The organism is Luteipulveratus halotolerans, from assembly GCF_001247745.1.
GTDB classification, from domain to species: Bacteria; Actinomycetota; Actinomycetes; order Actinomycetales; family Dermatophilaceae; genus Luteipulveratus; species Luteipulveratus halotolerans.
This window is the reverse complement of the sequence record NZ_LAIR01000002.1, coordinates 843562-1072775: the sequence shown is the minus strand read 5'-3', so window position 1 is coordinate 1072775 and position 229214 is coordinate 843562. Positions and strand designations below refer to the sequence as shown.

General features: G+C 70.2%; 216 protein-coding genes, 7 tRNA genes and 2 pseudogenes (2 of these 225 only partly in view). 72 read left to right on the top strand and 153 right to left on the bottom strand.

Annotated features, from left to right (window positions below):
* The 4 genes in view from VV01_RS05685 to ptsP are tightly spaced (at most 55 nt apart) and all read left to right on the top strand, a layout consistent with a single transcriptional unit that may run on beyond the window.
* Window positions 1–197 carry the end of a hypothetical protein gene (locus VV01_RS05685; protein WP_050669039.1) on the top strand. The gene continues 232 nt to the left of window position 1, outside the view, so only the last 197 of its 429 coding nucleotides appear in the window; its start codon lies beyond the left edge, outside the window; it ends in the stop codon at window positions 195–197.
* 55 nt (window positions 198–252) lie between these two features.
* Window positions 253–1257 (top strand): dihydroxyacetone kinase subunit DhaK, encoded by a 1005-nt coding sequence (dhaK, locus tag VV01_RS05680; RefSeq protein ID WP_050669038.1) that lies wholly within the window; start codon window positions 253–255, stop codon window positions 1255–1257.
* The gene (gene dhaL, locus VV01_RS05675) at window positions 1257–1880 is read left to right on the top strand and encodes a dihydroxyacetone kinase subunit DhaL (protein WP_050669037.1); all 624 of its coding nucleotides are present in this window, start codon (window positions 1257–1259) and stop codon (window positions 1878–1880) included. Before dhaK ends, dhaL begins: the two co-directional genes overlap by 1 nt.
* A gap of 10 nt (window positions 1881–1890) precedes the next feature.
* Window positions 1891–4221, top strand: a complete 2331-nt coding sequence (gene ptsP, locus VV01_RS05670; protein WP_050669036.1) for a phosphoenolpyruvate--protein phosphotransferase — start codon at window positions 1891–1893, stop codon at window positions 4219–4221.
* Here the strand turns inward: ptsP and VV01_RS05665 are convergent.
* The 5 genes from VV01_RS05665 to VV01_RS05645 are packed head-to-tail and all read right to left on the bottom strand — an operon-like array spanning window position 4215 to window position 7486.
* Complete coding sequence (locus VV01_RS05665) at window positions 4215–5780, bottom strand: polyamine aminopropyltransferase (RefSeq protein WP_050669035.1); 1566 nt, start codon at window positions 5778–5780, stop codon at window positions 4215–4217. The genes ptsP and VV01_RS05665 overlap by 7 nt on opposite strands.
* A gap of 2 nt (window positions 5781–5782) precedes the next feature.
* Entirely contained in the window at window positions 5783–6211 is a 429-nt protein-coding gene (locus VV01_RS05660) for a DUF350 domain-containing protein (protein WP_050669034.1), read from the bottom strand.
* 33 nt (window positions 6212–6244) lie between these two features.
* Window positions 6245–6487 (bottom strand): hypothetical protein, encoded by a 243-nt coding sequence (locus VV01_RS05655; protein WP_050669033.1) that lies wholly within the window; start codon window positions 6485–6487, stop codon window positions 6245–6247.
* Window positions 6472–7023 carry a DUF2617 family protein gene (locus tag VV01_RS05650; protein WP_050669032.1) on the bottom strand — a complete coding sequence of 184 codons (552 nt, stop codon included), beginning with the start codon at window positions 7021–7023 and terminating at the stop codon, window positions 6472–6474. Before VV01_RS05650 ends, VV01_RS05655 begins: the two co-directional genes overlap by 16 nt.
* On the bottom strand, window positions 7007–7486 hold the full coding sequence (locus VV01_RS05645) for a DUF4178 domain-containing protein (RefSeq protein ID WP_050669031.1): 480 nt from the start codon (window positions 7484–7486) through the stop codon (window positions 7007–7009). The genes VV01_RS05650 and VV01_RS05645 overlap by 17 nt, the downstream gene beginning before the upstream one ends.
* A gap of 136 nt (window positions 7487–7622) precedes the next feature.
* Here VV01_RS05645 and VV01_RS05640 point away from each other — a divergent pair, with 136 nt between their 5' ends.
* Window positions 7623–8147 carry a MarR family winged helix-turn-helix transcriptional regulator gene (locus tag VV01_RS05640; protein WP_050669030.1) on the top strand — a complete coding sequence of 175 codons (525 nt, stop codon included), beginning with the start codon at window positions 7623–7625 and terminating at the stop codon, window positions 8145–8147.
* A gap of 27 nt (window positions 8148–8174) precedes the next feature.
* On the opposite strand, the gene ndk is transcribed toward VV01_RS05640, so the two are convergent.
* From ndk to VV01_RS05595, 9 genes are all read right to left on the bottom strand, one after another.
* Window positions 8175–8603, bottom strand: a complete 429-nt coding sequence (gene ndk / locus VV01_RS05635) for a nucleoside-diphosphate kinase (protein WP_050669029.1) — start codon at window positions 8601–8603, stop codon at window positions 8175–8177.
* Window positions 8604–8631: 28 nt separating this feature from the next.
* Window positions 8632–9471: an undecaprenyl-diphosphate phosphatase gene (locus tag VV01_RS05630; protein ID WP_050669028.1), complete on the bottom strand. Its 840-nt coding sequence runs from the start codon at window positions 9469–9471 to the stop codon at window positions 8632–8634.
* A complete protein-coding gene (locus tag VV01_RS05625) occupies window positions 9468–9860 on the bottom strand; it encodes a DUF4233 domain-containing protein (RefSeq protein ID WP_071606301.1) in 393 nt (130 codons plus the stop codon). The genes VV01_RS05630 and VV01_RS05625 overlap by 4 nt, the downstream gene beginning before the upstream one ends.
* A complete protein-coding gene (locus tag VV01_RS05620; RefSeq protein WP_050669027.1) occupies window positions 9857–11254 on the bottom strand; it encodes a bifunctional folylpolyglutamate synthase/dihydrofolate synthase in 1398 nt (465 codons plus the stop codon). Before VV01_RS05620 ends, VV01_RS05625 begins: the two co-directional genes overlap by 4 nt.
* Window positions 11251–11760 carry a GNAT family N-acetyltransferase gene (locus VV01_RS05615; protein ID WP_050669026.1) on the bottom strand — a complete coding sequence of 170 codons (510 nt, stop codon included), beginning with the start codon at window positions 11758–11760 and terminating at the stop codon, window positions 11251–11253. Before VV01_RS05615 ends, VV01_RS05620 begins: the two co-directional genes overlap by 4 nt.
* On the bottom strand, window positions 11760–15032 hold the full coding sequence (gene ileS, locus VV01_RS05610) for an isoleucine--tRNA ligase (RefSeq protein WP_050669025.1): 3273 nt from the start codon (window positions 15030–15032) through the stop codon (window positions 11760–11762). The genes VV01_RS05615 and ileS overlap by 1 nt, the downstream gene beginning before the upstream one ends.
* 269 nt (window positions 15033–15301) lie before the next feature.
* Window positions 15302–15727, bottom strand: coding sequence for a hypothetical protein (locus tag VV01_RS05605; protein WP_157508756.1), 426 nt, complete (start codon window positions 15725–15727; stop codon window positions 15302–15304).
* Window positions 15728–15860: 133 nt separating this feature from the next.
* Window positions 15861–16778 (bottom strand): GlxA family transcriptional regulator, encoded by a 918-nt coding sequence (locus VV01_RS05600; RefSeq protein WP_231635163.1) that lies wholly within the window; start codon window positions 16776–16778, stop codon window positions 15861–15863.
* Between the two features lie 12 nt (window positions 16779–16790).
* Window positions 16791–17369, bottom strand: coding sequence for a cysteine hydrolase family protein (locus VV01_RS05595; protein ID WP_050669023.1), 579 nt, complete (start codon window positions 17367–17369; stop codon window positions 16791–16793).
* 160 nt (window positions 17370–17529) lie between these two features.
* On the opposite strand from VV01_RS05595, the gene VV01_RS05590 reads away from it, so the two are divergent.
* Window positions 17530–18885, top strand: coding sequence for an FAD-binding oxidoreductase (locus tag VV01_RS05590; RefSeq protein WP_050671744.1), 1356 nt, complete (start codon window positions 17530–17532; stop codon window positions 18883–18885).
* Window positions 18886–18891: 6 nt separating this feature from the next.
* Here the strand turns inward: VV01_RS05590 and VV01_RS05585 are convergent, their stop codons facing one another.
* Window positions 18892–19575, bottom strand: coding sequence for a T6SS immunity protein Tdi1 domain-containing protein (locus tag VV01_RS05585; RefSeq protein ID WP_197275001.1), 684 nt, complete (start codon window positions 19573–19575; stop codon window positions 18892–18894).
* Between the two features lie 170 nt (window positions 19576–19745).
* Here VV01_RS05585 and valS point away from each other — a divergent pair, with 170 nt between their 5' ends.
* The 8 genes from valS (at window position 19746) to VV01_RS05545 (ending at window position 27695) form a co-directional block, all read left to right on the top strand.
* Window positions 19746–22391, top strand: a complete 2646-nt coding sequence (gene valS, locus VV01_RS05580) for a valine--tRNA ligase (protein WP_050669021.1) — start codon at window positions 19746–19748, stop codon at window positions 22389–22391.
* Between the two features lie 88 nt (window positions 22392–22479).
* A complete protein-coding gene (locus VV01_RS05575; RefSeq protein WP_050669020.1) occupies window positions 22480–23205 on the top strand; it encodes a DUF4129 domain-containing protein in 726 nt (241 codons plus the stop codon).
* Window positions 23202–23717, top strand: coding sequence for a hypothetical protein (locus tag VV01_RS05570; RefSeq protein ID WP_050669019.1), 516 nt, complete (start codon window positions 23202–23204; stop codon window positions 23715–23717). The genes VV01_RS05575 and VV01_RS05570 overlap by 4 nt, the downstream gene beginning before the upstream one ends.
* Window positions 23718–23737: 20 nt before the next feature.
* Window positions 23738–24706, top strand: coding sequence for an AAA family ATPase (locus tag VV01_RS05565; RefSeq protein ID WP_050671743.1), 969 nt, complete (start codon window positions 23738–23740; stop codon window positions 24704–24706).
* A complete protein-coding gene (locus tag VV01_RS05560) occupies window positions 24706–25734 on the top strand; it encodes a DUF58 domain-containing protein (protein ID WP_050669018.1) in 1029 nt (342 codons plus the stop codon). The genes VV01_RS05565 and VV01_RS05560 overlap by 1 nt, the downstream gene beginning before the upstream one ends.
* Window positions 25734–26027 carry a hypothetical protein gene (locus VV01_RS05555; protein ID WP_157508755.1) on the top strand — a complete coding sequence of 98 codons (294 nt, stop codon included), beginning with the start codon at window positions 25734–25736 and terminating at the stop codon, window positions 26025–26027. Before VV01_RS05560 ends, VV01_RS05555 begins: the two co-directional genes overlap by 1 nt.
* Entirely contained in the window at window positions 26024–26569 is a 546-nt protein-coding gene (locus tag VV01_RS05550) for a hypothetical protein (RefSeq protein ID WP_157508754.1), read from the top strand. Before VV01_RS05555 ends, VV01_RS05550 begins: the two co-directional genes overlap by 4 nt.
* 121 nt (window positions 26570–26690) lie before the next feature.
* Window positions 26691–27695 carry an IS481 family transposase gene (locus VV01_RS05545; protein ID WP_050669015.1) on the top strand — a complete coding sequence of 335 codons (1005 nt, stop codon included), beginning with the start codon at window positions 26691–26693 and terminating at the stop codon, window positions 27693–27695.
* Here VV01_RS05545 and VV01_RS05540 read toward each other — a convergent pair.
* From VV01_RS05540 to tig, 9 genes and pseudogenes are all read right to left on the bottom strand, one after another.
* A complete protein-coding gene (locus VV01_RS05540) occupies window positions 27692–28279 on the bottom strand; it encodes a TetR/AcrR family transcriptional regulator (protein ID WP_197275000.1) in 588 nt (195 codons plus the stop codon). The two genes, VV01_RS05545 and VV01_RS05540, sit on opposite strands and share 4 nt — an antisense overlap.
* Before the next feature lie 32 nt (window positions 28280–28311).
* On the bottom strand, window positions 28312–29226 hold the full coding sequence (locus VV01_RS05535; RefSeq protein ID WP_197274999.1) for an NAD(P)/FAD-dependent oxidoreductase: 915 nt from the start codon (window positions 29224–29226) through the stop codon (window positions 28312–28314).
* A gap of 16 nt (window positions 29227–29242) precedes the next feature.
* Window positions 29243–29515 (bottom strand): annotated as a pseudogene (locus VV01_RS24890) (FAD-dependent oxidoreductase); the annotation flags it as partial.
* Window positions 29512–29703, bottom strand: coding sequence for a ferredoxin (locus tag VV01_RS05530; protein ID WP_050669013.1), 192 nt, complete (start codon window positions 29701–29703; stop codon window positions 29512–29514). The pseudogene VV01_RS24890 and the gene VV01_RS05530, both read right to left, overlap by 4 nt.
* On the bottom strand, window positions 29700–31121 hold the full coding sequence (locus VV01_RS24600) for a fatty acid desaturase (RefSeq protein WP_269431114.1): 1422 nt from the start codon (window positions 31119–31121) through the stop codon (window positions 29700–29702). Before VV01_RS24600 ends, VV01_RS05530 begins: the two co-directional genes overlap by 4 nt.
* 330 nt (window positions 31122–31451) lie before the next feature.
* Window positions 31452–32732: an ATP-dependent Clp protease ATP-binding subunit ClpX gene (clpX, locus tag VV01_RS05520; RefSeq protein ID WP_050669012.1), complete on the bottom strand. Its 1281-nt coding sequence runs from the start codon at window positions 32730–32732 to the stop codon at window positions 31452–31454.
* A gap of 210 nt (window positions 32733–32942) precedes the next feature.
* On the bottom strand, window positions 32943–33602 hold the full coding sequence (locus VV01_RS05515; protein ID WP_050671742.1) for an ATP-dependent Clp protease proteolytic subunit: 660 nt from the start codon (window positions 33600–33602) through the stop codon (window positions 32943–32945).
* Between the two features lie 38 nt (window positions 33603–33640).
* Window positions 33641–34228 carry an ATP-dependent Clp protease proteolytic subunit gene (locus VV01_RS05510; RefSeq protein WP_050669011.1) on the bottom strand — a complete coding sequence of 196 codons (588 nt, stop codon included), beginning with the start codon at window positions 34226–34228 and terminating at the stop codon, window positions 33641–33643.
* A 218-nt stretch (window positions 34229–34446) separates the two neighbouring features.
* Entirely contained in the window at window positions 34447–35793 is a 1347-nt protein-coding gene (gene tig, locus VV01_RS05505; protein ID WP_050669010.1) for a trigger factor, read from the bottom strand.
* A gap of 373 nt (window positions 35794–36166) precedes the next feature.
* Here tig and VV01_RS05500 point away from each other — a divergent pair, with 373 nt between their 5' ends.
* From VV01_RS05500 to VV01_RS24885, 6 genes are all read left to right on the top strand, one after another.
* Window positions 36167–36877, top strand: coding sequence for a site-specific integrase (locus VV01_RS05500; RefSeq protein WP_197274997.1), 711 nt, complete (start codon window positions 36167–36169; stop codon window positions 36875–36877).
* A 23-nt stretch (window positions 36878–36900) separates the two neighbouring features.
* Window positions 36901–38105 (top strand): IS3 family transposase gene (locus VV01_RS05490; RefSeq protein ID WP_157508752.1). Its coding sequence is split into 2 segments (ribosomal slippage): window positions 36901–37185 and window positions 37188–38105, totalling 1203 coding nucleotides; the frame shifts between segments, so codons are not numbered across the junction.
* A gap of 69 nt (window positions 38106–38174) precedes the next feature.
* Window positions 38175–38570, top strand: a complete 396-nt coding sequence (locus tag VV01_RS05485; RefSeq protein ID WP_269431142.1) for a tyrosine-type recombinase/integrase — start codon at window positions 38175–38177, stop codon at window positions 38568–38570.
* Window positions 38567–40420 (top strand): tyrosine-type recombinase/integrase, encoded by a 1854-nt coding sequence (locus VV01_RS22765; protein ID WP_157508750.1) that lies wholly within the window; start codon window positions 38567–38569, stop codon window positions 40418–40420. Before VV01_RS05485 ends, VV01_RS22765 begins: the two co-directional genes overlap by 4 nt.
* Before the next feature lie 68 nt (window positions 40421–40488).
* Window positions 40489–40620: a hypothetical protein gene (locus tag VV01_RS24595; RefSeq protein ID WP_269431113.1), complete on the top strand. Its 132-nt coding sequence runs from the start codon at window positions 40489–40491 to the stop codon at window positions 40618–40620.
* Window positions 40617–41012, top strand: a complete 396-nt coding sequence (locus tag VV01_RS24885) for a DUF6262 family protein (protein ID WP_407942896.1) — start codon at window positions 40617–40619, stop codon at window positions 41010–41012. Before VV01_RS24595 ends, VV01_RS24885 begins: the two co-directional genes overlap by 4 nt.
* Window positions 41013–41083: 71 nt before the next feature.
* On the opposite strand, the gene VV01_RS22225 is transcribed toward VV01_RS24885, so the two are convergent.
* From VV01_RS22225 to VV01_RS05475, 4 genes are read right to left on the bottom strand one after another with little or no spacing between them, the layout of a single operon-like run.
* Window positions 41084–41329, bottom strand: a complete 246-nt coding sequence (locus VV01_RS22225; RefSeq protein WP_071606299.1) for a DUF2188 domain-containing protein — start codon at window positions 41327–41329, stop codon at window positions 41084–41086.
* A gap of 41 nt (window positions 41330–41370) precedes the next feature.
* Complete coding sequence (locus VV01_RS05480; protein WP_050669006.1) at window positions 41371–41916, bottom strand: hypothetical protein; 546 nt, start codon at window positions 41914–41916, stop codon at window positions 41371–41373.
* A complete protein-coding gene (locus tag VV01_RS22220; protein WP_071606298.1) occupies window positions 41906–42523 on the bottom strand; it encodes a hypothetical protein in 618 nt (205 codons plus the stop codon). Before VV01_RS22220 ends, VV01_RS05480 begins: the two co-directional genes overlap by 11 nt.
* A gap of 10 nt (window positions 42524–42533) precedes the next feature.
* Window positions 42534–42962, bottom strand: coding sequence for a hypothetical protein (locus VV01_RS05475; RefSeq protein WP_157508749.1), 429 nt, complete (start codon window positions 42960–42962; stop codon window positions 42534–42536).
* A 103-nt stretch (window positions 42963–43065) separates the two neighbouring features.
* On the opposite strand from VV01_RS05475, the gene VV01_RS05470 reads away from it, so the two are divergent.
* Entirely contained in the window at window positions 43066–44361 is a 1296-nt protein-coding gene (locus tag VV01_RS05470) for an ISL3 family transposase (protein ID WP_050668175.1), read from the top strand.
* 9 nt (window positions 44362–44370) lie between these two features.
* Here VV01_RS05470 and VV01_RS23785 read toward each other — a convergent pair whose 3' ends face one another.
* The 4 genes from VV01_RS23785 to VV01_RS05450 all read right to left on the bottom strand — a co-directional run bounded on the left by VV01_RS23785 (window position 44371) and on the right by VV01_RS05450 (window position 46807).
* Window positions 44371–44775 (bottom strand): hypothetical protein, encoded by a 405-nt coding sequence (locus tag VV01_RS23785; protein ID WP_050669004.1) that lies wholly within the window; start codon window positions 44773–44775, stop codon window positions 44371–44373.
* Between the two features lie 96 nt (window positions 44776–44871).
* On the bottom strand, window positions 44872–46074 hold the full coding sequence (locus VV01_RS05460; protein ID WP_050669003.1) for an exonuclease domain-containing protein: 1203 nt from the start codon (window positions 46072–46074) through the stop codon (window positions 44872–44874).
* Window positions 46071–46619, bottom strand: coding sequence for a hypothetical protein (locus VV01_RS05455; protein WP_050669002.1), 549 nt, complete (start codon window positions 46617–46619; stop codon window positions 46071–46073). Before VV01_RS05455 ends, VV01_RS05460 begins: the two co-directional genes overlap by 4 nt.
* A gap of 114 nt (window positions 46620–46733) precedes the next feature.
* Window positions 46734–46807: transfer RNA gene (locus VV01_RS05450), tRNA-Pro, on the bottom strand.
* 239 nt (window positions 46808–47046) lie between these two features.
* On the opposite strand from VV01_RS05450, the gene VV01_RS05440 reads away from it, so the two are divergent.
* Window positions 47047–47120, top strand: a tRNA-Gly gene (locus VV01_RS05440).
* 216 nt (window positions 47121–47336) lie between these two features.
* Complete coding sequence (locus tag VV01_RS05435) at window positions 47337–47528, top strand: antitoxin (RefSeq protein WP_050669001.1); 192 nt, start codon at window positions 47337–47339, stop codon at window positions 47526–47528.
* A gap of 129 nt (window positions 47529–47657) precedes the next feature.
* On the opposite strand, the gene VV01_RS05430 is transcribed toward VV01_RS05435, so the two are convergent.
* A complete protein-coding gene (locus tag VV01_RS05430; RefSeq protein ID WP_157508747.1) occupies window positions 47658–48755 on the bottom strand; it encodes a PP2C family protein-serine/threonine phosphatase in 1098 nt (365 codons plus the stop codon).
* A gap of 100 nt (window positions 48756–48855) precedes the next feature.
* Entirely contained in the window at window positions 48856–49323 is a 468-nt protein-coding gene (locus VV01_RS05425; protein ID WP_050668999.1) for a ribose-5-phosphate isomerase, read from the bottom strand.
* Window positions 49324–49462: 139 nt separating this feature from the next.
* On the opposite strand from VV01_RS05425, the gene pepN reads away from it, so the two are divergent.
* Window positions 49463–52045 (top strand): aminopeptidase N, encoded by a 2583-nt coding sequence (gene pepN, locus VV01_RS05420; RefSeq protein WP_050668998.1) that lies wholly within the window; start codon window positions 49463–49465, stop codon window positions 52043–52045.
* 63 nt (window positions 52046–52108) lie between these two features.
* On the opposite strand, the gene malQ is transcribed toward pepN, so the two are convergent.
* Window positions 52109–54235 carry a 4-alpha-glucanotransferase gene (malQ, locus tag VV01_RS05415; RefSeq protein WP_050668997.1) on the bottom strand — a complete coding sequence of 709 codons (2127 nt, stop codon included), beginning with the start codon at window positions 54233–54235 and terminating at the stop codon, window positions 52109–52111.
* Between the two features lie 131 nt (window positions 54236–54366).
* Between malQ and VV01_RS05410 the strand changes: the two genes are divergently transcribed.
* The 3 genes from VV01_RS05410 to VV01_RS05400 all read left to right on the top strand — a co-directional run bounded on the left by VV01_RS05410 (window position 54367) and on the right by VV01_RS05400 (window position 57462).
* Entirely contained in the window at window positions 54367–55242 is an 876-nt protein-coding gene (locus tag VV01_RS05410; protein ID WP_050668996.1) for a mechanosensitive ion channel family protein, read from the top strand.
* A gap of 33 nt (window positions 55243–55275) precedes the next feature.
* The gene (locus tag VV01_RS05405; protein WP_082220836.1) at window positions 55276–55668 is read left to right on the top strand and encodes a globin; all 393 of its coding nucleotides are present in this window, start codon (window positions 55276–55278) and stop codon (window positions 55666–55668) included.
* A gap of 69 nt (window positions 55669–55737) precedes the next feature.
* Window positions 55738–57462 carry a glycoside hydrolase family 13 protein gene (locus VV01_RS05400; RefSeq protein WP_197274996.1) on the top strand — a complete coding sequence of 575 codons (1725 nt, stop codon included), beginning with the start codon at window positions 55738–55740 and terminating at the stop codon, window positions 57460–57462.
* Window positions 57463–57465: 3 nt separating this feature from the next.
* Here VV01_RS05400 and VV01_RS05395 read toward each other — a convergent pair whose 3' ends face one another.
* From VV01_RS05395 to VV01_RS05385, 3 genes are read right to left on the bottom strand one after another with little or no spacing between them, the layout of a single operon-like run.
* Window positions 57466–57873: a VOC family protein gene (locus VV01_RS05395; protein WP_050668994.1), complete on the bottom strand. Its 408-nt coding sequence runs from the start codon at window positions 57871–57873 to the stop codon at window positions 57466–57468.
* Between the two features lie 51 nt (window positions 57874–57924).
* The gene (locus VV01_RS05390; protein WP_050668993.1) at window positions 57925–58566 is read right to left on the bottom strand and encodes a hypothetical protein; all 642 of its coding nucleotides are present in this window, start codon (window positions 58564–58566) and stop codon (window positions 57925–57927) included.
* Window positions 58563–59024 (bottom strand): acyl-CoA thioesterase, encoded by a 462-nt coding sequence (locus VV01_RS05385; RefSeq protein ID WP_050671740.1) that lies wholly within the window; start codon window positions 59022–59024, stop codon window positions 58563–58565. Before VV01_RS05385 ends, VV01_RS05390 begins: the two co-directional genes overlap by 4 nt.
* A gap of 50 nt (window positions 59025–59074) precedes the next feature.
* Between VV01_RS05385 and VV01_RS05380 the strand changes: the two genes are divergently transcribed.
* Window positions 59075–60028, top strand: coding sequence for an acyl-CoA thioesterase (locus VV01_RS05380; protein ID WP_050668992.1), 954 nt, complete (start codon window positions 59075–59077; stop codon window positions 60026–60028).
* On the opposite strand, the gene pdxR is transcribed toward VV01_RS05380, so the two are convergent.
* Window positions 60018–61475, bottom strand: coding sequence for a MocR-like pyridoxine biosynthesis transcription factor PdxR (gene pdxR, locus VV01_RS05375; protein WP_071606297.1), 1458 nt, complete (start codon window positions 61473–61475; stop codon window positions 60018–60020). The two genes, VV01_RS05380 and pdxR, sit on opposite strands and share 11 nt — an antisense overlap.
* A gap of 76 nt (window positions 61476–61551) precedes the next feature.
* Here pdxR and VV01_RS05370 point away from each other — a divergent pair, with 76 nt between their 5' ends.
* Entirely contained in the window at window positions 61552–62172 is a 621-nt protein-coding gene (locus VV01_RS05370; RefSeq protein ID WP_197274995.1) for a GNAT family N-acetyltransferase, read from the top strand.
* A gap of 70 nt (window positions 62173–62242) precedes the next feature.
* On the opposite strand, the gene ettA is transcribed toward VV01_RS05370, so the two are convergent.
* Window positions 62243–63925, bottom strand: a complete 1683-nt coding sequence (gene ettA, locus VV01_RS05365) for an energy-dependent translational throttle protein EttA (RefSeq protein ID WP_050668990.1) — start codon at window positions 63923–63925, stop codon at window positions 62243–62245.
* 47 nt (window positions 63926–63972) lie between these two features.
* A complete protein-coding gene (locus tag VV01_RS05360; RefSeq protein ID WP_050668989.1) occupies window positions 63973–64500 on the bottom strand; it encodes a single-stranded DNA-binding protein in 528 nt (175 codons plus the stop codon).
* A 155-nt stretch (window positions 64501–64655) separates the two neighbouring features.
* Between VV01_RS05360 and VV01_RS05355 the strand changes: the two genes are divergently transcribed.
* Window positions 64656–65690 carry a S66 family peptidase gene (locus VV01_RS05355; RefSeq protein ID WP_197274994.1) on the top strand — a complete coding sequence of 345 codons (1035 nt, stop codon included), beginning with the start codon at window positions 64656–64658 and terminating at the stop codon, window positions 65688–65690.
* A gap of 3 nt (window positions 65691–65693) precedes the next feature.
* Here the strand turns inward: VV01_RS05355 and VV01_RS05350 are convergent, their stop codons facing one another.
* From VV01_RS05350 to VV01_RS05320, 7 genes are all read right to left on the bottom strand, one after another.
* Window positions 65694–67364, bottom strand: coding sequence for a GTPase (locus VV01_RS05350; RefSeq protein ID WP_050668987.1), 1671 nt, complete (start codon window positions 67362–67364; stop codon window positions 65694–65696).
* Window positions 67361–69094: a GTPase family protein gene (locus tag VV01_RS05345; protein ID WP_050668986.1), complete on the bottom strand. Its 1734-nt coding sequence runs from the start codon at window positions 69092–69094 to the stop codon at window positions 67361–67363. Before VV01_RS05345 ends, VV01_RS05350 begins: the two co-directional genes overlap by 4 nt.
* A gap of 64 nt (window positions 69095–69158) precedes the next feature.
* On the bottom strand, window positions 69159–70448 hold the full coding sequence (gene efeB / locus VV01_RS05340) for an iron uptake transporter deferrochelatase/peroxidase subunit (protein WP_050668985.1): 1290 nt from the start codon (window positions 70446–70448) through the stop codon (window positions 69159–69161).
* A 17-nt stretch (window positions 70449–70465) separates the two neighbouring features.
* On the bottom strand, window positions 70466–71629 hold the full coding sequence (gene efeO, locus VV01_RS05335) for an iron uptake system protein EfeO (protein WP_050668984.1): 1164 nt from the start codon (window positions 71627–71629) through the stop codon (window positions 70466–70468).
* A complete protein-coding gene (gene efeU, locus VV01_RS05330) occupies window positions 71626–72492 on the bottom strand; it encodes an iron uptake transporter permease EfeU (RefSeq protein WP_050668983.1) in 867 nt (288 codons plus the stop codon). Before efeU ends, efeO begins: the two co-directional genes overlap by 4 nt.
* Before the next feature lie 100 nt (window positions 72493–72592).
* A tRNA-Arg gene (locus VV01_RS05325) sits at window positions 72593–72669 on the bottom strand.
* 175 nt (window positions 72670–72844) lie between these two features.
* Entirely contained in the window at window positions 72845–74047 is a 1203-nt protein-coding gene (locus tag VV01_RS05320; RefSeq protein ID WP_231635162.1) for a PrsW family intramembrane metalloprotease, read from the bottom strand.
* Between the two features lie 37 nt (window positions 74048–74084).
* On the opposite strand from VV01_RS05320, the gene orn reads away from it, so the two are divergent.
* Both orn and VV01_RS05310 read left to right on the top strand, forming a co-directional pair.
* Window positions 74085–74717, top strand: a complete 633-nt coding sequence (orn, locus tag VV01_RS05315) for an oligoribonuclease (protein WP_050668981.1) — start codon at window positions 74085–74087, stop codon at window positions 74715–74717.
* 97 nt (window positions 74718–74814) lie between these two features.
* A tRNA-His gene (locus VV01_RS05310) sits at window positions 74815–74890 on the top strand.
* Between the two features lie 232 nt (window positions 74891–75122).
* On the opposite strand, the gene VV01_RS05305 is transcribed toward VV01_RS05310, so the two are convergent.
* The gene (locus VV01_RS05305; RefSeq protein ID WP_050668980.1) at window positions 75123–76904 is read right to left on the bottom strand and encodes a YihY/virulence factor BrkB family protein; all 1782 of its coding nucleotides are present in this window, start codon (window positions 76902–76904) and stop codon (window positions 75123–75125) included.
* 101 nt (window positions 76905–77005) lie between these two features.
* Window positions 77006–77440 (bottom strand): hypothetical protein, encoded by a 435-nt coding sequence (locus VV01_RS05300; RefSeq protein ID WP_157508746.1) that lies wholly within the window; start codon window positions 77438–77440, stop codon window positions 77006–77008.
* Between VV01_RS05300 and VV01_RS05295 the strand changes: the two genes are divergently transcribed.
* The 4 genes and pseudogenes from VV01_RS05295 (at window position 77439) to VV01_RS05280 (ending at window position 80175) form a co-directional block, all read left to right on the top strand.
* Complete coding sequence (locus VV01_RS05295) at window positions 77439–77648, top strand: hypothetical protein (protein WP_050668978.1); 210 nt, start codon at window positions 77439–77441, stop codon at window positions 77646–77648. The two genes, VV01_RS05300 and VV01_RS05295, sit on opposite strands and share 2 nt — an antisense overlap.
* Before the next feature lie 79 nt (window positions 77649–77727).
* A tRNA-Lys gene (locus VV01_RS05290) sits at window positions 77728–77803 on the top strand.
* Window positions 77804–77898: 95 nt separating this feature from the next.
* A pseudogene (tdh, locus tag VV01_RS05285) lies at window positions 77899–78935 on the top strand (L-threonine 3-dehydrogenase).
* Window positions 78936–78978: 43 nt separating this feature from the next.
* Window positions 78979–80175: a glycine C-acetyltransferase gene (locus VV01_RS05280; protein WP_050668977.1), complete on the top strand. Its 1197-nt coding sequence runs from the start codon at window positions 78979–78981 to the stop codon at window positions 80173–80175.
* Between the two features lie 56 nt (window positions 80176–80231).
* Here the strand turns inward: VV01_RS05280 and VV01_RS05275 are convergent, their stop codons facing one another.
* Together VV01_RS05275 and VV01_RS05270 are read right to left on the bottom strand one after the other, a co-directional pair.
* Window positions 80232–80534, bottom strand: a complete 303-nt coding sequence (locus tag VV01_RS05275; RefSeq protein ID WP_071606515.1) for a GroES family chaperonin — start codon at window positions 80532–80534, stop codon at window positions 80232–80234.
* Window positions 80535–80577: 43 nt separating this feature from the next.
* Window positions 80578–80847, bottom strand: a complete 270-nt coding sequence (locus VV01_RS05270) for a DUF3618 domain-containing protein (RefSeq protein WP_050668975.1) — start codon at window positions 80845–80847, stop codon at window positions 80578–80580.
* Window positions 80848–80955: 108 nt separating this feature from the next.
* On the opposite strand from VV01_RS05270, the gene bcp reads away from it, so the two are divergent.
* Together bcp and VV01_RS05260 are read left to right on the top strand one after the other, a co-directional pair.
* Window positions 80956–81423 carry a thioredoxin-dependent thiol peroxidase gene (gene bcp, locus VV01_RS05265; RefSeq protein ID WP_050668974.1) on the top strand — a complete coding sequence of 156 codons (468 nt, stop codon included), beginning with the start codon at window positions 80956–80958 and terminating at the stop codon, window positions 81421–81423.
* A gap of 44 nt (window positions 81424–81467) precedes the next feature.
* Window positions 81468–81549: transfer RNA gene (locus VV01_RS05260), tRNA-Leu, on the top strand.
* 76 nt (window positions 81550–81625) lie between these two features.
* Here VV01_RS05260 and VV01_RS05255 read toward each other — a convergent pair.
* Genes VV01_RS05255 through rph form a run of 4 tightly spaced genes read right to left on the bottom strand, consistent with a single transcriptional unit; the run spans window position 81626 to window position 85467 of the window.
* A complete protein-coding gene (locus VV01_RS05255; RefSeq protein WP_050668973.1) occupies window positions 81626–82501 on the bottom strand; it encodes an alpha/beta fold hydrolase in 876 nt (291 codons plus the stop codon).
* A gap of 19 nt (window positions 82502–82520) precedes the next feature.
* On the bottom strand, window positions 82521–84104 hold the full coding sequence (locus VV01_RS05250) for a molybdopterin-dependent oxidoreductase (RefSeq protein ID WP_082220834.1): 1584 nt from the start codon (window positions 84102–84104) through the stop codon (window positions 82521–82523).
* Window positions 84101–84709: an RdgB/HAM1 family non-canonical purine NTP pyrophosphatase gene (gene rdgB, locus VV01_RS05245; protein ID WP_050668972.1), complete on the bottom strand. Its 609-nt coding sequence runs from the start codon at window positions 84707–84709 to the stop codon at window positions 84101–84103. The genes VV01_RS05250 and rdgB overlap by 4 nt, the downstream gene beginning before the upstream one ends.
* Window positions 84709–85467, bottom strand: coding sequence for a ribonuclease PH (gene rph, locus VV01_RS05240; protein WP_050671737.1), 759 nt, complete (start codon window positions 85465–85467; stop codon window positions 84709–84711). The genes rdgB and rph overlap by 1 nt, the downstream gene beginning before the upstream one ends.
* Window positions 85468–85616: 149 nt before the next feature.
* Here rph and VV01_RS05235 point away from each other — a divergent pair, with 149 nt between their 5' ends.
* Window positions 85617–87044, top strand: coding sequence for an amino acid permease (locus VV01_RS05235; protein WP_050668971.1), 1428 nt, complete (start codon window positions 85617–85619; stop codon window positions 87042–87044).
* Window positions 87045–87050: 6 nt separating this feature from the next.
* Here the strand turns inward: VV01_RS05235 and VV01_RS05230 are convergent, their stop codons facing one another.
* The 6 genes from VV01_RS05230 to VV01_RS05205 form a co-directional block, all read right to left on the bottom strand.
* A complete protein-coding gene (locus tag VV01_RS05230) occupies window positions 87051–88055 on the bottom strand; it encodes a 2-dehydropantoate 2-reductase (RefSeq protein WP_050668970.1) in 1005 nt (334 codons plus the stop codon).
* Between the two features lie 46 nt (window positions 88056–88101).
* Complete coding sequence (locus VV01_RS05225) at window positions 88102–88872, bottom strand: MBL fold metallo-hydrolase (protein ID WP_050668969.1); 771 nt, start codon at window positions 88870–88872, stop codon at window positions 88102–88104.
* Window positions 88869–89702 (bottom strand): glutamate racemase, encoded by an 834-nt coding sequence (gene murI / locus VV01_RS05220; protein WP_050668968.1) that lies wholly within the window; start codon window positions 89700–89702, stop codon window positions 88869–88871. The genes VV01_RS05225 and murI overlap by 4 nt, the downstream gene beginning before the upstream one ends.
* Before the next feature lie 80 nt (window positions 89703–89782).
* Window positions 89783–90595: an LLM class flavin-dependent oxidoreductase gene (locus VV01_RS05215; RefSeq protein ID WP_050668967.1), complete on the bottom strand. Its 813-nt coding sequence runs from the start codon at window positions 90593–90595 to the stop codon at window positions 89783–89785.
* Window positions 90596–90644: 49 nt separating this feature from the next.
* A complete protein-coding gene (locus VV01_RS05210) occupies window positions 90645–91415 on the bottom strand; it encodes a fumarylacetoacetate hydrolase family protein (protein WP_050668966.1) in 771 nt (256 codons plus the stop codon).
* Between the two features lie 37 nt (window positions 91416–91452).
* Complete coding sequence (locus VV01_RS05205; RefSeq protein WP_050668965.1) at window positions 91453–92511, bottom strand: SGNH/GDSL hydrolase family protein; 1059 nt, start codon at window positions 92509–92511, stop codon at window positions 91453–91455.
* 58 nt (window positions 92512–92569) lie between these two features.
* Here VV01_RS05205 and VV01_RS05200 point away from each other — a divergent pair, with 58 nt between their 5' ends.
* Window positions 92570–93436, top strand: coding sequence for a hypothetical protein (locus VV01_RS05200; protein ID WP_050671736.1), 867 nt, complete (start codon window positions 92570–92572; stop codon window positions 93434–93436).
* Window positions 93433–94527 carry a DUF2332 domain-containing protein gene (locus VV01_RS05195; protein ID WP_050668964.1) on the top strand — a complete coding sequence of 365 codons (1095 nt, stop codon included), beginning with the start codon at window positions 93433–93435 and terminating at the stop codon, window positions 94525–94527. The genes VV01_RS05200 and VV01_RS05195 overlap by 4 nt, the downstream gene beginning before the upstream one ends.
* Here the strand turns inward: VV01_RS05195 and VV01_RS05190 are convergent.
* The 7 genes from VV01_RS05190 to VV01_RS05160 all read right to left on the bottom strand — a co-directional run bounded on the left by VV01_RS05190 (window position 94520) and on the right by VV01_RS05160 (window position 102389).
* Complete coding sequence (locus VV01_RS05190; RefSeq protein WP_050668963.1) at window positions 94520–94978, bottom strand: globin domain-containing protein; 459 nt, start codon at window positions 94976–94978, stop codon at window positions 94520–94522. The two genes, VV01_RS05195 and VV01_RS05190, sit on opposite strands and share 8 nt — an antisense overlap.
* A 20-nt stretch (window positions 94979–94998) precedes the next feature.
* A complete protein-coding gene (cimA, locus tag VV01_RS05185) occupies window positions 94999–96582 on the bottom strand; it encodes a citramalate synthase (protein ID WP_050668962.1) in 1584 nt (527 codons plus the stop codon).
* A gap of 260 nt (window positions 96583–96842) precedes the next feature.
* Window positions 96843–97652, bottom strand: coding sequence for an HAD family hydrolase (locus tag VV01_RS05180; protein ID WP_050668961.1), 810 nt, complete (start codon window positions 97650–97652; stop codon window positions 96843–96845).
* A gap of 1 nt (window position 97653) precedes the next feature.
* Entirely contained in the window at window positions 97654–98757 is a 1104-nt protein-coding gene (locus VV01_RS05175; RefSeq protein ID WP_050668960.1) for a branched-chain amino acid aminotransferase, read from the bottom strand.
* A gap of 192 nt (window positions 98758–98949) precedes the next feature.
* A complete protein-coding gene (locus VV01_RS05170) occupies window positions 98950–100032 on the bottom strand; it encodes a 3-isopropylmalate dehydrogenase (protein ID WP_050668959.1) in 1083 nt (360 codons plus the stop codon).
* Between the two features lie 60 nt (window positions 100033–100092).
* Window positions 100093–101037 carry a quinone oxidoreductase family protein gene (locus VV01_RS05165; protein WP_050668958.1) on the bottom strand — a complete coding sequence of 315 codons (945 nt, stop codon included), beginning with the start codon at window positions 101035–101037 and terminating at the stop codon, window positions 100093–100095.
* A 62-nt stretch (window positions 101038–101099) separates the two neighbouring features.
* The gene (locus tag VV01_RS05160; protein ID WP_050668957.1) at window positions 101100–102389 is read right to left on the bottom strand and encodes an NAD(P)/FAD-dependent oxidoreductase; all 1290 of its coding nucleotides are present in this window, start codon (window positions 102387–102389) and stop codon (window positions 101100–101102) included.
* A 430-nt stretch (window positions 102390–102819) separates the two neighbouring features.
* Here VV01_RS05160 and VV01_RS05155 point away from each other — a divergent pair, with 430 nt between their 5' ends.
* Window positions 102820–105981 carry an ATP-binding protein gene (locus tag VV01_RS05155; protein ID WP_050668956.1) on the top strand — a complete coding sequence of 1054 codons (3162 nt, stop codon included), beginning with the start codon at window positions 102820–102822 and terminating at the stop codon, window positions 105979–105981.
* Here the strand turns inward: VV01_RS05155 and VV01_RS05150 are convergent.
* The 8 genes from VV01_RS05150 to VV01_RS05115 form a co-directional block, all read right to left on the bottom strand.
* Window positions 105963–106775, bottom strand: a complete 813-nt coding sequence (locus tag VV01_RS05150) for an ABC transporter permease (RefSeq protein ID WP_050668955.1) — start codon at window positions 106773–106775, stop codon at window positions 105963–105965. The two genes, VV01_RS05155 and VV01_RS05150, sit on opposite strands and share 19 nt — an antisense overlap.
* A complete protein-coding gene (locus tag VV01_RS05145; protein ID WP_050668954.1) occupies window positions 106772–107788 on the bottom strand; it encodes an ATP-binding cassette domain-containing protein in 1017 nt (338 codons plus the stop codon). Before VV01_RS05145 ends, VV01_RS05150 begins: the two co-directional genes overlap by 4 nt.
* Before the next feature lie 184 nt (window positions 107789–107972).
* Window positions 107973–109007, bottom strand: coding sequence for a ketol-acid reductoisomerase (gene ilvC / locus VV01_RS05140; protein ID WP_050668953.1), 1035 nt, complete (start codon window positions 109005–109007; stop codon window positions 107973–107975).
* A gap of 59 nt (window positions 109008–109066) precedes the next feature.
* Complete coding sequence (gene ilvN, locus VV01_RS05135; RefSeq protein ID WP_050668952.1) at window positions 109067–109579, bottom strand: acetolactate synthase small subunit; 513 nt, start codon at window positions 109577–109579, stop codon at window positions 109067–109069.
* Window positions 109576–111393, bottom strand: coding sequence for an acetolactate synthase large subunit (locus VV01_RS05130; protein WP_157508745.1), 1818 nt, complete (start codon window positions 111391–111393; stop codon window positions 109576–109578). The genes ilvN and VV01_RS05130 overlap by 4 nt, the downstream gene beginning before the upstream one ends.
* 330 nt (window positions 111394–111723) lie before the next feature.
* Window positions 111724–113424 carry a dihydroxy-acid dehydratase gene (ilvD, locus tag VV01_RS05125; RefSeq protein ID WP_050668950.1) on the bottom strand — a complete coding sequence of 567 codons (1701 nt, stop codon included), beginning with the start codon at window positions 113422–113424 and terminating at the stop codon, window positions 111724–111726.
* Between the two features lie 67 nt (window positions 113425–113491).
* Window positions 113492–114013: a SixA phosphatase family protein gene (locus tag VV01_RS05120; protein WP_050668949.1), complete on the bottom strand. Its 522-nt coding sequence runs from the start codon at window positions 114011–114013 to the stop codon at window positions 113492–113494.
* Window positions 114014–114025: 12 nt separating this feature from the next.
* Window positions 114026–114949 carry a 2-hydroxyacid dehydrogenase gene (locus tag VV01_RS05115; protein WP_050668948.1) on the bottom strand — a complete coding sequence of 308 codons (924 nt, stop codon included), beginning with the start codon at window positions 114947–114949 and terminating at the stop codon, window positions 114026–114028.
* Between the two features lie 70 nt (window positions 114950–115019).
* Here VV01_RS05115 and VV01_RS05110 point away from each other — a divergent pair, with 70 nt between their 5' ends.
* The 3 genes from VV01_RS05110 to VV01_RS05095 are packed head-to-tail and all read left to right on the top strand — an operon-like array spanning window position 115020 to window position 118162.
* Window positions 115020–116156 (top strand): PQQ-dependent sugar dehydrogenase, encoded by a 1137-nt coding sequence (locus tag VV01_RS05110; protein WP_231635161.1) that lies wholly within the window; start codon window positions 115020–115022, stop codon window positions 116154–116156.
* Window positions 116157–116192: 36 nt separating this feature from the next.
* Window positions 116193–117113, top strand: coding sequence for an RNA polymerase sigma factor (locus VV01_RS23215; RefSeq protein ID WP_157508744.1), 921 nt, complete (start codon window positions 116193–116195; stop codon window positions 117111–117113).
* The gene (locus VV01_RS05095; protein ID WP_157508743.1) at window positions 117110–118162 is read left to right on the top strand and encodes a hypothetical protein; all 1053 of its coding nucleotides are present in this window, start codon (window positions 117110–117112) and stop codon (window positions 118160–118162) included. The genes VV01_RS23215 and VV01_RS05095 overlap by 4 nt, the downstream gene beginning before the upstream one ends.
* A gap of 1 nt (window position 118163) precedes the next feature.
* Here VV01_RS05095 and VV01_RS05090 read toward each other — a convergent pair whose 3' ends face one another.
* The 13 genes from VV01_RS05090 to VV01_RS05030 all read right to left on the bottom strand — a co-directional run bounded on the left by VV01_RS05090 (window position 118164) and on the right by VV01_RS05030 (window position 131293).
* Complete coding sequence (locus VV01_RS05090; protein ID WP_231635160.1) at window positions 118164–118850, bottom strand: class F sortase; 687 nt, start codon at window positions 118848–118850, stop codon at window positions 118164–118166.
* Between the two features lie 152 nt (window positions 118851–119002).
* Window positions 119003–120511, bottom strand: a complete 1509-nt coding sequence (gene gatB / locus VV01_RS05085; RefSeq protein ID WP_050668943.1) for an Asp-tRNA(Asn)/Glu-tRNA(Gln) amidotransferase subunit GatB — start codon at window positions 120509–120511, stop codon at window positions 119003–119005.
* Complete coding sequence (gatA, locus tag VV01_RS05080; RefSeq protein WP_050668942.1) at window positions 120508–122031, bottom strand: Asp-tRNA(Asn)/Glu-tRNA(Gln) amidotransferase subunit GatA; 1524 nt, start codon at window positions 122029–122031, stop codon at window positions 120508–120510. The genes gatB and gatA overlap by 4 nt, the downstream gene beginning before the upstream one ends.
* 43 nt (window positions 122032–122074) lie before the next feature.
* A complete protein-coding gene (gene gatC, locus VV01_RS05075) occupies window positions 122075–122371 on the bottom strand; it encodes an Asp-tRNA(Asn)/Glu-tRNA(Gln) amidotransferase subunit GatC (RefSeq protein WP_050668941.1) in 297 nt (98 codons plus the stop codon).
* Between the two features lie 60 nt (window positions 122372–122431).
* Window positions 122432–123052: a hypothetical protein gene (locus tag VV01_RS05070; protein ID WP_050668940.1), complete on the bottom strand. Its 621-nt coding sequence runs from the start codon at window positions 123050–123052 to the stop codon at window positions 122432–122434.
* A gap of 75 nt (window positions 123053–123127) precedes the next feature.
* On the bottom strand, window positions 123128–123370 hold the full coding sequence (locus tag VV01_RS05065; RefSeq protein WP_050668939.1) for a glutaredoxin domain-containing protein: 243 nt from the start codon (window positions 123368–123370) through the stop codon (window positions 123128–123130).
* Window positions 123367–123858: a mycothiol transferase gene (locus tag VV01_RS05060; protein WP_071606296.1), complete on the bottom strand. Its 492-nt coding sequence runs from the start codon at window positions 123856–123858 to the stop codon at window positions 123367–123369. The genes VV01_RS05065 and VV01_RS05060 overlap by 4 nt, the downstream gene beginning before the upstream one ends.
* Window positions 123855–126023 carry an NAD-dependent DNA ligase LigA gene (gene ligA / locus VV01_RS05055; protein ID WP_050668938.1) on the bottom strand — a complete coding sequence of 723 codons (2169 nt, stop codon included), beginning with the start codon at window positions 126021–126023 and terminating at the stop codon, window positions 123855–123857. The genes VV01_RS05060 and ligA overlap by 4 nt, the downstream gene beginning before the upstream one ends.
* Window positions 126024–126065: 42 nt before the next feature.
* Complete coding sequence (locus tag VV01_RS05050) at window positions 126066–127049, bottom strand: uroporphyrinogen decarboxylase/cobalamine-independent methonine synthase family protein (protein WP_050668937.1); 984 nt, start codon at window positions 127047–127049, stop codon at window positions 126066–126068.
* Window positions 127046–127960: a septum formation family protein gene (locus VV01_RS05045; RefSeq protein WP_050668936.1), complete on the bottom strand. Its 915-nt coding sequence runs from the start codon at window positions 127958–127960 to the stop codon at window positions 127046–127048. The genes VV01_RS05050 and VV01_RS05045 overlap by 4 nt, the downstream gene beginning before the upstream one ends.
* Complete coding sequence (locus VV01_RS05040; RefSeq protein ID WP_082220831.1) at window positions 127957–128901, bottom strand: septum formation family protein; 945 nt, start codon at window positions 128899–128901, stop codon at window positions 127957–127959. Before VV01_RS05040 ends, VV01_RS05045 begins: the two co-directional genes overlap by 4 nt.
* Window positions 128902–129011: 110 nt before the next feature.
* Window positions 129012–130097 carry a tRNA 2-thiouridine(34) synthase MnmA gene (gene mnmA, locus VV01_RS05035; RefSeq protein ID WP_050668934.1) on the bottom strand — a complete coding sequence of 362 codons (1086 nt, stop codon included), beginning with the start codon at window positions 130095–130097 and terminating at the stop codon, window positions 129012–129014.
* Entirely contained in the window at window positions 130094–131293 is a 1200-nt protein-coding gene (locus tag VV01_RS05030) for a cysteine desulfurase family protein (protein WP_050668933.1), read from the bottom strand. Before VV01_RS05030 ends, mnmA begins: the two co-directional genes overlap by 4 nt.
* Window positions 131294–131418: 125 nt before the next feature.
* On the opposite strand from VV01_RS05030, the gene VV01_RS05025 reads away from it, so the two are divergent.
* The gene (locus VV01_RS05025) at window positions 131419–132465 is read left to right on the top strand and encodes a hypothetical protein (protein WP_157508742.1); all 1047 of its coding nucleotides are present in this window, start codon (window positions 131419–131421) and stop codon (window positions 132463–132465) included.
* A gap of 273 nt (window positions 132466–132738) precedes the next feature.
* Here the strand turns inward: VV01_RS05025 and VV01_RS05020 are convergent, their stop codons facing one another.
* The 5 genes from VV01_RS05020 to VV01_RS05000 all read right to left on the bottom strand — a co-directional run bounded on the left by VV01_RS05020 (window position 132739) and on the right by VV01_RS05000 (window position 136684).
* The gene (locus tag VV01_RS05020; protein WP_050668931.1) at window positions 132739–133695 is read right to left on the bottom strand and encodes an electron transfer flavoprotein subunit alpha/FixB family protein; all 957 of its coding nucleotides are present in this window, start codon (window positions 133693–133695) and stop codon (window positions 132739–132741) included.
* A 13-nt stretch (window positions 133696–133708) separates the two neighbouring features.
* A complete protein-coding gene (locus tag VV01_RS05015; protein WP_050668930.1) occupies window positions 133709–134488 on the bottom strand; it encodes an electron transfer flavoprotein subunit beta/FixA family protein in 780 nt (259 codons plus the stop codon).
* 104 nt (window positions 134489–134592) lie between these two features.
* On the bottom strand, window positions 134593–135204 hold the full coding sequence (locus tag VV01_RS05010; RefSeq protein WP_157508741.1) for a hypothetical protein: 612 nt from the start codon (window positions 135202–135204) through the stop codon (window positions 134593–134595).
* 176 nt (window positions 135205–135380) lie between these two features.
* On the bottom strand, window positions 135381–136169 hold the full coding sequence (locus VV01_RS05005; RefSeq protein WP_050668928.1) for an enoyl-CoA hydratase/isomerase family protein: 789 nt from the start codon (window positions 136167–136169) through the stop codon (window positions 135381–135383).
* Entirely contained in the window at window positions 136166–136684 is a 519-nt protein-coding gene (locus tag VV01_RS05000) for a hypothetical protein (RefSeq protein ID WP_050668927.1), read from the bottom strand. The genes VV01_RS05005 and VV01_RS05000 overlap by 4 nt, the downstream gene beginning before the upstream one ends.
* Before the next feature lie 35 nt (window positions 136685–136719).
* Here VV01_RS05000 and glgX point away from each other — a divergent pair, with 35 nt between their 5' ends.
* On the top strand, window positions 136720–138873 hold the full coding sequence (gene glgX / locus VV01_RS04995) for a glycogen debranching protein GlgX (protein ID WP_082220830.1): 2154 nt from the start codon (window positions 136720–136722) through the stop codon (window positions 138871–138873).
* Between the two features lie 12 nt (window positions 138874–138885).
* On the opposite strand, the gene VV01_RS04990 is transcribed toward glgX, so the two are convergent.
* From VV01_RS04990 to glgP, 10 genes are all read right to left on the bottom strand, one after another.
* Entirely contained in the window at window positions 138886–139311 is a 426-nt protein-coding gene (locus VV01_RS04990; RefSeq protein ID WP_050671732.1) for a hypothetical protein, read from the bottom strand.
* 47 nt (window positions 139312–139358) lie between these two features.
* Entirely contained in the window at window positions 139359–141488 is a 2130-nt protein-coding gene (locus VV01_RS04985) for a CapA family protein (RefSeq protein WP_050668926.1), read from the bottom strand.
* Complete coding sequence (locus VV01_RS04980; protein WP_050668925.1) at window positions 141485–142495, bottom strand: poly-gamma-glutamate biosynthesis protein PgsC/CapC; 1011 nt, start codon at window positions 142493–142495, stop codon at window positions 141485–141487. The genes VV01_RS04985 and VV01_RS04980 overlap by 4 nt, the downstream gene beginning before the upstream one ends.
* On the bottom strand, window positions 142488–143819 hold the full coding sequence (gene pgsB, locus VV01_RS04975; protein WP_050668924.1) for a poly-gamma-glutamate synthase PgsB: 1332 nt from the start codon (window positions 143817–143819) through the stop codon (window positions 142488–142490). The genes VV01_RS04980 and pgsB overlap by 8 nt, the downstream gene beginning before the upstream one ends.
* Window positions 143820–144689, bottom strand: coding sequence for a hypothetical protein (locus VV01_RS04970; RefSeq protein ID WP_050668923.1), 870 nt, complete (start codon window positions 144687–144689; stop codon window positions 143820–143822).
* Window positions 144658–144798 carry a hypothetical protein gene (locus VV01_RS23210; RefSeq protein ID WP_157508740.1) on the bottom strand — a complete coding sequence of 47 codons (141 nt, stop codon included), beginning with the start codon at window positions 144796–144798 and terminating at the stop codon, window positions 144658–144660. Before VV01_RS23210 ends, VV01_RS04970 begins: the two co-directional genes overlap by 32 nt.
* A gap of 28 nt (window positions 144799–144826) precedes the next feature.
* Window positions 144827–146449, bottom strand: a complete 1623-nt coding sequence (locus VV01_RS04965) for a histidine kinase (protein ID WP_050668922.1) — start codon at window positions 146447–146449, stop codon at window positions 144827–144829.
* 132 nt (window positions 146450–146581) lie between these two features.
* Window positions 146582–147616 carry an NlpC/P60 family protein gene (locus VV01_RS04960; RefSeq protein ID WP_197274993.1) on the bottom strand — a complete coding sequence of 345 codons (1035 nt, stop codon included), beginning with the start codon at window positions 147614–147616 and terminating at the stop codon, window positions 146582–146584.
* A gap of 237 nt (window positions 147617–147853) precedes the next feature.
* A complete protein-coding gene (locus VV01_RS22215) occupies window positions 147854–148708 on the bottom strand; it encodes a GNAT family N-acetyltransferase (RefSeq protein ID WP_197274992.1) in 855 nt (284 codons plus the stop codon).
* 47 nt (window positions 148709–148755) lie between these two features.
* Window positions 148756–151350 carry an alpha-glucan family phosphorylase gene (glgP, locus tag VV01_RS04950; RefSeq protein ID WP_050668920.1) on the bottom strand — a complete coding sequence of 865 codons (2595 nt, stop codon included), beginning with the start codon at window positions 151348–151350 and terminating at the stop codon, window positions 148756–148758.
* A 53-nt stretch (window positions 151351–151403) separates the two neighbouring features.
* On the opposite strand from glgP, the gene VV01_RS04945 reads away from it, so the two are divergent.
* The 6 genes from VV01_RS04945 to VV01_RS04920 are packed head-to-tail and all read left to right on the top strand — an operon-like array spanning window position 151404 to window position 162037.
* Entirely contained in the window at window positions 151404–153458 is a 2055-nt protein-coding gene (locus VV01_RS04945; protein ID WP_082220829.1) for a maltotransferase domain-containing protein, read from the top strand.
* Between the two features lie 7 nt (window positions 153459–153465).
* The gene (gene treS, locus VV01_RS04940; RefSeq protein WP_050671730.1) at window positions 153466–155181 is read left to right on the top strand and encodes a maltose alpha-D-glucosyltransferase; all 1716 of its coding nucleotides are present in this window, start codon (window positions 153466–153468) and stop codon (window positions 155179–155181) included.
* A gap of 2 nt (window positions 155182–155183) precedes the next feature.
* Entirely contained in the window at window positions 155184–159311 is a 4128-nt protein-coding gene (glgB, locus tag VV01_RS04935) for a 1,4-alpha-glucan branching protein GlgB (protein ID WP_082220828.1), read from the top strand.
* Window positions 159308–160954: a phosphoglucomutase (alpha-D-glucose-1,6-bisphosphate-dependent) gene (gene pgm, locus VV01_RS04930; protein WP_050668919.1), complete on the top strand. Its 1647-nt coding sequence runs from the start codon at window positions 159308–159310 to the stop codon at window positions 160952–160954. Before glgB ends, pgm begins: the two co-directional genes overlap by 4 nt.
* Window positions 160951–161502, top strand: a complete 552-nt coding sequence (locus tag VV01_RS04925) for a nucleoside/nucleotide kinase family protein (RefSeq protein WP_071606294.1) — start codon at window positions 160951–160953, stop codon at window positions 161500–161502. The genes pgm and VV01_RS04925 overlap by 4 nt, the downstream gene beginning before the upstream one ends.
* A 4-nt stretch (window positions 161503–161506) precedes the next feature.
* Window positions 161507–162037, top strand: a complete 531-nt coding sequence (locus tag VV01_RS04920; RefSeq protein WP_050668917.1) for an AAA family ATPase — start codon at window positions 161507–161509, stop codon at window positions 162035–162037.
* Window positions 162038–162285: 248 nt separating this feature from the next.
* Here the strand turns inward: VV01_RS04920 and VV01_RS04915 are convergent, their stop codons facing one another.
* The 15 genes from VV01_RS04915 to VV01_RS04850 all read right to left on the bottom strand — a co-directional run bounded on the left by VV01_RS04915 (window position 162286) and on the right by VV01_RS04850 (window position 175752).
* Complete coding sequence (locus tag VV01_RS04915) at window positions 162286–163653, bottom strand: HNH endonuclease signature motif containing protein (RefSeq protein WP_050668916.1); 1368 nt, start codon at window positions 163651–163653, stop codon at window positions 162286–162288.
* Between the two features lie 112 nt (window positions 163654–163765).
* Window positions 163766–164998, bottom strand: coding sequence for an MFS transporter (locus VV01_RS04910; protein WP_050668915.1), 1233 nt, complete (start codon window positions 164996–164998; stop codon window positions 163766–163768).
* 51 nt (window positions 164999–165049) lie between these two features.
* The gene (locus VV01_RS04905; protein ID WP_157508738.1) at window positions 165050–165496 is read right to left on the bottom strand and encodes a hypothetical protein; all 447 of its coding nucleotides are present in this window, start codon (window positions 165494–165496) and stop codon (window positions 165050–165052) included.
* 170 nt (window positions 165497–165666) lie between these two features.
* The gene (locus tag VV01_RS04900; RefSeq protein ID WP_231635158.1) at window positions 165667–166359 is read right to left on the bottom strand and encodes an esterase family protein; all 693 of its coding nucleotides are present in this window, start codon (window positions 166357–166359) and stop codon (window positions 165667–165669) included.
* Window positions 166356–167168, bottom strand: coding sequence for an alpha/beta hydrolase-fold protein (locus VV01_RS04895; protein WP_050668912.1), 813 nt, complete (start codon window positions 167166–167168; stop codon window positions 166356–166358). The genes VV01_RS04900 and VV01_RS04895 overlap by 4 nt, the downstream gene beginning before the upstream one ends.
* Before the next feature lie 2 nt (window positions 167169–167170).
* Window positions 167171–168175, bottom strand: coding sequence for a tetratricopeptide repeat protein (locus VV01_RS04890; RefSeq protein ID WP_050668911.1), 1005 nt, complete (start codon window positions 168173–168175; stop codon window positions 167171–167173).
* A 57-nt stretch (window positions 168176–168232) separates the two neighbouring features.
* Entirely contained in the window at window positions 168233–169996 is a 1764-nt protein-coding gene (locus VV01_RS04885) for an acyl-CoA mutase large subunit family protein (protein WP_050668910.1), read from the bottom strand.
* Between the two features lie 26 nt (window positions 169997–170022).
* Window positions 170023–170352, bottom strand: a complete 330-nt coding sequence (locus VV01_RS04880; RefSeq protein ID WP_050668909.1) for a hypothetical protein — start codon at window positions 170350–170352, stop codon at window positions 170023–170025.
* Window positions 170353–170369: 17 nt separating this feature from the next.
* The gene (locus VV01_RS04875; protein ID WP_050668908.1) at window positions 170370–170894 is read right to left on the bottom strand and encodes a MarR family winged helix-turn-helix transcriptional regulator; all 525 of its coding nucleotides are present in this window, start codon (window positions 170892–170894) and stop codon (window positions 170370–170372) included.
* A 64-nt stretch (window positions 170895–170958) separates the two neighbouring features.
* Window positions 170959–171489 (bottom strand): GNAT family N-acetyltransferase, encoded by a 531-nt coding sequence (locus tag VV01_RS04870; protein WP_050668907.1) that lies wholly within the window; start codon window positions 171487–171489, stop codon window positions 170959–170961.
* A complete protein-coding gene (locus VV01_RS04865) occupies window positions 171486–171797 on the bottom strand; it encodes a thiamine-binding protein (RefSeq protein WP_050668906.1) in 312 nt (103 codons plus the stop codon). The genes VV01_RS04870 and VV01_RS04865 overlap by 4 nt, the downstream gene beginning before the upstream one ends.
* Before the next feature lie 9 nt (window positions 171798–171806).
* Window positions 171807–173186, bottom strand: a complete 1380-nt coding sequence (locus VV01_RS04860) for an NAD(P)/FAD-dependent oxidoreductase (RefSeq protein ID WP_331456413.1) — start codon at window positions 173184–173186, stop codon at window positions 171807–171809.
* 39 nt (window positions 173187–173225) lie between these two features.
* A complete protein-coding gene (locus VV01_RS24755) occupies window positions 173226–173501 on the bottom strand; it encodes a response regulator (protein ID WP_331456412.1) in 276 nt (91 codons plus the stop codon).
* Window positions 173502–173567: 66 nt separating this feature from the next.
* Window positions 173568–174494 (bottom strand): methylmalonyl Co-A mutase-associated GTPase MeaB, encoded by a 927-nt coding sequence (gene meaB / locus VV01_RS04855; RefSeq protein WP_407942893.1) that lies wholly within the window; start codon window positions 174492–174494, stop codon window positions 173568–173570.
* Window positions 174495–174546: 52 nt separating this feature from the next.
* On the bottom strand, window positions 174547–175752 hold the full coding sequence (locus VV01_RS04850; RefSeq protein ID WP_050668904.1) for an acetyl-CoA C-acetyltransferase: 1206 nt from the start codon (window positions 175750–175752) through the stop codon (window positions 174547–174549).
* 80 nt (window positions 175753–175832) lie between these two features.
* Between VV01_RS04850 and mce the strand changes: the two genes are divergently transcribed.
* Together mce and VV01_RS04840 are read left to right on the top strand one after the other, a co-directional pair.
* Entirely contained in the window at window positions 175833–176270 is a 438-nt protein-coding gene (gene mce / locus VV01_RS04845) for a methylmalonyl-CoA epimerase (protein WP_050668903.1), read from the top strand.
* A 64-nt stretch (window positions 176271–176334) separates the two neighbouring features.
* Window positions 176335–177681, top strand: a complete 1347-nt coding sequence (locus tag VV01_RS04840) for an AI-2E family transporter (protein WP_231635157.1) — start codon at window positions 176335–176337, stop codon at window positions 177679–177681.
* A gap of 130 nt (window positions 177682–177811) precedes the next feature.
* Here VV01_RS04840 and ilvA read toward each other — a convergent pair whose 3' ends face one another.
* From ilvA to VV01_RS04825, 3 genes are all read right to left on the bottom strand, one after another.
* Window positions 177812–179071, bottom strand: coding sequence for a threonine ammonia-lyase IlvA (gene ilvA / locus VV01_RS04835; protein ID WP_197274991.1), 1260 nt, complete (start codon window positions 179069–179071; stop codon window positions 177812–177814).
* Window positions 179068–179814: an alpha/beta hydrolase gene (locus VV01_RS04830; RefSeq protein WP_050668902.1), complete on the bottom strand. Its 747-nt coding sequence runs from the start codon at window positions 179812–179814 to the stop codon at window positions 179068–179070. The genes ilvA and VV01_RS04830 overlap by 4 nt, the downstream gene beginning before the upstream one ends.
* Window positions 179815–180135: 321 nt before the next feature.
* Window positions 180136–181839 carry a 3-hydroxybutyryl-CoA dehydrogenase gene (locus tag VV01_RS04825; RefSeq protein WP_050668901.1) on the bottom strand — a complete coding sequence of 568 codons (1704 nt, stop codon included), beginning with the start codon at window positions 181837–181839 and terminating at the stop codon, window positions 180136–180138.
* A 79-nt stretch (window positions 181840–181918) separates the two neighbouring features.
* Between VV01_RS04825 and nucS the strand changes: the two genes are divergently transcribed.
* Complete coding sequence (nucS, locus tag VV01_RS04820) at window positions 181919–182614, top strand: endonuclease NucS (protein ID WP_050671727.1); 696 nt, start codon at window positions 181919–181921, stop codon at window positions 182612–182614.
* A gap of 10 nt (window positions 182615–182624) precedes the next feature.
* Here nucS and VV01_RS04815 read toward each other — a convergent pair whose 3' ends face one another.
* Window positions 182625–183023, bottom strand: coding sequence for an STAS domain-containing protein (locus VV01_RS04815; protein WP_231635156.1), 399 nt, complete (start codon window positions 183021–183023; stop codon window positions 182625–182627).
* A 111-nt stretch (window positions 183024–183134) separates the two neighbouring features.
* Between VV01_RS04815 and VV01_RS04810 the strand changes: the two genes are divergently transcribed.
* On the top strand, window positions 183135–183743 hold the full coding sequence (locus VV01_RS04810) for a cob(I)yrinic acid a,c-diamide adenosyltransferase (RefSeq protein WP_050668900.1): 609 nt from the start codon (window positions 183135–183137) through the stop codon (window positions 183741–183743).
* A 12-nt stretch (window positions 183744–183755) separates the two neighbouring features.
* On the opposite strand, the gene VV01_RS04805 is transcribed toward VV01_RS04810, so the two are convergent.
* From VV01_RS04805 to VV01_RS04725, 17 genes are all read right to left on the bottom strand, one after another.
* A complete protein-coding gene (locus tag VV01_RS04805) occupies window positions 183756–184181 on the bottom strand; it encodes a DUF2550 family protein (RefSeq protein WP_050668899.1) in 426 nt (141 codons plus the stop codon).
* Between the two features lie 14 nt (window positions 184182–184195).
* Window positions 184196–184468, bottom strand: a complete 273-nt coding sequence (locus VV01_RS04800; RefSeq protein WP_050668898.1) for a F0F1 ATP synthase subunit epsilon — start codon at window positions 184466–184468, stop codon at window positions 184196–184198.
* 133 nt (window positions 184469–184601) lie between these two features.
* Window positions 184602–184970: a LysM peptidoglycan-binding domain-containing protein gene (locus tag VV01_RS04795; RefSeq protein ID WP_050668897.1), complete on the bottom strand. Its 369-nt coding sequence runs from the start codon at window positions 184968–184970 to the stop codon at window positions 184602–184604.
* Window positions 184971–185097: 127 nt separating this feature from the next.
* Window positions 185098–186381, bottom strand: coding sequence for a uracil-xanthine permease family protein (locus tag VV01_RS04790; RefSeq protein WP_050671725.1), 1284 nt, complete (start codon window positions 186379–186381; stop codon window positions 185098–185100).
* Window positions 186382–186529: 148 nt separating this feature from the next.
* Entirely contained in the window at window positions 186530–187987 is a 1458-nt protein-coding gene (gene atpD, locus VV01_RS04785; RefSeq protein ID WP_050668896.1) for a F0F1 ATP synthase subunit beta, read from the bottom strand.
* Between the two features lie 23 nt (window positions 187988–188010).
* Window positions 188011–188919 carry a F0F1 ATP synthase subunit gamma gene (locus tag VV01_RS04780; RefSeq protein WP_050668895.1) on the bottom strand — a complete coding sequence of 303 codons (909 nt, stop codon included), beginning with the start codon at window positions 188917–188919 and terminating at the stop codon, window positions 188011–188013.
* A gap of 32 nt (window positions 188920–188951) precedes the next feature.
* Window positions 188952–190586 carry a F0F1 ATP synthase subunit alpha gene (atpA, locus tag VV01_RS04775; RefSeq protein WP_050668894.1) on the bottom strand — a complete coding sequence of 545 codons (1635 nt, stop codon included), beginning with the start codon at window positions 190584–190586 and terminating at the stop codon, window positions 188952–188954.
* Window positions 190587–190677: 91 nt separating this feature from the next.
* Window positions 190678–191490: a F0F1 ATP synthase subunit delta gene (locus VV01_RS04770; RefSeq protein WP_050668893.1), complete on the bottom strand. Its 813-nt coding sequence runs from the start codon at window positions 191488–191490 to the stop codon at window positions 190678–190680.
* Window positions 191490–192113 (bottom strand): F0F1 ATP synthase subunit B, encoded by a 624-nt coding sequence (locus tag VV01_RS04765; RefSeq protein ID WP_050671724.1) that lies wholly within the window; start codon window positions 192111–192113, stop codon window positions 191490–191492. The genes VV01_RS04770 and VV01_RS04765 overlap by 1 nt, the downstream gene beginning before the upstream one ends.
* A gap of 50 nt (window positions 192114–192163) precedes the next feature.
* Entirely contained in the window at window positions 192164–192364 is a 201-nt protein-coding gene (locus VV01_RS04760; RefSeq protein ID WP_050668892.1) for an ATP synthase F0 subunit C, read from the bottom strand.
* A 100-nt stretch (window positions 192365–192464) separates the two neighbouring features.
* Window positions 192465–193307, bottom strand: a complete 843-nt coding sequence (gene atpB / locus VV01_RS04755) for a F0F1 ATP synthase subunit A (protein ID WP_050668891.1) — start codon at window positions 193305–193307, stop codon at window positions 192465–192467.
* A 124-nt stretch (window positions 193308–193431) separates the two neighbouring features.
* A complete protein-coding gene (locus tag VV01_RS04750) occupies window positions 193432–193686 on the bottom strand; it encodes a hypothetical protein (protein ID WP_197274990.1) in 255 nt (84 codons plus the stop codon).
* Between the two features lie 33 nt (window positions 193687–193719).
* Window positions 193720–194178, bottom strand: a complete 459-nt coding sequence (locus tag VV01_RS04745; RefSeq protein ID WP_050668890.1) for a hypothetical protein — start codon at window positions 194176–194178, stop codon at window positions 193720–193722.
* 208 nt (window positions 194179–194386) lie between these two features.
* Window positions 194387–195490: a glycosyltransferase family 4 protein gene (locus tag VV01_RS04740; RefSeq protein ID WP_050668889.1), complete on the bottom strand. Its 1104-nt coding sequence runs from the start codon at window positions 195488–195490 to the stop codon at window positions 194387–194389.
* A gap of 6 nt (window positions 195491–195496) precedes the next feature.
* Window positions 195497–196771, bottom strand: coding sequence for a serine hydroxymethyltransferase (locus tag VV01_RS04735; RefSeq protein WP_050668888.1), 1275 nt, complete (start codon window positions 196769–196771; stop codon window positions 195497–195499).
* Window positions 196768–197673 (bottom strand): L-threonylcarbamoyladenylate synthase, encoded by a 906-nt coding sequence (locus tag VV01_RS04730; RefSeq protein WP_071606291.1) that lies wholly within the window; start codon window positions 197671–197673, stop codon window positions 196768–196770. Before VV01_RS04730 ends, VV01_RS04735 begins: the two co-directional genes overlap by 4 nt.
* Before the next feature lie 9 nt (window positions 197674–197682).
* Window positions 197683–198447 (bottom strand): hypothetical protein, encoded by a 765-nt coding sequence (locus VV01_RS04725; RefSeq protein WP_050668887.1) that lies wholly within the window; start codon window positions 198445–198447, stop codon window positions 197683–197685.
* A gap of 82 nt (window positions 198448–198529) precedes the next feature.
* Here VV01_RS04725 and VV01_RS24590 point away from each other — a divergent pair, with 82 nt between their 5' ends.
* From VV01_RS24590 to VV01_RS04705, 4 genes are all read left to right on the top strand, one after another.
* Window positions 198530–199105 (top strand): pentapeptide repeat-containing protein, encoded by a 576-nt coding sequence (locus VV01_RS24590; protein ID WP_071606513.1) that lies wholly within the window; start codon window positions 198530–198532, stop codon window positions 199103–199105.
* Between the two features lie 51 nt (window positions 199106–199156).
* Window positions 199157–199537, top strand: coding sequence for a DUF1304 domain-containing protein (locus VV01_RS04715; protein ID WP_050668885.1), 381 nt, complete (start codon window positions 199157–199159; stop codon window positions 199535–199537).
* A gap of 123 nt (window positions 199538–199660) precedes the next feature.
* A complete protein-coding gene (locus VV01_RS04710; protein ID WP_050668884.1) occupies window positions 199661–202687 on the top strand; it encodes an alpha-mannosidase in 3027 nt (1008 codons plus the stop codon).
* 187 nt (window positions 202688–202874) lie between these two features.
* A complete protein-coding gene (locus tag VV01_RS04705) occupies window positions 202875–203861 on the top strand; it encodes an NlpC/P60 family protein (RefSeq protein WP_050668883.1) in 987 nt (328 codons plus the stop codon).
* A gap of 12 nt (window positions 203862–203873) precedes the next feature.
* Here the strand turns inward: VV01_RS04705 and VV01_RS04700 are convergent, their stop codons facing one another.
* Window positions 203874–204425, bottom strand: coding sequence for an NUDIX hydrolase (locus VV01_RS04700; RefSeq protein ID WP_050668882.1), 552 nt, complete (start codon window positions 204423–204425; stop codon window positions 203874–203876).
* Between the two features lie 112 nt (window positions 204426–204537).
* On the opposite strand from VV01_RS04700, the gene VV01_RS04695 reads away from it, so the two are divergent.
* Window positions 204538–205260, top strand: a complete 723-nt coding sequence (locus VV01_RS04695) for a class I SAM-dependent methyltransferase (RefSeq protein ID WP_050668881.1) — start codon at window positions 204538–204540, stop codon at window positions 205258–205260.
* On the opposite strand, the gene prmC is transcribed toward VV01_RS04695, so the two are convergent.
* The 3 genes from prmC to rpmE all read right to left on the bottom strand — a co-directional run bounded on the left by prmC (window position 205241) and on the right by rpmE (window position 207519).
* Window positions 205241–206131 (bottom strand): peptide chain release factor N(5)-glutamine methyltransferase, encoded by an 891-nt coding sequence (gene prmC, locus VV01_RS04690; protein ID WP_082220824.1) that lies wholly within the window; start codon window positions 206129–206131, stop codon window positions 205241–205243. The genes VV01_RS04695 and prmC overlap by 20 nt on opposite strands.
* The gene (gene prfA, locus VV01_RS04685) at window positions 206121–207206 is read right to left on the bottom strand and encodes a peptide chain release factor 1 (RefSeq protein ID WP_050668880.1); all 1086 of its coding nucleotides are present in this window, start codon (window positions 207204–207206) and stop codon (window positions 206121–206123) included. Before prfA ends, prmC begins: the two co-directional genes overlap by 11 nt.
* A 97-nt stretch (window positions 207207–207303) precedes the next feature.
* The gene (rpmE, locus tag VV01_RS04680) at window positions 207304–207519 is read right to left on the bottom strand and encodes a 50S ribosomal protein L31 (RefSeq protein WP_050668879.1); all 216 of its coding nucleotides are present in this window, start codon (window positions 207517–207519) and stop codon (window positions 207304–207306) included.
* Window positions 207520–207705: 186 nt separating this feature from the next.
* Here rpmE and VV01_RS04675 point away from each other — a divergent pair, with 186 nt between their 5' ends.
* The 3 genes from VV01_RS04675 to VV01_RS04665 all read left to right on the top strand — a co-directional run bounded on the left by VV01_RS04675 (window position 207706) and on the right by VV01_RS04665 (window position 211125).
* The gene (locus tag VV01_RS04675) at window positions 207706–208566 is read left to right on the top strand and encodes an LLM class flavin-dependent oxidoreductase (RefSeq protein WP_050668878.1); all 861 of its coding nucleotides are present in this window, start codon (window positions 207706–207708) and stop codon (window positions 208564–208566) included.
* Between the two features lie 105 nt (window positions 208567–208671).
* Window positions 208672–210588 carry an N-acetylmuramoyl-L-alanine amidase gene (locus VV01_RS04670; protein ID WP_071606290.1) on the top strand — a complete coding sequence of 639 codons (1917 nt, stop codon included), beginning with the start codon at window positions 208672–208674 and terminating at the stop codon, window positions 210586–210588.
* Between the two features lie 153 nt (window positions 210589–210741).
* The gene (locus VV01_RS04665; RefSeq protein WP_050668877.1) at window positions 210742–211125 is read left to right on the top strand and encodes a DUF6463 family protein; all 384 of its coding nucleotides are present in this window, start codon (window positions 210742–210744) and stop codon (window positions 211123–211125) included.
* A 94-nt stretch (window positions 211126–211219) separates the two neighbouring features.
* Here VV01_RS04665 and rho read toward each other — a convergent pair whose 3' ends face one another.
* From rho to VV01_RS04635, 6 genes are all read right to left on the bottom strand, one after another.
* Complete coding sequence (rho, locus tag VV01_RS04660) at window positions 211220–213262, bottom strand: transcription termination factor Rho (protein ID WP_050668876.1); 2043 nt, start codon at window positions 213260–213262, stop codon at window positions 211220–211222.
* Between the two features lie 241 nt (window positions 213263–213503).
* Window positions 213504–214430, bottom strand: coding sequence for a homoserine kinase (gene thrB, locus VV01_RS04655; protein WP_050668875.1), 927 nt, complete (start codon window positions 214428–214430; stop codon window positions 213504–213506).
* Between the two features lie 3 nt (window positions 214431–214433).
* Window positions 214434–215522 (bottom strand): threonine synthase, encoded by a 1089-nt coding sequence (gene thrC, locus VV01_RS04650; RefSeq protein ID WP_050668874.1) that lies wholly within the window; start codon window positions 215520–215522, stop codon window positions 214434–214436.
* Between the two features lies 1 nt (window position 215523).
* On the bottom strand, window positions 215524–216831 hold the full coding sequence (locus tag VV01_RS04645) for a homoserine dehydrogenase (RefSeq protein WP_050668873.1): 1308 nt from the start codon (window positions 216829–216831) through the stop codon (window positions 215524–215526).
* Window positions 216832–216833: 2 nt separating this feature from the next.
* On the bottom strand, window positions 216834–218195 hold the full coding sequence (gene lysA, locus VV01_RS04640) for a diaminopimelate decarboxylase (protein ID WP_050668872.1): 1362 nt from the start codon (window positions 218193–218195) through the stop codon (window positions 216834–216836).
* Between the two features lie 10 nt (window positions 218196–218205).
* A complete protein-coding gene (locus tag VV01_RS04635) occupies window positions 218206–218961 on the bottom strand; it encodes a hypothetical protein (protein WP_050668871.1) in 756 nt (251 codons plus the stop codon).
* 82 nt (window positions 218962–219043) lie between these two features.
* On the opposite strand from VV01_RS04635, the gene VV01_RS04630 reads away from it, so the two are divergent.
* The 7 genes from VV01_RS04630 (at window position 219044) to VV01_RS04600 (ending at window position 225962) form a co-directional block, all read left to right on the top strand.
* Window positions 219044–219115: transfer RNA gene (locus VV01_RS04630), tRNA-Arg, on the top strand.
* 323 nt (window positions 219116–219438) lie between these two features.
* The gene (locus tag VV01_RS04625; protein WP_050668870.1) at window positions 219439–220359 is read left to right on the top strand and encodes a S1 family peptidase; all 921 of its coding nucleotides are present in this window, start codon (window positions 219439–219441) and stop codon (window positions 220357–220359) included.
* Between the two features lie 141 nt (window positions 220360–220500).
* Window positions 220501–221220 carry an NUDIX hydrolase gene (locus VV01_RS04620; protein WP_071606289.1) on the top strand — a complete coding sequence of 240 codons (720 nt, stop codon included), beginning with the start codon at window positions 220501–220503 and terminating at the stop codon, window positions 221218–221220.
* Window positions 221217–222482 carry a quinolinate synthase NadA gene (nadA, locus tag VV01_RS04615; protein WP_050668868.1) on the top strand — a complete coding sequence of 422 codons (1266 nt, stop codon included), beginning with the start codon at window positions 221217–221219 and terminating at the stop codon, window positions 222480–222482. Before VV01_RS04620 ends, nadA begins: the two co-directional genes overlap by 4 nt.
* 9 nt (window positions 222483–222491) lie before the next feature.
* Complete coding sequence (gene nadB, locus VV01_RS04610; RefSeq protein ID WP_050668867.1) at window positions 222492–224000, top strand: L-aspartate oxidase; 1509 nt, start codon at window positions 222492–222494, stop codon at window positions 223998–224000.
* Window positions 223993–224832 carry a carboxylating nicotinate-nucleotide diphosphorylase gene (gene nadC / locus VV01_RS04605; RefSeq protein WP_050668866.1) on the top strand — a complete coding sequence of 280 codons (840 nt, stop codon included), beginning with the start codon at window positions 223993–223995 and terminating at the stop codon, window positions 224830–224832. Before nadB ends, nadC begins: the two co-directional genes overlap by 8 nt.
* Window positions 224829–225962 (top strand): cysteine desulfurase family protein, encoded by a 1134-nt coding sequence (locus VV01_RS04600; protein WP_050668865.1) that lies wholly within the window; start codon window positions 224829–224831, stop codon window positions 225960–225962. The genes nadC and VV01_RS04600 overlap by 4 nt, the downstream gene beginning before the upstream one ends.
* A gap of 131 nt (window positions 225963–226093) precedes the next feature.
* Here VV01_RS04600 and ppc read toward each other — a convergent pair whose 3' ends face one another.
* On the bottom strand, window positions 226094–228862 hold the full coding sequence (gene ppc / locus VV01_RS04595) for a phosphoenolpyruvate carboxylase (protein ID WP_050671720.1): 2769 nt from the start codon (window positions 228860–228862) through the stop codon (window positions 226094–226096).
* Window positions 228863–228928: 66 nt separating this feature from the next.
* A protein-coding gene (locus VV01_RS04590; RefSeq protein WP_050668864.1) for a hemolysin family protein crosses the window boundary here: on the bottom strand, window positions 228929–229214 show its 3' end. It continues 740 nt past the right edge of the window; 286 of the gene's 1026 nt are visible here — the last part of the coding sequence; the start codon falls outside the window, past its right edge; it ends in the stop codon at window positions 228929–228931.

Sequence of the window (229214 nt, the reverse complement as noted above, 5' to 3'; positions counted from 1 at the left end):
ACACCCGCTTCCAGGACTGGCAGCTGACCGCGACGGTACGCCTCCCGGCCGGGAGCGCTTCGCCGGTGGACTCCCCCGCCGCCGAGCCCTACTACGGCGCCGACGGGCCGGGTCCGGACGGCGCGTACTACAAGGCGACGCAGCGCCACGAGACCGACGGGCGGCTCGTCATCGAGCTGGAGATCTTCACGACCTGACCCCGTGTCCTCAGAACCTCTGGCGCGGGGCCTCCCGGTGTGCTCGCATGGGTGCATGAAGAAGCTCATCAACGACCCCAACGACGTGGTCGTCGAGGCGCTCACCGGCCTGGCCGCTGCTCACCCCGACCACCTCCGGGTCGACCTCACCGACAAGGTCGTCTACCGCAAGGACTCCCCCGTTCAGGGCAAGGTCGGGCTCGTCTCCGGCGGGGGTTCCGGGCACGAGCCGATGCACGGCGGGTTCGTCGGGCTCGGCATGCTCGATGCCGCCTGCGCGGGCGAGGTGTTCACCTCACCCGTGCCCGACCAGATGATGGCCGCGACCAAGGCCGTCGACGGTGGCGCCGGCGTCCTGCACATCGTCAAGAACTACACCGGCGACGTCATGAACTTCGAGATGGCCGCCGAGCTGGCCGACGCCGACAGCGGCATCGACGTACGCACCGTGGTGACCCAGGACGACGTGGCGGTCAAGGACTCGCTCTACACCGCCGGACGCCGGGGCGTGGGCGTGACCGTCCTGCTGGAGAAGATCGTCGGCGCAGCGGCCGAGGCGGGGCGCCCGCTCGCCGAGGTCGCCGATCTCGCGACCAGGGTCAGCGAGAGCGGGCGCAGCATGGGGCTGGCCCTCACGTCGTGCACCGTGCCCACCGCGGGCAAGCCGACGTTCGCGCTCGCCGACGACGAGTTCGAGCTCGGCATCGGCATTCACGGCGAGCCGGGCCGCGAGCGCAAGCCGATGGCGCCGGCCCGCGAGCTGGCCGAGCAGCTGCTCGAACCCGTCCTGGCCGACCTGCCGCGTGCGGACGGGCAGCCTGTCATCGCGTTCGTCAACGGCATGGGCGGCACTCCCCTGCTCGAGCTCTACCTGATGTTCAACGAGGTCACGCAGATCCTCGACAAGGCGGGTGTCCCGATCGCGCGGTCGTTGGTCGGCAGCTACATCACCTCGCTCGAGATGGCCGGCTGCTCGGTCACGCTGCTCGCCGTCGACGACGACATGATCGGCCTCTGGGACGCGCCCGTGAACACCCCCGGTCTGCGGTGGGGCGTCTGATGGCGACGCAGCAACGGTTCGTCGACTGGCTGGGCGACCTGGCCGAGGTGATGGCACGCGAGCAGGGCGCGCTCACGGATCTCGACTCGGCCATCGGTGACGCCGACCACGGCAGCAACATGGCGCGCGGCACGGCCGCCGTCGCCGACCTGCTCGACGACGAGTTCGCTGACACCGCAACGCTTCTCAAGAAGGCCGGCATGACATTGGTCAGCACTGTCGGCGGGGCGAGTGGGCCGCTCTACGGCACGTTCTTCATGCGGATGGCCGGGCCGCTCGCCGGCATCGAAGACGTCTCGGCCGCCGAGCTCGGCGCCGCTCTGCGCGCCGGTGTCGAGGGTGTCCAGCAACGCGGCAAGGCCGAGCCGGGCGACAAGACGATGTACGACGCCTGGCTGCCGGCCCTCGAGGCGTACGACGCTGCGGTCGCGGCCGACGCCGACATCGCTGCGGCGCTCGAGGCCGCAGCGACGGCTGCGGCCCAGGGGCGCGACGCCACCGAGCCCTGGGTCGCCAAGAAGGGTCGGGCCAGCTATCTCGGCGAGCGGAGCGCGGGCCACATCGACCCCGGAGCCGCGAGCACGACGCTGCTGCTGGAGTCGGCCGCACGCACCCTGCGCTGAGGTCGGCGACATGATCGGCATCGTCGTCGTCTCGCACAGCCGGGCGCTCGCCGAGGCGGCGCTCGACCTCGCCCTCCAGATGGTGCAGGGCGAGGACCGGCCCACGGTCGTCATCGCCGCAGGCCTGGACGACGGGTCGCTCGGCACCGACGCGATGGCCGTGGCCGAGGCCGTCGGCGGGGCCGACTCCGGCGACGGTGTCGTCGTCCTGCTCGACCTCGGCAGCGCCGTGCTGAGCGCCGAGATGGCTCTGGAGATGCTCGACCCGGACATCGCCGGGCGCGTACGCCTGACGTCGGCACCCCTCGTCGAGGGCCTCGTGGCCGCCACCGTGGCTGCGTCCGTGGGCGGCGACCTCGACGCGGTCACCCGCGAGGCCGAGCGTGGGCTGATCGGCAAGCAGGACCATCTCGACGCTGCCACGTCGGGACCGCCGGCCGCCCCCGAGGAGGTGCCGACGTCGTACGACGCACGCGCCGAGGTCGAGGTCACCGGCGCCCACGGGCTGCACGCCCGGCCCGCAGCGCTGCTGGTGCGCACGCTGGCGGCGTACGACGCGAGCGTGCGGCTGCGCAACGTGAGCGCTGAGCGTGGCCCGGTCGACGCGCACAGCCTCAGCGCCGTCGCGACGCTCGATGCCCGGCAGGGCCACCGGCTCTCCGTCGAGGCGAGCGGTCCTGACGCCACCGCGGCGGTGGCTGCGGTGCGAGACCTCGCGACCCGTGCCTTCGGCGACAGCGTCGCGACCGAGGTGCACGATCCGCCGCTCGCCACGCGGGGGTCCGGGCTCGACGTGGCCGTCGGCCCGGCGATCGTGCTCGACGAGCAGGTCGACCTCAGCACCTACGTGGTGGGCAGCCCTGACGTCGAGCGCGAGCGGTTCGACGCGGCGCTGCGCACGGTCGACGCCGAGCTGGAGGACCTGACGACGACCGCCGCGACGCGCGCCGGCGCCGAGCACGCCGAGGTGCTCCAGGCGCACCGCGCACTGCTCGACGACCCCGGCGTCGTCGGCCCCGTCCGCGAGGCGATCACGGCCAAAGTCGCTGCACCGCAAGCGTTCTCGCGCCGCATGGACGAGCTGCACGACGCCTTCGCCCAGCTGACCGACCCCTACCAGCAGGCTCGCGCCCAGGACGTCGACGCCGTACGCCATCGGGTGCTCGCCGCGCTGACCGGCCGGTCCGACGGCACGACCGACGAGCGCGGCGTCCTGGTGGTCGACACGCTCGACCCGGCCCGCGCTGTCGCACTCGACGCCCAGCAGGTCGTGGGTGTGGTCACCCGACGTGGCGGCAGCACCGGCCACGGCGCCCTCATCGCGCGCGCTCGCGGCATCCCGCTCTACACCGACGCCGGCGACCTGCCGATCGCCGGCGGCGACGTCGTCGCGTTCGACGCACGCGACCGGCGCATCACCGCTCGCCCGAGCGAGAGCGAGCGCGCGGCGTACGAACAGCTCGTCGCCGACCGCACACGCGAACGCGCCACCGCCGAGCAGCACGCCCGCGAGCCCGTGGTGCTCGCCGACGGCACGACCGTGCTCGTGATGGCCAACGTGGGCACGCCGGCCGACGCGGACGGGCTCGTCGCGGCCGGGGCCGACGGCATCGGGCTGGTCCGCACCGAGGTGCTGTTCGGGCAGCTCTCCGTGTTGCCGACCGTGGACGAGCAGGCGCAGGCCTTCATCGCTCTCGCTCGCGCCGCCGACGGGCCGGTCACCGTGCGCACGTGGGACGTCGGCGCTGACAAGCCGCTGCCCTACCTGCCGCTCGCGGCCGAGGACAACCCCTTCCTGGGCGTGCGCGGTCTGCGCGCGTTCAGGTCCGACCCGGAGCCGCTGCTCGCTCAGCTGCAGGCGGTCTGTGTGGCGGCGCGCCAGGCTCCCGTACGCGTGATGTTCCCGATGGTCTCGCGGCCCGACGAGGTCGACTGGGCACTCACGCAGCTCAGTGAGGCAGGGCGACGTGTGGGCGGCGTACCGGACGGGCTCGAGGTCGGCGCGATGATCGAGGTGCCCGCGGCCGCCCTGCGGGCCCGCGACATCACCCGCCGGTTGTCGTTCGTGAGCATCGGCACCAACGACCTGACGCAGTACGTCATGGCGGCCGAGCGCGGCAACACCGGCGTCCAGCACCTCCTCGACGCCGGCGACCCCGCGGTGCTGCGACTGATCGCGATGGTGTGCGACGAGGTGGGCCCGCACGTCGAGGTCGCCGTGTGCGGTGACGCCGCGAGCAGGCCCGAGCTGGCGGCACGATTCGTCGAGGTCGGAGTCCGCGAGCTGAGCGCGAGCCCGCCTGCAGTAGCCCTCGTCAAAGCCCGGCTGCGTGGTCAGTAGCCGCGCCAGTCCCCTTGGCGTTCAAGGATTTTCGGACTGATCAGCGTCGACGGCGACAGCCTGAGTGGGGCACGGTCCTTCGGGAAGGTCTGCGCAGCAGTGAGCACGCTCGCGTCGACGAACCGCGTGGGCGGAGCGTCCTTCGGCATGCCCACCGGCGGCGCCGACCCCGGTGCCGCGAGGAAGAACCCCCAGTCGCCGAACGACGGCACATCGACGTGGTACGCGGTCGGCTGCAGCCCCGCAGCGCGCAAGGACGCGGCGGTGGTCCAGTACGCCTTGCGGGCGAAGTAGGGCGAGCCGGCCTGGACGACGACACGACCGCCCGGGGCGAGCGCCCGCTTCAGGAGGCCGTAGAGCTCGACGGAGTACAACTTGGCCGTGGCGACGTCGTCGGCGTCGGGCATGTCGGCGACGACCACGTCGAACGTCTGATGGTTGGCGCGCAGCCAGGTGAACGCGTCGGCGCTGACGACGTGCATCCGCGGGTCGTCGAACGCACCGTGGTTGAGCCGCTTCAGCGTCGCGTCGCTGCGGGCGAGTCGCACGACCGCGGGGTCGAGGTCGACGAGCGTCACCGACTCGACGTCGGGATAGCGCAGCAGCTCACGCGAGGCGAGACCGTCTCCCCCGCCCAGGACAAGCACCCGCCCGTGCGGCCCGGCCATGGCCGGATGCACGAGCGCCTCGTGGTAGCGGTACTCGTCGGTCGAGGAGAACTGCAGGTCGCCGTTGAGGAACAACCGGGTGTCGTCGCCGCGCAGGCTGCGGGTCACCACGACCTCCTGGTACGGCGTCCGCTCGGCCACGACGACCGGGTCGCGGAAGATCCGTTGCCGTGCGGACGTCTCGAACGCCGACGCCTGGGTGGCGAGCGCGAGCAGCGCGACCAGCACCGCGGCCAGGGCCGCCGCGAGCGCGGCCCTGACCCGTCGGCGTACGGAGGTGCGGAACAGCCCGAGCGTGACGGCGGCACCGGCCGCGGCGTTGACCGCACCGACGACGAGCGTGCCCTCGAGCAGACCGAGCCACGGCAGCAGCACGAACGGGAAGGCGAGTCCGCCCACGAGCGCCCCGACGTAGTCGGCGGCGAACAGGTCGGCCACCGCGGACGACGCGTCCTGCCGCCGGATCTGCTGCAGCAACGTCATGAGCAGCGGGATCTCGGCACCGATCAGGAACCCGATGGCGAGCGTGAGCACGACGAGCGCGGGTTGGTACAGCGACCACCAGGCGAACGCGGCATACAGCACGATCACGCTGGTGCCGCCGACCAGCGCGAGCACGATCTCGACGGCGGCGAACGCGACGGCCGCGTGCCGCGTGAGCGGCTTGGCCGCGAGCGAGCCGATGCCCATCGCGAAGACCATGAGCGCCAGCACCACCGACGCCTGCGTGACGGTGTTGCCGAGCAGGTAGGAGCCGAGCGCGACCAGGGCGAGCTCGTACACCAGCCCGCAGGCGGCGCAGACGAACACCGCCGCGAGCACCAGCGTCCGACGCACGCGCGGCGTGCGGACCTGCGGCGCGGGTGCGTCGAGCGTGCTCGGTGCGGTCACGATCAGCTGACGGCTGCGGCCACGATCAGCGCGACCGAGATGTGCGAGCTGGCGCCCACCCAGGCCGCCGGGTGTCGCTCGTGGTCGGTGACCAGGTCGCCGAGCCGACCGGGCGTGCAGACGTCGATGACCACGAAGCAGACCGCCATGAGCACGATGCCGAGCAGCCCGTAGACGCCGCTGGAGACCAGGCCCTCGCCGAGACCGTCGTAGCTGGACCGGATGGCGGTCACGACGATGATCGCGACCGCGAGCATGTTGGACGACAGCAGCAGCGCGGCGTTGGCGTTGCGCTGGTCCCAGATCAGCTCGTGCAGCCGTCCCGGCGTCAGCAGGTCGACCATCGCGTAGCCGACGGCCATCAGCAGCAGGCCGACGGCGCCGTATGCAGCGATCGCCCCGACGTCGTACAGCAGGTCTCCAGCATCCATCGTGTGCCTCTCAGATCAGTGGTGGGTGAACGGTCACTTGCCGGAGCCGGAGCCGGAGCCGCCGCCGCGGTAGCGGCTGCCCCCGGACCCGTAGTAGCTGCGGCTGCTGTCGCGGTCACACGCCTCGCGCGCCTGCGCGTCGGTGGGTGTGATGCCGGTGATGCTGCGCTGCTGCTCCTTGTAGCGCTTCATGCAGTCGTCGCGGTCGTTGCCGCACCCGGTGAGCAGGGTGGTCGCGGTGAGGCCAACGAGCAGGACGGTCAGCGGACGTCGCATGAGGACTCCTCGTGGTGGGCGTCGCGGCCGGTCGGCCGGATGCGGGTTCGGGTGTGCACGAGCTGGCCGTGCTGCGGGTAGGCGTGCCAGGTACGCCAGGCGGCGCCCTCCGGCTCGGGCTCGGCGAGCAGCGCCGTGACGGCGAGCGCGTCACCGGGGAAGGCCGCGCTGAGGGCGCCTGTACGACCGTCGAGGTCACCCAGCAGCTCGGCGACGCGAGCGCTCAGGTCGCGGCCGGTGAGGACGTCGACCTGCGTCGTCATCTCGTAGGTCCATCGTCCGGAGCCGGCCGTCGTCCGTACGCCGGGTCGCGGCAGGCGTTCGTCGACACCGGGTAGGTACGCCACCGTCTCGACGAGCGCGGGCAGCCCGGGGCCGTCGACGACGACCTGGTGCGAGGCGCCGAGCACGCGCAGCGCGACGGGTGCGTCCGCCGGACGGGCGTGCGCGAGAGCAGGCAGCACGGGATGCGCGAGCGACCACCGCAGGTCCTCGGCTCGGGTGTCGACGTAACCGAGCTCAAGCAGATGGTGCATCGGCACCGTCCTTGAACGCGCGCACGGCCGAGACGGGCACGGGCCGGCCGATGCTGATCTCCCACGGCCGTGACCCGAACCGCTCGAACGAGAGCCGCTCCCCGTCGTGCCGGTAGTCGGCGTACGAGCACCGCCCCGCCGGGCCGTACGGCGAACGTCCCTCGACCATGTAGTTGGCCTCGCCGCGCTCGTAGCGGGTCCAGCGGCGGCCGTCGACACGCACCCATCGCCCGTCGGGCTCGGCGATCAGGTCGGGGCGCGGCGTCCACAGCGTGAGGCTCAGGCCGTCCTCGTCCTCGACCGACAGCCACTGGCTGCCGAGGCCGGTGTCGGCCAGCAGGTGCTCGGACCACACGACGTCGTCCTGCTCGAGCCAGACGGAGGCGACGATCGGCGTACGGCGCTGGTCGACCTGGACGATGACATCAGGTGCCAGCTCGGTGAGACGCACAGCGGTGGACATGATTCCTTCGGTGTCGAGCGGGCCGGGCCGCGGGCTCGGACGACACACCCGTCGCGGTGGTTCCTCCCCGGCGCGACATCGTAGACGGGCGGGTCGGCCGACGGTGGCCTCGTCCGCTTTGGCACACTGACCACCCATGACGCCACGCAAGAAGGCGGCCCCGACCGAGCGCGAGCGCTACGAGGCCGAGGTCGCCGCCTACGTCGCTGCCGGTGGCAGCGAGGACGTCCAGCGCGTCATCACCGCCGTGCACGGCCTCCACCGCCGCCTGTCGCAGTGGTACACCCAGTCCCTCACCGACGTCGGCCTGTCCGGTGGCGAGTGGGGCGTGATCTCACAGCTGGCGACGGCGCCCGGCGGTGAGGTCATGACCCCGACGCAGCTCGCGACGGCGTTGTCCGTCGCGCCGTCGTCGATGACGCACCGCCTCGACAAGATGACCGAGCGGGGCCTGGTCGAGCGAACTCCCGACCAGGAGAAGCGCACCCGGGTGCTGGTCACGCTCACACCCGAGGGGTGGCGCACGTTCCAGCAGGTGATCAAGGACTCCGACGTGGTCGAGTCCGATGTGCTCGAGCGGCTCGACGCCGATCAGCGGGTGCAGCTCGCCGACCTGCTGGAGCAGGCGATCGCCGGAGTCGACGACGCGCTGTCGACCTGAGGCCGCAGCGCGTCGTACGACGGGCGGTCAGCTCTGGGGGAACCAGATGCCGATCTCGCGCTGCGCGGACTCGGTCGAGTCGGAGCCGTGCACGATGTTCTGCTGCACCTTCAGGCCCCAGTCGCGGCCGAGGTCGCCACGGATCGAGCCCGGCGCGGCCTCCGTGGGATTGGTCGCACCGGCCAGCGAGCGGAAGCCCTTGATGCAGTCCTGCCCCTCGATGACCGCGAACGTCGCCGGGCCGGAGGACATGAACTCCACGAGCGGCTCGTAGAACGGCTTGCCCTCGTGCTCGGCGTAGTGCTGGGCGAGGCGGTCGCGGTCGGGCGTCTCGACCTTGAGCGACACCAGCGTGTAGCCCTTGGCCTCGATGCGCCGCAGCACCTCGCCGGTGAGTCCGCGGCGGTATCCGTCGGGCTTGACGATGACCAGGGAACGTTCGATCTGTGCAGTCACGGTGCAGACCCTATCGAGGTGCTGCGCGTCAGACGGGCGGGGCCGCCGCGTCGACCGCCCCGAACGCGAGCAGGCCGAAGATCACCAGCGCGAGGACCACGCGGTAGATCACGAACGGCTTGAAGTCGTGGGTGGTGATGTAGCGCATCAGCCAGGCGATGACGGCGTACCCGACGACGAACGCGATCACAGTCGCGATCGCGATCGGCCCCCACGGCGGGTTGGGGTCGTCCTCACCGATCTTGACGACCTTGAAGAGCCCGGACGCGAGCACCGCGGGGATCGCGAGCAGGAAGGAGTACCGCGCTGCGGCCTCACGGGTGTAGCCCATGAACAGACCACCGGCGATCGTGCCGCCCGAGCGGGACACGCCCGGGATCAGGGCACACGCCTGCCAGAAGCCGAAGGCCACACCGTCGCGCGGCGTGATCTGCTCGAGACTCTTGCGCTGCCGGGCGATCGAGTCGGCGACGTAGAGCACGATGCCGAACACCAGGAGCATCGAGGCGGTGATCCACAGGTTGCGCAGCGTGCTGTCGATCTTGTCCTGGAACAGCAGGCCGAGGATGCCGATCGGCAGGGTGCCGATGATGACCAGCCAGCCCATGCGGGCGTCGGGGTCCGAGCGCGGCACCTTGCCGACGAGCGAGAGCGCCCACTGCTTGATGATCCGGGCGATGTCACGCCAGAAGTAGACGATCACCGCCGCCTCGGTGCCGAGCTGGTTGATGGCCGTGAACGCCGACCCGCCGCCGTCGTTGTCGAAGAACAGGCGCGCCACGATCAGCTGGTGCGCTGAGCTGGAGATCGGGAGGAACTCGGTCAGGCCTTGGACGATGCCGAGAACCACGGCCTCGATCCAGCTCATGCAGGTCTCCTGGTGGTGTAGTCGCGAGTCAGCTGGTCCATCTTGTGGCCCTGGAACAGGGCGGTGATCCACAGCGCTGCGAACATCAGACCGACGAACAGCATGGCGGGGACGATGAATCCGGACGCGAGCGTAGCGGCCTGGACGAGCCAGCCGAGCGTCACACCCCACGGACGGCGCAACACACCGGAAGTCAGCAGGCTGAGCACAGCGAGCACACATCCGACGACGAGGTAGGTGCGGTGCTGCGACCCACCGTCGGCGCGGTTGATGGCGTACGCGACCAGGGCACCGAAGAAGATGGCGAACGCCTGGCTCGCGACCACGACGGCAGCGAACCGCCGTGTCATCTTCTCGCCGACCCCGTAGATGAGCAGGCGACCGATCATGCGTCGGCCTCGCCCAGCCCGAGCAGCATCCGCACCTCGGCGGCCGTCACGACCGAACCCGTCGCGAGGACGCCGCCTCCGACACCGCCGCCCTCGTCGGCCAGGCCGGCCGCCTGGTCGAGGGCGTCGGGCAGGTCGCGGACGACGGTCACGCGGTCCTCGCCGTAGATCTCACGGGCGAGTCGGCCGAGCTCCTCGGGCGGGGTCGCCCGCACCGAGGTCGTCCGGGTCACGACGACGTGGTCGAGGATCGGCTCGAGCGCCTCGAGCATCTGCTCGGCGTCCTTGTCCTGCAGGATCGCGATCACGCCGACCAGCCGGTTGAACGTGAACGAGTCGTTGAGCGCCTCGCGCAGCGCGGCCACACCGGCCGGGTTGTGCGCGGCGTCGACCAGCACGGTCGGCGACCGTCGGACGATCTCCAGCCGACCGGGCGAGGTGACCTCGGCCAGGCCCGCACGCAGCACCTCGTCGGACAGCGGCTGCTCTCCCCCGCCGAGGAACGCCTCGACAGCGGCGATCGCCGTTGCCGCGTTGTGGGCCTGGTGCTCACCGAACAACGGCAGGAACAGGTCGTCGTACGACGCCGCCAGCCCGCGCACGGACAGCTGCTGGCCTCCGACCGCGGCCTCGCGGGCGGTCAGGCCGTAGTCGCGGTCCTCGCGGTTGAGGCTCGCCCCGACCTCCTCGACCCGCTCCTCGATCAGCTCGTCGACCTCGGGCTCCTGACGGCTCACGACTGTGATCGAGCCGGGCTTGATGATGCCGCGCTTCTCGGTGGCGATGTCCTCCAGGCTGCTGCCGAGCAGCCGCTGGTGGTCGATCGCGATCGGGGTCAGCACGGCGACCGTCGCATCGGCCACGTTGGTGGCGTCCCAGACACCGCCGAGGCCCACCTCGACGACGGCGACGTCGACGGGCGCGTCGGCGAAGACGGCGTACGCCAGCACGACCAGCACCTCGAAGTAGGTCATCCGTACATCGCCCGCAGCCGCCGACTCGGCATCGACGATCTCGATGAAGGGCAGCACCTCGTCGTAGGTGTCGACGAATCGCTGGGCGTCGATCGCCTTGCCGTTCAACGAGATCCGCTCACGGATGTCGTGCAGGTGGGGGCTGGTGAACCGGCCCGTGGAGATGCCGGTCTCGCGCAGCACCCGCTCGATGATGCGAGCGGTCGACGTCTTGCCGTTGGTGCCCGTCAGGTGGATCAGCGGGAAGCTGCGCTGCGGGTCACCCATGAGCTCCATGCACCGGGCGACGCGGTCCAGCGACGGCTCGGGCGAGCTCTCCGGCGTCCGGGCGAGGATCGCCTCCTCGACCTCTCGCATCCGCTTGTGCAGCTCGAGGCGACGGGCCGCCTCGACCTGGGCTGCGTCCGGGCGGCCGCTCATGCCTCACCGTCCTGCGTCAGCACCAGGCGCATCCAGACGCTGTCGGGGATGCCGGACCCGCTGCTCTCGCGCTCGATCTCGGCGAAGCCGAAGTGCTCGTAGAACGCGGCGGCGTTGTCGTTGCCGGCGAGGTAGGAGAGCCGGATCTCGTCGTGACCGTCCTCGCGCGCCTTGGCGATCACAGCGCGAAGCAACCGGCCGCCGATGCCGTCGCTCTGGCGCTCGGGCAGGACGTAGAGCTTCCAGAGGGTGAGGTGACCGTCGGACGGGCCGACGCTGGCCATGCCCACCACCTCGTGGTCGACCTCGGCCACGGTGACCCGGCCCGCGCGGATCGCGGGGATCGTCGCCTCCTGGGTCCACCACTTGGCCAGACCCATCGCGACGTAGTCGTCACCGGCGATCGGCCCGTAGGTGACCGGCCAGGTGCGGTGCCCGACCTCGATCACGGCGGTGAGGTCCTCACCGTCGGCCTGCCGGATCACGAGGCGGTCCTCGGCCACCATCACGCTGACACCTTCTTGACCTCGATCGTCACGGTGAGCCCGTCGCCCACCTTGGCCTGCTCGCCGCGACCCGGCGGCAGGTCGTGCCCGGCGCCCGCCGAGCCGAACTGCGTCGCCAAGGTCTCACGCATGATCAGCTGCTGGTGCTCGACCGTCGCCTCCCAGACGCTGTCGTCACCGGTGACGGCGAGCGAGATGCGGTCGGTGACCTCCAGACCCGCCTTGCGGCGCGCCTCCTGCACCGCACGGATCACGTCGCGTGCCAGGCCCTCCCGGGCCAGCTCCTCGGTGACCTCGGTGTCCAGGACGACGAACCCGCCGCCGGGCAGCATCTGCACGGCGCGGCTGGCCGAGTCGCCCGACTCGTCGACCACGGTCTCGAGGGTGTACTCACCCTCCTGCAGGGCGAGTCCGCCACTGGTGACCACACCGTCGTCGCCGACGCTCCAGTCACCGGACTTGGAGCCCTTGATCGCGAGCTGGACGTCCTTGCCGAGGCGCGGCCCGGCGGCACGGGCGTTGACGACCAGGCGCTGCGAGACGCCGAAGTCGGACGCGCTCGCGTCGGCGATGTCGACCAGACCGACCGTGCGCACGTTGACCTCGTCAGCGACCACGGAGGTGAACGGCTCGAGCGCGCTCGCGTCGGCCGTCACGACCGTGACGTTGCCGAGGGGCAGTCGTACGCGCAGCTGCTGGGCCTTGCGCAGGCTCAGCGTCGCACCGCACACGTCGCGTGCGCGGTCCATCGCCGCGACCAGGTCGGCGTCGGCCGGCAACGTCGACGCGTCGGGCCAGTCGGTGAGGTGGACCGACCGACCGCCGGTCAGACCGCGCCAGATCTGCTCGGTGGTGAACGGCAGCAGCGGAGCCGCGACGCGCGTCACCGTCTCGAGCGCGGTGTAGAGGGTGTCGAACGCCTCGTGCGCGCTGCCTTCCCAGAACCGCTCACGCGAACGCCGGATGTACCAGTTGGTCAGCACGTCGAGGAAGCCGTGCACCGAGTCGCAGGCCCCGGCGACGTCGTACACGTCGAGGCGGGTCTGTACGTCCTCGACCAGGTCGCGCAGCTTGGCGAGGAGGTACTGGTCGAGCACGTCCGTGGACGACGTCGTGGCCTTGGCCTCGTAGCCGGCGGCGTTGGCGTACAGGCTGAAGAAGTACCAGCTGCTCCACAGCGGCATCAGCACCTGACGCACGCCGTCGCGGATGCCCTGCTCGGTGACGACCAGGTTGCCGCCGCGCAGGATCGGGCTCTGCATGAGGAACCAGCGCATCGCGTCGGCGCCGTCGCGGTCGAACACCTCGTTGACGTCGGGGTAGTTCTTGAGCGACTTGGACATCTTCTGGCCGTCGGAGCCGAGCACGATGCCGTGGCAGATCACCGAGCTGAACGCCGGCTTGTCGAACAGACCGGCCGCAAGGATGTGCAGCATGTAGAACCAGCCGCGCGTCTGCCCGATGTACTCGACGATGAAGTCGGCCGGGAAGTGGTGCTCGAACCACTCGGCGTTCTCGAACGGGTAGTGCACCTGGGCGTAGGACATCGAGCCCGAGTCGAACCACACGTCCAGCACGTCCTCGACGCGGCGCATCGTCGACCGCCCGCTCGGGTCGTCGGGGTTGGGCCGCGTGAGCTCGTCGATGTAGGGCCGGTGCAGGTCCTCCAGGCGTACGCCGAAGTCGCGCTCCAGCTCATCGAAGGAGCCGTAGACGTCGACTCGCGGGAACTCCGGGTTGTCCGACTTCCAGACGGGAACGGGACTGCCCCAGAAGCGGTTTCGGGTGATCGACCAGTCGCGGGCGTTCTCGAGCCAGCGACCGAACTGCCCGTCCTTGACGTTGCCCGGCACCCAGTTGATCTCCTGGTTGAGCTCGAGCATGCGGTCCTTGAACTTCGTGACCTCGACGAACCAGCTGCTGACCGCCATGTAGATCAGCGGGTTGCGGCAGCGCCAGCAGTGCGGGTAGCTGTGGTCGTAGGACTCGCGGCGCAGCAGCACCGTCCCGTCGGTGGTCGCGCCGGCCTCGCCCTCACCGCGCGTGCGCGCCTTGAGGTGGTCGATGATGTGCAGGTTGGAGTCGAAGACCTGCATGCCCTCGTACTCGGTCACCGGGTAGGTGAACCTGCCGTCGGGGCCGACGGGGATCACCGGCGCGATGCCCTCGCGGTCGGTGACGACCATGTCCTCCTCACCGAACGCGCCCGCGGTGTGCACCAGGCCGGTGCCGTCCTCGGTCGTGACGAAGTCCGCCTCGAAGACCCGGAACGCCTTGTCGTGGCCCTCGAAGTAGGAGAACGGAGGTGTGTAGGAGACGCCCAGCAGGTCGGCGCCGGTGAGCCGCTGCACGACGTGCTCGCGCCAGTCGGCCTTGGCGTCACCGAACAGCTCCTTGGCGTACGCCGCCACGCGCGCCTCGGCGATCACGTAGCGCTCGGTCGTGCCCGTGAAGTCGGACTCGACCACGACGTAGTCGATGTCGCGGCGCACCATGATGCCGAGGTTGGAGGGCAGGGTCCACGGCGTCGTCGTCCAGATGAGCAGGCGCGCACCCGCGAGGTCGTGGTCGCCGGTGACCCGGAAACCGACGGTCACCGCCGGGTCCTGACGCATCTTGTAGACGTCGTCGTCCATGCGCAGCTCGTGGTTGGACAGCGGCGTCTCGTCGTTCCAGCAGTAGGGCAGGACGCGGAAGCCCTCGTAGATCAGACCCTTGTCGTAGAGCTGCTTGAACGCCCAGATCACCGACTCCATGTAGTCGGGGTTGAGCGTCTTGTAGTCGTTGTCGAAGTCGACCCAGCGGCCCATCCGCTTGACGTAGGTCTCCCACTCGGCGGTGTAGCGCAGCACCGAGTCGCGCGCGGCGCCGTTGAACTTCTCGATCCCCATCTCGAGGATCTCGTCCTTGGTCTTGAGGCCGAGCTGGTTCATCGCCTCGAGCTCGGCGGGCAGCCCGTGAGTGTCCCAGCCGAAGCGACGCTCGACGCGGCGGCCGCGCATCGTCTGGTAGCGCGGGATGAGGTCCTTGACGTAGCCGGTGAGCAGGTGACCGTAGTGCGGCAGTCCGTTGGCGAAGGGCGGACCGTCGTAGAAGACGAACTCGTTGTCACCGTCGGTGCCGGCGTCACGCGCCTCGACCGAGGCCCGGAAGGTGTCGTCGGCCTCCCAGTAGGCGAGCACGCCCTGCTCGATGTCAGGGAACCGCGGTGTCGCAGCGACACCCTGGGGCGTCTCGTCCGGGGTGCTGAGGTCGACCTTGGGGTAGGTCATCGGCGTGGCATCTCTCTCGCGTCGTCGAACCTGCTCACGAGGACGACGTTGCCCGGACTGCCCGGGCGGCACCGCGGTACCACCTCGCTTGCCGCACGCGTCGCTCGTGGTGAGCGCGCGACGTACGGCCGCTTCGCCTGAGCTGTCACGGGCTCGTCCCGTCCGGGTCTAGTGAGCGCTGCTTGCGCCGTTCTTCCGGAGGCTCGCCGCTGATGACGGCTCAGACGCCTTGTGCGCCCATCGTACGCGACGCCCTCGGTCCACTCACCTCAGTTGAAGGTGTCCGAGTCGACGGACCAGCGTCCCTTGATCCGGACCATGGTGAAGTCGTCCTCAGAACCGGAGCCGAGCCCGGACCAGGCGACGGTCGCGTGGTTGCCGTTGACCGTGCTCTGGCGGACCGTGGCGGCTTTGAGCCGAGCCGGGTCGTTCATGCCGAGGAGCCAGCCGAGCATCTGCGGGCACTGCGCCTGCTCGGTGGCGTCGAGGCCTCCGGACTCGTCCTCGGCGGCCACCAGCGTGCAGGCCTGCTGGTGGTCACCGGTCGACCAGGAGTCCATGAACGACTGCGCCACCCCGTCGGGTCCCAGCCCAGCCGCCCTGGCCTGGCCTTCTGCGCCTCCGGACCCTCCGCAACCGGCGAGCAGTGCAGCGCTCAGCACGCAGCTGACGACGACGGCTGTACGACGAACCATGGCTTCGGTCTCCCTCCCCGCGGAGCGCTCTGCTCCGACCGGCGGCCATCCTGCCCGATCGTCCGCGAGCGCGGAGGCATGGAGACGCCCCTGTTCTCGGGCTGCCCGCCCGAGAGCGGTCGCTTCCCCGCGGTCAGCCGGCGAGTGCGCGGGCTCGCAGGCGCCGCAGCATCCGGGCGTCCTCGAAACCGGTGGCGCGAGCGGCGGACTCGATCGTCGCCCCCTGACCGATGAGGTGCTGGGCGTGCTCGACCCGCAGTGCCTGCTGGTAGCGCAGCGGGGTCGTGCCGGTCGTGGTGACGAACAGCCGGGTCAGCGTGCGCTCGCTCACTCCCCCGTGCGCGGCGAGCGTCGACAGCGGCAGGGTGCGGGTGAAGTCGCGATCGATGAGGTCCTGCACCCGGTGCACGACGTCGGACAGGTGCCCGCGGTGGCGCAGCATGGCGCTCTCCTGAGGATGCTCGCCGTTGCGCCGGACGTAGACCACCATCGACCGCGCGACGCGGGCCGACAGGGCCGGGCCGTGCTGCTGGGCGATGAGGTGGAGCGCGAGGTCGATGCCGCTGGCGATGCCTGCAGAGGTCACGACCCGGTCGTCGTCGCTGAAGAGCACGTCGTGCTGCACCGCGGCCCGCGGGTAGCGAGTCGCGAGCTCGGCCTGCAGTTCGTGGTGAGTCGTGCAACGCCGTCCGTCCAGGAGACCGGCCCGCCCGAGCGCGTCAGCCCCCGAGCAGACGCTCGCGACCGTGCCTCCGTTGCGATGGTGCCGTCGCAGCGCCTGGAGCGCCGGCTCGCGCAGCGGCGAGTGGCTCAGCAGGCTCGAGCCTCGCCAGCCCGGGACCACGACGAGGTCGTCGCGACCCAGGTCCGGCCAGGTCGTGCTGGCCCGCGTCGCGAGGCCCTGAGCGGTCGGGACGTCCTCCTGCTCGGCGACATAGCGCAGCTCGTAGCCGGCACCGAGGTCGGCAGCGGTGTGAAAGGCCTGGGCCGGGCCTGCGAGGTCGAGCAGGTGGAGCCCGGGTACGAGCAGGAAGACGACCGTGCGCATCATGATCCGGTCACGCTACACAAGCTCAGCCACCGTGCGGATCGTCGCGAACCGGCCCGCCAGGGCGTACTCGGTGCGCTCCACGACCTGCTCGACCGGCATCGTGCGCGGATCGGCCAGCACCTGCTCCAGCGGACGGCCGGCCTCGGCGTCGCGGTGCTCGATCGGGAACGTCGCCGTCGCATCGACGACGAAGTCGACCGCGTAGCCGAGGTCGGAGGCGACCCGGGCCGTCGTCTCGCAGCAGCGCTCGGTCTGGATCCCGCACAGCCGGACCGTGGTCACGCCGTGACCGGTGAGGATCTGCTGCAGATTCGTGGTCGTGAAGGCGTTGTGCGACGTCTTGCGCACGGTGGGCTCACCCTCCTGCGGCTCCAGCCCGTCCATGAGCACGACATGGCCGAGATCGGGGTCGAACACGCCGCCCGTGCCGGGCTCGATGTGCATCACCCACACCACGAGGTCGCCGGCGGCGCGCGCGGCGTCGACCAGACGGCGTACGTCCTGGACGATGTCGGGGTTGGAGGTCGCGGCCCAGACCGGGCGCTGCTCGAAGGACTTCTGGACGTCGATGACGACGAGTGCTGTGGTCATGGCAGTCAGCCTGGTCGTACGACGCGCGTCCGACCAGGCCGCATCGCGACGACCACCGGACCGATCCAGTCACGTGCGGCGGATCGTGCGCGGCCGTCTGGAGCGGCTCCGCGGCACAGGCCTGCTCCGACGGCACGGCGGCACCAGGCACGATGGGTCGGTGAGCCAGATCACTGCCCCCGACCTCGAGCCCGGTCGCGTGGTCGCCGACCGCGACGTCGCGCTCGCCTACGCCACCGACTACAGCCACGGCTCCACAGCCCCCGATGACTTCCTCGTCGTCCGCGCTCGTGACCGTGACGACGTGGTCGCCGTGCTCGAGCACGCGCAGGCGCACCGGATCCCCGTCGTCCCGCAGGGGGCACGTACCTCCTTGTGCGGTGCGGCGACCGCGCTCGAGGGCGGCATCGTGCTCAACGTCGAGGCGCTGCGCAGCACCCGGATCGAGGTCGACGAGCGGTACGCCGTCGTCGGCCCGGGCGTCAACACAGCCGCCCTGAAGCAGGCCGTCGCCGCCGAAGGGTTGTTCTACCCGCCGGACCCGGCCTCCTCCCCCATGTGCACGATCGGCGGCAACGTCGCCACCAACGCCGGTGGTCTGTGCTGCGTCAAGTACGGCGTGACCGCCGACTACGTCCGCGGCCTGGAGGTCGTGCTCGCCGGCGGGGAGGCGATCCGCACCGGTCGGCGTACGGCGAAGGGGGTGGCGGGCCTGGACCTGACCGGCCTGTTCGTCGGCTCCGAAGGCCAGCTCGGTGTCGTCACCGAGGCCGTCCTGAAGCTCGTCCCTGCGGCCGACGCACCGCTGACGGCACTGGCGACGTTCGGGTCGTTGGAGCAGGTGACCCGTGGCCTGGTCGCACTGCGTGCCGACCGGCACAGCCCCAACCTCATCGAGGTCCTGGACCACGCCTCGCTCCAGCTGATCCAGCAGGTCGAGGACTTCGGCTTCCCGGCCGACGCCCAGGCGGCGCTGCTCGTGCAGTCCGACCGACCGGGGCACACGGCCGAGGACGTCCAGCGGTACGCCGACCTGCTCACCGCGGCGGGCGCCGTCGAGGTCGCGGTCGCCGACGACCCGCAGGAGGCCGACGCCCTGATGGCCGGGAGGCGGGCGCTCGCACCGTCGTTCGAGCTGAAGGGGCCGCACTTCATCGAGGACGTCTGCGTGCCGGTCGGCCGCCTGGGCGAGCTCATCGCCCGCGCCGAGGAGCTGTCAGCACGCTCGGGCGTCGACATCGTGATGTCGGGTCACGGGGGCGACGGCAACCTGCACCCGACGGTGTTCTACGCCGAGGACGTGCCCGGCAGCCGCGAGCGGGCCGAGGAGGCGTTCGAGTCGCTGGTCGACCTGGCCCTCGGCATGGGCGGCACCATCACCGGCGAGCACGGGGTCGGGGCGCTCAAGCGTCAGTGGCTGCCGCGCGAGCTCGGGGAGGCAGAGCTGGCTCGACAGCGAGCGATCAAGGCGATGTTCGACCCGGTCGGCATCCTCAACCCGGGCCGACCGCTGTGAGCGACCTCAGCCGCGGGTCTGACCGACCGAGCGGTGGATCTGGGTCAGGTGCTCCTGGCCCGGACCCTTGGCGAGCGCGTCCGGGCTGACCGTGCCGCCGAGGGCGAGCATCGGCACGAAGTAGTAGATCTCGTCGGTCTCGAGACGGCCGAGCTTCTGGCGGGCACCGCCGCGCGGGCCCTCGAGGTCGGAGACGTGGGAACCGCTGCCGGGCAGGTGCTCCTCGAAGAACTCGACCAGGTCGTTGCTGACGACCGTGTTGCTCTGGAAGTGCGGGTCGAGGCACTGGATGCGGTCCTGCCCGCCGACCTGGTCGTAGTGGTAGAGGTGCCCGAAGCTCGTCGCGACGATCGGCACCGAGGTGACGTCCGGTCCGAGCCACGTCTGCAGCACCTGCATCCACGCACCCGGGTCGAGCACGGCGACGCGCTGGTCGCCGTAGAACCCGACGCCGTGCTCACGCCACAGCGAGACCAGCGCTGCGGGCATCCGGCCCTCGGCGTAGGTCAGGAAGTCCTCGGAGGGGCGCACCACGTCGGCGTCCGGTGGCAGCGCAGCCACGAAACCCTGCAGTGACTGCGCACTCGGCTGGGCAGCGGGGGCGTCCCACTGCTGGCCGTACGACGGCCGGCCGCCGTCGGCCGGGTAGCCACCCGCCTGCGGTGCATAACCGCTGAACTGATCGCTCATCGTGCCCTCCCAGTTGGCTGACCGCCTGTTCTGCGCCCGACGGTACTCGACGCGCCCGAGTACGCCACGTCCGCGACCGGTGTGGCGACGTCCGTGTGGAACCGACCACATCGTTCAGGCCCACCAAACCCGGGTGATCGTCGCCTTCCCGGTCTGGGATCATGTCCGGCATGACTGACACGCCCCAGCCGCGCACCGCGCGGGTCCCTGACAAGCCCACCGTCGATGGACTTGAGGACAAGTGGGGTCAGGTATGGGAGGACAACGGCACCTACGCGTTCGACCGTGAGCGGGCGCTGTCGCTGCCGCGCGAGCAGGTGTTCTCGATCGACACTCCCCCGCCGACCGCGAGCGGCAGCCTGCACGTCGGTCACGTCTTCGGCTACACCCACACCGACTGCATGGCCCGCTACCAGCGCATGATCGGCAAGGAGGTCTTCTACCCGATCGGGTGGGACGACAACGGCCTGCCCACCGAGCGCCGGGTGCAGAACTACTACGGCGTGCGCGGAGACCACGCGGCGGCGTACGACCCGGACTTCACGCCACCGCTGAAGGGCGCCGAGGGCAAGTCGGTCAAGGCCGCCGACCAGGTGCCGATCAGCCGCGCCAACTTCATCCCGCTGTGCGAGGAGCTCACGGTCGAGGACGAGAAGGCGTTCGAGTCGCTGTTCCGTACGCTCGGCGCCTCGATCGACTGGACGCAGACCTACCGCACCATCGACGAGCGTTCGCGTGCCGTGGCCCAGCAGGCGTTCCTGCACAACGTCGAGCGCGGCGAGGCCTATCAGGCCGAGGCGCCGGGCCTGTGGGACGTGACGTTCCAGTCGGCCGTCGCCCAGGCCGAGCTCGAGGCCCGTGACTACCCCGGTGCGTTCCACACCGTGTCGTTCCACCGCCCCGACGGCTCGACCATCGAGATCGAGACGACGCGGCCTGAGCTCGTCCCGGCCGTGGTGGCGCTGATCGCCCACCCCGACGACGAGCGGTACGCCGACCTGTTCGGCACCACCGTGACCTCACCGCTGTTCGGGGTCGAGGTGCCGGTGCTGGCGCACCAGGCCGCCGAGCCCGACAAGGGCGCCGGCATCGCGATGTGCTGCACCTTCGGCGACCTGACCGACGTGCAGTGGTGGCGCGAGCTGCAGCTGCCGATCCGATCGGTCATCACCCGCAACGGTCGGCTCACCGGCGAGACGCCCGAGTGGATCGCCGGTGGCAAGGGCGAGGCTCTCTATGCCGAGCAGCTCGCCACCAAGACCGTGCACACCGCACGCGAGAACATCGTGACCGCGCTGCGTGAGTCGGGCGACCTGATCGGTGAGCCCAAGAAGACCCAGCGCAAGGCCAACTTCTTCGAGAAGGGTGACAAGCCGCTGGAGATCGTCACGAGCCGGCAGTGGTACATCCGCAACGGCGGGCGCAGCGCTGAGCTGCGCGACGCGCTGATCGCGCGCGGTGACGAGATCGACTTCCACCCGGGCTTCATGCGCAGCCGCTACGCCAACTGGATCAGCGGTCTCAACGGCGACTGGCTCATCAGCCGCCAGCGGTTCTTCGGTGTGCCGTTCCCGGTCTGGTACCCGATCGACGCCGAGGGCGAGATCGACCACGAGCACCCGATCTACGCTGCCGCCGCCTCGCTGCCGGTCGACCCGCAGACCGACGTCCCGCCCGGCTTCGACGCCGAGCAGCGAGGCGTGCCAGGCGGATTCGCCGGTGACCCCGACATCATGGACACCTGGGCGACCTCGTCGCTCTCCCCGCAGATCGCGACGGGTTGGCCGGTCGAGAGCAACGCCGGTGAGCGCAACGACGACGAGCTGTTCGCCAAGATCTTCCCGATGGACATGCGTCCGCAGGGCCACGACATCATCCGCACGTGGCTGTTCGCCACGGTCGTGCGCGCCCACTACGAGCACGGCTCGGTGCCGTGGACCGACGCCGCCATCAACGGCTGGATCCTCGACCCCGACCGCAAGAAGATGTCCAAGTCCAAGGGCAACGCCGAGACCCCGGAGGACGTCCTGCGCCAGTTCGGTGCGGACGCGGTCCGCTACTGGGCGGCGTCCGGTCGCCTCGGCACCGACTCGGCGTACGACACCGCCCAGATGAAGGTCGGCCGCCGCCTGGCGATGAAGGTCCTCAACGCGAGCAAGTTCGCGCTGTCGTTCGGCGAGGTCGAGGGTGACCTCGCCGCCAAGGTGACCCATCCGCTCGACCGCTCGATGCTGGCCGCGCTGCGCGACGTGGTCGACGGTGCGACCAAGGGTTTCGAGGCCTGGGACTACACCCGTTCGCTCGAGCTGACCGAGACGTTCTTCTGGACGTTCTGCGACGACTACGTCGAGCTGGTCAAGGACCGCGCCTACGGCGGCCAGGGCGACGATGCCGCGGCGAGCGCCCGCGCGGCTCTGCGGATCGCGCTCGACGTGCAGCTGCGGCTGCTCGCGCCGGTGCTGCCGTACGCCACCGAGGAGGTCTGGTCGTGGTGGCACGACGGCTCGGTGCACCGCACGACCTGGCCGACCGTCGACGAGGTGCCCGCAGGCGGTGACCCGGCCGCACTGGTCGCCGTGGGCTCGGCACTCGCCGGTGTCCGCAAGGCGAAGTCGGACGCCAAGATGGGCATGCGCGCCGAGGTCACCGCGATGACGTTGACCGGTCCGGCCACCACGCTCGAGCACGTGCGAGGCGCCGAGGGTGACCTGCGTGCTGCCGGCAAGGTGAGCGGGATGACCTACGCCGACGGCGACGAGCTGGTCATCGCCGACGTCGAGCTGGTGCCCCCGCCGCCCAAGGCGCCGAAGGCCTGATCCACCGCGCGGGCCGCCCAGGTCACGAATTCGACAAGGCCAGGTCGTACGCGTCCGAACCATCTGGCGCCTGCGTAGTGTCGGCGGCATGGTCGGGGGTCGGAACGAGGATGCCCCGGCACGGCTGAGCAGCCGTGCCGGGCTCGTCGCGACGAGCGCCGCGCTCGGGCTGCTCGTCCTCGTATGGGCGGTCACCTCAGGGGGCCCGATCGCACACCGGCCTCGCCGCGACTGGGACCCGCCGACTCCACCGCAGGCTGCAACCACGACCAGCGAGAGCGCGACGTCCGCCACGCCGCCGTCCGGTTCGGCGGGAGGGGCCGGCGGGACACCGCTCGGGAGCCTCGTCGCCGCCCTGTTCACCGCCGCCGTGGTGATCGCCCTCATCGCCCTGACCGTCGCCGTCGGTCGCGCCGTGCTCGCGGCGCTGCGAGGTCGCCGCCTGCGCCGGTCCCGCGCGCTGCACGACCCCGTGCCGCCGGTGGCCGAAGCGGTTGCCGAGAGCAGGCACGCACAGCATGCGGCACTGCTCGAGGGTGCTCCGAGCAACGCCATCGTCGCCTGCTGGGTGCAGCTCGAGCAGTCCGTGGCCGATGCCGGCGTACACCGGGCCCCGAGCGAGACGTCCGCCGAGCTGACTCTGCGCGTCCTCGACGACCTCGACACCGATCGCGAGGCGCTGCGGATCCTGGCCGGTCTCTACCGCGAGGCACGCTACTCGCAGCACCCCTTGACCGAGGACCACCGCCGCCGGGCCCAGGACGCGCTCGACCGCATCCACGCGCACCTGCCGAGCCGAGCGGGTCGCCGATGAGCCGCACGTGGGTCAAGCGCGTGGCCGGCGTCGTGGCGGCCGCTGTCGTGCTCAATGTCGTGCTGCGCTGGATGGACGCCTCGCCCGACCCGGTCGGCATCACGGTTCTCGCCCTCGCCGTCGCCTGCCTGTGGTGGCTGGTGAGCGATCTCGGCGTACACCTGCAGCCCACAGAGTGGACGGCTCACGCCGTCCAGACCTCGCGACGGCCGGCGGCTGACGGCCGCCTCGGAGTGCTGCACCGCGCTGTGCACGACACGTTCGACCCCCGCGGCGCGGGTACGACGTCGGCCCACGCCCCGGTCACCGTGCAGGCCGTCCTGCGCGACGCCACGGCCGGCCGCCTGCGTCACTCCCACGCCACCGGAGCCGACGAGACCTCCGTCCAGGTCGTACGCCGACTGCTCCCCGACCGCGACCCCGAGCTCGCCGCCTACCTGCTCAGCGAGCCTGCGCCGCGGCCCGAGCCGCGCACCCTGGACCGGCTCATCTCACGAATCGAGGCCCTGTGAGCACCCTTCCCGCACCCGCCATGACGATCCCCGACACGACGCGACTGGCTCAGGACGTCCTGGACAACGTCGAGCGCGCGGTCGTCGGCAAGCGCGAGTCGTTGGAGCTGGTCCTCGCGACGGTGCTGGCCGGCGGTCACGTGCTCCTGGAGGACTTCCCCGGCCTCGGCAAGACGCTCGCCGCGAGGTCTCTGGCCCAGTCGCTCGGGCTGGACTTCACGCGCGCCCAGTTCACCCCCGACCTGCTGCCCGCCGACCTCACCGGCTCCTTCATGTACGACCAGTCCAGGCACGAGTTCTCCTTCCGGGAGGGGCCGCTGTTCACCGGGCTCCTGCTCGCCGACGAGATCAACCGCACGCCGCCGAAGACCCAGGCGGCCCTGCTGGAGGCGATGCAGGAGCGCCAGGTCACGATCGAGGGCCAGACCTTCGCGCTGCCGCAGCCGTTCCACGTCATCGCCACGGCCAACCCGGTGGAGTACGAGGGCACCTACCCCCTCCCCGAGGCCCAGCTCGACCGCTTCCTCGCCCGCGTCTCGTTCGGCTACCCGAGCGCGCAGGACGAGCTGGACGTGCTGCGGCGCCGCACCGCGCGCCACCAGGAGGAGATCACCCTCTCGCCCGTCACCGATGCCGCCGGCCTGCTCGCCGCGCAGACGGCCATCGAGCACGTGCACGTCGAGGACTCGGTCGCCGACTACTGCGTGCGCCTCGCGCAGGCCACCCGCGAGCACGCCCACATCCAGATCGGCGCCTCGCCGCGCGGGTCGCTCGCGCTGCTGCTCGTCGGTCGAGCCCGCGCCGTCATCCGGGGTCGGGACTACGTCGTCCCCGAAGACGTCAAGGCGGTCGCCACGGCGGTCCTCGCGCACCGGGTCAGCCTCAAGCCCGAGCTGTGGATGACCGAGCACACCCCGACGTCGGTGATCCACGCGCTACTGTCGTCGCTGCCGGTGCCCACGACCGGCGGCACGGCGGTCGGCGACTGATGTCGGGGCTGCCCGGTGACGACGACGTCCCGCCACGCTGGCGACCCACCCTGCTGTTCGTCCAGGGCGCGCTCGTCGCGGGGGTGGCCGCGCTGCTGGCGGTCCTGGCCCACCGGCCCGACCTCCTGGTCCTCGCCACGCCGTTCGTCGTGATCACCGCCTGGTCCATCGCGTCGTGGCCGGACCACGTCCCCGCGGTGCACGCGAGTCTGCGCCGTACCCGGCTGCGTGAGGGCGAGACCTCGGCCTGGGACATCACCGCCGAACCATCGGTCGGTGCCGAGCAGCTCGTCGGCGTCCTGGAGGAGGTCCCGCACGTGCGCACCGACCCCGAGGTGCCCATGACCATCGCGCCCGTCGGGTCCGGCGCGACGCACGCGAGCATCACGTGGCAGCCCCTACGCTGGGGCCGCCGCACCATCGGCAACGGCACGGTGACGCTCGTGTCCGCGTGGGGCGCAGCACGGCTGGGCCCGATCCCGACGGCCGGCACCACGGCTCTCACCTCGCCCGGCGAGGAGACGTTCAGCCTGGTCGCCGCAGCACCGCACCCGCTCGGGCTCGTGGGTCTCAACCGCAGCAGGCGACCGGGCGACGGGACCGAGTTCGCCGACATCCGGCCCTTCCAGCGCGGCGACCGGCTGCGACGTGTCCACTGGCCGGTGTCCGCTCGGACCGGTCAGATCCACGTGCGCACGACCTACGCCGAGCAGGACACCGAGGTGCTGCTGGTCGTCGATGCGCTGGTCGACGTCGGTGTCAGCGAGGGCGTCGAAGGCCGGCAGAGCACTCTCGACCTCGAGGTGCGAGCCGCGGCGGCGCTGACCACTCACCTGCTCGCGCGAGGTGAGCGCGTCGCGTTGCGTGCGTTCGGCATGCCCACCCCCGTCGACGTGCCTGCGGGCACAGGGCTCGACAGCAGCGCCGCCTCCTCGACCGTCTCGCCGAGGTCCACACGGCGACCGGCCCTCGACGCGGCCGCGTCGCACAGCACCGGGTCCACACAGGTCCTGGCGCCCTCGTGCTGATGCTCACTCCTCTGGTCGCCCGTGACGCCGCCGAGCAGGCCGCTCACCTGGCCCAACGCGGACTCACGGTGGTCGTGGTCGACTGCCTGCCACCCGACGTCGTGGTCGCCGGCAGCGACGACGACGCCGAGCTGTCGACCGCCTGGCGCATCCGCCGTCTCGAGCGCGAGCTCGAGGTCGCGCACCTGCAGCAGCGCGGCGTGCCCGTCATCCCGTGGAACGGCCCCGGTTCACTCGACGTGGTGCTGCGGCAGATCGCCCGCCGCCCGGCACCGCGCACGGTCGTGCGATGAGGCTCCTGGACCTGGTGGCCCGCCGGATCGGGGCCACGCATCGCGACCGTCTCCTGCTCGGCGCGGTCATCGTCGGCGCCGCGCTGCTGTTCTGGTGCGCGGCACAGGCGGCAGGCGACCCGCCGGCGTTCCTGGTCGGGCTCTTCGTCCTCGCCCTGGCCGCCGTGACCGTCAACCCGCACACCGCGACCGGCGCCGGTCTGCTGCTCGTGTCCGTGTGGCTGTGGTACGTCGCGGTCGACGACTCGACGACGTGGTGGTCGCTCGTGGCCGGCTGCGCTCTCCTGACGGTTCACAGCGCCCAGAGCCTGCTCGCGAGCGGCCCTGACCCGGCCCCGGTACCCACGACGATCGCCCGTACGTGGCTACGCCGCACGCTCGCCGTCGCGGGGGTGACGCTCGCGACCGGCGCCCTCACCCTCACGCTGCACGGTCGGTCCAGCACGAGCACGACCGCCACGATCATCGGCCTCGCCGTCGTGGCGGCCGCCGTGGTCGCTGTGCTGATCGCCGCGCGCGACCAGGGCGACGAAGCCCACTAGGTGTTGCGGCGCATGAGGTTGGTGACACGGCCGGGTAGCTAAGGGCGGGCAGGTCCCTGCGGCGACAGGATGAAGGTGTCAAGCCGTTCATCACGTCGAGTCAGCCGAAGGAACCTGCCCTATGCCCCACAGTAAAGCCGCCCTGTCGTTCGAAGGACGTCGTCGCCTGGTGCGCCGGTGCCAGCACCGCCCGATCGCGCACGTCGCAGCGGAGGCCGCGGTCTCGCGGCAGTGCTTGTCGAAGTGGTACGCCCGGTGGCGTGAGCACGGCGACGAAGGGTTGCACGACCGGACCAGCCGGCCCCGCCGTTCCCCGACCGCCACACCGCCGCAGGTGGTGGAACAGGTCATCGCGTTGCGCAAACGCAAGTGGTCCGCGCGGCGGATCCATCTGGAGCTGAGCGCCCAGGGCGTCAGGATCGCGGTGTGCACGATCAGCCGGATCCTGGTCCGGCACGGACTGAACCGGCTGCGGCACCTGGACGTTGACGGGGAACCGTTGCGGGCGCCGGGAAAGATCACTGCCCGGTACCCCGGGCACATGACCCACCTGGACGTGAAGAAGGTCGGGCGCATCCCCGACGGCGGCGGGTGGCGGGTGCACGGTCGCGGGTCGGCCCAGGCCAAGGCCGCCGACCGGGCCAAGACCCGTGGCGCCCGCACCGGGTACACCTACCTGCACTCCGCCCTCGACGGGTTCTCCCGGCTGGCCTACACCGAAGCCCACGACGACGAGAAGGCCGTCACCGCGATCGGGTTCTTGTTCCGTGCCCGGGTGTTCTTCGCCGCGCACGGCATCACCCGCTTCACCCGGATCGTGACTGACAACGGGTCCTGCTACCGCGCCAGTGCGTTCACCCGGGCCGTGCACTCCTTCGCGGCCAAGCATCAGCGGATCAAGGCGTTCACGCCCAAGCACAACGGCAAGGTCGAGCGCTACCAGCAGACCTACACCCACGAGGTCCTCTACGCCGCCGCGTACGAGTCCGAGCAGCAGCGTCGCGACCAGCTCCAGGTGTGGCAGGTCCACTACAACTACCATCGCCCCCACACCGCCGCGGGCGATCAGCCGCCGGCCTCACGACTGCCAGCCGGCGTCACCAACCTCATGCTCAGTTACAACTAGGCGCGCAGGACCTGACTGGCGATCCAGGCGATGTTGTCGGCGGTCTCCGCCGGCGTACCCGAGGGCTGCATGACATGGCTGAGCACGACCCGCACGATCACGTCGATACCCGCTGCCTGCTGGTAGTCCGCGAACGGGATGCCGTACGGCTCGATGCGGGATGCGACCGCGGCCTTGGCCATACCGAGGAGCGACTCCGCGTTGGTGGTGAGCAGGGGCAGCAGCTCGGTGTCGGCGCCGTGGGTCGCCGAGACCACCGACCGGAGCAGCTCGTTGCGAGCGGCGAGCTCGAGCACGCCGTACGCGGCCGCCCGGACCGCCGCGACCAGGTCATCCGGGTGGGCGTCGAACGCCTCCTCGACCTCGGTGAGGAAGCGCGCGAGCTCAGCGAACACCAGCGCCTGAGCCAGGTCGGACTTGCCGCCGATCTCGTTGTAGACCGTCTGGCGGCTGACACCTGCTGCCTTGGCCAGCCCGCCCATCGTGACCGATGCCCAGCCGTGCGCCGTGGTCTGCGCCGCCGCAGCGGCGATGATGCGCTCCCGTGTGCCGAGACCGATCGTCGGTGCTGCATCCCCCGTCATGGGGGACATCGTAGGCACCGACCTGTCTGTGATCAGGCAGCCTCCGCGGCGATGTCGGCCCAAGGACGACGGGCCACGATGCTGCGACGCAGCTTCATGATGTCGCGCGGCCGGTCGATGGTGAGGGCGCCGACCATGCGATCGCCCCGGCGGTACAGCGCGGTATAACCACTCACAGCGGAATCGGTGACGACCACCTCGTCGGCCCGTGGCGTACCGACGAACTGCAGGCGGTGGCCGTACCAGTCGGACCAGAAGTACGGCACGGTCACCAGGGGGCGGGCGCTCGCCGGGTCGAGCGCGTGACGGGCCGCAGCCGCGCCGTGCTCGGCCGCGCTCGTCCAGTGCTCCAACCGCAGCGACTCCTCGAACAGCGGGTTGCTGACGTGCGCGACGTCGCCGGCAGCGTAGACACCGGGTACGCCGGTCGCCAGCGTCGCGTCACAGACCACTCCCCCGTCGTGTGGGTGCAGGGGCACGGCGCTCGAGCGCAGCCATGCGGTCGCGGGCGTGACGCCGAGGCCGAGCACGACCAGGTCGGCCGGGACGACCGTGCCGTCGGTGAGGCGTACGCCCGTCACCCGCCCCGCGGTCTCCTCGAACCCGGTCACACCCCGCCCGAGCACGACCCGCGCACCGTTGGCCTGGTGGAGCCGGACACACACCTCGCCGACGCCCGGACCCACCGACCGCACCAGCGGCAGGTCGGCGGCCTCGACCACCGTGACGTCCTGACCTCGTGCGCGTGCGGCCGAGGCGACCTCCGACCCGATGAAGCCCGCACCGACGACCACCACGCGCGCTGCAGTGCCCATCGCCGTGCGTACGGCGACCGCGTCGTCCGCCGTACGCAGGTGGTGGACCCCCGGCGGGCTCGGCGACTCCCGTGAGTCCCCGCGAGCTCGCGCCGGTCGCGATGACGGCGGCGTCGTAGGAGATGCGCTCACCGCCGACCTCGATCACGCGCGCGTCCGTGTCGAGCCGCTCGGCAGGCGCTCCCAGCACGAGCTCGACCCCGAGGTCACCCCGCAGCTCGTCCTCACTGCGGTACGGGCTGACGGACGACGGGCCGTCCGCGGCGAGGAAGGCCTTCGAGAGCTGAGGTCGGTCGTACGGCAGGTGCTTCTCGGCACCCACCAGGGTCAGACGGCCCTCGTACCCGGCGCGGCGCGCCGCCTCGACGGCGCGCAGGCCGGCCAGCGAGGCCCCGACGACGACCAACCGATCGATGCTCATCCCTGCAGGCTCAGGGCGAGCACCGGACAGGCGTCGACAGCCGCCGTGACGTCCTGCCGGTGCTCCTCACCCGGGGTGTCGTCCAGGACGGACACGTAGCCGTCCTCGCCCACCTCGAAGAAGTGGTCCGCCATCGCCTCGCACATGCCGAGGCCCTCGCAGCGGTCGCGATCGGCGATCGCCTTCATGCGCTCTCCACCTTCTCGATCGGAACGAAGTCGACCTTCTCGCGCACACCGCAGTCGGGACAGCACCAGGAGTCGGGGATGTCCTTCCATGCGGTCCCGGCCGCGAAGCCCTCGTGCTCGTCGCCGGCAGCCACCTCGTAGACGTACGAGCAGCCGGGGCAGCGCGCGGCCAGCACCTCGTGCTCGAACGCCTGCGCCGTGACGTCAGCGCCGCGCACGTCGCCGGCCGCGGTCGGCGCTGGGTAGCGGGCCAGGATCTTGTCTCGCTTGCGGGGGCTGAGGTTGGCACGGCTCATGTCGCCGTCGAAGTGCTCCAGCACCCGGTGGTCCATCACCCGACGCCACACCGGCGGGAACGCCGCGAGCACGATCATCCCGGCGTAGCCGGTCGGCAGGGCCGGTGACTCCTTGAAGTCGCGCAGCGTCTGGTAGCGCCGAGTCGGGTTGGCGTGGTGGTCGCTGTGACGCTGCAGGTGGTAGAGCAGCACGTTGGTGGCGACGTTGTTGGAGTTCCAGCTGTGACTGGGGTTGACCCGCTCGTAGCGGCGCCGACCCGGCTCACCGACCTCCTGCCGCCGCATGCCGTAGTGCTCCATGTAGTTGACGACCTCCAGCAACGAGAAGCCGACGACGGCCTGCACCAGCAGGTACGGCAGCACTTCCCAGCCGAACAGCGCGACGATCCCGCCGAACAGCACCACGGACATCAGCCAGGCGTTGAGCACGTCGTTGCCGAGGTGGAACGGATGGGTGCCCTTGCGCGCGTACCGCTTCTTCTCCAGCCGCCACGCACTCTTGAGCGACCCCCAGACCGTCCGCGGCCAGAACTGGTAGAAGTTCTCACCGACCCGGCTGCTGGCGGGGTCCTCCGGAGTCGCGACCCGCACGTGATGGCCTCGGTTGTGCTCGATGTAGAAGTGCCCGTAGAAGCTCTGAGCGAGGGCGATCTTGGACAACCACCGCTCGTTGGCCTCCTTCTTGTGGCCGAGCTCATGGGCGGTGTTGATGCCGATCCCGCCGACGCATCCGATCGAGATCGCGATCCCGATCTTCTGCAGGGTGGTGAGGCTCATGTCCTGCACGACCAGCTCGGCACCCCAGCCCCACTGAGCGAGCCGGCCGTCGATGCCGACGAGCCGAGCGACCCAGCCGATCGGGTTGTGCCCGGCGACAGCGGCCATCGCCCCGATCAGACCGACGTACTGGATCGGTAGGTAGAAGTAGGTGATCCAGCGGTAGTACTTGTCCTTCTCCAGCGCCTCGATCATGTCGTCGGGCGGGTTGGACTGGTCCAGGCCCGCGACCAGGTCGATCGCCGGCACGATGCCGAGGATCAGGATCGGGCCGAGCCACACCACCCAGGTCCAGTCGGTCAGCAGGAAGGTCACGATCGCGACGATCGCGAGCGAAGGGATCACCAGCCCGAGCAGCCAGAGATAGCGCTTCTTGTCCTTCCACTGCGTCGTCGCGTCGAGCCGGCGGGAACGGTGCCCGCGGCAGGGTTGCCCACACTCATGTCAGTCCTCCTCGATCCATTGGACAAAAGCGTAGAATTTGTAAACGGCATTGGACAAGAGATGAGCAGATGTCAATGTGACTCAGGCCACTGGCAGCGCGGAATCGCGCGGATCTCCACGTCCGCCATATGAGACTTCCCTCACATACGCCCGCGGGGCGGGACGGCTGGGTACGACAACGGCCCCCTCCGTGGCGGAGGGGGCCGTCGTCTGTGGTTCAGCGTGCGGGAGTCAGGCGGACTCCTTGCGCTGGTTGCGCTTGCGGGTCGAGGTGTCGCGGCGCACGATCGTCGGGTTGACGTTGTCGAGGACCACTTCGCGGGTGACCACGACACGAGCGATGTCGTCGTCGCTGGGGACGTCGAACATCACCGGCTGCAGGACCTCTTCCATGATCGCGCGCAGACCACGAGCGCCCGTGCCGCGCAGCATGGCCTGCTCTGCGACGGCCTCGATGGCGTCCTCGGTGAACTCCAGCTCGACGCCGTCGATCTCGAACATCTTCTCGTACTGCTTGACCAGGGCGTTGCGCGGTTCGGTGAGGATCGACACCAGGCCCTCGCGGTCGAGCGGCGAGACGGTCGTGATGACCGGGAGACGGCCGATGAACTCGGGGATCAGCCCGAACTTCATCAGGTCCTCGGGAAGCACGTCGTCGAAGTGCTGCGCGGCGTCCTTGGCGGCCCGCAGCTCAGAGCCGAAGCCGAGCCCCTGCTTGCCGGCCCGCGACTCGATCAGCTTTTCCAGACCCGCGAACGCACCGCCCACGATGAACAGCACGTTGGTCGTGTCGATCTGGATGAACTCCTGATGGGGGTGCTTGCGTCCACCCTGCGGCGGGACCGACGCGGTCGTGCCCTCCAGGATCTTCAGCAACGCCTGCTGCACTCCCTCACCCGACACGTCACGCGTGATCGAGGGGTTCTCGCTCTTGCGGGCGACCTTGTCGACCTCGTCGATGTAGATGATGCCGGTCTCGGCCTTCTTGACGTCGAAGTCGGCGGCCTGGATCAGCTTGAGCAGGATGTTCTCGACGTCCTCGCCGACGTAGCCCGCCTCGGTGAGCGCCGTCGCGTCGGCGATCGCGAACGGGACGTTGAGCATCTTGGCGAGCGTCTGGGCGAGGTAGGTCTTGCCACAGCCGGTCGGACCGATCAGCAGGATGTTGGACTTGGCGATCTCGACCGCCTGCGCGTCCTTCTTGCCACCCTGCTCGGCTGCCTGGATGCGCTTGTAGTGGTTGTAGACCGCCACGGCGAGCGCTCGCTTGGCGACGTCCTGACCGATGACGTACTGCTCGAGGAACTCGAAGATCTCGCGCGGCTTCGGGAGCTGGTCCAGGCCGAGCTCGGAGGACTCGGCGAGCTCTTCCTCGATGATCTCGTTGCACAGGTCGATGCACTCGTCGCAGATGTAGACGCCCGGGCCGGCGATGAGCTTCTTGACCTGCTTCTGGCTCTTGCCGCAGAACGAGCACTTGAGGAGGTCGCCACCCTCACCGATGCGTGCCACGCGCGCTCCCTTCCTTGGTCCGAGTGCCGGTGCACGTGCTCCGGGCCGGTCGTCCGGTCCGAGCGACGCTACCCCGGCTCTGTGCGGGGGACCTTCATTGAAACCCATTAGAGCGTGGCGGCCGGGACCGGCACACCACTTGTCCGCTGATGGCGGAACGAGCACGGGCGGCCGGCCCCGACAGGGTCCGGCCGCCCGTGCGGCACCAGCTCACTCCTCGGCCGAGGCCTTCCGGCTGGTCAGCACCTGGTCGATGAGGCCGTACTCCTTGGCCTCCTCGGCAGTCAGGATCTTGTCGCGCTCGATGTCCTTCTCGACCTGCTCCTTGGAGCGGCCGGTGTGCTTGGCGAGCGTCTCCTCCAGCCAGCCGCGCATCCGCAGGATCTCGTTGGCCTGGATCTCGACGTCGGAGGCCTGGCCGCCGGCGCCCTCCATCGCGGGCTGGTGGATGAGGATGCGCGCGTTGGGCAGCGCAAACCGCTTGCCCGGCGCTCCCGCACCCAGGAGGACAGCCGCCGCCGAGGCCGCCTGGCCCACGACGAACGTCTGCACGTCCGGGCGGATGTACTGCATCGTGTCGTAGATCGCGGTCAGCGCCGTGAACGAACCACCCGGGCTGTTGATGTACATCAGGATGTCCCGGTCCGGGTCCTGGCTCTCCAGCACGATCAGCTGGGCGATGATGTCGTCCGCCGACGCGTCGTCGACCTGCACGCCGAGGAAGACGATGCGGTCCTCGAACAGCTTGGTGTAGGGGTCCTGCCGCTTCATGCCGTACGAGGTGCGCTCCTCGAACTGCGGCAGGATGTAGCGGCTGGTCGGCTGCGGGCCACGGTGCACACCGCTGCCGCCGTAGAGGTTGCCCGTCATGTCAGCTCCATAGAAGATGTCGGTCATGTCAGCCCTCGTCACTTGCTCGCGTCGGCGCGGTCGGTGGAGCGCTCGAAGACGTGGTCGACGAAGCCGTACTCCTTGGCGTCGGCCGCCGAGAACCAGCGGTCACGATCGGAGTCGCTCTCGATCTGCTCGACGCTCTGGCCGGTGTGGTCGGCGATCAGCTCGGCCATCTGCCGCTTGATGAACAGCAGCTGCTCGGCCTGGGTCTTGACGTCGGACGCCGTGCCCTGGATGCCGCCGAGCGGCTGGTGCATCATGATCCGCGCGTGCGGGGTCGCGTAGCGCTTGCCCTTGGCGCCCGCCGACAGCAGGAACTGACCCATGCTGGCCGCGAGCCCCATCGCCACGGTCGCGACGTCGTTCGGCACCCACTGCATGGTGTCGAAGATGGCCATGCCGGCCGTCACCGATCCACCGGGGCTGTTGATGTAGAGCCAGATGTCCTTCTCGGGGTCCTCGGCGGCCAGCAGCAGGAGCTGGGCGCAGATCGCGTTGGCGTTCTCGTCGCGCACCTCCGAGCCGAGGAAGATGATGCGTTCCTTGAGCAGGCGGTTGTAGATCTGGTCGTCCAGGCCCGCGACCGCTCGCTGGGTCTCCATCGTTGTCACTGCTTCTCCATCCGTCGTAACCCTCACGGGTGCTGACCTCTTCGTGGACCCTAACGTCCGCTGCACGCCGCTTCGTCCCAGGTTCGGTCGGTGTTCGCCGTGGGCAGAAGGCCTCGACCGTGGGCGGCGCCGCGGCCCCCCGGTACGACGCAGCGGCGGCCGCTCCCCTTCGTCAAGGGGAACGGCCGCCGCTGGTTGGTGCTGGGTGGTCAGGCCTTGGCCGGCTCGGCGTCCTCGGCGGACTCGGTCGTCGCCTCGGCGACGTCCTGGTCGTCCTCGACCTCGTCCTCGTCGGTGTTGAGGGCGTTGAGGTCGACGACCTCACCGTTGGTGTCCTTGACGGTGACCTTCTCCAGGACCGTGCTCAGCGCCTTGCGGCGGGCGACCTCGCCCATGACCGCGGGGACCTGGCCCTGCTGGTCGAGCGCCTGGGCGAACTGGTTGGGGTCCATGCCGTACTGCTGGGCGCTCATGATGAGGTACTCGATGAGCTCCTCCTGCGAGACCTGCACCTCGTCCTTGGCGACGATCTCGTCGAGCAGGAACTGCGTTTGCAGGGCCTTGCGGGTGCTCTCCTGCACCTCGGCGCGGTGCTCGTCGTCCTCGAGGCGGTCCTCGCCCTCGAGGTGGCTGTGCACCTCGGACTCCACGATGCTCTCGGGGACCGCGATGTCGAGCGTGTCGAGCAGGTGGTCGAGAACCTTGTCGCGGGCCTGTACGCCCTGCTCGAAGCGCTTGCGCTGCTCGACCTGGCCGCGGACGTCGTCCTTGAGCTCATCGAGCGTGTCGTGCTCGGAGGCGAGCTGGGCGAACTCGTCGTCGAGCTCGGGCAGCTGACGCTCCTTGACCGACTCGACGGTGACGACGCACTCGGCGTCCTCACCGGCGTGGTCGCCACCGGCCAGCGGCGCGGTGAACGTCTTGGTGTCGCCCGCCTTGGCGCCCTCGAGCGCCTCGTCGAGACCCTCGAGCATGTTGCCGGAGCCGACCTCGTAGGAGACGCCGTTGACGGAGTCGATCTCGTCGTCGCCGATCGTGGCCTTGAGGTCGATCGAGACGAAGTCGCCCTTGGTGGCGGCACGCTCGACGCCGACCAGCGTGCCGAAGCGCTCACGGAGCGTGCCGAGCTCGTCCTCGATGTCCTGGTCGGAGACCTCGAACGGCTCGACCTCGACCGAGATGCCGTCGTAGTCGGGCAGCGTGATCTCGGGGCGGGTGTCGACCTCGACGATGAAGTGCAGGTCGTCGCCCTCGGCTGCGGGCACCTGGGTGATGTCGACCTCAGGCTGGCCGAGCGGGCTCACGTCGTGCTCGTCGACGGCCTTGCCGAAGAACTCCGGGAGCGCCTCGTTGACGGCCTCCTGGATGACCGCGCCGCGACCGACCCGCTGGTCGATGATGCGAGCGGGGACCTTGCCCTTGCGGAAACCGGGGATCTGGATCTGCTGGCCGATCGTCTTGTACGCCGCGTCGAGGCTCGGCTTGAGCTCCTCGTACGGGACCTCGACGGTCAGCTTGACCCGGGTCGGGTTGAGGTTCTCGACGGCACTCTTCACTGCCTGCACTCCAGATGATGTCGGTTGCGAGAGGACCACGGCCGGAGCGCGTGGCGGGCTGTGCTGCGGCGGCACTGGGTCGTGAGCCGTGGCACCAACGCCCCATGCTAACGGCTGCGCCCTCGTGCTGAAAATCGCGGCGGGCGCTGTCGCGCGCACGGGGCCGTCCAGCCGGAGGAGGCGTGGTGAGAGGGGCGTACGTCGGGGTAGCCGGATTCGTTATCTCTAGTGCCCTTCGGGGGTGCCCATCGGGGGTGCCCATCGGGCGACACGCCCTGTCAGGTCCTCGGCGCAGGCGTCGAGCACATGATTATCTCCAGAGTGTCGCTGACGTCGACTCCGGAGGCCCAGCCTGATGGCGAGTGTTCGATCGGTGCCTAAAGTGATGCCGGAGGGGTCCCGGCTCTATACGGTCGTTGACCAGGGCGGCACTTCGTATGAGGACGTCGACACCTATCTGAACTACTTGCATGCGCTCGACTTCTCGCCCAACACGATCCGGTCGTACGCACGACATCTCGCGCTGCTGTTCCGGTGGCTGGACCAGCGTGGCGCGGCCTGGGACGAGTTGTCGTTCGACGGCCTGTGCACGTTCGGAGCCGACCTCGCTGACGGAACGCTCCGATCGGTCGCGCGTCACGGCGAGTTCCGTCCGACAGAGCCGCGCAGCCGAGCGACGTGCGAGGCTGTGATGGCGGCCGTGTACTCGTACCTCGACTACTGGAAGTTGGAAGGGCGCGGGCCAGCCGATCTGCGCCTGTACCGCGAGGGCACGAACCGACGCACCACGACATACTCGTTCCTGGCTCACGTGGCTCATCAGCGACCGCGCCAGCAGCGGCGAGTGAGGTTCCGAGGACCCAAGCCGCAGGGCCCCCACATCATCAACTTCGAGGACGATTTCCAGCGGCTCCTCAACGCGGCCAAGACCCATCGGGACAAGGCGCTGCTGAGCGCCATGTACGACGGCGGTCTCCGCATCAGCCAGGCCCTCGGGCTCCATCACGAAGACATCGACATTGCCCGCAAACGGGTCCGGGGACTGCTGCACGAACAGGTGACATCTGATCTGGCTTGCCCGTGAGGGTGGCCTGGAAGGATGTTGCTGTGCCCAAGCCCTACCCCCGAGAGTTTCGTGATGATGTCGTGCGCGTCGCCCGAGGTCGTGAGCCGGGTGTGACGCTGGAGCAGGTCGCTAAGGACTTCGGTGTCCACCCGATGACGTTGAACAAGTGGTTGCGCCAGGCCGCGATCGATGATGGCGACAAGCCGGGCACGACCACGGCTGAGTCTGCTGACCTGCGGGAGGCCAACCGGCGGATACGGCTGCTTGAGCAGGAGAACGAGGTGCTGCGCCGGGCGGCGGCTTACCTGTCTCAGGCGCATCTGCCGGGAAAAGGCTCTACCCGCTCGTGAGTGAGCTGGCCGCTGACGGGATTCCCGTGACGGTCACGTGCCGGGTCCTGAAGCTCCACCGTCAGAAGTACTACGCCTGGCTGGCCAGTCCGGTCACCGGTCGTGAGCTGCAGGCGGCCTACCGGGCCAACGCGTTGTTCGATGCCCACCGTGATGATCCGGAGTTCGGGTACCGGTACTTGCTTGTGGAGGCCGCCGGCGCGGGTGAGGTGATGACGCCGCGCACGGCGTGGCGGATCTGTTCGGCGAACGCGTGGTGGTCGGTCTTCGGCAAGAAGCGCGGCAGCCACGGCAAGAAGCCCGGGCCACCGGTGCACGATGACCTGCTCGCTGGTCAGGACGAGCACGGTGTGATCCGGCACTCCTTCACCGCCGCCGCGCCGAACCAGGTGTGGCTGACCGACATCACCGAGCACCGCACTGGTGAGGGGAAGCTGTACCTGTGCGCGATCAAGGACGCCTGCTCCGGGCGGATCGTGGGCTACTCCATCAGCAACCGGATGAAGTCCACCCTCGCGGTCGCAGCCCTGGACTCGGCCGTCGCGCGGCGACGCGCGCAGGGGCAGGACGTCACCGGGTGCATCGTGCACTCCGACCCCGGCAGCCAGTTCCGCTCACGCAAGTTCGTGCACGCCTTGAACCAGCACGCGCTGACCGGGTCGATGGGCCGGGTCGGCGCTGCCGGTGACAACGCCGCGATGGAGTCCTTCTACGCGCTGCTGCAGAAGAACGTCCTGAACCGCCGCACCTGGGACACCCGCGAAGACCTGCGGATCGCGATCATCACCTGGACCGAACGCACCTACCACCGACGTCGACGCCAAGAACGCCTCGGCCAGTTGACCCCCATCGAGTACGAGACCATCATGACCACGCCAGCCGATCAGGCGGCATGACTACCACCTGTCACCTGTTCGTGCAGCAGTCCCCGTGTCGTTCGACGTTCCAATAACGCAAACGGCGCGCTGTCCAAGCAACGGACCGATTTCACTGTGGCGATGCCCGATCGGTTCCTCCACCTGTACGGGCTCAGCCTGACGGACGAACAACTTATCCTGGACATCGACACCGACTACGTGTTCGTCAACCTGGCCGAACGACATCGCGGAGCGCCGATGCGCTACTCCAACGCGGTCCAGGTCGTCAGAGCCATCGGTAGGCGAGCACAGGTGTCGCTCACGCCGCACACCCTGCGCCACACTCACGGCACTGCCCTTGCCCGAGAGGGGTGGTCAGCGCCGCAGATCGCCGCGCGGCTCGGACAGAATTCGAACACTAGCGCGGACGTCTACATCCACCTCGCCGAGGACGACCTGACCGACAAGTACGCCTCGACCGAGATGTCACGGAGGGAAGCGTGAGTGTTGGCGCCTTCGGCCCACCGACAAGCAATGACCTAGCGGTGCTTGGCCTGACTATTCCGAACGGGCCGTGGATGGCAGATGTCTGGCTAATGGACCAGCCAGTCCGGGAAGTGACGTCCGGAACGACCGAGTGTGCTGTAGCCACCTGCTATCGCGGCGCGGGGCGCGCCGACGGCGACCGGCCTCGCGACATCGACGTCCTCTGTGTGGCTCACCAGCGCCGGTGGCGGAAGACGCCGACCGGCGCGAAAACGACGCTCTCCGCGTTCATTGAGGACCAAGCCAGCGCATCGCAGATTTGCCGCCCACGCGGCACATCGAGGCGACAACCACAATTCCGGCCGATCGACTTCACTCCCCTGCAACCGCGGATGCGCGAAGAACTCCGCTACGTTGCTGCGATCAAGATCGGCCGCAACCAGTGGCGCAGCCCGCACTACGTCAACGAGGTTCTCAGGAGCGCGATCAGCGTCGCCGTTGATCGCGGCTACCAGAGTCTCACTGAGTTCGAAGAGACGCATGGTCCAGGTGCAGGCGAACCCGGGACATCCGGACTCAGCGGGCACCTGAGGGCCGCCCTCCCAGCGATGCTACGCGTACTCGATGAAGCGCGTGTAGACCCTTGGGCCTCCGCCTATTGGCACCCGGCCGACCTCGGTACGAAGTCCGCGACCGCAAGTTCGAACCGACCGGTGAGGTGGGACGTCGTAACGTGTGATTGGCTCCGCGTCGGTCTCATGCAACTCTCCCGTGAGGACATTCAATCGGGTGCCCGTGCCTGGAGCACGCTAGGTAACTACGTGCGTGCCGGTGCTCTCCTCAGCGCGTACATGTCCGACGTCGCGCCCCTAGGGCCTCAGGATCTAAGCCGGGCCGTTTTCCTGGAGTTCTTGGCCTGGGTACGCAGTGAGCGCACTACCCGTTCAGATCTCGCTGCGGTTAACACTGCTGCGAGCCTGCTCTTCGACATGCGACAGCGAGGAATCGTGCCGGGCCTTCCGGACACGATGTTCCTGTTCCGTGGTGAAAACCCGATCACCAAGGTTCGCCAACCCAAGCCCTTCCCCGCCGACATCCTAGATGCGATCGACAGCCTCCTCGGAGGCAGCGACGAAAGTCTCGAAGCGGATGTCCGGTTGCTATTGCGCGTCTTCCGCGCCGTTGGACCGCGCGCCTCTGAGGCGCTCTCGCTGCCGGTGGACTGTGTGCGCCACACCGACCGTGGGTACAGCCTGGAGTACTTCCAGAGCAAAGTTCAGGACTGGCGAAGAGTGCCGCTGCCACCGCGCTTGGGAGCCGATCTAGTCGCCCAGTCCGCACGAGTCCACAACCTCTACGGTCCGTCCTGCAAATGGATGTTCCCATACGTGGGTGCTGCGCCACGTATGAACGATCTCGCCAACAGCACCGGAGACCTGGCGCCATGGCCGTACGGACGTTTCCAGGCGGCCGTATGGGCAGCATACGAGCGTAGCGGGATCAGCCGTTCGAGTCTGACCGGTGAAGTTCTTCGCGGGCCGCACCTACATCGGTTTCGCCATAGCGTGGCCACTGGCCTGCTGAATGAGGGCTGGAGCCAGTACGAGGTTCAACGCTTTCTCGGACACAAGAGCCCAACGATGATGCAGGCGTACGCAGAGATCCACGAGGACAGTCTCCGCGCGAAGTACATCGAGTTCGTCGAGCGTTCGGTAGACGTCACAGGAAAGCCCATCACGGCGCCGAGATCGGCCAGGTCGCCGACCTCGAACGCCTTCGCGACCGTTTCGTCCGTACGACCCTGGCCAACGGCTACTGCACGTTGCCTGAGAAGCAAACCTGCGACTTCGTGCCGACCCCCTGCCTAAGTTGCACGGCATTCTTCCGGACCACGCCAACCTTCCTGCCGATCCATATTCGTCAGCGGGACGAGTCGATGCGCGAGATCGAAATAGCCAAAAAGGATGGCAGGGACCGTGCCGTCCGCGCGCACGAGCAGACGGTGGAGGCGCTAGACAGGATCATCGACGGCTTGCAGCGCACTGACGACTCGAAGGGCCTCTCATGAGCACAGATGCCCGCACACATGCTCTAAGGGCCGCTTCGGAAGCCAAGCGCGCGGACACCCTGGCACGTGCCCGTCGCGCGATCGTTGCGCTGGAGAGCCGCGGAGAGAGGATCAATTTCAACTCTGTCGCAGCGGAGGCCAAGGTTTCAACGGGATACCTGTACCGGCAGCCAGACCTGCGACGTGCCATCGCTGATCGACGGCGCAGTCCGGCGCAGAGCATTACTGCGTCCGCCCGGGTGTCAGCCCGCACCAGTTCCGCAGACGCCAAGAAACTCGCAATCGCGACCGCCGCGCTTAAGCGTCTACACGCTGAGAATCAGGCCCTCCGCAAGGAAAATGCCCTGCTCCGCGGTGACCTCGCCCAGGAGCGCCGACGCCACGTACGGTGATGATCAGAGGCGGGTGGCCGCGTTGGGCTGGAAATGGCGCGCTCGGCAGTCGATGACTTCGTCTCGAACTGTCATCGCCTATCGTGAGGCGGGTTCGGATCGTTCCCTGGCGCGATAGTGTCCGAATCTCTAATCTGGCCGTCTTGACCATGGATGGTCACTTCGCCACCACCGGCGTTCCGTACGATCGATCGAGCACGGTGGATCGCTTCAGCCTGAGTCTCGGTGTGGGCACTTGAACGAGACGCACCGGGTGCACGCACATCCCAACCCCCGTTCGGGTTCGGCACTACATTACGGCGGTTGTCACTGGCCATCAAATCTCCTTACGCGGATCACAGAACGGGTGGGCTTCCGATCAGTTAGTCACGCCAATCGAAAGAGCGATGCAGGCTGGCCCGAGCACAACGAGCACGGCGAGACCTTTCACCGCATTTCCGCACGCTTGGAACTTGCGGTTTGCAAGCGCAGAGAGGTCGACGACCTGCTGCCAGGCGTCCATGCTTGCATCAACTGTCCGGACATGGTCAGCCAATTGTTCCGCACTTGTCCCGATGAGCGACGGCCAGGCGAAGCGATTCGGGCCGGCGTACTGAACGCCCTTCTGCGGGCCGACGGCGCGCACCATCCAGAAAACGGTCCATGCGACCGCGAGAAGCGTCGCCCCTGCGAGAGCACCGACGACCGGGGCCCAGGGGCATCCGTCTCGCAGCGCATTCGCGATGGTCTTCACGTTGGCCGTTAGTGCGCTGAGGACGATGCCAAGCCCGGCCGTGAGGAGAGTTGCCTTGGTGTCGGCGAAGCGAACCCAGTTCGCGATCTGGTCCAGCGCCTGGAACGCTCCGTCCCCACGATCGGCATCGGCGACAGTCGATGGCGCGATGCGCGCTCGGCTACGCCGCACGTGGCTGGAACCCTTCAACTGGCCAGCGGCGCGTAATTCGCCACTCTGTGAATGCGGCGAGCCAGTGCGCAGCCCAAGCGGTAGCGGTCGCGGCGGTATGTGCTGACTTCCAGTCGCTTCGGTCTGCGATGCAGAGGTTGCCGTTCAAATACAAGTGTTCCGACGGCACCCATCCCTTGCCAGCGTTGACGCCCAGGCGACCTCCCTTGAGTACTTTGACGATAGGGAGCCCTTCGTCATACCTAAGGAACACCCCGATGGTGAACGTTCCTCGACCAGTATTGATGTCACCGATCCAACAGGGAGGGAGCCCGTCGCTGGGAGGCATGAATGCAAATCCTGGGAACGCGTGTTTCATCGCCCCCACGTGGCGACCAATCGCCTCAGAGTTCTGCCACCAAGGCGCCGAATCTGCCTCGACGTCAAGGGGCTCTTCCTCACCTCCGTGGAAGGTGTGAGTTGCTACGGGAGTTACAGATCGATGGGTAGCGTGAATGTATCCGCCGCCACTCTCCTGCGTGACTCCGTCAATAACCACCTGGCCATCCATGGCGATATAACGGGGCACGTCAATACCGAAATGACCCAACAGCGTGGCGATGCTCATCAGGAATTCCTTACTTGATCGCAATTCGAGAGGTTGGAGTGCCGTTGAGTTGGGCCAAGACCCCGGGAATCAAGGGCAAGGTCCGCCGCCAGTGGTACTCGTAGAAGTGGTAGGATTTACGTTGACCGTCGCGTTCGTACTGCTTCGGGGAATCCGGATGCTTCTGGAGATAGTCATACGCCGGCAACAGATCTCGCAACCCCTCGCCGACGATTATCTCCCAGGACTTGGCCTTCTTTTCACACTTCGCGGCAAAGTTTGCGGCAAACCCGAGGGGGTTGATCTCGCTGCCTTCGCCGCCGCCGCTTCGTACGAATGTTGTCTGCCCGTAATCGAGCCCGGCTCGGGCCTGCACTCGTGCCATTCCACGGTCGACTAGACGGCGATTTACCTCGTTCTCAACGCCGTCGAGAGCGAACGCGCAGGCGGACAGTGCCATCGCGGGTCTTCGATCTTGCGCGTGATAGCGGTCTGAGGGTGGGGCTCGTGGCCCTGCGGCAGGCTGGGTGTTCTCTACGCATCCAGCAGGCAGGACCACGAGCGTGTTCAAGGCTACGGCCGATGTCGATCCGGCGACGACGTTGTTCAATCTCCCGGGGTACCGGGTGCTGTCAGTGACTCGCGATGCGGGCGGGACTCGGCAGGTGCTGATCGAGGCTGGCGTGGTCGAGGCAGCGTGCCCGGGTTGCGGGGTGCTTACCTCGCGGGTGCATCAGCGGACGGTGCAGCGGGTGCGGGATGTGCCGTTCGACGGGCCGGTCGAGGTGCTGTGGTCCAAGAGGCGGTGGCGTTGCGCCGAGCGGTTGTGCCCACGGACGACGTTCACGGAGCATACCGAGCAGGTGCCGCCGCGGGCGCGGCTGACGACACGGCTGAAGGAACGGCTGGTGGCGGCGCTGTCCGGTGAGGTCCGGGCGGTGGACCGGGTCGGCGCCGAGTACGGGGTGACCTGGCCGACCGTGATGCGGCAGCTGACCGCGGCCCATGCTGCCCGGGCCGCGGCCGAGCAGTTCCGGCCCCGACCGGTGGCCTCGTTGGGGATCGATGAGCACCGGTTCCGCACGGTGCGCTGGTTCCGCGATGAGGCCGGTGCCTGGAAGCGGATCGAGCCGTGGATGACCACGTTCACCGACCTGGCCACCGGGCAGGTCCTGGGCGTGGTCGATGGCCGCGACAGCGCAGCAGTCAAGACGTGGTTGCGGACTCGGCCGCGATGGTGGCGTCACCGTGTGCGGACGGTCGCGATTGACCCGTCCGCGGCGTTCCGGTCTGCCGTACGGTCCTGGTTGCCCAAGGCCAGGGTCGCCGTGGACCACTTCCACCTGGTCAAGCTCGCCAATGACGCCCTGACCAAGGTGCGGCGGCGGGTGTCCTGGGACCGGCACGAGCGCCGCGGTCGAGGCACCGACCTGGCCTGGGCGCACCGCCTGCTGCTCCTACGCGGCTACGACACCCTCTCCAACCGTGCCCGGGAGCGGCTGAACGCCGTTCTGGCACAGGATGATCCGGCCCAGGAGATCAGCGCCGCGTGGGGTGTGAAGGAACAGCTGCGCCGTGTGCTGGCGGCCAGCAGCATCGCCGACGCCAGCGCCGAGCGGGCCACGTTCAACCAGTACGTGTCCTGGGCCGCGATGCCCGAGACGACCCGGCTGAAGAAGACCATCGACACCTGGTGGGCCGCGATCAAGGTGTTCATCCAGACCCGTGCGACCAACGCTCGCACCGAAGCCGCGAACGTCACAATCAAGAACATCAAGCGAGCAGGTCGCGGATACCGCTCACACACGAACTACCAGTGCCGCATCATGCTCTACAACGCCGCCCGAAGCGCGGCATGAACACCGACGTCACGCTGAAAGTCGAAGAGCCGCCATCGCCGCGGTGGTGCTCGGGTCTCCCGGGCTGAACCCCGCGAATAGGCCGTCGCCGCGGAGCCCGAGTGGGTGGCCGCCGAACAACGTCACGACCTCGATGAAGCCCGAAAGGATGGCGTGCGCCAGGTCAACAACCTCGTCTTGGTCGTCCCAGAACGTACGTCCGGTGAAGTTGGTCAGATCGATAAATGCGGCCACCATCGGTGCCGTGCGTCTGTCGCCCACGCTGAGCGCCTCGTAGTCAGGGTGACCGAGACCTTTTGGCTCAAGAGCCGATTCCCGGCTCATCGACATTTCGATGCGCGACGACCGTGCCTGACGGCGCTGGAAGTCTTCGAGCACAGTCGCTCCGAACTGAGCCGCGCTGTAGTTGCTCATCTATCCCCTCCCCTCCCACTCCAGCAGCCGAAGGGCTGACCAAAGCAGCGTAGTCAACGGCACTGACAACGACCAGACGACGAAAGTCCCCCGGCACTAACGTCGTCGGCGAACCCACCCGCCGGGTGGCCTACCAACCGCGATCCACCGCTTGTACCAGCGCTTCACTGTGACGTTGCACGCCGAGCCGCACACGTGCCGGTCACGCCACACCCACGCGGCGCCCGAAGCGATCGGCTCATCGCAGACCACGCACGGTTCGCCCCCGGTCGCACGCCCCTCAGGGTGATTCAGGCCCGCGTAGAAGGGGCTGCTGTCCGGTGTTGGGTCATCCCCGGACAGCAGCAGGTCCAAGTCGGATGAGTCGCCTCCGCCGCCTGGGGTGATCGCCTGGAGGAAGTCGTGCTCGGTCATCACCTCGATCGGCTGCCCTGCGTCCTTCAACGCGAACGCCTTCGTCACCCGGGCGGTCGTGGTCGCGTCCGGGGAGAACGTCGCCGGGTTCAGGTCGCCCGCGACAAGCACGTGGGTGCGTTTGGTGACGTTCTTCTCCGGGACCCCACCGGCCGCGGCGACCTGCTCCCAAGCCTCCTGTCGGCGCATGGACGCGAGAGTCCCGGTGAACACGACGACCTTCTCGAACAGTGGCCCATCAGGATCGGCGTCCGGGTTGCCGTCAGGGGCGACCAGGCCGTTGTTCGGCGGGTTCCACCGAGCCGCGACGTACAGGCCCGACTCGATGTGCCCGATCCGCAGCCGGTGCGTCGCTGCGAACTCCTCCAGCGATCCGGAGCCTGTCCGGGCGACCATGGCAGTCATGACCGTGGCAGCAGCCCACGCATCGGCGGTCGCGTCATGGTGTGCGAGCAACTCCACCCCGCAGGCGCGCATGATGAACGGCAACCGGTAGGAGTGCAGGTCGAACACTCGCCTGGCCGACAGCAGAGTGCACAGGAAGTCGATCGACGGCCACGGCAGTCCTTCGGCGATGCACGCCTCCCGCAGCACCGACAGGTCGAACGCGGCGTTGTGCGCGACGACGACGTCCTCGCCGATGTACTCGGTGATCTGGGCCAGCGACTCACCCCAACCCGGAGCCGCGACCACATCGCCCGGGCCGATGCCGTGCAGTCGGGTGTTGAACGCGTCGAACCAGTTGTGCGCCACGGGTGGCCGGATCGTCCACCCGTGTGCGTCTACCGCCCGGCCGTCGCGCACCTTCGTGAGCCCGACCCGACACACGCTCGCGCGCGAGTGGTTGGCCGTCTCGAAGTCCAGCGCGGTGAAGTTCAGGCTCATGCCTGCACCGGCAACGGATGCACCGTGGCGGCTTCCACGAACGCTGGCGGCAACAGCCGCGGCTGATCATCGGCCGGGGTCAGGTAGGCGCGCTGCAAGCGGAGCCCGTCCAACCGCAGCCATGCTGTCCACGTCGCGCGGAGCACGTTCGCCAGGTCGAGCGCCGTCACGCATCGTTCCGTGCCGGGAAGGGTCGGCCAGTCCGGCTCCACCAGCGGGCGGCCCTTGCCACGAGAGGCGACCTCCGCCTGGAACTCCCCTGCCAAGCGGGCCAACTCATCGGTGACCGCTCCGCGAAGGACCGCGGCACCAACGGGCGCCGCTCCCACTCGCGCTAACGCCGGGAAGTCGCCGGGTGTGCGGTCTGTGGTGAACACGTACCGCTCGGCAATCATCACGCCGAGCCGCTCCGAAAGTTTCTCGGTGTCTCCGGAGAACGTCACAGCGTTTGTGTTCTCTGCCCACGTCGCGCTGTCCTGCGAGACCAGCCACACAGAGACCGACTCATCGACCTGAACATCTACAACCGCGAATCCCAGCACCACAGCCCCCTGTGACGACCTTCGAGGCGGGCTCCGTCGCCCGCTCGACAGGAGCCGTATCGCACGCCGTCACGTCCCCCTGGAGACGTGACGGCGTGCGAGGACGACCCCTCTGAGTCGGGGTGACAGGATTTGAACCTGCGGCCCTTGCGTCCCAAACGCAATGCGCTACCAAACTGCGCCACACCCCGTGGCTGACGATGACGACATGTCATCACCGTCCTGACCTGCACGTACCTACCACACACTAGAGGTAAGATTCGAACCGGCGGCCTTCCGCTCCCAAAGCGGACGCGCTACCAAGCTGCGCCATACCCCGTGGACCGAGCTCGTCCCAGGGCGAGTTGGGACCGGCTCGTTCGGGGCAGTAGGCTAACGCCCCGCACGACCTGCTCCGCAGCGGGCATCGCTCATGGGCGAGGTCGTGCACGCGGGTGTAGCTCAATGGTAGAGCCCCAGTCTTCCAAACTGGCTACGCGAGTTCGATTCTCGTCACCCGCTCCATCACGGCCGACACGCCCGGCGGACACGCCGTCGCGATGGCGCCCTGGCGACGCCGCTCACTCCGCCTTTCCGGGCCGTACGCCTCGTCATCCCTTCCGCATCGCGGCCTGAGGTCTCGACGTCGGTGCGCTCGTGTGCATAGGTTCGCATCAGTCGCCCGGTGAAGAGCCGGGCATGACTCCGGCTCCGACCGGTGCTGATACGAGGAGTGATCTCATGGGTCTTCTGGACGACGCCAAGGACAAGCTCGGCGGCGACAAGCTGCAGGACGCTGTCGAGAAGGGTGGCGACTTCGTCGACGAAAAGACCGGCGGTGAGCACGCCGACAAGATCGACCAGGCTCAGGACTTCGCCAACGACAAGCTCGGTGGCGGCGACGCCGGCCAGGGCGAGGCTCCGCAGCAGTGACCTACGGCGGCTGACTCAGCTCGGCCGCTGACGACGAAGGGCCGAGGACGGGTGTCCTCGGCCCTTCGTCATGCTCGGCCACTCCCCCGGTGGCGACCGACCAGGTCGGTGCTGTCTGCTCGATCTGCGCTAGTCGCGCCACACGACGACGACCGCGCGGTCGTCGTCCTCACCGGCCATCGCCGCAGCGCAGATGCGGTCGGCCATGCCCGGGCCGTCACCCACGGCACGGTCGGCGGCGCCGAGCATGTGGTCCACGCCCTGGGCGAGATCGGCGTCGCGGTCCTCGATCACACCGTCGGTGTAGAGCAGCAGCGCGTCACCGCGCTCCAGCCGCCCCTCGACGCGCTCGAACTGGGCCAGGTCACCGTCGAGCACCCCGAGCAGGACGCCGTCCGTCCCCTCGATGGGCGTCCACTGACCGGAGCCGGCGTGGTAGTGCACAGCAGCGGGATGACCGGCCGACCCCACGTCGTACGCGCCCGTCCGCAGGTCGACCGAGACGTGCACCGCCGTCGCGAAGCCCTCGGACCAGCCCTGACGCAGCAGGTAGCTGTTGGCGGCCGGCAGGAACTGAGCGGGCCGCGTGGCGTCGAGGAGGCTCGCGAACGCACCGGAGAGCATCAGCGACCGCGTGCCGGCCTGCAGACCCTTGCCGGACACGTCGACGAGCGCGAGGTCGAGCTGGTCGCCGCCCTTGCCGGCGACCAGGAAGTCACCGGAGAAGGCGTCGCCGAACGCGGGCTGGATGCTGCTCTCGGCGTGCCACCCGGACGGGAGGTCGGTCGGAATGCGCCCGAGCTCGCGCAGCCGGTCGCGCAGGTCGACCAGCATCGAGGCACCCGCTGACGGCGAGATGCCGAGGTGTGCCCGACGACGGTCGACCGCGACCAGCAGGAGCATCACGACACCGAGCGCCGCCAGCAGGGTCGGCGAGGTCGGGTCGTCCTGGGCCGTGGCCGCGGTCAGCACCAAGGAGGCGCCGGATGCTGCGAACACGATGTACATCTGCACGGCGTGCAGGAACAGACCGGCCGCGACGACGACCGGGACGATGGGGGCGTACGAGACCTGCGAGGGCCAGGTGAGCATGCCCACCGATGTGGCCGCGATCAGCACCAGGAGCCCGACGACCGCCGCGCGCTGGGTCGTCGGGACCGGCCCGTCGACTGCGCGTCGTACGGGCCGGGCAATCCGCCGTGGGGCGGTCGTCACATCAATGGCCACGACGGAAAGTTATCCGCGGAAAATCAGGCCTCCCGGATACTTTTACCGTTTCCTTAACACGCTCATCCCTGATCCATGCACTTGAGCGCGGTATAACCTCTCAGGGCGCGTCAGGCAAAGACTTGTCCTGCTCGTACGCCTCCACCATGTCGATGCGGCGCTGGTGGCGCTCCTCTCCCGTGAACTCGGTCGAGAGGAAGGCCGAGACCATCTCCTTGGCGGTCTCCTCATCACTGAAGCGGCCACCGATCGAGATGATCTGCGCGTTGTTGTGCTGACGAGCCAGCTGCGCGAGCTCGGCGTTGCAGCACAGGGCCGCCCGCACACCCGCGACCTTGTTGGCCGCCATCTGCTCACCGTTGCCGGAGCCGCCGAGCACGATGCCGAGCGAGCCCTCGTCGCCCGCGACGCCCTCGGCCGCGCGCAGCACGAACACCGGGTAGTCGTCCAGGGCGTCGTACTCCAACGGCCCGTGGTCGACGACCTCGTGCCCCTGCTCCCCCAGCCAGGCCACCAGGGCCCGCTGCAGCTCGTACGCCGCGTGGTCGCCGCCGATGTGAACTCGCACCGTGTGCGCTCCTTCGTCCTCGAGCGGGGCCGGTCATCGCCGCGGCCCTCACAACCGCTCATCCTGCCACCGGTGGCCTGTGTCACGATGCCCGGGACGAACCCGTCGCCACCGCTCGAGAGCACCCTGGAGCCCACCTGTGCCTGGAAAGAACCTCACCCGTGAGGAGGCGCGGACCCGCGCCGACCTGCTGGCCGTCGAGTCCTACGACGTCACCCTCGACCTGACGACCGGTCCGGAGACGTTCTCGACGCGTTCGGAGGTGACCTTCGGGGCGCGTACGGCCGGCGCCGAGTCGTTCATCGACTTCATCGGCGACTCCGTCCAGAGCATCACCCTCAACGGTGAGTCGCTCGACCCTGCAACGCATTTCGCGGACAACCGCATCGCGCTGCCCGGTCTGCAGGAGTCCAACGAGCTGGTGATCGAGTCGACCGGTCGCTACATGAACACCGGTGAGGGTCTGCACCGGATGGTCGACCCGACCGACCAGGAGGTCTACCTCTACACGCAGTTCGAGGTCGCCGACTGCCGCCGCATGTTCGCGGTGTTCGAGCAGCCCGATCTCAAGGCGACGTTCCGGTTCACGGTGACTGCGCCGCAGCGCTGGGAGGTCATCAGCAACCAGCCGGCGCCCGAGCCGGTGGCCGCGCAGGGGTCGTACACCAACCCCAAGGGCGAGCAGGAGCCGACGGCCACCTGGGCGTTCGAGCCGACCGAGCGCATGAGCTGCTACATCACCGCGCTGGTCGCCGGTCCGTACGACGTCGTGCGCGACGAGGTGCAGACCCGCAACGGCACGGTGCCGCTGGGTGTCTACTGCCGCAAGTCGCTGCGCCCCTACCTCGACGCCGACAACATCTTCGACTGCACCAAGAAGGGCTTCGCGTTCTTCGAGGAGGAGTTCGACCAGCCCTACCCGTTCAGCAAGTACGACCAGCTGTTCGTGCCGGAGTACAACGCCGGTGCCATGGAGAACGCCGGGTGCGTGACCTTCACCGAGGTCTACGTCTTCCGCGCCAAGGTGTCCGACGCGATCGTCGAGCGGCGCGCGCTGACGATCCTGCACGAGCTGGCGCACATGTGGTTCGGCGACCTGGTCACCATGCAGTGGTGGGACGACCTGTGGCTCAACGAGTCGTTCGCCGAGTGGGCCTCGACCACCTGTCAGGCCGAGGCCACCCAGTGGGAATCGGCCTGGACGACGTTCGGCACGGCCGAGAAGGCCTGGGCCTACAACCAGGACCAGCTGTCCTCGACCCACCCGATCGCGGCCGACATCACCGACCTGGAGGCGGTGGAGGTCAACTTCGACGGCATCACCTACGCCAAGGGCGCCTCGGTGCTCAAGCAGCTGGTGGCCTACGTCGGACGTGAGCCGTTCGTCGCCGGTCTGCGCACCTACTTCGCCAAGCACAAGTGGGGCAACACCACGCTGCGTGACCTGCTGGTCGAGCTGGAGGCGACCTCCGGCCGCGACCTGAGCCAGTGGTCGCAGCTGTGGCTGGAGACCGCCGGCGTCAACACCCTCATCCCCCACGTCGAGACCGACGCCGACGGTGTCATCACCTCGGCGTCGATCGAGCAGACCGCGACCACCGAGCTGCCGACCCTGCGGCCGCACCGCCTGGCCGTCGGCCTGTACGCGCTGGAGGGCGAGTCGCTGGTGCGCACCGACAGCGTCGAGGTCGACATCGACGGCGCCGGCACCGAGCTGCCGCAGCTGGTCGGCAAGCAGAAGGGCGACCTCCTGCTCGTCAACGACCAGGACCTCGCCTACGCCAAGATCCGGCTCGACGAGCAGTCCCTGCGTACGGTCCTGGACCACCCGCGGGCGCTCACCGACTCACTCCCCCGCGCGCTGGTGCTCGGCGCGGCCTGGGACATGACGCGGGACGCGCAGATGCCCGCGCGCGACTTCGTGTCACTCGGCCTCGCCACGCTGCGTGAGGAGACCGACTCCAACCTGCTGCGCTCACTGCTCGGTCAGGTCGGGGTCGCGGCCGCGCGCTACGTCGCACCGCAGCACCGCGAGGCGACGCTGGCCGAGATCACCAGCACGCTGCGTGGCCTCGCCGTCTCGGCCGCCCCCGGCAGCGACGCCCAGCTGCAGCTGGTCCAGGCGTTCGCGGCCGAGGCCAGCAGCGACGAGGACGCCGCCTACCTGCGCGCCCTGCTCGACGGCACCAGCACGCTCGCCGGCCTCGAGGTCGACACCGAGATGCGCTGGACCCTCCTCACGGCGCTCGCCGCGACGGGCCACGCCGACGAGGAGATGATCGCGGCAGAGCAGCAGCGGGACGCCACCGCGACTGGCTCGGAGCGGGCTGCCCGCGCCCGCGCCGCACGTCCGACGCCGGAGGCCAAGGCCGAGGCCTGGCGTCTGGTCGTCGAGCGCGACGACGCGCCCAACCAGACGCTGCGCGCCATCGGCATCGGGTTCCAGACGGTGCACGACCTCGAGCTGCTCGCGCCGTACGTCGAGAAGTTCCACAACGCGATCGCCGACGTCTGGGCGACGCGGACGACGGCCACGGCCGGGTCGATCGCAACGCTGATGTACCCGCTGCCCCTGGCCGACCAGGGTCTGCTCGACGCCTCGGAGCAGTGGCTGACCGACCACGCCGACGCCTCGGCCGGTCTGCGTCGGGTCGTGGCCGAGAACCGCGACTCGGTACGCCGGGCGCTCGCCGCTCAGGCGTGCGACGCCGCGCGCGACTGACGACGCCGTACGACGCCGACGGGCCGGGCGAGGACCTCCTCGCCCGGCCCGTCGGCGTACGGCTCAGCGCTGCGGCTGCTTCTGGGTGACGTTGCGGATGAGCCGCTTGGCACGACGCGAGGTCATGACCTCCTCGAGGCTGACCGGCTCACCGTCCGGGCCGGCCAGGGGGAGCCGCCAGTTGGGGTACTCCTCGTCGGTGCCGGGCTGGTTGATGATGCGCACATCGCCGACGAGGTCCGGCACAGCGACGCCGATGAGCTTGGCCGGGCTCCAGGTGAGGTAGCGGTAGAGCGCGCCCACCTGCTCCTCGACGGTGGCCTTCGCAGGCAGCAGGTTGCGCTGGCGCAGCTCGGCCAGCACCGCCTCGCGCTGCTCGTCGTCAGCAGCCTTCTCCTCCTCGACCGGTCGGGTCAGCAGACCCAGCTGGTCGCGTACGCGGATGTGCTCACCGTCGAGGTAGCCCGCGGTCGGCGGCAGGTCGTGGGTCGTGACGCTCGCCAGGCACAGCTGGCGATAGCTCTCGGCCGGTCGCGGAGCGACGCCGTCCTCGCGCTCGAACCACAGGATCGACGTACCGAGCAGGCCACGGTCGGCGAGGTAGTCGCGCACCCAGTCCTCGACCGTGCCGAGGTCCTCACCGATGACGAACGCACCGGCCCGGTGCGCCTCGAGGGCGAGGATGCCCACGAGGGCCTCGTGGTCGTACCGCACGTACGTGCCCTCGGTCGCCGGGCGCCCCTTGGGCACCCACCACAGCCGGAACAGCCCGAGGATGTGGTCGACCCGCAGGCCGCCCGCGAGGCGCAGCGTCGTCCGCAGCATGTCGCGGTAGGGCGCGTAACCCTGCTCGGCGAGGCGGTCGGGTCGCCACGGCGGCTGGCTCCAGTCCTGGCCGAGCTGGTTGTAGTCGTCGGGCGGGGCGCCGACGCTCACACCCTGCGCGAGGACGTCGGCGAGCGCCCACCCGTCGGCACCGCCCGGGTGTACGCCGACGGCCACGTCGTGGATGACGCCGAGGGACATGCCCGCCGCGGTGACCTCGCGCTGGGCGTCGGCGAGCTGGCTCTGCACGATCCACTGCAGCCAGCAGTGGAACTCGACCTCGTCGGCCAGCCGGTCACGCTCGGCGGCGACAGCGTCGCTGCGCGGGTCACGCAGCTCGGCCGGCCAGGTCTCCCACGGGAGCCCACGGTCGATGACCAGCGCGCACCAGGTGGCGTAGTCGACCAGGCCCTGACCCTCGCGCTCGCAGAACTCCTCGAAGTCACGGCGCCGGCGGTGGGTGCGCTCCTGACGGAACACCATGCGCAGCGCGGCTTCCTTGGCCTCCCAGGTGCCGTCGCGGTCGAGGTCGGCCAGGCCGTTGAGCCGCCGCGCGTCGTCGCCGTGCCACTCGATCATCTGGTGCTCGGCCGCCGAGAGGTAGCCGACCTCGGGGACCTCCTCGACCCGGATGTACATCGGGTTGACGAACCTGCGCGAGGTCGGGAGGTAGGGCGAGGGCTCCATGGTCGCGACCGGCTCAGCCGCGTGAACCGGGTTGATCAGGACGAAGTCCGCACCCTGCCGCGCGGCCCAGGTGCCGAGCTCGGCGAGGTCAGCGGCGTCGCCCAGACCCCAGGAGCGCTCGGAGCGTACGGAATACAGCTGGGTCGTCAGACCCCAGGCGCGGGAGGTGCGCAGCGCCTCGGGCAGCTGCAGCCGACGCGGCGTGACGATGACCGGGGCGGTGGCCTCGTCCTCGCCGTAGGTCACGTGCAGGGTGTGGTAGCCGAGCGGCAGGTCACCCGGGAGCTCCAGGGTCGCCTCACCGGTGAGGACGCCGTCGATCTCGCGGGGCTCGACGACATGATCGACCTGCGCGACCTTGCGCTCGTCACCGTCCTCGAGGCGGATCAGCGCGGTGATGTCGGTGCCCTCGGGGACGTGCACCGAGACCCACGGCGTCCACCCGTGCCGCAGCACGACGACCCGCGGGAGCACCCTGCGCCACGTCTCGTCACGTCGGTCGTCCAGCGACTGCTGCGCCGCCTGCACCGTGGAGGCGTCGACGTCCAGGGCCCCGAGGACCGTGCGGATCGTCTCGTCGCTGACCCGGACGTGGTTGCCCTTCCAGTCCCAGTACTCGGTCGCGACGCCGTAGGAACGCGCGAGATCCTGAAGCGGAGAAGAGGCAGCGTGAGACACGGATCCTGCTTTCGAGGACGGGCGAGCGTGGGATGCCTCGAGTGTCGCAGAGCACCCGCCCGGGCGCGAGGCTGGCCGACGTACGCCGACCGGTTTTGCCCACCTGTCGGCGCGGTTGCGAGGATGCCCGAATGGATTGGGACTGGCTGCTCGGATCACCCCTGAAGATCGCCTGCATCGTCGTGGGCGCGATCCTCGTTCGCTGGCTCGCCCACCGCGCCATCCAGCGTGCGGTAGCGGCGATGGAGGAGCGCCCGAGCCGTCCGCAGGCCGGGCGCGCCGGGCGCGTGCTGTGGCAGGCGGCCGGCCTCGACAGCCAGCGGCGTCACCAGCGGGCGGCGACGATGGGCTCGATCCTGCGGTCGATCACGACGATCGTGGTGTTCACGATCGCGGCCCTGACCGTGCTGGCCGAGCTCGGTGTCGACATGCGCCCGTTGCTCGCCTCCGCCGGTGTCGTCGGCGTCGCGATCGGCTTCGGCGCTCAGAGCCTGGTCAAGGACTTCCTCTCGGGCATCTTCATGATCGCCGAGGACCAGTACGGCGTCGGTGACGTCATCGACACCGGTGAGGCGATCGGCACGGTCGAGGAGGTCTCACTGCGCATCACCCGGCTGCGCGACGCCAACGGTGTGGTCTGGTACATCCGCAACGGCGAGATCATCCGGATCGGCAACCGTTCGCAGGGCTGGTCGACGGCGCTGGTCGACATCCCCGTCGCGTACGACCAGCCGGTCGAGAAGGTCCTGCGGGTGCTGCGCGACGTCGTGGCGACCCTGGACCACGAGTCGCCCTGGAAGGAGCGCCTTCTGGAGACGCCGGAGGTCGCCGGCGTCGAGTCGGTGACCGGCGGAGTCATGACCGTACGCGTCATCGCCAAGTGCGCCCCCAACGAGAACTTCTCGGTGTCGCGCGAGCTGCGCGAGCGCTCCAAGGTCGCGCTCGACCTGGCGGGCATCCGCGGGCCGGGCTTCTCGGCGTACGGGCCGGACAGCAGCGCCCCCTGAACGCGTGCTGCACCGGCTGACAGACTGGCCGGCGTGACTTTCTACGACGAGGTCGGCGGGCACGAGACCTTCGCCAGGCTGGTGCGCGAGTTCTACAGGGGCGTCGCCGGTGACGCCCCGCTGCGCGAGATGTACCCCGAGGAGGACCTCGGTCCAGCCGAGGAACGACTGCTGCTGTTCCTGGAGCAGTACTGGGGTGGCCCGACGACCTACTCGCAGCAGCGCGGCCACCCACGGCTGCGGATGCGGCACATGCCGTTCGCGGTCACCCCTGAGCAGCGCGACCGCTGGCTGCTGCACATGATGGCCGCCGTCGACACCCTCGACCTCGACGAGTCGCACGACCTGGTGCTGCGCGACTACCTCACCCGCGCGGCGTACTCGATGGTCAACAGCCTCGACGGCACCGCTCCCGGCGGCCACTGACGGACCCGTCGGCGAACACGCTGTCGAATCGATTCGACAGCGTGCCGGCCGGCGTCCCAGACTGGACCGGTGAGCCAGACCTCCACGACGACCACAGCCCCTGCCCGCACCCTGCACAGCGCCGGCCCGGACGATGCGACCTGGTGGCGCAATGCGGTGATCTACCAGATCTACCCGCGCTCCTGGGTCGACCACGACGGCGACGGCATCGGTGACCTCCCCGGCATCGTCGAGCGTCTCCCCTACCTGCGTGATCTCGGCGTCGACGCCGTCTGGCTGTCGCCGTTCTACGTCTCACCGCAGGCCGATGCCGGGTACGACGTCGCCGACTACCGCGACATCGACCCGCTGTTCGGGTCACTCGCCGACGCCGACCGACTGCTCGCCCGCGCGCACGAGCTCGGCATCCGCGTCATCGTCGACCTGGTGCCCAACCACACCTCCGACGAGCACCCGTGGTTCCGGGCTGCGCTCGCCGCAGGCCCCGGCTCGCCCGAGCGCGAGCGCTACATGTTCCGTGACGGCCTCGGCGAGCACGGTGAGCAGCCGCCGAACAACTGGGAGAGCGTGTTCGGCGGCCCGGCCTGGACCCGCGTGACCGACGCCGACGGCACCCCCGGCCAGTGGTACCTCCACCTGTTCGACCCCAAGCAGCCCGACCTCAACTGGCAGCTGTCGCAGGTCCGCGAGGAGTTCGAGTCGATCCTGCGCTTCTGGCTGGACCGGGGCGTCGACGGCTTCCGAGTCGACGTCGCGCACGGCCTCATCAAGGAGGCCGGCCTGCCCGACTGGTCGGAGCACCTGACGATGCTCGGCTCGGGCACGGACGCTGCGGACGAGCGCCGTGCGCCCATGTGGGACCAGGACGGCGTCCACGAGATCTACCGCACCTGGCGTCAGATCCTCGACGGCTACAACGCGACCGACAGCTCGGTCGCCGACCGGGTCATGTGCGCCGAGGCGTGGGTGACGCCGGCCGAGCGCGCTGCGCGCTACGTGCGGCCCGAGGAGTTCCACCAGGCGTTCAACTTCGACTTCCTCGAGACCTCATGGACTGCCGCCGCGCTGCGTGCGGTGATCGAGTCGTCGTACGCCGCCAACGACTCCGTCGGCGCGCCGACCACCTGGGTGCTGTCCAACCACGACGTCGTCCGTCACGCCTCCCGCCTCGGCCTCAGCGCGACCGACAAGCGACCCAACGGCATCGGTGTCGGCGACCCGCAGCCCGACGCCGAGCTGGGTCTGCGGCGCGCACGAGCCGCGACCGCGCTGATGCTCGCGCTGCCCGGCGGCGCCTACCTCTACCAGGGCGAGGAGCTCGGCCTGCCCGACCACACCCAGATGCCCGACGAGGCCCGCCAGGACCCGACGTGGGAGCGCTCGCAGCACACCGAGCGTGGTCGCGACGGCTGCCGGGTGCCGATGCCGTGGGAAAAGGCTTCTCCTGCTTACGGATTCGGCCCGTCGGAACACACCTGGCTGCCGCAGCCCGAGTCGTACGCCGACCTCGCCGTCGACCAGCAGGACGGCGTCGACGGCTCGACGCTGGAGCTCTACCGCTCGATGCTGCGGCTGCGCCGTGAGCTGCGTCTGGGCGAGGGCTCGCTGGACCTGGTCGGCGACGGCGACGTCGTGACGCTGGTCAACACGACACCGGACGGCGGCGCCGTGCGTGTCATCACCAACCTGGGTACGACGGCCGCTCCCCTGCCGGACGATGCCGAGGTGCTCCTCACGAGCGGACCGGTCGTGGACGACGCACTCCCGACCGACACCACCGTCTGGGTGCGCTGACGCTCAGCCCTGTGCGTCCTGCGCCGCCACCTCGGCGGGTGAGCGCAGGACGCAGAACTGGTTGCCCTCGGGGTCGCTCATCGTGACCCAGCCGCTGCCGGGGCCGTAGATGCCCCGGCGGTCGGCGACGACGGTCGCGCCCTGCTGCTGCAGCCAGTCGACCTCCTCGTCACGAGGGCGCTCGCGCGGACGCACGTCGAGGTGAATGCGCTTGGCGGGCAGCTCGGCGTCCGGGACCTGGATGAACAGGAGCGTGTGCCCCGACTCGCGGTCGTGGATCGGGCACTCCTCGTGGCCGGGCTCATTGGGGTCGTCGGGGTTCATCTCGTAGTCGAGGACGACGCGCCACCACTCGCTGAGGTTGTAGGCGTCATGGCAGTCGATGGTGGTGTGCGACACGAAGACGGACATGCCCGTCAACGTAGTTCGCGCCCCGACCGCGGGCCATGCGTTTTCGGCGCCTCAGCGCACCAGGACGTGCCCGAGAGGCGTCGACACGCGGTACCAGCGCGCTGCCGTGAACACCTGCGCAGTGTCGCCGGCGAGGAAGCCCAGCACGTGGCCGGCGAACGCCACACCGGCCGGCAGCCCGTCCGCACCACCCGAGAGGGGCACGGCTCGGCCCCAGACCCGCTGGCGCAGCGCGTCGACCGCCGCGGCACCCGAGCCCTCCGGCGAACCCTGCGCGACCTCCGAGATGCCTTCTGCCGCAACCTTCTTCAGCGTCGCGACCTCCACCTCACCGACGGGCGACCACCCCGCGCGGGGCGGTGTCATGGCTGCCCAGCCGGCGCGTACGGTCATCGGCGGCACCTCGACGTCGAGACCGTCGGTGCCGTCGAGACGCGCGAGCCGGTCAGCGACTGCGGACAGGGGTACGACGGTGTCGACGTCCGAGGGCTGCGCCAGTGGGAGCACCCGCAGACCCACGACGGTGCCGTCGTTCATGAGGCCGCGCCCCCGCAGCACACCCACCCAGACGGCCAGCGCCGTGCCCGTCGCCTGCAGCCGGACGCCGCCGTCGGCGTCGAGCGACCGGGCCCGAGCGATGTAGGTGCCGAGGTCGGCGCGGGTGTCGGTGTCGGCGAGACGCAGCGCGCTCATGCGTGACCGCTGGGGCGACGTCGGAGGTCGACCGGCGGCGCCTCGTACTTGTGCAGCAGGGCCCGGTCCTCGTCGCTGATCCGCAGCGGACGCTGAGACTCCATGTCGAAGGCGACCTGGGTGCTCTCGGCAGCGGCGTAGACCTCGGCGTCGTCGGCGCGGGAGTCCTTGACCTCGTAGGAGATGTCGAACGACGCACCGGAGAGCTTGCTGACCCACAGCGCGATGACGACCGGCTCGGGGCGGTACTTCAGCTGGCGCAGGTAGTCGATCTCGGTGCGTGCGATGAGCAGCTGCGGATGGTGGACGGTGCCGTCGTCCTGACGGAACCAGTCACGCAGAGCGAGCACGCGCGCCTCCTCCAGCAGCCGGACGAACTGGACGTTGTTGACGTGGCGCAGGGCGTCCATGTCGGACCAGCGCAGAGGGACGTCGACGGCGTACGGGCGTGAGGGCATGGTGCCCATCATCGCAAGGCGCCTCGGGCACCGATCGCTAGAGTCCCCCCGTGACTTCAGAGCAGAACCCGTCCCAGCTGGACCCCGTGGCCGACCTCCTGGAGACGCTGGACCTCCAGCCCGCCGGGCAGGCCCGCATCCGTGTCGACTCCCCCGCCGGGGACGACGCGGTCGACCTCGGTGACAACGAGGCCGACCTGTTCGTCGGCCGCAGCCAGCCGCAGCCGCACGGGCGGGTGTTCGGCGGCCAGGTGCTCGCGCAGTGCGTCATCGCCGCCGGACGCACCGTGGCCGACCAGCCCGGCGACGCCTCTCGGCCGATCCACTCCCTGCACGGCTACTTCCTGCGCGCGGGCGACTCGAACGAGCCGATCCGGTTCGCGGTCGAGCGGCTGCGCGACGGGTCGTCGTTCTCGGCCCGCCGAGTGCACGCCCTGCAGCACGGCAAGGTCATCATGTCGATGAACCTGTCGTTCCAGGTGGCTGCCGACGGCCTCGACCACCAGGCGTCGATGCCTGCTGCTCCCCCGCCGGAGCGGCTGCCCACCGCCGCCGACGAGGTCGGCGACATCGACCACCCGATGGCCCAGCACTGGGCCTACCGTCGCGCCGTCGACATCCGTCACGTCGAGGGCCCGCTCTACCTCGCACCCGGTGCGCAGGCGGCGGCCGAGCAGAAGATCTGGATGCGGGTCACCGAGCAGATCCCGGCCGATCCGCTGCTGCACGCCGCCGTCCTGGCGTACAGCTCGGACTACACGTTGCTGGAGTCGGTGCTGCGCCGTCACCGCCTCGCCTGGTCCGACCCCCGCATCCGCGCGGCCAGCCTGGACCACGCGATGTGGTTCCACCGGCCGCTGCGCGCGGACGACTGGCTGCTCTACCAGCAGGAGTCGCCCTCGGCCTCGGGCGGTCGCGGCCTGGGCATCGGCAAGATCTTCGCCGCCGACGGCACCCTGGTCGCCACGGTCGCCCAGGAGGGCATGGTGCGCATCAAGGACTGACCGGGGTACGTCGGCCCTGTCGTACGACCTCAAGCGCTTCGGCGATCTCGGCCACGACGGCATCCGCCTGTGTCTCGGGCAGCTGGGCGTAGCCGAGCAGGAGCCCGTTGGCCAGGTGCTGTGCGGCGTACGCGCTCAACGGCGCCAGCGCGATGCCGCGCGCGGCGCACTCGGCGGCCACGTCGCTGTCACGCACGGTGTCGTCGCGCCACCGGACCGCGACGTGAATGCCCGCCTCGACACCGACCAGCTCGACCTCGGGCAGGTGCTGGGCGAGGGCGGCGACCAGCCGACGGCGACGCGCGGCGTAGGTGCGTTGCGCCCGGGCGAGGTGTCGGCTCAGACCGCCGTTGCCGATGAGGTGGGCGAGAGCGTCGGACGCGATGAGACTCGCGTCGGTGCGTAACGTCGTCCCCGCGACGCGCACCGCCTCCGACATCCACGGCGGCACGACCGCCCACGCCAGACGCAGGTGTGGGGTGAGGACCTTGGACGCGGTGCCGATGTAGACCACCGACTCCTGCCCGGACGCCATCGACCGCAGCGGCCCCAGGGGCGCCGAGTCGTGGCGGTACTCGCCGTCGAAGTCGTCCTCGATGATCACGGCACCGGTCGCGCTCGCCCAGCGCAGCAGCTGCTCACGTCGCGTCACCGGCATCCGGCCGCCGAGCGGGAACTGGTGGGCGGGTGTGACGTAGACCAGCTCCTGGCGATCGAGCCGCTCGACCTGCATCCCGTGGTCGTCGACAAGTATGAGGTCGACCCGAGCGACGTTGTGCTGCAATGGGATTCGTGCCATCGGATAACCGGGGTCCTCCATGGCGGCGCTGCGCGGACGGAGCGCGTGCGTGACGGCGTGCACCGCCGCACTCACACCCGGGAAGATCACCACGTCATGCGCCTCGGTCGCGATCCCGCGCATCTGCCTCAGGTGCGCGACCAGGGCCCCCTGCAACGCCGGATGGCTCATCGGGTGGTACCAGTCGAGCTCGGGGACGCTCGCCGTCGCACTGCGCCACGCCTGCCGCCACTCACGCTCTCGGATGAGTGAGACGTCCGGTGCGCCAGGCATCAGGTTGAACCGCACGCGGTGGGGGACGTCGCGCTCCGGCCGAACGACGTTGGGGCGCAGGCGTTCTCGTGGCCTGCGCGGGGCGGCTCCGACACCCGTCGCCGACCGAGCGACGCCCTGGTCGACCACGACCGTCGCACCCGAGCCGGGCGTCGTCTCGATGATCCCGGCAGCCAGCAGCACGTCGTACGCCGACACGACCGCCGATCGCGGGACTCCCGTCTGCGCGGCGAGCGCCCGCGTGGACGGGAGCGGGTCGCCGCGGTCGAGCCTGCCGGCGGCAATCTCCTCGACCACCGCAGCGGCGATCGCCTCGGGCTCACGCCCCATGTCGGATGGGAGGTGAAGGGCGCTCGCCCGCGCTGTCCTGGCCACGTTGCGAGGATAGTGGACTCGTGCCCATGTGCTTTCTGGCCGTGACGCGCGACCGGATTTACGGTGTGATCGAGCCATGTCGATCCACATGCCTCTCGCGCCGGTCACCCTGATCGGCCACCTCGTCCGCCTCGAACCTCTCGCGCCCGAGCACCTCGACGGTCTCGTCGACGCCGTCCACGACGGCCGGATGTGGGACCGGTGGTACACCTCGATCCCTCACCCGGACGACATGGCGGCCGAGATCGAACGGCGCATCGCGCTGCAGCGCACGGGCGAGATGCTCCCGTTCACCGCTGTCCGTCAGGCCGACGACCAGGTGCTCGGGATGACGACCTACTACGACATCGACGCCTCGGTGCCTCGGCTGGAGATCGGCTACACCTGGAACCGCGAGACGGCGCACGGCACCGGCACCAACGCCGAGTCCAAGCTGCTGCTGCTGCGGCACGCCTTCGAGACGCTCGACTGCGAGTGTGTCGGCCTGCGTACGCAGTGGGTCAACCACCAGTCGCGAGCGGCCATCGAACGTCTCGGCGCCAAGCAGGACGGGGTGCTGCGCGCGAACCGCCGCTACCGCAACGGTGCCCTGCTGGACGCGGTGCTCTTCTCGATCCTGCGCGCCGAGTGGCCTGCGGTACGGGCCAACCTCGAGCACCGGCTGCGGCACCGGGTCCCCGCGCCGGCCACGCTCTGAGGCCGGACATACGACGCCCGCCGCGACCGGTGGTCAGCGGCGGGCGTCGTGCTGCTCCGGTGGAGCGCTGTCAGTCGCGCGTCAGGCGGCGGTGCGTGACGCGGTGCGGACGGGCCGCCTCCGGGCCGAGCCGCTCGATCTTGTTCTCCTCGTACGCCTCGAAGTTGCCCTCGAACCAGTACCACGCGGCGGGGTTCTCGTCGGTGCCCTCGTAGGCCAGGATGTGCGTCGCGACCCGGTCCAGGAACCACCGGTCGTGGCTGATGACCACGGCGCAGCCCGGGAAGTCCAGCAGCGCGTTCTCGAGCGAGCCGAGGGTCTCGACGTCCAGGTCGTTGGTCGGCTCGTCGAGCAGCAGCAGGTTGCCGCCCTGCTTGAGGGTGAGCGCCAGGTTGAGGCGGTTGCGCTCACCACCGGAGAGCACGCCGGCCTTCTTCTGCTGGTCCGGACCCTTGAACCCGAACTGCGAGACGTAGGCACGCGAGGGGATCTCGACGTTGCCGACCTTGATGTAGTCGAGCCCGTCGGAGACGACCTCCCACAGGTTCTTCTCGGAGTCGATGCCGCCACGGCTCTGGTCGACGTAGCTGATGTTGACGGTGTCGCCGACCTTGACCGAGCCGCCGTCGGGCTCCTCCAGACCGACGATCGTCTTGAACAGCGTGGTCTTACCGACACCGTTGGGGCCGATCACTCCGACGATGCCGTTGCGCGGCAGCGTGAAGGACAGCCCGTCGATCAGGACGCGGTCGCCGAAGCCCTTCTTGAGGTCCTTGACCTCGATGACCTGGGCGCCCAGACGCGGACCCGGCGGGATCTGGATCTCCTCGAAGTCCAGCTTCTTGGTGCGCTCGGCCTCGGCCGCCATCTCCTCGTAGCGCGCCAGACGCGACTTGGACTTGGTCTGGCGGGCCTTGGCGTTGGAGCGGACCCACTCCAGCTCCGACTTCAGGCGCTTGGCGAGCTTGGCGTCCTTCTTGCCCTGGATCTGCAGACGCTCCTGCTTCTTCTCCAGGTAGGTGGAGTAGTTGCCCTCGTAGGGGTAGAGGCGACCGCGGTCGACCTCACAGATCCAGCCCGCGACATGGTCCAGGAAGTACCGGTCGTGGGTGACGGCGAGGACGGCGCCGGCGTACGCAGCCAGGTGCTGCTCCAGCCACAGCACCGACTCGGCGTCGAGGTGGTTGGTGGGCTCGTCCAGCAGCAGCAGGTCGGGCTTGGACAGCAGCAGCTTGCACAGCGCGACACGACGGCGCTCACCACCGGACAGGACCGTGACGTCGGCGTCGCCCGGCGGGCAGCGCAGCGCGTCCATGGCCTGCTCCAGCTGGGAGTCCAGGTCCCAGGCGTCAGCCGCGTCGATCTTCTCCTGGAGCTTGCCCATCTCCTCCATGAGGGCGTCGAAGTCGGCGTCCGGCTGTGCCATCTCCTCGGAGATCGCGTTGAACCGGTCTAGGTCCTTCTTGATCTGGCCGAGGCCCTCCTCGACGTTGCCGCGCACCGTCTTGGAGTCGTCGAGCTCGGGCTCCTGCATGAGGATGCCGACGCTGTAGCCGGGAGACAGGCGCGCCTCACCGTTGGACGGCTGGTCGAGGCCGGCCATGATCTTCAGGATGGTGGACTTACCCGCACCGTTGGGTCCGACGACGCCGATCTTGGCGCCGGGGAAGAACGACATGCTGACGTCATCGAGGATGACCTTGTCGCCGACGGCCTTGCGGGCCTTGGTCATGGTGTAGATGAACTCGGCCATGCGGGGAAGGTTATCTGTGGCCGACCACCCCCGCCGAATCGAGTCCCTCAGGACGCGAGTGGTTCGACCTCGACGTAGTCCAGGTCGGCAGGAGGCGGCTGCGCACCAGCGAGCTGTTCGTCGTCGATCGGCTGCAACGGGCCGCCGTCGTACGGCGGGTGGCCGGCGCCCGCCGGCACGCCAGGGTCGTCCGCGAAACGGTCGAGGGTCGGCTGCGACTGCTTGCGGAACTGCGACCGACCCTGGCTGAGGTCGTGGCCGATGTGCTCGGCCGTGATGTCGACCGACCGCTGCGTCTCGCCGTGCTGGCCGGTGTACTCGCGGACCTTGAGCTCGCCGATCACCAGCACCGGCTCCCCCTTGTGCAGGCAGTTGAGCGCGTTGATCGCCATCCGGTTGAACGCGCTCACGTTGTAGAAGCTGGTGGCGTAGTTGACCCACGCCCCCGACTCGGGGTCCTTGCGTCGGGCGTTGACGGCGACCCGCATCGACGCGAGCGGCTCCCCCGTCTTGGTCGCGCGCATCTCGGGCTCTCCGACGAGGTTGCCGGTGATCGTCACCTGGGTCTTGAACATCGTGTCCCTCTCTCGACATGGTCACCGGCCGTGTCACCGGTTGCCGTCGATCCTGTTCGGCGCCAGCGGCACCGGGAAGAGCACCCGCACCGGCTGTGGACACTGCCGCGAAAAGGCGGGAGCTGTGGACGGCCCGAGGTCGTACGGTGACCTGCATGCTCACGCCCGTACGCCCCCGCCCCGGTTACCGTGTCGCAGTCCTCTCGCCTGCTGCGGCGCTGCCGGCACGACTGCCGGCGCCGTTCGACCTCGGGCTGCAGCGCATGCGCGACGAGCTCGATCTCGTCCCGGTCGAGTACCCGACGACACGGACGTGGGGCGCCACGCCGCAGGAGCGCGCCGACGACATCCACGCCGCCTTCGCCGACCCCGGCATCACGGTGATCATCACGAGCATCGGCGGCAACGACCAGATCAAGGTGCTGCCCCACCTCGACGCCGAGCTGATCCGCAGCAACCCCAAGCCGTTCTACGGCATCAGCGACAACACCAACCTGTGCCTGTTCCTCGACCGGCTCGGCATCGTGTCCTACTACGGCGGCACCGTCATGACCACACTCGGCCGCTTCGGCTCGACGAGCCCGCACGCCATGGAGGCATTGCGGGCCGCGCTCTTCGCGGGTGGCTGGTACGACCTGCGTCCGGCCGACGGGTGGACCGACATGGGCAAGGACTGGTCCGACCCGGCCAACCTGCGGGCGGAGCCCGAGCTGTTTCCCGGCACCGGCTGGCAGTGGCACGGCGGTGACCGCCCGGTCGAAGGGCGCCTCTGGGGCGGTTGCCTGGAGATCCTCGACTGGAACCTGCGCGCGAACCGTTGGCTGCGCCCCGACGAGGAGCACCAGGGGCGGGTGCTGTTCCTGGAGACCTCCGAGGAGATGCCGAGCGACTCCTACGTCTACGAGGTGCTGATGTGCCTCGGCGAGCGCGGGCTGCTCCAGCGGTTCAGCGCGCTGCTCATGGGCCGGCCCAAGGCGTGGGAGCTGATGCGCCCGTGCACACCCGAGGAGCGCACGGCGTACGTCGAGGCGCAGCACGCGGCCGTGCTGCGCGCCATGACGGAGTACTCCCCCGACGTCCCGGTCGTCCTGGACGTCGACCTCGGGCACACCGACCCCCAGCTGGTCGTGCCGTTCGGCGGACGCTGCCGGATCGACCCGACCGCGCAGACGATCAGCGTGGAGTACTGAGACTCAGGCACTCGCGGCGTCGAGCGCCTGACGGGTGTCGCGGTGCGCGTGCAGCACCGCCCGCACCGGGGCGACGACGTGGTCATCGGCCACTCGGGTGATCGCCGTGGTGAGCGCACGGCGCGCGGCCGCGGCCCTGCGACGTGCGGCGCGGGCCGCGATCCAGCGAGCGATCGCCGCGAGCAGCAGGCCGATCAGCACGCCGCCGAAGAGCAGGACCAGCGGCACCGGCAGCCACCCCCACCGCGGTGTGCCGACCTCGATCTGGGCCCACCCGAGCACCATGAGCACGAGCAGCCACACCAGCCCGGCGACCGCGAGCGCCGCGAACAGCCACTGCAGCGCCCCGAACACCAGCCACCACCACGGGCGGGACCCCCGCAGCGGGGTCGAGAAGACGGCCTGGTCGAGCGAGTCGACCATCGATCGGTCGGGCGGGGTCGCCGCGTCGTGCACCGACTCGGCCCACGTCGCGGGCAGGCCGGTCGACGCACCCTCGGCGAGCCGCCGCGTCGACACCTCGACGGCAGCGCGTGCCGCAGGGGTCGCCGGAGGCAGCGAGCTGCGTCCGGTGAGCACGTCGAGGTCGTTGTCGGAGATACCGGGCCGACCATCAGATCCGGGACGGTCCAGCCCGAGCCGACGCAACGGCGCCGCGCGCAGACGCGAGGTCCATCGGGTGAACGGCCAGCCGGTCTCACGCGCGGCCCGCATCCGGTAGTCGCGTTCGACGGCCTTCTCGACCAGGGGTACGCCGGCCGCCTGGCTCAGCGCGTCGACCAGCTCGGGCGTGGCCGCCTCACCCACCTCGGGCTCGCCCTCGCCGACGTACGACCGCAGGCTCGCGGCCTGCGACCGTACGTCACCCAGCAGCCGCTGCTCGGCGGCGTTCTTGGTCTGGACGACGCGGGCGAGCTCTCGCGCGAGCTCCCAGAGACCGACGCTGGTGACCGCCGACGTCGGGATCACCGTCACGTCACCGAGCCCGTCGCGGCGCATCAACGACTCCAGGTCGGCGGCGCACTCCTGGACCTGGTCCGGCGGCAGCCGGTCGATCTGGTTGAGCACGACCAGGGTGACGGTGTCGTGTCCGGCCAGCCGGCGTACGTAGTCGTCGTGCAGCACGGCGTCGGCGTACTTCTGGGGGTCGGTCACCCACACGAAGACGTCGGCGCGCTCGAGCACGCGGTCGGCCTCGTGACGGTGGGCAGCAACCCGTGAGTCGAAGTCGGGCAGGTCGAGCAGCACCAGGCCGTCGAGCTCATCGGTCTGCGGGATCCCGGCCGCGACCTGATGGCGTGCGTCGACGCCGAGCCAGTCCAGGAGGGCCGCGCTCGGCTCATCACCCCACACCGCCGCGGTGGACGTGGAGGTGGTCGGTCGCCGCGCACCGATGCGCGAAACTGGTTCTCCCACAAGGAAGTTGAAGATGCTGGACTTGCCGCTGCCGGTGGCGCCGGCGAGGGCAGCAACCGTGCGGGTGCCTCGGACGGCCGTACGCTCGTCGACCTTGGCGCGCACGGCTGCGGCGGCCGCGGCGGCCTCGGGCGGGATGTGCGAGCCGCCCGCCTCCAGCGCCCGACCGAGGGCAGCACTGCCCGACACGAGCTGCTCGTGGGACACGGTCGGTGTGACCTTGCCACTGTCCCAGAGGACCTTGCGCAACCTGCTCATCGAGCACCCTTCACTGCATCGACCGCCGCGCGGAGGCGCTGCGGGACCTCCGGGTCGACGGCAAGCGTCATCAGCGCGGCCTCGTGCCGCTGCTGCTCGTCGGCGTAGAGCCGCTCGACCCGGTCGAGCAGGAGCCGGCGCGCCTTGGCGGACAGCGTGCGCACGGCCTGGTCGCCGAAGATCGCCTCGAGCAGCCGCTGCGCGACGACGGCCGAGCCACCCGCGATGCCGACCTCGGCTCCGGACAGGCCCGCCGTGGCCGAGAACGTGATCAGCATGAGCATCACCGCGATGCCGTTGACCCCGAAGGCGAGGAACCGGGCCGTCGTACGCCGACCGCCCGCCTCGGCGCGGACGAGGTCGAGGACGTCGCCCTGCCACTCGCGGACGAGTTGCTGGACCCGGGCGTCGAACTCCGGCGAGACGCGCCCGAGCTCGGGGTGCTCGGTCATCAGCTCGGTGCCGCCGGCGCGGGTACGCCACTGCCGGGCGACCGACAGCGCGGCCGACTCGCCGTGCGAGGCGATCAGGGCAGCGACGCCGGTGTGCAAAGCCTCGCCGAGCTCGGTGGTCGGGACGCCGCGCCCCCGCCCGCGCAGGATCGCGGAGAGCTTGTCGCGAACCTTGCCGACGCCGGCGTCGAGCTGCCGGAACCACTCGCCGGTGCCAACGAACTCCTGCCAGCGGGCGAGCACCTCACCACGCAGCAGCGAGCCGTCACTCATGCCCTCGGCGACCTCGTCGGTCGCCCGCGCGTAGGCGCCCTCGGACACCGAGCGCAGCTCATCGACGGCGTCGGCCTGGGCCTGCACGGCGCCGGCGAGAGTGTTGGCACGGCCGGACAACGAGTCGAGGGCGCCGCTGAGGGTACGGCGGATCACGGTCGACCGGGCATGGGCGTCGGCCGCGAGCGAGGTGATCCAGGACCGGATCCGCGACACCTCGGACGTGGGCAGCAGGCCCTGCTCGTCGAGGCGGCTCTCGAGCACCGCGAAGACCGGTGACTGGCCGAGGCCCTGCTGGATGAGCATCTGAGCGAGGTCGGCGCGGACCTCGCCCATGGCGTCCATGGGGACGCGGTTGAGGACGACGGCGACCGACGTACCCCGCTCGGTGGCCTGCTGCAGCAGCGCCCACGGCACGGCGTCGGCGTAGCGCACCGCGGTCGTGACGAACAGCCACAGGTCAGCGGCTGACAGCAGCTGGCGGGCGAGGTCGCGGTTGGCCTCGACGACCGAGTCGATGTCGGGCGCGTCGAGCAGAGCGAGGCCTGCCGGGATGTGGTCGGAGGCGACGAGCCGCAGCTGACCCGGGTCCTCCTCGGTGGTGGGGCCACCGGTCAGCCGAGCCAGACCGGGCAGCACCCGGTCGTCGGCGAACCAGCGGGCGTCGCTCGGGTGGTGGATCAGCACCGATGCGCGCGTGGTGGGGCGCAGGACTCCTGCGCGCGTCACCAGCTCGCCGACGACGGAGTTGACCAGGGTCGACTTGCCGGCGCCGGTGGAGCCTCCGACGACGCACAGCAGCGGAGCATCGAGAGACTGCAGCCGTGGGAGGACGTAGTCGTCGAGCTGGTGGAGCAGCTCGACCCGGTCGCGCCGCGCCTGCTCGGCTCCGTCGACCCGAACCGGGAGTGCACTCCCCTCGACTGCGGCGCGTACCGTCTGGACCGCACTGACGAGCGCCGCTGTGTCGAGCTCGCGTCGTCGCGCACCTCCGCTCCCACTCACGGGCCCAGCATTCCTTGTCGCAGGGTCCGGCACCAACTGGCCACGCGGCGTGACCGCCACCGGATCAGGTGAACAGCACCTCACCGACGTAGCCGCCGGCCCGCGCACCCGGCGGGACGGCGAACAACGCGGACCCGGTGTGCTGGAGGTACTCCATCATCCCGTCGTGCTGGGCGAGCCGGTTCTGCATCGGGATGTACTGCGTCGAGGGACGACGGACGTACGCCAGGAAGAACAGTCCGGCGTCGAGGCGACCGAGTGCGTCGTTGCCGTCGGTGAAGTTGTAGCCGCGACGCAGCATCTTGGCCCCGCCGTTGCGCGTCGGGTGCGCGAGCTGGACGTGAGACGTCGCCGAGATGAGGGGCTCGTTGCCCCTGCCCTTGGCCGCGAAGTCGGGCTCGGTGAACTCGGTGCCGCCCGACAGCGGTGCACCCTGCGGACGGTCGCGACCGACGATCGCCTCCTGCTCGCGCAGCGAGGTGCGGTCCCAGGTCTCGAGGTGCATGTTGATGCGGCGCGCGACGAGGTAGGACCCACCCGTCATCCACTCGGCCCTGGGGTCATCACCTCGCGCGACCCACACGTGCTGGTCGAGGTCGCCGGCGTTCTCGGCCTTGAGGTTGGCCGTGCCGTCCTTGAACCCGAACAGGTTGCGCGGGGTCGCCTGCGACGTCGACGTCGAGGAGGTACGCCCGAACCCGAGCTGCGCCCAACGGATCTCGGCCGATCCGAACGCGATGCGCGACAGGTTGCGGATCGCGTGCACCGCCACCTGCGGGTCGTCGGCGCACGCCTGGACACACAGGTCGCCGTCGGAGCGACTCGGGTCGAGCTTGTCGGCCGGGAAGTGCGGCAGCCGGGCCAGCTCCTTCGGCTGCCGGGCGGCGATCCCGAAGCGATCCTTGCCCTGGGCGTCGCGGAACAGCGACGGGCCGAACCCGAAGGTCAGGGTGAGACCGGACGCCGGGAGACCGTCGGCCTCGCCGGTGTCGGCGGGCGGCGCGTCGTACGACGTCTCGTCGGCCTGCGCGGGTCGCCCCTGAGTCATCTCGGCCGCCGCCAGCGTCCACGCCTGCAGCAGCGTGATGAGGTCCTCGCGGGTCGTCGCGGTGACGTCGAACGCTGCGAAGTGCAGACGGTCCTGCGCCGGGGTGACGACGCCGGACTGGTGACCGCCGTAGAACGGGTACGTGCGCGAGCCGCCCTGGGGGACCGAGTCGTCGGCCGTGGCGCGCCCGAGTCCGAGGCCGCCGGCGAACGTCGCCGCCCCCACCGCTGCGCCCGTGCCGGTGATGCCGAGGAGGCGCCGACGCGACACCCCGGCCCGTGGGTTCTCCTGCTGCTCGTCAGTCATGGAGCCTCCCGTCCGGATCAGAGGGTGACGGCCGCGGTCAGCTTGGACAGCGGCTCGGACAGCGCGTTGACACCCGAGGACAGCTCCTTGACCTGCGCCGGAGTGAGCTCGTTGTAGAGCACGAACCCGTCGCCCTTCTTGTGCTGGTCGAGCAGCTTCTGCAGCGCCGTGAACTTGGTGGCGATGCTGGTGTCGAGCGCCTTGTCCTTCTTCTTCAGGATCGGCCGCAGGTCCTCGAACGCGACTCGTGCGCCGTCGACGTTGGCCTGGAAGTCCCACAGGTCGGTGTGCGACCAGATCTCCTCCTCGCCGGTGACCTTGCCGGTGGCGACCTCGTCCATCAGCTCCTTGGAGCCGTTGGCCATCTTGTCCGGCGTGTGGGTCGTCGTGCGCGTCCGACTGGAGAGCGTCCGGGTGTCGGTGAGCAGCTGGTCGGCCACGGTGGCGCGCTGCGCCGGGGTCAGCGCGGTGTAGCCGGTCTTCGGCGGCCACAGGTCCTTCTCGATCCGGTGCCAGCCGGTCCACGTCTGACCCGGCTCGAGGTCGGCCTCGCGCAGGTCCATCTTCGGGTCGAGGTCACCGAAGGACTCGGCCACGGGCTCGATGCGCTCCCAGTGACGGCGGGCGTCGGCGTACAGCGCCCGGGCCTGGTCGTCCTTGCCCGCCTTGTAGAGGCTCACGAACGACTGGGTCTTGGTGAGCAGCTGCTCGGTCTGGTCCTTGACGTAGGAGCCGTACTGCGAGCCGGCGGTCTGGGCCAGCGCCTTGTCGTCACCGGTCAGCTCGGTGTCGTTGCCCGAGTCGGTGACGGTGAACGCCGACCGGATGCCCTTGCCGACCATGCCCGGCTTGCAGGCGGTGAAGTACTTGCCCGGGGCCGCCTTGAGCACGAGGTCACGGGACAGGCCGGGTGCGATGTTCTCGACCTCACCGACGATGCGCAGGCCGTCCTCACCGAGCAGGTAGAACTCGGTGACCTGGCTGCCCTTGTTGGTGACGTTGAAGACGAGGTTGCCCGACGGCGCCTCCTTCGCCGACAGCTCACAGGTCTTGGCGTCGGACGTGACCGACAGCTTGCCCTGGTCGCCGGCGTTGCCGGCCGGCTCGTTGGAGGTGCAGGCTGCGAGCGCCGTCGAGGCGAGCAGCGCGGTGAGGATGACGGACGACGTACGACGGCTCACGCCGCGACCTCCTTGTTCGCCGCGGGGGACGCGGACTGCTGGGGTTTCTTGGAGCTGCGGACCTGCCGGATGAGCAGGGCCATGACGGGGACGACGTACAGGACCCAGGCGATCGCCTCGAGCACGGTGGTCGCCGGTGAGAAGTTGAGCGTGCCCTTGAGCAGGGTGCCGAGCAGCGAGTCGGGCTTGATCGTGTCCGAGACGTCGAACGCGAGCGTGTTGAGGCCGGGCAGGATGCCGGCCTCCTGCAGGTCGTGGACGCCGTACGACAGCACGCCGGCCGCGACGAGCACGAGCATGAAGCCGGTCCAGGTGAAGAACTTCGACAGGTTGAGCTTGAGTGCGCCCTTGTAGAACAGGAACGCAAGGACGACGGCCGTCAGCAGGCCGAGCGCGGCGCCGAGGAGCGGGTCCGTGGTCGAGGCGTTGTCGCGGGTCGCGGCGCTGGTGGCCGACCACAGGAACAGCGCGGTCTCCAGGCCCTCGCGGCCGACCGCGAGGATCGCGACGAGGACCAGGCTCCAGCGGCCCGCCTCGATCGCCTTGTCGACCGCACCCTTGAGCTCGGCGGACAGGTGACGGGCGGTGCGCGCCATCCAGAAGATCATCCAGGTCACGAAGGCGACCGCGATGATCGACAGGAATCCGCCCAGGGCCTCCTGGGCCTTGAAGGTCAGCCCGTTGGGTCCGTAGGTGAGCAGGGCCCCGAACGCGAGGGAGACGGCGACAGCGGCCGCCACCCCCAGCCAGATGCGCGCAAGCAGCTCCGTGCGCCCGGACTTCACCAGGTAGGCGACCAGGATCACGACGACGAGCGACGCCTCCAGGCCCTCACGGAGGCCGATCAGGTAGTTCGCGAGCACAGCACTCTCGGTTCTTCGCGGACGAACAATTAGGCAAGGCACCCCTTACCGCCGCGTGACTGTACTCCCCCTGTCGCTCCACCGCGACACATCGTCCGAATGGCGCCCCCGGCAGGACTCGAACCTGCGGCCTTGTCATTAGAAGTGACCTGCTCTGTCCAACTGAGCTACGAGGGCAACGGCAGCGATGCTAGTAGACCGAGCACGCGCCGTCCGATCTCGTCACTGGTGACGCGGGACAGCCCCGCCACGGCGTCCCATGAAGTGCAGAGCCCGTACGAGCAAGCGCGATCTGCATCCGGCTCTCTGATCCGTAGGTTGCAGGTTCGAGTCCTGCCAGGGGCACCCTCGCTCAGAGGTGACCCAGGACCTCGAACTTGCGATAGATCGCGGTGCCCAGGAACTGCTGTCGGCGCTGCGACATCAGGTCGAGCAGCGCCCGCTCCTCGCCCAGCGCCTGCTCGTCGACCTGGCCGCGGTTGAGCCGCGCACGCAGCATGGCCAGCTCGGACGCGGCGTCCTGGAACTCGTGCATCTGCTGCTTGCTCGGGGCGCCGCCGTGAGCGGCCGCCCAGCCCCGGGCGTACCGGCGTTCGGGCATCGAAGAGAGCATCGCGACCTCGGCGTGCGTGAGCCAGCCGCGGTCGGCGTACGGGCTCAGCTGGGCTCCGATCATCGACGCCTCGCGCCGGCGGGCCCAGACCAGCAGCCCGATGAACATCAGGAACAGCGGCACCTGCACCACGACGTAGACGACCAGCCAGCCGCCCGAGCTCACGACGGCGGCGGCGTTCCACAGGCTGTGCAGGGTGACGGCGCAGGCGAGACCGATGAGGGGCGCGGTCCAGCGGACCAGCGCGGTGCGCGAGGTGGCCGCGACGCCGATCCCGACGCCGGTGCAGATCGTGAACATCGGGTGGGCGAACGGGCTCATGAGGACCCGGACGACGAACGTGCCGACCAGCCCGTCCTCGCCGGCGGAGGCGTAGCCGTTGGCGAGGTAGAGGATGTCCTCGACGAACGCGAAGCCGCAGGCCGCGAGCCCGGCGTAGACCATCCCGTCGAGGATGCCGTCGATCTCACGCCGCCTGAACAGCAGGAGCAGGAACGGTGCGAGCCCCTTGAGTACCTCCTCGACGACGGGGGCGACGCCGACCGCGACCAACGGGTTGCCCTCGTCGGCCGCACCCAGCAGGTAGCCGCCGATGTCGTTGAGGAACGCCGCGCCGAGCGTCGCCACGCACGCACCCCACAAGAAGGCGAACAGCAGCATGCCGGCCGGCTCGGACTCGAACCGGTCGACCCACAAGAACACGGGTACGACGATGCCGACGACCACGACCGACAGCACCGCGCCCAGGACCGTGCCGGTGACACCGGCCGTCGCGCCGACGAGCGCGAGCATCAGCACCCCGCAGAACCCGAACACCACGGTGAGGACAGCGATGAGCAGCCAGCGCCGCAGCACCGGTCGTCGGGAGGCGAGCGAACGCATGCGGACAGCACGCACGGCGGGCATCGGCTCGTGCGCAGGCGGCATCGCTCCCCCAGTCATAGCCCAGCAGGCTAGTGCAGGTGCCTAAGGTGGGCGGGTGAGCGACTCAGTGCCTGGACGTGCCCAGACCGACCGGATCGTGTGGATCGACTGCGAGATGACCGGTCTCGACCTGCGGGCCGACGCCCTCATCGAGGTCGCGGCGCTGGTCACCGACTTCGAGCTCAACCAGCTCGGCGACGGAGTCGACCTGGTGATCAAGCCTCCGGCCGAGGCACTGGAGCAGATGAACGACTTCGTCCGCGAGATGCACACCACGAGCGCTCTGCTCGACGAGCTCGACGCCGGCGTGACCCTCGCCGAGGCGCAGGACCAGGTGCTGGCGTACGTCCGCGAGTTCGCCCCCGACGCGCGCAAGGCGCCGCTCGGCGGCAACACCGTCGCGACCGACCGCAACTTCCTCGCCCGCGACATGCCCGAGCTGGAGCAGCACCTGCACTACCGGATCATCGACGTGTCGTCGATCAAGGAGCTCTCGCGCCGCTGGTACCCGCGCGCCTACTTCAACGCCCCCAAGAAGGACGGCGGCCACCGAGCGCTCGCCGACATCCGCGAGTCGATCAACGAGCTGCGCTACTACCGCGAGGCCGTGTTCGTCCCACAGCCCGGCCCGGACACCAACGCGGCGAAGGCGATCGCCGAGAAGCACGTCCTGCCGCCGCTGGCCTGAGTCGGTTCCGCACCCGGTTCGGGGGTGGTCACGAGCACCCCTTCGGACCCGGTACGATGGTTCGCGCTGCCTCTCCTTCGGGGAGGCAGTCGCCATGGTGGGTGTAGCTCAGCTGGTAGAGCATCGCGTTGTGGTCGCGAGGGTCGCGGGTTCAAGTCCCGTCACTCACCCCATGCAGAACGGCGGGCCTGAGACTCAGGCCCGCCGTTCTCGTTGTGTCACGACCCTTCCCACAGGCGCCCTGCCCCATAGACCAGGTTCTGTGCCGCATACGCGTGCTGGGGTCTGTCCGGGTGCGCAGGTCCCGGCGTCTCTTGCCGTGGTGATCGCGGATCGCTCGTCCCCAGTATGACCACGCCGACGCACCCGGCGCCCCTCGCGGGCACCGGGTGCGTCAGTGGTGTCTCAGGACCTCGCGCGTCGGTCGCGGCGGAACTGCGGCTCGTCCTCGACCCGCTCGTCGTCGACGATCTCGACGGAGGTGGCACCGGACGGGCCGACGTTCTGCGGGCGCCGGGCCTGATACCAGGACGTACGCCGCTCGGCGCGCTCCTGCTCGACCTGCGTCCGCAGAGCGCTGGGCATCGGCGACTTCTTCGGCTTGGGCGGCTTGGGGGCCGGCGGGTTGGCCGCCTTCTGCGCCTGCTCGGCGTCGTACGTCGCGCGGCGCGCCTGTCGCTCGGCCGACACCTCGTCGCGGGCGACCGAGTCACGCGGGGCGAACTGCGCGCGGACCCGGTCGACCTCGGCCCAGCGCTCTTCACGGGTGACCTGCGACTCGCGGGCCTCGCGCGCCTCCTTGGCCTTGCGCTCGGCCTCCTTGCGGGCCTGGGCGGCCTTGGCCTCCTGCGCCTCCAGCCGGTCGCGCACCTTGCGGTTGCGACCCGCCTCGACCAGCGCTGCGGCGCGCCGGTCCTCGCGGTCGATGCGCACGATCTCGCGCTCGCGGGCGGCGTCGTACGGCTGAGTGCGGGAGTCCTCGCGCAGCTGCGTCGCGCGCGACGGCGCGCCGTAGCCCTCGGGTGTGCCGTCGACGTGGCGCGTGGCCGGGCGAGTCGGTCCGTCGGTGCTGGCGGTCATGGCTGATGCAGTCCTCTCGTTGCTCCTGCGGACGGCGAGCGCGGGCACCAGCCCCTCCGCCGCCTTCTCGTGGTCGGCGTCGGACCGCAGGCGCAGCTCGTGCGCCTGGTGCACCGTCTCGTCGTACTTCTCGGCGTTCTTCTGCAGCCCCGTGTCGTCGCGGGCCGGCAGCAGGATCAGCTCCTCGGCCGGCAGACCCGACTTTAGCTGGCGCGTGCGCTCGAGCTCGGCGTCGAGCTCGGCGCCGAACAGCAGGGCCAGGTTGGTGATCCACAGCCACAGCAGGAACATCACGGCGCCGGCGAACGCGCCGTACGTCTTGTTGTACGACGACCCGCCGGTCATCGTGACGTAGATGCCGAACGCGGCCGAGGCGAGGACCCAGACCAGGAAGCCGATCGCGGCGCCCCAGCTGAGGAAGATGCGGCGCGGTTTGCGCACGTTGGGTGTCGCCCAGTAGAGCAGGCAGATCACGAGGATGACGATGAGGCACACGAACGGCCACTTGGCGATGTTCCAGACGTCGACCGCCTGCTGACCGAGCCCGATCTTCTTGCCGACCTCGTTGGCCACGCTGCCGGAGAACACCATCGCGACGAGCACCAGGACGATGAGCAGGACCTCGACCGCCGTGATGAGGTAGAGCCACGGACGCAGCTTGATGAACGGCCGGCCCTCGCCGATGTCGTAGATGCGGTTGAGCGCCCGGCTGAAGCCGCCGACATACCCCGACGCCGACCACAGCGCGCCGAGCACACCGACGAGCAGAGCGAGACCGGCGCCGCTCTGGCTGCTGAAGTTGTTGAGGATGGTGCGCGGCGTCTCGAACGTGGAGTCGGTGACCGGCTTGTCCATGATCCCGGCGACGATCTCGATGAGGGTGTCCGGCTTGATGTCGAACACGCCGATCAGCGAGACCACGGCGATGAGGCCCGGGAACAGCGCCAGCATCGAGTAGTACGTCAGCATCGCGGCGACGTCTGTGCACTGGTCCTGCGAGAACTTCTGGATCGCGCGCTTGACGGCGACCTTCCAGCTGGGCTTCGCGGTGGTCCGCGGTATGTCGTCGACGGGGCGTTCGACCGCCGTCTCCGTCTGGAGCGTCATCGTGGTTCACCTCTGCTCGGCTCGGTGTGTGCGAACGCTGGTTCGCCTACTCGCTGGGCAACCTATCGACTCGTCCGGGCGCACGGCGGGAGGACATGGCCTCAGAATGTCGCCATGACCGGACCCCGCCGAGCGATCCGACGCGCCGTCCTGGTGACTCTCCCGCTGTTCGCCGCCATCGCCACGAGCACTCTGAGCACCTCATCGGCCCGCGCGTCGACCTCGACCCCGCCGCCGTCGACGACCACCACCACGACGGCCTCCCCCACGACCGAGCCGACGGCCAGCACGAGCACGGCCCCGTCCCCCACCTCCACGCGGACGCCCGAGCCGGAGCCCAGCACCGCACGACCGACCGACGACCCGAACGAGCCCACCGCCACCCGGACCCGGCCGATCCCGCCTGCGCCGGAGCCGGATCGGACCGCACCGGGTACGACGTCGCCGCGGCCGTCCGGTACGCCGCAGCCGCCGACGGTCACCTCGGCGCCGCGACCCGGACCGTCGTACGAGCCGGCCGAACCGGTCGAGAGCATGACCAGCGTCACGTCCGGGACGCCCGGGCCGGGAGCGGCCTCCGCCGAGCCCGCTGATGCCACCGCTGCACCGGTCGCGCGGGCCGGCACGCTGGACCGCACGTCGCCCGGCGAAGAACGCGGATCCGGTGCAACCACAGTGCTTTTCGGCTCGACACTCGCCGCCCTGATCGCGGCCGGGTTCGCCCTGCGCACCCTGCGGAAGTGACGGCTCGACGGGGGTCGGAGCAGCGCCGCAGGCTCGATTTCATACCCGCGCGATCTGCCTGCTATGGTTTCTCCTCGTTGCGCCAATAGCTCAATTGGCAGAGCAGCTGACTCTTAATCAGCGGGTTCGGGGTTCGAGTCCCTGTTGGCGCACCAATCCACACGAGCTGGGGTCCGACTCTGTCGGGCCCCAGCTTCGTTGTTCCACCCCCGTCTCACCTGCTGGGCACCGACCCGGCACACTGACGGGCGTGCGTGCACTAGCCAAGACCACTGCTGCTCCTGGCCTCGAGCTCATCGATGCCCCCGAGCCCATCTGCGGACCCGACGACGTCAAGATCCGGGTCCTGCGTGCCGGCCTCTGCGGCACCGACCTGCATCTGGAGCAGTGGGACGACTGGGCCGCCGCCACGGTCGACGTCCCCCAGATCATCGGTCACGAGTTCTTCGGCGAGGTCGTCGAGATCGGCGACCACGTCACGAGCGTCCAGGTCGGTCAACGGGCCTCCGGTGAGGGCCACATCATCTGCGGTGAGTGCCGCAACTGCCGTGCCGGCCGGCGCCACCTGTGCATCCGCACGGTGGGCATCGGCGTCAACCGCGACGGTGCGTTCGCCGACTACGTCGTCATCCCCGCGAGCAACGTGTGGGTGCAGCCCGATGACCTGGACCCCGACGTGGGCGCGGTCTTCGACCCCTTCGGCAACGCCACCCACACCGCCTTGTCCTTCCCGATCGCCGGTGAGGACATCCTGGTGACCGGCGCCGGCCCGATCGGCGTCATGGGCGCTGCGATCGCTCGCCACGTGGGCGCCCGCAACGTCGTCGTCACCGACGTCAGCGACTACCGCCTCGAGCTCGCCAAGGCCGCCGGTGCCGACCTGGTCGTCAACGTCGCCCGCGAACGGGTCGCCGACGCCCAGCGCAAGCTCGGCATGCGCGAGGGCTTCGACATCGGGCTGGAGATGTCGGGCCACCCGGCCGCCGTCGAGGAGATGCTCGCCAACATGAACCACGGCGGCCGCATCGCGATGCTGGGCCTGCCCGCCGAGCCCTACCCCATCGACTGGGGCCGGGTGATCACGCACATGATCACATCAAGGGCATCTACGGCCGCGAGATGTACGACACCTGGTACGCCATGAGCGCGATGCTGCAGTCCTCGCAGGTGCTCGAGCGCGCTGTGCAGTCCGTGATCACCCACCGCTTCCCGGCCGAGCAGTGGCAGGACGCGTTCGCCGCCGCCCGCTCCGGTGAGTGCGGCAAGGTCGTCATGGACTGGAGCTGACCCCTCACCCGCGCTGTCGTCGTACGACCCCCGAAGGAGCCCCATGTACAGCATCAAGGACGACCTGGCCGCCACGCTGGCCGAGATCGACGAGGCCGGCCTCACCAAGCACGAACGTGAGCTGACCTCGCCCCAGTCGGCGCACGTCACGACGAAGCAGGCGGAGGCGCTGAACTTCTGCGCCAACAACTACCTCGGCCTGGCCGACCATCCCGAGGTCGTGGCTGCCGCCTCGAACGCCCTGCAGGAGTGGGGTTTCGGGATGGCGTCGGTGCGCTTCATCTGCGGCACGCAGGCCCGGCACACCGAGCTGGAGCGACGGCTCGCCGACTTCGCCGGGCAGGACGCCGCGATCCTCTACTCCTCCTGCTTCGACGCCAACGGCGGCACGTTCGAGGTGCTGTTCGGCGCCGAGGACGCGATCATCAGCGACGAGCTCAACCACGCGTCGCTCATCGACGGCATCCGCCTGTCGAAGGCGCAGCGCTTCCGCTACAAGAACGCCGACATGGCCGACCTGCGCACCCAGCTCGAGGCGGCCCGCGATGCCGGCGCGCGTCGTACCGTCGTGGTGACCGACGGCGTGTTCTCGATGGACGGCTACTACGCACCGCTCGACGAGATCTGTGACCTCGCAGACGAGTTCGGTGCCCTCGTCATGGTCGACGACTCGCACGCGGTCGGGTTCGTCGGCGAGGGCGGCCGCGGCACCCACGAGCTCAAGGGCGTGCTCGACCGTGTCGACATCGTCACCGGCACGCTCGGCAAGGCCCTCGGCGGCGCATCCGGCGGCTACGTCGCCGCGCACCAGGAGATCGTCGACCTGCTGCGTCAGCGCTCACGCCCCTACCTCTTCTCCAACGCTGTCGCTCCGAGCGTCGTGGCCGGCTCGCTCAAGGCGCTCGAGCTCGCGGCAGGCTCCGCCGACCAGCGAAAGGCGTTGCAGCGCAACACGACTCTGTTCCGCGAGCTGATGGACGAGGCCGGCTTCGAGCTGCTGCCCGGCACCCACCCGATCACGCCGGTGATGTTCCCGGGCGAGGACGGTGCGCGGACGGCCGCACAGGTCGCCGACGCCATGCTCGAGCGTGGCGTCTACGTGATCGCGTTCTCCTACCCGGTCGTGCCGCAGGGCAAGGCGCGCATCCGCGTCCAGCTCTCGGCAGCGCACAGCGAGGACGACGTGCGCACGTGCGTGCAGGCGTTCGTCGACGCGCGCGCCGAGGTCACCGGCAGCTGACCCGAGTACGACGACGCCGCACCTTCACCGAAGAAGGTGCGGCGTCGTCGTACGCGTCACAGGTAGAGGCCGGTGCGTCCGTTGTCGCTCGTCGTCGCGGCCACGGTCACGGCGTGCAGGTCACGCTCGCGCAGCAGGACGTAGTCCTTGGACTGCAGCTCGACCTCGGCCTTGTCCTCGGGGTCGTAGAGCACCCGGTCGCCGAGGTTGACCTGGCGCACGTGCGCGCCGAGAGCGACGACCTCGGCCCAGGCGAGGCGCTTGCCCACGCTCGCGGTGGCCGGGATGACGATGCCGCCACCGGACTTGCGCTCACCGGGCTCGCCCTCACGGGAGACCAGGACGCGGTCGTGCAGCATCCGGATGGGCAGGCCATCCGTCGTCGCGGGCTCGGCCACGCGCTCAGCTGCGGGCGCGGCGGATCAGGCCGAGCAGCAGCAGGAAGGCGCCCAGGCCGCCGACACCGGCGGCCACCTTGTCGGTCTTGAGCTCGCCGTCGGGCGTGCGGGTGGCGTCGTTGGCCGCGAGCTTGAGGCTCTCGACCTGACGCTTGGCGACCTCCTTGGGCTGCGCCCGGAAGGCGAGCTCGTCGATCGTGCCGGCCAGCCGCTGGCGGGTCGCGGCGAGGTCGGCCTCGATCTCCTTCTGGGAGCGAACGCGCTTCTCTGCCATGGTGTCTCCTTCTCCTGCGGACGGCCGTTCCACAAACTTCTCGCTGCGACCCTAACGTAGGGCCCGAACCCCCGACACGGCCCGTTCGCGGGCGAAGAGAGGACCGACATGCCACGCCTCGAGACCGGTGACGCCGCACCCGACTTCACGCTGCAGGACTCCACCGGCGCCACCGTGTCGTTGAAGGACTTCCGCGGTCGCAAGCTGGTGATCTTCTTCTACCCCGCCGCGATGACGCCGGGCTGCACCAAGGAGGCCTGCGACTTCCGCGACTCGCTCACGACGCTGCGCGATGCGGGGTACGACGTCGTCGGCATCTCCCCCGACTCCCCCGACAAGCTGGCGCAGTTCGTCGAGAAGGAGTCGCTGACGTACCCGCTGCTGTCCGACCCGGACAAGCAGGTGCTGGAGGCCTACGGCGCGTACGGCGAGAAGAAGCTCTACGGCAAGACGGTCGTGGGCGTGATCCGTTCCACCATCGTGGTCGACGAGGACGGCACGGTCACCCTGCCGAAGTACAACGTGCGCGCCACCGGGCACGTCGCCACGCTCTCCAAGGCGCTCAAGCTGGTCTGATCGGCTTCGCGGGTCCGTACGCCGACGCGTAGGCTCCGCGGTGCGCGCGAGTGGTGGAACTGGCAGACACACTGGCTTTAGGTGCCAGCGCCTTCGGGTGTGCGGGTTCGAGTCCCGCCTCGCGCACAGCAACGACGCTGGGCACAGGCGGGGTCATGCCCCACTTGTGCCCAGCGTCGTTCGGGAGGCGGCAGACGTCGCGTCAGGCTCGTGCGGCGGCTGCGAGCTCGGCCATCATCTCCGCGGCGCGACCGTCACCGATGGACAGGTGGCCCTCGCCCCCGATGAGGTGAGCCGTGGCACGGGGCAGGTGCTCGGCGAGCCACTGGCCGTGGGCGAACGGCACCATCAGGTCCAGGCTGCCCTGCCAGACATAGGTCGGCACGGTCACCTCGGCGAGGTCGAAGCCCCACGGCTGGGTGAAGGCCAGGTCGTCCTCCAACCAGCCCTCGTAGCCCACCCGCAGGGCCTCGTGGAAGTTGCGGGCCAGGTCTTGCCCAGTGCGTTCGGTGATGACCGCGCGGTCGACGTCGGGCAGCAGCGACGACAGGCTGGTGATGATGTCCTGCGGCGTGGCCGCCCTCAGCTGAGGGAGGTACGGCTCGAGGTAGGCGCGCAGAGCCGCCTCCCCCTCGACCGCAGCGCCGAACTCCTCGACGTTGTCCTCGCCCATCCCGGCCAGGAAGTCCAGACCGTCGGCGTCGTACGGTGCGACGCCGGCGATCACGAGTGCAGCATCGACCCGCTCGCTCAGGCGCGCCGCGGTGGCAAGACAGTGCGGGCCGCCTCCGGACCAGCCGGCCACCACGCACCGGTCGGCGCCGACGTGGTCGAGCATCGCCGCGACGTCGCCTGCGATGTCGACCACGCGTCGGCCAGGGTGCGGGGTGGATCCGCCGTAGCCCGCCCGCGAGTACGTCAGCACGCGCAGACCCGCGGCGTGGGCAGCGGACTCCAGCCGGTGCGAGGCGTGCAGCGAACCGGGGGTCCCGTGGTGGAACACCATCACGTCGCCGCCCTCCGGGCCGCTGAGCGAGATGTCGAGGGTGCGGCCGTCGGGCAGGGTCAGGTGCTCCATGACGTCATCCTCACACCGATCAGGCGACGGTGACGGAGATGGTGTGCCAACCCGTGCTGCCGTTGGGATCAGGTGGCGCGGTCTCACCGGTCTGCCACTCCCCCGCGGCGTCTCGGGCACGTACGGCGATCGTGTGCTTGCCCGGTGAGGCGTCCCAGGCGTACACCCACTGACGCCACGCGTCCGTGGTGGCCTCCGTGCCGAGCCTGGCGTCGGTCCACGCGCCGTCGTCGATCCGCACCTGGACGCCGGTCACGCCGCGATGCTGCGCCCACGCGACTCCGGCGAGGGCGACCTTGCCGTTGTCCGCGCGACGGACCTTGTCGTCGTCACGGGGTACGTCGATGCGCGAGGAGGTCTTGACCGGGCCCTTCTCCGACCACCCCCGCGGCGTCCAGTAGCCCTCGTCGTCGGCGAACCGGGTGACCTTCAGCTCGGTCACCCACTTGGTGGCCGAGACGTAGCCGTACAGCCCGGGCACCACGAGGCGGGCCGGGAACCCGTGCTTCGGCGTCAGCGGCTCACGGTTCATCGCGACCGCGATCAGAGAGCTGCGGTCGTCCGTGAGGGCCTCGAGGGGCGTACCGGCCGTCCAGCCGTCCGCGCTGCGCGAGAGCACCATGTCGGCCCCGGGCTTCGGACGAGCCTGCGCGAGTAGCTCACGCACGGGCCAGCCGGTCCAGATCGCATTGCCGTTGAGGTCGCCGCCCACCTCGTTGGACACGCACATCAACGTGACCATCGCCTCCTGCATCGGCTTGGACAGCAAGGTGTCCCAGTCGATCTCGACCTCGCGCTCGACCATGCCGGTGACGCGCAACCGCCATGACGACGGATCGACCTGCGGGATCGTGAGCGCGGTGTCGATGCGGTAGAAGTCGCGCTGCGGTACGACGAACGGCGTCACCCCGTCGACACCCACGGACGCGCCTGCAGGCACGGAGACCGGCTTGGCCACCCGAGGGATCGCGATCTTCTTGCGGGCCTCGTTGACGCTCCGTGCAGCGCTGCCGATCGCGCGCCCGCCCCACGCGACCAGTGCAGCGCCGGCGAGCACGCCCGCGCCGATACCGATGGCCGTACGCCGGTCGGTGCCCCCGTCGTACGACGGTCCGGTGACGCTCGTACGGCTGTGCCACCACCGCAGCACGGCCAGTCCTGCGACCCCACCGGCGAGCGCGGGCACGACGTCGGCCGCCCTGGCGCCCGGCCGGCTCGCGACCGCGGCGGCCGCCACGGCGACGAACACGACCGTCATCAGGAGGGCGGCCCGCAGGCGGCGACGCGCCAGGACACCGATGACGACGCACAGGAGCGCGAGTACGACGGCCATGCCCACGAACAGCGCGAGCTTGTCGCGGGTGCCGAACGTCGAGACCGCGAAGTCCTTGAGCCACAACGGAGTTCGGTCGACGAACGCTCCGCCCACCGCGAGCACGGGTGATGGCTCGCCTCCGGACCACCCGGCCCGTTGCACGACTCCGGCGACGAGCTCGGCGACCGCGAGCACCACCGCACCGACGACGAGACCGCCGACGGCGTCGACCAGCAGCGTCGTACGGCGCGCGGGCTCGACCGGCACCGGACGCTGCTCGTCGGTCATGACAGCAGCTCGACCAGGTCGGGCAGGAGCGCCCGGAACGCGTTGCCGCGGTGGGAGATGGCGTTCTTGTCGTCGTCGCTCAGCTCGGCGAGGGTGCGGCCGTCGGGCAGCTCGAAGATCGGGTCGTACCCGAAACCGTTGGTGCCGCGCTGATCTCGCGTCAGACGCCCGTCGACACGACCGACGTGCACCCGCTCGGTGCCGTCCGGCAGCGTGAGCACGACGGTGCTGCTGAAGTAGGCGGTCAGCCGCTCGACGGCGACGTCGGCGAGCTGGCCCTGGAGCGTGTCGATGTTGGCCTGGTCATCACCCGTGCGCCCCGACCACATCGCGCTCCACACGCCCGGGGCAGCGCCCAGCACGTCGACCGTCAGCCCCGAGTCGTCAGCAATGGCAGGCAGATTGGTCGCCTTGGCGACGGCCTGCGACTTCAGACGGGAGTTCTCCTCGAACGTCACACCGGTCTCGGCCACCTCGGGCACGCCCTCGATGTCACCCGCGCCGAGCACCTCGACGTCGGCCAGCTCGGGCACGCCCGCGAGCAGCTGGCGCAGCTCGCGCAGCTTGCCCGGGTTGCGCGTCGCGAGCACCAGCTGCCGGCCCATCAGAGCACCCGCTCCCGGGCGGTCTCGGCCAGCGCCTTCTGCTGCAGAGCAGTCAGGTCGACGATGCCCTTGGCTGCGATGTCGAGCAGCGCGTCGAGCTCGGCGCGGTCGAACGGCTTGCCCTCGGCCGTGCCCTGCACCTCGATGAACTCGCCCGTGCCGGTCATCACGACGTTCATGTCGGTGCCGGCGGTGGAGTCCTCGGGGTAGTCGAGGTCGAGCACCGGGCGGCCGTCGATGATGCCGACGCTGACGGCCGCGACCGAACCCGTGAGCGGCTCGGCCTTGGCCGGGATGAGCTTGCGGGCCTTGGCGTCGGCGATGGCGTCGACGAGTGCGACGTAGGCACCCGTGATGGACGCCGTACGCGTGCCGCCGTCGGCCTGCAGCACGTCGCAGTCGAGCACGATGGTGTTCTCGCCGAGCGCCTTGGTGTCGATGACGGCCCGCAGGCTGCGGCCGATGAGGCGCGAGATCTCGTGGGTGCGGCCGCCGACCTTGCCCTTGCGGGCCTCGCGGTCGGAACGGGTGTTGGTCGAGCGCGGCAGCATCTCGTACTCGGACGTGACCCAGCCGGTGCCCTGGCCCTTGAGCCAGCGCGGCACGCCCTCGGTGAACGACGCGGCGCACAGCACTCGGGTGCGGCCGAACTCCACGAGCACGCTGCCCTCGGCGTGGTCGAGCCAGTTGCGGGTGATGCGGATGTCACGGAGCTGGTCGGGTGCTCGGCCGTCGTGGCGCAGGGCGTCGTTCGTCATGACCACCAGCGTAGGAGGACCCCGGCCGGGACCACGCACGCGCCTGATGACGGTCCGAGGAACACTGCGCCGGACCGGCGGCGTACACACGGAACGTGACGTGTGGCACCGTGGCGGGCGTCATTGCCCAGGGCAGGAGGAGCCAGCACGTGCGTACGACCGTCGAGCAGCAGCCGCACGAGAGGCCGGGCGAGGAGTCCGGTCTCGAGCGGGGTCTGTCCAACCGGCACATCCAGCTGATGGCCATCGGCGGCGCGATCGGCACGGGCCTGTTCATGGGTTCGGGCAAGAGCATCTCGCTCGCCGGACCGGCCATCACGGTGGTCTACGCGGTCATCGGCTTCATGCTCTTCTTCATGATGCGCGCCATGGGCGAGGTGCTGCTGTCCAGGAGCGGCTACCGCAGCTTCGGCGACGTCGCCGAGGACGTGCTCGGACCGTGGGCGGGATTCATGACCGGCTGGACGTACTGGTTGTGCTGGATCATCACCGGCATCGCCGAGGTCGTCGCCGTGACGGGCTACGTCGCCTACTGGTGGCCCGACCTGCCGAAGTGGATCCCGGCCGTGCTCATGGTCGTGCTGATCGTCGGCCTCAACATGCTCGCGGTGCGGCTGTTCGGCGAGATGGAGTTCTGGTTCGCACTCATCAAGATCGTCGCGATCCTCGCGCTCGTCGTGACGGCCGCCGTGCTGGTGCTGATGCACTACCAGGCGCCCGACGGCCACCACGCCTCCGTTACGCACCTGTGGGAGCACGGCGGGTTCATGCCGAAGGGCATTCACGGCGTGCTCACCGGCTTCCAGATCGCGATCTTCTCCTTCGTCGGGCTGGAGCTGGTCGGCACCACCGCCGCTGAGGCCAAGGACCCGCACACGACGCTCCCCCGCGCCATCAACGCGATCCCCGTACGCATCCTGCTGTTCTACGTGTTCGCGCTGCTGGCGATCATGGTCGTCTCGCCCTGGACCGACGCCGGCCCTGACGAGAGCCCGTTCGTCAGCACGTTCTCGCTGGTCGGTCTGACCGCTGCCGCCGGCCTCATCAACTTCGTCGTCATGACCTCGGCCGCCTCCAGCTGCAACAGCGGCACCTACTCGACCAGCCGGATGCTGTTCGGCCTCTCGGACCAGGGCAGCGCACCGCGCGGTCTGCACCACCTGTCCGGCCGTCGTACGCCGGACCGCGCCCTGCTGGTGTCCGCGGCGTTCCTGCTGCTGTCGGTGCCGCTGCTCTACGCCACGGGCGGCGTGGCCGAGGCGTTCACGCTGGCCACCACGGTCAGCTCGGTACTGTTCATCTTCATCTGGGGCATCATCCTGATCTCCTACATCGTCTACCGGCGCACGCGCCCCGAGCTGCACGAGCGGTCGGCGTACAAGATGCCCGGCGGCGTGCCGATGTGTGCGGTCGTGCTCGCGTTCTTCGTCTTCGTGATCGGCACGCTGTTCATGGCCGACGACACCCGTCAGGGCCTGGCCGCGTCGCTGATCTGGTTCGTGGTGATGGGCATCGGCCTGGTCGCCACGAGGCGGGCACGGACGGACGCGGTCGCGCGCGAGTACGTCGACGCCTGAGCGCGGTCAGGCGCCGACGGCGCGCCGCAGGTCCGCGGCGCTCCAACGGCGACGGTCGGCGCCGGCCTGCTCCGCCTCGCGCACGAGGTCGACGAGCGCCGAGCACACGGGCGTGGGGATGCCGCGACGCCAGCCGAGGTCGACCACGGCACCCTGCAGCTCGCCGATCTCGGTCGGACGCCCGTGCTGCAGGTCGTCCCACATCGACGACCGCGCCTCGGGATCGACCTTGAGCTGCGCCGCGGCCACCCGTGTGAAGACGCCGTCAGGCGCCGTGAGGACGCGAGCGGTCGCCCGCGCCGGCAACGGCCCGAGCCGCGCCGGTCGGACGCCGTGGGCTGCGAACACCTGCAGCGCCTCGCGCTGGCAGGCGGCCAGCACCCGGCGGAAGTCGCGCTGGGACAGGCATTCCTTGAGCGGCCGATCTGCAAGCGCCACAACGGGATTCATCAGGTTGAGCAGCAGCTTGGCGTGCTGCACCTCGCGCATGTCGGCGCGTGGTTCGTACGGCAGCCAGGTGCCCCTCGTCAGGTCGACCAGCGGCCGCACCCTCGGGTCGGACCCGACCATGACGTCGCCCGAGGTGGCGCGGTGGAACCTGGCGGGTGCGGTCTCCACGACGTTGAACGCCACCATGCCCGGCACCACGGTGTGCTCGGGCAGCACGCCACGGATGCGGTCGGGGTTGCGCAGGCCGTTCTGCAGGCTGACGACGACGGTGTCGGGGCGCAGGTACGGCGCGATCTCGCCGACAGCTGACTCCGTCGCTCCCGACTTCACCGCCACGAGCACGGCGTCGGCGTCGGCTGCGGCGTCGGGGCTGGTCGCGAGGGTGAGCCGCGACGGCTCGACGTGATGGGACGAGCCGTCGTACGACGTCACGCTCAGCCCGTGCTCGCGTGCGGCGTCGATCACCCGCGGACGGCCGATCAGGGACACCTCGGCGACGTCAGCGAGAGCGGCTCCGACGACGCATCCGATGCTGCCGGCACCGACGACCACGATCTTCATGGCGGACAGTATGTCGATGCGCCCTGGCGACCGGCGGCGAGGGCGACTACAGGTCGTACGACTGGCCGGCGCGGGCGAGCTCGACGTCGCCGTGCCACACGTCTGCGGCCTGCGACCTGCAGACCTCCGGGTCGTTCCACGGTGGGATGTGGGTGAGCATCAGGCGCTTGACTCCCCCGGCCTCGACAGCTGCGGTGGCCGCTCGGCTGCCCGACAGGTGGACGCCGGTCATCTCGTCGTCGCGGCCGTCGACGAACGCCGAGTCGGCCAGGACGAGCGAGGCGTCGGCGCACAGTGTGCGCAGGGCCGGGCAGTCGTCGGTGTCGCCGGTGTAGGCGAGCACGGCTCCGTCGGCCTCGACGCGCACGCCGTAGGCCTCGACGGGGTGGTTGACGGCGTACGGCGTGATCGAGAACGGCCCGATCTCGAAGCCCTGCGCCTCACGCAGGTCGGTGAACCTGAACTGGTCGTCGAGCGACTCGGGCTCGTCGACGCCGTACAACCGCGCGAGCCGGTCGCTCGTGCCGGCCGGACCGTGCACGGGAAGGCCGCCCGCGAGGGCACCGCCCGGCATGTACTTGCGGACCACGAAGTAGCCGGCGAGGTCGGCGCAGTGGTCGGGGTGCAGGTGGCTCAGCACGATGCCGTCGACCTCGTCCAGCCCGATGTGGCGCTGCAGGCCGCCGAGCGCACCGTTGCCGAGGTCGAGCAGGAGGTTCCAGGTGCGGCCCTCGTGCTCGGCCTGCACCAGGTAGCAGGACGCCGGCGAGTCGGGCCCGGCGAACGAGCCGGAGCAGCCGATGACGACCAGCCTCATGACGCGCTCATCTCGGCAGCAGCGTGCTGGAAGTCGTTGCGGAAGACGTGGTCGAACTCGGGCCCCAGCCCGAGGAAGCGGCGAGCCAACCGGCGGAACTCCTCGGCGTCGCCCGTCGTGGTGAACGACATCCCCGGCGCCGGCAGGTCGTCGGCCCGCAGCATGTTGTGGTCCGCGAGCACGCGGTAGACGTCCTTGGCGGTCTCCTCGGCCGAGGACACCAGCGAGACGGTGTCGCCCATGACGTAGGAGATGACGCCGGTCAGCAGCGGGTAGTGCGTGCAGCCGAGCACGAGCGTGTCGACGTCGCGCTCCTGCAACGGTGCGAGGTAGTCGCGCGCCACGTCGATGAGCTCCTTGCCGCCCGTCACGCCCGCCTCGACGAACTCCACGAACCGAGGGCACGGCTCACTGCTCACCTGCAGGTGCGGTGCGGCCGCGAACGCGTCGATGTACGCCTTGGACTGGTGGGTGCCGCGGGTCGAGATGACGCCGACGCGACCGTTGCGGGTGGCGCTCGCGGCACGCCGGACGGCGGGGCGGATGACCTCGACGACCGGGACGTCGTACCGCTCGCGAGCGTCGTGCAGGACCGCCGCGCTCGCGGTGTTGCAGGCGATCACGAGCACCTTGACGCCGTGGTTGACGAGGCGGTCGAGGCACTCCAGCGCGAACGCGCGGGTCTGGGCGATCGGGCGCGGGCCATAGGGCGCCCGGGCGGTGTCGCCGAGATAGGCGATCGACTCGTGCGGGAGCTGGTCGAGCACGGCCCGTGCGACCGTGAGCCCGCCGTACCCGCTGTCGAAGATCCCGATCGGCGCGTCAGACACCGCACCAGGGTAGTTGGGCCCCGAGGCCGAACAGGCCAATCGGCGTGTCACGCGCCTCACGTCGACTCGGAGCACCGGCGTCATCCGAGCAGTGCGGCCGCCATCTGCAGGGTGGCGACGAAGTCGGTCAGTCCGTCTGCGCGCTCGGGCTCGCCGGAGTCGTCGAACCCGAGCACCGCGACCCGCGTGGCACCCGCTGCGGCGAGCTCTCGGACGCGCTCCGCAATGTGCTCGGGGCTGCTGGACCGGGACACCGCGAGGAAGGCCACCACCTCGAACGGCGCGTCACGTCGCTCGGGCGGTCGGGCCTGAGTCGCGATCCGGACGCCCTCGCGCACCTGCTCGACGGAGGTGTCGCCCGTGAAGATGAGCCCGTCACCGATCTCGCCCGCCAGCGCGAGCGTCTTGGCCCGCACCGCACCGACCAGCATCGGCGGCACCGTCTCGGGAGGCCAGGCCAGCCGGACGTCATCGAGGGTGACGTAGCGACCGCTGGTCGTGACGCTCTCGCCGGCGAGCAGCTGGTGCAGTGCCGTGCCGTACTCACGCAGCAGCGTCATCGGCGACTCGGCGCGCACCCCGCACTGGCCCATCCACTCCAGGACGCCGTGACCGATGCCCGGCAGAAGCCGCCCCGGGAACAGCCGCGCCAGCGTGGCGATCTCCATCGCGGTGAGAGCGACGTTGCGCAGCGGCACCGGCATCAGCCCGACACCGACGTGGATGCGCTCGGTCCAGCCGAGCACCGCCGCCGCAGCCGACACCCCTGCCTCGGCGAAGCAGTCCTCCCACAACCACAGGTCGTCCAGACCCGCCCGTTCTGCGGCCAGAGCGACCGGCCGCAGACGCTCGGGCGGCTGGTCAGGAGGGAAGATCACGCCGAGGGCTGCCATGCCCCGGGACGCTAGTCCCGAGGTCGGACAGCGCTCGTACGCCGACCGGTCAGCGCCGCAGGTACGGGTTGGCGAGCGTGCCGATCTGGTCGATCTCGACCTCGACCCGCTGGCCGGACTCGACCGGGCCGATGCCCTCGGGCGTACCGGTCAGGATCACGTCGCCGGGCAGCAGCGTGAACGCCTGGGAGGCGTAGGAGATCAGGGTCGGCACGTCGTGGATCATGTCGGCCGTCGTGCCGTCCTGGCGCACCTCGCCGTCGACACGGGTCTGCACCCGCAGGTCGCTGACGTCGAGATCGGTCTCGATCCAGGGCCCGAGGGGGCAGAACGTGTCGAAGCCCTTGGCACGCGACCACTGGCCGTCGGACTTCTGCAGGTCGCGGGCGGTCACGTCGTTGGCGACGGTGTAGCCGAACACCACCTTGGCGGCCTCCTGCGGCGTGACGTCCTTGCACATCCGGCCGATGACAACCGCCAGCTCGCCCTCGTAGTCGACGCGCTGCGACTGGGGCGGCATCACCACCGGGTCATCGGGGCCGGCGACGGCGGTGTTGGGGATGAGGAACATCAGCGGCTCCTGCGGAGCCTCGCTGCCCATCTCTCGCGCGTGCTCGGCGTAGTTCTTGCCGATCCCGATGACCTTGCTGCGCGGGATCACCGGCGAGAGCAGTCGCACCTCGTCGACGGTCGTCGTGCGACCGGTCAGCTCGATCTTGGTGTAGAGCGGGTCACCGGCGATCTCGGCGATCTTGTCGCCGGCGCCGTCGACCAGGCCGTACGTGGGGTCTTCACCAGTGGTGTATCTCGCGATGCGCACAGGGCGAGCCTAGGACGTCGTCCGGGCCCGGGCGAGGTCAGCCGGTCTGGACGATCGGCCCGGTCGCGCCACCCGTCGGAGTGGGGACGGGCGTCCGCGTCGGCGCCGGCTTGGTCGGCGTCGGGCTGCCCGTGGGGCTCGGCCCACCGGTCGGCGACGGTGAGGACGGCTCGTCGGTGGGGGTCGGCGTGGGCGTCGGCACCGTGCCGACCGCGCCGAGCACCGTGCGCGCCAGCACCTGGTAGCCGGTGTCGTTGGCGTGGATGTCGTTCTTGGCGCACATCCAGGTCCACTCACAGATGCGCGCGACGTTGACGGGCAGCATCTCCGCGGCCGCAGGCGACGCGGACGCCGTGCCGGTCGGCGTACCCGTCGGTGCCGGGGTGTCGCTCGGTGAGAAGTCGTCGCTGCTGAACGCGCTCGACACATCGGCGACCGAGGCGTTGACGCCCTTGGCCGCCGTCGCGATCGAGCCGTTGAGCGAGCTCTGCAGTGTCACTGACAGCTTGGCGACGCTCTGACCGTCCGGCCCGAGCAGCCAGGCCGCCAGGAAGGGGTTGTAGTAGTTGGCGACCACGATGCGCGCCTCGGGCGCCGCCGCCCTGACGCGCTTGAGGATGGCGGGCAGGTTGGTCGAGACCTTCTGCAGACCGTCGGTGATGCACGGCAGGTCGACGTCGGTGCCCTTGGCGCAGCGCTGCACGTCGTTGGCACCCAGGTCGATCGTGATCAGACGGGTGTCCGGGTGGGCCTTCAGGAACGCCTCGGCCGCCGCGAGCTGGTTGCCCTCGGGGTAGGAGCAGCGGGTGCCCGAGGTCATCGTCGTGGTGTCCTCACCCGAGCACGCGAGGTTCTTCAGCTGCAGGTCCGAGCCCTTGTCACGGACGCCCGCGAGCACCCCGCCGACATAGCCGCCGTCCTTGTCGTCACCCTGACCGGGCTGGTAGCCCGCCGCGAGCGAGTCGCCGAGCGCGACGTAGTAGCCGTCGGAGCCGGCCGCGGTCGCCGACGACGACCCGGAGGCGAGGACGCCGGTGATGCTCGCTGCGGCGAGTGCGGCTGAGCTGAGTACGACGGTCGCGCGGCGACGCTGCATGGTGCCTCCCCTGTGTGGTCCAGATCACGCCCACTGTGCCACGAATACAGTGGTCGTGATGCCCGTTCACCTGCTCTCCCCCGAGGTCTGGAGCGAGCGCGAGCGCGCCCACCAGGAGCGCGTCGACGCGGCCACCGCCGCGCACCGCGCTCGTCGACGCAGCGACCGCACGCACCCGATCGAGGACTTCCTCTTCACCTACTACTCCCATCGCCCCGCTCAGCTCCGCCGCTGGCACCCGGGCGCCGGGATCGCCCTGGAGGGCGCCCACCGCGAGTGGAAGTTCTACGCCGAGGCGGGCGGCGCGTCGTACGTCGACGTGGCCGAGTTCGTGCGCGAGCGCGGTGACGCCGTGCGCTTCGTCCGCGACCTGCTCGGGGCCACGCTCGCTCGGCCCGCCCACCTCGGCTGCTTCGGACTCCACGAGTGGGCCATGGTCTACCGCCTCGACGAGGACCAGGTCCGGCACGCGGGCTGGCCGCTGCGGCTCGGCTCGGCCGGCACCGACCAGGTCGTCGAGTCGCACACCGTGCGCTGCTCGCACTACGACGCGTTCAGGTTCTTCACGCCACCGGCTCGGCCACTGAACACCCTTGTGCCCCAACGAGACTCGCAGGTCGCCATGGAACAGCCGGGCTGCCTGCACGCCGGGATGGACGTCTACAAGTGGGCCTACAAGCTCACGCCCGTCGTGCCGTCCGAGCTGGTCATGGACTGCTTCGACCTCGCGCGTGAGATCAGACAGCTCGACATGGAGGCGGCGCCGTACGACCTGTCCGAGCTCGGCGTCCAGCCGGTCCGGATCGAGACCGCGGAGGGCAAGGCGGCGTACGTCCGTCGCCAGCGCCGTCACGCCGAGCGGGGGCAGGTCCTGCGCGGGCGCCTGCTCGCGGTGTGCGAGTCCGTGCTGGAGTACGCCGCATGAGCAGGCACGACATCCAGCCCACCGACGTGACCGGCGTACAACGGCAGGCGCGTGAGTTCGCGAGCGAGTACGCCCACCTGTCGCTGTACCGCCGTCTCGCTGAAGGCCTCGCCGGTGACGACGAGGTGGCCGCGCTGCTGCTGTCGGCACAGCCTGGTCAGACGCGTCCGGTCCTGATCCTCGCCGCGCTGCACGACCTCGTGCTGCGAGAGCCCGATCTGCCTGCGGCACAGTGGTATCCGAGCATCACCGGAGCCGCCGCGTCGCCGGCCGGCGATCCCTGGCCCGACGTCCGCGCTGCAGCCCTCGACCACGCCGAGTCGGTGCGTGAGGTCATCGCGACCCACACGACGCAGACCAACGAGGTCAACCGCAGCGTCTACCTCGCGGCCCTGCTGACGGCCGCCTGCGCAGACCTGCCCGACGCACCCGTCACGCTCGTCGAGCAGGGCGCGAGCGCCGGCCTGCTGCTCGGCGTCGACCGCTACAGCACGACGCTCGTCAGCGCCTCCGGGCAGACCTCCGTCGGCCCGCGCGACGCGCTCGTCCGCTGCGAGGGTGTCGACCGTTCGGCTGCACCCCTCACACTCCGCCTGCCGTCGGTCGCCGCGCGGGTCGGGGTCGACCTGCACCCCGCCGACCTGCGTGATGCCGACACCGTGCGCTGGCTCGAGGCGTGCCTGTGGCCGGACCTCCCCGTACGACTCGACCGCTTCCGCGCTGCCGTGCGCACGCTCGCGGCCGATCCGCCGACGGTGCGGTCCGGCGACATGGTCGGTGACCTCGGCGAGGTGATCGCGGGTGTGCGTACGCGCGTGGCTGACGAGCACGTCTTGGTGTTCAGCTCGTGGGCGCTGACCTACGTCGAGCGCTCGCAGCGTCCCCGGGTCGTCGACGTGCTCGAGCACGTCGCCGCTGACGGCACGCCGGTCAGCTGGATCACGGCCGAGCCGGATGGCTGCGTCCCCGGGTTGCCGCTGGTCGATCGACCCGAGACCGTTCTGGGCGTCACCCGGTGGCGTGCCGGTCGGCGTACTGTCGACGTGCTCGGCACCTGCCACCCGCACGGCGAGTGGGTCGAGCTCAGCTGACGTCCGAGGCCACCGGCCCGTCCCACGACCAGCGCTGCATCGGCAACCCGTCAGGGACGTCGTAGGCCGACTCGTGGTAGTCACTCATGCGGTCGATCGCCCATGCGAACCACGCGACGAGCGTGCGCCGCAGCGGCGCGTCCACGACGCCCACGTCGTCGAGTGCGCCCTCGAAACAGGTGAGAGCACGCCGGTCCATCTCGTCGTGCACGCCGTTGCCGGAGTGCATCCGCGTCACCATCGACTGGTCACCCAGGGACGCGGTGTAGGTCGCCGGGCCACCGAGCGCCTCGATCCAGTACGCCGCCAGCCGCTCGTCGTGCTGCGGGTGGAACCCGTGCGAGAACGCGTGGTTGACGACCGGGTCGGCCAGACAGCGACGGTGCCACGCCTGGGCCAGTCGCAGCACCACGGCGTCGCCGCCCAGCGCCTCGTGGATGGTCGCTCCCATAAGGCCGAGTATGGCCTCCGTCAGCGGGGGTCGATGCCGGCCCGGAGCAGCCCGAACGTGAACGAGTCGACCAGCGCCGTCCACGCAGCGTGCACGATGTTGCCCGCGACGCCCACGGTCTCCCAGGACGTCTCGCCGTCGGACGTCTCGACGAGCACGCGCGTCGTGGCGTCGGTGCCGTGCGAGGCGTCGAGGATGCGCACCCGGAAGTCGATCAGCTCGAGCTTGTCGAGCTCGGGGTACGCCGACGCGAGCGCCTCGCGCAACGCGTGGTCGAGCGCGTTGACCGGCCCGTTGCCCTCGCCCACCGCGACCTGCCGCTCCCCCGCAGCCCGCAGCTTGACGGTCGCCTCGGAGACCGCGGCGTCATCCCCCGCGCCGTCCTCGGTGATGACCCGCCACGACTCGACGTCGAAGTAGCTCAGCTCCTCGCCGGTGACCTCACGACGCAGCAGCAGCTCGAACGACGCGTCGGCCGCGTCGAACGTCCACCCTTGCGACTCAAGGGTTTTCACGGTCGAGACGACCCGTGCGAGCACCTCCGGGCGGTCGCTCAGGTCGTAGCCGAGCTCACGTCCCTTGAGCTCGATGCTGGCTCGACCGGCCATGTCCGACACCAGGGTGCGCATCGCGTTGCCGACGCGCGCGGGGTCGATGTGCTGGTAGAGGTCGGGGTCGACCTTCAGGGCGCTCGCGTGCAGACCGGCCTTGTGCGCGAAGGCGCTCGCGCCGACGTACGGCTGCCGGCTGTAGGGGACAATGTTGGTGACCTCGCTGATGGCGTGCGAGATCGTGCCCGCTCGCGCGAGCTGCTCGGCCGCCAGCAGATCGTGGCCGAGCTTGAGCTGCAAGTTGCTCACGACCGTGACGAGGTCGGCGTTGCCGGTGCGCTCGCCGTAGCCGTTGATCGTGCCCTGCACGTGCGTCGCTCCGGCCTCGATGGCCGCGACCGAGTTGGCCACGGCGCAGCCGGTGTCGTTGTGGCAGTGGATGCCCAGCCGCGCGCCCGACGCCTCGAGCACCGCTCCGACGACGTCGGTCACCTGGGGCGGCAGCATGCCGCCGTTGGTGTCGCACAATGCCACCACCTGCGCACCGGCCTCGGCCGCGGTGCGGACGACCTCCAGCGCGTACGCCGGGTCGAGGGCATAGCCGTCGAAGAAGTGCTCGGCGTCCAGGAACACCGTGCGGCCTTCGGCGACCAGGTGCGAGACGGTGTCACGCACCATGGCGAGGTTCTCCGCCGGTGTCGTCCGCAGCGCCAGCTCGACGTGGCGCGCGTGGGACTTCGCGACGAGGGTCACCACCGGCGTACGGGCGTCGAGCAGGGCGCGGACCTGCGGGTCGTCGGCCGCCACCGCGCCGGCGCGTCGGGTCGAGCCGAACGCCGCGAGCCGGGCGTGCCGCAGGTCGAGCTCGGTCGCGGCCCGCCGGAAGAACTCGGTGTCCTTGGGGTTGGCGCCCGGCCAGCCGCCCTCGATGAACCCGACACCCAGGTCGTCGAGATGACCCGCAATGGCGAGCTTGTCGGCGACGGAGAGGTTGAGGCCCTCCTGCTGCGCACCATCGCGCAGGGTCGTGTCGTAGACGTGGACATCGTTCATGGCAGCCGTCCTCGCAAGGGGCTTCGCAGGTGCAGAGGTTCGTGGTGTGCCCAGGGCCTCGTGACGCCGCTCCGCGCGCTCGCCGCCGGGCGGTGATGGTGCCCGGGAACGAAAAAACCTCCCGGGGTACGGGAGGTTCGCGCGTCGGAGCAGATCCGACGCGCTAGCAGATAATGATCGTCACTGCGGGGGTGACCGCAGGCCCAGGACTCATCACGGGTGCATCCTCGCACCACCGCCCGAGTCTCGGAATGCACGTCTCAGATCGTGGCCTCGCCGCCGACCTGCTCCAGCACCTGGGCGACCCCGTCGTCGGCGTTGCTCGGGCAGTGCCGGGTGGCGGCCGCCAGGACCTCCGGGTGGGCGTTGGCGACCGCGTACGACGTGCCGGCCCAGCCGAGCATCGGCAGGTCGTTGGGCATGTCACCGAACGCCCACACGTCGTCGGGCCCGAACCCGCGCTCGGCGCACCAGCGTTCGAGCGCGATCGCCTTGGTGACCCCGAGCGGGCTGATCTCGGCGAGGCCGGCCGCTCCGGAGTACGCGACGACCGCGCGGTCTGCGACGACGGCGCACACGGCCGCGAGGAACGCCTCGGGATCCATGGCAGGCAGTCGGCCGAGCAGCTTGCCGACGGTGATGTCGTGCGGGAGGTGCTCCATCGTGTCGACCAGCAGATCGGCGGGCTTGCAGTCAGGAAGGTATTCCGGATAGGCCCGCTCGGCGTGGCTGCCGTCGGCACACTCGGCCGCAAAACCTATGCCGGGCAACGCTTCTCGCAGGTCGACCAGCAGCTGCGCCATGACCGACCGCTCGAAGCCGACGGTGCGCTGCACACGGCACGAGCGCACGTCGTACTCGAACGCGCCGTTGCCGCACAGCACGATGCCGTGCCCGCCGACGTCGCCGGCGAGACCGTCCAGCCAGCGCGGAGGGCGGGCCGTGACGAACACCGTCTCGACGCCGAGCGACCACACCCGACGCAGCGCGGCGCGGGTGCGGTCGCTCACCTGACCCGAGGGGTCGAGCAGCGTGCCGTCGAGGTCACTGGCGACGACGCGGGGGCGCACGTCAGGCCAGACGCGTCAGCCAGCCGCGGGTGTCCTCGGCGCGTCCGGTCTGGATGGCGAGCAGCGTCTCGCGGATCTTGGTGGCCACCGGGCCGCCCTCGCCCTCGGGGCCGGTGCGGAACTCGCCCTCGGTCGACACCATCCGGCCCACCGGAGTGATCACGGCGGCGGTGCCGCACGCGAACGCCTCGGTGATCTCGCCCGACTCGGCGCCTGCGCGCCACTCCTCGAGCGTGATGCGCCGCTCCTCGGGCGTCAGGTCGAGGTCCTTGGCGAGCTCGAGGATGGACGAACGCGTCACGCCCTCGAGGATCGACCCGGACAGCTCGGGCGTCACGATGCGGCCGTCCTTGTAGACCAGGAAGACGTTCATGCCGCCGAGCTCTTCGATGTACTTCTGCTCGACCGAGTCCAGGAACACGCTCTGGTCGCAGCCGTTCTCGGCGGCCTCGACCTGTGCGGCCAGGCTCGAGGCGTAGTTGCCACCGCACTTGGCCGCGCCCGTGCCACCCACGCCGGCGCGAGAGTAGTGCTCGGAGATCCACAGCGACACCGGCTTGAGCCCGCCGGAGAAGTACGCGCCCGCCGGCGAGGCGATGACGCAGTAAGTCACCTCGTTGGCGGGGCGGACACCGAGGAAGGACTCGGAGGCGAACATGAACGGCCGCAGGTAGAGGCTCTCCTCGCCACCGGTCGCGGGCACCCAGTCGACATCGGTGCGCACGAGCGCGCGCAGTGACTCCAGGAAGTCGGCCTCGTCGAGCGCCGGCAGCGCCAGCCGGTGCGCGGAGCGGCTGAACCGGGCGGCGTTGGCCTCGGGGCGGAAGGTCCAGACCGAGCCGTCCTCGTGACGGTAGGCCTTCATGCCCTCGAAGATCTCCTGCGCGTAGTGCAGGACCGCCGCGGACGGGTCGAGCTGCAGCGGACCGTACGCCGTGACGCGGGGGTCTCCCCAGCCCTCACCCTTGCGCCACGTCGCGAGCGCCATGTGATCGGTGAAGTGCTGACCGAACCCGGGGCTGGCGAGAACGGCGTCACGGTCGGCGTCCGAGGCGCGATCAGGCCGCTCGGCGACGGCGAAGTTCAGGGACGGCGACGTGGACATGGCTCACTCCTTGAGGAAAGGCAGGCTGGCGCGAACTGCTCATCAGCAGCGTACGTCCCGACTCATGGCCGGGATCACAAGGCCCGTCTCTCCTGTCGAGACGCGGGCCCCGGGTCGGCCGACGCCCCGTGGGTACGGGGTCGTCGGCCTCCGGGGTGGGCGGTCAGCCCGGGAGCTTCCGGTGGGACGTGATCAGCTCAGGCGGGCGGCGATGGCATCGCCGATCTGGCTGGTGGAGCGCACCGCGTTGCGGCGGTCGCTGAGGTCACCGGCGACGGCGGCCTCGATCCGACGGGCCTCGTCACCGCGGCCCAGGTGGTCGAGCAGCATCGCGACCGACAGGATCGTGGCGGTCGGGTCGGCCTTGCCCTGGCCGGCGATGTCGGGCGCAGAGCCGTGCACCGGCTCGAACATCGACGGTGCGGTGCGGTCGGGGTTGATGTTGCCCGACGCCGCGAGGCCGATCCCTCCGGTGACGGCGGCCGCGAGATCGGTGACGATGTCGCCGAACAGGTTGTCGGTGACGATCACGTCGAAGCGGCTCGGTTCCTGCACCAGGTAGATCGTCGCCGCGTCGATGTGTGCGTACGCCGTCTCGACCTCGGGGAACTCCTGCCCGACCTCCTCGACGGTCCGGCGCCACAGGTGGCCGGCGTAGCTGAGGACGTTGTGCTTGTGCAGCAGCGTCAGGTGCTTGCGCTCACGGGCCTGGGCGCGGGCGAATGCGTCACGGACGACGCGCTCGGCGCCGAAGCGGGTGTTGACGCTGACCTCGGTGGCGAGCTCGGCAGGGGTGCCGACGCGCAACGCGCCACCGTTGCCGGTGTAGGGGCCCTCGGTGCCCTCGCGCACGACGACGAGGTCGATGCCCTCAGGCGCGACGCGGTCGACCGCGAGCGGGGTGATGACGCCCGGGTACAGCTTGGCCGGGCGCAGATTGACGTAGTGGTCGAGCTCGAACCGGATACGCAGCAGCAGCTGACGCTCGAGCACACCGCTCGGCACGCTCGGGTCGCCGATGGCGCCGAGCAGGATCGCGTCGTGGCCGCGCAGCTCCTCGAGCACCGAGTCGGGCAGCGTCTCGCCGGTCTCGTGCCACCGGCGCGCGCCGAGGTCGTACTCGGTGCGGTTGACCTTGGCTGCCGACACCGCCTCGAGCACCTTCAGACCCTCGGCCACGACCTCCGGACCGATGCCGTCTCCCCCGATGACGGCCAGGTCGATGCTGTCCTTCGCCTGGTCGGCCGCCGCCGACTCCCCGTGCTCCTCACTCATGCCTGCGAGGCTAGTAACGCGTCTTGCATCCTGGTATGTCGGTCTTGCGATACGGACTCGTCACGGCACGAGCAGCAGCTTGCCCGTCGACCGGCGGCCTTCGAGGTCTTCGTACGCCCGCGCGGCCTCGGCGAGCGGGTAGCGGCCGCCGATCTCGACGGCGAGCTCGCCCGATGCGATCGCGGAGAGCACGTCGCCCGCACGCTCCAGCAGCTCGTCACGCGTCGCGATGTAGTGCGCCAGCGTGGGCCGAGTCAGGAACAGCGACCCGCCCTTGTTGAGGCGCTGGGGGTCGAACGGCGGCACCTGGCCGCTGGACCCGCCGAACAGGACCATCGTGCCGCGCGGTCGCAACGACGCGAGCGAGGCATCGAAGGTGTCCTTGCCGACGCCGTCGTAGACCACGTGAACACCGTTGCCGTTGTTGGCTTCTCGCACATCGGCGGCCAGGTCGTCGGACGTGGTGTAGTCAATGACTGCGCGCGCACCGAGCCGCGTGGCGATCGCACGCTTGTCGGCCGTGCCCGCGGTGGCGATGACCTCTCCCCCGCGCGCCGTGATCATCTGCACGAGCAGCTGACCGACGCCACCGGCGGCGGCGTGCACCAGTGCGACGTCACCGGGCAGCACGGCGTAGGTGCTGCTCACGAGGTAGTGGGCCGTCATGCCCTGGAGCATCGACGCCGCCGCGACGTCGAGCTCGACGCCGTCCGGCACGGGTACGACGGCTGCTCGCGGCACGTTGACGACGCCGGCCGCACTGCCCAGGTGCTGACCCCATGCGACGCGCTCGCCCGTGCCGACCACCGTGCCCGCACCCTCGGAGCACATGACGAACGGGCGGGGCACGTCGTACACGCCCTGTCGCTGGTAGACGTCGATGAAGTTGAGGCCCACGGCGGCGACCTCGACCTGGACCTCGTCGGGACCGGGCGGCGGCACCTCGCGCTCCTGCAGCTGCATCTGGTCGGGCGCGGTCACGACGAGGGCATCGGTGGAGGTCATGACAGCCAGCGTAGGGAAGCCCGGCCCGCCGTCACGGCGAGCCGGGCTCCGATCGGATCAGGTCAGCTCGCGCGACGCTGTCGAGCACGCTCGCGCACGGTCGGCAGGTCACCCACGATCGCGTTGTGCGACTTGTTCCAGAAGGCGTACTTGGCCGTGAGGTTGACCATCGTCGCTGCGCGGTTGCGGTTGCCGAGCAGCGAGAACACGTGCACGCCGGTCCAGACCGCCCAGGCCGGGAAGCCCTTCAGGTCGGGCAGGTGACTGATCTCGGCCACCGCCGCACTGCGCCCGATCGTCGCGAGGCTGCCCTTGTCGCGGTAGCGGAAGGGCGGCAGCTCGGGGGCTCCGGCCAGGCCGGCCACGATCTGCTTGGCGACGTACTTGCCGCCCTGCAGCGCTGGCTGGGCGAGCTGCGGCAACGCGTTGCCCTCGTCGAGCGCGATGTCGCCGACGGCGTACACGTCGGGCAGACCCTGCACCCGCAGATGGTCGTCGACCAGGATGCGACCGCCCTTGCCCTGCGGCACACCCCAGTCGGCGACCGACGAGGACACCGCGATGCCGCTGGCCCAGATGACCAGACCGGCCGGGATGAGCTCACCGTCGCCCACGACCACACCGTCCGGGCGCACCTCGGCGACCTTGGTGCCGAGACGCAGGTCGACGCCGCGCTTCTCCAGCGAGGCCTTCGCGTAGGCCTGGCTGCCCTCGTGGAACGCCCCGAGCAGCACCGGCGCCATCTCGACGAGCGTCACGTGGGTGCGCTGGGGATCGAGCTCGGGATAGGTCACCTGCAGGTCGTGGTTGCGCATCTCGGCGAGTGCGCCCGCGGTCTCGACCCCGGTCGCACCGCCGCCGACGACGACCACGCGGACGTCGCCGTGCTCGTCACCCTCGGTGGCCGCCGCCTCGAGGCCGGTGAACAGCCGGGTCCGGACGTCGAGCGCACCGTCGCGGGTGTAGATCGGCAGCGCGTTGTCCTCGGCGCCGGGGATGCCGAAGAAGTTGGCGGTGACGCCGGCCGCGATGATCAGGTGGTCGTACGCGAGGTCCTCACCGCTGTCGAGCGAGACCGTCCGCGCGGCGTGATCCATGCGGACCACCTCGCCCAGACGGAAGCGCACGTGCGGGTTGACGGCGCGCACCGCGCGCTGGAAGTACGTCACGTCGCCCGGGTTGAGCGTGGCGGTCGCGACCTGGTAGAGGAGCGGCTGGAAGGTGTTGTAGGCGCGCTTGTCGACCAGTGTCACGTCGACGTCGTGGCGGCGGAGCGCTCGGACGGCGGACAGGCCACCGAAGCCTCCTCCGACGATCACCACGTGCGGTCGTTGCCCGTGCGGTGCAGTCATGCCAGCGACCGTACTCGCGCGCTGCGCACAGCGGAACGCCCCCGGCCGCGGTGCGGCCAGGGGCGTTGCTCACACTCGGCGAGCGCGCGTCAGTCGCGCAGGTCCAGCGACTCCTGCAGAGCGCGGCGGGCTTCCATCTGCTCTTCGGTCATCGGGATCGTCTCCTTCGGGGGCCCACGTCTCGTGGGCGGGTCGTACGAAGTGGGGGTGGTCTGCAGTCAGCGGCAACGCGGGATCTCCGCGGCGAGCTGCTGACTAGTGAGACTCGCCGCGGGGTCGAAGGATGAGTACTCGCCGCGGCATGACAGTCGACGGTACGCCGGGTGGTCCACAGAGCGGAACGCCCGTCTCATTCCTCGAACCGCTCCGACGGCTCCACGGACGACATATGTCACAGGCGCCCCAACGGTGCGCGGACTAGGCTGACGCGGTGACCGCTGCGCTGACGCTCCTCACGCGGGTCGCCTACCAGGACACCGAGATCGCCAGCCCACAGCTGCGTCATCTGCTCGCTCTCCTCGCCCGCGACCTGCGCACCGGTGTCAGTGCTGCCCGGCTCATCGACGGGCTGTGGCCCGATGCGCGACCTGCCAACCCGACCAAGGCCCTGCAGGTGCTCGTCTCGCGTGCACGCTCACAGCTCGGGCACGACACGATTGTCTCGACCCCGACCGGCTACCGGCTCGCCCTCGACTCCACCGACGTCGACCTCAGCGCTGCAGAGCGCTGCGCGACTGCCGCCCTGCGGGCCGCCCATGACCACGACGACGAGGCCGCACGACTGCACGCCGAGGCCGGACTGGCTCTCTGGGAGGGCGGGTCCCCGGGCGGTGACGGAGCCGACGGCCCGCTGTCCCAGGTCCGCGACGAGGCGGGCAGCGCCTACGCCGCACTGCGCCGGGCTCACGCGATCGCCCTGTCCCGGCTCGGCGACCACGACGCCGCCCTGCCCACCCTCACGGCGCTCGCGGCCGAGCGGCCCCAGGACGAGGAGCTGCTCGCCGCGCTCCTGCGCACCGAGGCCGCGACCACCGGGCCGGCCGCTGCCCTGGAGAGGTACGAGACCTACCGGCGCGGTCTGCGCGACCGCCTCGGCACCGATCCCGGACCGGCGCTCACCGAGGCGCACCAGGACCTCCTGCAGCACGACCGCCCGGCCGTGCGGGTCGGCGTACCCCACGAACCCAACGCCCTGCTCGGCCGTGACGCCGACATCGCGCAGGTGGCCCGGCTCGTACGCACCTCTCGGGTCACCTCGATCGTCGGCCCCGGGGGCCTGGGCAAGACCCGCCTGGCCAACGTCGTCAGCCGGCACGCCGACCAGCGGGTGGTGCACCTGGTCCCGCTCGCCGGTGTGACCTCCGACGACGGGGTCCTGCCCGAGGTGGCCTCGGCCCTGGGCGTACGCGACCCGCGGCTGCGGGCGACGTCGCAACGGATGTCCGCCGCCCGCGACGTCATGACCGGCATCGTCGACGCTCTCGGCCCGACGCCGAGCCTGCTCGTGCTCGACAACTGCGAGCACGTCATCGAGGGCGCCGCTGAGGTGGCCCGCTCGTTGGTCGCGCTCACACCCGACCTGCGCATCCTGACCACGAGCCGATCACCGCTCGGCCTGAGCTCCGAGGCGGTCTACCTGCTGCCCGAGCTGGACCAGCAGACCTCGGTCGCGCTGTTCACCGAGCGTGCCCGCGCCGCCCGCCCCGACGTCGACCTGCCGACCGACGTCGTCGCGCGGCTGTGCCGCCACCTCGACGGACTCCCGCTCGCGGTCGAGCTCGCGGCCGCGCGCACCCGAGTGATGTCGGTGACCGCCATCGAGCGACGTCTCACCGACCGCTTCGCGCTGCTGCGCAGCGGCGCCCGTGACGCCCCCGAGCGCCACCGCACCCTGCAGGCCGTCATCGACTGGAGCTGGAACCTGCTCGACCGCGAGCACCAGCACGCCCTCGCGACACTGGCCGTCTTTCCCGACGGCTTCACGCTGGAGGCCGCCGAGCACGTGCTCGGACCGGACTACGACACCCTCGCGGTGCTGGAGCAGCTGCTCGACCAGTCGCTGCTCAAGGTGGTCGACTCGGTGCGCGGCACCCGGTTCAGGATGCTCGAGACCGTCCGCGAGTTCGGGTCGGCCCGCCTGGCAGAGGACGGTCTCACCACCGCCGTGCAGGACGCGTTCCTGCGCTGGTCGCGCGACTTCGGCAGCCGGCAGTCGGGTGCGTTCGCAGGGCGCGACCAGATCGCCGCCGCGACCACCGTCCGTACCGAGCAGGACAACCTGGTCAAGGCGCTCGACCTGGCCGTCGAGCGTGCGGACGCGGGCACGGCCGCGTCGGTGTTCGCGACGCTCGCAGGGCTGTGGACCGTGGAGTCCAACCACAACCGCGTGATCGCCTTCGCGCCCGACGTGCTCTGGCTGCTCTCGCACGACCACCCCGCCCCCGACGAGGTCCAGGTACGCCGCGAAGCGCTCGTCCTCGGCACCGCCAACACCCTCATGCTCGCCAACCACACCGCGAGCCGGGGCGTCGTGGCCCTGCGCCGCCTGCCCCCGCCCGAGCCCGGCACGTTCCACGGAGCGGCGACGACGTTGCTGCTGCGCCTGCCGGAGATCCTCCAACCACGGTCACCCCTGCTCGAAGAGCTGACACGCGACCCCGACCCGATGCTCGCCGGGGCGGCACAGTCGTTCGCCAGCCAGATCTGGGAGAACGAGGGCCGGGTCGACGAGGCGGTCGCGCTGGCGCGCCACAGCCTCGAGACCGGCTCCCAGGACCACAACCCGTGGATGACGGCGTCGCACCACGCCCGGCTCGCCGAGCTGTTCGCCCACGTCGGCGACCACGAGGCGGCCATGCGGCACGCGCACAAGGCCCTTCCGGTGCTCGAAGCCCTTCAGGCCGGGTCCGACGTCACCCAGCTGCGCTGGCTGCTCGCGTTCGCGGCACTTCAGCTCGGTGACGTCGACGGCGCGCAGCGGTGGTATGAGGAGGGCGGGCCGACGTCCGCCGACGACCCGCACGGCTTCGGCTGGCGCAGCGCGGTGTGGGCCGAGATCTGCCTCGCCAAGGGCGACGTCGAGGCCGGGCTGCACGGGTGGCGCCGGGCCGCCGACCAGGTCGGGTCGGCCACCAACGCCTACTTCACCACCGACCCGCCCGGGCTCGAGCCGTGGACCCTCGCCACCGAGTCGGTCGCGGTCATCGCGCACGCGGGTGCCGACCGGCTGGACGACGTCACCGCCCTGGTGACCCGGTTGCACGATAAGCTCGGCGGGCTGTTCGCCGGCGCCGGCCGAACCCAGCACGCGACCTACCTCGACTACCCCGTGAGCGGCCTCGGGCTCCTGGCGCTCGGGCTCGCCCACCTGGTGTCACGCGACGACGTGGTCTACGGCGTACGACTCATCGTGCTCGCACAGCAGTTCAGGTATCCGAAGATGCAGCCGAGCGTCACCCGCACCGACGTGCTCGCACTGGCCCACGACGCCGGCGGGCCGGCGTACGACGACGCCGTGTCGTCGTACGCCGGCCTCGGTCCGGAGGAAGCCGTCGCCGCGGCTCGCGCGCTGGTTCAGACCTGTCGGCGGTAGCCCTTCACCGCGAGCGGCATGAAGATCGCCACCACGGCGAGGCAGGCGAAGACCGCCCAGCCGACCTGACCGGTGACCTGACCGTCGTTCATCAGGTCACGCAGCGCGGTGACCACGTGCGACACCGGGTTGACGTTGACGAAGGACTCCAGCCAGCTCGGCAACGTGCTCGCCGGGACGAAGGCGTTCGACAGGAACGTCAACGGGAACATGATCATCAACGAGACGCCCTGCAGGCCCTGCGCCGACTTCATGACCGTCGCGAGGGTGGTGAACACCCAGGCGAGCGACCACGCCGTGAGCACGATCAGGAGCGTGCCGCCGACGACGCCGAGCGGGTCCGGCCGGTAGCCCATCGCCACACCGACGAGGATCGTCATGACCGCAGCCACGAGGTAGCGCACGATGTCGGCGATCGCCGGGCCGGCCAACGGCGCCACTCTCGACATCGGCAACGATCTGAACCTGTCGAAGACGCCCTTCTCCATGTCCTCACGCAAGGTCACGCCCGTGCCCATGCACGTCGTGAGGGCGGTCTGGGCGAGCAGGCCCGGGATGAGCAGAGGCAGGTACGTGCTCGTACCACCTGCGACGGCGCCGCCGAAGATGTAGCCGAACATCGGTGTGAACAAAAGGGGTTGGATCGTCACGTCGAAGAACTGCTCCGGATTACGGCGCATCTTCTGCAGCGCACGACCGGCCATCAGCCAGCTCTGCCGGATGGTCTCCATGAGGCTGACGTGCGTCTTCAGATCGGGCAGCGTGGCTCCCGGCTGGGCGGTGACCGTGGTCATCGGCTGACCTCCATCTGGTCGGACTGCCTTGCGGCAGAAGCGGATTCGGGCTCGTCGTCCTCAAGACCCGACTGGTCCCGGACGTGCTCGCCGGTCAGCGCCAGGAAGACCGCGTCGAGCGTCGGCTGCTCGACCTGCACCGAGGTGATGCTGATGTCGTTGCGGCGCAACGCGATCAGCGCCTCGGCGGCCTCGTCAGCACGGTTGAGGGCGACGGTCAGACGCGCCGACTCCGGCGTACGGTTGGCCGGCCGGCCGAGCACCTGCGCGACCGAGCGTGCCGCAGCGTCCATGTCGACCGGGTCCTCCAGCTGCACCGACAGCGTCGAGCTGCCGATGGACGCCTTGAGCTCCCCCGAGGTGCCCTCGGCGACCTTGCGGCCCCGGTCGATGACGGCGATCCGGTCGGCGAGCTGATCGGCCTCGTCGAGGTACTGCGTGGTGAGCAGGATCGTCGAGCCCTGCGCGACGAGGTCGCGGATCGTGTCCCACATCTGACCGCGCGTGCGCGGGTCGAGACCGGTCGTCGGCTCGTCCAGGAAGATCAGCGGCGGCCGGGCGATCAGGCTCGACGCGAGGTCGAGCCTGCGGCGCATACCGCCGGAGAACTTCTCCAGCGCCCGGTCGGCGGCGTCGGTCAGCCCGAACCGCTCCAGCAGGTCGTCCGTCGTGGCGCTCGCCTGTGCGCTCGACTGCCCGTGGATGCGGGCGAACAGGCGCAGGTTCTCGCGAGCGGTGAGCTTCTCGTCGACCGAGGCGTACTGCCCCGTCACGCCGATCAGCTGGCGTACCTGATGGGGCTCACGGACGACGTCGACGCCGAAGATGCTCGCCTGTCCCCCGTCGATCCGCAGCAGGGTCGCGAGCATCCGCAGCGTCGTGGTCTTGCCGGCGCCGTTGGGGCCGAGGACCCCGAACACCTCGCCCTGCTTCACCTGCAGGTCGACGGCGTCGACGGCGCGCAGGTCCTTGAACTGCTTGACCAGTCCGGTGGCTTCAACGGCCAGCGTCATGGCGGACTCCTCTCTGGTGGGTCTGCCCAGAGAGTGCGCCGGGGCGGCTTCGACCCGGTTTCACCCCGGTTTCAACCGCCTTCGCGGGGCCGGCTCGGTTCGCCGGCTGGGTGGGGCGCTGGGTGTACGACGGCCGGCCGCCTCCCTTGCGGGAAGCGGCCGGCCGGCGTACGTGTCGTGGGTCTCAGCGAGCCGAGGAGCCCTCGACGTAGTCGGCGTCGTTGGCGCCGTCCTTGATCCAGCTCATGAGGCCACGCAGCTCCTTGCCGGTGGTCTCGATCGGGTGCTGGGCGGCCTTCTCGCGGAACGCCTTGAACTCCGGCGCACCGGCGTCCTGGTCGTCGATGAAGCGCTTGGCGAACGTGCCGTCCTGGATGTCCTTCAGGACAGCCTTCATGTTGTGCTTGACGTGCTCGTCGATGACGCGCGGGCCGGAGACGTAGTCGCCGTACTCAGCGGTGTCCGAGATCGACCAGCGCTGCTTGGCGATGCCGCCCTCGACCATCAGGTCGACGATGAGCTTGAGCTCGTGCAGGCACTCGAAGTAGGCGACCTCGGGCTGGTAGCCCGCCTCGGTGAGGGTCTCGAAGCCGTACTGGATCAGCTGCGAGGCACCACCGCACAGGACCGACTGCTCACCGAACAGGTCGGTCTCGGTCTCCTCCTTGAAGGTGGTCTGGATACCGCCGGCACGCAGGCCGCCGATGCCCTTGGCGTAGGACTTGGCGAGGTCGAACGCCTTGCCGGACGCGTCGACCTCGACGGCGACGAGCACGGGCACGCCGCGACCGTCGACGTACTCGCGACGCACGAGGTGGCCCGGGCCCTTCGGCGCGACCATGGCCACGTCGACGCCCTCGGGCGCGGTGATGTAGCCGTAGCGGATGTTGAAGCCGTGGCTGAAGAACAGCGCGTTGCCGGGCTTGAGGTGGGGCTGGATCTCCTCGGCGTAGACCGTGCGCTGCACCTGGTCGGGCGTGAGGATCATGACCAGGTCGGACTCCTGGACGGCCTCGGCGACGGTGACGACGCGCAGGCCCTCGGCCTCGGCCTTGGCGCGCGACTTTGAGCCCTCCTTGAGGCCGACGCGGACGTCGACACCCGAGTCACGCAGGTTGAGCGCGTGCGCGTGCCCCTGGCTGCCGTAGCCGATGATGGCAACCTTGCGGCCCTGGATGATCGACAGGTCGGCGTCGTCGTCGTAGAACATGTCAGCCACGGTGGAACTCCTTGTGTGTTGTCTTGCTGTATGCGGAAAGCATTGTGAGATAGAGGGATTCAGGCCGAACGCAGGGCACGGTCGGTGATCGAGCGCGGGCCGCGGCCCATGGCGATCACGCCGGACTGCACGAGCTCGCGCACGCCGTACGGCTCCAGCGCCGCGAGGAAGGCGTTGACCTTGTCGCGGTGACCGGTGGTCTGGATGATGACCGAGTCGGGCGCCAGGTCGATGACGTTGGCCCGGAACACCTCGACGAGCTGGAGGACCTGAGCACGCGCGGCGGCGTCGCAGCGCACCTTGATGAGCAGCACCTCGCGCTGGACCGAGGCGTCACCCTCGAGCTCGACGACCTTGAGCACCTCGACCAGCTTGTTGAGCTGCTTGGTCACCTGCTCAAGCGCGATCGACTCGACGTCGACCACGATCGTCATCCGTGAGATCTCGGGGTGCTCGGTCGGGCCGACGGCGAGCGAGTCGATGTTGAAGCCACGCCGTGAGATCAGACCCGAGATGCGCGCGAGCACACCGGGCTTGTTCTCGACCAGCACGGACAGGGTGTGCGAGCTCATGCCTGGCTCTCCTCGCTCGTCTCGTCGGACGCCTCGTCGTCCTCGCGGTCCCACACCGGGGTCATGGCGCGGGCGATCGTGACCTGGTCGTTGCTGACGCCTGCCGGCACCATCGGCCACACCATCGCGTCGCGCTCGACGACGAAGTCGATGACGACGGGACGGTCGTTGATCTCCAGGGCCTTCTTGATGACGTCGTCGACGTCGTCAGGGCTCTCGCAGCGCAGGCCCACACAGCCGTACGCGTCTGCGAGCTTGACGAAGTCGGGGATGCGTCGACCCTCGTGCGAGGTGTGCAGGTCGGTGTTGGAGTAGCGCTCGTTGTAGAACAGCGACTGCCACTGCCGCACCATGCCGAGGCTGGAGTTGTTGATGATCGCGACCTTGATCGGGATGTCGTTGATGACGCAGGTCGCGAGCTCCTGGTTGGTCATCTGGAAGCAGCCGTCGCCGTCGATCGCCCACACGACACGGTCCGGCTCGGCCGCCTTGGCGCCCATCGCCGCCGGCACGGAGTAGCCCATGGTGCCGAGACCGCCGGAGTTGAGCCAGGCGTTGGGCCGCTCGTACTGCACGAACTGCGCGGCCCACATCTGGTGCTGGCCGACGCCCGCGACATAGGTGGCGTCGGGGCCGGTCAGCTCGCCGATGCGCTCGATGACGTACTGCGGTGCGATCGCGGTCGCGTCCTCGGGCGGGGTGTAACCGAGGGGGAAGGTCTTCTTCCAGCCGGCCGTCGTGGAGCGCCACGCGCTGTAGTCGCCGCCCTCGCCCGCATCGATGTCGGCGCGCACGGCCGCCACCAGCTCGGTGATGACCTCCTGGCAGTCGCCGACGATCGGCACGTCGGCGACGCGGTTCTTGGAGATCTCGGCCGGGTCGATGTCCGCGTGGATCACCTTCGCCAGCGGGGCGAACGACGACAGCTCGCCGGTGACGCGGTCGTCGAAGCGGGTGCCGAGGGCGATGAGCAGGTCAGACTTCTGCAGCGCGGTCACGGCGGCGACCGACCCGTGCATACCGGGCATGCCCAGGTGCAGCTCGTGGCTGTCGGGCACGGCGCCGCGTGCCATCAGAGTCGTGACGACCGGGATCTGCGCCACGTCGACGAGCTCGCGCAGCACGTCACTGGCCTCGGCGCGCACGACGCCGCCACCGACGTACAGGACGGGGTTCTTGGCCTCGCGGATCAGCGCCGCCGCGGCCTTGATCTGCTTCTGGTGGGGGCGCGTCACCGGCCGGTAGCCCGGCAGGTCGACGGTGGGCGGCCACGCGAACATGGTCGTCGCGGTCAGCGCGTCCTTGGTGATGTCGACGAGCACCGGTCCGGGCCGGCCCGTGGACGCGACGTGGAACGCCTCGGCGACGGCGCGCGGGATCTCGGCCGGGTCGGTGACGAGGTAGTTGTGCTTGGTGATCGGCATCGTGATGCCGCGGATGTCGGCCTCCTGGAAGGCATCCGTCCCGATGGTGCGCGAGTTGACCTGTCCGGTGATCGCGACGATCGGGATCGAGTCCATGTAGGCGTCGGCGAGCGGCGTCACCAGGTTGGTCGCACCCGGCCCGCTGGTCGCCATGCAGACGCCGACCTTGCCGGTGGCCGCGGCGTACCCGGTGGCCGCGTGGCCCGCGCCCTGCTCGTGGCGGACGAGCACGTGGCGGACGCTCACGGAGTCCAGCAGCGGGTCGTACGCCGGGAGGATCGCGCCACCCGGGATGCCGAAGACCGTGCCGACCTCGAGCGCCTCGAGCGCGAGTACCAGGCTCTGCGCACCGGTGACGGTGCGGGGCTGGTTGCTGGGACGCGCTGCCATGTCGGCCGGCGTCGGCGGGCGCGACGCCGCTGGCGCAGCTGTCGTCGTCTCACTCACGGTCGGTCACCGCTTTCGGTTGTGGTTCTGAGGTGTTCGGGCACAAAAAAACCCTCAGCCCGGAGGGCATTGAGGGTGAGCGCGCGAGCTGAGCAGAGTCAGCAGGCGCGCCTGGGAAGTACGAGAATTCGTGCCACGCCCACAGCGTGCCCCGAGCGCCCGGACCGTGTCAACGGATGAGAAAGCCATCCCGTATCGCGAGACGCCGCGAGAACGAGAAATGACTGCCCGGCACTGCATGGAGTGCCGGGCAGTCATTCTTCGCAAGGTGGGTCAGTCGCAGACGGCGCCGTTGCTGGCGCTGCCGACCAGACGGCGGTACTTCGCGAGCACGCCGCGGGTGTACTTCGGCTCAGGCGCCGTGACACCTGCCGTACGCCGCCGCTGCAGCTCGTCGTCGTCGATCAGCAGGTCGAGGGTGCCGGCGGCGACGTCGAGGCGGATCGTGTCACCGTCCTGGACGAACGCGATCGGTCCCTCGTCGACGGCCTCGGGCGCGACGTGGCCGACGCACAGACCAGTCGTCCCGCCGGAGAAACGCCCGTCGGTGAGCAGCAGCACGTCCTTGCCCAGGCCGGCGCCCTTGATGGCGCCCGTGACCGCGAGCATCTCGCGCATGCCGGGGCCGCCCTTGGGGCCCTCGTAGCGGATGACGACGACGTCGTTGGGCTTGAGCGAGCCCTCGGACACCGCGTCCATCGCCGCGCGCTCACCGTCGAAGACCCGTGCGCTGCCCTCGAACACGTCGCTGTCGAAGCCCGCGGACTTCACGACCGCGCCCTCCGGGGCGAGCGAGCCCTTGAGGATCGTCAGGCCGCCCGTCGCGTGGATCGGGTTGTTCATGGCGCGCAGCACCTTGCCGTCGAGGTCGGGCGGCGCGATGTCGGCGAGGTTCTCGGCGACGGTCTTGCCGGTGACCGTGAGGCAGTCGCCGTGCAGGAGGCCGGCGTCGAGCAGCGCCTTCATGGCGACCGGGATGCCGCCCACGTGGTCGATGTCCTTCATCACGAACGCCCCGAACGGCTTGACGTCGGCCAGGTGCGGGACCTTCTTGCCGATGCGCTGGAAGTCGTCGATCGACAGGTCGACGTCGGCCTCGTGGGCGATCGCGAGCAGGTGCAGGACCGCGTTGGTCGAGCCACCGAACGCCATCACGACGGCGATGGCGTTCTCGAACGCCTCCTTGGTCATGATCTGCCGGGCGGTGATGCCCTGGCGCAGCATGCCGATGACGGCCTCACCGGACTTGCGGGCATAGCCGTCGCGACGACGGTCAGTGGCGGGCGGTGCGGCCGAGCCCGGGAGGGACATGCCGATCGCCTCGGACACCGCGGCCATGGTGTTGGCTGTGTAGAACCCGCCGCACGCACCCTCGCCGGGGCAGATCGCGCGCTCGATCGCGTCGACGTCCTGGCGGCTCATCCGGCCGGCCGCGCAGGCACCGACGGCCTCGAACGCGTCGATGATCGTCACCTCGCGCTCGGAGCCGTCGGAGAGCTTGGCGATGCCGGGGAGGATCGAGCCGGCGTACAGGAACACCGACGCGAGGTCGAGGCGCGCCGCGGCCATCAACATGCCCGGCAGCGACTTGTCGCAACCCGCGAGAAGCACTGAGCCGTCGAGCCTTTCGGCGCTCATGACGGTCTCGACGGAGTCGGCGATGATCTCGCGGGAGACCAGCGAGAAGTGCATGCCCTCGTGGCCCATCGAGATGCCGTCGCTGACCGAGATCGTGCCGAACTCCAGCGGGTATCCCCCACCGGCGTGGACTCCGTCCTTGACCGCCTTGGCGAGCCGGTCGAGCGACAGGTTGCAGGGGGTGATCTCGTTCCAGGAGCTCGCGACACCGATCTGCGGCTTGGCGAAGTCGTCGTCGCCGAGGCCTACCGCTCGAAGCATCCCTCGCGCGGCGGTCTTCTCCAGACCGTCGGTGACGTCGCGGCTGCGGGGCTTGAGATCGGGCGTCTGCGTCATGCCCAGATCGTAGGACGACTGTCCGCCTGATGGGACGCCAGTCCCGAGATGTGAACCGTCCGGATATTCAGCCGCGCGCGGTGTGCACGGCGCGCAGCCTGGCCGCCCCGGGAGCGAGGTCGGCCCAGTCGGTGTCGACGTCCAGTACGGCGATCGTCGCGGTCGGGTAGCCCTCGGCGAGGCGCTGCTCGACCGCGTCGTCGGCCTCGCCGTCAGCGAGCTCGACGGCCAGGCCGGGGATGCCGGGCGCGTGACCGACCACGACCAGCGTGATCGCGTCGGCGTCCGCCTCACGCACGACGTCCAGCAGCCGCTCGGGCGGGGCGTTGTAGATGCGCGGCTCGTGCTCGACCACGGTGCCCAGCCGGCTCGCCTCGACGACGGCGGCCCATGTCTCGCGGGTGCGCGCCGACGTGCTGCACAGCACCAGATCGGGAGCGATGCCCTGCTCACGAAGCCACTGGCCGGCCGCGGCAGCGTCGGCGTGGCCGCGCTCGGTGAGCGAGCGCTCGTGGTCGACCTTGCCCTCGGGGTCCTCGGCCTTGGCGTGGCGCAGCAGCACCAGCTGACGATGCGTGGCGTCGTTCATGTGCTCAGCATGTCAGGCACGGTGCACGACATGGTGGACGCCGCTCCCGTCGGCGTACGCCGCGAGCTCGCGCCGCAGGAACCGCAGGGCACGCGGCTCGAACGCCGTGCTCGCGCCGCCGACGTGCGGGCTGATGAGGACCCCCGGTGCCCGCCACAGCGGGTGGTCGGTGGGCAGCGGCTCGGGGTCGGTGACGTCCAGCGCCGCGCGCAGCCGCCCGCTCTCGCACTCCGCGAGCAGCGCATCGGTGTCGACCACGCCCCCGCGCGCGACGTTGACCACCAGGGCGTCGTCAGGCAGGGCTGCGAGGAACTCGGCGTCGACGAGCCCGCGGGTGCTGTCGGTCAGCGGGACGATGAGGACGACGATCTCGGCGTCCGGCAGCAGGCCGGGAAGCTCGTCGACGCCGTGCACCCGCTCCACGAGGTCGTCACCCGCACGTGCGCGCGACGCGACGGCCGTGACCTGCGCCTCGAAAGCGTTGAGCCTGCTCACGATCGAGCGCCCGACCGAGCCGTAGCCGACGAGCAGGACCCGCCGGTCGGCGAGCGACGGAGCGCCCGCAGCACGCAACCACTCCCCTCTCTCCTGCGCACGGACGAAGTCGGGCAGCCTGCGCTGCGAAGCCAGCGTGAGAGCCAGGGCCAGCTCTGCGGTCGAGGTGTCGTGGATGCCTGCGCCGTTGGCGAGCACGACGCCGGGCGGCAGGTGCGGGACGGCGTGCTCGTACCCCGCCGTCACCAGCTGGACGACCTGGAGGCCGGGCAGCTCGGAGAGCCGGCTGAGGCGATCAGGGTTGCCCATGTAGGGCGGCACGACCAGGCCGATGTCGGCGCGCGGCGGCGGACCTTTGAGGTCCCAGTGGACGAGCTCGACGCCCGAGACGTCGTCGAGCTCGGCGATCCAGTGCTGGTCGGGCAGGGAGACAACGGCCATGACAGGCAACGTACGCGCGAGGCGTGCCGCGGGCGCCGTCGGCCCGGCATCATGAGACATGGCCCGTCTCGTGCTCCGTACCGCCTTCGGCGGCCTCGCTCTCGTCCTCCTCACCACGGCGTGCACGGACGCCGAGCCGCGCGGCGCGCGAACCGGGTCGTCGGCCGGCGCCTCCGCGGCGTCGTCGGCGCCGTCGGCGCCGTCCGGAGCCGCGCCCGCCGCGCCCGCCGCGCCCGCCGCGCGCGTCACGGTCGCTCAGGACCTGGAGGTCCCGTGGGGCCTGGCCTTCCTGCCCGACGGGAGCGCGCTCGTCACGCTGCGTGACAAGGCCGAGGTACTTCAGGTACGCCCCGGCTCCTCCCCCGTCACCGTCGGGTCGGTCGAGGGCGTCACACCCGACGGCGAGGCCGGTCTGCTCGGCATCGCCGTGTCGCCCGAGTTTGCTTCTGACAGAAGGGTATTCGTCTACTACACGACCGACTCCGACAACAGGGTCGAGCGCTTCACGCTCGTCGACGGACGACTGCAGCCGGACAAGGTCGTGGTGTCGGGCATTCCACGGGCGAGCTTTCACGACGGCGGAAGGCTGGCGTTCGGACCGGACCGGCGTCTCTACATCGGCACCGGCGATGCCGGCGAGACCAGCAGGTCCCAGGACCTCGGCTCACTCGGAGGCAAGATCCTGCGCGTCGACCAGGACGGACGTGCCCCCGCCGACAACCCCGTCGCGGGCTCACCGGTGTGGAGCCGCGGGCATCGCAACGTGCAGGGCCTCGCCTGGGACGCCGCAGGGCGGATGTACGCGAGCGAGTTCGGGCAGAACACCTGGGACGAGCTCAACCTCATCCGCAAGGGCGGCAACTACGGATGGCCGCAGGTCGAGGGCAAGGGCGGCGACCCGGCGTACGTCGACCCGCTCGTGCAGTGGCCCACCTCGGACGCGTCGCCGAGTGGCCTCGCGATCGGGCGGGACGGGGCGGCGTACGTCGCCGCACTCGCCGGCCGCTCACTGTGGCGGGTCCCGCTGACGAACGGCACGGCAGGCGAGCCCGAACGGCTGCTCGAGGACGACCTCGGCCGCATCAGGACGGTCGCCGTCGGGCCGGACGGTCGGCTCTGGGTGATCACGAGCAACACCTTCCGAGGCTCCCCCGGAGAGCACGACGACCGCGTGATCGTGATGACCGCCGACGCGCTCCGATCATGACCACGTCCACGCCGGTCTCGTGATGGACTGGGCACCATGAGCTCACGTGAGGGCGCCGAGCAGGCGTTCCGCGGCCTGGTCGAGGCCCGTTGGCAGCGGTGGTACGACCTCGCCGTCACCGTGACCGCGGACGAGCACCGCTCTCGCGCAGCCGTTCTCGCGACGTTCATCCATCTGGACGAGCGCTGGGACGACGTCGAGTCGGCGCCCACGGACGCGGGGCTCCGACACCTCGTCTCCCTGCTGCGACCCGGCACTCAGGTCGAGGCCGCACCAGACGAGGACTCACCTGCAGACCCGTTCGAGGACGAGACGGCGCGCACACGCAGGCGCCTGCTCACGGCGTACCGCGGACTCGACATCGAGTCGCGCATCGCTCTCGGCCTGCGCTGCGTCGACGACCTCACCGACGACGAGATCGCCCGTGCCACAGGCGAGTCCGGCGACCAGGTCGCCCGACGCATCGACTCGGCACTCGACGTCGTCGCCGTCGACGGGCCGGACTCGTGGGGTCGCGCCCGAGTCGAGGCCGAGCTGCGAGACGCGGTTCGCTCGGAGGCTGCCCAGAGCGTCGCCGACGAAAATCCCTGGAGCACAACAGATCTCGCGATCCGGCGCAGCCGCAGACGGCGTCGTCGAGTCAACGTCGTCGTGGTCGCCGCCGTGACCGCCGTTGCTGTCGGCGTCGTCGCTGTCGCCGTCACCCAGCAGCCCGATCAACCGCAACCGCAGCCGCGTCCGGGACGACGGCCACCGCGCCTCCACCGCTGGACCCGCGCAGCGGCGACCTCACCCGTTGGCCGTTGCGAGGTTCGCTGGCGGGACGACCGGATCTGCTCGAGTCGCTGCGCAACCCCGCCCGTCTGCGGGAGCTCGCCGGTGTCGACCCGGCGCAGGACCCGGTCTTCATCGATCGCTTCGTCTTCGCCGGGGATGTCGGGAGCAGCCGTTTCGTGATCGGTTACACCCCGGACCTCGCCGGCACGGGCGGTGAGGAGAAGGTCGTCGCCACCATCGCCTTCGTCGGCCCACGCGGAGCCCCGATGGCCTCGCTGACACCGGCCGTCGGCAACGGGTCCAGCTCAGCCCTGATCGCCATCGCGCACCGCCCGACATCGCGGCCCGGCGACCTGCTGGTCCTCGGTCCTGACGGGCAGGTGCCCACCCGCGTCTCGGCCGGCCCGATCTACCACCTCGACGGCACGGCCACCCGCACCTGGACGCCGCTGCGCTTCGACCACGGTGTCGCGACCGCGTCCCTGCCCGCCACCGGACCCGACTCGACCGTCGTGCGTGCCGAAACCGGTGAGAGCGTCATGGCGACCACCGCGTGGGTCACCCCGCCCGGCGGGCCCGGGACGCCCGCCCCTGTGGGCGACGTCGCCACAGACCTCGTGAGGCAGTTCGCGTCCGACCAGCGCCTGGCACCGTCACAGGTCACCGTCCTGGACCGACGCACCACCCACTACCGTGCGCCAGCACAACGTCCGTTCCCGTTCCCGGCGCCGGGTCAGAACCGCATCCCGGGACCCAGCCCGACCATGCTGGAGGTCGGCTGGACCGCGACCACGGTCGTCATGCAGCGTCCGGACGGCACGGTGTTTCGCAGCGGCCGCGTCGAGCCCGACAACAACCGGGGCAACAGCACCACCCAGTCGGTCACCGGTGCACCGACCGATGCCCGCCGGTGGCGTGGCCGGCCCATGGTGGCGACCGAGGAGTCGGAGACGGGCAGTCGTCAACCCGTCGTCCTGATCGCACCAGGCGCAGCACGCGTGCGCTTCACCGGGCAGAACGGCGGCCAGGTCTCGCTCGACCGCATCGGGGACGGGGTGTTCCGCGGGCAGCTCGCGGCCACCGGGTGGTTCACCGATCCCATGCGAGTCACCGTCGAGACGTACGACGGCAACGGGCGACGCCTTGGCAGGTGGCCGTTGCTGACCGCCGCCGAGGCCGACCCCTTGGTCCAGGGCGGGACCACCGGCATGGTCACCCGCACCTACTGACTCAGACCGGGCTGGCCCACACGACGTAGTTGGACACGTGGTGGTTGCCGACGACGCGCGAACCGGCGTCACAGGTGATCAGAGCCAGGACCGGCTTGCTCGATGAACCCCACACCCTCGGGTCGGTCTGCAGCTTGCGCTTGTCGACCGACTCCTCGGCGTAGACCTTGAACGTGCGGCTCTTGCCGTCGCCGAACTCCACCGTGACGACATCGCCGACGCTGAGCTTGTCGAGCTTGTAGAACACGTCGGGTCCGTCGTACATCACGTGCCCGGCGATCACCGAGATGCCGTCCTGACCGGGCTTGACCGACTTGTTGTACCACTGGGGTACGCCGGCCGGCGGGTTGATCTCGCCCGAGGAGTTGACCCCGCGAGAGATGAGGTTCTCGTCGAAGCCGATCGTGGGCATCTCCAACCGCGTCGGCACCGCCTGTGAGGTGCCCTCGCCGTCCTTCGCGCCCGAGCCCGAGGAGCCGTCCGAGCCGTCACCGGCCGATCCGCCGTCGGTCGAGGACGGCTCGCGGGTCGCACCGTTGACGCCCACACCGTTCTTGTCGGGCGTGGCGGCGGCGCTGGGCAGCAGCGTGCCCTGCCCCTGCGTCGACCAGTCGCCGGCCCCGGAGTCGCTGTCGCCGCCGCAGGCGCTCGTGAGCCCCAGCAGGGCGACCGCGGCTGCCGCAGCCACCAGTCGACCTCGATATGTCGCGCCCATCAGCGGTGTCCCCTCACATGTGGTCCGGCGACGCGCTGAGCTCACACCCGTGGCCCCCGTGAGCGCGTCGTACGCGGCCAGCCTACGTAAGGGTCAGCCCCGCGACCACCGGACCCAGCGGATCCTCAGGTGAGCCGCTGCAGGATCAGCTCACGCACCTTGGCCGCGTCCGCCTGGCCCTTCATCGCCTTCATCACCTGACCGATGAGGGCGCCGGCGGCCTGGACCTTGCCGTCACGCACCTTGGCAGCGACGTCGGGGTTGGCCGCGATGACCTCGTCGACGGCCGACTCGAGCGCGCCGTCGTCCTGGACGAGCTCCAGGCCACGCGCGTCGGCGACCGCGGTGGGTGCGCCCTCGCCGTTGATGACGCCCTCGAGGACCTGACGCGCCATCGAGTCGTTGAGGCGGCCCGAGGCGACCATGCCGTCCAGCTCGGCGACGTACGCCGGGGTGACGTTGAAGTCGGACACGGCCTTGCCCTCGGCGTTGGCCCGACGTGCCAGCTCGCCGGTCCACCACTTGCGGGCCGCAGCCGGTGTCGCCCCTGCGGCCACGGTCTCCTCGATGATCTCGACCGCACCGGCGTTCATGACGTCGCGCATCTCGAGATCGCTGTAGCCCCAGGCGGACTGGAGGCGCTTGCGGCGCTCCCCGGGCGGCTCGGGCAGCGTGCCGCGCAGCTGGTCGACGAGCTCGCGGCTGGGCGCCACCGGCACCAGATCCGGCTCGGGGAAGTAGCGGTAGTCGTCGGCGTCGGACTTCGGACGACCCGACGTCGTGACGCCGGTGTCCTCGTGCCAGTGCCTCGTCTCCTGCAGGATCGAGCCGCCGGCCTCGAGCACCGCAGCGTGTCGGCACATCTCGTAGCGGACCGCGCGCTCGACCGAGCGCAGGGAGTTGACGTTCTTGGTCTCGGTGCGGGTGCCGAGCTGGTCAGCGCCCTTGGGCATCAGCGAGACGTTGGCGTCGCAGCGCATCGAGCCCTGCTCCATCTTGACGTCGCTGACGTCGAGCGCCTTGAGCAGGTCGCGCAGCGTCGCGACGAAGGCCCGAGCCACCTCGGGCGCCCGCTCCCCCGCGCCGCGGATCGGTCGGGTGACGATCTCGACGAGCGGGATGCCGGCGCGGTTGTAGTCGACCAACGAGTAGTCGGCGCCCTGGATACGACCGGTGGAGCCACCGACGTGCAGCGACTTGCCGGTGTCCTCCTCCATGTGCGCCCGCTCGATGTCGACGCGGAACACCTCACCGTCGTCGAGCTCGACGTCGAGGTAGCCGTCGAACACGATCGGTTCGTCGTACTGCGACGTCTGGAAGTTCTTGGGCATGTCCGGGTAGAAGTAGTTCTTGCGCGCGAAGCGGCACCACTCGGCGACCTGGCAGTTGAGGGCGAGGCCGATGCGGATCGCCGACTCGACGGCGGCCGCGTTGACCACGGGCAGCGCACCCGGCAGTCCCAGGCACACCGGACAGGTCTGGGTGTTGGGCTCGGCGCCGAACGTCGTCGCGCAGCCGCAGAACATCTTGGTGGCGGTGCCCAGCTCGACGTGGACCTCCAGGCCCATCACCGGGTCGTACTTGGCGAGGACCTCGTCGTAGGGCAGCACCGCATCCGTCGTGGCAACGCTCATCGCGCGATCTCCTTCACGTGGTCGCCGGCCAGCTCGGGCGGGGTGAGCGGCCCGCCCCACTGCTCCAGCAGCGCAGCCTCGAGCGCCGCGCCGACGCCGTACATCAGGTGGTCCTTGGCCGCAGGGGCGAGGATCTGGAAACCGGCCGGCAGGCCGTCCTCGTCGGCCAGGCCGCTGGGCAGCGACAGCCCCGGCACACCAGCGAGGTTGGCAGGGATGGTGGCGACGTCGTTGAGGTACATCGCCATCGGGTCGTCCAGCTTGTCGCCCAGCTTGAACGCCGTGGTGGGCGCCGTCGGCGACACCAGCACGTCGGCCTTCTCGAACGCCGCGGCGAAGTCGCGGGCGATGAGCGTACGGACCTTCTGCGCCTGGCCGTAGTAGGCGTCGTAGTAGCCGCTGGACAGGGCGTAGGTGCCGAGGATGATGCGGCGCTTGACCTCGTCGCCGAAGCCCGCGTCACGCGTGGCGGCCATGACCTGCTCGGCGCTCGGGCTGTCGACGCCGTCAGGGCTGACCCGCAGGCCGTAGCGCATCGCGTCGAACTTGGCGAGGTTGGAGGACGCCTCGCTCGGGAGGATGAGGTAGTACGCGGCGAGGCCCTGCTCGAACGTCGGGCACGACACCTCGACGACCTCGGCACCCCGGTCGACCAGCAGCTGCAGCGACTCCTCGAAGCGCTTCTGGACGCCCGGCTGGAAGCCCTCGCCGGAGATCTCCTTGATGACGCCGATGCGCAGCCCCTTGACGTCGGCCTTGCGCGCCGCGTCGACGACCGGCGGCACCGGGGCGTCGATCGAGGTCGAGTCCATGACGTCGTGGCCGCCGATGACCTCGTGCAGCAGGGCGGCGTCGAGCACCGAACGGGTGCACGGACCGGCCTGGTCCAGCGAGCTCGCGAGGGCGATCAGTCCGTAGCGCGACACGCCACCGTAGGTCGGCTTGGCGCCGACGGTGCCGGTGACCGACGCGGGCTGGCGGATGGAACCACCGGTGTCGGTGCCGATCGCCAGCGGCGCCTCGAACGCGGCCACCGCAGCGGAGGAACCACCACCCGAGCCGCCGGGCGTGCGCTCGAGGTCCCAGGGGTTGTGGCTCGGGCCGTAGGCGGAGTGCTCGGTCGAGGACCCCATGGCGAACTCGTCCATGTTGGTCTTGCCGAGGATCGGCAGACCGGCGGCGCGCAGCCGCGTGACCAGCGTCGCGTCGTACGGCGGGATCCAGCCCTGCAGCATCTTGCTGCCCGCGGTGGTCGGCTGCCCCTGTGTGGCGACGACGTCCTTGACGGCGATCGGGACGCCTGCCAGCGCAGAGCGTGACTCGCCAGCAGCACGCTGCTCGTCGGCCTGCCGGGCGGCGGCCAGGGCACCCTCGGGGTCGACGTGCAGGAACGCGTGGACGTCGCCGTCGACGGCGGCGATGCGGTCGAGGTGAGCCTGGGTCGCCTCGACCGAGCTGATCTCCTTGCGGGCCAGCCGGTCAGCGATCTCGGCAGCGGTGAGCCGGGTGATGTCAGTCAACGTGTGAATCTTTCTGAGCTCGGGTGGGGCAGCGCGTCAGCAGTCAGTCTTCGTCGAGGATGCGGGGCACCTCGAACCGCTGCAGCTCGGAGGCGGGCGCACCCGAGAGGGCCTGCTCGGCGGTGAGGCTCGGGCGCACCTCGTCGGGGCGGGTCACGTTGGTGACGGGCAACGGGTGCGACATCGGCGGGATGTCGTCGGCAGCGATCTCGCCGACGCTCGCCACGAACTCCACGATCTGGTCCAGCTGGCCGGCGAGGTGGTCGAGCTCGTCGTCGGAGAGCTGGATACGGGCAAGGCTGGCGACGTGGGCGACCTCGTCACGGGAGAGCGTGGACATGTGGGGCAGTCTATTCGCCCTCGACCCGCGGCCGGGCGCCGCTCCTGTGCGGGCGTGCTGTCAGCTGAAGTCGATGTCCTCGTCCACCAGGACGAAGTGCCCCTCGCCGTCCTCGAGCTCGGCCGTCACGGAGACCTGGTCACCGTCGACCGTCCCGCTGCACGCGCTCCGCGCGCCCGACTCGACCAGGTCGATGTCCGCGCAGGTGAACCCCTCCGGCGACATCATCATGTTCTCGTAGACGCGCGCGACCTCGAGTGCGAGGCGGTCGCCGGAGTAGGTCTGCCCGACCACCATGCCCGGGGCCGTACCGCGCATCGCCGGGTCATCGGTCACGCCCGGGTCGTCCTCGGGCGCGTAGTCGCTGTAGCCGCCGTCGCCGAGCGCGGTGTAGCCCCACGGACCGGTCGCGACCACCACACCGAGCAGCAGCACGCCGAGCAGTGCGACGACGCTCAGGACGAGCGCGATCACCCCGACCGCGCTGCTGCCACCGGAGGGGCGAGGGGCGGGCCAGGTCGGGCCGGGCGCGTACGCCGACGTCGGGGCGTACGACGGCGTCGAGCCGTACGCGGGCGCCGCGGGAGCGGCGTACGGCGTGGCCCCCGGCGTCCAGGTGGCGCCCGGAGCGGGCGGTCCGGGCGGGACGGGAGGGGGTGGGGTCGTGACGTCCTCGGACATGGCGAGCCTTCTCGAGCAGCAAGCCTCCACCACGGAGGTCGGCGAACTATCGCACACCGTCACCGGCGCGCGCGCTCACTCCAGCAAGGTCTCGTGGACGAACCCCGGGTCGGGGTTGGTGTAGCCCTTGCCGTCGATGACCACGGTGGGCACGACCTCGTTGCCCTGGTTGAGACCACGGACGACCTCGGCGGCCTCGGGGTCCTCCCAGATGTTGCGCCACTGCGCCTTGCTCGCATCGGGGCCGAGCACCGAGCGCAGCGTGTGGCAGAACCCGCAACCGGGTCGCCAGTAGATCGTGACGTCATGGGCGCTCATGGGTGCTCCTTGCGAACGAGGTCTGCGGTGAGGTCGAGGTGGCCGCGGTGCTGGGCGAGCTCTTCGTAGATGTGCATCAGGACACCACCCTGGGTGCGGGTGAACTCCTCGTCACCCTCGCGACGACGTCCGTCGAGCGACCCGCGCGGCGGCGCGGCACCGTCGTACGAGGCGAGGTCGGCGTCCAGGCGTGTGCGTTGCACCCGGACTCGGGAGATCAGGTCAGCGACCGGTCCGTGCGCGACGAACTCGGCGTCGCGGTCTCGGGTGATCGCCCGGTCGGCGATCACGTGACCTCCCCAGAACTCCATGACGCCGAGGCAGTGCGTCACGATGACGTACGCCGAGTTGGCACCGGGCAGGTCAGGGCGGCGGTTGGCGAGGTCATCACCCAGGTCGGCGAGCGTGGCGGCCATCCCGCGCAGCGCCCGGTCGACGTGGACCAGGACGTCGTCCAGGGGTACGACGCCGGTCGGCTCTGCGGTCACGACGGCTCCTCCCCCGCCTCGGTCTCGGCGTCGGGCTCGGCGAACGCCGTCGGGCCCTGCTCCAGCAAGGTCCGGAAACCGTCCTCGTCGAGGATGCGCAGCCCGAGCTCTTCGGCCTTGGTGGCCTTGCTCCCGGCGTTGGCGCCGACGACGACGAAGTCGGTCTTCTTGCTGACCGAGCCCGAGGCCTTGCCACCGCGCGCGATGATCGCCTCCTTGATCTCATCGCGCGAGAACTGCTCCAACGACCCGGTCGCCACGATCGTCAGCCCCTCGAGGGTGCGCTCGACCGACGCGTCACGCTCGTCCTCCATGCGTACGCCGGCGGCGGCCCACCGCTGCACGATCTGCTCGTGCCAGTCGACCCCGAACCAGGCGACGACCGCGTCGGCGATCACCGGGCCGGCGCCGTCCGTGCTGGCGATGCGCTCGGCGTCGGCCTCACGCAGCGCCGCGATCGAGCCGAACTCCGCGGCGAGCGCCCGCGCCGCTGTGGGGCCGACGTGGCGGATCGAGAGCGCGACGATGACCCGCCACAACGGCTGGGACTTGGCCTGCTCGAGGTTGGCGATCAGGCGAGCACCGTTGGCGGACAACGTCTTTCCGTCGACGACCGCGTCGTCGGGGTCGGTCTTCTTGGCGGCGCGGGTGTAGATCGGGACCTTGACCAGGTCGGCCGTGGTCAGGTCGAACAGCGTCGACTCGTCGGTGAGGACGCCCGAGTCGAGCAGCGCGGTCGCGCCCTCCCATCCGAGCGCCTCGATGTCGAACGCGCCGCGCCCGGCCAGGCTGAACAACCGCTCACGCAGCTGCGCAGGGCAGGTGCGGGAGTTGGGGCAGCGGATGTCCTTGTCACCCTCACGCTCGTACGCCAGGGGTGTGCCGCACGAGGGGCACTGCGTGGGCATCTCGAACGCGCGCTCGGAGCCGTCGCGCAGCTCGGCGACCGGGCCGACGATCTCGGGGATCACGTCACCGGCCTTGCGCAGCACCACGGTGTCGCCGATGAGCACGCCCTTGCGGACGACCTCGAACGCGTTGTGCAGCGTCGCGCGCTCGACGGTGGAGCCCGCCACCTTGACCGGCTTCATCACCCCGAAGGGCGTGACCCGGCCCGTACGACCCACGTCGACACGGATGTCGAGGAGCGTGGTGTTGACCTCCTCGGGTGGGTACTTGAACGCGATCGCCCACCGCGGCGCCCGCGAGGTCGAGCCGAGCTGCCGCTGCACCGACACCTCGTCGACCTTGACGACGACGCCGTCGAGCTCGTGCTCGACGGAGTGGCGGGCCTTGCCGAAGCGGTCGACGTAGCGCTGGACGGCCGCGATGTCCTTGACGACCTCCGAATGGGTCGAGGTCGGCAGACCCCAGCCCTTGAGCAGGTCGTACGCCTGGGACTGGCGGGTGATGTCGAAGCCCGTGCGCGCACCGATGCCGTGGACGAGCATGCGCAGGTTGCGCGAGGCCGTCACGCGCGGGTCCTTCTGGCGCAGCGAGCCGGCCGCGGTGTTGCGGGGGTTGGCGAACGGCGGCTTGCCCTGCTCGACGAGTGAGGCGTTGAGGGCCTCGAAGTCCTCGACCGGGAAGAACACCTCACCCCGCACCTCGACCAGGTCGGGGATGTCGTCGCCCTTGAGCTGGTGCGGGATGCCCTCGATGGTGCGCACGTTGAGCGTGACGTCCTCGCCCGTGCGGCCGTCACCCCGGGTCGCCGCGCGGACGAGCCGGCCCTTCTCGTAGAGAAGGTTGACGGCCAGTCCGTCGATCTTGAGCTCGCACAGGAAGTGGACGGTCGCGCCGCCTGCCTCGCGCTCGACCCGCTCGGCCCAGGCTGCGAGCTCGTCGGCGCTGAACGCGTTGTCGAGGCTGAGCATCCGCTCGACGTGGTCGACGGGCGTGAACTCGGTGGAGTAGGTCGCACCGACCTGCTGGGTCGGGCTGTCCGGCGTCCGCAACGAGGGCTGGGCGTCCTCGATCTCGTTGAGGCGCCTGATCAGGGCGTCGTACTCGCCGTCGCTGACCGTCGGCGCATCGCGCACATGGTAGGCGAACTGGTGGGCACGCACCTGCTCGGCGAGGTCGGCCCACTCGTGGCGGATCTCGTCGGGGACGAGGCCCTCGGGCGTCTCGTCGGTGTCAGCTGGCTGCTCGGTCGCGCTCACCCGACCATCCTGCCGCACCGCGCCGACACGACGCCGCGTCGGTCAGAGCAGCTCGGAGACCGCGGCTGCGGCCTCGACCGCCAGCCGCTGCACCGCGGCCGCGTGCTGCGGCGTCCGGGTCCCGAGCCCGCAGGCCGGGGTCACGACGACATCCGCGAGCAAGCGGTCCTCGAGGCCGACCTCGTGCCAGCCCCGCACGAACGGGTCGACGACCTCACGCGGGTGACTCGCGGTCGTGCCGGTGGGCACGAGACCCGCCCACAGGGGCGTACCGGACTCGACCGACGCGGCCACCGACTCCCAGGTCCGCGGTGTCAGCAGCGTCGTGTCGATCGCGATACCCACGGAGCCGAGCCGGCGCAACAAGGCGAACGGCACGTCCGGTGCGCAGCAGTGGACGACGACGTCGGCGTCCTCGCCCACCGCCTCGACCACGGTCCGCAGGCCGGCCTCGACCACGCCCGGGTCGACCGCACGCAGCCGACCGAACCCGGACGCCGATCGCAGTCGACCGGTGAGCACCGTCGGCAGCGACGGCTCGTCGAGCTGCACGACGAGCGCTGCGCCGGGCACCAGTCGATGTACGCGACCCACCAGCTCACGGACGCCCTCGGCGAGCGAGTCCGCGAGATCACGCGCGGCGCCTGCGTCGACGACGGCACGGTCGCCGCGCGGCAACCACAGGGACGCCGCGAGGGTCCACGGCCCGCAGACCTGGAGCTTCAGCGGACCGGAGTAGCCGTCGTACGCCTCGGCGACCTCGTCGAGGTCCTCACGCAGGTAGGAGGCGGCCCGGCCGACGTCCCTCCCGGGGGCATCGGTCAGTCGCCAGCCCGAGGGCTGCAGGTCGACCGGCATCTCGACCAGCAGGCCCGCGGTGCGGCCGACCATGTCCGCGCCCGGGCCACGGCCCGGCAGCTCGGGGACGTACGGGATGCCGCCGTCGGCGAGGGTGTCGCGCACGCGGCGTACGACGTCACGGACGGGCTGGTCGGGCCACGAGCCGACGCCCGAGGCGCGTGTCACTGGTAGCTCGCGAGCGGCTTGTCGCCGATGCCCTTGAGGGACTTGGTGACCTGACCGCTCTTGACCTGGACCCAGCACGTCGACCGCCGAGAGCCCTTCGACCACGAGGTCGGCGACGGCGGGATCGTGACCATCGAGATGTCGGTGCGCGGCTTGGTGGTCTTGCCGAGGAACGCGTTGTACGCCGGCGTGCACAGCGCGCTGGTGCGCTGGTTGATCGCGTTGGTGCCGGGGAACACCTCGGTCGGCTGACCGATGAAGCCACCGCCCACCGCCTCGGCGACGTGCTTGCCCGAGCAGGGCGCCGGCTGCGTCGTGGCCGTCGGACTGATCGGCTGCGCCGCGCAGGCCCGGTCGTTGTAGACCGCACCTGGACCGGCGAGCCGACCCTTGACCGAACCGGTGACCTGCCCGACCTTGGAGAACGTGGGGTCGAACGCCCCGACCATGCAGATGAACCGCGACTTCTCCTGCGGATCCTTCGAGATCGGGTAGGTGATCGACCGGTAGTGCGTCGTCTGCATCGCGTCGGAGCCGAGGTATGCGGCCGTCCGGCGCTCACAGGTCGCCTCACGCATCTCGTGGCGCTTGAGCATGTCGGTCGGGTGCGAGCTGTCCGCGACCACGGCCGTGACCTCGTACTCGTGCGGCGCACTGCAGGCGAGCCTGGTCCAGTCGGTCTCCTTGAGCGTGCACTGCCCGACCGTCAGGCCGGGATCGGGGATCACGCGGGTGGACGGCGAAGGCGCGGCCGAGGTCGGAGCCGCACCGGTCGTCGCCGCTGCACTCGCCGACCCGGCCGGGGTGGACGATGCGGTCACCCCCTCGACCGAACCGCCCTTGTCGCAGCCCGTGGCGAGGACCATCAGCGCGAGCGCGAGACCCGCAGCGCTTGTACCCCGCGCGCTCATCGGACCGTCGACAACGGCTTCGTGCCGAGGCCCCTCATCGTCTTGGTGACCGTGCCCTGGGTGACCTCGACGAAGCAACCGGTCACCATCTGGCCGCGGGACCACGGGGCCGAGCCGCCGGAGTTCTGCGCGACGACGACGTCCTTGCGGGTCTTGGTGCCGAGGAACTTCTGGCCGACCGGCGTACAGAACTTCAGTGCGGCCGGCTGAATGGCGTTCTCGCCGGGGAACGTCTGGCCGGGCTTGCCGTTGAGACGACCACCGACGGCCTCCGAGGCGTGCGGCGTCGCACAGGAGACGAGCTCGACGTCATTGCTGGTGCTGACCCGGCCCTTGCCGCACACGCGGTAGGCGAAGAACCCGTCGCCGCCGAGGGTGCCCTTGAGGGAGCCGGTGCGGTCGGTGCGCGGCGCCTTGAGGTCTTGCTGGAACTCCTGCACGAGGCACACGAACCGGGTGCCGCGGTCCTTGGTGTCCGATCCCTCGGGGAGGCGCCCGGCCTGCAGTCGGGTCACCGGCCAGGCCTGCGAGCCGAGATAGGTCGAGGCGTGCTGGTTGCAGACGGCCGTGGCGTAGGGGCCGCGCTTCTTGACGTCGTCGGCGTGCATCGTGCTCGGGACGACCGCCGACACCTCGAGCTGGTGCGGCATCGTGCACGGGACCATGGCGTACTTGTCCATGTCTTTCACGCAGGTGCCGACCGCGTAGTCCTGCTTGGGGCCGAGAGCCGGCGTCGACGAGGTGCTCGCGGACGAGGGTGCTGCTGTCGTGGCACTCGACGTCGCCGGACCCGCGCTCGTGCTGGAGGCGGCGCTGCTCGTCGTACTGGCCGCCGGCGTCGACGCGGGCTGGACCGACACGTCGTCGCCGCCTCCGCATGCTGTGGTGAGAGCGATCACCGCTGCCGCGAGTGCTCCGAGCCCTGCTGTCCGTCGCACCATGGTGCTCCCCTTCGTCACGGAAATGTCCGCCGCAAACCCTAGCGATGCGGCGCGGCCACAGGCGGCCCCGGCTCGGACGCGTCGAGCCCGCCTGCGGATCCGTGATCCGCTCAGGAGGCCGTGACCCGGTCGGTCGCCGTGATGGTGGCCGAGCCGACGACCCGGGTGCCGTCGTACAGCACCACGGACTGGCCGGGCGCGACGCCGCGCACCCGGCGGTCCAGACGGACGGTCACCGACTCGCCGTCGCTGCTGGCGCGGCACGGGATCTCCTCGCCGTGCGCCCGCAGCTGCGCACCGTACGCCGCCTCGCCCGCAGGCGGGGTGCCGCACCAGCGCGCGTGGTCACCGCTGATCAGGTCGACGCCGAGCAGCTCCTGGGTGCCGACGACGACGGTGTTGGTGCGCGGCTGCACGTCGACGACGTAGCGCTTGGCGTGGTCGTCTCGCGGGACCTTCAGACCGAGGCCGCGCCGCTGACCCACGGTGTAGGCGTAGGCGCCGTCGTGCTCGCCGACCTGCTCACCGTCGGTGTCCACGATCGGCCCCGGTTGCGCGCCCAGCCGCCGTGTCAGCCAGCCCTTGGTGTCACCGTCGGCGATGAAGCAGATGTCGTGGCTGTCGGGCTTCTTGGCGACGGCGAAGCCGCGCTCGGCCGCCTCCTCACGGATCTGCGGCTTGGTGGTGTCACCCAGCGGGAAGAACGATCGCGCCAGCTGGTCGGCGGTCAGGACGCCCAGGACGTAGGACTGGTCCTTGGCCGGGTCGACCGCACGGTGCAGCTCGCGCCCCGCCGGTCCGTCGACGATCTGCGCGTAGTGACCGGTCGCGACCGCGTCGAAGCCGAGCGCCAAGGCCTTGTCGAGGAGCGCCGCGAACTTGATGCGCTCGTTGCACCGCAGGCAGGGGTTCGGCGTGCGGCCCGCTTCGTACTCGGCGACGAAGTCCTCGACGACGTCCTCGCGGAAGCGCTGAGCCATGTCCCACACGTAGAACGGGATGCCGAGGCGGTCGGCGACCCGGCGCGCGTCACCGGCGTCCTCGATCGTGCAGCAGCCACGGGCCGACTCACGCAGCGTGGCCGCGGACTGACTCAGCGCGAGGTGGACGCCGACCACCTCGTGGCCGGCGTCGAGCATCCGGGCGGCGGCGACGGCGGAGTCGACGCCACCGCTCATCGCGGCGACCACTCTCATCGGTCGGCACCTCGACCTGCGCGGTGAGCGCGCTGAGCGCGTTCGACGGCTGCCGGGAGCGCCTGCAGGAAGGCCTCGACGTCGGCGTCGGTCGATGTACGCCCGAGGCTGAGTCGCAGGGCGCCCCGGGCGTCGTCCTCGGAGACTCCCATCGCGAGCAGGACGTGGCTCGGCTGCGGAACGCCGGCCTGGCAGGCCGAGCCCGTGGAGCACTCGACGCCGGCCGCGTCGAGCAGGTAGAGCAGCGAGTCGCCCTCGCAGTCGGGCACCCGCAGGTGGGCGTTGCCCGGCAGGCGGTGGCGCACGTCGCCCACCTCGTGCGGCCCGCTCACCGTGATGCCGAAGCCTGCGCCGACCGCCCCGTGGATGAGCTTGTCGCGCAGGCTGGCGAGGTGAGCGCTGTGCTCGTCCAGGTGTGTCACGGCATGGTCGACGGCGACCGCCAGACCCGCGATGGCCGGGGTGTCGAGCGTGCCGCTGCGCATCTGCCGCTCCTGGCCGCCGCCGAACGTCAACGGCTCGACGCGCACGTCGCGGCGGGCCAGCAGGACGCCGACGCCGAGCGGACCGCCGAGCTTGTGGCCGGTCAGCGCGAGGAGGTCGGCGCCGCTCGCAGCGAAGTCGACGGGCACCTGCCCGATGGCCTGCACCGCGTCGGTGTGGAACGGCACGTCGTACTCCCGTGCGACGGCCGCGATCTGCTCGACCGGCTGCACCGTGCCGACCTCGTTGTTGGCCCACATCGCGCTGACGAGCGCGACGTCGTCCGGGCGCTGCTCGATCGCGGCGCGCACGGTCTGCGGGTCGAGGCGACCGTCCCGGTCGACCTCCAGCCAGGTCACGCTCGCGCCCTCGCGGGCGACCAGGTGCTCCACGCAGTCGAGCACCGCGTGGTGCTCGACGGTGCTCACGAGCAGCCGGGTGCGGGCCGGGTCGTCGGACCTGCGCTGACGGAACGTGCCGGCGACAGCCAGGTTGTCGGCCTCGGTGCCACCGGAGGTGAACACCACCTCGGACGGACGGGCGCCCAGAGCTGCCGCGACCTGCTCGCGGCTCTCCTCGACCACCCGCCGGGCGGCCCGGCCGGTCGTGTGCAGCGACGAGGCGTTGCCGAGCACCCGCATCTGATCGGCGACGCGTTCGACCACGGCGGGGAGGACGTCCGTGGTTGCTGCGTGGTCGAGGTAGGCAGGCACCCATCGATGCTACGCGCGTACGACGCGTGCTCCCGACGACGGCCATTGGGCGGTCTCGGCCACTGAGCGGCCGCTCATTTGCGACACTGTCCGCTGCACTGTTCGTCCCCACCCGAGGTTTCTGGATGCTCCTCCGCCCTGCTCATACGACTGCCGTCGTTGCCGCCCTCACTGGGTTGGTCGCCCTGACCGCCTGCTCACCGGAGGACAGCTCGTCCGCAGCGGAGGCTCCGTCCTCGCTCACGTCCGCCACGCCCACGACGTGCGACGGACCGCAGGCGCCGGCGTACGGCGGTGCCCCGGCCGCGTACGAGTCGCAGGCCCGCGTCGAGGAGGGCCAGGCCGTCGGCGCCGAGGTCGGCGCGCCGGTCCTGTCGTCCAAGCCGTCCGGCGTCAAGGGCTGGTCGCTCGTGCAGGTCCCGGTCCGGGCCGAGGTCGTCACCAACGGCATCTTCGCGGTCGGCCCCGACTCGTTCGCCCTGGTCGACCCGTCCGGCAAGCAGTGCGCCCGGCCGCGCACCAACCCGCTGCCGGGCGCGCTCACCGCCACCGAGATCGACGAGAAGCGCGGCAGCCGCGGCTCGATCGCCTTCCTCGTGCCCGACGGCGCGGTGCTCTCGAAGTACAAGGTCATCCACCACGGACCCGACCAGACCAAGGCCGACGCCGCCTGGTCGGCCACGGGCAAGCGGATCGCGACACCGGCAGCGACGACGTGCAGCACCGATCGCAGCCCGTTCCGGCTGGCCGAGGGCGGCCGCTGGGGCTCGTTCGGCGAGTGGACGACGTTCGGCGACCCGAGCACGGTCGGCAGCCGCGTCTGGGTCGGCATGCCCACCACCCGCACCCTCAAGCCGAGCGACCGGCACCCCAACGACGTCGTCGGCGTGGTCGTCCCGATCCAGGTGCAGGCCTACGGCTCGGTCGCGTTCGTCGACCGCAACATGTTCCAGCTGGTCGAGGGCAAGGGCTCGCTGTGCCGCTACAGCCAGATCGGCACCGAGGGCGAGACGCTCAGCAGCTCGCTCGTCCAGCCGGGAACGGCCCGCAGCTTCAGCATCATCTTCTGGGTGCCCAAGGGCGCCAAGCTCAAGGACTGGCGCCTGTTCTACCGCCACGACACCGGCAGCACGACGGCCGACTCCGTCTGGGGCATGCCCAAGAAGGGCTGAGGCGCAGAGGTTCGGCCGCTTCGGCCGCTTCGGCCGCTTCGGCCGGCTCGGCACGCCCGCAGGCCGGGCCCGGGCCGCTCTCCGTTGCCCGCGATCACGGTGTGACGCACGGCGGCAGGCGCACCTCGGTGTGACCCACCGCGAGCTGCGCGCTGGACGGCGCACGGTGGAAGTCGTCGTCGGAGAGGTCGTTCGCCGTCACAGCCATGCCGGACAACGTACGACGCCCGCCCCGGTGACCGGGACGGGCGTCGTGGACGTGCGGGTGATGCGTCAGGAACGCGCCTGCTTCACAGCATCGGTCGCCTGCGGGAGGACGGTGAACAGGTCACCGACGACGCCGAAGTCGACGAGCTCGAAGATCGGCGCCTCCTCGTCCTTGTTGATCGCGACGATCGTCTTGGACGTCTGCATACCGGCGCGGTGCTGGATGGCACCGGAGATGCCCGCCGCGACGTACAGCTGCGGCGAGACCTGCTTGCCGGTCTGACCGACCTGGCTGCTGTGCGGGTACCAGCCGGCATCGACCGCGGCACGCGAGGCACCGACAGCGGCACCGAGCGTGTCGGCGAACGTCTCGACCGGCGAGAAGTCACCACCGGTGCCACGACCACCGGAGACCACGATGGCGGCCTCGGTGAGCTCGGGGCGACCCGACTTCTGCTTCTCCTCGCGGGCGGTGATCTTGGCGCCCTTGGCGGCGTCGGAGACCTGCACGTCGACGGGTACGACGGTCGCGCCGGCCTGCGAGGCCGACGGCGGCACGACGTTGGGCTTGACCGTGATGATCGGCGCACCCTTGGTGACGGTCGACTTCACGGTGTAGGAGCCGGCGAAGACCGACTGCGTCGCGGTGGCGCCCGCGTCGCCGGCCTCGACCGCGACGGCGTCGGTGATCAGACCGGACTCGGTCTTGATCGCCAGGCGCGCAGCGGCCTCCTTGTTGTGCGGCGTCGACGGCAGCAGGACGGCAGCCGGCGAGGCCTGCTGCACAACGGCCTGCAGCGCCTCGGCGAGCGGGGCGACGAGGTAGTTGTCGACGTCGGCGTTGTCGATGACGTAGACCTTCTCGGCACCGAACTGCGCCAGACGCGGACGGGCCGCCTCGACATCGCTACCCACGAAGACCGCGGACGGCGTACCGAGCGTGCGGGCGATCGTCAGCAGCTCAGCAGTGGTCTTCTTGACCTGACCAGCGGTGTGGTCGACCAGGACGAGTACTTCAGCCATGGGTGATTGCTCCTCACACAAACTTCTGGGCGACCAGGAACTCGGCGAGCTTGGTGCCGCCGTCGCCCTCATCGGTGACGATCTCGCCCTGCTCGCGCGGCGGGCGCGCAGCGAAGGACTCGACCTTGGTCCACGCGGCGTCGAGGCCGACCTGGCCGGCGTCGACACCCAGGTCGGCGAGCGACCACGTCTCGACCGGCTTCTTCTTCGCGGCCATGATGCCCTTGAACGAGGGGTAGCGCGGCTCGTTGATCTGGTCGGTGACCGAGACCAGGGCCGGCAGCTGCGCCTCGAGCGACTCGGACGCGACGTCGCCGTCGCGGCGGCCCTTGACGGTGCCACCCTCGACCTCGAGGGTCGAGACCTGAGTGACCTGCGGCAGACCGAGACGCTCGGCGAGCATCGCCGGGACGACGCTCATGGTGCCGTCGGTGGAGGCAAGACCGGTGAGCACGAGGTCGGGCGAGCCGATCTTCTTGATCGCCTCGGCCAGGACCAGCGAGGTGGCGACCGCGTCGGAGCCGTGGATCGCGTCGTCGCTGACGTGCACCGCCTTGTCGGCACCCATCTGCAGAGCCTTCTTGACCGCGTCCGCGGCCTGGTCGGGTCCGACGGTCACGACGGTGACCTCGCCCTCGCCGGCCTCGACGATCTTCAGAGCAGCCTCGACGGCGTACTCGTCCAGCTCGGACAGCAGACCGTCGACGTTGTCGCGGTCGGTGGTGTTGTCCTCGTTGAAGGTGCGGTCGCTCTGAGCGTCCGGCACGTACTTCACGCAGACGACGATGTTCATGTCGTACGTCCTCTTCTTCTGGGTACGTGGAATGGCTTCCGCGCACGATGCTACCCGCCGGTAACCCAGCGGCGTTCAGGTGGCCCGTCAGACGGACCGCGTGGTCAGGACTCCTTGATCCAGATCAGCAGCATGCCGATCAGGGTCAGCGCGACGATGATCCACGGAGCCAGCCGGTTGAGGACGAGGGCGAGCGCACCCGGCGCCTCGGTCTCACCGGCCGGGGTCTGGAAGACATCGGCATGACGGCCGAGCAGGGTGTCGGCGATCGCCGAGCCGACCACGAGCACGAGGCCCACGACGAACGGCAGCACCGGCGGCATGCCGGCGATCTTGTCGACACCGTCACGCACCATGCCGGTGAAGCCCCACAGGGTCAGGAACAGGCCGATCAGACCGGCGACCGCCAGCAGGATGGCTCGGATGCGCGAGACGCGCCCGTCAACACTTCCGGAGATGTCCACGCCCGCAGCGTAGGACCTCGGGTCGCCGAAGTGCTCGGCTGCCGACTTGCCGCTCGCCGTGAGCGCGTCGTCGACCTTGCCGAGCGCAGCTCCCACCACCTGCGCGGAGGCGCCTCGGTCCTTCAGGGTCGCGACGAACGGCTCCTGCCAGTCCTTCTCGATGCGCCAGGCCTTGATGGTCACGGGGTTACCTCCCGGGCAGTGGTCGGGGCCGACCAGGGTCTGCTGCGGATCGGCGGCGACCCGCGGCACTCGCAGCGGACTTTACCGCCCGTACGCCGGTCGCAGGGGCCCGCGCGGACGGCGAGCCGTGCGTCGCGCGCCCGGGCTCGCACGCGCGGGCTTCCCAGCCTGGACGTGCACTGCCCTGGGTGAGATGACTCGTCATCTCACCCAGGGCAGTGTCAGGACCAGCGGGGTGGTGCTCCTCAGCGTCCGTGGAAGGTCGCCTTGCCCGGGCCGTTCTCGACGAACGAGCGCATCCCGTTCGTACGGTCCTCGGTCGCGAACAGACCCGCGAACAGGTGGGTCTCGGTCGCCAGACCGGTCTCGAGGTCGCCGTCGAGACCTCGGTCGATGGCCTCCTTGGCCGCGCGCAGCGCGATGGCGGGACCGCCGACGTAGGGCTTCACCCGGGCCAACGCAGCGGCGTACGCCTGACCGAGCTCGCACACCTCGTCGACCAGACCGATCTGCTGCGCCTCGGCGGCCTCGATCATCCGGCCGGAGAACACCAGGTCCTTGGCCTTGGCCGGCCCGACCAGCCGCGCGAGCCGCTGGGTGCCGCCCGCGCCCGGGATCAGGCCGAGGAGGATCTCGGGCTGGCCGAGGCGCGCGTTGCTGCCCGCCACCCGGAAGTCGCACGCCATCGCCAGCTCGCAGCCCGCGCCCAGAGCGTAGCCCTCGATCGCAGCCACGGTCGGCTTCGGGATGCGCGCCACCTCGGTGAACTGCTCCTGCAGGACGCGCCCGCGCTTGGCCATGTCCGTGTAGGACATGTCGAGCATCTCCTTGATGTCGGCGCCCGCGGCGAAGACCTTCTCACCGCCCCAGACGACAACGGCGGCGACGGAGTCGTCACGACCGAGCTCGCGGGCGGCCTCGCCGAGGCCGTCCTGGATGCCCGAGTCGAGCGGGTTCATCTTCGGCTTGTCGATGCGGATCGTGCCGATGCCGTCCTCGACGCTGGTCGAGACGTGGTCACCGAATGCGGTCATGCCTGCGGCGCCTGGCCGCCGTCGCCCTCCTCGGGCGTGGGGATCTCGACCTGCGGGACGCCACCGTTGGCCGCGTGCGGGCCCTCGCTGGTGACGGCCTGGTGCCACATCTGGACCGACTGCAGGACCATCTGGATGGTCGTCTGGACGAGCATCTTCAGGTCGGAGCCGTCGTTGACCAGGTGCTCACCGGTGGAGACCAGGGTGCCGTTGGCGATGCCGGTCTTGATGATGTTGAGGCTCAGGGTGACGTCGTTGGCGGCGAGCAGCTGCTTGTTGAGGTCCTGCGGCAGGTCGTCGGAGATCTGCCACTGGCCGAAGACGCGCATGATCGGGACCTCGCCCTCCATGCAGCGCACGAACAGCTGCTGGCCCTGGACCTTGAAGCTCACGTCGCCGTCGTCGTCCAGGTCGGGGCGGAAGCCCTCGTCCTGCAGGACGTCGAGGACGCGGCCGCGCAGCGGCGACTCGTCGGCCGGCGGCGGGAAGTTCGGCAGGGACGTGGGATCAGTCATAGGGCCCAACGTACCGAGTCAATACGCTGGCGACCATGTCAGGTGTGCAGCCCGTCATCGACCCGGTCCGCTCCCCCAACATCGCACCGCCGCCCGGCGCGCACATCACGCCCACGGGCGTGGAGTTCTGCGTGTACGCCGGTCACGCCTCCGCCGTCGAGCTGTGCCTGTTCGCCGAGTCGGGCGCCGAGCGTCGCGAACCCCTGCTCAAGCACTCCGACGGCCACTGGTCGGCGCACGTCGAGGGTGTCGGCTCGGGGCAGCGCTACGGCTATCGCGTGAGTGGTGAGTGGTCCCCACGTGAGGGTCTGCGCCACAACCCCGCCAAGCTGCTCGTCGACCCCTACGCGCGCGCCGTCGACGGCGGCCTCACCTGGTGTCCCGAGGTGTTCGGCCACGTCGTCGACGAGTCGTTCGCGGGTGACGGCGAGACCCGCGACGACCGGGACAGCGCGCCGTACGTCCCGCGCAGCGTCGTGCTCGGTGACGCGTTCGACTGGGGCGAGGACCGCCCGCCGCACGTCGCGTGGCAGGACACCGTGATCTACGAGACCCACGTCGTGAGCCTGACCAAGACCCTCCCCGACGTCCCCGAGCACCTCCGCGGCACGTACGCCGGCGTGGCCCATCCCGCGACGATCGCCCACCTCAAGCGCCTCGGCGTCACCTCCGTCGAGCTGCTGCCGGTGCACACGTTCATCTCCGAGCCGCACGTTGCCGTCGCCGGGCTGTCCAACTACTGGGGGTACAACACGCTGGGCTTCTTCGCACCGCAGGCCCGTTACGCCAGGGCCGACGACCCGCAGGGTGTGCTCGACGAGATCAAGGGCATGGTCAAGCTACTGCACGCCGAGGGCATCGAGGTGCTGCTCGACGTCGTCTACAACCACTCGTGCGAGGACGGCTCGTACGACGGCCCGACGGTCTCACTGCGCGGCCTTGACAACCGGGTCTACTACCGCCTGGACGAGCAGGGCCGTGACGTCGACGTCACCGGCTGCGGCAACTCGGTCGACCTCAACCACCCGGTGCCGATGCGCCTGGTGCTGGACTCGCTGCGCTACTGGGTGCAGGAGGTGCACGTCGACGGGTTCAGGTTCGACCTGGCCGTGACGCTCGGGCGGGGTCGCAGCGGCGAGTTCCACCCCGACCACCCGTTCCTGATGGCGCTTCGCACCGACCCCGTGCTGGCCGGCACCAAGCTGATCGCCGAGCCGTGGGACGTCGGCCCGGACGGCTGGCGTACAGGCCAGTTCCCACCACCGTTCTCGGAGTGGAACGACAAGTTCCGCGACACCGTGCGCACGTTCTGGCTCACCGACCTGGCGCGCGACTTCGCCCGCGAGCCGGGCGAGGGTGTGCACGACCTCGCGACCCGGCTGGCCGGCTCGGGCGACCTGTTCGGCAGCGGCCACCGCAGCCCGCTCGCCTCGATCAACTTCGTCGGCGCCCACGACGGGTTCACCCTCGCTGACCTCACGGCCTACGACCACAAGCGCAACGAGGCCAACGGCGAGGGCAACCGTGACGGCAGCGACAACAACCACTCGTGGAACCACGGCGTCGAGGGCGACGACGACGCGTCGGCCGAGGTCGTCGCCGTACGCCGGCGGTCGATGCGCAACCTGCTCGCAACCCTGCTGATGTCCTCGGGCGTGCCGATGATCAGCGGCGGCGACGAACTCGGCCTCACCCAGGGCGGCAACAACAACCCGTACTGCCAGGACAACGAGATCTCCTGGTACGACTGGGATCTCGCCGACTGGCAGCAGGACCTGCTCGAGACCACCGCCTTCCTCACGCGCCTGCGCGCCGAGCACACGGTGCTGCGGCAGCGGCAGTTCTTCCCCGGCGACCCCGTCGACGGCGACGAGTTCGCCGCCGTGCACTGGCACGGCACCGACGGCTCGGTGCTCACGGCCGAGCAGTGGGAGAACGGCCGTACGCGCACGATGTCCGTGGTCTTCGACGGAGCCGACGTCGGCGACTCGCGGCTGCTCATGGTGCTCCACGGCAGCGCCGACAACGAGACCGTCACACTCCCGCAGCAGCGCGGGGTCGGACGCTGGAACCTGTTGTGGCACAGCGCTGCTGAGCGACCGGACCAGGTGCAGGAGGTCGTCGTCGAGGTCGGCGCGGGTTACGACGCCCGCGCCGCGTCGTTCGCGATCTTCGAGGGCCGGCCCTGACCCGTCAGCGCCTCAGTGGTCGCTGAGGGCGCCCGTACGACGCAGCCACCACAGCCCGACGACCGGCAGCACCAGGGGCACGAAGCCGTACCCCTGACCGAAGTGCGACCAGACCGTCTTGTCGGGGAAGGCGCCTGAGTCCAGCAGCGACCAGGCCCCGACCGCGAGCACGCCGACCAGCTCGGTCGAGATCGTCACCAGGGCGACGCGCGCCGACGTACGGTCGCCGCGTGCGAGCGCCACGGTGGCGACGATGTAGATCACCGCCGCGAGCGCGGAGAGGATGTACGACAGCGGTGCGCGGTCGAAGTACTCACCGATCTGCAGCACCGACCGTCCGGTCGCGGCGAGCGCGAACAGGGCGTAGACCGCGACGAGCATGCGGCCGAAGCCCGAGCTGGTCGAGGGGCGTCGGGTCTGCGCGCGGTCGTCGTTCATCGCGGTCAGCGTAGGCGTCGGGTCGTCAACGGGCTGCGTCGGCACGGTCAGTCGGCCGCGGGGTTGTCGATGAGCGGGCCGGACTCCTTGGCCTTCTCGTCGTGGGTGTCGAGCACGAACCGACCCTTGGCCTGCACCGTTCCTCGCACGACGTCGTACTGTCGGCCGCCCTGCCCCGAGGGCGCCCACTGGATGAGACGCATGTTGTCGACCGAGAAGCGACGCGAGTCCTCCTCGTCGTTGGGCGGTGACAGGCGGACGAACGGCTGGACGGCGTGAGCCTCGGCTGGGACCTTGGCGTTGATGACGACGCGACGGCAGGTGCCGGCCGAGCCGTCGGTGAGCGGCACCTTGGCGGAGGTGACGTGATAGCTCTTGCCCTCGGCGCGGTAGTACCAGCGCAGCTCGATCTGCGAGCCCGGCGAGGCGTCGCGGATGTCGGCCGTGAGCGTGAGCTCCTGACCCGGCTCGACCATCTGCCGGTGCGAGGGAGTCGCGAAGACGTCCTTCGTGCTCACCGGGCTGCGCAGCAGCTCGACGCCCTGGGCGCTCTTGTCGCCGTCGCCGGCCTGGCAGCGCGCACGGCTGGACATGCGGGCGTACTTGCCCAGGGTCCACAGGTCACCGCCGACCGTGGCAGGGTCGATGTCCTGGTCCTCGAACGTGCCCGTCCCGAACAACAGGTCGGTGCCGGCGCGCACGCCGCCCATCGGTGTGGACGTCCCGGAGAACCACCAGCCGGGCACCAGAGTCTGGATCTCGCCCTGCTTCAGCTCGACCTCGGCGGTCGCGCTCGGCTGCCGCGTGCTCTGCGGGACGTACGCGCCGCTGCCGCCCAGCCGCGCCGGACCGTTGACGCTGCCCGCGGCGATGCGGGAGGCGGCCTGTGCCAGTGCGCCGACCGACGGGACCGGACGGAAGTCCTGGATCGACAGCGGGTCGACCGAGGAGTACACCGGCTCACCGCCCCGCACGTCGACCCGCGTGACGTACGACGGGAACGTCGACCACAGCTGCTGGTCGAAGGCCAGGTTGCCGGTGGTCTCGGCCACGAAGGACCGACCGGTCTGGGTGATGCCGCCGATCACGTGCGGGTGGCTGCCGATGATCGTGCGCGCGCCGGCGTCGCTCGCCGCCTTGAACAGCGCCCGCACCTCAGGCGTCTGCAGCCGGAGGTACTCGATCGCACCGTGGATCATGACGACCACGTTGGGCGCGAGCTTCTTCGCCGCGGCCACCGCCGCCTTCAGCTCCGGCTCGGTGCAGTACGCCGCGCCGCCCTGGGTCGGGCGTGCCACGTAGGTGGTCTGCCAGTTGTGCCCGTCGACCGTCGTGCAGCCGACCATCGCGACCTTCTGCCCGTTGGCCGTCACGACCGCCGGCTTCCAGGCGCCCGCGGGGTTCTCCCCCGCACCGAAGTGGGCGATGCCCGCGGCGTCGAGGGCCTTGATGGTGCTCTTCAGGCCGGGGTCGAGGGCGTCGTACAGGTGGTTGTTGCCGAGGGAGACCGCATCGACACCGGCCGCCTTGAGCGCCTGAGCGGTCTCGGGCGCACTCGCGAACGCGAGGTCCTTCTCCTGGTGGAAGCGCTTGGGCCGCGGCTTGGTCGCGTCGTAGTAGGGGTTGTCGACGAGCGGCGTCTCGAGGTTGATCACGCTCAGGTCGGCGTCGGACAGCAGCGGTGCCGCCTGGTCGAGGATCTTCTCGTGGTCGGCGGCTGTCGAGAGGTTGGTCAGCTGAGGCGGCTTGGTGCCGTCCTTGGACTTCTCGTAGTAGCGACGCCCCATCATCACGTCGCCGCCGAAACGCATGGTGAAGGTCTTGGACGCCTGCGACGTCAGCTCGATCGAGGTGTTCTGCGACGGCGCGACCGCCTGCACCCGCGACTTGTGGCCGGGCGCCGACGCGGTGATCAGCTCGGCGTCGTGGACGGCGGCCTCGAAGCCGCCCTTCTCGTCGGTGGTGACCGTGTCGATGCTCGTCTTGAGCGTCGCGCCCTTGACGGGCTTGCCGGTCTCGTCGACGACCGTGCCCGTCACCGACGAGCTCGCGAGCTCGGCGTCGGTGACCGACGGCTCCTTCATCGTCAGGGCTGTGACGCTGCCGAGCACCATCGCCGCCGCGAAGCCCGGCAGGACGACCTTGGTCAGCCGCGAGGTGGACGAACGCTTGGTCATAGCAGAGCTCCTACGTTGGTGACCGCGGCGATGATGTTGACGGCCGCGAAGACGCCCAGCCCGGACAGCGCCGTACCCCACAAGGTGCGCTCCCAGCCCTGCCGCTCGGCGTCGTTGGCGATCAGCGCGGGCACCATCAGCGTCGCGACCGTGAGGCCACGCCACGGCGTGTAGGCACCGTGCATCAGCTTGTAGAGAGCCAGCTCGGCCGTCCAGCCGACGATGGCACCGACCAGGATCATGGCCGACACCTTGCGTCGTCCGAAGATCAGCAACCGCGGCATCATCAGGCGCTTGACGATGAACCAGGTCGCGAGCGCGACACCCAGCGTGAAGATCAGGTCGGTCGTCCGCGGGCTCACCAGGGCGATGTACGCGCCGGTGATGAACCCGCCCGAGCGCAGTCCGGTGGTCTCGAAGATGAACATGCCGGCGAGCACGCTCAGCGCCACCGCGACGACGAGGAACTCGCGCGGGTAGCCGAGGAAGGATGCGAGCTGGACCGGGTCGGTGGTCTTGCCGGGAAAGATGTCGAACAACGCAGTCGCCAGCTGGACGAACAGCGCCAGCACCGCCGTGCACGCGGCGATCGCCATGAAGGTGCGGCCCGGCTTCTGGCGAGCCATGTCGTGGGCGATGATGCCGGGCACGAGGAAGCCCACACCGGTCAGACCGATGAACACCGGGTCGAGCACGTCCAGCAGGTGCCCGAGATAGGTCGCGATCATGATCAGCGACAGCCCGACCAGGACCTCGGCCTCGAACTTGCGCCTGCCGTAGAGGATCGTGCGCTTGGCGACCAGCACCGTCACGATCTGATACGTCAGGTAGCCGATCAGGATCGTGATCAGGATCGACAGCGGCCGGAAGATCGCGAGAGAGAGGTACGCCGGGACGATCGCGCCGCCGGTGGTCAGCTGCACGCGCTCGTAGAACAGCATGCTGAGGATGACCCCGAAGACGATCGTGATGCGGACGACCTCAGGGCTGACGGCGTACTCAGGCATCGCTCACCGCCTGCCGCTCGCGAGCGGCTGCGTTCTGGATCCGCTGGGTGCCCTGCGGCGCGCGGACGGGGTCGAGTGACTCCTCGAGCTCGTCGTGGGCGTCCTGGCCGCTCAGCACGGCCTGCTCGTGGAAGTGCTCGATGAGCATCTCGGCCTGGTCGGTGTGGATGTTGACCATCCCGACCAGGACGCCGTTGCGCCCCGGGATGAGCTGCTCGACGACCGCGAGGATCTGCTCCAGCGACGGCTGCACCGTGTCGCCGAGGTTGTGGATGCGTGAGCGGTCGTAGCCGCCGTCGGTCATCGCCGAGGTCACCTGGTCCTCGAACGCACCGAAGGTGATGACGTGGTCGAGGTGGTGGGACAGGTCGCGCGGCACCATCTCGCCGAACAGCTCTGCGCGGCGGCCGCGGTCGCGGCGGTTGTTGAGGATGCCGATGACCGTGGCGTCCGGCGGGAAGCTGGCCCGCAGCGTGTCCATCGTCATGATCACGCTCTCGCGGTCGTTGGCCGCGAACATCGGCACCCACATCACCCGCTTGCCGCGGATGTCGTAGGTGCGCAGCCGCACCACACCGACGTCGGGCACGGACTTCCACATGCCCTCGAGCGCGACCTCGCGGCTGATGCCGAGCAGCCGCGCGACGGTCAGGCCGATGGCGACGTTCTCCTTGAACTGCAGGTAGTCGAAGCCGCTCATGTCGGCGTCGGACACGCCGGACGGGTCGGCGTAGACGAGGCGGCTGCCGCGGGCCTCGGCGTTGGTACGCAGGCGCTCGCGCAGGTGCTCGCGGTCCTCGGCGGTGACCAGGACGCCGTTCTCGGGGATCGTCATCGACAACGAGTCGGCGATCTCCTCCAACGTCTCTCCCATCTCCTCCTGGTGGTCCTCACGCACGTTGGTGATCACCGTGATGTGGGACCGGACCATGAAGTCCTGGGAGTACTGCTGGTAGAGCGGGCGCACGGCCATGCACTCGATCACCAGCGCCTCGACCTCGGGCGTCACGTGCTCGGCGACGATGTCGATCTGCTCGTTGATCGTCGGGGCGCCCCGTCGCTTGATGCGGCTCTCGGCGCCGGTCGGGCCGATGACGCGGGCCGCGCTGCCGGTGGTCTTGGCGACCGTGACGTAACCGCCCTCGCGCAGCACTCCTGCGAGCAGACGCGTCACGGTCGACTTGCCGCGGATGCCGTTGACGTGCAGCCGCACATCGAGCTGCTCGAGACGACGGTTGTGGGCGCGCACCGACAGGTGCCAGTACAAGAACAGTGCGCCGCTGAAGATGATGACGACGCAGAGTCCGTAGAACGAGGTGTACACCTATCGACCGCCGGCTCTGTCGTACGCCGGGGGGCCGGCCGCCTGCACGGCCGCGTCGATGAGGTCCTCGGCCGTGGTGCTGCCGGAGTCGAGGGCGACCAGACCGGAGTGCAGCTCGGCGCACTCGGACAGCTGCCGCCGGTCGCCGGTGGCGCGGTCGGCGAACGTCGACCGCGCCGCTGCGTCGACGATCGGGCCGATGACGTCCCACGCCGCAGCGCTGTCGGTCGCAGGCAGGATCACCCCGACCGTGCTGTCGGACACCATGAACGGCACGTCGCTGGTGCGTGCCTGGCTCTCGATCAGGCGCGCGACGCCCCTCTTGAGCCGAGTGACGGCGCCCGCGTCGAGCCGGGAGTCGGTGGGTCGGACGGTCACAGCCCACACGGTCAGCGGGGTGTGCGAGGCCTCGGCGCGCTCGATCTCCTCGGTCAGACGCACCGTCGCCGACGGTCGGGTCAGGAGGCCGAGTGAGCCCACGGCAGGCGCCACGCCGGCGTCGCCGACACCGGCCTGCGGCTTGCCCTGGGCGATGGTGCGCAGGGCTGAGCCCAGCTGGCCGGCCACCCAGCACAGCACGAGCATCGTCACAGCGGCCACGAGCACGGTCCAGAAGTGGTCGGATCCCCAGACGTCCTCGACCTTGAAGAGGAACACCGCGATGGCCGCGGCGACCAGGCCGACGCACAGGGCCACGAACCCGTCGACGCACAGCGAGATCCCGACCGTCAGGACGATCAGGACGATCATGCCGACACCGATCACCGGGGTCTGACCGCCGCCGATGAACGCCGCCGCGACGGCTGCGCCGACGCAGAACAGGACCAGGGAGTGCTGCTCAGTCCAGACGGTTCTCGCTCGACCGCTCATCGTCGGCTCCCTTCGCGAATCGGATCCGTGCCGCGATGAAGACGACGACGAACAATGAGGCTGCCAGGGTCGCGCGGGTGAGCGCGATCAGCCAGGTGGTCTTGTCCATGGGTCGGTGTGTGCCTCTTGATGCTGGGTCAGCCCAGGTCGAGCGGCCACTGCGCGAGGAACGTGGTGTGCCCACCACCGGATCGAGCCTCGAAGGACTCGCCGATGACGGCGTTCTCGTGTGCGGTGGTCCGCAGCTGTGCGGGCGGGGTGACGGACGGGCGCGACGTCGCGCGTGCGGCGTCGGCGAACCGACCCGCGAGACGGGCCAGCTGACCGGCCGTGAGGGTGTCGCCGGAGAAGGAGACGTTGACCTGCACGCTGAGGCGGCCCTCGATACGCGTGGAGTCCTCGGACCGTACGCCGGCGCTCAGCCGGACGGTACGGCCGGTGGCCGCCTCGACGGCCGTCGACAGCAGCAGGGTCAGCGCGCGCTGCACCATGCCGGCGTCGGCCGACACGGTCAGCGAGTCGTCGATGAGGTCGACGTCGACGTGGCTGCCGGGCAGGCTCTGGTAGACGGACGTGACCGAAGCGTCGATCACCCGCGGCAGCTCGAACATCGCGCGGGTGCGCGGACGCTCTCCGGTGCCTTCGAGGTGACCGCGCAGCCGTGACCGGGTGCGCTCGACCGCAGCGAACCGCTCCTGCACCGCAGCAGCGTGCCGGTGCAGGACCTGGTCGTGGCGCAGGTCGACCTGGTCGAGCAGGGCTGCGAGCGAGTCGGCGGCGCCGCCGATCTCGTCGGCCAGGCTCAGGCTGTGCGCGCGGAGCTGCTCGTCGGTGACCTCACCGGCCGGTCGCACCGGCTCGGGCGTCGTCGCGGGCGTCGCGCTCGGCTCGGCCTGCCGCGGTGCGGACTGGGCCTCCTGCTGCCACATCGCGCCGAAGCTCGGGGTGGCGGCCGGGCGCGAGGCAGCTCCGTTGGCCGTGTGCCCGTTGGTCTGGGGACCCGTCACCCCGTGGGGCGAGGCGTGGCCGTGGGTCTGCTGGTCGGCGCCGTGGGAGGAGACATGACCGTTGACCTGGTGGCCGTTGCGTGTCGGCTCGACGCCGTTGCGACCTGCAGCACGCGCAGCGGCCGCAGCCTGCAGCGGAGCGATCGGGACCGTCGGGTCCTTGATGCCCGGCTCGCGCGGGGTCGCGTTGAGCCACCGGTAGTCGGGCTCACCCGCGTGCCCGTTGGTGCCGTGACCGTTGACGCCGTTTCCGTTGGTGCTGTGTCCGTTGGTGGCGGGTCCGTTGGCGGGCGCACTGCCGGCCGGGGTCGCGCCACCGCGACGACCACCGGACTCACTGCGCTCGACGTGACGCTCGAGCCGCTCCCCGAAGTCGGCCGCCATCCGGCGCAGGCCATCGGTGTCCGACCAGCTCGCCTCGCGGGCAACCCGGTCGAAGACGCCCACCACGCCGATACGAGCACCGCTCGCCGGGTCGTTGATCGCCTGCACCGCGCGGGCGACCAGGCCCTCAGCCGTGCCGGCGCCGGCCGTGACGACACCCGACAGCAGCGGGCGAGCCAGGGAGTCGGGCGCGGTGAACACCGAACGCCGCTGGTGCAGGTCGACCATGACCGGGCCGGTGGTGTCGGGCGCGAAGACCACCACAGGAGCGTCGAGCGCGTCCGCGACCTGCCTGGGCACTCCGGCGACCGTCTCGCCGGCGGCGGCGGACAGGCGCGCCGGACCGTCGTACGGAAGGGGTGTCGTCATGAGGTCAGTTCCCGGATCGAGGAGGCGGCCCCGGACGGGCCCCTCGTGTCGGCGGTGCATCGTACGACGCTCGCGTGCGCGCTCCCAATCGTCGCGCTGTGCTCACGGGTCATGCCGTTCATACGCGCTCCTTCAGATCCGTCGTGCGGTGCGGAATCCACGGGTGAACGGTCCGGCGCCGTCGAGGGTGGACTCTCGGCCGAGGTCTCCCATCGTCGGTCCGTCCGGCTCACCGCGGCTGGAGATGAAGCGGTGCTTGCCATCGCTGTCGATGCCCATATAGATGCCGGAGTGATCGATCTCCACGATCACGTCGGTCTCGAAGAAGACCAGGTCGCCGGGCAGCAGCCCCTTGAGTGCGGCGGGGTTGGGCTGGATATTGCGGTTGGGGATGACCGCAAGGCCCGGGGAGTACGCGGCCATCGCGTAGGCACGCCGCGGCAGCATCGGCCCGGGTTTGCGCTCGCTCTTGCTCATGAGCGGGAAGCCCATGCGGTGGCCGAGCACCATGCGCAGATAGCCGGAGCAGTCCATCGAACCCTTGCGGTGCGGCTCGGGCTGCTTGATGCGACCGTCCGGGAAGGTCCACGGCACGCCCATGAAGTCGTAGAAGTCGGAGGCCTCGTCACGCGGCAGCCCGGGGGCGAGCTGCGGACCGAACGATGCGTTGCCGGCATAACGGACACCGTGGGTGTCGTAGAGGTCCCGGGCACCCTGGATGTACTGCATCGCGATCGCGAGCATGTCGGGCGACTTGTCCTGCAGCGCGGACAGCAGCCACGGCTTGCCCCAGGTCTTCTCAGCGCCGTTGGTCCACGGCTGCGGCGCGAAGCGCACGCGCGTGGTGCTGGTGATGGTGGCGCCGGTGCCCTGCGGCTCGGCCAGCACGCGCTGGGGGCCGGCGACCGTGACCGTGCGGCAGGTGTCGGTGAACGTCGCGACCAGCCGCTTCTGCGGGTCGTGGACGAGCGTACGAGCGGGGCCGGCAGCCCGGGTGTAGGTGAACTTGTCGACGTCGAGCGACACCGGCAGGGCCGTCGTCGGCGATGCGGTGGGTGTGGCCGAGGTCGCTGCCGCCGGCAACGCCTCAAGGCTGCGCAGGGCCCCGAACGAGGCCACGGCGGCTGCCGTGCCACCCGCCAGGCCGAGCACGTCGCGTCGAGTCACGCGCTTGCTTCGCCGTGCTGGAGTCGAACCGTGCCGCACTGCCATGTCCCCCTCGTGGGCTCAGTGCTGCGAGACACCGGTGGCACCTGGTCGCCCCCGCGGGCCAGGCGCCGTGTGGTCATGAAGAGCTCGCAGCGACGTAGTGCCTGGGCGGGACGGCCCAGGCAGCGCCATGAAGTGTAGTCACAATCGTGACCTGATCGGTTCAGGCTGGCCGACAGCGGACGGATCGGCTGTTCAGCCCTGGCCGTTCCAGATCTGCACCAGGCGCCCCAGCATCACGAGCAGGCCGAGAGCGGCGACGAGCAGCACTCCGGTCCCCCACCGCGACTCACGCTCGGCGATCGCCCAGAACCCGGCGATCGGCAGCACCGCCACCAGGCCCGCGAGATAGGCGATGAACAGCGCGGCGGACATCGCAGGGTCGCCGTCGCCGCTGCGGACGATCCCGACGACGAGCTGAATCACGATGAGCGCCTCGGCGACGCACCCGACGTAGAACGTGGGGTTGTCGATCGGTCGTCCGCGCACGGTCGCGAGCGCGGTCATCGCGGCGAGGACGACGAGGACGGCGACCAGGGCGTACGTCAGGGGCGCGAGCACCGCCACATCGTACGAGCGCGGCGTCACCGGTCCCTGTGCACTGCGCGCCATCACCAGGTCCGGGAGCCGTTCCATGTTGTCCGACCCGTCGCGGCGCTCGACCACGACAAAGCCGTGCCGCTCGTAGAACCGCCGCGCGCCCTCGTTGGCCTCGAAGACGTACAGCCTCAACCGGCCGCGGACGTGCCGTACGACCTCGTCGAGCAACGCAGCACCGACGCCGTGCCCGAGGTGCGCGGGCGCGACGTACAACGCCTCCAGCACGTCCGCCTCGACGGCCGCGTAGCCGACCACCGACCCGTCGACCACCGCGACCCACCCGGGCCCGGCGGGCAGGACCACCTGCTCCATCCACGCGACGACCTGCTCGAAGGGCCGCACCTGAGGCGGGAGGTAGGGCATCCTCGCGGTCCGGGACTCGATGTGCACGCGCGCCATCGCCGGCGCGTCAGGGGCGCTCGCTCGTCGGATGCTGAAGGCAGAAGTCACGGCGCGCACGCTACGAACCCGACGTCACCCCTGCCAGCGAACAAGACTCAGGCGTTGACGACGAGGCCGAGCTCGGCGGGTGAGGCCAGGCCGGGGTGCCGGGGCAGCACGCGCACGGTGTAGCCGAACGCGCCCGTACGCGGCAGCGTCACCTCTCCCTCGAACCGGTGCCGCGAGCCGTCGTACGCCTCGGCGTGGGTCAGGCTCACCGCCTCGACGTCGCTCAGCTCGTCGGTCTCGGACGCGCGGCCGAAGACCACCTGCACGTCGACGTCGTCGGGTGCGAGCGTGCCGAGCGAGACGTCGGCCTTGACACGGATGCGGTCGCCGACCTGCGGCGCGTCGCCGACTCCCTCGGAGTCGACATGATCGACGTGCACCTGACCGAACGCGCCGCGCGCAGCCCGCCTGTACGACGCGAGCTCGCGTGCCTGGGCGAAGTCGTCGGCCGCTCGGGCGCGTGACGCGTGGGCGGCGGGGGCGTACAGACGCGTGACGTAGTCGCGCACCATGCGCGTCGCGAGCACCTTGGGCCCGAGCGTGCGCAGGGTGTGGGCCACCATCGCGATCCAGCGCTGCGGCAGGTCTTGCTCGTCGCGGTCGTAGAACTGCGCGGCGACGTGGTTCTCGATCAGGGCGTAGAGCGCTGCGGCCTCGAGGTCGTCGCGGCGGTCGGCGTCCATCGCCGCTTGTCCTGAGCCTGTCGAAGGGTCGGCGGTGGGGATGGCCCAGCCGTTGTGGCCGTCGTACCACTCGTCCCACCAGCCGTCGAGGATCGACAGGTTGAGGCCGCCGTTGAGCGCGGCCTTCATGCCCGAGGTGCCGCACGCCTCGAACGGGCGCAGCGGGTTGTTGAGCCAGACGTCGCAGCCCGGGTAGAGCCGGCGCGCCATCGCGATGTCGTAGTCGGGCAGGAAGACGATGCGGTGGCGGATCTTGGGGTCGTCGGCGAACTGCACCATCTGCTGGATCAGCTTCTTGCCGGTGTCGTCGGCCGGGTGGGCCTTGCCCGCGATGACGAGCTGGACCGGGCGGTCGGGGTCGAGCAGCAGCCGGCGCAGGCGTGCGGGGTCGCGCAGCATCAGCGTCAGGCGCTTGTACGTCGGCACGCGCCGGGCGAACCCGATCGTCAGCACGTCGGGGTCGAGGATCTCCTGGGTCCAGCCGAGCTCTGCCGCGGACGCTCCGCGGGTCACCCACGAGTCACGCACGCGCCGGCGTACGTCGTCGACCAGCTGCTGACGCATCTCACGCTTGACGTGCCACATGTCCTCGGCCGGGACGTTGCTGATGTCGTTCCAGCCGTCCTCGTGGCGGACCCGGTCGCTGCCGAGGTGGCGCTGCGCGAGCTCGACGACGCGGCGGTCCATCCAGGTGGGCGCGTGGACGCCGTTGGTGATGCTCGCGATCGGCACCTCCGAGTCGTCGAAGCCCGGCCACAGCCCGTCGAACATGCCGCGGCTGACCTCGCCGTGCAGCTGCGAGACGCCGTTGGCTCGCTGGGCGAGGCGCAGGCCCATGACCGCCATGTTGAAGATGCCGGCTGACCCGCCGTCGTAGTCCTCGGCCCCGAGCGGCACGATGCGCTCGACCGGCACGCCCGGCAGCGCACAGTCACCGCCGAGGTAGCGCTGCACCTGGTCGACCCCGAACCGGTCGATCCCGGCCGGCACCGGCGTGTGCGTCGTGAACACCGTGCCCGCCCGAACGGCCTCCAGGGCCTCGTCGAACGTGAGGCCGCGCTGCGACACGAGCTCGCTGATGCGCTCGACCCCGAGGAAACCGGCGTGCCCCTCGTTGCAGTGGTAGACCTCGGGCTCGGGCGCACCCGTCAGGCGCGACCAGATGCGCAGGGCCCGTACGCCGCCGACGCCGAGGAGCAGCTCCTGCTGCAGGCGATGGTCACCGCCTCCGCCGTAGAGCCGGCTGGTGAGCTCGCGCGCCGCGTCGTCGTTGCCGTCGACGTCGGAGTCGAGCAGCAGCAGGGGCACCCGGCCGACCTGCGCCTTCCAGATGTGTGCGCGCAGCAGCCGTCCCTCGGGCAGCCGCAGGCTCACCAGCGCCGGTGAGCCGTCGTGCTCGCGCACCAGCGACAGGGGCAGGTTGTCCGGGTCGTGCAGCGGGTAGGTCTCCTGCTGCCAGCCGTCGCGCGACAGCGACTGGCTGAAGTAGCCGGTCTTGTAGAACAGTCCGATGCCGACGATGGGTACGCCGAGGTCGGACGCGGACTTCAGGTGGTCGCCGGCGAGGATGCCGAGGCCGCCGGAGTACTGCGGCAGCACCGAGGTGATGCCGAACTCGGCGCTGAAGTACGCGATCGCGGCCGGGCCGTGCTCGCTCGCGGTCCACTCCTGGAACCACTGCGGCGACTCGAGGTAGCGACGCAGTCCGTCCGCCGCCTCACGCACGCGTGTGACGAACGCCTCATCGGTGCTCAGCCGGTCGAGCTCGTCACCGGACAGCGAGGCGAGCAGCGCGACCGGGTCGTGCCCGACCTCGTCCCAGCGCTGCGGGTCGATGTCACGGAACAGGTCGCGGGTCCGGCTGTGCCAGGACCAGCGCAGGTTGGTGGCCAGCTCACCCAGGGGTGCGAGCGGCTCGGGGAGGACGGTGCGCACGTGGAAACGACGGATGGCCTTCACCCCGCGATGGTAAGGCTCCGCAGGGCCTGGACTGGGCGAGTAGCGTCGAGCCCGTGACCCAGCAGCTCCCCCTGCCGTCCAGAGCCACACACGCCCCCACACCGGCGGCGCGACCGCACCCGGTCGGCCGCATACCCGTCCTCGACGTGGCCCCCGCCGTCGAGGCGGGCGCCCTGCCTGCGCGGTCGGTCGCGTACGAGGACGTGCCGTTCTCGGCGACCGTGTTCCGCGAGGGGCACGACGCCGTCAACGCCACCCTTGTCGTCACCGATCCGGACGGCCACGTCGAGCACGTCCCGATGACCTGCGACAACCCGGGGCTCGACCACTGGGTCGCCGAGCTGAGCGCCGACCGTCCCGGCCACTGGACCTACCGCGTCGAGGGCTGGTCGGACCCGTACGGCACCTGGTCGCACGACGCCGCGGTCAAGGTCGACGCCGGCGTCGACGTCGAGCTGATGCTCGAGGAGGGCGCCCGGCTGATGGACCGCGCCGCCACCGAGCTGCGGCTGGACGCAGCGGCGCGTGCGGTCCTCGCCGACGCTGCGACCGGCCTGCGCGACGCCGCACGACCCGTGCCGGAGCGGCTGGCGGCCGGCCTGTCCGACGACGTGCGGTCACTCCTGCGGGCGGTGCCGCTGCGCGACCTGGTCAGCCCGAGCCCGACGTACGACTGGCTCGTCGAGCGCGAACGCGCCCTCACCGGTGCGTGGTACGAGATCTTCCCCCGCTCCGAGGGCGCCCACCGCGACCCGACCACGGGCGTGTGGACCAGCGGCACGTTCCGCACCGCGATGCGTCGCCTGCCGGCGATCGCGCACATGGGCTTCGACGTCGTCTACCTCACGCCGATCCATCCGATCGGCGAGGTCAACCGCAAGGGCCCCAACAACACCCTCGACGCCGGCCCCCTCGACCCCGGGTCGCCGTACGCCATCGGCAGCAAGGACGGCGGGCACGACGCGATCCACCCCGACCTCGGCACCTTCGAGGACTTCGACGCGTTCGTCGCCGAGGCGCAGCGTCTCGGCCTGGAGGTCGCGCTCGACCTGGCGCTGCAGTGCGCACCCGACCACCCGTGGGTCACCGAGCACCCCGAGTGGTTCACCACGCGCGCGGACGGCACGATCGCGTACGCCGAGAACCCGCCGAAGAAGTACCAGGACATCTACCCGGTCAACTTCGACAACGACCCCGACGGCATCTACGCCGAGGTCCGCCGGGTCGTCCAGGTCTGGATCGACCACGGCGTGAAGATCTTCCGCGTCGACAACCCGCACACCAAGCCGGTGGAGTTCTGGCAGTGGCTGATCTCTGATGTCGCGTCGTCGCACCCTGACGTGATCTGGCTGGCCGAGGCGTTCACCAAGCCGGCGATGATGCACACCCTCGCCAAGGTGGGCTTCCAGCAGAGCTACACCTACTACGCCTGGCGCAACGAGGCGGCCGAGCTGCGCGAGTACTGCGAGGAGCTCGCGGGCGAGGCGGCCGCGTACATGCGCCCGTCGTTCTGGCCGACGACGCACGACATCCTCACCCCGTACATGCAGTACGGCGGCCCGACCGCCTGGCGGCTGCGCGCTGCCCTCGCCGCGACGCTCGTGCCGACGTACGGCATCTACACCGGCTACGAGCTGATGGAGAACGTCGCACGCCCCGGCGCCGAGGAGCAGATCGACAACGAGAAGTACGAGTACAAGGACCGCCACTGGCCCGACTTCGAGCCCGGCGGCCCGAGGTACGACGAGAGCCTCGCCCCGTACCTCACGCGCCTCAACGAGATCCGGCGTGCCCACCCGGCGCTGCACTGGTTGCGCAACCTGCACTTCCACCAGGTCGACGACGACACGGTCCTGGCGTTCTCCAAGCGTCGGGTGCTGCGCGACGGCACCGAGGACGTGATCATCGTCGTCGCGGCCACCGACCCGCACAGCACCCGCGAGGCGTGGGTGCACCTCGACCTGGACGCGCTCGGCCTCCAGGACGACGAGTGGTTCACCGCACACGACCTGATCACCGACTCGACCTGGCGGTGGGGCGAGCATGTGTGGGTCAGGCTCGGACGCGACACCGAACCCGTCCACATCGTCCACGTGAGGAGGTCCTGACCAGATGGTGCAAGGTCTCAACCTCCAGCAGCCCGGGCTCAAGCACGACCCGCAGTGGTTCCGCAAAGCCGTGTTCTACGAGGTGCTCGTCCGCGGCTTCGGCGACTCGACCGGCTCCGGCTCGGGTGACTTCTCCGGCCTGATCAACCGGCTCGACTACCTGCAGTGGCTCGGGGTCGACTGCCTGTGGCTGCCCCCGTTCTACGCCTCTCCCCTGCGCGACGGCGGCTACGACGTGGCCGACTACACCGCCGTGCTGCCGGAGTTCGGGACGCTGCCGGAGTTCACCGAGCTGGTGACCCAGGCGCACGCACGCGGCATCCGCATCATCACCGACCTGGTCATGAACCACACCAGCGACCAGCACCCGTGGTTCCAGGCGTCGCGCTCCGACCCGGACGGCGAGTACGGCGACTTCTACGTCTGGTCCGACCACGACGACCGCTACCCCGACGCGCGCATCATCTTCATCGACACCGAGGTGTCCAACTGGACCTTCGACCCGGTGCGCCGGCAGTTCTTCTGGCACCGCTTCTTCTCCCACCAGCCCGACCTCAACTTCGAGAACCCGGCGGTCAAGGAGGCGATGTTCGACGTCATGCGCTTCTGGCTGGACCTCGGCATCGACGGGTTCCGCCTGGACGCCGTGCCCTACCTGTACGAGGAGGACGGCCACAACGGCGAGAACCACGCTCGTACGCACGCGTTCCTCGCCGAGCTGCGCGTCAAGGTCGACGAGGAGTACCCCGGTCGCATCCTGCTCGCCGAGGCCAACCAGCTGCCGCACGAGGTCGTCGACTACTTCGGCACCGAGGAGGCCCCCGAGTGCCACATGTGCTTCCACTTCCCGGTGATGCCGCGGCTGTACTACGCGCTGCGTGAGGAGAAGGCCGCGTCCGTCATCGAGGTGCTCGGTGACACCCCGGCGATCCCGCCCGGCACCCAGTGGGGCACGTTCCTGCGCAACCACGACGAGCTCACGCTCGAGATGGTCAACCCCGAGGAGCGTGCCGCGATGTACGGCTGGTACGCGCCCGACCCGCGCATGCGTGCCAACGTCGGCATCCGCCGCCGGCTCGCTCCCCTGCTCGACAACTCGCGTGCCGAGATCGAGCTCGCGCACGCGCTGCTGCTGTCGCTGCCCGGCTCACCGTGCCTCTACTACGGCGATGAGATCGGCATGGGCGACAACATCTGGCTCGAGGACCGCGACGCCGTCCGTACGCCGATGCAGTGGTCGCCCGACCGCAACGCCGGCTTCTCGAGCGCTGACCCCGGAAAGCTCTATCTGCCAGTGGTTTCCAGCCTCGTCTACCACTACAACAACGTCAACGTCGAGGCGCAGATGGCGTCCAGCTCGTCGCTGCTGCACTGGGTGCGCGGCATGCTCGCGGTCCGGTCGCGCTACCCGGTGTTCGGGCTCGGCGACTTCGTGGCGTGCGCGGCCGACAACGAGGCGATCCTCGCCTACACCCGCTCCGTCGACGAGGCCGAGGCGTCCGACCAGGGCGTGCAGACGCCCGACGTGCTGTGCGTCAACAACATGTCCAGCCGACCTCAGGCGACGACCATCGAGCTCGGCGCGCGGTTCGCGAGTGCGTCCGTGCGAGATCTGTTCGGGGGCAACGGTTTCGGCGAGGTCAGCGGTGACGGCCGCATCACCCTGACGCTGGGCTCGCGTGACTTCTTCTGGCTCGCGCTCGACACGAGCGACGGGGGCTGACGATGGCCCTCGTCCACCCTGACGCCACGATCGTCCCGTCCAAGCTGGAGCTCCTCACGGCCTGGATCGGCAAGCAGCGCTGGTACACCGGCAAGGGGCGTCGACCCGAGCTGCGGCGCATGAGCGCGTTCCGCTGGGACGACCCCGACGGGGAGGTCGGCATCGAGACCCTCATCGTGGTCGACGAGGCCGGCCCGGTGACGGTGACCTACCAGGTGCCGCTCACCTACCGCGCCACTCCGCTGGTCGGTGCCGACGCAGCGCTCATCGGCACGACGGAGCACTCGGTCCTCGGCCCGCGCTACGTCTACGACGCCTGCCACGACCCCGTCTACGCCACCGCCCTCCTGAGCACGATCATCTCCGCGGGGTCCGAGGCCGAGCGCTCGGACGGCGTCGTGAGCTCGACCGTGCGCGGCAGCGGCATCGTCGGGCGCCCGGTCCCTCGCCACGGCCGGATCGAACCTGTCGCGCTCACCCTCGTCTCGAGCCGGGTGCTGTCCGGCGAGCAGTCCAACACCTCGATCATCAGTGACGTCGAGCTCGACGGCATCGCCCAGCAGCTCATCACCAAGGTGTTCCGGGTGCTGCACGACGGGCACAACCCCGACGTCCAGGTGCAGAGCGTGCTGTCCAACGCCGGCACCCTCCAGGTGCCCGCGATGCTCGGCTCACTCGCCGGCACGTGGAGCGACGAGGAGCGCGCGGGCGCCCTGCACACGGGCGACCTGGCGTTCACGCAGGAGTTCCTGCCCGGCGTACGCGATGCCTGGCGCGAGGCCCTCGCCGCTGCCGTCGACGACGTGGACTTCCGGGCTCCGGCGCGCGCCCTCGGTCGCACCACCGCTCAGGTGCACACGTTGCTCGCCCGCGAGCTGCCGACCGTGCCGAGCGAGCACGACCGCATCGCGGTCATCACCGCCGGGATGCGCACGCGCTTCGCCCAGGCGGTCGCCGTACGCCCGTCCCTCGCCGAGCGTCGACCACGCGTCGACGCCGCCCTGGCGCACGTCCAGGAGATGAAATGGCCTGCGCTGCAACGGATTCACGGCGACTACCACCTCGGGCAGGTGCTCGACGTCCCCGGTCGCGGGTGGGTGCTGCTCGACTTCGAGGGTGAGCCGTTGCGACCGTTGTCCGAGCGCACCCAGCCCGACTGCGTCCTGCGTGACGTCGCAGGCATGCTGCGCTCGTTCGACTACGCGGCGGGCTCGGTCGTGCACGACGGCGGCCCTGATCGCACGCAGTGGGCCGTCCTGAGCCGGCGCGCGTTCCTCGAGGGCTACGCCGCCGAGACCGACCTCGACCTGGACGAGCTGCAGCCCCTGCTCGACGCGTTCGAGGTCGACAAGGCGCTCTACGAGCTCGTCTACGAGGTACGCCATCGGCCGGACTGGGTCGACATCCCGGCGGCGGCGGTCGACCGGCTGCTCCCGCCGGCGGCCACCCGTGCTGCGGCCAACGGCGCTGAACGGGCGACGGCCGGGCGCGAGCGCAGCCCGCGACGACGCACCGGCGGCGCCCACGTGGTCCCGGAGGCTGGTGATGACTCGGACCAACCCGAGGCCTCCGCCCCGGCTGAGGCCGCCTCCGTCGTACGCCCTGCAGTCGCCACCCCGCTGACCGGATCGTCTCCCGCGTCCACCCTGATGCCCGAACGGCCACCGTCCCGAAGGAGCACCCCCGTGAGCCCAGCCCGACCGGCGTCGCGCCGCATGCCGTGGCCGGCCCGCCTCGACCCGACCGATGCAGACCAGATCGTCGGCGGTGTCCACCGCGGCCCGCACGGCGTCCTCGGTGGGCACCCCGGTCGCGACGGCGTGACCGTCCGCGTGCTGCGTCCGCTGGCACGCTCCGTCTCGCTCCGGCTGGCCGACGGCTCGCAGGTCGCGCTCGACCACGAGCACGAGGGCATCTGGTCCGCGCTCGTCCCCGGCACCGACGTCCCCGAGTACACCGTGATCGCCTCCTACGAGGACGGCTCCGAGCACGAGTCCGACGACCCGTACCGGTTCCTGCCCACGCTCGGCGAGGTCGACATCCACCTCATCGCCGAGGGCCGGCACGAACAGCTCTGGACCGTGCTCGGCGCACACGTACGCACCTACGACGGCAGCGCAGGCCCGGTACGCGGCACCTCGTTCGCCGTGTGGGCGCCGCACGCGCGGGCCGTCCGCGTCGTCGGCGACTTCAACCGCTGGGACGGCCTGGGCCACCAGATGCGCGTGCTCGGCAGCAGCGGGATCTGGGAGATCTTCGTCCCCGGGGTCGAGGCCGGCAACCACTACAAGTTCGAGATCCTCGGCCCGGACGGCGTGTGGCGCGCCAAGGCCGACCCGATGGCGCGGCTGGCTCAGACGGCACCGCAGACCGCGTCGGTGGTCACCGAGTCGGCGTACGAGTGGGGTGACGGCGACTGGTTGGCCCAGCGCGCCGCGCACGACGCGGTGACCTCGCCCATGAGCGTCTACGAGGTGCACCTCACCTCGTGGCGGCACGGGCAGACCTACCGCGAGCTCGCCGAGCACCTGGTCAACTACGTCACCGACCTCGGCTTCACACACGTCGAGCTGATGCCCGTCATGGACCACCCCTACCCGCCGAGCTGGGGCTACCACGTCACGAGCTACTACGCCCCCAACTCGCGGCTCGGCGGACCTGACGACTTCAAGTACCTCATCGACCGGCTCCACCAGGCGGGCATCGGCGTCATCCTCGACTGGGTGCCCGGCCACTTCGCCACCGACGAGTGGGCCCTCGCGAAGTTCGACGGCACGCCGTTGTACGAGCACGCCGACCCGCGTCGCGGCTGGCACCCCGAGTGGGGCTCCTACATCTTCGACTTCGGCCGCCCGCAGGTGCGCAACTTCCTGGTCGCCAACGCGGTCTACTGGCTGGAGGAGTTCCACGCCGACGGCCTGCGCGTCGACGGGGTCGCCTCGATGCTCTACCTCGACTACTCGCGCAACCCTGGCGAGTGGGTGCCCAACCGCGAGGGCGGACGTGAGAACCTCGAGGCCGTGCAGCTGCTCCAGGAGACGAATGCGACTGCGTACAAACGGGTTCCGGGCATCGTGACGATCGCTGAGGAGTCCACGTCGTGGCCCGGCGTGACCGCGCCGACCTCGCAGGACGGGCTCGGGTTCGGGTTCAAGTGGAACATGGGCTGGATGCACGACTCGCTGAACTACATGGCGAAGGCGCCGGTCCACCGGCAGTACCACCACAACACGATGACCTTCGGGCTGACCTACGCGTGGAGCGAGAAGTTCGTACTCCCGATCAGCCACGACGAGGTCGTGCACGGCAAGGGCTCGCTGCTGCGCAAGATGCCGGGCAACCGGTGGGAGCAGCTGGCCAACCTGCGCGCCTACCTCGCCTACATGTGGGCTCATCCCGGCAAGCAGCTGCTGTTCATGGGCGCCGAGTTCGCCCAGGAGTCGGAGTGGGCCGACGGGCGCAGCCTCGACTGGTGGCTGCTCGACCAGCCTGCGCACTGGGGCGTGCACGCCCTCACCAAGGACCTCAACGCGACCTACCGCGCCCATCCCGCGCTGTGGGCGCTGGACCACGACACCGCAGGCTTTCAGTGGATCCAGCCTGATGACGCGAGCGGCAACACCTTCTCCTTCCTGCGCCGGACGCGTGACGACGAGCGTGCGGTCGTCGCGGTCGTCGCCAACTTCAGCGGGTCCGAGCACACTCAGATGCGGGTCGGGCTTCCGTTCGCGGGCGAGTGGCAGGAGGTCCTCAACACCGATGCGCACACGTACGGCGGCAGCGGCGTCGGCAACCTCGGCAGCGTCACGGCCACGGACGAGCCCAGCGACGGCCAGCCCGCGTCGGCCCTGATCACGGTCGGCCCGCTGTCCGTGGTCTGGTTCGTCCCCGCCGGACCCCCGCCGGTTGAGCCGGGCACCGCGGACACTCCGCCGGTTGAGCCGGGCACCGCGGACACTCCGCCGGTTGAGCCGGGCACCGCGGATACTCCGCCGGTTGAGCCGGGCACCGCGGATACTCCGCCGGTTGAGCCGGGCGGAGCGCTAGCGGAGCCCGTGTCGAAACCCGGTGCCGCACAGGGAGACTCGGCGGACGCCTCACACAGCGACGACGAAGGAGGCGCTCGATGAGCAGTCGCGCCGGTCAGCCCGCCGAGGACCGCGACCTGGTCGACGTCGCCCACCTGATCACGGCGTACTACACCCAGCAGCCCGACCCCGACGACGTCGACCAGCAGGTCGCGTTCGGCACTTCTGGGCACCGCGGCTCATCTCTGAAGACCGCGTTCAACGAGCAGCACATCCTGGCGACCACACAGGCGATCGTCGACCACCGGCGGGACCAGGGCATCGACGGGCCGCTGTTCATCGGTCGCGACACCCATGGGCTGTCCGAGCCCGCATGGGCATCGGCGCTCGAGGTGCTCGCCGCCAACGACGTCACGGTGCTCGTGGACGACCGCGACGGCTATACCCCGACCCCGGCCGTCTCTCACGCCATCCTGCGCGCCAATCGCGGTAAACCGTTGGACCGCAAGGGTTCTGGACTCGCCGACGGCATCGTCGTCACGCCCTCGCACAACCCGCCGTCCGACGGCGGCTTCAAGTACAACCCACCCCACGGCGGCCCGGCCGACTCCGACGCGACCAAGGTCATCGCCGCAACGGCCAACGAGCATCTGCGTACTGGACTCAAGGACGTCAAGCGGGTGCCATTCGCTCGCGCACGGGCCGCGGCGACGTCGTACGACTTCCTCGGCACCTACGTCGATGACCTGCCGAATGTCGTTGACCTGCAACGCATTCGGGACGCCGCCGTACGCATCGGCGCCGACCCGCTCGGCGGCGCGGCGGTCGCGTACTGGGGTGAGATCGCCGAGCGGCACGGGCTCGACCTGACCGTCGTCAACCCGCGCGTCGACCCGACCTGGCGGTTCATGACGCTCGACTGGGACGAGAAGATCCGCATGGACTGCTCCTCCCCCAACGCCATGGCTTCGCTCATCGCGCGCAAGGACGAGTTCCAGATCGCCACGGGCAATGACGCCGACTCCGACCGGCACGGCATCGTCACGCCGGACGGCGGCCTGATGAACCCCAACCACTACCTCGCGGTGGCGATCCAGTACCTCTACGGCGGCGCGCGCCCGCAGTGGCGATCAGGGCGCATCGGCAAGACACTCGTGTCGTCGTCCATGATCGACCGGGTGGCTGCGGGGCTCGGCAAGGAGCTGTGGGAAGTGCCCGTCGGCTTCAAGTGGTTCGTACCCGGACTCCTCGATGGCACAGTCGGATTCGGCGGTGAGGAGTCCGCCGGCGCATCGTTCCTGCGCCACGACGGCACGGTCTGGACGACCGACAAGGACGGCATCATCCTCGCGCTGCTGGCGTCCGAGATCCAGGCTGCCACCGGTCGATCGCCGTCGGAGCACTACGCCGACCTGGTCGGCGAGCACGGCGCACCGGCGTACGCCCGTGTCGACGCACCGGCCGACCGCGCCCAGAAGGCCAAGCTCGCAGCGCTGGCTGCGGACGACGTGACGGCGACCGAGCTGGCCGGCGAGCCGATCACCGCCAAGCTGATCCAGGCGCCCGGCAACGATGCGGCGATCGGTGGCCTGAAGGTCACGACCGAGAGCGCCTGGTTCGCCGCCCGCCCCTCGGGCACCGAGGACGTCTACAAGATCTACGCCGAGTCCTTCCGGGGCGAGGCCCACCTGAAGGAGGTGCAGGCTGCGGCACGTGAGGTCGTGTCCGCGGCCCTCGACGCATGACTGATGAGCGCGGACGACTCTTCGTGATCACCGGGATCCAGGCCTCGGGCAAGACCACCGTCGGCACGGCTCTCGCCAAGACGCTCACCAAGTCGGTGTTCATCGACGGAGACACCATCGGCGGGTTCGTCGTGAGCGGTCGCGAGATGATGACGCGGCCGCCGACCCAGGAGGCCATCGAGCAGCTGCTGTTCCGCTATGTCGGTGCGCTCGTCGTCGCCGACACCTACCGGACGGCCGGGTTCGACGCGGTCATCGCCGACAACATCTACGGCGACTACCTGATCGACTTCCTCGAGCTGGCCCATCCCGAGCCGGTACACCTGGTCATGCTCAACCCGTCCAAGGACACCGTGGCTCTGCGCGAGATGGAACGCGGCAAGGACTCCTACCGCGACGGCTTCACCATCGAAAGCCTCTGGGACACCGTCGAGTTCGCGACCAAGCGGGTCGGCCTGTGGCTCGACAACTCCCACCTCACGGTGGCTGAGACCGTGATGGAGATCCTGCGTCGACAGCCCGAGGCGGCTGTCGAGTACGACGGCTGACCGCGTGCGTACGCCGACCGGCACTGCTCGTACGCAGCTCGTCGTCCTGCGGGGAAACTCCGGCTCCGGAAAGTCGACTCTCGCGACGGCGCTGCGCGAGCGGCCGATGTCCGTCGTGCAGCAGGACCACGTGCGACGCATCATGCTCCATGAGGACGGCAGCGAGGCCACGCCCGAGACCGGCGTGCTCCTCGACCGCGTGGTGCGGTTCTGCCTCGACCGCGGCAAGGACGTCGTGCTCGAGGGCATCCTCGACGCCGCCCGCTACCGCCCTGTCATCACCGCACTGCTCGACGACCACGTCGGCCTGAATCACGTGTACTACCTGGACGTCCGGTTCGAGGAGACGGTGCTGCGCCACGGCACCCGACCCGAGCGCTTCGCCTTCAGCGCCGAGCAGATGCGCGAGTGGTATCGCCCGCACGACGTGCTCGGGGTCGACGACGAGCTGGTCGTCGGGGCCGATTCCAGCTTTGCCCAGACGCTCGCACGCATCGCAGACGCTCTCGACGCGGGCGCGGCCCGCACTACGTGAGGAAGCGTGAGGACCAGCGCACGCACCCTCACGTCGAGTCGACCAGCCCCGCCCGCACCTTTTGAGGAAGCGTGAGCACCAGCGCACGCAACCCCACGTCGAGTCGACGAGCCCGGCGCCGACCTGCGTCGCTCCGAACGAGCCGGCGGACGGGTGAGCCGGCGGACAGGCGAAAACCTTTGCCCACCAACCTGTTTCGTGCATGCCTGTGCACCCACGGGACCTGGTGGGCTGACCGGGCGGGTGCATCAAGGTTGGCCAGAGCTGGAGCCCGAACCCGCGCGGAGGTCCCACGTCACTCCGGTTGGCGTGACCACCGCGGCCAGGTCGAGCCGGTGCACCGTGGTGTGGTGCCTCCCGCACAACAACGCAACGCTGTCCAGGTCGGTGCGGCCGCCGCGGGACCACCACACGACGTGGTGGGCGTCGCACCACTGGGCCGGGATCGTGCAGCCCGGATAGGTGCACCCGCCGTCGCGGTGCCACAGCGCTCGGCGTTGGGCGGGGGTGAAGAGACGGACCTCGCTGCCGACGTCCAGGACCTCTCCGGCCGAACCCAGCACCATCGGGATGATCCCGGCGTCGCAGGCGTGGCGGCGTACCTCGGTGGCCGACAGCACCTCGCCCGTCGCCGTCACCCCAGCGCCCGAAGCGCTGCGACCCGGGCGGCGATCGTGACCCCTCGCGCGGAGCTGCTCGAGCAGGTCGGTCAACGTCATCGTGATGATCACCTGCGCCTTGGTCGTCTTGGGCGCGGCCCCCGGGGAGGACACGCCGCGACGCACGATCTCGACCAACGCGTCCGCTCGCCGCAAGGCCCCGCCGCGCGGATCGGGCTCGCCGTCAGGACCGGCGACCGGGGCCGACAACCCGGCGACCGCGGCATCGATGACCGCCGCACCGTCGGGGTCGAGGAGCACGCGGTACTCGGACATTCCTGCTGGTCCGGGCCGCTTGCTCAGCGACCTTCCCCGCGCCCGTGCGTCGTGCTCGGCGTCCAGGTCACGCTCCGGCTTGATCAGCTGCCCGGCATACCGGATCGCCGTCGCCAGCTCACGCGGCGTCAGCCCCGTGCCGTCCTCGTCATCGCCGGCGGCACCGACCAGGTCCATGACGGCGGCCTCCACGTCTTCGGCCCGCGCGACCGGCGACACCTCACGCTCGAAGCGAGCGACCTGGTCGGCCTTGCCCAGCCCCACGCCCCCTGAGGCGAACCCTTCCCACACCGCTGACGCGCCGCGCCGGTCGGCCGTCGCCGCGACCCGCAGCACCCGTGCGATGTGTGCGGGATCGGCGACCGCCGCTCCGCCGGCTCGTTGCTGACAACGCCGCACCCAGTCGACCGCGCCATAACCGTGCTCGGTCTGCAATCCGCGCGACACGCCCTCTCGGACCGCAGCGACCTCGACCCTGTCGAGCACCGCCCGCACCGCAGCGACGGACACCAGCAGCTCTTCGACCTGCTCACCGGACAGGGCCCACATGCCCGCGTGGTCCACCCGCGACAGCACCGCGGAGATGCCCCGCAGGGTCGTGCCCGCAGAACGGACCACCGCTGACGCACCCGCATGCGAGGCGCCCCGCGAAGCAGCGGCAGCAGTGGTCTCGATGGCCATGAGTCGAACATACATTCGACCAACGACAGCCCCGATGTCGCCATACGGCGCCACACCCAACGGCGACTCGTGCGCACCAGCGCACGAACCCTCACGTCGTACGACAAGGCCGTCAGGCGGGAGCCCCATCACCCTGGCGAAGCGGCGATGTCCAGGCGACCAGGGCGGCCACGACGCCCGCGCACGTCAGCGCAGCCATCGCGGCCCGGACGTCGACCACTCGCGCGAGCGCACTCGCCCCGAGCGACCCGGCGGTCCAGCCGACGCCCCACGACAGCATCCGTCCCGCGGTGTTGACCCGGCCGAGCATCGCCTCGGGTGTGACCTGCTGACGGTAGGTCAGCGAGGAGATCAGGACGACCTGGTACGCGACACCCCAGATCACCATGGCGGTCACCGCGATCGCCCACGACGGCGCCAGCGCGACAGTCACGCCGGCCAGGCCCGACACCGGGATCGCGAACGTGATGACCCGGCCGGGCGAGGCCACGCGCAGCAGCCGCGGCACCAGTGCAGCAGCGCCGATGCCGCCGATCCCCCAGGCGCTGTAGAGCATCCCGAACCGCCACCCCGAGGTGCCGACGTGCAGCACCCGGTCGGAGAACACCACCGCCAACGACATGAACGCCGCGCCGGCGATCGACTGGAGCGTACCGATCACGGTCGTCGTACGAACTCCCTTGTGCCCCACCAGGAATTGCACGCCTTCGCGCACATCGGCCAGCAGGGCCTGCGCGCTCGTACGACGCGCACGCTCACGAGGCAGGGACAGCGGTCGTGAGATCGAACGCACCAGAAGCGCCGACACCAGAAAGCTCAGCGCGTCGAGCGCCAGGACGGCCGCGGGCGACCAGAACACGAGCAGCGCACCGACCACCGCCGGTACGAGGAGGTCGAGCACTCCCCCGACTCCGAAGATCGCCGAGTTGGCGGCGCCGATCCGGTCGGTGCCGACGAGCACGGGCAGTGCTCCGAAGTTCGCTCCGTCGAAGAACGTGAACAAGGTCTGTACGACGAACGCGGCCGCGAGCGCATGCCCCACCGTGAGCAGGTCGAGCCACCACGCGAGGGGCACCGAGGCGATGACTGCGGCGTTGGCGATGTCGGCCGTCACCATCACCCGCTTGCGGTCGTGCCGGTCGGCGATCGCGCCTGCGAAGAGTCCGACGAGGACGTACGGAAGGGCTTCCAACGCCGTCGTCAGCGCGGTCAGCGAGGCCGACCCGGTGAGGTGGTAGACGAGCACCGGCAGCGCGATCATCGTGACCAGCGAACCGGTGACCGACACGGTACGAGCAGCCCAGTAGCGCCGGAAGTCGCGGTCCGCGCGCAGCGTCGTCGTCACCGCCTCACTCTAGACATCGCCTGCGCGCGATTGCGCCGATGTATCCCTCACCTACGGCGCCCCTACGCCCTCATCGGTCCTGAACCGGATCTCGGCCTCGAGCGCCAAGTCCTTGTGCGTCTCGACTGCGACGAACGCCACGAGCGGGATGGCGAGAAGCACAGGCAGCGCCAGAGCCACCCGAACGGGGAGGTCGCTCAGCATCGGCGGCAGCACGAGGGCTGCCACAGTCGATCCACCCACCGCCGAGGCCGCGACCCAGCCGCGCGCGCCTCGGCGCTGGCGAAGCCTCATCTCATGCTCTTCACCCGGGCTGAGTCGACGCTGGGCCCGGCTGCGCTGAACGTTGACCGCTCCCATCGTCACCAGCCCCACCAGCCCGAGGATCGACGCAACCGCGTCCCACGGACCGTCGATCTCGCGCTCCCTGATCACGTTGAACATGCCGAACGAGATCGCCATCAACGGCAGGCTCAGCACCCCGACGACCACCTGCACGGCGTCACGCCGCCTGCTGCTCATGCGCGGATCGTACGATCGCGCTTCACCCACCGCGGCCGGGCCGACGAACGTTCGCCCTCAGCCTGCAGGTTTTTTGGGGGGCGGACCGATGCGGCGTACAAGCTCCTCGAACGTCGGCTGCGGTCGTCGTACGACGGCCGCGAGGCTCAGCAGAATCTCGGCAGGTGGTGCGCGGTCTGGCGGTGCCACCACGGCCAGTCGTGCTCGACATCAGGCCCCCACACGTCGAGCTGATGCGGAATTCCCTTGTCCGCCAACAGGTCTGCGAACTTCTTCGACGACGGCAGCGCCTGGGCCGGTGCCGCTTCGAGAGGCCCTTGGCCGGCGACGAGGAGCACGCTGACCCGCGACCGGATCCAGTCGAGGTGAGCCCCGTGCATGCCGGTGACGTAGTCGGTCGGGTTGGCGAAGTAAGTCGCATCGCCCCGGTCGCCCCAGCCGTGCCAGGCGGTGACGTCGTAGCTGCCGGACAGCCCGATCGCGAGCGGCGCGATGTCGGCGTGCGTGAGCGCGAAGTCCACCGCATGGTAGGCGCCCATCGACGTCCCGAGCGTGATCAGCTCGTGCTGGCCGCCGAGCTCGCCGGCGATCCACGGCATCGCCGACTTCTCGAGCCAACGGGTGTAGTCGTGATGGCGACGGGCGCGTTCTTCGCTGGGGACCGAGCGGTCCGACCAGGTGGTGCGGTCGGCGGAGTCCACGCAGAACAACGTCACGCGGCCCTGCTCGACCAGGTTGGCCACCGCACCGAGCATGCCGTGGCGGACGAAGTCCTCGGCCCGGCCGCCCTCACTCGGGAACACCAGCACGGGCCGGCCGTAGTGACCGTGGCGGATCACACCCAGCGACGCGTCTCGCCCTGGGACAGGAAGGTCGACCCGCTGACCGGCCACAGGCTCATCCTGGCGTAGACCACGTCTCGCGCAACAGGTTCAGCGTCGAAGAACGAGCCCGACTGGGACAGCACCGCGCCGACATCGTCGCGGCGCAGGCCGACCAGCAGGGACGTGAGCCCGCCGAGGCTCGCGCCCATGACGGCGAGCGGACCGCGGACGGCGTACTTCTCGCTCAGCGCATCGAGGGCGAGGTCGACCGACCGCAGGTAGCCGGGCGAGGCGGCGTACCAGCGCATGCGGCGAACCGGTTGAGCGAGGACGAGCCGGAAGGGCGGCAGCGCACCCTCGGCGACGTGCGACGCGGCCCACTGCACGAGGTCGGCGCGCTCGGCGTACTCGGGACCGTCATGGCACCACAGCAGCGGTGCAGGCTGCCGCGACCGCAGCCCCCGCGGCACCCAGACCGTCACGGGCAACGGGTCGGCGAGCTCGCTCGGCAGCTCCATCGGCGTCATCGAGCCCGTGACGCCGGGCTGGTCGAGCCACGCCGGCTGCTGGTAGCGCGAGGACTCCCACACCGATCGCGGGCCGAACGCCGTCTGCACGGTGCGGACGGCGTCCGGGTCCAGCTTGTAGCGCAGTCGACCGTCGGTGCCGATCGCCCGGAAGTGATACTCGATGCGCTGCACCCGCGGCCGGGTGACCCGGCGACGCCAGACGCCGCCGCGCCACTCGCTCGGACCGCCGATCCCGGGGCTGTCGAGCTCGACCGAGGCGTAGCGCCGCTCGGGGTCGGGCAGCCTCAGGTGCACCGTCAGTACAGCGCGGACATCAGGGCCGTCCGTGCCTTCTTGACCCGCGGATCGGTGCTTCCGACGATGTCGAACAGCCCGATGAGGTGCTCACGGGCGGCGTTGCGCTCGTCGCCGGCCGTGACCTTGACCAGGTCGATGAGGCGGGTGAACGCGTCCTCGACGTGACCGCCGAGCACGTCCAGGTCGGCGACGGTCTTGGCGGCCTCGAGGTCGTGCGGGTCGGCGGCCGCAGCGGCGCGCGCCTGCTGGAGGTCAGCGCCCTCGGTGCGCTGCAGGAGCCGCACCTGGCCCAACCCGAGGCGCGCCTCCTCGTCACCGGCGTTGTCGGCGAGCGCCTGCTCGTACGCGGTGATCGCGGCGTCGTAGTCGCCCTGCTCGATCGCGTCGTACGCCGCCTGGTGCAGCGGGGGCAGCTCGGCGTCCTCGCCGTCGCCCTCCACGTCGTCGCCGGCGTCCTGATCGGAGGCGGTGTGGTCGCCGGGGACGCGGCCGGTGATCCCGTTGCTGACGGCCACCTTGACGAGCTCGTCGATCAGCTGGCCGGCCGCCTCCTCGGACGGGATGGGCGGCAACGGCATCGGCTGACCCTGCAGGAACGCAACGGTCGTCATCGGTGTGCCTGCGGGCAGCTGCGCCTGCTGGCCGAGCTGCTGGAACGCCTGTGCGATCTCGGGCGACTGGTCGATGTCGACGATGCCGAGCTGGACGCGCCCCTCCTGCTTGCGTACGGCGCGGGCGAGCTCGTCGACCGGGGTGCGGGACGCGGGCTGGGACGTCGCCCACAGCGTGATGACGACCGGGTAGCGGGTCGAGGCGCTGACCAGCGCGCTGAAGCCCTGCGTGTCGATCTCGACGACGAGTCCGTCGGTCGCGCCGGATGCCGGAGCCTCACCGGCTGGAGCACCGGAGCCACCGGCCGGAGGTGCACCGGCGGGGCGGTTGGCGAGGCTGGACAGGTCGACGGCTCCGCGCAGCGAGGCCGCGTTGAGAGGCTGCTGGGTCATGTGCCCCATTGTCGCCGACGCGCCGGGCGAGATGCACCCCGCCCGGCGCCTGAGCGATCAGAAGCGCGCGGGCTCGCGGTAGACGCCCCACACGTCGCGCAGCGCGTTGCAGATCTCGCCCATCGTCGCCTCGGCACGCACGGCCTGCAGCATCGGCTCGATCATGTTGCCCTCGCCGCGGGCGACGTCGCACAGCGTCGCGAGTGCGGCGTCGACGGCAGCCTGGTCGCGACCGGCCTTGCGGTCGGCGAGCGCCGCGACCTGGTCGCGCTCGACCTCGTGGCTGACGCGCAGGATCTCCAGCTCGTGGGCCATCGACTCGGTGTGGACGTTGACGCCGACGACCTTCTTGTCGCCCTTCTCCAGCGCCGTCTGGTACTGGAACGCCGCCTCGGCGATCTCGGACATGAACCAGCCGTCCTCGATACCGCGCAGGATGCCTGCCGTGATCGGCCAGACGTCCTTCCCTGTACGACCCTTGCCCGCCTCGACCTGCGCGGCCAGCCCCTCGGTGTCGGCCGACATGACCGAGCTGCCGCCCATCGTGAGGATCTTGTCGAAGATCTTCTCGGCCTCGGCCTCGATCTGGTCGGTGAGGGCCTCGACGTACCAGCTGCCGCCGAGCGGGTCGGCGACGTTGACGACGCCGGTCTCCTCCATCAGCACCTGCTGGGTGCGCAGCGCGACCTCGGCCGACTGGTCGGTCGGCAGGGCGAGCGTCTCGTCGAGCGCGTTGGTGTGCAACGAGTTGGTGCCGCCGAGCACGGCTGCGAGCGCCTCGACGGCGGTGCGGACGACGTTGTTCATCGGCTGCTGCGCGGTCAGCGAGACGCCTGCCGTCTGGGTGTGGAAGCGCAGCCACTGAGCCTTGTCGGTCTTGGCGCCGTAGACGTCGCGCAACCAGCGCGCCCAGATGCGGCGGGCCGCGCGGAACTTGGCGATCTCCTCGAAGAAGTCGAGGTGGCTGTCGAAGAAGAAGGACAGGCCGGGTGCGAACGTGTCGACGTCCAGGCCCCGGGAGAGGCCCAGCTCGACGTACCCGAAGCCGTCGGCGAGCGTGAACGCCATCTCCTGCGCGGCCGTCGAGCCCGCCTCACGGATGTGGTAGCCGGAGACCGACAGGGGCTTGTACGCGGGGATCTTCGCGGAGGTGTACTCCATCAGGTCGCCGATGAGACGCAGGTGCGGCTCGGGCGCGAACAGCCACTCCTTCTGAGCGATGTACTCCTTGAAGATGTCGGTCTGCAGCGTGCCGTTGAGCGTGCTGATGTCGGCGCCCTGACGCTCGGCGGCCACGAGGTACATGCAGAACGCCGGGACGGCCGGGCCCGAGATCGTCATCGACGTGGTGACGTCCTGCAGCGGGATGTCCTTGAACAGCATCTCCATGTCGGCCGCGGAGTCGATGGCGACCCCGCAGTGGCCGACCTCGCCCAGGCTGAGCGGGTCGTCGGAGTCGCGGCCCATCAGGGTCGGCATGTCGAACGCGACCGACAGGCCGCCACCGCCGCGCTGCAGGATCAGCTTGTAGCGCTCGTTGGTCTGCACCGCGTTGCCGAAGCCCGCGAACTGGCGGATCGTCCAGGTGCGGCCCCGGTAGCCCGTCGGGTAGAGGCCGCGGGTGAACGGGAACTCACCGGGCCAGCCGATGCGCTCGGGCACCTCACCCTCGGTCGGGCCGTACGCCGGCTCGACCTCCATCCCGGACAGGGTCGTGAAGTCGGCATCGCGCACCTGACCCTTGCTCTGGGCCGCTGCGAAGCGCTGGGCCCAGCGCTCGCGACCGGTGCTGGGAGAGGCGGGCTCCGGCGTACTCGTCATGTGACCCAGATTACTTGGACGTCCTACTAGTTGTCGATCCGCGCCGTCTCGATGACGTGGAAGGCCGGCTCCTCGTACGGATGCGCGCGCCGCAGGGCCGCGACGACCTCCTGCCGTACGCCGCGGGGCAGCACCAGCTCGACCCGCTGCTCCTCGACGCGTTCGAGCTCACCGACGGCCCCGATCGTCGGGTCCGCGCCCGCGAGCGGCCGGAACTGCCCCGTTCCCGTCGTACGGAAAGCACACCGGTCGTAGTCGCCGATCGCACCGGCACCTGCGTCGAACACCGCGTCGAGGACGGCGTCGACCGCGTCGACGGGCGCGTAGAACACCAGGACGTCCAGTGGCTGCGACATGCGAATCCCCTGTGCTGTCAGTCGGTTTCGGAGACGAAGTCGCCGCGGTGCACGCGCAGCTTGTGCAGGAGGTCGAACAGCTCGCGGTGCTCACGCTCGTCCAGCGCGGCCAGCCCGAACTCGATGGCGTGCAGCGCGCTCGTCGCCTCTTCCATGACTCGGCGGCCCTCGTCGGTGATCCGTGCGAGAGCACCACGCCCGTCGCGCGGGTTGGGCAGGCGCTCGACCAGGCCCTGGGCGGCCAGGCGCTGCACGATGTTGGTCGCACTGGTCGGGTGCACCATGAGCCGCTCCCCCACCTTGCTCATCGGCAGCCCGTCGGCGCGGCTGAAGGTCAGCAGCACCAGGGCTTCGTAGCGCGCGAACGTCAGGTTGAACGGTGCGAGCGCGGCGTCGAGATCGGCCAGCAGGATCTGCTGCGCCCGCATGATCGAGGTGGCCGAGGCCATCGCGGCGTACGGCGACTGCTCGCCCCAGCGCGCCCGCCACTGATCGGCGGCACGCCGGATCGGGTCGAAGGACAGTCGTCTGGCAGCGCTCACCCTGGCCAAACTACTGCGGTGGGCCTGCTGTCGTAGGACGTGAGACGCGCGTTTCGGACACAGGTCACGCGCGGGTCATGCGCAGCTCGACTGCGCCGCTCTCGTCGTCGACCGTCCGGCCGCCGTCGAGCTCGAAGCCGTGCTTGCGGTAGAACGCCTGCGCCCGCGCGTTGCCCTCGACGACCCACAGGTACGCCGGCCGGTCGCCGAGCGTGGCGGCCAGGAGCTGGCCGGCGGCTCCGCGCCCGTGGTGGTCGCGCGCGATGTTGAGCGCCCGCAGCTCCGTCGGCTGGGGCGGGTCGTCGTCGCGGCCCGGCCCCACCATCCCGAACCCTGCCACCCGCCCCGACTCGGGATCCACGGCGACCCGCACGGTGCGGCCGTCTGCTCCCGCGACACCCTCGGCCTCCTCGGCCGCGACGCGCCTCCACATCTCGGCACGCGGGGCGGGGTCGAGCGCCTCGAGGAACTCCGCACGCATGTCGTCGGCGTAGGTCTCGCGCCAGATCTGCACATGCAGCTCGGCCAGCTCGTCAGCCTCGTCGATGCGGGGCGCGCGGACGGCGTACAGACGAAAACCGTTGGTGTCGCTCATGACTCGAGCTCTCGGATGCGCTCGTCGACCCGCACGACCTTGGCGTCGAGCTGACCGTCGTAACCGGGCCGCAGGTCGGCCTTGAGCACCAGGCTCACTCGCGGGCTGTGCTGGGCGACGGCGTCACAGGCCGCCTTGATGACCGGCATCACCTGGTCCCACTCCCCCTCGATGGTGGTGAACATCGAGTCGGTGCGGTGCGGCAGACCGGAGTCGCGGACGACCTTGATCGCCTCGGCGACGGCGCCGCTCACCGAGCCGTCCTCGGCGTCGGTGGTGGACGGGGCGACGGAGAACGCGAAGAGCATGGCCCCAACCTAGGCCGACGGCACCGGTTCGGCCGCACAGGCGTCGAGGTAGGCGTGGACGAGGGGTACGGCGGCCGCACCCTCGCCGGACGCCGACGCGACCCGCTTCATCGACCCCGACCGCACGTCACCCGCAGCGAACACGCCGGGCACCGTGGTCGCGAGCGCGGCCGGCGGGACGTCGCCGTCCCAGTGCTCGGGCGGCACGTCTCGGCCGGTCAGCACGAAGCCACGCTCGTCGAGGCCGACGACGTCGGGGATCCAGTCGACGCACGGCTTGGCCCCGAGCAGCAGGAACAGCCCGCCGGCGTGGACCTTGGTGAGCTCGCCGTCAGGGCCCTTGAGCTTGAGCCACTCCAGCCGCGTGCCGCCGCCCCCGTCGACGACCTCGGTCCGAGGCCGTACGACGATGCGCGGGTTGGCCTCGATCTCGCGGATCAGGTAGTCCGACATCGTCTCGTGCAGGGACTCGCGGCGGATCAGGATCGACACCGACCGGGCGAAGCGCGACAGGTGCATCGCGGCCTGGCCGGCGGAGTTGCCACCGCCGACGACGAACACGTCGGTGCCCGCACAGCTGCGGGCCGCGCTCATGGCCGCGCCGTAGTTGACGCCGAGGCCCACCAGGTCCTCGATCGCGGGGACGCCGAGCCGGCGGTAGGAGACGCCCGACGCGATCACGACGCTGCGGGCCCTCACCTCGAAGCCCTCGAGCCGGATCGTGTGCGGCTCACCGGGCAGGCCCGGCACGAGCCCCTCGACCGGCCGGGCAGCGAAGAACCGCGCCCCGAACCGGGATGCCTGGAACCGCGCCCGCTGCGCCAGACGCATCCCGGAGATACCGCGCGGGAAACCGAGGTAGTTGCGGATCATCGAGCTCGTCCCGGCCTGCCCGCCGATGGCCTCCGACTCCAGGACCACGGTCGAGAGCCCCTCGGACGCGCCGTAGACCGCGGCCGCGAGACCGGCCGGCCCGGCACCGATCACGGCGAGGTCGGCGACGTAGCCGTCACCGAGCGCGTCCGGGTCACCGAACATCACCCGGCCGAGCTTGCCGATCGAGGGCCGTGAGATCGGGTCGTGGTCGAACGCCGCCACCAGCGGCTGCTCGACCGGCCGACCCGCTGAGATCGCCCGGGCGACCACGTCCTTGCCCGCGGGATGGGTCGAGGGGTAGACCCGTGTCGGGATGCCCATGCGGTCGAGGAAGTCACGCAACGCACCCAGCTCGGCGGTCTCGTCGTCCGCCACGATCTGCACCACGTCGACGACCGGACCACCGGTGGTCCAGCCCCAGTCCGACAGTGACTCGGTGATGGCGTTGTGGAACTCCTCGTCGCGGACGCCGCGCGGGATCACGAGGGACAGGTCGACACGGCCCGTGCTCATGGCGTCCTGGATCTGCTCCTTGGACGCTGCCCAGTCCTCCTACGCGGTGAGCAGCAGTCGCTTGGCGGTCGGGATCAGCGCGTGCAGGCAGTCGATCGTCACCAGCCCCTGCGCATCGGGCAGCGAGCCCTCGACACCGATCAGTGCCACCGGTACGTCGCGGGAGACCAGGCTCGTCGCCGCGGCCACGGCCTCGCCGAGTCCACCCGCCACCACCACGTCGTAGTCACGGCCGTAGCGGCTGGAGATCTCCTCGACGACCTCCTCGCGATGGTCGCCGGAGACGAGCAGGATGGCCGGTTCGGCTTGCTTCATGCCTGGAGCCTAGCCCCGCGAATCGCGACCGCCCGGTGTGATTTCAGCGGTGCGCCGGCTGGCTCGTCACAGGGACGCCACGAGGCGGTCGGCCGCGGTGTAGGGGTCGGTGCGGCCGTCGACGACCTCGGCGGCGAGGTCGTCCAGCCCGTGCCCGGCCCGCACGTCACCCATGCGCTCACGCAGCGTGCGTACGGCGATCGCCTCGACCTCGCGTGCGGCACGACGGGTACGCCGGGCGCGCAGCTCGCCGTGCTCCTCCAGCCAGGCGAGGTGCTTGTCGAGCGACTCGATGACGTCAGTGACGCCCTCGGCCCGCTCGGCAACGGTCTTGAGCACCGGCGGTCGCCACAGGCCCGGCTCGCTGCGGTCGCCGAGCGAGATCATGCCGCGCAGGTCGCGCACCGTGACGTCGGCTCCGTCACGGTCGGCCTTGTTGACGACGAACACGTCGCCCACCTCGAGGATGCCGGCCTTGGCGGCCTGCACCCCGTCACCCATCCCGGGTGCCAGCAGCACGACCGTGGTGTCGGCGAGCCCGGCGACCTCGACCTCGCTCTGCCCGACCCCGACGGTCTCGAGGAGCACGACATCACAGCCCGCACCGTCGAGCACGCGCAGCGCCTGGGGCGTCGCCCACGACAGGCCGCCGAGGTGGCCGCGGCTGGCCATCGAGCGGACGTAGACCTCGGGGTCGAGCGCGTGCTCGGACAGCCGGATGCGGTCGCCGAGCAGGGCTCCGCCCGAGAACGGTGACGTCGGGTCGACGGCGAGGACGCCGACCCGCGCGCCTCGCTCGCGGTAGGCCGCCACCAACGCGCTCGTGGTCGTCGACTTGCCCACACCGGGCGAGCCGGTGAGGCCGATGACCCGTGCACGGCCGGTGTGCGGCGCGAGCGCCTGCATCACCGCGCGCAGGGCCGGGTCGGCGTTCTCGACGAGCGTGATGAGCCGCGCCACCGCGCGGGGTGTGCCCTCACGGGCAGCACTCACCAGCGCGGTGACGTCGACAGGACCTCGACGCGGCACCAGGACGGTTCGGGACTCAGGACTGCGGGACGCGCACGATGAGCGCGTCACCCTGACCACCGCCGCCGCACAGAGCAGCAGCGCCGATGCCACCACCGCGACGCTTCAGCTCGTGCGCGAGGTGCAGCGCGATGCGCGCGCCGGACATGCCGATCGGGTGGCCGAGCGCGATCGCCCCGCCGTTGACGTTGACCTTGTCGGCGTCGTAGCCGAGCTGCTTGGTCGAGGCCAGCCCCACGGCGGCGAACGCCTCGTTGATCTCGATGAGGTCCAGGTCGGCAGGCTCGACGCCCTCCTTGGCGCAGGCCGCCGCGATCGCGTTGGCCGGCTGCGCCTGCAGCGTGGAGTCGGGGCCGGCGACGACGCCGTGCGCACCGATCTCGGCGAGCGGGGTCAGGCCGAGCTCGTCAGCCTTCGCCTTGGACATCACCACGACCGCGGCCGCACCGTCGGAGATCTGCGAGGCCGTGCCAGCAGTGATCGTGCCGTCCTTGCGGAAGGCCGGGCACAGCTTGGCGAGCGACTCGGTGGTCGTGTCGGCCCGGATGCCCTCGTCCTCGCGGAACTCGATCGGGTCGCCCTTGCGCTGCGGGATGCTGACGCTCACGACCTCGTCGTCGAACAGGCCGTCCTTCCAGGCCTTGGCGGCGAGCTGGTGGCTGCGTGCGGCGAACGCGTCCTGCTCCTCGCGGCTGAACTCCTGGTCGGCGACGTTGGCGTCCTCGGTGAGGTTGCCCATCGCCTGGTCGGTGAACGCGTCCCACAGGCCGTCGTACGCCATGTGGTCCTGCATGGTGACGTCGCCGTACTTGAACCCGGTGCGGCTCTTGGCCAGCAGGTGCGGGGCCTGGCTCATCGACTCCTGGCCGCCGGCGACGACCACGTCGTACTCACCGGCGCGGATGAGCTGGGCGGCGAGCGCGATGGCGTCGACACCCGACAGGCAGACCTTGTTGATCGTCAGGGCGGGCACGGTCATCGGGATGCCGCCCTTGACCGCAGCCTGACGAGCCGGGATCTGGCCCGCGCCGGCGGTGAGGACCTGGCCCATGATCACGTAGTCGACCTGGTCGCCCGTGACGCCGGCCTTCTCCAGCGCGCCCTTGATGGCGACGCCGCCGAGGTCGGCGGCCGAGAAGTCCTTGAGCGAGCCGAGGAGCCGGCCCATCGGCGTACGGGCTCCGGCGACGAGGACGGGGGTGCGGTCGGTGGACTCGGTCATGCGAACTGCCTCCAGCAACGGGTGTGGGAGCGTCGGGACGCGGAACGTGACGCTCGTCCCATCCACTTTAGTCTGGCCCCATGAGCGAGCTCCCCACGCACCTGTTCGAGACCATCGACCACGTCGGCATCGCCGTCGCCGACCTCGACGAGGCGATCGCGTTCTACGGCGCGGCGTTCGGGATGGTCGTCGCCCACGAGGAGCGCAACGAGGAGCAGGGCGTGCGCGAGGCGATGCTGCAGGTCGGGTCGCAGGCCGGCGGTCCGCAGCTGCAGCTGCTCGCGCCGCTCACCCCCGAGTCGACGATCGCGAAGTTCCTCGACCGCAGCGGCCCGGGCCTGCAGCAGCTCGCCTACCGCGTACGCGATCTCGACGCCGTCAGCACGACTCTGCGCGAGCGCGGGCTGCGCCTGCTGTACGACGAGCCGCGGCGCGGCACCGCTGGGAGCCGCATCAACTTCGTCCACCCCAAGGACGCGGGTGGCGTCCTCGTCGAGCTGGTCGAGCCCGCACGCTGACCCGACACGTCACCTTCACCGCCGTGTTCGACGCACGGACGCGAACGTACGACAGAATGCGCCCGTGCGACCGCTGCCCCGACCCCGTCTGCCGCGGCTGCGCGGTGCCTCCGACCGGGTGACCTACCGGCCCGGCGATGCGATGCGTCGCTGGCGCACGTTCCAGGAGCAGCAGCGGGACGCCCTGCGCGAGAGCAACCGGTTCGGCGCTGCCACGGCCCCCTCCGCCGCGTCACCTAAGTCGTCGCCACCTCGCGCCGAGCAGCAGGACGTCCCGCCGCCGGCCGGAGCCACGCCGGCCGACGCCGCTGCGCCGTCCGAGGGCACGGCGCCCGCGGGCGTCGAGACCTCGTACGGCCGCCTCGGCAACCCGATCAACCGCGCCTCCCCCATCTACATCGGTTTCATGGGCGCGATCGGGGTGGCGCTGGCGTACGCCCTGGTCCACCTGATCACCCGGCTGACCACGACGCTCACCGTGCTGCTGGTCGCGTTCTTCCTCACCCTCGCGCTCAACCCGATCGTCGAGTCGCTCACGCGTCGGGGGCTGCGCCGCTCGTACGCCGTCTCGATCGTCTGCCTCGGGCTGGTCGCGGTGTTCGGTCTGCTCGGCTGGCTCGTCGTACCACCGCTCGTCGACGAGACCACCCAGCTCGGCAACAACGCACCGCACATCGTCGACGACTTCCTCGCGCAGCAGTGGGTCAAGGACCTCGACCAGGACTACGACATCAGCGCCAAGGTGCAGGAGCAGGTCCAGAAGCGTGTCACCGACGGCGCGTTCGTCAGCCAGGTGTTCGGCGGTGTGCTCGGAGCCGGCAAGGTCGTGGCGAGCGGCCTGTTCCAGGCGTTCACCGTGCTGATCCTGACCCTGTACTTCCTGGTGTCCTTCCCTCGGGTCAAGCAGGCGGCGTACGCCATGGTGCCCGCCTCGCGTCGGCCGCGGTTCATCTCGCTCAGCGAGGAGATCATGCGGCGCACGGGTTCGTACGCCATCGGCCAGGTGCTCGTCGCGACCATCAACGCCGTCTGCAGCTGGGTGATGATGACGGTCCTCGGCATCCCGTACGCCGCGGTGCTGGCCGTCGTGGTCGGCTTCCTCGGCCTCATCCCGATGGTCGGCGCGACGCTGGGCGCGGTGATCGTGGCGCTGGTGGCGTTCTTCGTCGAACCGCAGAAGGCGCTCGTCGTCGGCATCTACTACCTCGTCTACCAGCAGTTCGAGAACTACGTGATCGTGCCGAAGGTCATGCAGCGCACCGTCTCGGTGCCGGGCGCGATCACCGTCGTCGCCGCCCTCGCCGGAGGCACGCTGCTCGGCGTCCTCGGCGCGCTGCTCGCGATCCCTGTGGCCGCCGGTCTGCTGCTGCTCTACGAAGAGGTCCTGGTCCCCCGCCAGCAGCACCAGTGAGGCCGTACGCATCTCGTCCGATCGGCACTCCATGCACTGCCGGACAGACAGAGCTCGCCGCACCTTCGTACGAATCCCGTCTGATCGGCACTCCATGCACTGCCGGACAGACGGTTTTCGTGCGGTGGGTTCAGATGAGGAAGCGCGAGACCGGGCTCTCCGGCGGCAGCGGCTCGATCTGCAGCGGTCCCTGCTCCATCCGGTCGAGCAGGTCGGGCAGGTCGTCGGGTGAGCCCAGCTCGATGCCGACCAGGGCCGGGCCGGTCTCGCGGTTGTTGCGCTTGACGTACTCGAACAGCGTGATGTCGTCGTCCGGGCCGAGCACGTCGTCCAGGAAGTGCCGCAGCGCGCCAGGCTCCTGCGGGAAGTCGACCAGGAAGTAGTGCTTGCGTCCCTCGTGGACCAGGGCGCGCTCGACGATCTCGGCGTAGCGGCTCACGTCGTTGTTGCCCCCGGACAGCAGGCACGCGACGGTCGCCCCGGGCTCGATGCCGAGGTCGGGCAGCGCGAGCGCCGCGGAGGCGAGCGCCCCCGCCGGCTCGGCGATGATGCCGTCCTGCTGGTACAGGTCGAGCATCTCGATGCAGATCAGCCCCTCCGGCACGGCGTGCACGGCAGGCGGGTCGTCGTGGATGTGCGCGAACGTCAGGTCGCCGACGCGCCCCACGGCCGCACCGTCCACGAACGGGTCCACCTCGCCCAGGTCGACCGGAGCGCCGGTGGTGAGCGCCGCACTCAGGCTCTGCGCACCGGCCGGCTCGACGCCGATCACGCGTACGCCGGGATGCCGCTCGCGCAGCCACGCGAGGCTGCCCGCGAGCAGCCCGCCTCCGCCGACCGGGACGACGAGCACGTCGGGTGCGTGACCGATCTGCTCGACCAGCTCGCGCACCGCCGTGCCCTGACCGGCGATCACCGCGAGGTCGTCGAACGGCGGCACCAGGGTGCGACCGCTCTCGCGCGCGAACGCCCGCGAGGCCGACGAGCTCTGGTCGAAGTAGTCGCCCTCGATCACGATCTCGACGGCGTCCCCACCGATCGCGGCGACGCGTTCGCGCTTCTGCCGCGGCGTCGTACGAGGCAGGTAGATCCGGGCGTGCACGCCGAGGTCGGCGCACGCGAACGCGACGCCCTGGGCGTGGTTGCCGGCGCTCGCGCAGACGACGCCGGCGTCCGGGTCCTGCTCGGCCAGCCGCGAGATCAGGTTGTACGCACCACGCAGCTTGTACGAGCGGACCGGCTGGAGGTCCTCACGCTTGAGCCACACGTCGAGCCCGGTGCGGCGGGACAGCCGGGCGTTGCGCTGCGTCGGGGTCGGGACGATGGCCGAGGCGATGCGCTCGGCGGCGGCCTCGACATCGGCCGCCGACACGCGGGGTGAGTGCGTCACGACGCGTCACCCACGACCAGGTCGTCGGACACCTCGGTCGGCAGGGGCCCACGACCGGGTACGACGGTCGCCACGATCTCGTCGAGGACGCGCCGTACGTAGGTCTCCCCGACCCACAGGTGCTTGGCTCCGTCGACACCGATGACCTTCGCCTGCGGGATCGCGGCGAACCGCTCGGCCGCCTCGGCCGGGCGCAGGTAGTCGTCGTGCTCAGGCACCAGGCACACGACGGGCTTGCCGGAGTCGGCCCACGCCGCAAGGTGCTCAGGTCGCGAGTAGCGCAGCGGCGGGCTGAGCAGGATCGCGCCCTCGACCGACGGGTCGAGGCCGTGCATCAGCGCCAGGTCGGTGCCGAACGACCAGCCGACCAACCAGCGGCGGGGCAGCACGGGCTGCTCGCGGAACTCGGCGTACTCGATCGCGGCGGCGACGTCGTACCGCTCGCCCACCGCGTGGTCGAACGCGCCCTCGGACGTGCCGCGCGGCGAGGTCGTGCCACGGGTGTTGAACCGCAGCACCGCCAGGTCGGCGAGCGCCGGCAACCGGTAGGACGCCTTCTTGAGCACGTGGCTGTCCATGAACCCGCCGTGCGTCGGGAGCGGGTGGAGCGTGACGAGAGTGGCGAGCGGGTCCGCATCGGCCGGCAGGGCGAGCTCCCCCACGAGCGAGAGCCCGTCGGCGGTCTCGAGCTCGATGTCCTCACGGCGTGCCGCGAGGACGGTGTTGGCCCGGATCTCGGTCACGTACCTGACTCCCTACCTCCACGAACCCCGCGGCGGGCGGCGCTCGCGGGCAGACCAGCACGACGTGTGCCAGTGCCGTCGATCTTCCACGTCTCCGAGCCCGTCCGCAGGCCAGACCACCACGTGGGCAGTGGCGCTCGACAGCTGTTGCTGACAGCCCGGGCAGGTGTAGCTGCGACCCTCGGAGTTGCCCCGCAGTGAACGCACCGACCAGCGCCCGCCGGCGTAGGACTCGGTGCGGGTGCCACCGCCCATGATGCGTGAGACGTCGCCGCGAGGCTCGTCGCGGCGGCTGCGGTTGCGGCGGGGCACCCCGGCGCCTCAGCCCAGGAAGGGCCGGTCGATCGCAGCGTGCTCGACCAGCAGCGGCGACGGCGTCAGCGCCGGCTCGCCGGTCTCGAGCTGCATCTGCGTCAGGCCGTCTGCGACCTCCTCGGCACCGATCGCGTCGATCATCGCGAACGGCCCCTGCGGGTAGCCGCAGCCGGCCGTCATCGCGGTGTCGATGTCTTCAGCGGTGGCGTAGCCGGAGTCGAGCATGCGGACCGCGTCGTTGAGGTGGGGGTAGAGCAGGGCGTCGACGACGAGGCCGGCGCGGTCGCGGGAGGCCAGCGTGACGAAGCCTGCCGCGTCGAACGTCGCCTGCACCCCGTCGACCGCTTCGGCCGACGCATCGAGCTGTCGCGCGACCTCGACCAGCTGCCCGGCACGCGTGGGCTGGTGGACGGCAACCGGCACGACCTGGACCTGCGGGTCGAGGTGGCCGATGAGCGCCCACGCGCTGGCCTCGTCGGTGGGTACGACGACCGTACGCTCGTCGAGCGCCTCGGCGACGGCACCGAACCACGCGGCCGGCGCCTTGCCGTGGCAGCACTCGCAGGCGGTGGCGTCAGCCGGGTCGGCGCCCTCGGCGATCAGGCACTCGCCCCCGCCGCAGTCCTCGCAGCCTGCCTCGGGACCGCCGACCAGCAGCACGAGCGGCAGCCCGGCGAGCGGCGCCAGGTCGGCAGCCGGGTCGTCGACCGCGGTCACCTGAGCGCCCGACTCGGTGAGCTTCTCGACCAGCTCGGTCGCGAGGTCCCCGGTGCCGACGACGCCGACCGTCTTGGTGGCGCCACTGGAACGCTCGGCCGCCGCAGGTGCGTCGAGCACCGTGCCCGAGCCGGCCTTCTCGTAGGTGTAGAAGCCCTGGCCGCTCTTGCGTCCGAGACGACCGGCAGTGACCATCTGCTGCAGCAGCGCAGGCGGCGCGGCCGACGGCTCGTGCGTGGCGGCGTACAGCACGTCGCACACCTCCTTGACGACGTCGAGGCCGATGAGGTCGCTGAGCGTGAGTGGGCCCATGGGCAAGCCGATGCCGACCTGGCCGGCCGCATCGAGGTCCTCGCGGGAGACGTGACCGGTCTCGTACACGCGGATGGCACGGGCCAGGTAGGTGATCAGCAGCGCGTTGGCGACGAAACCGGCGCGGTCTCCGACGACGACGGGCTTCTTGCCGAGCCGCTCGGCGAGCTCGCGCACCGAGGTCGTCAGCTCGTCGTCGGTGAACAGCGTCGTGATGACCTCGACGAGCTTGAGCACCGGCGCAGGGTTGAAGAAGTGCATGCCGATGACACGCTGCGGGTGCTTGGTCGAGGCGGCGATCTCGGTGAGCGACAGGCTGGAGGTGTTGGACGCGAGCACGGCGTCGTCACGGACGATGTCGTCGAGCTTGCCGAAGATGTCGCGCTTGATCTCGAGGCGCTCCGGGACCGCCTCGATCACCAGGTCGACGTCCTTGAGGTCACCGAGCTGGTCGGTCCAGGTCACGCGGCCGAGCACGGCAGCCTGGTCGTCCTCGCTCAGTCGGCCCTTCGCGACCGCGCGGCCGGTGGACGCCTCCAGGAAGCCCTTGCCGCGCTCGGCGAGCTCAGGGGTGCCGTCGACGCCGACGACGGTGAGCCCCGCCTTGGCGAAGACCTCCACGATGCCGGCACCCATGGTGCCGAGTCCGATCACGCCGACAGTGCTGATCTCACGAGCCATGGCGCGAGTGTCGCAGACCGCGGCGGTGGGCTCGTACGCCGGTCACTCCCCGGGCGGCGTACGACGTAGGCTGCCGCGGGTGCGCGTCGTGATTGCCCGTTGCTCCGTCGACTACGAGGGTCGTCTGCAGGCCCATCTCCCCCTCGCCACCCGGCTGCTCATGGTCAAGGCCGACGGCTCGGTGCTGGTCCACAGCGACGGCGGCTCGTACAAGCCGCTCAACTGGATGTCGCCGCCGTGCTCGATGGCCGAGATCGACCCCAGCGAGGACGAGGTCGACGAGGGCGTCGTCGCGTGCTGGGTGGTGCAGCACGCCAAGTCCGAGGACCGGCTCCGGGTGCGGCTGCACGAGGTGCTGCACGACAGCAGCCACGACCTCGGAGTCGACCCCGGCCTGGTCAAGGACGGTGTCGAGGCCCAGCTGCAGGCGCTGCTGGCCGAGCACATCCACACGCTGGGTGAGGGCTACACGCTCATCCGTCGCGAGTACATGACAGCCATCGGGCCGGTCGACATCATGTGCCGGGACGCCGACGGCGCGACGGTGGCGGTGGAGCTCAAGCGACGTGGCGACATCGATGGCGTCGAGCAGCTCACGCGCTACCTCGAGCTGCTCAACCGCGATCCGCACCTGGCTCCGGTGAGCGGCGTCTTCGCAGCCCAGCAGATCAAACCCCAGGCCCGGGTCCTCGCGCAGGACCGCGGGATCCGCTGCGTCACGCTCGACTACGAAGCCCTCAAGGGCATGGACGACGCCGAGTCGCGGTTGTTCTGAACCCGTCCGCTCAGGCGGGCATCGGGTTGATGCCGGCGGCGTCCTGGTGGGTGCCGGCGATCACCCGGTTGAGCTTGGTCGCCCGCAGCAGCCGCTCCAGCCGCGGCGACGCGTCGGCGATGACCAGCCGCCGTCCCGCCCGCCGCGCGCGGTGGTGTGCTCCGACAATCACACCGAGACCGGTGGCATCGCTGACCTCGGCGTCACCCAGGTGCAGCACGAGGTCTGCGACCCCGGCGTCGATCGCTCGACCGAGCCAGGCTCGTACGTCGGCGACGGACTGGACCCCGAGCACCCCGGAGATGTCGATCTCCGAGCCGGGTACGACGTCGTGGACGTCAGCAGTCACCTCGCGATCGCTCGAACGCGCCATGATCGCCTCCTCGTCCTCGCCGTGCTGGTAACCCATTGACGCACGAGCCCCGCCCTGGGGTTGGGCAGCCCGAGGTCACGGTTCAGTCACGGGCGTAACGCCGACGTCTCCTGCACCGATGCAGCAGGGATCTGGAACGATCGGGCCATGGTCAACCTGACGCGGATCTACACACGCACCGGCGACGACGGCACCACCACGCTCGGCGACTTCAGCCGCACCAGCAAGACCGACCCGCGGCTGGTCGCCTACGCCGACACCGACGAGGCCAACAGCGCGATCGGCGTCGCGCTCGCCTGCGGTGAGCTGCCCGACGACGTCCGTACGGTCCTGCTGCGTGTTCAGAACGACCTGTTCGACGTGGGGGCCGACCTGTGCAACCCCCTGGCCGCTGCGCCGGAGCACCCGCCGCTGCGCGTCCTGCCGGCGTGGATCGAGGCGCTGGAGCGTGACTGCGACACCTACAACGAGCGGCTCGAGCCGCTACGGTCGTTCGTGCTGCCCGGGGGTACGCCGGCTGCGGCCCACCTGCACGTCGCCCGGACGGTTGTCCGCCGGGCCGAGCGGTCTGCGTGGGAGGCGCTGGCGGCGTACGGCGACCAGGAGGCGGCCGAGGGCAGTGAAAGGGGTACGGGTGGGGTCAACCCGCTCACCGCGAAGTACCTCAACCGGCTCTCGGACCTGCTGTTCATCCTGGCCCGCGTCGCCAACCTGCCTCAGGGCGACGTGGCATGGGTGCCTGGTGGTGAGCGGTGACCGGGCGAGCCGTCAGGCGACGTTGGCGTTGAGGCCGGGCGGGGCCGACTCGGCCCATGACCGCAGAGCGGTGTAGTCGGCCGACGAGAGCGCGATCGTGAAGTCGACCGAGGACGACGTACAGGTGACGGACACCGGGTCAGCCATCGCGACCGGGCGACTGTGCCGAATCGTCTCGGGTGCCCCGAGGTCGAGGTCGCCGCGCTGCCAGCGAACGGTGGGACGCGTAGTGAGCCCGATCAACGGGAACCACGAGACGTCCGTGGCCGTGACACGCGCCAGTCCGAGTGACCAGCCGGCGGCCTTCTGGCGGGCCATCAGCATCATCGGCCCGCCGCGGGCGATGGCGTGACGGCGCAGGACGAAGGCGAGGCACACCAGAACCAGCAGGAGCAGAACTCCTGCCAGGATCTCGCCCGTGAGCACCACCTCCGTCACGCGCGGCCCCTCGGTCAGCCCGCCAGCGAGGACGCGTCGACGGTCTCGGAGACCAGGGTGACGCGGTCGTTGTCGACGCTCAGGAACCCGCCGTCCACGGTGACCGTCTTGCGCTGACCGTCGATCGGGTCGATGTGCACCTCACCGTCGACCAGAACCGAGAGGATCGGGGTGTGGCCGGGCAGGATGCCCAGCTCGCCCTCGACAGTACGGGCGAAGACTCGGCTGGCCTCGCCTTCCCAGACCTTGCGGTCGGCGGCGACAAGCTCAACGGTCAGCTGACTCACGGGGTGTCCCTTCGGGGCAGACGTGCGGGATCTGACCATCCTACTGGCGCGCGGGCGTGGACTTCACCCGCATCCGCCAAACGGCGCACGGGGCGCCCGCGGTCACCCGCAGACGCCCCGTGACGCGACCCGATCAGCTCGGGATCTTGAAGACCTGACCGGGGTAGATCAGGTCGGGGTTCTCGATGTTGTTCACCTCGGCGATCTTGTGCCAGCTGACGCCGAAGCGCTGACCGATCTCGCTGAGGGTGTCACCCTTCTTGACCGTGTAGGTCTTGCTGCTGGCCGGCGCAGGAGCGGCCTTCGGCTGGGCCGGAGCCGAGGTCGGCTGGGCCGGAGTCGTCTTGCCGGAGGCCTTGTCCGCCTCGGCCTGGGCCTGCTTGGCCTCGTCAGCCTTCTTCTTGGCCTCGTCCGCAGCGTCCTTCGCCTCGCTCTTGGCCTTGTCCGCCTTGTCCTGCTCGTCGGGGAAGAGGTTGTCCTTGATGTCGCCCAGCAGTCCCATGTGGGTCCTCTCAGAATCACCCGGTACGGCGGGTGCACCCGGGGCCGCCACGGTCGTGCGGCCCGGACCAGAACCTACTGTGATCGCCGCCGTCGCGGCGCGCTGCGCTGAGCCGATGTGTCGCTGTTCATGCTCCCGCAGGGTCATCGACGGCCCGGGTGAGTCTGTTGAGCGCGCGCATCACGTGGTAGGTCAGCAGAGCAGCCGCGGTGCCCAGCGCGATGCCTGCGAACTCCAGGTCTCCGACGGTCCACGTGTAGTCGGCGATGCCGATCACGAGAGCGACCGCTGCGGTGAACAGGTTGATCGGGTTGCCGAAGTCGACCTTGTTCTCGACCCAGATCCGGACGCCGAGCAGGCCGATCATCCCGTAGAGCGCGGTCGCAGCCCCGCCGAGCACACCGGCCGGGATCGTCGAGATCGCCGCACCGAACTTCGGCGAGAACGACAGCAGGACGGCGCAGCCGCCCGCGACCCAGTACGCCGCCGTCGAGTAGACCTTGGTCGCGGCCATGACACCGATGTTCTCGGCGTACGTCGTCGTACCCGAGCCTCCCCCGAAGCCCGCGAGCGTGGTCGCCACGCCATCAGCCAGGAGCGCCCGGCCTGACACGGGGTCCAGGTCACGGCCGGTCATCTGCGCCACGGACTTGACGTGACCGATGTTCTCGGCGACCAGCACCAGGACCACCGGCACGAAGAGGCCGACCACCGAGAGGTGGAACGTCGGCGTCGTGAACTCCGGGAGCCCCACCAGGTGTGCGCCCGAGATCGGGTCGAGGTCGACCTCGCCTCGCAGGAGGGCGACCACATAGCCCGAGAGCACGCCGATGAGGATCGAGAGCCGGCCGAGCAGACCGCGCAGCAGCACTGTCACGAGGACGACGACGGCAAGCGTCACGAAGGCGGTCAACGGCGCCTTCACGAAGTTGGCCTTGGCGGCCGGTGCGAGGTTGAGGCCGATGAGCGCGACGATCGCACCGGTGACCACAGGGGGCATCACGGCTCGCAGCCAGCCCGCGCCCACCGCATGGACGACGGCGCCGATCACCGCGAGGACGATGCCTGCCAGCACCACTCCCCCGAGCGCGCCGGCGATGCCGTGGTCGGCCTTCGCCGCCGTGATCGGCGCGATGAACGCAAAGGACGAGCCGAGGTACGACGGCACCCTGCCTGCGGTGATGACCAGGAACAGCAGGGTGCCGACTCCGGAGAAGAACAGCGTCGTCGCCGGTGGGAACCCGGTCAGCAGGGGCACGAGGAAGGTCGCGCCGAACATCGCGACGACGTGCTGGGCGCCGATGCCGACCGTGCGCGGCCAGCTGAGCCGTTGGTCGGGCGCGACCACGTCTCCGGCGCGCACCGTGCGCCCGTCGCCGTGCACGGTCCAGTCCGCTCCGAGAGCGCTCAGCAGACGAGTCACGAGGCGCAGGTATGCCGATCCCGCAGCCGGCGCATGCACCCGGACACGCACGAACCCCGCCATGGCCGAAGCCGTGACGGGGTTCGTGAGCGAAGCCGAACCGGCCCGAGGTCGACGACCACCGGCCGGAAGGGGCTTAGAGGTTCTTCTGGATCTCCGCCCAGGAGCGCTCGACGTCGTCGAGGCCACCGCACATGAAGAAGGCCTGCTCGGCGACGTGGTCGTACTCACCGTCGGCGATCTTGGTGAACGCCTCGATGGTGTCGGCCAGCGGAACCGTCGAGCCCTCGATGCCGGTGAACTGCTTGGCGACGTAGGTGTTCTGCGACAGGAAGCGCTGGATACGACGGGCGCGGTTGACGAGGACCTTGTCCTCCTCGGAGAGCTCGTCGATACCGAGGATCGCGATGATGTCCTGCAGCTCCTTGTTGCGCTGCAGGATCCCCTTGATCCGCACGGCCGTGTCGTAGTGGTCCTGCGAGATGTAGCGCGGGTCCAGGATGCGCGACGTCGACGTCAGCGGGTCGACGGCCGGGTAGATACCCATCGACGCGATCTCACGCGAGAGCTCGGTCGTGGCGTCCAGGTGGGCGAACGTCGTGGCCGGGGCCGGGTCGGTGTAGTCGTCGGCCGGCACGTAGATCGCCTGCATCGAGGTGATCGAGTGACCACGGGTCGAGGTGATGCGCTCCTGCAGGATGCCCATCTCATCGGCCAGCGTCGGCTGGTAGCCCACGGCGGACGGCATGCGGCCCAGCAGGGTCGACACCTCCGAGCCGGCCTGGGTGAACCGGAAGATGTTGTCGATGAACAGGAGCACGTCCTGCTTCTGGACGTCGCGGAAGTACTCGGCCATCGTCAGGGCCGACAGGGCGACGCGCAGACGCGTGCCCGGCGGCTCGTCCATCTGACCGAACACGAGGGAGGTCTGACCGAGAACGCCGGCCTCCTCCATCTCGACCATCAGGTCGTTGCCCTCACGGGTGCGCTCACCGACACCGGCGAACACCGACACACCGCCGTGGTCCTTGGCGACACGGGCGATCATCTCCTGGATGAGCACCGTCTTGCCGACGCCGGCGCCACCGAACAGGCCGATCTTTCCACCCTGGACGTACGGGGTCAGCAGGTCGATGACCTTGATGCCGGTCTCGAACATCTGGGTCTTGGACTCCAGCTGGTCGAAGGCCGGTGCCTTGCGGTGGATGCCCCAGCGCTCGTTGACCTGAAGGGTCTCGCCCTCCTCGAGGTTGAGGCACTCACCGGTCGCGTTGAAGACCTTGCCGAGGGTGACGTCACCGACGGGCACCGAGATCGGGCCACCGGTGTCCTTCACCTGCGAACCACGGACCAGGCCGTCGGTCGGCTGCAGCGAGATCGCGCGGACCATGTTGTCGCCGATGTGCTGGGCGACCTCGAGGTTGAGGTTCTTCTTCTCGTCGCCGAGGGTGACCTCGGTCTGGAGCAGGTTGTAGACGTCGGGCATCGTGTCGACGGAGAACTCGACGTCGACGACGGGGCCGATCACGCGCGAGACGCGACCGACGCCACCCTCGACGGGCGCCTGCGCCTCAGGGGCTGCTGTAGCAGTCATGGGTGTCACTTTCCTTCTTCGGGTCAGGCGTCGGCCAGCGCGCTGGCGCCGCCCACGATCTCGCTGATCTCTTGGGTGATCTCGGCCTGACGGGCCTGGTTGGCCAGTCGGGTGTAGGTCTTGATGAGCTCCTCGGCGTTGTCCGTCGCCGACTTCATCGCCCGCTGGCGGGCAGCGAGCTCGGAGGCCGCCGCCTGCAGCAGTGCGTTGAAGATGCGCGACGTGACGTACTTCGGCAGGAGCGCGTCGAGGACCTGCTCGGCGCTCGGCTCGAACTCGTACAGCGGCGAAGGACCGTCGGGCTGGCCGTCGCCGTCGGCGTCCAGCTCACCCTCGACGACCTCCAGGGGCAGCAGGCGCAGGTCCCGCGGCTCCTGGTTGACCATGCTGACGAACGTCGTGTAGACGACGTGGACCTCGTCGACACCACCCTCCTCGGAGCCCTTGACGAACTCGTCGGTGAGGTGCTGGCCGATCTCACGAGCCACCTCGAACTTCGGGCTGTCGGTGAAACCCGTCCACTCCTTCGCGTAGTCGCGACGGCGGAACTTGAAGTAGCTCACCGCCTTGCGGCCCACGAGGTAGGGGACGACCTCCTTGCCCTCGTTCTGCAGGCGCTCGATCAGCTCGGCGCTCTTCTTGATCGCGTTGACGGAGTACGCCCCCGCGAGGCCGCGGTCACTGGTGCAGATCAGGACCGCGACCCGCTTGGGCTGCTCCCGCTCGGTGGTGAGCGGGTGGTTGGTGTCGGAGTGGCTGGCCACCGCCGAGCACGCGCGGGTCAGCGCCAGGGCGTACGGGGTGGACTCGGCGACGTACTGACGCGCCTTGACCACTCGTGACGCCGCGATGAGCTCCATGGCGCGCGTGATCTTCTTGGTGGCCTGGACCGACCGGATGCGCTGGCGGTACACCCGCTGCTGCGCTCCCATAAGAGCCTCCTTCTCGTCTCGTCAGCGGCAGATCAGGACTGCTGCTTGACGATCTGGGCCTGGTCGATCTGGTCCTGGGTGATCTCGTCGTGCTGCTCCGAGCCCTCGCCACCCCTGTCCTCGCTGGCCTGGAACTCCTTCTTGAAGGAGTCCATCGCGCGCTGGAGGGTCGCCTTGCCGTCGTCGTCGATCTTGGTGCTCTCACGGACGGCGTCCATGAAGCCCTTCTCGTTGCGACGCAGGTAGTCGAGGAACTCGCTCTCGAAGCGCTGGATGTCCTCGACCTTGACCGAGTCGAGCTGGCCGGTGGTGCCGGCCCACAGCGCCGCGACCTGCTCCTCGAGCGGGTACGGGGAGTTCTGCGGCTGCTTGAACAGCGACATCAGACGCTCACCGCGGGCCAGCTGCTGACGCGAGGCCGCGTCGAGGTCGGAGGCGAACATGGCGAATGCCTGCATCTCGCGGTACTGCGCGAGGTCGACCTTGATCGAGCCCGTGACGCCCTTCATGGCCTTGGTCATCGCGGCACCACCGACTCGGGAGACGGAGATACCGACGTCGACGGCCGGACGCTGGTTGGAGTTGAACAGGTCGGACTGCAGGAAGATCTGACCGTCGGTGATCGAGATGACGTTGGTCGGGATGTACGCCGACACGTCACCGGCCTTGGTCTCGATGATCGGCAGGCCGGTCATCGAGCCCGCGCCGAGCTCGTCGGAGAGCTTCGCGCAGCGCTCGAGCAGACGCGAGTGCAGGTAGAAGACGTCACCCGGGTAGGCCTCGCGGCCCGGCGGACGGCGCAGCAGCAGCGACATCGCGCGGTAGGCCTCGGCCTGCTTCGACAGGTCGTCGAAGACGATGAGGACGTGCTTGCCGGCGTACATCCAGTGCTGGCCGATGGCCGAGCCGGTGAACGGCGCGAGGTACTTGAAGCCGGCCGGGTCGCCCGCGGGGGCGTTGACGATGGTGGTGTACTCCAGCGCGCCCGCCTCTTCGAGCGTGCTGCGCACCTCGGCGACGGTGGAGTTCTTCTGACCGATGGCGACGTAGATGCAGCGGACCTGCTTGTCGGGGTCGCCCGTCTCCCAGTTCTGCTTCTGGTTGATGATCGTGTCGGTGGCGATCGTGGTCTTGCCGGTCTTGCGGTCACCGATGATCAGCTGGCGCTGGCCGCGGCCGATCGGCGTCATGGCGTCGATCGCCTTGATACCGGTCATGAGCGGCTCGTGGACCGACTTGCGCGACACGACGTTGGGAGCCTGCAGCTCCAGCGCACGGCGTGCCTCGGCCGTGATCTCGCCGAGACCGTCGATCGGCTGACCCAGCGGGTCGACCACGCGGCCGAGGTAGGCGTCGCCGACGGGGACCGAGAGGACCTCGCCCGTGCGCTTGACCTCCTGGCCCTCCTCGATGCCGCCGAACTCACCGAGGACGACGACACCGATGTCGTTGACGTCGAGGTTGAGCGCGAGGCCGAGCGTGCCGTCCTCGAACTGCAGCAGCTCGTTGGTCATCACCGAGGGCAGGCCCTCGACGTGCGCGATGCCGTCACCGGCATCGACGACGCGACCGACCTCTTCACGGGACGCCGCGCCAGGCTCGTAGGACTGGACGTAGCCGTCCAGGGCGTCGCGGATCTCATCCGGACGGATCGAGAGCTCCGTCATCATCTACTCCTTCGTGCCGGGCCGCCCACCGTGGTACGTCCCGAAGTTTGTGGTGTTGCGAGGTCTGCTGCAGTTGTGAGGTGCGGGTGGCTCAGCCGGCCAGTCCGCGACGTGCGTCGTCGAGACGGCGCGCGATCGTGCCGTCGATGACCTCGTCACCGATCTGCACCCGGATCCCGCCGACGACCTCGGGGTCGAGGACGACGTTGACCTGAACCGGCTTGCCGTACATCTCGGTCAGCGCCTGACGCAGACGCTGCTGGTGCGCGTCGTCCAGCGGCACCGCAGCGGTGACCAGGGCGGTCAGCTGCTCGCGACGCTGGGCGGCGATCGCGACGTAGCCCTCGAGCGCCTTCTCGAACCGGCGTCCGCGAGGGCTCTCGGCCGCGTGAGCGGCGAGGCGCACCGACTCGGGTGCGGCCTTGCCGTCGAGCAGCCGGGTGGTCAGCGCCGCCTTGTCGGCGCCGCTGCGCTGACGGTCGGCGTAGGCGTCGCGCAGAGCCGCGTCACCTGCGACCGTGCGGCCGAACCGGAACAGGTCGTCCTCGACCTGATCGGCACGACCCTGCTGCTCGGCCGCCACGAGCAGGGACTCGGCGCCGAGCTGGTCGACCGCGTCGGCCAGGTCTCGATCGACCGACCAGCGCTGGGCGACCAGTGCACGGACGAGCTCGACAACCTGGTCGGAGGTCTTGCCCCCGAACAGACGCTCGACGAGCTCCTGCTTGGCCGGCGCCTCACGTGAGGGGTCGGCCAACGCGCGCCGCAGGGACGCGCTGCCGTCGAGCGTCTGACCGACGAAGAACAGCTCCTCGCCGACGCCGGCCGGGTCGAGGACCGCGGCCAGCGTCTGGCCGAGCTCGTCGCGGCCCTTGGCGAGTGCCGCCCGGGAAGGGCCCTGCATCAGGACCCCGTCCCGGCCGGCGAAGCGCCTGCGGACGGCGTCGCGCCACCCTGCGGTGCGCTGGCCTTCTCGCGCGTCACCTGACCGGCCTCCAGGTCGGCGAGGAAACGCTCGACGATGCCGCGCTGACGCGTCTCGTCCTCGAGCGACTCACCGACGATGCGGCTGGCCAGATCGGTCGACATACGGCCCACATCACTGCGCAGCGACACAGCTGCCTGCTGACGCTCGGCCTCGATCGACTTGTGCGCCGAGTCGGTGATCCGAGTCGCCTCGGCACCGGCCTCCTCGCGGCTCTCCGCGATGATGGTTGCGCCCTGGGCGCGCGCGTCCTCACGGATCTGGGCGGCCTCGGCGCGAGCCTCGGCCAGCTGGGCCTCGTACTGCGACTTGGCAGCCTCGGCCTGCTTCTGTGCTTCCTCGGCCTGCGCCATGCCACCTTCGATGGCTGCGGTGCGCTCGGCGTAGGCCTGCTCCAGCTTCGGGACCACCTTGGTCTTGACGACCCAGTAGAAGATCCCGAAGGCAATCAGGCCGAAGACGAGTTCGGGCCAGTACGGCAGGATCGGCTTGGATCCTGCCTCGCCCGGCGCGCCGGCCTCGGCGATCACACGTGCTGCAATCGGCACGGCAACTCCTCGTGACTAGTGCTGGTGACGATTCCTCTGAGGGGTCAGAGGAAGAAGAGCACCAGGCCGAAGATGGCCAGCGCCTCAGCGAGCGCGAAGCCCAGGATGGCGATCGGCTGCAGCAGGGTGCGAGCCTCCGGCTGACGCGCCACACCGTTGATGTAGGCGGCGAAGATGAGGCCGACGGCGATGGCCGGGCCGATGGTGGCGATGCCGTAGCCGACGAGCGACAGGTTGCCTTCCACAGTGTTCCTCTTTCCGTGTTTTTCGGTCCCCGCGCGGCCGTACGCCGCCCGGAAGTCTGGGGTGCTGACGATGTGAAGTTGTCGTGCGCTCACTCGACGATCAGTGATCGTCGGCGAGGGCGCCTCCGATGTAGGAGGCGGCCAGCAGGGTGAAGACGTAGGCCTGCAGGAACTGGACCAGCGCCTCGAACACGGTCATCACCAGGGCGACGATCCATGCCGGGATGGCCGCGAACTTCAGTGCGACCGAGTCGTTGAGCAGGAGCTCGTAGCCACCGACGATGAACACCACGAGCAGCATGTGACCGGCGAACATGTTGCCGAACAGTCGCAGCGCGAGGGTCAGGGGGCGGGTGATGAAGAAGGTGATCAGCTCGAGCAGCAGGATGAACGGTGCGATCCAGAACGGCAGCCCGGGCGGGAGCATCCACTTGATGTAACCGGCGGCACCGTGCTTCTTGAAGCCGATCGCGTGGTAGACGAAGTAGATGATCAGGGTGAGCGCGATCGGGAAGGCGATGCGCGCCATCGGCGGGTTCTGGAACGGCGGGATGATGCCCATCCAGTTGTTGAGCAGGATGAAGACGAACATCGAGAACAGCAGCGGCACGTACTTCATGAAGTGCTTGCTGCCGATCATGTCTTCGCCGATGGAGTTGCGGGCGAAGCCGTAGACCTGCTCGGTGAACCACTGACCCTTGCCGGGCACCACAGTCGCCTTGCGCGTGGTCAGCAGCAACCAGGTGCACAGGGCGATGACGACGACGGTCATGACGACCATCGGACGGGTGATCGCCAAGGTCTGCGTCTTGCCGAACATGTCCATGTGCCCGAACGTGATCAGTGGCTGCCAGAAGTCGTCGGACTTCGGGGGGAAGTGCCCCCCTTCGTCGCCACTCGTCGCCAGTGCGGCGGCGCTCGTGCCCAGAGCAGTGAGGCTCACAGGTTCTCCTCGATCGACAAGATGAACGGTGCGTTTGCAAGATCAGTGCCAGTGGCACCGGAAGTGTGTGACGGGGCGGCCGATGGCCGTGGGCTGCCGATCTGCTCGGCGACCTCACCCGGGATCAGGGAGAACCGTACCGGAGCCAGATCACGTACAACGCCAGACCCGCTCCAGCGAGCATCCCGATGAGCACCAGGAAGCCCGTGCCGAGCCAGTGGTCGGCCAGCAGCCCGAGACCGCCGAAGAGGGCCGGGCCGGTCACGATGTAGGCGGTGACGGTCGCCGCGAGCTGATCGGACTCGGCATGCACGGGTCTCATCTGCTTGTGCAGCGGCTCGCGCTCGGGTGGCGGATCCGTCGGAGGGGTGGATGACATGACGAGCTCCTGAGAGCGACAGCGGGGTCGTGGTCACGACGTCCCCCCGGCGCTCGGGTCGGCATCAGGGAAGGCCAGCTGGCGGGCGCGGACGTAGCCCAGGATCTGACCGATCTGCCATACGACGGTAGTGGCGATCGCCGAACCGGCGAGCGCACGACCGTCGTACCACGTCTCTCGACGCAGGACGAGCACAGCGCCCACGAGCAGGATCAGCTGGCCGAGGTAGACGACGAAGGCTCCCGCCATCGTGGGACCGGCCGGACCTGCCATCACGACCTTGAGGGCGAACAGCCCGACAGTGAAGAACACCACAGCGATGAGCCAGCCGACCAGAGCACCGAGGGCGCCGTCCTCGTCACGCCAGATCCAGGCGACGACGACGATGACCGGGAGCGCGACCATCGCCAGCATGAGCGCGACGCGGACCATGCCGGCGAAGACGCCGGGCGGGGCCGTGTCGTGCCGCGGCTGCGGGGCGCGGGAGTCCATCGTCGGGCTTCCTCAATCTGCACAGATCGTGGGCGTCTGAAGCGCCTCGCGAAGAGGCAATCTGGCGTTCGTGGGAACGCTTGTGAAAACTATCACAAGCCCCGGATCGGGAGCGAATCCGGGCGGTCCGCGGGCCTGCGCACCACATGATGTGGCATGGGCGCGGGCCTGCTGGAACCCGTCCGGGATGTGGCGTGATGACGCCGGCTCAGACCGGCGTACGACGGCCCTGGCTCCAGCGCGGGACGCCCCAGGTGAGCACGAGCGAGAGCGCGAGGAGCGAGGCCAGCAGCGTGGTCGCGCCGGCAGCGGGCAGGTAGGCATAGCCCAGCACGCCCGCGGCGATCGACAGTGACCACAGGTAGAAGATCAGCACAGCACGGCGGTGCGTGTGGCCGATCTGGAGCATTCGATGGTGCAGATGCTTGGAATCGGGCTGGGAGAACCGCCCACGGCGCCGGATGATCGCCATCACGACGTCGAGCACCGGCAGGGCGAGGATCGCCACCGGCAGCGCGAGCGGCAGCCACTGCGCGACGGTCGCGGCCTGCGCGTCGGAGTTGGCCGGGTCGATGTTGCCCGTCACCGAGATGGTCGCCGCCGACAGCAGCAGCCCCAGCAACAACGCCCCGGAGTCGCCCATGAACAGGCGCGCAGGGTGGAAGTTGTGTGGCAGGAAGCCGGCGCAGCAGCCGACGAGCCCCGCGGCGACCAGGGTCGCGATCGTGAACACGCTCGCGTCCTCGCCGTTGGTGATGATGTCCGGCTGGGAGTAGGCCCATACGAAGAAGGTCAGGGCCGCGATCCCGACCACGCCCGCCGCCAGACCGTCCAGACCGTCGACGAAGTTGACCGCGTTGGTGGTGGCCAGCACGACGAAGATCGTGAGGCCGATCAGCAGCGGCTGCGGCAGGACCGTCTGCCCCGCGATCGGCAGCATGAGCAACTGGACCCCGGAGAACGCCATCACCCCGGCCGCGATGATCTGGCCGGCGAACTTGGTGAGCGCGTCGAGCTCACGGAAGTCGTCGATGGCGCCGAGCGCGCACATCAGGACCGCGCCGGCGAGCACGCCGAGCACCTGCCGGGTCGACAGCGTCGACAGGTAGGGCAGCTGGACGCCGACCAGCATCGCCACCCCGAAGCCCAGCAGCATCGCGATGCCGCCGAGCCTCGGGATGGGCACGGAGTGGACGTCCCGGCCGCGGACCGGTGTCACCGCACCGAACCGGACGGCGATCCACCGGGCCGCCGGAGTGGCGACGAAGGTGAACACGGCCGCGATCACCGCGACCAGGACGTACTCGCGCACTGGGCGTCAGGCGCGGGCGTACGCGGGGAAGCGCCCCACGAGATCGGTCACCTCGGCGCGGACCTCCTTGGTCACGGCGTGGTCGGGGTCGGCGTCGCCCTGGGTGACCGCCTGGTGGATCAGGTCGGCGATCTGCTTCATCTCCTCGACACCCATACCCTGCGTCGTGACCGACGGCGAGCCCACCCGGATGCCGGAGGCGATGTTGGGCTTCTGCGGGTCGAACGGGATGGCGTTCTTGTTGAGGACGATGCCGGCCGCGTCAGCGCGTGCTTCGGCGTCGGCGCCGGTGACGCCCACGCCCTGCAGGTCGTGGAGGGACAGGTGGGTGTCGGTGCCACCGGTCGTGGGGCGAATCCCCTTCTCCCCCAACGATGTTGCGAGCTGCTGGGCGTTGGCGATGACCTGCTCGGCGTACGCGGCGTACTCGGGGGTCGCGCACTCCTTGAAGTTGACCGCCTTGGCCGCGATGGTGTGCATCTGCGGGCCGCCCTGCATCATCGGGAACACGGCCTTGTCGATGGCCTTGGCGTGCTCCTCCTTGCAGACGATCGCGCCCGAGCGCGGGCCGCGCAGCACCTTGTGCGTGGTGAAGCTGACGACGTCGGCGTGGGGCACCGGCGACGGGATGGCCTTGCCGGCCACCAGGCCGATGAAGTGTGCGGCGTCGACCCAGAAGATCGCACCCACCTCGTCGGCGATCGCGCGGAAACGCTCGAAGTCGATCTTGCGCGGAATGGCCGAGCCGCCGGCGAGGATGACCTTGGGGCGGTGCTCCTTGGCGAGCGCCTCGACCTGGTCGTAGTCGATGTCCTCGGTCTGCTGGTCGACGCCGTAGCTGACGGCGTTGAACCACTTGCCGGAGAAGGACACCTTGGTGCCGTGCGTGAGGTGGCCGCCGTGCGGTAGCGACATCGCGAGGATCGTCTCGCCGGGCTTCATGAACGCGCCGTAGACCGCCTGGTTGGCGCTCGCGCCGGAGTGCGGCTGGACGTTGGCGTGGTCGGCACCGAACAGCGCCTTGCAGCGGTCGATCGCGATCGTCTCGGCCTTGTCGACCTCCGAGCAGCCGCCGTAGTAGCGACGGCCCGGGTAGCCCTCGGCGTACTTGTTGGACAGCGTCGAGCCGAGCGCGGTGAGGACGGCCGGGCTCGACATGTTCTCGCTGGCGATGAGCTGCAGGCCACCGCGCAGGCGGTCGAGCTCGGAGAGCAGGACGCCCGCGATGTCGGGGTCGAACTGCTCGAGCGCGTCGTAGTCGGAACCGTAGAACGTGGTCATCGGGGCTCACCTGTCGCTGAATCGGTCGGGTCTGACGAGGCGGCCGGGTCGGCGCTGGGCGCCGGGTCGGCCGGGGGCGGGAGGACGGTGCTGCCGCGCGAACGCGAGGGCTGCACCGTGGACGCATCGTGCCAGTGCTGGCCGAGCGAGGGCTCAGGGGTCTCGTCGACGTCGGCCGAGGAGGAGACCTCGACGCCGTCGGGCAGCTCGGGGACACCGCCACGCCTGCCGTCGTCGCCCTCGACGTCGCTGGTCGCGGCGACCAGGTGGATGTCGCCGAGCACCTCGCGCAGCCGGGCCACCGACACCGCGCCCTCGCGCAGTACCACCGGGTCGGGCTTGGTGCAGTCGACGATCGTCGACGGCTGCTGCTGGTCGCGGGTGCCGCCGTCGAGGTAGACGTCGGCGAACGGTCCGAGCTGGAAGCCCGCGTCGGTGATCGTCGTGGCCGCCGGCTGACCGGTGCGGTTGGCGCTGCTGACCGCGAGCGGACCCGTCTCGGCGAGCAGCGCCAGGGCCACCTCGTCGTCGGGCATGCGCAGGCCGACCGTGCCGTTGGTGTCGCCGAGGTCCCAGGACAGGGACTGCTGGGCGCGGACGACGAGCGTCAGGCCGCCGGGCCAGAACTCCTTCATCAGCCGTCGGACCCACGAGGGCATCGCCATCGCGAGCCCGTCGACGGTCCGCGGGTTGGGCACCAGGACCGGCGGCGGCATGTCGCGGCCACGGCCCTTGGCGCTGAAGATCGCGTTGACGCCCGTCGGGTTGAACGCGTCGGCGGCCAGGCCGTAGACGGTGTCGGTGGGCAGCACGACGAGGCGACCCTCGCCGATCGCCTCCTTCGCCGCGGCCAGACCGTCGTCACGGCCCTGCGGGGTCGAGCAGTCGAAGACCGGGCTCACGCACCACTCCTAGAAGTCGAATCCACCGCCGAAGTCTCCCCCATCGAAGCCCCCGCCATCGAAGCCCCCACCGTCGAAGCCGGAGTCGGCCCCGGAGTCGGCGCTCAAACCCTGGTCGGCGCCGCCGTCGTACGCCGCGGTGTCGGCTCCTGCGGCATCGGCACCGGGGGCCTGGCCCGCGTCCTGCCCGCCGTCGCCGGAGTCCTGGTTGTCGGGGTTGGCGCTGTCGTCGAGCGACGCATCGCTCTGCACGTCATTGTCGAACATCTCCTGCGCGATCGCCGTGCCGATGAACGCTCCGGCGACGCTCGTGAGCAGCATGCCGCCCATGCCGAGGCCGGCACCGCCCGCGCGGCCGCCGAGGCCGGGACCACCGAACGCGCGCTGCAGGGTGCCCGGCTGCTGCATCTCGGCGCGCGTCGCGCTGCGGGCCAGCGACGCGGGCGAGTCGTCGCGAGGAGCGTCCTGCGGTGCCGCCTGCGCGAGCTTGTTGAGGACCTGCTGGCGCTGAGCGGGCGTGAGCTGGGCGAACGCCTGCTCGTGCGCCTTCTCGATCTGCTCCGGCGGCGCGGTGCGCAGGAGGTACTCGTAGCGCTGCACCGCCTGCTGGTCGGCGTCGGCGGGCTGCTGCTGCGGTGGCTGCTGGTACGACGCGGGCGCCGGCTGCTGCTGCCAGCCGGCGGCCTGCGGCTGACCCTGAGGTGCCTGCTGTGGGTACGACGTCGGTGCCTGCTGCTGATCCTTGCGGCCGAACAAGCGGTCCAGGAAACCCATGACTGCCTCGCCTCCGTGTCGGGTGCCGTCGAGCGTCGGGCACGACCGAGCCTAGTCGGAGGTGCCTGGCACAGTGCACCGCATGAGCGAGGACCCGACGACCGACACGGCGTACGACGGTGCAGGGCTGCGCGCCCTCCTCGCCGAGGCGACCGGACCAGTCACCCTGACCCGCTGCGACCTGCAGGACGCCGACCTGCGCGACGCCGACCTGGCGGACGTGACGTTCGTCGACTGCGCCCTGGACCGGGTCGACCTGCGCGGCGCCTCGCTCGCCGACACGGTGTTCAGAGGCTGTCGGATGACGGCGGCCGACCTGGAGTCGGTCGGTGGGCTCGGCTTCCGGCTGGAGCGCTGCAACCTGTTCGGCGCCAACCTCACGGGTGCTCCCCTCGCGCGCACCGACCTCAGCGGATGTCGGCTCACCGAGGCCGTGCTGCGCGGCGCCGACCTGCGCTGGTGCGTGCTCGACGGCTGCGACCTGCTCGGGGCCGATCTGTTCGACGCGCGGCTCGAGGGCGCCGACCTGCGCGGTGCCGCGCTCGGGCCGTGCGACCTCGACCGGCTGCGCGCGATGAAGGGTGCTCTCATCACGACCGGACAGGCCACCGCCATCGTCGAAGCCCTTGCAGGCGTCACCGTCGTCGAGTCGCCCTAGCATCAGCACCATCCGGCGCCGCGTCGGCGCCACCGGCCCGAAGGGGCATCCATGCTGGTCGTCATCCCGGCGGCGCTCGCCGCACTGGTCCACGTCTACATCTTCGTCATCGAGTCGCTGCGGTTCACGGCGCCCGCGACGCTGCGGACGTTCGGCATCCGCTCCCGCGAGGAGGCCGAGATCATGCGGCCGTGGGCGTTCAACCAGGGCTTCTACAACCTGTTCCTCGCGATCGTCACGGTCGTCGGGCTCGTGCTTCGCGCGGGTGACCACGACGAGGCGGGCACCGCGCTCGTCGCCGCTGCGACCGCGTCCATGCTCGCCGCCGCGGTCGTCCTCATCGCGAGCGACCGCGGCAAGGCGCGCGCTGCCGTCGTTCAAGGGTTGTTCCCGCTGCTGGCCCTCATCGCCCTGCTGCTCTCGCACGGGTGACCACGTCCGCCGTACGCCGCGACGTTGTTTTCCACTGCCGACCACGTCGGGAGCAATCTTTGACACGCTGCTGACAGACGTCGGCGTCGTTCGGCCCGTCGTCGGAGCCGACAGTGAGGTCAGATGCACGACAACAGCAGCTTCGTCCGGTCCCGTCTGAAGCGCTTCCGCCAGGAGTACCTCCCGGCCGCGTCCTACCGCGAACGCACCCCGTTGCGGCTGACGCGCTGGGACGTACCCGATGAGCCGGTCCCCTTCTCCCACGCGGTGACTCAGACCTTCGAGCCGTTCGTGGCCGGCGCCGGCGAGGAGTCGCGCTGGGGCCGCCCCTGGGGAACCAGCCGGTTCCACGTGACCGGCACGCTGCCCGAGGGCTGGGCCGAGCGTGAGGACGCTCGGGTCGAGGCCGTCGTCGACATCGGCTTCAACGACGCGGGGCCGGGGTTCCAGGCCGAGGCCACGGCGTACACCGCCGACGGCACGATCATCAAAGGCATCGAGCCGCTCAACTCATGGGTGCCGCTCGACGGGATCTGCCCCGACGGTCGCACGATCGACTTCTACGTCGAGGCGGCCGCCAACCCGTTCATCGCCGAGAACGGCTGGTTCATCCCGACCCAGCTCGGCTCGCCGGCCACGGCAGGCCAGGCGCCGCTGTACGAGTTCCGCAGCCTCGACCTCGCCCTGCTCGACCTGCCGGTGTGGGAGCTCGCCCAGGACGTCTGGGTGCTCGCGGGCTACCTCGACGAGCTGCCGCCGAACTCACCTCGGGTCGCGGCGATCGAGACGGCCCTGGACCAGATGCTCGACGCCGTCGACCCACGTGATCTCGGTACGACGGCCGCGGCCGGCCGCAAGGCGCTGCAGCCCGCGCTGTCCTCCCCCGCCGTCGCGAGCGCCCACCGGGTGGTCGCGACCGGGCACGCGCACATCGACTCCGCCTGGCTGTGGCCGACGCGCGAGACGGTGCGCAAGTGCGCCCGGACGTTCTCCAACGTCGTCGACCTGATGGACGACCACCCCGAGCTGGTGTTCGCGTGCTCGTCGGCGCAGCAGCTGGAGTGGATCCGGGTGCACTACCCCGAGCTGTTCGGGCGCATCCAGGACAAGGCGAGGGCCGGCCAGTTCGTGCCGGTCGGCGGCATGTGGGTCGAGTCCGACACCAACCTGCCCGGCGGCGAGGCGCTCGCGCGACAGCTCGTCGAAGGCAAGCTCTTCTTCCTGGAGCACTTCGGGATCGACACCCAGGAGGTGTGGCTGCCCGACTCGTTCGGCTACACCGCGGCGATGCCCCAGCTGGTCAAGGCGTCGGGTTCGCGGTACTTCCTGACGCAGAAGATCTCCTGGAACGACACCAACACGATGCCGCACCACACCTTCCGGTGGGAGGGCATCGACGGCACCCAGGTCTTCACCCACTTCCCTCCGGTGGACACCTACAACTCCGACCTGTCCGCGAAGGAGTTGCTCCGCGCCGAGCGTCAGTTCCGCGAGAAGGGCCGCAGCGACGTCTCGCTCGTGCCCTTCGGCTGGGGCGACGGCGGTGGCGGTCCGACGCGCGAGATGGTCGCAGCCGCTGAGCGTCAGCGCGACCTGGAGGGCGCCCCCAAGGTGACCATTGCCAGCCCGCGCGCGTTCTTCGGGGACGCCGAGAGCGGCTACGCCGACCCGCCGGTCTGGTCCGGCGAGCTCTACCTGGAGTACCACCGGGGCACCTACACCTCGCAGGCACGCACCAAGCGCGGCAACCGCCGCAGCGAGCACCTGCTGCGCGAGGCCGAGCTCTGGGCGACCGCCGCGACGGTGCGGGCAGGGGCGGCCTACCCGTACGACGACCTGCGGCGCATCTGGCGGATCGTGCTGCTCAACCAGTTCCACGACATCCTGCCCGGGTCGTCGATCAGCTGGGTCTACGAGGACGCCGAGCGCGACTACGCCGAGATAGAGCACGAGCTCGAGGCGATCATCGAGCGGTCGCTGAAAACCCTTGCTGGTAAGGGCGATTCGACGATCTTCGTCAACGCCGGACCGTACGCCCGCGACGGCGTCCCGGCGCTCGGCGGCTCGGTGTCCCAGCCGGCGTCGACTGCCGTCGAGCCGACCGAGGCCGACGGCTCGTACACCCTGAGCAACGGCCACTTCACGGTCGTGGTCAACGGCCGCGGCGAGCTCACCTCCGTGCTCGACCGATCCGCCGGTCGCGAGCTCATCCCCCACGGCGAGGTCGCGAACAGGCTGCAGCTGTTCGAGGACATCCCCAACCAGTGGGACGCCTGGGACGTCAACGAGCACTACCGCCGCAACGAGATCTCCATCGACGGCACGAGCTCGGTCAGCATCGACGGAGACGGGCTGGTCGTGACTCGGGCGGTCGGCGAATCCACTGTCTCCCAACGGATCTCGTTGAGTCGGGAGGCGCCCGCCGTCGAGGTCGACGTCCAGGTCGACTGGCACGAGCGGCAGCGGTTGCTCAAGGTCGCCATCCCGGTCGACGTGCACGCCGACCGCGCGACGTCGGAGATCCAGTTCGGGCACGTCCACCGCGCCATCCACCAGAACACCTCCTGGGACGCTGCGCGCTTCGAGACCTGCGCCCACCGTTGGGTGCATGTGGGCGAGCCCGGGTACGGCGTCGCGGTGGCCAACGACTCGACGTACGGGCATGACTTCCAACGCCTGTCGACGCCTGCGGGCGTCGCCACCCAGGTCCGGCTCTCGCTCCTGCGCGCACCGCAGTTCCCCGACCCGGACGCCGACACCGGCACCCACCGGATGCGCTACAGCATCCGACCGGGCGCGACCGTCGCTGATGCCGTCGAGGAGGGCTACCGCCTCAACCTTCCAGTACGCCGGATCGTGGGCTCTCAGGTGCCGGAGCCGGTGCTCACCGTCGACCACCCCGCCGTCGTCGTCGAGGCGGTCAAGCTCGCTGCCGACCGGTCGGGCGATGTGATCGTCCGCCTGTACGAGGCCCACGGCTCGCGCGCGACCGCGTCAGTGTCGACGTCGTTCGAGCACAGCCGCGTCGTCGAGACCGACCTCCTCGAGCGCGAGACCACGCCCCGAGCACTGGCGCTCGACGAGACCGGCGTGACCGGCGTACACCTGCGCCCGTTCCAGATCGTCACCCTGAGGTTCGCCCGCTCCTGACACGGGCGCCTCGCAGGGTCAGATGCACGCACGGGGCCTCGTCGACACGGAGGGCGCCAAGAGCCAGCAGGCCTGACCCAGTCCTTAACCAACACAGGGCATTTCGGGATTCTCGCCGGCCGGTCGACGGTGCCACCGTGGACGGGCACTCACCGGCTCGGGGGCGAGACCGCGATCGGAGCCCGCCATGCCCGAAGCCCTTCAGCCCAGTGGACAACCCACCCGCCGCGCCGCCATAGGACTGGTCGGCGCCGCCTCGCTCAGCGCGGCCACCAGCCGCGCCCCCGGACGCAAGGGCCTGCGCCCGAAGGCTGCGTCGACCTACCAGTTCATCCGGCGCTCCGGCCCGGCCCGCAGCATCGCCTATCTCAACGGCGCGGTCGTGGCGGTGTTCACCGACAACGCCCGCTCCGTCGCGGTCGTCGGCGCATCGCGGACGTTCTCAGAGCCGGCGGTCACCGCCCAGGTCCACCAGACCTCGTGGATCCGCCACGCTCCGTACACCTGGACCGCGTCCTCCAGCTCCGCGGCGTGGGTCGCGCCGTGGCTGGACCAGCAGCGCGCGAACACCTATCCCGACCTGCTGTCGATGGCGATGGAGTACACCGCCGGTCGCCCGATCATCAACGACAGCAACGGGATTCGCTACACCGGGGACGCGTCGTACGGTCCGATCGGTGACAACGGCCGGTCGGTGGGCGGCGACATCCAGGACTACATCGGGGCGTCGTGGGCGTTCGCCGACGGCGTGACCCGCACGGCCCGGGCCGACTACCTCGGCTGCATCGACTGCTCCGGCTTCGTACGCACGGTGCTCGGTCGGCGCATGCGCTACCCGCTGCTGAGCGGCTACACCGCCGGGCCGGGGCTGCCTCGACGCGCACGCGACATGGCGGCGTTCGCACCCGGCGCCGTGGTGCTGCCCGACACCGGAACCCGCCCCACGGCGTTGGGAGCGCTGCTCCCGGGCGACCTGCTGTTCTTCAGCACCAACGGCGACGGCATCATCAACCACTGCGCGTTCTACCTCGGTGTCGACACGGCCGGCAAGAAGCGGTTCCTGTCCAGCCGCAAGACGGTCGACGGGCCGACGATGAGCGATGTGGCCGGCGCCTCGATCCTGGACGGCACGGGCTACTACGCCAGCGGACTGCGCTCGGCACGCCGCATCTGATGCTCGCCGTGATCAGGCCACAGGGACGCTGGACTCCTCGACGTCGGCCAGCTCGACCACGGCCGACGGAGGTGCCTCGAGCAGGTCCCACAGCTCGTCGAGCACGAGCGGCCAGACCTCCTCGTCGGTGGATGCGAGGTCGGTGCGGCTCCACCAGCGGTGCTGCAGCACGGTGATCTGCTCCTCGGCCGTGAACCCCTCCGTGCTGACCTCGAAGGCCGCCACCCGGGCGCCGTAGAACGTGTCGTCCTGGTCGACGACCTGGTCGCTGTAGCCGTGCACCACGTGCCGGTGCGCCAACGGCCCGACGACCTCGGTGGGTCGCAGGCACAGGCCGGTCTCCTCCCGGACCTCGCGCAGGACAGCCTCCAGGTCGGACTCCCCCGGGTCGATGCCACCGCCGGGCAGGATCCACCAGCGGGCGCCGACGCCGGCGTCGCTGTCCTCGAACATCAGCACGCGCTCGTGCTCGTCGACGAGCAGCACCCGCACGGTCGACCTCACGACGTGCCGGCGCTGGGAGGGGTCTGCGGGCACCTCGAAGGTGCGGTCGGGCTCGCTCACCCCGTCGACCCTACGTGCGCCGCGTCACCGGAACCGAGGGAAATACCGGGTGCTGGGCGCGAGTGGTCGGCCATGATGGCGCACATCGCCACGCCCCGCACAGGAGGCCGACGTGCCCATCTCACCGTGGACCGACGACATCTCGCACTCGTTCATCGCCCACGCCGACCGGTTCGAGCCGGGACGGGCCGAGCAGATCGCGGTGATCGCCGCCCTCGCCGGCCCGCTCGGCGGCGGACTGGCGATCGACCTGTGCGCGGGCACCGGCGACCTGAGCGGCCGGCTGCTCGCGGACAACCCGCACTGCACCGTCGTCGCCACGGATGTCAGCAAACCCATGCTGGAGCGATTGCACGCCCGACTCGGGGCGTACGCCGACCGGCTGGTGCCCGAACATGCCGACCTCGCCGACCGGACCTGGAGGCGTCGACCGCAGGCGCCGATCGCGGTCGTGTCGATGCTGGCCGTCCATCTGCTCGACGACGCACAGAAGCAGGAGCTCTACCGCGACCTCTTCGAGCTGCTGGCGCCCGGCGGCCGGGTGGTCATGGCCGACCTCGTGGCGCCGGCCGATCAGCAGGGCCGTGCGCTGGCAGCACGAACCTGGGACGCCTGGGTCGCCGAGCACGCAGGCGCGGATGCGCATCGTCGCTTCAGGGAACTGCAGTGGAACCCGTTCGAGTTCCCCGGTCCCGAGCACCAGCCCGCAGCTCTCACCGAGCACCTGCGCTGGCTGGACGAGGCCGGCTTCGGCGACGTCGATGTGTATTGGATGCTCGCCGGACACGCGGTGTTCGGGGGCAGGAAGGGCGCGGTCAGTCCATCGACGCCGTGACCGCGCGCGGCCGGCCCGCGAGGTCGGCGTGGTCGCGGACGTCTGCCCAGCCCGTACGCCGCAGCGCGGCAGGCAGCGAATCGCCTTGTGCATCGGCGTGTTCCATCACCAGCAGTCCACCCGGTCGCAGCAGCTCGTGCGCTCGGGCCGCGACCTCGAGCGGGATCCGCAACCCGTCCTCGCTGCCGCCGTAGAGGGCGATGTCGGGGTCGTGGTCACGGACCTCGGGGTCGATGGGCACCATGCCGACCGGGATGTAGGGCGGGTTGCTGACGACGACGTCGACCTCGCCGACGAGGTCGGGGAACGCCAGCTGCGCTGCACCGCAACGCATCTCGCCGTCGAGGCCGAGTCGCTTGCGGTTGCGGTCGGCCCACGCGTGAGCGAGCTGGTCGAGCTCGACGGCGCGCACGTCGAGGTCGGGGCGCTCGTGCTTGACGGCGAGTGGGATCGCACCCGAACCGGTGCACAGGTCGACGACGAGCGCACCCTCGCCGAGCCCGTCGAGCACCAGGTCGACGAGCATCTCGGTCTCAGGGCGCGGCACGAACACGCCCGGTCCGACCGCCAGCTCGATGCCCCGGAACGCGGCCGTGCCGGTGAGGTGCTGCAGCGGCACCCGGCCGGCCCGCTGCTCGACCATCGATGCGAAGCGGTCCGCAACGGCCGCCGGCGGCGTACGACGCAGGATCATCGCCTGGCGCACGTCGGAACGACTCGTCGACCACGCATGCGCCAGCATCGCGACGGCGTCGGGCTCGGGCGAGGCGACGCCGGCGTCGGTCAGGCATGCAGCGGCCTCGCGCACGAGGCGCGCGGCATGCGTCGAGCCGACGACGTCGTCCACCACGGCCGCCGCCTCAGGAACCATCGGCGACAGCCTGCATCCGGGCGGCCTCGTCGGCCGTGACGGCCGAGTCGACGACCGGCGCGAGGTCGCCGTCGAGCACCGCGTCGAGGTTGTACGCCTTGTAGCCGGTGCGGTGGTCGGCGATGCGGTTCTCGGGGAAGTTGTAGGTGCGGATGCGCTCGGACCGGTCGACCGTGCGGACCTGCGACTTGCGGGCTGCCGACGCCTGCGCCTCGCGCTCGTCGATCTGGATCTGCCGCAGACGAGCCTTGAGCACCCGCAGCGCGGACTCCTTGTTCTGCAGCTGCGACTTCTCGTTCTGGCAGGAGACCACGACACCCGTCGGGAGGTGGGTGATGCGCACGGCCGAGTCGGTGGTGTTGACCGACTGCCCGCCCGGACCCGACGAGCGGTAGACGTCGATCTTGAGGTCGTTCGGACCGATCACGACGTCCTCATCCACGTCTTCGAGCTCAGGCGTGACGAGGACTCCGACCGCCGAGGTGTGGATACGGCCCTGCGACTCGGTGACCGGCACGCGCTGCACGCGATGGACCCCACCCTCGTACTTCAGCCGGGCCCACGGCGCCTCGCCCGGCTCGGGCGTGCCCTTGGCCTTGATCGCGACGCGGACGTCCTTGTAGCCGCCCAGGTCGGACTCGGTCGCATCGACGATGTCGGCCTTCCAGCCGGCACGCTCGGCGAAGCGCAGGTACATCCGGGTGAGGTCGCCGGCGAACAGCGCGGACTCCTCACCGCCCTCACCGGCCTTGACCTCGAGGATCACGTCGCGGTCGTCGTCCTCGTCGCGCGGCAGCAGCAGCCGGCGCAGCTTTTCCTCGGCCGCGGCGAGGGTCTGCTCCAGCGCCGGCACCTCCTCGGCGAACGAGGGGTCCTCGGCCGCGAGCTCACGCGCGGCCTCCAGGTCGTCACGGGCGCCGGTCCAGGCGTGGTACGCCGCCACGGTCGGCGCGAGTGCGGCGTAGCGCTTGTTGAGGCGCCGCAGCGCGGCCGGGTCGGCGTGCACGGCAGGGTCGGCGAGCTGTCGCTCGAGGTCGGCGTGCTCGTCGACGATCGTACGTGCGGACTCCAGCATCAGGACTTCCCTGCCTCAGGCGCGGCCGGCGGCCGCACGTCGTACAGAAACGACAACACCGGCCCTGTCCGAGGGACAGGGCCGGTGTGCGGCGGAGCTACTTGGCAGCCTTCTTGCCGTAGCGCTCCTGGAAGCGAGCAACTCGACCACCCGTGTCGAGGATCTTCTGCTTGCCCGTGTAGAACGGGTGGCACTGGGAGCAGACCTCGACGCTGATGCGGCCGCTCTCGGCAGTGCTCTTGGTGGTGAACGTCGAGCCACAGGTGCAGGTGACCGTGGTCTCGCCGTAGGCGGGGTGAAGGTCCTTCTTCACGGGATTCTCCTAGCTGTTGGGGTGTCTCCGGGTCGTCATCGCGTGAGCGGGACGTGAACCGGTGACCAGCGGGTCAGTCTGCCAGATCGGCAGCACGACAGTCCAAACGAGAACCGTTCCCGCGATATTCCGGCACGGCAACGGCGATCAAGCGTGCTGTCGGGTGCGCATCTAGCGTGCGGGCACATGAGATACGGCTTCGTCGTCCCGTTCGCGTCCGAGACGGAGTTCGTCGAGCTGGCCGAGCTCGGCGAGCGCACCGGGTGGGACGCCGTCCTGTCCTGGGAAGGCGTGTGGCGCCGCGACGCGTGGGTCCAGCTGGCCGCCGCGGCGGTGCGCACCGAGCGCATCCGTCTCGGCACGGTCATCACGCCCGCCGCACGCTACAAGCCGTGGGACCTCGCCTCGCTCGTCTCCTCCGTCGACCAGCTCTCCCGCGGTCGGGTCACCCTCGGTGTCGGGCTCGGAGCGCTCAACTCCAACTGGACGACGTTCGAGGGTGAGGAGTCACGTCGCGTCCGTGCTCGCAAGCTCGACGAGTGCCTCGAGGTGTTCGCCCACCTCACCAGCGGTGAGCCGTTCGCGTACGACGGCGAGCACTACTCCCTCGACCTCACCTCTCCCGTCGAGCCGAGCGGGCCGCCGCCGAGCGTGCAGCGCCCGCACCCACCGGTGTGGGCGGTCGGCGCCTACGTCCCCGGCCGTCGTCGACAGCTCTCGCTGGAGCGCGCCGCGCACTGGCAGGGAGTCTTCCCGGCGTACGCCGGCGGGGCCGAGGGCAGCTCGGGGCTGACCGTGGACAGTCTGCGCACGATCGTCGGCGAGCTGCGCCGCCTGCGCGCCGAGGCGGGCCTGCCGTGGGAGGGTTACGACGTGGTGGTCGAGGGTGACAGCCACGGCGAGTTCGGCGAGGTGCACGGCTCACCGCAGCCGTGGGCCGACGCCGGTGCGACCTGGTGGGTCGAGTCGTGGTGGGACGTCCCCGACACACCGGAGGGCGTCGACGAGCTGCGTCGGCGCGTGGCCGCCGGGCCGCCGCGGCCCTGAGAAACGCCGCTGGCACTCCGGCCGAAAGTAAACAATTACCGCCGAGTCAGTGGCATGGTGAGACCTTGTCAGACCCCTGACACATCCCTCGCGCAGGAGGCACACATGGGTACCCCTCTGTCTCGTCGTCACTTCCTCATCGCCGGCGTCGCGGTCCCGACCGCGGTCGCCGCCGCAGGCACGGCCCGCGCCCAGACCGTCACGGTCGATCAGCACACGACCTTCACCGAGGCCGCGTCGGCGTACGGCGTCCCCGCGTCCGTCCTGGCCGCGGTGTCGTACTCCCAGACCCGGTGGCAGGACCATGACGGCACGCCCAGCGCGTCGCTCGGCTACGGCCCCATGCACCTGATCGACGGTGCAGCGGCGCAGGAGGCCCGCGACCGCGCCGACAAGCCCGGCACCCAGACCGTCGACACCCTCGGCGAGGCCGTCGCCGCGTCGGGTCTGCCTGCCGATCAGGTTCGGACCGACCCGGCCACCAACATCCGCGCCGGCGCCGCGCTGCTCGCAGCGTTGCAGCGCGCAGCCGGACGCCCCACGGGCACCTCGACCGATCCGGCCTCCTGGTACGCCTCGATCGCCACCGGCAGCGGCCTGCCCACCAGCCAGGGACAGCTCGAGTTCGCCGACCACGCCCTCGGCTCGATCCGCGACGGGGCAGCGCTCTCGCTCGCGGACGGCTCCCGCCTGACGCTGCCGGCGCGCACGGTCGCCTCACCCGACGCTCAGCGTGCGCCCCTCGCGCGCCGCGCCTCGCAGGCCGCCGCCCAGCGCAACGTCACCGGCCCGGTCGACGCGCCCGCCGGCCTGGACGTCGAGTGGATCCCGGCGCCGTACGAGCAGTACGGCCCCGGCACCGGCGACTACGGCAACCACGACCTCGCCGACCGCCCCCGCTCCCCCAAGATCACCCACATCGTCATCCACGACACCGAGGGCTACTGGGACGGCGTCCTCAAGCTGGTCCAGGACCCGACGTACGTATCGTGGCAGTACAGCCTGCGCTCCTCCGACGGGCACATCGCCCAGCACCTGGAGCCCAAGGACGTCGGCTGGCACGCCGGCAACTGGTACATCAACGGGCACTCGATCGGTCTCGAGCACGAGGGCTTCGCCGCCCAGGGCGCACCGTGGTACTCCGAGCCGATGTACCGCACCTCGGCCACGCTGGTGCGCTACCTCGCCGACAAGTACGCCATCCCCGTCGACCGCGGCCACATCATCGGCCACGACCAGGTGCCCGGCACCACGACGCCCACGATTCCGGGCATGCACTGGGACCCGGGCCCCTTCTGGGACTGGGAGCACTACTTCGACCTGCTCAAGGCGCCGCTGGCCAAGCACACCAGGTCGCGTGCGGTCCGGGCCGGCGACGTCGTCCGCATCCTGCCGGGCTTCGTCGGCAACAAGCAGCCGGTGACCAGCTGTGAGGCGGGCGACCCGGCGTCGTGCGGCAGCAAGGACACCAACTTCGTGACCCTGCGCGTCAGCCCGGCGGCCGACGCCGCGCTCGTCAACGACATCGGCCTGCACCAGAAGGGCCAGCCGGCCTCGACCGAGGTGTCCGACATCAGCGCCCGCGCCACGGCCGGCACCGAGTTCGTCGTCGCCGAGGTCCAGGGCGACTGGACGGCGATCTGGTACCTCGGGCTCAAGGCCTGGTTCCTCAACCCGGCCTCCCGGCCGACCGCGTACGCCGTCACCACCGGTGTGCAGGTGGCTCGCCCCAAGGCAGGGAAGGCCACCATCCCGGTCTACGGGCGCTGCTACCCCGAGGCCTCGGCGTACGCCGACCCGGCCGACGTGCAGGCGGTCAGCCCGCTGATCTACACGATCCCGGCGGGCCAGGCGTACTACGTCATGGACGCCGCGCCGCCCACCGACTACTACAAGGCCAAGACGTTCTCGCTCGACACCCCGAACGACCACATCGACATCGTCGGCCAGGACAAGTACGTCCAGATCAGCCTCGGCCACCGGATCGCGTTCGTCCGCGCGGCGGACGTCGACCTGGCCTGACCGCGCCTGAGCCGGGTCCGCCGGCCCAGACAACACACCCGACGGGCGGCACGTCTCCAGCACGTGCCGCCCGTCGTCGTGCCCACCCTGCGAGCGACCGCAGTCCCCTGTGCGAGGGAGGCTCCCGGGGTGGACCGCGTCATACCGTCGAGCATGACCCGCTCACCAGCCCGCACACCGTGGACCGCCGTCAGCCTGGGCGTCATCGGTGCCGCACACCTCGCCCTCACCGTCCACAAGTACCGCGACCAGGTCCACGAGATCGTCCGGGAGGGCGTGCTCGACCGCGTCGAGCGGACCTCCGACGGTACGACGGTCGGCGCTCGCCCTGAAGCCTTCTGGTTCGCGACCTGCGGGATCGCCACGCTCGCCCTCGCCGGACTCACCGGTGCCGCCGAGCGCTCACCGGCCGGGCCACCGCGTGCCCTTGCGCCCATGCTGGCCGGCCTGGCCACCTGGGGCGTCGCGCTCATGCCCCGCTCGGGCTTCTGGTCGTTCTACGGCGCCGCCGCGCTCGCCCACCGCGCCCGACGCTGACGCGTCGGCTCCGCGGGACTCAGGAGCGGTTGCCGCACACGACGAAGGCGGGGCTCCCCGAAGGGAACCCCGCCACACGTCGTACGAGTTGTGCTCAGTCCTCGTCGTCGAGCTTGATCGAGGACGTCTGCTGCACCTGCATCAGGAACTCGACGTTGCTCTTGGTCTTCTTCAGCCGGTCGAGCAGCAGCTCGATGCCCTGCTGCGAGTCCAGTGCAGCAAGCACCCGGCGCAGCTTCCACATGATCTTCAGCTCGTCGGCAGCAAGGAGGATCTCCTCACGGCGCGTGCTCGACTGGTTGACGTCGACCGCCGGGAAGATGCGGCGCTCGGCGAGCTGACGCGACAGGCGCAGCTCCCAGTTGCCGGTGCCCTTGAACTCCTCGAAGATGACCTCGTCCATCTTGGAGCCGGAGTCGATCAGCGCCGTCGCGAGGATGGTGAGCGAGCCACCGTTCTCGATGTTGCGCGCAGCGCCGAAGAACTTCTTCGGCGGGTAGAGCGCAGCGCTGTCGACACCACCGGACATGATGCGACCGCTGGCCGGAGCCGCCAGGTTGTAGGCGCGGCCCAGGCGGGTGATGCCGTCGAGCAGCACGACAACGTCGTGGCCCATCTCGACCAGGCGCTTGGCCCGCTCGATGGCCAGCTCGGCGACCTCGGTGTGGTCGGAGGCCGGACGGTCGAACGTCGAGGCGATGACCTCACCCTTGACTGAGCGCTGGAAGTCGGTGACCTCCTCAGGACGCTCGTCCACGAGGACGACCATCAGGTGGCACTCGGGGTTGTTGGCCGTGATCGCGTTGGCGATCGACTGCATCACCAGCGTCTTGCCGGCCTTGGCCGGGGCGACGATCAGACCACGCTGGCCCTTGCCGATCGGGGCGACCAGGTCGATCACGCGGTTGGTGATGTTCTTCTGGTCGTCCTCGAGGCGCAGGCGCTCCTGCGGGTACAGCGGCGTCAGCTTGGAGAACTCCTGACGCTGGGCCGCCTCGTCGGGCGTCTGGCCGTTGACGGTGTCGACGCGCACGAGCGCGTTGAACTTCTGGCGCGCCGGCGGCTGCTCACCCTCACGCAGCGCCTTGATGGCACCGGTGATGGCGTCGCCCTTGCGCATGCCGTTCTTCTTGACCATGCCGAGCGGCACGTACACGTCGTTGCTGCCCGCGAGGTAGCCGCTGGTGCGTACGAACGCGTAGTTGTCGAGCACGTCGAGGATGCCGGCCACCGGCACGAGGACGTCGTCCTCGCGCACCTGGGTGTCGATGTCGCCGAAGTCCTCGCCACGACCGCGGCCGCGCTTGCGGTCACGGCCACGCTGACGACGACGGCCACGACGCTCGTTGTCATCGTCGCGGTTGCCGCCGCGGTTCTGGTTCTGGTTGTTGTTGCCCTGGCGGTTGCCGCCGTCACGGTTGCCGCCGTCACGGTTGCCGCCGTCGTTCTTGCGGTTGTCGCGGTTGCCGCCCTGGCGGTCGCCACCGTCGCGGGCCTCACCCTGACGGTTGTCGTCGCGCTGGTCGCGGTTGCCCCGACCCTCGCGGTCGCCGACCTGACGGTTGTTGTCGCGGCCGTCACGGTTGCCCTGCTGACGAGCGTCGCCGCCCTGAGCCTGGTCACCCTGCGACGTGTCGCTCTGAGCCTTGTCGTCGCGGCCCCCGTCACGCGGCGCACGGGTGTCGCCCTGGCGCTTGTCGCGGCGGTTGTCCGCACCCTCGCCGCGACGGTCCGGGCGACCGCCCTCACGCGCCTGCGCACCGCCGTCGCCGGAGCTCGCGGTCTCCTCGGACTTCGGGGCTGCGTCTGCGGTCTTCGGGCCCGATGCGGCGTCCGGCGCCGCGCCGGTGGTGTCGCGCGCCGGCGCCTCTACGGCCGGGGCAGCGGCGGGCTGCGCCGTCGCGCTGGTGGCGCGGCGGGGCGTACGACGCGCGGCGGGCTCGGCGGCCGGCTGGCCACCCCCGCTACGACCGGTGCCGATGGCGGCAACCAGGTCGCTCTTGCGCATCTTGGAGGTGCCCTTGATGCCCATGCTCGAGGCGAGCTGCTTGAGCTCGTCGAGCTTGAGGGCGCTGAGGCCACCTCGGGGAGTCGAGCCGCCAGTAGATGGCGCAGCGACCTCGGTGGTGTCTGTCACGAAGGATCCTTCCCCCTCGTCATGACCCGGTCTGTCGCCGGGGTTTGGGGTGTTCACCAGCCAGGGTCAGATCCTGGCTACGTCCTCGCGGCCGCACAGCCGTCACTTGACAGCGTCACACGCTCGTGAGGAGAAGGTCGCACCGATCCGGGATCGGGTCCTGCTGATCCGGGACGCCCGAGGGCAACGCCCATGGGCTGGTGGTGCACCACACAATCTACACCCCGCTACCGCGGTCGTGCTAAACGACCCGAACTCCCGTGGCAGAAATCTGCGGTTGCAGCACGTTCCAGCCGGCGTGCTCGCGCGCCGTCGCTGCCACGGCGTCGGCCGTCGAGACGGTGGCGAGCACCAGCACCGACGGGCCGGCACCGGACACCACGGCGGCGTGACCGGCACGTCGTAGCCGGTCGACCATGGCCATCGTCACGGGGTAGGCGATCCGTCGCTGCTCCTGGTGCAGCCAGTCACGGGTGGCCGGCAGCAGCAGGGCCGGGTCGTGGGTCAACGCGTGGGTCAGCAGCGCGGCGCGACCCGCGTTGCGCGCGGCGTCGGCGTGCCCGATCTCGGGCGGCAGCGCGGCGCGCGCCTCGTGCGTGGCGAGCCGGTCCTCGGGCACGAGCACCACGGGCCGCAGGTCCGCGTGGACCGTGAGCGCCGTCGTACGCCACCGGTCGGGCTGGACGTCGTCTGCCCAAGAGACGGTGAGGCCGCCGTAGACACTGGCCGAGGCGTTGTCGGGGTGGCCCTCGAGCGTGCTGGCGACGTCGTTGACCTGCGCAAGGCCCTCCGGCGCGCCGAGGTCGACGCCCGCGAGCGCCGCCGCCACCGACGCACCCGCGACGATCGCCGACGCGGACGAACCCAGACCGCGGGAGTGCGGGATCGCCCCGCGACACGTCAGCTCCAGCCCACGAGGCGGTTCGACGCCGAGGTGCTGCCAGGCCGCGACCATCGCCCGATGGACCAGGTGGGTCTCGTCGCGCGGCACCTCGTCGGCGCCCTCACCCTCCGAGCGCACCACGAGGGTGTCGCCCCGGACGACGGCGCTGACCTCGTCGCGGACGTCGAGTGCCAGGCCCACGGAGTCGAACCCCGGGCCGAGGTTGGCCGAGCTGGCCGGCACGGTGACCGTGACGGCGGCGCCGGGCTGCACGGCCCGCGCCACTGCTCAGCCCTCCAGGCCGAGCGCGGTGGCTGCCGTGACGGCGTCGACCGGCACCCGGGTGGGCTCCACGTCGCTGCCGTCGGCGTTCTTGAGGGCCCACGACGGGTCCTTCAGACCGTGCCCGGTGACCGTGCACACGATGCGCGCACCGGCCGGCACCTCGCCCCGCTCGTGCATCTTGAGCAGGCCCGCCACGCTGGACGCCGAGGCAGGCTCGACGAAGATGCCCTCGGTGCTCGACAGCAGCCGGTGAGCGCGCAGGATCTCCTCGTCGGTCACCGCGTCGATGACTCCACCGGACTCGTCACGGGCGGCCTCGGCCTGCTCCCACGACGCCGGGTTGCCGATGCGGATCGCGGTGGCGATGGTGTCGGGCTCGTCGACCGGGTGGCCCAGGACGATGGGGGCCGCGCCCGCAGCCTGGAAGCCCCACATGCGCGGGGTCCTGGTGGCCAGTGCGGTGAGATCGCCTGGTGCGTCGAGGGATTCGCGGTATCCCTTCCAGTACGCCGTGATGTTGCCGGCGTTGCCGACGGGCAGGCAGTGGATGTCGGGAGCGTCACCGAGCGCTTCGGCGATCTCGAACGACGCGGTCTTCTGACCCTCGATGCGGGCCGGGTTGACCGAGTTGACCAGCTCGACGGGGTAGGCCTCGGCGAGCTTGCGCGCAAGCGTGAGGCAGTCGTCGAAGTTGCCGTCGACCTGCAGCAGCGTGGCGCCGTGGGCGATCGCCTGGCTGAGCTTGCCCATCGCGATCTTGCCCTCGGGCACGAGCACGCCACAGGTCATGCCGGCCTTGGTGGCGTACGCCGCCGCGGACGCGCTCGTGTTGCCGGTCGATGCGCAGATGACGGCCTTCGCACCCTGCTTGGCGGCCACCGAGATCGCGGCCGTCATGCCACGGTCCTTGAAAGAGCCGGTCGGGTTGAGGCCTTCGTACTTGATGTGCACCTCGGCGCCGACCCGCTCACTGAGCTGCTCGGCGTGGATGAGCGGCGTGCCACCCTCACCCAGGGTCACGACCGGCGCACCCGCGAGGAGCGGCATGCGGTCGGCGTACTCGTTGATCACTCCGCGCCACTGGTGCGCCATCTCAGATCCCCTCCATGCGCAGCACGGAGGTCACCGTGCTGACGTCGTCGAGCAGCCGCAGCTGGTCGACGGTCCGAGCCAGAGCCGCGTCGGTCGCGGCGTGCGTGGCAATGGTCAGCGTGGCCAGGCCGTCGTCGCTGCGACGAACTCCCTGACGCATGCTCTCGATCGAAACACCTTGTCCTGCAAAGACATTCGTCACATGTGCGAGCACACCCGGGCGGTCAGGGACCTCGATGCGGATGGCGTAGCGCGTCGTCGCCTGCGACAGCGGGAGGATCGGCAGATCGGCGTACGCCGACTCGCCCGGCCCACGACTGCCCGTCACCTTGTGGCGTGCCGCCTGGACCAGGTCGCCGAGCACCGCGGACGCGGTCGGGTCGCCGCCCGCGCCCTGGCCGTAGAACATGACCTCACCGGCGAGCGCGCTCTCGATGAACACCGCGTTGAACGCGTCGTGCACGGACGCCAGCGGATGGGAGCGCGGCACCAGCGTCGGGTGCACGCGCACGCTCAGGCTCTGGTCGCCGCGACCGTTGCGTACGCGCTCACAGATCGCGAGCAGCTTGACGACACAACCCATCTTGCGCGCGGCGCGGATGTCGTCGGCCGTGATCGACATGATGCCCTCGCAGCTCACGTCGAGCGCCGCCACTCGGGTGTGGAACGCGAGCGAGGCCAGGATCGCTGCCTTGGCCCGCGCGTCGTAGCCCTCGACGTCGGCGGTGGGGTCGGCCTCGGCGTAACCCAGCTCTTGAGCCTCGGCGAGCACGTCGTCGAGCGCCTCACCGGTGCGGTCCATCTTGTCGAGGATGAAGTTGGTGGTGCCGTTGACGATGCCCATGATGCGCTCGACGGAGTCGCCGGCCAGCGACACCTGCAGCGGACGCAGCAGCGGGATCGCGCCGGCGACCGAGGCCTCGTAGTAGAGGTCGACGCCGTGCTCGGCGGCGGTTTCGTACAGACGCGGGCCGTCCTCGCCGAGCAGCGCCTTGTTGGCCGTGACGACGCTGGCGCCGTGCTCCATGGCGGTGAGCAGCAGGCTGCGGGCCGGCTCGATGCCACCCATCAGCTCGACGACGACATCGGCGTCGCGGACGAGCGCCTCGGCGTCGGTCGTGAACACCGAGGGGTCCAGACCCGACTCGGGTCGCGGCTTGCTCGTGTCGCGGACGGCCACCCCGGTGATCTCGACGGGTCGCTCGACCCGCGAGGCGAACTCGTCGGCGTGGTCGACCAGGCGGCGGGCGACGGCAGTGCCGACGGTGCCGCAGCCGAGCAGCGCGATGCGCAGTGCGTCGTTCGACATGGTCACTCCCCTTCCAGTGCGAGCAGGTCGTCGATGGTCTCGCGGCGCACGATCACCCGCGACGCACCATCGCGCACAGCCACCACCGGCGGCCTGGGCACGTGGTTGTACTGGCTCGCGAGGCTGCGGCAGTACGCACCCGTGGCGGGGACGGCGATGAGGTCGCCGGCTCGTACGTCGCCGGGCAGCTGCACGTCACGGACGACGATGTCGCCGCTCTCGCAGTGCTTGCCGACGACCCGGGCCGGGACGGGCTCGGCCGCACTGGTGCGACCGGCCACCACGCAGGTGTAGTCAGCGGCGTAGAGCGCCGGACGGGCGTTGTCGCTCATACCGCCGTCGACCGCGACGTAGGTGCGGACGAGGTCGTCGGTGGCCTGCACCGGCTTGACCGTGCCGACCTCGTAGACCGTCACACCTCCCGGGCCGACCACCGAACGACCGGGCTCGACCGAGACGTGCGGCACCGGCACGCCCTGCTCACGGCAGGCGGCCTGGACGATGTCGGCGAGCTGGCCGGCGAGGTCGTCCGGCGCGAGCGGCTGGTCGTCAGCGACATAGGCGATGCCGAACCCGCCGCCCAGGTCGAGCTCGGGCAGGGTGATGCCGTGCTCGCGCGCGACCTCGAGCTGCAGGGCGATGAGTCGCGTCGCGGCGACGCGGAAGCCGTCGGACTCGAAGATCTGACTGCCGATGTGCGAGTGAAAACCGAGCAACCGCAACGCATCTGGGTGCTCGAGCACCGCCGTGACCGCTTCGGCGACCTGACCGCCGCTGAGGCTGAACCCGAACTTCTGGTCTTCGTGCGCCGTCGCGATGAACTCGTGGGTGTGGGCCTCGACGCCCGCCTTGACCCGGATCATGACCGGCTGCACGACGCCACGCGCGCGGGCGGCCGCGGCGACCCGGTCGACCTCCTCGAACGAGTCGACGATGATGCGGCCCACGCCGTGCTCGACGGCGGCCTCGATCTCGGCCACCGACTTGTTGTTGCCGTGCATGCCGATCTGCGGACCGGGCACACCGGCACGCTGGGCGATCGCGAGCTCACCGCCGGTGCACACGTCGACGCGCAGCCCCTCCTCGGTCACCCAGCGCGCGACAGCGGTGCTCAGGAAGGCCTTGCCGGCGTAGTAGACGTCCGCACGCGTGCCGATCCGTTCGAACGCCGAGGCGAACGCGTCGCGGAACGCGGCCGCGCGCCGGCGTACGTCGGCCTCGTCGAGCAGGTAGACGGGCGTGCCGTGCTCGGCCACGAGATCACGGACGTCGGCGCCACCGATCTCGACGGCGCCGTCGGGAGTTCGCGTCGCGGATCCGGGCCAGACATGGGCGTGCAACGCATTGGCGTCGGGCGAGGTCACGCGAACTCCTTCAGATCTGCGCAGGGGCCGGGATCCCGGCTGTGTCGAGGCCGGACGCCAGAACGATACGTGCCGCGTGGGCGGCCCGGGGCGGCGTCCACGTGACGGGCGTCGGCTCCGTCGGCCGGGCCGCGAGCACCGCGGCCGCGAGCGCCTCAAGGTGCAGCACGAACGGGCGGGTGCGACCCGTGCGTGCGCCGTCGCGGAGCACCATCGGCGTCGCCAGCACGGCGGTGGCCACCCTGCCGTCGGCGCCGGCTCTCCCCCGCGCCAGCCGGTCGTGCGCCAGCAGCACCGCGAACACCGGGTCGTCGAGCGTGCGCGACCCGAGCCGGTCGAACGGCACGTCGATGCGGGTGCCGTCGGACGAACGCGCCCGGGCCCACCGCGCACTCGCGTCACCCGCGTGCGCGGCGAGGTCGGCGTACGACCTGGGCCGGCCGTCGCGGGTCAGCCACAGGTCTGCGTCGGGTCGCCACTGCTGTGCGAACTGTCGGCGCAGGCCGTCGAGCGCCTCGGCGGGCAGCGGTGCGTCGAGGGCGGCGTCGACGTCGCCGAGCCTGAGGCTGAGGACGTCGTCGACGACGGTCACGGCGGGGTCGTGCTCAACAGCCCGTCGGGCCCTGCTGACCGCGGCGACATCACGGGCGTGATCGCGCAGGGCGGTCGTGCGCCACACCGTCGGGTCGTCAGGCGCTGCGGGCCGCAGCCGAACGGATGCGCCGAGCGCCGACGACAGCGCCTGGCCGAGCTCGTCCGGGGTCACAGGTCGTGAGTGTAGAAGCGGTGGTCAGCACCGACTCCGTCCTCCTGTAGTCTTTCTCCTCGCGTCGGCATGGCTGGCGCACGCCCCCTTAGCTCAGGGGATAGAGCACCGCCCTCCGGAGGCGGGAGCGCAGGTTCGAATCCTGCAGGGGGCACCGAACCGGAGCCTGCGACGGCCGGTGACCGCTGCAGGATGACGGGAGCCACCGGGACGAAGTGAGGTGGCGGCTCCTGCAGGGGGCACCGAACCGGAGCCTGCGACGGTCGGTGCCCCCTGCAGGAGCCTGACCCAGAGGTCCATCGATCTGCAACGCAGGCCGATGGACCTCTTCTGCTTCGCGGGTCCGGCCCGAGTGCCGCGTCAAGGCCGTGCCAGCGCCGGCCCCGCATTGCGCCAAGGGATGACAGGCGGCGTTGACCGGGTGTCCACGTGTCGAGACGGTGGGTCGACCCCAACCCCTTCGCGAGGAGCTCACCCGTGCCGTCCCGTCGTACCACCAGCCGTCTCGCAGCCGTCGCCGTCCTCGGAGCAGCGGGTGCGATCGCACCACTCAGCAGCTCCCAGGCGGCCGAGCCCTCAGCGCCGACGTCAGCTCAGCCGCAGACGGTCCAGCGCCTGCAGGCCGCCGGACTCGCGTCGACCATCAAGCTCGACAACTGCTCGGGCAGCCTCGTGCGCTACCCGACGTCGACGGACACCGACAAGGCGATGCTGCTCACCAACGGGCACTGCTACGAGGGCGGATTCCTTTCTGCCGGAGAGGTTCTCGTCAACAAGGCCAGCTCACGCAGTGGGCAGCTGCTCGACGACGCGGGCAGCTCGATCGGCACCGTCCAGGCCACCAAGGTGCTCTACGCGACGATGATCGGCAACGACGTCGCGCTGTACGAGCTCACCGACACCTACGCCGACATCGCCTCCTCGACGGGCGCCAAGGCGCTGACGATCTCCGACAGCAAGCCGGCCGACCAGAGCGCGATCTCGATCCCGTCGTCGTACTGGGGCAAGACGTACTCCTGCTCGATCAACGGGTTCGTCGGCGAGCTGCGCGAGGGCGACTGGACCTGGCACGACTCGATCCGCTACGCCTTCCCCAACCCCGACTGCGAGACGATCCACGGCACGTCCGGCTCGCCGATCGTCGACAACACCTCGCTGGAGGTGGTCGGCATCAACAACACCGGCAACGACGACGGCCAGCAGTGCACGGTCAACAACCCGTGCGAGGTCAACGAGGACGGCACGACGACCGCGACCCAGGGCCAGAACTACGGGCAGCAGACGTACTGGTTCACGACCTGCCTCACCGACAACGCCATCGACCTGTCCAAGGACGGCTGCCTGCTGACCAAGCCCGCGACCGCCACCAAGCCGCACGGCCCCAAGAAGCCGCACTGACCCATCCGCTGAGGCCGGCCGATCCCGTACGGGGCGGCCGGCCTCTCGCATGCCCGTCGCCCGTTCTCGGCACTTCTGGTTGACATGACCAGAAGGGGTGTTAGTGTCATGGACACCTTAAGTAGCAGAGAGGAGGAGCCCGTGGGCCGACAGCACGCCCAGCGCGTCGATCTGGCCGTCTCGACGGTGATCTTCGCGCTGCGCCCCAGCCCCGAGACCGGCCGCATGACGCTGTGGCTGCCGCTTGTCCGGCGCATCCGTGAGCCGTACGAAGGCCGCTGGGCTCTCCCCGGCGGCTGGCTGGCCGCCGACCAGGACCTCGAGACCTCGGCGCGCCGCACGCTCGTGCGCACCACCGGGCTCACGCCCCGCTACCTCGAGCAGCTGTACGCCTTCGGCGGGCTCGACCGCTCGGCCGACGACCCGACGCGCGTGGTGTCGATCGTCTACTGGGCGCTGGTGCACCCCGACGAGGCCGCCCAGGCGATCGACAGCGACAACGTCGAGTGGTTCGCGGCCGACGACCTCTCCGAGCTGGCCTTCGACCACCGCACGATCGTCGACTACGCCGTCTGGCGGCTGCGCACCAAGATGGAGTACTCCCGCATCGCGCACGGCTTCCTCGGCGAGACGTTCACCCTCGCCCAGCTGCGCCAGGTGCACGAGGCCGTGCGCGGCTGCTCGCTCGACCCGGCCAACTTCCGCCGCCAGATCCTCGCGTCCGACGCGATCGAGGACACCGGGCAGCGCCTCACCGGCACGAGCCACCGACCTCCCCGCCTCTACCGCTACAACACCGCAGTACAGCTGGCCGACCACGGTCCGCTGACGCCTTCGCAGGAGTCCAAGGAGCAGGCATGACGTCCGTCGATGTCGCCATCACCACCCGTCCCAGCGCCACCTGTGACGCCGACCTGGCCAAGGGCCCGTGGGAGTTCGACCTCTCCCCCGGCTACGGTCCCGGCGCCTCCGAGGACGACGTCATCCCCGACCCGGTGACGCGTCCCGGCCAGCTGCCGACGGCGTACCAGCGCATGAGCGAGGACGAGCTGCACGAGCGAATCCGCAATACCAAGAAGGCTCTTGGCGACAAGCTCGTCATCCTCGGGCACTTCTACCAGCGCGACGAGGTCGTCCAGTACGCCGACTTCGTGGGCGACTCCTTCCAGCTCGCCAACGCGGCGCTCACCAAGCCCGACGCCGAGACGATCGTCTTCTGCGGCGTGCACTTCATGGCCGAGACGGCTGACATCCTGGCGCGCCCGGAGCAGCGCGTGATCCTGCCCAACCTGGCCGCCGGCTGCTCGATGGCCGACATGGCCGACGAGGACTCCGTCGAGTCGGCCTGGGAAGACCTGATGGAGCTCTACGGCGACGAGCCCGACGCCGACGGCCGCCAGCCCGTCATCCCTGTCACCTACATGAACTCCTCGGCCGCGCTCAAGGCGTTCTGCGGCCGGCACGGCGGCATCGTGTGCACCTCGTCCAACGCCTCGACGGTGCTGGAGTGGGCGTTCGAGCGCGGGCAGCGCGTGCTGTTCTTCCCCGACCAGCACCTCGGCCGCAACACCGCCAAGGCCATGGGCATCGGCCTCGACCAGATGCCCATGTGGAACCCCCGCAAGCCGCTCGGCGGCAACACCGAGGAAGTCCTACGAGACGCGAAAGTCCTTCTGTGGCACGGGTTCTGCTCGGTGCACAAGCGATTCACCGTGGACCAGATCGAGCAGGCACGAGCCGAGCACCCCGGCGTGCGCGTCATCGTCCACCCCGAGTGCCCGATGCCCGTCGTCGACGCCGCTGACGAGTCCGGCTCGACCGACTACATCCGCAAGGCGATCGAGGGCGGCCGGCCCGGCGACGTGTTCGCGATCGGCACCGAGATCAACATGGTCAACCGGCTGCAGGCCGAGCACCCCGAGATGACGATCTTCTGCCTCGACCCGGTCATCTGCCCGTGCTCGACGATGTACCGCATCCACCCCGGCTACCTCGCCTGGACCCTCGACGGGCTCCTCGAGGGCGAGGTCCGCAACCAGATCGTCGTCGCCGACGACGTCGCCACGGACGCCAAGGTCGCGCTGGAGCGGATGCTCGCGGCGCTGCCGGCGGGCACCAAGTAGGAGATCGCCATGAGCTCGATCATCGTCATCGGCAGCGGCGTCGCCGGCATGACCGCCGCCCTCGAGGCATCCGCGCGGCACGACGTCACGCTCATCACCAAGGCCGACCTCGACGAGAGCAACACGAGGTACGCCCAGGGTGGGGTGGCCGTCGTGTCGACACCTGACGACAGCGTCGCGAGCCATGTGCACGACACGCTCGTCGCCGGGGCCGGCCTGAGCGACGTCGACACGGTGCAGGCGTTGTGCGCCGGCGGTCCCGACGCCGTGCAGCGGCTGATCGACCGCGGCGTGCAGTTCGACCGCGGACCCGACGGAGAGCTCGCGCACGGACTCGAGGCCGCTCACGCGCACGCGCGCATCCTGCACGCAGGTGGCGACGCCACCGGGGCCGCGATCGCGTACGCACTCATCGACCGGGTGCGCGACAGCGGCGTGCGAGTCCTGAGCGATACCACCGTGATTCGCCTGATCGTCACTGACACACGCGTGACCGGCGTCCAGCTGCTCGGTGGCGAGTCACTCACGGCCGACGCGGTCATCCTCGCGACGGGCGGCGCGGGCCAGCTGTTCCCGTTCACCACCAACCCCGAGGTCGCCACGGGCGACGGCGTCGCGCTCGCCCTGCGCGCCGGTGCCGTGGCGTCCGACCTCGAGCTCTACCAGTTCCATCCGACCTCGCTCGAGTCGGCCGACTCGTTCCTCATCTCCGAGGCGGTCCGAGGCGAGGGCGCCGTGCTCGTCGACGCCGACGGGCACCGGTTCATGACCGACGTGCACCCCGACGCCGAGCTCGCGCCACGCGACGTGGTGGCTCGCGGCATCGCGGCGCAGATGGCACGGCAGCCGGGCACGCCCGTACGCCTCGACGCCACAGCACTCGGTGCCGACTTCCTCGCGAAGAGGTTCCCGACGATCGACTCTGCTTGTCGCACAAGGGGATTCGAGTGGGGCACCACACCGATCCCGGTCACGCCGGCCGCGCACTACTACATGGGCGGCGTGCGCACCGACTCGTGGGGCCGCACCAGCCTGCCCGGCCTGTACGCCGTCGGCGAGGTCGCGTGCAACGGCCTGCACGGCGCCAACCGACTCGCGTCCAACTCACTGCTCGAGGGCGCGGTCTACGGCATCCGCTGCGTGCAGGCGATCGACGCCGAGCAGCCCGACGCTCCCGACCCGTCGTGGCCCGAGCCCGTCGAGGTCGACCTGTCCGACCTGCCGGACAGCACGTCGTTCACCCGCGACGACCTCCAACGGCTGATGTGGGACTCCGCAGGCCTCGTCCGCGACGAGGCCGGACTCACGGCCGCGCTGACGACGCTGCGGTCGTGGAGCACGCCCGAGGTCACCGATGCCAAGTCGGCGGAGGACGCCAATCTCCTGCTGCTGGCGCGCGCCGTCGTCGTGGGCGCCCTCGCACGGCGCGAGTCCCGCGGCGGGCACTACCGCAGCGACATCCCCGAGTCGATCGACCCGGCGGTTCACTCCAGCGTGAAGGTGGCACACGATGCTTGAGCGTCGACAGATCCAGCGCGTGGTCGAGATGGCGCTCGACGAGGACGCACCATCCGGCGACCTCACCTCCGAGGCGTTCATCCCCGAGTCAGCCTCTGCCACAGCCGATCTCGTCGCTCGCGAGCCGGGCGTGATGGCCGGTGGCGAGGTGTTCGAGGTGGCGATGACGGCGTACGACCCGTCCGTCGAGGTCGAGCTGCTCATCGCTGACGGCGACCGGTTCGAGGCCCGTGACGTGCTGGCCCGTGTGTCCGGTCCGGCCCGGGCGGTGCTGCGCTGCGAGCGCATCGCCCTCAACCTCGTGCAGCGGATGTCGGCGATCGCGACCCAGACCGCGGCGTACGTCGCGGCGGTCGAGGGCACGTCCGCCCGGGTCGTCGACACCCGCAAGACGACTCCGGGTCTGCGCGCTCTCGAGCGCCATGCCGTGCGCTGCGGAGGCGGCCACAACCACCGGTTCTCGCTGTCGGACGCGGTCATGGCCAAGGACAACCATGTCGCACTGCTGCCCGACCTCACAGAGGCGATCCGGCGTGCGCGCGCCACGCTCCCCCACACCACGCACATCGAGGTCGAGGTCGATCGTCTCGACCAGATCGAGCCTGTGCTCGCCGGCGGCGTCGACACGATCCTGCTCGACAACTTCTCGTTGGCCGACCTGCGCACGGGCGTCGAACAGGTCGGCGACCGGGCGGTCGTCGAGGCCAGCGGCGGCGTCACCCTCGACACGATCGGCGACATCGCGCGTACGGGAGTCGACGTCATCTCGGTCGGAGCGCTGACCCACTCCGTGCGCGCCCTCGACCTCGGCCTGGACGTGAAGGTCTCATGACCTATCTCGACCACGCCGCGACGTCGCCACCACGACGCGACGTGCTCGAAGCCGTAATCCCTTATCTGACAACCGATTTCGGCAATCCAGCGAGTCAGCACGAAGCCGGCCAGTCGGCGCGACGCGCGCTCGACGACGCCCGGTCGAAGGTCGCCCGACGCCTCGGCGCACGCCCCTCCGAGATCGTGTTCACCTCAGGTGGCACGGAAGCCGACAACACCGCGATCAAGGGCATCGCTCTGGCCGATCCTCGTGGGCGCCACGTCATCGTGTCGGCGATCGACCACCCCGCCGTGCTGGAGTCGGCGGCTTGGCTCGAGCGCCTCGGGTACGACGTGACGCACCTGCCGGTCGACGGCGACGGTCTGGTGTCGGTCGAGTCCTTGCAAGGCGCCCTGCGCACCGACACCACGCTCGTCAGCATCCAGTACGCCAACAACGAGGTCGGGACGATCCAACCGATCGCCGAGCTGTCCGCGGTCACCCGCGCGGCCGGCGTACCCCTGCACACCGACGCGGTCCAGGCGGCCGGCTGGCTCGACCTCGACGTCGACCGCCTCGGCGTCCAGGCGATGAGTCTGTCGGGCCACAAGCTCGGTGCGCCGAAGGGCGTGGGTGTGCTCTACGTACGACGCCGCACCCCGATCGAGCCACTCATCCACGGGGGTGGCCAGGAGCACGGGCTGCGCTCCGGCACCACCGACGTTGCCTCCGCTGTCGGACTCGCCGCGGCGCTCGACCTGACCACACCCCCGGGGTCCGTCGCCGAGACGGCGCGCAAGCGCGACGTGCTCATCGACACGGTGCTCGCCCGAGTGCCCGGTGCCCGGCTCACCGGTCACCGCACGCAGCGGCTGCCCGGGCACGCGTCGTTCGTGCTCTCGGGCGTGAGCGGTGAGTCGGTGCTGCTGCAGCTGCAGGAGCGCGGCTCGATGTGCTCCAGCGGCTCGGCGTGCGCAGCCGGCAGCGACGAGGCCTCGCCCGTGCTGACAGCGATGGGCTACGACGCGCCGCTCGCGCAGACCGCCGTGCGCCTGACGTTCGACGAGCGCACGCCCGAGGCCGACCTCGTCGAGGTGGCCGACCAGATCGAGCAGGCGGTCGCCGCGGTCCGCCGCCTCGCCCCCTGACCCGCCCACGAATCTCGACTACCCGGCACTCGATGCACTGCCGAACAGACAGCTTTCGCCGCACCCCGTACGAATCTCGACTACCCGGCACTCCATGCACTGCCGAACAGACGAGATTCGGCCCGGCGTGGTCAGCCGGAGTTGCGCAGGGCGGTCGCCAGCCCGTTCATGGTCAGCAGGATGCCGCGGCGCAGCTGCTCGCTCTCGTCGCCGCTGCGGTAGCGGTGCAGCAGCTCGACCTGCAGGTGGTTGAGCGGCTCGAGGTAGGGGAACCGGTTGAACACCGACCGCTTCAGGGCCGCGTTGTCCCACAGCAGGTCGTCGCGACCCGTGACCTCCTGCACCATCCGCACCGTGCGCTCGTGCTCGTCGACGATCTTGCCGAACACCCGCTCGCGCAGCGCCTCGTCCGGGACCAGGCGCGAATACCGTTCTGCGATACCGAGATCCGACTTCGCCATGACCTGGGCGAGGTTGGAGATGACGGTCTGGAAGAACGGCCAGCGCTCGTAATAACCACGCAGCGTCTTGAGCCGGTCAGCGTCACCACCGACCCACTGCTCCAGGGCCGATCCGGTGCCGTACCAGCCCGGAAGCATCACCCGCGAGAGCGACCAGCTCATCACCCACGGAATGGCGCGCAGGTCGGAGATCTGCTCGGTCGGCTTGCGCGACGCCGGCCGTGAGCCGATGTTGAGCGCGCCGATCTCGGCGACCGGCGTCGAGGTCTTGAAGTACTCGACGAACCCGTCGGTGCGGTGCACGAGGTCGGCGTACGCCTCACGCGCGAGGGCCGCAAGATCGTCGAGGTGCTCGTACGCCGCGTCGGACTGCTCACCGAGCCGCTCGGTGTCCAGCAGCGAGGCCTCCAACGTCGCCGACACGAGGGCCTCGAGGTTGCGCGTCGCGAGCCGCGGCTCGGCGTACTTGGCCGCGATGATCTCGCCCTGCTCGGTGAGCCGCAGCGATCCGCGTACGGCGCCGGGCGGCTGGGCGAGGATCGCCTCGTAGCTCGGGCCGCCACCACGACCGACCGTGCCACCGCGGCCGTGGAACAGCCGCAGCCGGATGTCGTGCTCGCGTGCCACCTCGACCAGGTCGAGCTCGGCGCGGTAGAGCGCCCAGTTGGCGGCGAGATAGCCACCGTCCTTGTTGCTGTCGCTGTAGCCGAGCATGACCTCCTGCAGGCGGCCCTTGCTGTCGACGAGCGCGCGGTAGACCGGCACCGCGAGCGCCGCACGCAGTGTCGTCGCCGACACCTGGAGGTCCTCGATGGTCTCGAACAGCGGCACGACGTTGACCGGGCACGTGCCGGCGACCGGGTCGAGCAGACCGGCCTCCTTGAGCAGCACCGCGCACTCGAGCAGGTCCGAGACGCTGGTGCACATGCTGATCACGTAGTTGGGCACCGCTCCGGCGCCGAAGGTGCGCACCGCGTGCGCGGCGGCGGCGGTGATGGCCAGCTCGCGGGTCGTCTGCTCCGACAGGTCAGCCGCGCCACCGATGAGCGGGCGACGCGACTGCAGCTCGTCGACCAGCAGCGCCACCTTGGCGTCCTCGTCGAGGTCGGCGTACGCGTCGTGCACGCCCGCCCAGGCGAACAGCTCGGCGACGGTCTCCTCGTGCACGTCGGAGTTCTGCCGCAGGTCGAGGCCGTAGAGGTGAAAACCGAACGTCCGCACGGCTTCTCGCAGCCGCAGCAGGCGGTCGTCGGCGAGCAGGTCGTCACCGTCGCCGCGCAGCGACGCGTCGATGACGTCGAGGTCGGCGAGCAGTGCGTCGGGGGTGTCGTACGCCGTCGCGCCCGCCACGTCGTACGCACGCCTGGCCGGCTGGCCGAAGAACTGCACGTACGTCGCCGCGAGCCGACCGCGCGCCCAGGCGAGCGCCCGGCGGTAGGGCTCGTCGTCACGCTCGTCCGTGGTGTTGAGCGCCGCGAGCGCGCGCAGGTCGTCGGTGACGTCGGTCATCCGCACCGACAACGACAGCGCCGTCTCGAGCTCGGTCAGCTCGGTGAGGTAGTGCTGGATCGCGGTCTGCGAAGCCCGCGAGGACGCGGTGGCCACGACGTCAGCGTTGACGTTGGGGTTGCCGTCACGGTCGCCGCCGATCCACGAACCGGCCCGCAGCACCGGCTCGGCCGCGAGGTCTGCGTCGGGGAACAGCTCACCCAGCTCGGACCGCAGACGCGCGTTGATCTGGGGCATGACCTCGAACAGCGACGCCTCGAAGAACCGCAGCCCGACCTCGATCTCGTCCTGGATCTGCACGCGCTGCAACCGGATCAGCGCGGTCTGCCACAGCGTGATGACCTGGATCTTGATGGCCCTGAGGGCGTCGGCCTCCTCGACGTCGGTCAGCGCCATGCGTTCGCGCGTGCGCATCGTCTCCTTGATGCGGGTCTGCGCCTCGAACACCGTGCGCCGTCGCGTCTCGGTGGGGTGCGCGGTGATGACGGGTACGACGGTCGCGTCGGTGAGCGCGTCAGCCACCTCCGCCGGGTCGAGCCCGGCCGCGGCGAGCTTGGCGAAGCTGGCGGCGAGCGAGCCGTCCGGTGCCGGGTCTCCAGCGCGGACGTGCAGTGCGCGGCGTCGCTCGCGGTGGAGGTCCTCGGCGAGGTTGGCCAGCAGCGCGAAGAGGCTGAACGCCCGGATCACGTGCAGCGCGTCGGTGGTCGGCAAGTCACGGAACAGGTCGGCGAAGCCCTCGCGGTCGACCTCCTCGCGGCGTACGGCGAAGGCGCGCCGACGGGCGTCCTCGACCAGCTCGAAGACCCGCTCGCCCTCCTGCTCTCGGACGACGTCACCGAGCATGCCGCCGAGCAGGCGGATGTCCTCACGGAGCGGCTCGGTGGCGGCACGCCCCTCGGCGCTGACGTCGAAGACCAGGTGTGCAGACATGCGCTCCAGCATGGTCGGTCGGTGGGCAGCCTGTCTGCGATGTTCACCACACGGGAAAGCGCCCGCTCAGCGCTGGGTCTGGTCGGCGACCTCTCCGACGAGCTCTTCGAGCAGGTCCTCGAGGAAGACGATGCCGGTCACGGCACCGGTCGGGTCGACGACGCGCGCGAGGTGGGCACCCGTGCGCTGCATGGTCAGCAGCACGTCCTCGACCTCGTCACTGGGCTGGACGGTCGCCAGCGGACGGATGCGCTTGGGCGGGACCGGGTCGTCGTACAGCTCGTCGGTGGCGTAGAGGACGTCCTTGAGGTGCAGGTAGCCGGCGATGGCGCCGGTGCGGTCGGTCACCGGG

What these genes read in the sequence shown, in the direction of transcription:
- dhaK (WP_050669038.1), top strand. Translation starts at nt 253, where the DNA reads ATGAAGAAGCTCATCAACGACCCCAACGACGTGGTCGTCGAGGCGCTC.
- dhaL (WP_050669037.1), top strand. Translation starts at nt 1,257, where the DNA reads ATGGCGACGCAGCAACGGTTCGTCGACTGGCTGGGCGACCTGGCCGAG.
- ptsP (WP_050669036.1), top strand. Translation starts at nt 1,891, where the DNA reads ATGATCGGCATCGTCGTCGTCTCGCACAGCCGGGCGCTCGCCGAGGCG.
- VV01_RS05660 (WP_050669034.1), bottom strand. Translation starts at nt 6,211, where the DNA reads ATGGATGCTGGAGACCTGCTGTACGACGTCGGGGCGATCGCTGCATAC.
- VV01_RS05655 (WP_050669033.1), bottom strand. Translation starts at nt 6,487, where the DNA reads ATGCGACGTCCGCTGACCGTCCTGCTCGTTGGCCTCACCGCGACCACC.
- VV01_RS05650 (WP_050669032.1), bottom strand. Translation starts at nt 7,023, where the DNA reads ATGCACCATCTGCTTGAGCTCGGTTACGTCGACACCCGAGCCGAGGAC.
- VV01_RS05645 (WP_050669031.1), bottom strand. Translation starts at nt 7,486, where the DNA reads ATGTCCACCGCTGTGCGTCTCACCGAGCTGGCACCTGATGTCATCGTC.
- VV01_RS05640 (WP_050669030.1), top strand. Translation starts at nt 7,623, where the DNA reads ATGACGCCACGCAAGAAGGCGGCCCCGACCGAGCGCGAGCGCTACGAG.
- VV01_RS05630 (WP_050669028.1), bottom strand. Translation starts at nt 9,471, where the DNA reads ATGAGCTGGATCGAGGCCGTGGTTCTCGGCATCGTCCAAGGCCTGACC.
- VV01_RS05625 (WP_071606301.1), bottom strand. Translation starts at nt 9,860, where the DNA reads ATGATCGGTCGCCTGCTCATCTACGGGGTCGGCGAGAAGATGACACGG.
- VV01_RS05620 (WP_050669027.1), bottom strand. Translation starts at nt 11,254, where the DNA reads ATGAGCGGCCGCCCGGACGCAGCCCAGGTCGAGGCGGCCCGTCGCCTC.
- VV01_RS05615 (WP_050669026.1), bottom strand. Translation starts at nt 11,760, where the DNA reads ATGGTGGCCGAGGACCGCCTCGTGATCCGGCAGGCCGACGGTGAGGAC.
- ileS (WP_050669025.1), bottom strand. Translation starts at nt 15,032, where the DNA reads ATGACCTACCCCAAGGTCGACCTCAGCACCCCGGACGAGACGCCCCAG.
- VV01_RS05605 (WP_157508756.1), bottom strand. Translation starts at nt 15,727, where the DNA reads ATGGTTCGTCGTACAGCCGTCGTCGTCAGCTGCGTGCTGAGCGCTGCA.
- VV01_RS05600 (WP_231635163.1), bottom strand. Translation starts at nt 16,778, where the DNA reads ATGATGCGCACGGTCGTCTTCCTGCTCGTACCCGGGCTCCACCTGCTC.
- VV01_RS05595 (WP_050669023.1), bottom strand. Translation starts at nt 17,369, where the DNA reads ATGACCACAGCACTCGTCGTCATCGACGTCCAGAAGTCCTTCGAGCAG.
- VV01_RS05585 (WP_197275001.1), bottom strand. Translation starts at nt 19,575, where the DNA reads ATGAGCGATCAGTTCAGCGGTTATGCACCGCAGGCGGGTGGCTACCCG.
- valS (WP_050669021.1), top strand. Translation starts at nt 19,746, where the DNA reads ATGACTGACACGCCCCAGCCGCGCACCGCGCGGGTCCCTGACAAGCCC.
- VV01_RS05575 (WP_050669020.1), top strand. Translation starts at nt 22,480, where the DNA reads ATGGTCGGGGGTCGGAACGAGGATGCCCCGGCACGGCTGAGCAGCCGT.
- VV01_RS05570 (WP_050669019.1), top strand. Translation starts at nt 23,202, where the DNA reads ATGAGCCGCACGTGGGTCAAGCGCGTGGCCGGCGTCGTGGCGGCCGCT.
- VV01_RS05565 (WP_050671743.1), top strand. Translation starts at nt 23,738, where the DNA reads ATGACGATCCCCGACACGACGCGACTGGCTCAGGACGTCCTGGACAAC.
- VV01_RS05560 (WP_050669018.1), top strand. Translation starts at nt 24,706, where the DNA reads ATGTCGGGGCTGCCCGGTGACGACGACGTCCCGCCACGCTGGCGACCC.
- VV01_RS05555 (WP_157508755.1), top strand. Translation starts at nt 25,734, where the DNA reads ATGCTCACTCCTCTGGTCGCCCGTGACGCCGCCGAGCAGGCCGCTCAC.
- VV01_RS05550 (WP_157508754.1), top strand. Translation starts at nt 26,024, where the DNA reads ATGAGGCTCCTGGACCTGGTGGCCCGCCGGATCGGGGCCACGCATCGC.
- VV01_RS05545 (WP_050669015.1), top strand. Translation starts at nt 26,691, where the DNA reads ATGCCCCACAGTAAAGCCGCCCTGTCGTTCGAAGGACGTCGTCGCCTG.
- VV01_RS05540 (WP_197275000.1), bottom strand. Translation starts at nt 28,279, where the DNA reads ATGACGGGGGATGCAGCACCGACGATCGGTCTCGGCACACGGGAGCGC.
- VV01_RS05530 (WP_050669013.1), bottom strand. Translation starts at nt 29,703, where the DNA reads ATGAAGGCGATCGCCGATCGCGACCGCTGCGAGGGCCTCGGCATGTGC.
- VV01_RS05515 (WP_050671742.1), bottom strand. Translation starts at nt 33,602, where the DNA reads ATGACGGGCAACCTCTACGGCGGCAGCGGTGTGCACCGTGGCCCGCAG.
- VV01_RS05510 (WP_050669011.1), bottom strand. Translation starts at nt 34,228, where the DNA reads ATGGAGACCCAGCGAGCGGTCGCGGGCCTGGACGACCAGATCTACAAC.
- VV01_RS24595 (WP_269431113.1), top strand. Translation starts at nt 40,489, where the DNA reads ATGCGCGAGATCGAAATAGCCAAAAAGGATGGCAGGGACCGTGCCGTC.
- VV01_RS24885 (WP_407942896.1), top strand. Translation starts at nt 40,617, where the DNA reads ATGAGCACAGATGCCCGCACACATGCTCTAAGGGCCGCTTCGGAAGCC.
- VV01_RS22225 (WP_071606299.1), bottom strand. Translation starts at nt 41,329, where the DNA reads ATGGCCAGTGACAACCGCCGTAATGTAGTGCCGAACCCGAACGGGGGT.
- VV01_RS22220 (WP_071606298.1), bottom strand. Translation starts at nt 42,523, where the DNA reads ATGAGCATCGCCACGCTGTTGGGTCATTTCGGTATTGACGTGCCCCGT.
- VV01_RS05475 (WP_157508749.1), bottom strand. Translation starts at nt 42,962, where the DNA reads ATGGCACTGTCCGCCTGCGCGTTCGCTCTCGACGGCGTTGAGAACGAG.
- VV01_RS23785 (WP_050669004.1), bottom strand. Translation starts at nt 44,775, where the DNA reads ATGAGCAACTACAGCGCGGCTCAGTTCGGAGCGACTGTGCTCGAAGAC.
- VV01_RS05460 (WP_050669003.1), bottom strand. Translation starts at nt 46,074, where the DNA reads ATGAGCCTGAACTTCACCGCGCTGGACTTCGAGACGGCCAACCACTCG.
- VV01_RS05435 (WP_050669001.1), top strand. Translation starts at nt 47,337, where the DNA reads ATGGGTCTTCTGGACGACGCCAAGGACAAGCTCGGCGGCGACAAGCTG.
- VV01_RS05410 (WP_050668996.1), top strand. Translation starts at nt 54,367, where the DNA reads ATGGATTGGGACTGGCTGCTCGGATCACCCCTGAAGATCGCCTGCATC.
- VV01_RS05395 (WP_050668994.1), bottom strand. Translation starts at nt 57,873, where the DNA reads ATGTCCGTCTTCGTGTCGCACACCACCATCGACTGCCATGACGCCTAC.
- VV01_RS05390 (WP_050668993.1), bottom strand. Translation starts at nt 58,566, where the DNA reads ATGAGCGCGCTGCGTCTCGCCGACACCGACACCCGCGCCGACCTCGGC.
- VV01_RS05385 (WP_050671740.1), bottom strand. Translation starts at nt 59,024, where the DNA reads ATGCCCTCACGCCCGTACGCCGTCGACGTCCCTCTGCGCTGGTCCGAC.
- VV01_RS05370 (WP_197274995.1), top strand. Translation starts at nt 61,552, where the DNA reads ATGTCGATCCACATGCCTCTCGCGCCGGTCACCCTGATCGGCCACCTC.
- ettA (WP_050668990.1), bottom strand. Translation starts at nt 63,925, where the DNA reads ATGGCCGAGTTCATCTACACCATGACCAAGGCCCGCAAGGCCGTCGGC.
- VV01_RS05360 (WP_050668989.1), bottom strand. Translation starts at nt 64,500, where the DNA reads ATGTTCAAGACCCAGGTGACGATCACCGGCAACCTCGTCGGAGAGCCC.
- VV01_RS05355 (WP_197274994.1), top strand. Translation starts at nt 64,656, where the DNA reads ATGCTCACGCCCGTACGCCCCCGCCCCGGTTACCGTGTCGCAGTCCTC.
- VV01_RS05350 (WP_050668987.1), bottom strand. Translation starts at nt 67,364, where the DNA reads ATGAGCAGGTTGCGCAAGGTCCTCTGGGACAGTGGCAAGGTCACACCG.
- efeB (WP_050668985.1), bottom strand. Translation starts at nt 70,448, where the DNA reads ATGACTGACGAGCAGCAGGAGAACCCACGGGCCGGGGTGTCGCGTCGG.
- VV01_RS05320 (WP_231635162.1), bottom strand. Translation starts at nt 74,047, where the DNA reads ATGACTGGGGGAGCGATGCCGCCTGCGCACGAGCCGATGCCCGCCGTG.
- VV01_RS05305 (WP_050668980.1), bottom strand. Translation starts at nt 76,904, where the DNA reads ATGACGCTCCAGACGGAGACGGCGGTCGAACGCCCCGTCGACGACATA.
- VV01_RS05295 (WP_050668978.1), top strand. Translation starts at nt 77,439, where the DNA reads ATGACCAGCGTCACGTCCGGGACGCCCGGGCCGGGAGCGGCCTCCGCC.
- VV01_RS05300 (WP_157508746.1), bottom strand. Translation starts at nt 77,440, where the DNA reads ATGCTCTCGACCGGTTCGGCCGGCTCGTACGACGGTCCGGGTCGCGGC.
- VV01_RS05280 (WP_050668977.1), top strand. Translation starts at nt 78,979, where the DNA reads ATGTACAGCATCAAGGACGACCTGGCCGCCACGCTGGCCGAGATCGAC.
- VV01_RS05275 (WP_071606515.1), bottom strand. Translation starts at nt 80,534, where the DNA reads ATGCTGCACGACCGCGTCCTGGTCTCCCGTGAGGGCGAGCCCGGTGAG.
- VV01_RS05270 (WP_050668975.1), bottom strand. Translation starts at nt 80,847, where the DNA reads ATGGCAGAGAAGCGCGTTCGCTCCCAGAAGGAGATCGAGGCCGACCTC.
- bcp (WP_050668974.1), top strand. Translation starts at nt 80,956, where the DNA reads ATGCCACGCCTCGAGACCGGTGACGCCGCACCCGACTTCACGCTGCAG.
- VV01_RS05255 (WP_050668973.1), bottom strand. Translation starts at nt 82,501, where the DNA reads ATGGAGCACCTGACCCTGCCCGACGGCCGCACCCTCGACATCTCGCTC.
- VV01_RS05250 (WP_082220834.1), bottom strand. Translation starts at nt 84,104, where the DNA reads ATGACCGACGAGCAGCGTCCGGTGCCGGTCGAGCCCGCGCGCCGTACG.
- rdgB (WP_050668972.1), bottom strand. Translation starts at nt 84,709, where the DNA reads ATGGGCCGGCAGCTGGTGCTCGCGACGCGCAACCCGGGCAAGCTGCGC.
- rph (WP_050671737.1), bottom strand. Translation starts at nt 85,467, where the DNA reads ATGACGAACGACGCCCTGCGCCACGACGGCCGAGCACCCGACCAGCTC.
- VV01_RS05230 (WP_050668970.1), bottom strand. Translation starts at nt 88,055, where the DNA reads ATGAAGATCGTGGTCGTCGGTGCCGGCAGCATCGGATGCGTCGTCGGA.
- VV01_RS05225 (WP_050668969.1), bottom strand. Translation starts at nt 88,872, where the DNA reads ATGAGGCTGGTCGTCATCGGCTGCTCCGGCTCGTTCGCCGGGCCCGAC.
- VV01_RS05215 (WP_050668967.1), bottom strand. Translation starts at nt 90,595, where the DNA reads ATGGCAGCCCTCGGCGTGATCTTCCCTCCTGACCAGCCGCCCGAGCGT.
- VV01_RS05205 (WP_050668965.1), bottom strand. Translation starts at nt 92,511, where the DNA reads ATGCAGCGTCGCCGCGCGACCGTCGTACTCAGCTCAGCCGCACTCGCC.
- VV01_RS05200 (WP_050671736.1), top strand. Translation starts at nt 92,570, where the DNA reads ATGCCCGTTCACCTGCTCTCCCCCGAGGTCTGGAGCGAGCGCGAGCGC.
- VV01_RS05195 (WP_050668964.1), top strand. Translation starts at nt 93,433, where the DNA reads ATGAGCAGGCACGACATCCAGCCCACCGACGTGACCGGCGTACAACGG.
- VV01_RS05190 (WP_050668963.1), bottom strand. Translation starts at nt 94,978, where the DNA reads ATGGGAGCGACCATCCACGAGGCGCTGGGCGGCGACGCCGTGGTGCTG.
- cimA (WP_050668962.1), bottom strand. Translation starts at nt 96,582, where the DNA reads ATGAACGATGTCCACGTCTACGACACGACCCTGCGCGATGGTGCGCAG.
- VV01_RS05175 (WP_050668960.1), bottom strand. Translation starts at nt 98,757, where the DNA reads ATGTCCACGTCGCCGTCCCTGAACTTCGCCGTCGCCGAGCGGCCTGAT.
- VV01_RS05170 (WP_050668959.1), bottom strand. Translation starts at nt 100,032, where the DNA reads ATGAGTGAGGAGCACGGGGAGTCGGCGGCGGCCGACCAGGCGAAGGAC.
- VV01_RS05165 (WP_050668958.1), bottom strand. Translation starts at nt 101,037, where the DNA reads ATGACCTCCACCGATGCCCTCGTCGTGACCGCGCCCGACCAGATGCAG.
- VV01_RS05160 (WP_050668957.1), bottom strand. Translation starts at nt 102,389, where the DNA reads ATGACTGCACCGCACGGGCAACGACCGCACGTGGTGATCGTCGGAGGA.
- VV01_RS05150 (WP_050668955.1), bottom strand. Translation starts at nt 106,775, where the DNA reads ATGACCACGGTCACCGCCCAGCCGGGAGCCACGCTGCCCGATCTGAAG.
- VV01_RS05145 (WP_050668954.1), bottom strand. Translation starts at nt 107,788, where the DNA reads ATGACGCTGGCCGTTGAAGCCACCGGACTGGTCAAGCAGTTCAAGGAC.
- ilvN (WP_050668952.1), bottom strand. Translation starts at nt 109,579, where the DNA reads ATGAGCTCGCACACCCTGTCCGTGCTGGTCGAGAACAAGCCCGGTGTG.
- VV01_RS05130 (WP_157508745.1), bottom strand. Translation starts at nt 111,393, where the DNA reads ATGGCAGCGCGTCCCAGCAACCAGCCCCGCACCGTCACCGGTGCGCAG.
- ilvD (WP_050668950.1), bottom strand. Translation starts at nt 113,424, where the DNA reads ATGACGCAGACGCCCGATCTCAAGCCCCGCAGCCGCGACGTCACCGAC.
- VV01_RS05120 (WP_050668949.1), bottom strand. Translation starts at nt 114,013, where the DNA reads ATGAACGACGCCACGCATCGTCAGCTGGTGCTGCTGCGCCACGCCAAG.
- VV01_RS05115 (WP_050668948.1), bottom strand. Translation starts at nt 114,949, where the DNA reads ATGGCCGTTGTCTCCCTGCCCGACCAGCACTGGATCGCCGAGCTCGAC.
- VV01_RS23215 (WP_157508744.1), top strand. Translation starts at nt 116,193, where the DNA reads ATGAGCTCACGTGAGGGCGCCGAGCAGGCGTTCCGCGGCCTGGTCGAG.
- gatB (WP_050668943.1), bottom strand. Translation starts at nt 120,511, where the DNA reads ATGAGCGTTGCCACGACGGATGCGGTGCTGCCCTACGACGAGGTCCTC.
- gatC (WP_050668941.1), bottom strand. Translation starts at nt 122,371, where the DNA reads ATGTCCACGCTCTCCCGTGACGAGGTCGCCCACGTCGCCAGCCTTGCC.
- VV01_RS05070 (WP_050668940.1), bottom strand. Translation starts at nt 123,052, where the DNA reads ATGTCCGAGGACGTCACGACCCCACCCCCTCCCGTCCCGCCCGGACCG.
- VV01_RS05065 (WP_050668939.1), bottom strand. Translation starts at nt 123,370, where the DNA reads ATGAGCGCCCATGACGTCACGATCTACTGGCGACCCGGTTGCGGGTTC.
- VV01_RS05045 (WP_050668936.1), bottom strand. Translation starts at nt 127,960, where the DNA reads ATGAGCGCGCGGGGTACAAGCGCTGCGGGTCTCGCGCTCGCGCTGATG.
- VV01_RS05040 (WP_082220831.1), bottom strand. Translation starts at nt 128,901, where the DNA reads ATGGTGCGACGGACAGCAGGGCTCGGAGCACTCGCGGCAGCGGTGATC.
- mnmA (WP_050668934.1), bottom strand. Translation starts at nt 130,097, where the DNA reads ATGAGAGTGGTCGCCGCGATGAGCGGTGGCGTCGACTCCGCCGTCGCC.
- VV01_RS05025 (WP_157508742.1), top strand. Translation starts at nt 131,419, where the DNA reads ATGCTCCTCCGCCCTGCTCATACGACTGCCGTCGTTGCCGCCCTCACT.
- VV01_RS05020 (WP_050668931.1), bottom strand. Translation starts at nt 133,695, where the DNA reads ATGGCTGAAGTACTCGTCCTGGTCGACCACACCGCTGGTCAGGTCAAG.
- VV01_RS05015 (WP_050668930.1), bottom strand. Translation starts at nt 134,488, where the DNA reads ATGAACATCGTCGTCTGCGTGAAGTACGTGCCGGACGCTCAGAGCGAC.
- VV01_RS05005 (WP_050668928.1), bottom strand. Translation starts at nt 136,169, where the DNA reads ATGACCGCATTCGGTGACCACGTCTCGACCAGCGTCGAGGACGGCATC.
- VV01_RS05000 (WP_050668927.1), bottom strand. Translation starts at nt 136,684, where the DNA reads ATGACTGATCCCACGTCCCTGCCGAACTTCCCGCCGCCGGCCGACGAG.
- glgX (WP_082220830.1), top strand. Translation starts at nt 136,720, where the DNA reads ATGTCAGGTGTGCAGCCCGTCATCGACCCGGTCCGCTCCCCCAACATC.
- VV01_RS04990 (WP_050671732.1), bottom strand. Translation starts at nt 139,311, where the DNA reads ATGAACGACGACCGCGCGCAGACCCGACGCCCCTCGACCAGCTCGGGC.
- VV01_RS04985 (WP_050668926.1), bottom strand. Translation starts at nt 141,488, where the DNA reads ATGACCAAGCGTTCGTCCACCTCGCGGCTGACCAAGGTCGTCCTGCCG.
- VV01_RS04980 (WP_050668925.1), bottom strand. Translation starts at nt 142,495, where the DNA reads ATGCCTGAGTACGCCGTCAGCCCTGAGGTCGTCCGCATCACGATCGTC.
- VV01_RS04970 (WP_050668923.1), bottom strand. Translation starts at nt 144,689, where the DNA reads ATGAGCGGTCGAGCGAGAACCGTCTGGACTGAGCAGCACTCCCTGGTC.
- VV01_RS23210 (WP_157508740.1), bottom strand. Translation starts at nt 144,798, where the DNA reads ATGGACAAGACCACCTGGCTGATCGCGCTCACCCGCGCGACCCTGGCA.
- VV01_RS04965 (WP_050668922.1), bottom strand. Translation starts at nt 146,449, where the DNA reads ATGACGACACCCCTTCCGTACGACGGTCCGGCGCGCCTGTCCGCCGCC.
- glgB (WP_082220828.1), top strand. Translation starts at nt 155,184, where the DNA reads ATGGCCCTCGTCCACCCTGACGCCACGATCGTCCCGTCCAAGCTGGAG.
- pgm (WP_050668919.1), top strand. Translation starts at nt 159,308, where the DNA reads ATGAGCAGTCGCGCCGGTCAGCCCGCCGAGGACCGCGACCTGGTCGAC.
- VV01_RS04925 (WP_071606294.1), top strand. Translation starts at nt 160,951, where the DNA reads ATGACTGATGAGCGCGGACGACTCTTCGTGATCACCGGGATCCAGGCC.
- VV01_RS04915 (WP_050668916.1), bottom strand. Translation starts at nt 163,653, where the DNA reads ATGGCCATCGAGACCACTGCTGCCGCTGCTTCGCGGGGCGCCTCGCAT.
- VV01_RS04890 (WP_050668911.1), bottom strand. Translation starts at nt 168,175, where the DNA reads ATGACCCAGCAGCCTCTCAACGCGGCCTCGCTGCGCGGAGCCGTCGAC.
- VV01_RS04885 (WP_050668910.1), bottom strand. Translation starts at nt 169,996, where the DNA reads ATGACGAGTACGCCGGAGCCCGCCTCTCCCAGCACCGGTCGCGAGCGC.
- VV01_RS04880 (WP_050668909.1), bottom strand. Translation starts at nt 170,352, where the DNA reads ATGTCGCAGCCACTGGACGTCCTGGTGTTCTACGCGCCCGTCGACGCG.
- VV01_RS04870 (WP_050668907.1), bottom strand. Translation starts at nt 171,489, where the DNA reads ATGAGCGACACCAACGGTTTTCGTCTGTACGCCGTCCGCGCGCCCCGC.
- VV01_RS04865 (WP_050668906.1), bottom strand. Translation starts at nt 171,797, where the DNA reads ATGCTCTTCGCGTTCTCCGTCGCCCCGTCCACCACCGACGCCGAGGAC.
- VV01_RS04860 (WP_331456413.1), bottom strand. Translation starts at nt 173,186, where the DNA reads ATGAGCACGGGCCGTGTCGACCTGTCCCTCGTGATCCCGCGCGGCGTC.
- VV01_RS24755 (WP_331456412.1), bottom strand. Translation starts at nt 173,501, where the DNA reads ATGAAGCAAGCCGAACCGGCCATCCTGCTCGTCTCCGGCGACCATCGC.
- VV01_RS04850 (WP_050668904.1), bottom strand. Translation starts at nt 175,752, where the DNA reads ATGACCGAGTCCACCGACCGCACCCCCGTCCTCGTCGCCGGAGCCCGT.
- mce (WP_050668903.1), top strand. Translation starts at nt 175,833, where the DNA reads ATGAGCGAGCTCCCCACGCACCTGTTCGAGACCATCGACCACGTCGGC.
- VV01_RS04825 (WP_050668901.1), bottom strand. Translation starts at nt 181,839, where the DNA reads ATGGCTCGTGAGATCAGCACTGTCGGCGTGATCGGACTCGGCACCATG.
- VV01_RS04815 (WP_231635156.1), bottom strand. Translation starts at nt 183,023, where the DNA reads ATGGGTTACCAGCACGGCGAGGACGAGGAGGCGATCATGGCGCGTTCG.
- VV01_RS04810 (WP_050668900.1), top strand. Translation starts at nt 183,135, where the DNA reads ATGGTCAACCTGACGCGGATCTACACACGCACCGGCGACGACGGCACC.
- VV01_RS04795 (WP_050668897.1), bottom strand. Translation starts at nt 184,970, where the DNA reads ATGGGACTGCTGGGCGACATCAAGGACAACCTCTTCCCCGACGAGCAG.
- atpD (WP_050668896.1), bottom strand. Translation starts at nt 187,987, where the DNA reads ATGACTGCTACAGCAGCCCCTGAGGCGCAGGCGCCCGTCGAGGGTGGC.
- VV01_RS04780 (WP_050668895.1), bottom strand. Translation starts at nt 188,919, where the DNA reads ATGGGAGCGCAGCAGCGGGTGTACCGCCAGCGCATCCGGTCGGTCCAG.
- atpA (WP_050668894.1), bottom strand. Translation starts at nt 190,586, where the DNA reads ATGACGGAGCTCTCGATCCGTCCGGATGAGATCCGCGACGCCCTGGAC.
- VV01_RS04770 (WP_050668893.1), bottom strand. Translation starts at nt 191,490, where the DNA reads ATGCAGGGCCCTTCCCGGGCGGCACTCGCCAAGGGCCGCGACGAGCTC.
- VV01_RS04750 (WP_197274990.1), bottom strand. Translation starts at nt 193,686, where the DNA reads ATGTCATCCACCCCTCCGACGGATCCGCCACCCGAGCGCGAGCCGCTG.
- VV01_RS04745 (WP_050668890.1), bottom strand. Translation starts at nt 194,178, where the DNA reads ATGGACTCCCGCGCCCCGCAGCCGCGGCACGACACGGCCCCGCCCGGC.
- VV01_RS04735 (WP_050668888.1), bottom strand. Translation starts at nt 196,771, where the DNA reads ATGACCACGTTCTACGGTTCCGACTACGACGCGCTCGAGCAGTTCGAC.
- VV01_RS04725 (WP_050668887.1), bottom strand. Translation starts at nt 198,447, where the DNA reads ATGGGTTTCCTGGACCGCTTGTTCGGCCGCAAGGATCAGCAGCAGGCA.
- VV01_RS24590 (WP_071606513.1), top strand. Translation starts at nt 198,530, where the DNA reads ATGAGCGAGGACCCGACGACCGACACGGCGTACGACGGTGCAGGGCTG.
- VV01_RS04715 (WP_050668885.1), top strand. Translation starts at nt 199,157, where the DNA reads ATGCTGGTCGTCATCCCGGCGGCGCTCGCCGCACTGGTCCACGTCTAC.
- VV01_RS04710 (WP_050668884.1), top strand. Translation starts at nt 199,661, where the DNA reads ATGCACGACAACAGCAGCTTCGTCCGGTCCCGTCTGAAGCGCTTCCGC.
- VV01_RS04705 (WP_050668883.1), top strand. Translation starts at nt 202,875, where the DNA reads ATGCCCGAAGCCCTTCAGCCCAGTGGACAACCCACCCGCCGCGCCGCC.
- prmC (WP_082220824.1), bottom strand. Translation starts at nt 206,131, where the DNA reads ATGGTTCCTGAGGCGGCGGCCGTGGTGGACGACGTCGTCGGCTCGACG.
- prfA (WP_050668880.1), bottom strand. Translation starts at nt 207,206, where the DNA reads ATGCTGGAGTCCGCACGTACGATCGTCGACGAGCACGCCGACCTCGAG.
- VV01_RS04675 (WP_050668878.1), top strand. Translation starts at nt 207,706, where the DNA reads ATGAGATACGGCTTCGTCGTCCCGTTCGCGTCCGAGACGGAGTTCGTC.
- VV01_RS04670 (WP_071606290.1), top strand. Translation starts at nt 208,672, where the DNA reads ATGGGTACCCCTCTGTCTCGTCGTCACTTCCTCATCGCCGGCGTCGCG.
- VV01_RS04665 (WP_050668877.1), top strand. Translation starts at nt 210,742, where the DNA reads ATGACCCGCTCACCAGCCCGCACACCGTGGACCGCCGTCAGCCTGGGC.
- thrC (WP_050668874.1), bottom strand. Translation starts at nt 215,522, where the DNA reads ATGGCGCACCAGTGGCGCGGAGTGATCAACGAGTACGCCGACCGCATG.
- VV01_RS04645 (WP_050668873.1), bottom strand. Translation starts at nt 216,831, where the DNA reads ATGTCGAACGACGCACTGCGCATCGCGCTGCTCGGCTGCGGCACCGTC.
- nadA (WP_050668868.1), top strand. Translation starts at nt 221,217, where the DNA reads ATGACGTCCGTCGATGTCGCCATCACCACCCGTCCCAGCGCCACCTGT.
- nadB (WP_050668867.1), top strand. Translation starts at nt 222,492, where the DNA reads ATGAGCTCGATCATCGTCATCGGCAGCGGCGTCGCCGGCATGACCGCC.
- nadC (WP_050668866.1), top strand. Translation starts at nt 223,993, where the DNA reads ATGCTTGAGCGTCGACAGATCCAGCGCGTGGTCGAGATGGCGCTCGAC.
- VV01_RS04600 (WP_050668865.1), top strand. Translation starts at nt 224,829, where the DNA reads ATGACCTATCTCGACCACGCCGCGACGTCGCCACCACGACGCGACGTG.
- ppc (WP_050671720.1), bottom strand. Translation starts at nt 228,862, where the DNA reads ATGTCTGCACACCTGGTCTTCGACGTCAGCGCCGAGGGGCGTGCCGCC.